Source organism: Yaniella halotolerans DSM 15476 (genome assembly GCF_000420805.1).
Lineage (GTDB): Bacteria > Actinomycetota > Actinomycetes > Actinomycetales > Micrococcaceae > Yaniella > Yaniella halotolerans.
In genome coordinates this window covers 173,015-403,700 of the sequence record NZ_ATVQ01000001.1, presented here as the reverse complement: position 1 = coordinate 403,700, position 230,686 = coordinate 173,015, and the positions used below count along the sequence as shown (strand labels likewise).

Here is a 230,686-nt window from a genome sequence, read left to right as displayed (position 1 = left end):
GCAGCTCATGGTTGCTTCTGCGATCTTCGGTATTGGGCATTTGATGTTCACGATCGGTGGTCAAAGCATGGTGGCTCGGAGGTCGCGTGCCACAGATATGGACGCAAACTTTGGGTGGTTTACTGCCTCGTTTAGCGTCGGCCAGATGCTCGGTCCATTGCTTTCGGGATTCCTGCTGGGAAATACGTCACTGGCCGAGACCCAAGCTAGCGGAGATGACTTGTCGTACAGCGTGAACCTTGCGCTTTGGATCGGTGCTGTTACCTCGATCGTGGCTGTTCCCATCCTTTATACGTTGCGTGCTTCTCCAGCGCGGACCGTCACACAGACACAAGAGATCGTCATTGTCGGGCCTGGTCAGAAACCCTCGATGCTCAACATCTTGAAACAGCCGGGCATCGCTTCGCACATGCTCGCGGCGTTAGCTTTGCTGGCGATCCTGGATATCCTGGTGGCCTTCATGCCATTGGTCGGTGAATCGGTGGGAGTCTCGCCCCTAGTCATTGGGGCGCTGCTCGCGGTGCGTGGTGCAACGTCGGTTATTTCACGAGTCTTCATCCGACCGTTGTCGGCCAAGTACTCACGAAATTTCTTATTGCTGGTGTCGCTGTTAATATCGGCGGTGGCCCTGGCCATCGTTCCAGGTGTCTTGGGACTAGGCATCGTGGGGATTGTTGCAGCTTTTGTTTTCATGGCAGCCGGAGGATTTACCTTAGGGCTCGGTCAGCCGCTCACGATGACGATGATTTCACAGGCTGTTCCGCGTTCCTGGCGTAGTCCTGCTCTCGCGCTGCGATTGATGGGCAACCGCGTTGGACAAGTAACCTTGCCACTCGTGGCCAGTCTGGTTGCCGGTTCAGTTGGACCTGCTGGCGGTATTTGGTTCGCCTGCACGATCTTGGGGCTGTCGGGTGCGGAACGCCTCGTCAATAAGCGGACAGGACCAAATCCTCCGACGGGATCTCAGTCGCAGAGTTAGTGTCTTGGTTTACGGCGGGCTACGGCCCACCAGACGCCGGCTCCCAAGACACCCAGTCCGACGATCGACGATACAAACCACCAGGTGTCTGAATGCGTCAGGCGTTCGTTGACATCCGCTCTGAGCAAGTCATCGGAAGCTAAGCCGTTGCCTTTATCAGGGGTCGAGACTCTGGCTTTAATTGCGTCTAGCTCATCTTCAGAAACTGGCGGCAGCGTTTCTAATTCGGTTGCTTCAGCACTGTGATCGCGTGGTCTGGGCATGATGAGACCAGAACCGTTGTGTGAATCTGTATCCCAGATTCGGGACAACAAATGCCGTGGATTATCCGAATGTTGACGGATCTCGCGCTCTACCGGACTTGTCGACTCTTGCGAGGGCGGCTGGGGAACAGGCGCGGCTGGTGCCGGATCGTCATTACCCCGGTTGTTGTTTTGAGTAGGTGGTGCTGGGTCAACAGGTGCCTGCGATGTCGATGGTCGTGGCGGTGGCGGCTGCTGGGGTGGGACAGCAGAGTCGGTATTTCCTGGCGGAGGAGAGGTCGTACTCTCAGGGGGCTCAGGCGCAGGAGTTGTCGGCTCTGGTGGCGCGTCTGGAGTACCTGTATCAGAGTCGTCAGGGGGTTGTGTACCGTCAGTGCTCTCGCCGGAGGGTTCCTCCGTGACGTCTTCGTCTTCGCCACCATCGAGTGAAAATGAAACGGAGCAGGTAGCAACCGGTGCAGCTTCGCCCTTCCAGATGGTTAGGTCCAATGTTTCTTGACCTTCATGTGGAAGCGCAGCTTGTGAGGAATCGTCGACGGGATGCTTACCTATCCCGTCGATTTCTACAAAGTCTTCGCCATCTGCGGCCGGGATATCTACCAAGACCTCGGTCTCATCGACTTCAGCCACAGCGCAGTTTACCGGCTCCAGCGATGGCGTGGCCGACTCCGCTGTTGGTTCTTCGCTCGGCGATGGTGGGGGTGGAAGAGGAGGTTCGGTCGTTCCGTCTGTGGTGTCTACAGCGGTGGGCTGCGAGAGGTCAGGCGGTTCGTCTTCGGGGGAAGTTCCAGTTGACGGACCGTCTGAAGTCACCGGCGAAAGCTCGGTGTTTGGTGGTTCCGAGGGGTCTTCATTCTCCGCTTGAGCAGCGCCGATCGCACTCAAGGCGAAAACACCTGCGAGTGTGGCGGATCCTAAGCGGACGTGGAATTTCATGCCAGGGGACGTACCGTATCTGCTACAAGTCCACGGTCACCTTCTATGGCGAGGTATTCGACCTTCTGACCATCTTCGAGCCGTCGGAACCCTGTTTGAGCGATCGCCGTATGATGGACAAAAACATCGGAGGAGGCGTCATCGGGTGTGATAAAACCGTAGCCTTTTTCGATGTTGAACCACTTGACCGTGCCGGTGTTTCCGTCGCTCATTGCTATTCGTCGTCTCTTTTGTCGTCGGTAATAAAGTCAGGGCAAATACACGTATTGCCACAGTTTATGCTAACGGAAGGGGGCGGTTTTAAGAAAGTTTAAAGTTTGTGGACTCGTCGTGACGACTGGGAGTGGAGGGCAAGAAAAAATCCCGCTGGTCAGATGAAAGGGGTTCACCTGGCCAGCGGGATTACAACATCACTCGCACCTTGAAGAGGTACTGAAAAGTCTAAGGGACCGAGTTTTAAATAACCCGAACATTAGCTGTGAAGTTCCTGAACGTTTTTTATCGGTTGGTGTAGCCGCGAAGCTTGTCGAGTTCACGACGTTCCTTCTTGGTGGGGCGCCCAGCGCCACGTTCGCGCCGCGGTACCGCCAAGAGGTAGCGGGGGACCGGTTCCGGAGAGTGATCGGTGTAGTGTTTGATCGCTACGGGGTGGCCGACCCGCTTATCTAAGAGGCCGGTAACTTCGATGACGCGTTCACGCCCGGATTGACGGAACGTAATCGTATGTCCGACTCGTAACTTATGCGAGGGCTTGATGGGCTCGCCATCGACTTTGATCTTGCCACCTTTGACCGCGGTAGTTGCAGCGGAACGGGTTTTGAAGAGTCGAACCGCGTGCAGCCACACATCAACGCGCACAAACTCCATACGTGTTAATTGATCTCCAGGTTGCGGAACTGGGACTTATGGAATACGAGCGGCTCGTGGATATTGGTGAAGTCTGCCAGATTATTGACCTGGAGTAGCACCATGATGTGGTCACCGGCCGGATATTCAGCGTACACGGTCGTGTCCAACCACAGGGCTGCGTGGTTAATGAAGATTGAGGCGTCGTGTGTCTCAAGATCGAGGCCCTCGAACCGGTCGATGCCTTTGGCCGCGAGTTGGCGGGCGATAGAACCTTGTCCCTGACCGAGGATGGAGATACCGATCGAATCTGCATCCCGTAAGGCAGGCCATGTCTCGGAATGGTTCTGAATGGCCACGGACACCAGAGGTGGATCGAGTGAAACACCCACGGTAAAGGACGAGGCGGCCATACCTGCATAGCCCTGCTCGGTGGATGCCGCGAGTGCGGCTACACCAGAGGGGAACTGCCCAAACGCACTACGAAGCGATAAGGGAGAAATATCGTGTGAGAGTTGGGCGGTTGTATGAGATTCGTGGGCTTGCAAGGTAGTCGTCACAATCATGCCTTCGCTATTCTGCGCCCGAATAATACGCTCGAACGCTGTACTTGCCAGACACGGCGTCTTCCGTGTGGCCGAATCATCACCTGGGGCACCCCACTACAACGTGGGAGGGTTGCCGTCTTACCAGCCAGGGCTACATAACGGTAAGAGCTCGTGATTCTGCAAACAAGACTATCCTATATCGTCTGTCTGTGACAGTTGAAGTTGTCACATTTATTCAAATCGGCGCGCTATAGCTTCCGCGTGAGCATGCAGACCTTCGGAAGCTGCCAGTGCTTCGATGCCCTTTGCTATGGGTTCTAAGCCGGTTTTGTCGTACCGAATGTGTTGTTGCAGTCGCAGGAAGGACGCAGTGTTCAGCCCGGAAGAGAACCGTGCTGTACCGGAGGTGGGTAACACATGGTTCGAACCGGCCGAGTAGTCGCCCAGGGGGACAGGAGAGTATGGGCCCAGGAAGATTGCACCGGCGTGGGTGATGTCCTTCAGTACCGCGTCGTTATCTGCCGTGTGGATTTCTAAGTGTTCGGTGGCAATACCGTTGGTCACCTCAATGGCATCAGCCATCGAGGCCACGACCAGGACGCCGGATTGTTGGCCGGTCAGTGCCTCGCGGATTTGGTCTTCCAAAGGTGTGCCTGGAACCTGGGTTTCGATTTCCTCGACGACGGCCTCGGCCAGTTCCATAGAGTCGGTCACCAGCACCGAGGCGGCGAGAGGATCGTGCTCGGACTGTGAAATGAGGTCGGCTGCGACCCAAGCCGGTGTTGCAGTGTTATCCGCTAGCACCAGAATTTCAGAAGGGCCAGCCACGGCGTCGATGCCCACTTGGCCGAAAAATGCTTGTTTGGCGGCGGCAACATACACATTTCCAGGTCCGGTGATGAGATCAACGGGCTCGCAGACCGTTTGGCCGTGTTCATCGTCGGCGCCCAGCGCGAGCATAGCGATCGCTTGTGCTCCACCGGTTGCGTACACTTCTTCAACGCCGAGGAGTTGGCAGGCTGCCAAGATGACCGGGTGGGGGAGTCCACCGAACTCAGCTTGCGGGGGAGATGTAACGGCCAGGCCGGGCACGCCGGCAGCTTGTGCTGGCACCACATTCATGATGACCGACGACGGATAAACTGCGCGACCACCCGGCACATAGAGACCAACCCGTTGGATCGGGACCCAGTGGTTTTCTACACTGGCGCCATCGGCGAGTGGAACAACGGTGTTGGGCGGGAGCTGTGCAGCATGTACGGCACGGGCTCGGGTGATAGATTCTTCTAGCGCGGCGCGAACATCCGGATCGATCTCCTCGAGTGCTTTGGCCATGGCTTCAGCTGGTACACGAAGGCTGGCAGGACGAACTCCATCGAAGCGTTCGGTCAAATCTTGGACTGCTGAAACACCATGGTGTCGTACCTGGTCAATGATGGGTTGGACGATCTGGGACGCGTCCGAAACTTCGAGCTTTGCTCGCGGCATCACGGTCGCTGGATCATAGGTGGTGTTGCGCAAATCAGTGATGTTCAGCATGACTGTTAGTGTAGCCGTTTTGAGCTTTAGTTCAGTTGCGACTGACAGAATGGAGCCTATGTTGCGATTTGGAACCGAAGAGGCCCCGGGCGAGCCGACAGAATCGCCCTCCATGCCGGACGTGGAAAATGCTGTCCCCGAGGACGTGCAAGATTCCGCGGTACAAAATGTTGAGTCCCTGGGCCCAGTATTCGGCGTCATTTTGAATATGTCCATTGGCGTGCTGAGCGCCCTGGTTTTGACGACGTTCATCGCGCTGGTCGTCCGGATCGGGTTGCGCACTCGGCCACGCATGCGGGGTCATTTAAAGATTCTGCTCGTCCCCGCATTCACCGCGATGGCCTTCCTCGGCGCTCGAGTTGGGCTGAGCCTGTCCGGCCGGGACTTTGCGCTCTCTAACCTGTTGGAATTCCTCACGCTGATCGGCACGGTCGCTGGCTTCGCCTGGCTGGCCCTACGCGTTGTGAATGTGGTGCAGCGTCGAGTTGAACTCCGCTATGAAGAATCCACCACCGAAGATCGCCGTGGGCGCCGCATCAAGACGCAGATGCAGCTCATCAAACGGGTACTGAGCACGATTATCGTCGTCATCGCCATTGCAGCGATTCTGCTGACCTTCCCTCAGGTTCGCGCCCTTGGTGCTGGTCTGTTGGCCTCTGCGGGTCTTGTTTCCGTTGTGGCAGCACTTGCCGTGCAGACGACGTTGACGAACGTCTTTGCCGGTATCCAGTTGGCTTTTACTGATGCGATCCGTGTGGGTGACGTCGTCGTCATGGACGATTACTACGGCACGATTGAAGACATCACGATGTCGTATGTGGTGTTGAAAATTTGGGATGGTCGACGCATTATTTACCCATCCTCATACTTTACGAACACTCCGTTCGAAAACTACACGCGCGTTGGCACCGAGATATCAGCCGGTATCGATTTCCAAGTCGATTGGCGTGTGCCGGTCGAGGCACTGCGCACACGGTTGAGGGCGCTGGTTGAATCATCTGATCTCTGGGACGGTCGCGATGTCTCAATTCAGGTGCTGGATATCGCTGGTGATCGAGCGACGCTGCGAGCAGCCGTATCGGCCCGGAACGCCGGTGAACTCTGGGATCTGCAGTGCCTAGTCCGGGAAGACATGATCCGGTTTGTTTCCGAGGAACACCCGATGGCGATGAACGTCATGCGTATCGAGAATTTGCCTGAAGGGCCAGCCCCCGAAGTCGAGGCACCCGAAACGACGCGCGGTACAGCTGCTGAGTCGAAAACTTCAAAATCTCGGGCACGTACGCCGTGGGATCTCAGTGCGGTTCCCGAAGTTGATACGGGCAAAGTACCCTCGCGGCGCGGTAGCGAACCGCCAGTTGAACGCGGTTGGATCCCGACTGTGAAGAAGACTGAGAACGGTCTGAAAGAAACGGGACCGGATACCTCGTCGGTACCGCTCACGCAGCCTTCGGAAGACGGATCAATGTATACCGGCTCCGTTGCAGCGATCGAACGCGGTGCCGATATGGCCGGCCCCGGTGAGGAAGCATATCGGGAGCGGCTGCAAAACACCGATGAGGTCGAAGTCCAAAACGGTGACGAGTCCCAGAACGGCAAGAAACCTGAGGATACTCAGGAGTTTGAACGCGTCCGTGAAGACAAAGAGTCGAGCAAAGACTAGCGATTAGCCGGCCAGGTAGTTGTCGTACAGCGTTTTCATCTCTTGTGAAAAGGGAACGAAAAGCACTGTTTCGATGGATACCTGGTCGGTCATTGCTTGGACCGTCTCGACCCCGGCGGTCACAGCATCCTTGTGTGGCCAACCATAGACTCCAGCCGAAATGGTGGGAAACGCAATCGAGGTGGCACCAAGCTCATCGGCGACCTCTAAACTTCGCCGGTATGCGCTGACAAGCTGATCCCGACGATCGGTGCTGGCCGAATAGACCGGCCCTACCGTATGGATGACCCAGCGTGCAGGCAGTTTGCCGGCTGTTGTGGCCACCGCGTCTCCGGTGGGCAGACCATCTGGCAGTGAAGTGTTGCGCAGCTGCTTGGTCGCCGCCAAAATCTCTGGTCCCCCCGCACTATGAATAGCACCATCGACGCCGCCACCGCCCAGCAATGAGGTGTTGGCGGCGTTCACGATGGCATCAACACTCACCGTGGTGATGTCGCCCTGCTGGATAAGAATGTCCATGGTTTACTCCTGTGCGTTTGATGCCACCGATGCTTCAGGAACTTTCACACTCAAAACTGGTGCCTGCAATTCTCGCAGCAGCTCGTCGGCGACCGAACCCATCATGAATTTTGCGAACCCGGAGCGCTTGGCGCCACCAATGACCACCAGATACGGGTCCAACTCAGCAACGACGTCTTTGAATTCGTCTGCGGTGGAACGTCCCCGGGCATACTGTCGCAATTCAGTCGGCACTTGGAAGTTCGCCAAATACTGCTCAAGTTGCTCGGCCTCAGCCCGGGTGAGCTCAGTTTCAGCACGACGTTCCGAACCGGGCCCCGCGTTGACGACCACCAAATTCATCGACAACTTGGCGGCCAGATCCAAACCGAAGTCTAGTGCCGCTTTGGACGCAGCAGATTCCGTATAGCCCACAATAATGGTCATGCATTACTCCTTCGGGTTGTGCAACAGATATTCCAGCGTAGCCGCCAGCGTTTTCTTCGCCGGGGTGCGAACCACCTCTGGCAGTTTCGGATACAGCTGCATCGACAGATCGTGCACCGTCACCGATTCCCAGTCCACCGGGGTCGGAATCTGAGGATAGTCTGCGATCATTTCGCGAAGCTGATCGACCCGAACCATGCGGTGGTCGCTGTAATCTTTTGCGGTGCGAGCCACCGAATCCAACGTCGGCCCGTGAGCTGGCAGGACGGCCACTTGACGCCCGGCGCCTTCTACATCCCGCAGTCTCTTCATCGATGCCAAATAGTCATCCAACGTCCCGTCGGGATAATCCAACATGGTGGTCCCCTCGCCAAGGATGGTGTCACCGGTCAACACTGTGCCGCCCGGATGCGGCGCAGCATCGTCGTCCGGCAGGAAGAATGACACCGAATCGGAGGTGTGCCCCGGGGTCGCGACCACACGGATCTGCGTGCCAGCCGCGGAGATCACCTCGTTTGCTAGGAGTACGCTGGCTTGTCGGCACCACTGTTCTGCAACGGCGCGGACCGGGGCGCCAAAGCGTTCGTGGAAGGTGTCCACGGCCCCGGTGTGATCGTGATGATGATGCGTTACCAAGATCAATTCGACGCTGCGGTCACCGATGACCTGGGCTACAGCATCAGCGTGCTCAGCAGCGCCCTGGGGAAAGCCTGGATCGACGATGACCACGCTGTCTGCTGTCGGAGCTGCAATCACATACGTGTTGGTTCCGCTCAAGGTCATACCGGACGGATTATCTTGGGTGACTCTGAATGTGAACTGGCTACTAGCCAGTGTGGTTGAAGAACTCATATATTGAAGTCTATGGAATCAACACAAAATTCTGGATACTCCACACCCGGCAAACCCTTTACCCGTGATACGAACTACATCAATGATCGTATTGTTGCGGACCCAGCCGCTCATCGAGCAGCCGAACACTACGAGTACAACACGATCGGTACGCTGACCACCGGGCTGACAGAAGGTGCTGAAGCCTGGCCCGTCGAAGCCGGCCGTTACCGCCTCGTTGCTGCCCGCGCCTGTCCATGGGCGAACCGCACCATCATCGTGCGTCGCCTGCTCGGGCTCGAAGACGCTATTTCGCTGGGTACTCCCGGCCCAACCCACGACGCTGATTCTTGGACCTTCGATCTTGACCCCGGCGGCGTCGACCCGGTCCTTGGTACGAAGCGGATCCAAGAAAACTACTTCAAACGCTTTCCGGATTATCCCCGTGGCATTACGGTGCCGGCGCTCGTCGATATCCCGACCGGTGGGGTCGTGACCAACGACTACCCACAAATGACCCTGGACTTCTCGACTGAGTGGCGTGAATTCCACCGCGAGGGCGCACCAAACCTGCTGCCAGAAGAACACCTTGATGAAATGTTTTCGGTGATCAAACGCATCTTCACCGAGGTCAATAATGGGGTATATCGCGCTGGTTTTGCTGGTTCGCAGCAGGCCTATGACGAAGCCTATGACCGCCTCTTTGCCGCTATGGATTGGTTGGAAGAACGGCTGACGACCCGTCGTTACCTGATGGGTGAACACATTACTGAGGCAGATGTCCGGCTCTTTACAACGCTTGTGCGGTTCGACCCCGCCTACCATGGCCATTTCAAATGTAACCGCAATAAACTCATCGAATTCCCCGCACTATGGGGCTACGCCCGTGATCTCTTCCAGACCCCAGGCTTCGGTGACACGGTGGACTTCCAACAGGTCAAGGACCACTATTACATTGTGCATCACGATATTAACCCCACCGGCATTGTGCCCAAGGGCCCCGTGCTGACCCAGTGGTTGACCGAACATGGACGGCAGGAACTGGGTGGCTCACCGTTTGGCGATGGCACCGCCCCCGGTCCGGTTCGCGACGGTGAAGGCGTCGACCCAGCAAATAACCCGCTGTATGCCTAAAGACCCTCAGGTCGCCGTGGTTTGGGTTAGGGCTCTGCTCGAGGTCGAACCCAAACTTCAGTGATCTGCGTGTCTGCGGGTGCTTCGATGACGTGCCGGATGGTGCGCGCGACGGTGGCCGGTTGAATCAGCGTTTCCGGTAACACCAGCGGGTAGTCATCTTCCCATTTGATCATCGGTGTATCCACGTGTCCCGGAGCCACGGTCGCTACTCGAATACGATCTACCTCGGTGCGCATCCGCACGCCGTCAGCCAGTGCCTGGAGTGCGTGCTTCGAAGCCGCATAGACGACATTATGTGGTGACGTCGTCCGCGAAGCACCGGAACCCAAATATACGATCGTGCCGGTAGAGGCCCGTAACTGGGGTAGTAAGATCCGGGTGAGTTCAGAAGGAACCGTCACATTGAGGTGCATAACCTCGGACCAGATCGCAGCCGTCGCATCGTCAAAAGCAAACCGCGGGGCAATGGCCGCCGCGTTGATCAGTGCATCGACTTTCGGCAGGAGTCTGAAGGTTTCAGCAAGAGCGTCAGTTTCGGTGAGATCACACCGAACGGGGTAAATTTGCTGGCCCAGACTGGCTAACTCGGCCAGGCGTGCTTCGTCACGGCCCTGGGCAACGATCGCGTAGTCGTGGGCTAGATCTTCTACGATGGCACGACCAATGCCACCCGTGGCGCCGGTGACTACAACCACCTGCCGGTTGGTGACCGCCAGCGCCTTCAGATGGTCTGTGATCTCAAGCAGTTCCTGGGCGGTATTCATAGTGCTCCTTACCGAGTTTGGGCTTCGAATGCGTCGCGCAACGTGGTCGCCGGTTGTACTTGGGCCAGTAGCACGGCCAAGAGGACGCGGGCTTGATACGTGTTGAGCTGGCCGGCGCCCAGCGCCCCGGCCTCTAAGAGCGTGACCCCGCCGCCATTGCCATAGATCGCAGCGACCGGACCCGCGGGAACGCGGGTGGACAACACGACTTGTACATCGGCAGCCACCGCAGCATGGACTGCTTCAGTGAAAACCGGGGGTGCATTGCCTGCGCCAACGCCCTGGAGGACCAAACCATCGGCACCTGAGTCCAGCGCGGCATAGAACAGGTCCGCGTTGGTACCCGGCGCCGCATCGATGACCGGAATATTCAGCTCGGAAAAAGTGGCTGCCGGAGCCTCCAGCAGCGGGTATGTGGCCGCGGTCGCCAGGCGAAACAAGACGTTGTCGTAGCAGTGTGCGACTAGTGTGCCGCCAGAGAACGAGGACGTTGCCAGAGTATGGCGTTTTCGTGTGTGGCGGGCAGCATGGAACTCAGATTCAAAGCCAATGACCACGCCGGCATCGCGCATCGCGGCAGATGCGGCAGCTTCCACTGCTTGCCGCAGATTTTCTGGGCCGTCAGTATTCGGCAGATCTGCAGCACGCTGCGCGCCTGTCAAGATCACAGGCTTTTCGGAATCGTGCAGCAGTGACAGGAAAAATGCCGTCTCCTCCATGGTGTCGGTGCCGTGGGTCAGCACCACCCCGGCGACCTCAGGACGTGCGCACGCGGCATGTACGGCGTGATAGATGGTCAGCAGATCGCCGAATGTGAGATGAAATGAATTGATCTGTAGGACGTCCTCGGTCGTGACGTCGGTTGATACTCCCAGGTTGGCCAAGACCTGCTCTGTCGAATCCGCAACAACCGACCCACCGGCTGCGGCGCGAGAAGCAATAGTCCCCCCGGTCCCGATCACATGTACGTAGCTCATGAAGCTATTGTAGAGCGCATCGGTTATAAAATGGCACCGGAAACATACACCCAGCGACCGTTTTCACGTACGAATTCTGAGCGCTCATGTAAGAAATCCCGGCGACCATCAGCAGTACGAAAATGAGCGATAAATTCGACAATGCCGGTCGCATCGTCCGGCCCGCCGGCCTGCGTATCGCGGATGCGGAGTCTGCGCCAATCAACACCCTTAGGGGCCGAAGCATCAGCCGGGCGGGTCTGGGAGTGCCAACTGTCCGCAAGATAGGCATCGTCGCCTATGACAAAGGCCGTATACCGCGAGCGCATTAGTGCTTCGGCCGTTGACGCAGTCTGTTCTCCGGCAAGCAGTGGACCGCAGCACCGAGCGTACTCTTCAGACGTCCCACATGTGCAGGGCTGTTGTGGTAACTCCATCATTGGTTTCCTTGGTCCTGTTGAGATGATCTGTTTCAAAGTGTAGCGATAGGTTAGCCTGGCTTGGTGACTGTCCAACACCTTGGTGCCGCGCGTTCCCCGTGGATCCCGTTTGCTGTAGCTGCTTCTGTAGCGGTTTTGACGATTCTTGACGTGGTCAAAGTTAACGTCGTGTTGACCCCGTTAGAAGAAACGCTTGATGCATCACCGACCCAAACCGGGTTGGTCGTGGCCGGCTATGTACTAGCTTTCGGCATTGCCCTGGTACCATCGGGTCGGCTTGGGGACCAGTGGAATCGTAAGGCCATGTTTATGATCGGACTGGTCACCTTCACCATCGCGTCGCTGGCTGCGGCACTTGCCCCAACGGCGACCTTCTTGGTGGTGACTCGCATACTCCAGGGGATAGCCGCGGGCATGCTGATGCCCCAGGTCCTGGGACTGGTTCAAACCCTGTTCCAAGGTCAAGCTCGTGGTCAGGCATTTGGTATCTTCGGTGCCGCAATTGGTTTAGGCACAGCCTTTGGTCCCACGATCGGCGGCCTGTTTCTGGGCAGCTTCGGATCAGAACTTGGTTGGCGCTGGACCTTCGGCATGAACGTTCCCCTTGCCCTGCTCATCATTCCGCTGGCCCTATGGCTCATCCCCGCGCCGCAGCCGGAGACCGGGGACGCCGATTTGGACCTCGTGGGCGTCACCCTCATGGCCACCGCCGTCTTGTTTGTGATGCTGCCTTTTGTCCTCACAACTGGTTCTGATGACCAACCTGCACGCTGGCTCTTCTTGCCACTCGGCATCATTGTCGCACTGGTCTTTGTCCGATGGGAAAACCGATATCGAGCCGCCGGCAAGAGTCCGGTACTGGATTTCACCTTGTTTTCTTATTCGTCTTACCGCAACGGCGTCATCATCACCACGCTGTGGTTTAGCGCTATGCCCGCGATGTTCTTGGTGATGACCCTGTTCAATCAGCAGGGCCTCGGCCATGACCCGGTCGCCGTCGGGCTGATTACCGTTCCGTTTGCCCTCATTTCAGCCATCGTTGCCGCTGTGACCGGTCGCTATACCTTCCGCCATGCCACAACTCTGGTCATCTGGGGTTTCGCCATTTTTATAGTCTCGCTCATCGGATTGGTGGCTATCTCAGTCTTCGTTCCTCCAGAACACAATCCTGTAGCGATGGCTATCGTTTTGGCCATCGCGGGCATCGGTCCCGGATTCATCATGTCGGCTAACCAAATGCGCACCCTGATCGAGGTCCCCATGCACCAGGGCGGAGTCGCGGGTTCCTTTCAACAGGTTGGCCAGCGACTCGGCAACGCCATCGGTATTGCTATCGGATCGGCAATTTTTTATGCCATGGTTGCCGCGGTGCCTCGCCAGGCAAGCGGTCTACCAGACCCCAACGACCCCGCATCTGTGGCTACTTACGCCGGGGCATTCCAGATGGCTATGGTCGTACTGATCCTGTTCTCACTGACTGCTCTGGTCTTCGCCAGTCTCGATCACCGCGCTCGCAAAAGACAACTCGCCGCACAGAGCTAAGGCACCAAGCCGGCCCGCACGGCGCAGCACCGCAGACGTTATCCACAGGTTCTTCGAGGTCCTGGTGTGTCGGAAACACGGTGTTCTTTAGTGTCGAACTCACGCAGATTGCACACGGCAATCGACATGAGTAGAAGGACACACCTTTGAGACACATTTTTCTGGCTTCTCTTGCAGCGGTATCACTTGGCGGTGCCGCACTGGCGGTTCCCGGTATTGCCGCTGCTGCCCCGGATAGTGATACCCTCGATGACCTCACCGCAGTGATGGGACCGGCAGAAGATTATCAACATGGACTGACCGTCAACGGCGTTTCGCCGACCCTGAGATCGGTCGTTGTTGATGGCGAAACGATTCTTGCCTACTGCATTGAATATTGGGTTCAAGCCGCAGATCCAGACCACCAATCCGCCGTGACCGGCTGGGACGAATTTACTGGAGACAATAACTTCAAAACCGACCCGCAAGTCCGGGAATATGTCGCCTGGATACTGCGCCATTCCCACCCAACCTTGAGCCATGACGAACTCGCAGCCACCACCGGTGCAACAGGGCTCACCGAGGCCGAGGCGGTCGCAGCGACACAGGCCGCGATCTGGCACTTCACCGATGATTTCGTCGCCGACGGCAACCTCACGGTCGACAGCGCAGCACACAGCAACCAGCCTGTTTCCGCAGCATCAGCGAGCAATGTTCAAACCGTATTCGATTATTTCACGGGACCAGAGAACACCGGTCTCAGTGAGCAGGAAGTCCAAGCGAGTGTCACGCTTGTTGAGACTGATGCCGAGGTAGAACCCGCCCAAACGATTCAAGACCAGGTGCAAGATGATGACCATATTTTGGGTCCTGTGGCTCTCAACGCTTCCACAGAAGAGGTTGATTTAGAGCTGACGTCGAGTAACGCGGCAGTCGAGATCGCAGATCTGACCATGTTGGATGCCGCAGGCGAAGAAATTGATACGGACCAGCCGGTTCATGCCGAGGAATTGTGGCTTCACGTTCCAGCAGACACGGAAACCGGGGGAGTGCAGATCACCGCCGAATCTACAGACTTTGGCTACACAGGACGTCTCATCACTCCTGAACCAGATGACCAACGGCGTTTCCAAACAATTGTGATGGTCGATGAAACCACACATCAGGCCACAACAGAGCTCGAGCTGAATTGGGAGAAAGCCGAGGTGGAGCCGCCACCTGAACCAGAGAGTCCACCGACCCCGTCTGAACCACCGGTGGAAGAGCCGCCAGCCGAAGAACCACCTGCAGAAGAACCTCCGGTTGAACAACCTCCTGCCGAAGATCCACCAGTTGAGATGACGGTAGAAGAGCCGAGCCGTATTGCAGAACCCACGCCTTCAACATCGCCCGAGGAAACACCTGCACAAGACACCCCGCCGGCAGCCGCACCAGAGGAACTTGCTAGGACCGGTGGTACCCAAACTCGCAATATCCTCGTGGCACTTGCAACGCTTGCCATCGGCGCTGCTCTCGTGGTGGCAAACCGCGTCAGACGCAAACACGTCTAACCTCCTGGGGCCCGCCAAAGGGGCGCATAATTCATAACCACGCGAACTAGTGCAGTGTAGTTGCTGCTTACGGTGCGATAGAGCCAGTGCATGCTCAGGTTGCAAAGGGTGATCCCCGGGGTGAACTTTTTAGTTTTCGTCGGGAAGTGGGAGATCAAATATTAACGTAAGCGGTGATTGATGATCAACGTTTGCGAGCCAAGCCGGAGCGGGCCAAAGTGACTCGAGCCTCTTCGACTCTGGCGATCAGGAAGAAGGAAACCATTATGGTGGAAATTGCACACGACACCGATCCACACGAATCACTCATGATGCCTTCCGGCTCACACGAAATGAACTTCTGGCATCGAGTGGTTGCCGTTTACATGGGGGTCCTGCCAGATCTTGAGCATGACTTACAAAAAGCTGGAAAGATTAGCTTCTTTGAATTTCAGGTATTAGATCATCTTTCAAATGAAACAGGCCACATGAGCATGACTCGACTGGCTACACGATGCAACTCATCATTGTCACGCTTGTCCCACGTAGCGCGCAAGCTCGAAGGACGAGGCCTGCTCATACGTCGGTTGTCGGAGCATGATAGACGAGTCACGGTCGCCCAAATAACTCCGGCCGGTCGAAAATTGATCACGAATTTGCGAGACGTCTATCATCGAGCAGTAGAAAGCCACATGCTTGAATCATTATCAGGTGAGGAACTGCGCCAAGCCATTGAGCTCATGGATCATATGCTGCGCCGCAATGAACCGGATCACTGGCTGTTTTCGGCATGAAATCTCCGAACACTCACGGCGAACCGTGTCCGTCGTAGGTCCTGAGCACTAAGCCATTGTTTCGGTTTGATTAAACGTTCCAGGCGGGCTAAAATATGAGTTTGTCGTCAGTACTATGCTCAATTCGGCCCGACCATGGCCGGAGGCAGCGACGGAGAGTGTACTGAAGATACGAAATTTTGGCTCTCTTTATTGCGCAAGCAACCAAAGAGACTCACCGTCTTCACCCTAGCGATGAAAAGGGCACTTCGGTTGGTTCTCACCCAGCCTGGTAATCCTTCGAGAAAGTCGCAGTAAGAGCGCGGTGTCACAACTGGTGGCGAAGTTGTCGTTGACTCCATCAGCGCAACAATATTTCGCCCGTCCTTTTACTACTGCTTACAACCGAGGAGTGATCATGGCAGCACATTGCCAGGTAACCGGAGCTGGACCGGGGACAGGCTATAAAGTCTCCCACTCGAACCGCCGTACCAAGCGTCGGTTTAACCCAAATATCCAAAAGAAGAACTACTTCGTCCCTTCACTGGGTCGCAAAGTAACGCTAAACGTATCTGCACGCGGCATCAAAGTCATTGATGCACGCGGTATCGATTCTGTCATTTCAGAACTCGTCGCTAAGGGAGTGAAGCTCTAAGAATGGCACGCGAAAAGGGCTTGCGCCCCATTATCAAAATGAAATCAACCGCCGGCACCGGTTTTACTTACGTGACCCGTAAGAACCGCCGTAACAACCCAGATCGTATTACCTTGAAGAAATACGACCCTGTAGCCCGCAAGCACGTTGATTTTCGAGAGGAGCGCTAAGCATTGGCTAAGAAATCTATGATCGCGAAAAACGAGAAGCGTAAAGAGATCGTTGCTCGTTACGATGAACACCGCAAAAAGCTGAAAGCACAGCTGATCAGCCCAGATGCTACTGACGAAGAGCGCGAAGAAGCACGCGTAGGTCTCCAGAAGATGCCACGCGACGCCTCTCCAGTACGTGTTCGCAACCGTGACTCCATTGACGGTCGTCCACGCGGTACCCTGCAGAAGTTCGGTATCTCCCGTGTTCGCCTCCGCGATATGGCCCACCGTGGCGAACTACCAGGTGTCACTAAGTCATCATGGTAACTCGCTGAGTTTTTGAAAAATCTGGCCGTCGGTTCGCCCGACGGCCAGATTTTTTATTTAAGGGCTAACTGTTGCGCACGAGGTTCCCGCCAGGACACCACAACATCACACAATGAATCGCACGGGACTGCTATACGATATCCTTGCCTTATCAAGCGCTAAGAGGGGAGGCATTGCAACAATGACAGTGTTGAGTTTTGTGGCACTTGAATTACAGACCACACACTTGGACCCCGCATCGGTCTCCCATGCTTCATACGTCAAACTCGTCAACGGTAACATCACCCTCGTGGACTCCTGGCCAGTCATCCCACCCACCACCGCTGGTGATGCAAGTAAAGAACCACCACGGCAAACCAAAACCTGGGGCCAAGCCCTATCGCAGCTGACCATGATGGTTGGCACGTTGCCGGTTGTGAGCTACTACCGCGATGCAGATAAAGAGGTTTTTCAAGCTGCCAGTCAACATAGCGGCGAAACCCCGCCGGAGTTTCGCTGGCTCGACTGCAGAGAACTTGCGAAAAAATACCTCCCGGATCTCCCAGAATTTCAACTCTCCACGGTATTGCAGGCCTTGGATCTTTTTGACGAATACAGCGACAGCAATTCAGTCGAACAAACCAGCCAGATCGTGATCGAACTAGCTCGCAGACACAACGTCAGCTCGGTCAAAGAATTGTGGGGAGAACTCTATGATCAGCCGGACAAACTCCTCGGTCTCGATGCAGGACTTGAAGGACTCAACTTCGCAGCCGTGCCTCCTGCCGTGCATGAAGAACCCACCGAAGAAGTAGCCGATGCACCTGTACCTGCTGAAGACACGGTAAATAACGATCCGGCTGACCCGGTTGAGACCGAGCATCAACCTGAACCAGTGGAAGCTGAAGAACGCCTCGACGAAACTGAGGTCTCCCGAGAAGAACGGATCGAAGACCCCGCACCACAGATCGAACCTGCATTGGTGCCTGCTGAAGATACTGAAATCCCCGAGGCTGCTCCCAATAGCGAAGTAGCCGAACCAACTAACAAGCACGAGGACGAGGCCACCCCAAAGCCCGACCACGATGGTGTTCCTGCTGTAACACCTGCAGCTATGCCCATACAGACGCAGCCGGAAGCTGAGTCAACAGAATCTCCCGGAAGCCCTGAAGACTCCGGTCCAACTGCTGATGCTGCACCAGCTGAAGAGCTTGAAGAAGAGCGCTCCTCGGAACCTTCACCGGCTGAGGCGGAAATTCAAAGGCAGCTCCTTACGGATGAACCATCAGACGAAAATGCTGAGGGTTCAACCGATGAACCGTTGCAACCAGCTGAACCTGAAAAGGAAATCGCCCCGGCCGAACCAGCGGTGACTCAGAGACGAACTGACGAGCGAACCGACATACCGACCTTTGAAGTCGGCGAGGTTGCCGAACATTCTACGACGGAACCTCAACAGCCCGAGACGGAATCTGAACAGCCCAAAAAATCCAGTGCAATACGTACCCTGGGGTTCTTTGGAGTGTTCGTTTTCGGATTGCTCACGGTTGTTGGAGTCGTGCTCACCGTGATGGCCACTATGCTCTTTTTTACTGATAACTCCCTCATGCTGGAGACTAAGATTGCAGGCGTCATACTCACCGGTGCCATTAGCATTCTGAGCCTGCTGATGACAGCCTTCAGCTTCAAGAGTTTTCGCGATAACTAGCCTGAATGACAGTCTTTCCTCAGCTCATAGGAAGACTTTTCCTGACACTTTCGCGAGCTGAAACCCGCCTATTTTCCTGGATTTTTACAACTGTGAGGGTCGCCCAGACCGGCGTCTTTGCTGGGAAGAAGCTGAACTTTGGCAGACTTTTCACCCAAAAAACGCTTATTTCCGCGAAATTCCGCAAAAATCGCCTTCAAAAGCGCCACAAATGGCGCCATTGGTGGTAGCTTTTCCCAAAGGAGCCCGGCGAACGTCGGGTTTAAGACAACCAAAAGTCCAGGAGGACATATGGCTATGAACCGCAGTGAACTTGTTGCAGCAGTCGCCGAAAAATCTGGCAATTCTGCCACCGCCGTTAACGGTGTGCTGGACGCCGTATTCGAGGTATTCTCCTCGCAGGTTTCAAAAGGCGAAAAAATCACCATCCCAGGCTGGTTCTCAGTAGAACGCACCAACCGTGCAGCTCGCACCGGTCGTAACCCACGTACCGGCGAAGCAATCGAAATCCCAGCCGGTCACGGTGTTAAGCTCTCCGCTGGTTCGAAGCTGAAGGCTGCCGCCACTGGCGAGAAAAAATAAGCTTTAGTTCCTTTAGAACTGAGACGCTCCGGAGATTCCGGGGCGTCTTTGTTGTTAACGGTGCTGGAGTATGTCTCGAATAAAAGATGCTTTAATGGAGCTGATTCATTTTCTGCACCGTTGAGCGCCGGTGCCGTGCTAAAGCAGGAGAGTACATGACGTCGGATAACGCTGTGTTCAGCAGCCGTGTATCCGGTGTTGCCCGCCTGCTTCGCGGTTGGACGGTTGCCGTTTTCGCGGTCTTGTTGGCTGCTGGCGGGCACCAGGCGGCGCATTCAATAATGCATGGTGCCGCCGATACCATCCCGTTTGAACTGCTCGGCTTTTCTGCAGCTATCACTGCCCCCATCGCGGTGGGACTCGCGGGAAGACGGATTTCAAAATGGTCGACGGCGACTACCACCGTCGTTGCCCAAATCGTATTTCACGCACTGTATTCGCTGCCGTATACCGGGGCACCAACGGTCCAGGACGCACACGCCCATCACGATCTCGCGGTGCTGACAGACAGTCATGCAGGGCACACAATGTCTGTGGCCGGTGCAGAGATGGTGCACGCCGCGGCTACTGCGGACATCGTTATGGTCGCGGCACATATTTTCGCCGCAGTCTTTACCACCGCGGTGATCGTGCGCGGAGAACAGTGCCTCGTGACGCTTGTTGGCTGGCTATTGCTGGCACCAACACGTTTGGTGCTAGCAACGCAACCTGTCAGTATTGCTCGTCCTAAACGTGTACCGAGCCTCTCCTGGAGCTGGCTCCCGCGACCGGTAGACATCTCCCAAGCTCGTTCAACCCGTGGCCCTCCTGTGTTCGTCTGATAGCGGCCTGCCTGCGGGAATGGCCCTCCCGCAACCCCGGAACGACCCAAGTGGAAACTTGGGGGAGGAAGAATGCAACAAAAAGTATTAACAAAATTTGGCATGCTGTTCGCCGGCATCTTCGCCGTTATGAGCCTTATGCTGGTGCCGCAACTGGCACATGCCCACGATGTCCTTACGGAATCAACACCAGAACGGGATTCAACCGTCGAAACGACGCCTACAGAAATTCGGTTGCAGTTCTCCGGTCAGCCTCTGGACGGACAAGGTCTGACGAATCTGATTCGTGTAACCGATGAACAGGGAAATCAGTGGCAAGACGGTGAAGTAGCGGTAGAAGGCTACGACCTAGCCATCCCAACTTGTGAAGGTATGCCAAAGGGTGACTACACCGTTGCTTACCGAGTGGTGTACTCAGATGGACATACCGGAGAAGAAAGCTTCAGCTTCACCAATGCGGATCCCAACGCCCCAGAAGAAGGCGCACCGCAAGATTGCGGTGAAGCAGTCGCCGGCGCTGAGGAAGAATCTGCGCCATCCGACGAAGAAAATGCATCAACCGATGACGAAGCCGTAGCATCAGAAGACGATACTCAGGCCCCAGGAGATGCCGACGAAACAGGCGATTCCGAGGCTGCAACCGCAATCCCAACCTGGGCTTGGGGTGCCGGAGGCGTCGGTCTTCTCGTAGTAGCTGGCATCGTGTTTCTTGTGATGCGCGGCCGCACCACTACTGGCGAAACTGAAGGCCCTGCGCAGGACTAGAGTTCTGCAGTATCTACCGCTACGAGCGCAGCCAGCTGAGGCTGTTCGCGGCGAAGCACTCTTCGTCGGATTGTCCAAGGAGCACCGTTGACAACGAAAACTGATACACCAACTACCACCGCACCGAGCTGGCTCTGGCCTGTCTCGGTCGTGACTGGCGTGGCATTTTTGATTGTCATCGGACTCCAATCGGGTGTCACCGGGGTCCAGGAGCTCTCCGACCCCGGTGCGCTCACCCGGTGGGCACTGCCCGCTACCAAGGTGATCCATAATATTGCCTGGTCGCTGACCTTTGGCGCCTTGATGTTTGCCGCGGTGATTTTGCCGCAGTGGACCAAAATGCCGCGCCGTGGACACGCCCCGCCCAGTGACGCCGTGGAACACCCGGCGTATGCTCGGACCATAAAAATCGCCAGTGTCTCAGCGATCATCTGGACGTTCAGTGCCCTTGCACAAATCGTCTTTACCTATTCGGATGTCGCGGGAATGCCCGTCAATGCTTCCGAAGGGTTTTCCGAAGGCATGCTCGACTACGTGCTGGCAATCGCCGTTGGTCGGGCATGGTTCTGGATGACGATCATCGCAGCTGTCGTCACCAGCGTCATTTTCGCACTCCGTACCCCAGTCGGTATGGCCTGGGGTGCGGTCCTAACACTGATCGGTGTGGTCCCGTTGGCACTGGTGGGTCACTCATCTTCGGGCGATGACCACTTTGCTGCCGTCAACTCGATTGGTCTGCACCTACTCGGTGTGCTGCTGTGGATCGGCGGGTTAGTGCTGCTAGCCCTGCTAGCGCCTAAGCTCACCGGAACCGCCCAACTCACATCACGGGCGAGAGCGAATAACACCCAACCACTGGTTTACACGGTGCTGACCAGGTATTCCGCCGTTGCAGGGGTTGCCATCGCGCTGATTGCCGCATCCGGAGTCGCAAATGCGGCCATCCGTATGGAGAACTTCAGTCACTTCTTTGCACCCTACGGCCAGATGGTTGTCCTGAAAGCCGTCTTGACTATCGCTCTAGGTCTTATCGGTCTGGCCCACCGGGTGCGTGTCATTCCTCGACTGAAAACCGGGACGACCCAGCCTCCAGTCGGTGCGCGCAAGACCCTATGGCAGTTGATCGCCGTGGAAGTTGTGATCATGGTGGGCGTCATGGTCACCGCAACGCTGCTGGGTAGTTCCGAACCTCCGAAACCCGAGGAGATCCCACCGGACGCCTCGCCGGCCCGGATTACCACCAAATATGAGTTGCCGCCCGAACTGACAGCGATCCGTTGGATCACCGAATGGCGTTTCAACTGGCTCTGGGTTGCCGTCGCCATCTTCTTGGCTGTCTGGTACATCCGGGCTATCCGAAAACTCTCCGCACGCGGTGATAAATGGCCGATCCGCCGAACTATCCTCTTCTTCATCGGTTTAGCAATTCTGGTGTGGGATACTTCCGCAGCACCGGCAATTTACGGGCTGGTGCTGTTCTCCGCGCACATGGTCAACCACATGATCCTGACCATGCTTATACCGATCTTCTTGGTACTCGGTGCACCAATTACTCTCGCTATGCGCAGCATGGCATCCCGTAAAGACGGTACCCGCGGCCCACGCGAGTACATGCTGGCCCTGCTGCACTCGAAATATTCAAAAGTCATTACCAACCCGATTTTTGCGGCGATGAACTTTGCCGGATCACTGGTGATTTTCTACTTCACCCCGGTCTTTGAGTTTGCGTTGCGCTACCACATCGGTCACGAGATGATGAATATTCACTTCTTGTTGACCGGCTTTATCTTCGCATCGGTCATGATTGGTATCGACCCACTACCCAATAGGCCAAGTTATCCACTGCGGCTGGTCGTGTTGTTAGCGACCATGGTGTTCCACGCATTCATCGCTGTGTCCCTCACGGGCTCCGAATCACTGCTGATGTCCGAATGGTTCTCAGCCATCGGCCGCGACTGGGGTGCCTCTGCTATCGAAGACCAACAAATCGGTGGGCTGATCATGTGGGGGACCGGTGAATTCCCAACGGTGGGGATGGCCATGATGGTGCTGTTCCGCTGGCGCCAAGATGATATGCAACAAGCTAAACGCCGTGACGATCGCGTCGACCGACTCGGGGATAGCGACCTCGACGATTTGAATGAATACTATGCCCGCATGGCCGTAGCCAACGAGGAGATCAACCATGACCCTAAACGGTAAACTCACCAAGATGTTTGCGACCATTTCGGTGGCTGCGCTCGGGCTGACCGCGTGTGCTTCGGACGAGGAGCAGAACCAGGAGTCCGGGCAGGGACACCAGCTTGAGACGCTCCTAGCCACGGATGCAAGATCAGATCAGCGTGCCGCGGGCGCCGGCGCAAATATGGCCATGGAGTTGGGCTTTGACCAAGTCCAACCAGCCACCGACGAGGCACTGGGCGCGGTCCGTGAGAGTGCAGAAGAGCGCGCGGGTAGCGCTGAAGAGATGACCGTTAATCCGCAGTCCTGTGCCAGCCCCATCGAAGCGTTAGATTGGTCGCCCATCTTGGCGTCATCAGATTCGATGACCAGGGTCGACTTTGGACGAGAAAACTTCTCAGGTGTCGGCAGCATTGAGGTTGCCGGGATCAGTGAAGATGCCGGCGGCGAACCAGAGGCTGCGGACCAAGTTGCCGCACACCAGCAAGCCGTCGAAGAAATTACGACCACCTGTAATGATTTGACGATGATGCTTGCTGACGATTCGGAACCAGAGTGGGCCGAACTCGAATACACCTTCACAGCAGAGCCGATTGAAACCGAGTCCGGCTCCGGGCTGCTGTGGGAGCGTTACCCAACCGAAGGCGAAGGCGGACAGTCGACCACCGCGCTCACTGTCATGACTGACCACGAGGGTCATGTCATTATGGTCGCCTTCATCGGCAGTGGAGAAATCGCTGACGACGAGTTCCAAGACATCTCAGAAGCGATCCTCGCATCGGCAGTGGGACAGCTCGAATAAAAGGGCCGTTAGTATTAATCCCATGACCACAGTCTCTCCTACACTCCGCCTCATTCAGCTTTCTGATCTGCACCTGGTAGAAGAGGGCAAGCTCCTTCGAAAAGTGCTTGATACTCCAACGCGCATGCGGGAAACCCTGGATCAGATTCTGAAATTTAACCCGGCCGCTGTCATCCTGTCTGGCGACATCGGTCAGCGAAATCATCACGTCCATGATGACGCCGCTGCATACTTCGGTCACTTTCAAGACCAATTAGGCATTCCGTTTATTGCTGTCGGCGGTAACCACGATCCCATTGATTCAGTGGGCACAGCGTTTAACCCGGCAAAGACCGCTGCTGGCCCTGAACTCGGGGATACCGTGCACGACGTCCAGGGGCTACGCATCATAGGATTGGACTCTCACGGTGTAGGGCGGCACCACGGACACCTGACGGTGGAACAACTCAGCTGGCTTGACAAGGTGCTGGCAGAACCTGCTGAGCACGGCACACTAGTGGTCACACACCACCCGCCGATCCCTTCGACGACGCTTTCGCAACGCGGCTCAGGCTTGCAAAACGCCGATGAGCTCTACGAGATCATCAAGTCCAGCGATGTGCGAGCGATCCTGACCGGTCACTATCACCACCAGATCGCCGGCACGCTCGGTCACATTCCGGTGTGGGTATCTGGTGCAGCGTCCTACAACTTTGATCTGTTGGCCGAAGACATCACGCTGACGGGCATGGGGGACGGGTGGGCAACCGTCGTCGATGTGTATGACGAGACCGTGACCTTCTCGTCGTTGATTATCACTCCGCGGGAGAAAGTGTTCTCCAAATCCGTCGGCTAGCGACTGGGGCCGGAATGCTTCTGTCTGACCCTTCCGGCTTATGAGAGCTAGCTACATTTGCGGAACGTCTTGCCGCCTGGCATCCCGTACCGTAGGCCGGTGTAGCCACCATCATTTGCATAAGAGATTTCGGGACCATACGGCACGCACGATGATTTTTTATTAGGCGTTTTCGTGGGTTTCGGTTCTGGAGCAGGAGCCGGAGGAGGGGCCGGCGTCCGAGTCTGGGGAGTACTAGGCCTTTGGGCTGGTGGTACCGGCTGCTGGGGTGCCTGATTTTGTGTAGGCCGAGGAGCTGGTGCCGGTTGCGGTGAAACAGGTTTAGGCGTTTGCTGCTCTTGCTGCTGCGCTTGTTCTTCAGCCTCGGCTTCAGCGCGTGCTTTCTCCGCTTTTTCTTTCTTGATACGTTCCTGTTCGGCTTCCCAATCCTCGAGCGCTGATTCGAGATCAGTTACTCGACGCTGGCTTTTGGCTACAGCGCGTGCTGCATCAGCTTGAAGGTTTGAAAGCGTGCTGGCGAAAGTCTGAGTATCATAGATTGCCAGACCTGCTGAAGCTAATTGTCCACTCTCCAAGGTCTCGGCCAGGGAATCGATTTGTTCGCTGATACTCGTGGCTTCTTCGACAGCTGCTGTAGGATCTGCGTCATCTGGCACGCTTGGTAGCTGGTCGACGAGACCTTCCAGTGTTTGTTGCTGAGCCGCTATGGTGCAGTCGATGTCTTCATCGAATAGGCCCTTTTGCGCTGACTTTGCATTCGAGTGTGCGGCATCAACTTGAGAACGGAATGTATCGTTTTTCCCATAGGTCTTGGGAATACCGAGGCCCTCAGATGCGAGTTCGGCATTGATTAGTGAACCGTCTGCGTATACGGCGGCCAGAGTCCTTCCGTAACGGTCGTATTTCTCATGATCGAATTCCAGCTCTAACTCTGTCCCAGCGGGTAACCGTTCGGTAAGCCACTGTGTTGCTTCGGCACCGAGACATTGGTCTTGTTTGCTTGGATGGCTGGTTTCTGGAGCATCAACGTTGAGGAGTCGAATCGTTTCTTCTTCACCGTTGATTTCAACGACAAGTGTGTCCCCATCGACTACTCTCATCACTGTCGAAGCCTCGGCACGTGGAGTCAGCCAAAGACTCAGGAGAAGCACCGCGAGCGCGGCACCAAAAATACTTATGACGCGACTTTTTCGCACCGGAAGACCTCAACCTTTAAGACAACGAACACCGTGTTTGGTATTTCATAAAAACAACAGAGTAGGGCACATCATGTTTATTCGGTGTGCTCATCCAGAGTACGGTAGAAACGGGTCCGCTGAGGTTTAGAATACGTATTTGACAGTATGGAGCTGTCTGAGGGGAACGTTTTTGTCCATGAGTATGTCGTTTCGTCAGCTCTACGAATTGCTCGATGCACATGTTGAGCCGGGCACATGGTGGCCAGCCGACACTGACTTTGAGATCGGTGTCGGCGCAATCCTGACCCAAAACACCGCGTGGATCAACGTGGAACAAGCGACCCGCGCGCTACAAAGGTCAGACCAGCTCTGCGCCGAAGCGATCGCTCGCATTGATGTAGACGAGCTGAAAAACCTGATCCGGCCCGCGGGGTTTATGAATGCCAAAGCTGCTTACCTGAAAAACTTTGCCACGTGGTTTCTTACCAACCATGAAACCGCCCATCTGATAGCAACTCAGACACTGCGCGCGGAGCTCACGTCGATCAAAGGCGTTGGTCCAGAAACCGCTGACGATATGTTGCTCTACACCTACGACCGTCCCGTGTTTATCTGGGATACCTATGCTCGCAGAATGTTAGCCGCCGCAGGCCATGAGCCACCCAAAGGGTATGAACCAACCAGGCGAGCCTTATCGTCCCGTGTCGTAGACGCCAAATTCACCGTATCTGAGCTCCAACGATTTCACGGTCTGATCGTGGAGGCCGGCAAACGTGCAACGGCAGTGGGTGGCTGGGCTACATACTGGGACCAGCTACAAACACCCGGTAAAAGCCGTTGAAGATTGCCGACGTCGTCATTCTCATCGCCTTCTCATCAGGAGCTCATAGTGTTCTCATGTGTCTGGCCGACGATAGAAACACCAGCACGTGATGGGTGCCCCGTAACCTGATGGTGTCGCACTACAAAAGGAAACCGATATGCCGATCCACTCGCGTTCCAGCAACCACGGCCGTCGTGCCATTGTGGTCGGGTCCGGTCCCAACGGGCTCACCTCCGCTGCATTACTCGCCCGAGCAGGGTGGCAGGTCGACGTATATGAACGCAATGCGCATCCCGGTGGCGCTGCAGCATCTGCGGATACCCTTGGTCTCGGCACGGTCGTTGATCTCGGCGCGGCCGGGCATCCGTTTGGTGTCGCAAGTCCGGTGTTTCGTAACCTGGACCTGACCTCGCATGGGCTGGAATGGGTCCACCCCGAGGTCCCGATGGCCCACCCATTACCGCACGGTGAAGCCGCCGTATTGCATCGGGATGTTGAAATGACGGCGCAGGGTCTGGGGCCAGACGCTGCTCGGTGGCGTAGTATTCACGGTCATGTCATCGAACATATTGACGAGCATCTCCGTAACCTGTTGGGCCCCATGTTGCGAGTTCCTCCGCACCCGCTACGTATGGCACGCTTCGGACCGGTCGCTGCAGCACCCGCGTCCTGGGTCGTGAACTCAGCTTTTTCCACTGAAGCCGCGCGTGCACTCTTTTTGGGTTCCGCAGCCCACGCGATCGTTCCTTTGACCATGCCCTTCACCGGTGCCTTTGGTCTATTGTTCGGGGCGCTGGGTATGAGCCGGGGTTGGCCCGTGGTCCGCGGTGGTACCGGACAACTGGTGGAGGCTTTGCTTTCTGTTTTACGTGCGCACGGCGGACAGGTGCATCTGAACCAGGAGGTGACCAGCCTGGCCGATTTGCCGACGGCCGACGCTATCATCCTCAATCTCACCCCGGCACAAGTCGTCCGGCTCACCGACACCGCCGATGACGCCGGGTCACAGCTTTCACGCCCAACTCGACGACGTCTAAACAACTGGCGCTACGGCACCGCAGCCTTCAAAGTCGATTTTCTCCTCGACGGTCCGATCCCCTGGACTAATCCTGCCGTCGCAGGGGCCGGAACTGTCCACGTGGTGGGCGGCAGCCGAGAATTGATCCGGGCAGAGGCCGACGTCGCCGCCGGACGCCTCCCGCGCTATCCATTCGTCATGGTCTGTCAACAACATGCAGCTGATCCCACCCGAGCCACTGGTGCCGCGGCTGGCAAAACCGTGGTGTGGACGTATGCGCATGTGCCCCACGGCTATCGGGAATCCAGGCCAGGGGAAATCGCGGGATTGATCATGAACCAAATCGAACGTTTTGCACCGGGATTCCAACAACGAGTGCTCAAGCAGGTTGAAACCTCCCCGGCAGACTTAGCAGCCTGGAATCCCAATCTCATCGGGGGTGATGTCGCCGGGGGTGCCATGACCGGAAGCCAAGCACTGCTTCGACCCGGGCTGACCTTTGGCCCCTACCGCATCCCACAATCGCGTGGTTCGGCGAACCATACAGCCCGGTTGTATATGGCCTCGTCGTCCACCCCGCCCGGTGCTGGGGTGCACGGCATGCCCGGAGCGTGGGCGGCGCAGGCGGTTACTCAAGACTTCACCGACTGACCCATCGACGGAAGGCCACATGTTCATCTCTCACTCACACTGTTCTGCACCAAAACCTGATACTGCCGTGCCTGTTACTCCACGAGATCTCTGGGCGCTTGCTGGCTATGTGGCTTTTGCCGGGGTGCTCCTTGCCCCTTTGCGTCACTACGTCGGTACCCCGAAACAGGTCCGGCGCGCCAAATTCAAACGGGACTCTTTCCCACTGTCGACCTATCCGATGTTCTCGACCGATCGCAAAGGGCGCATCATCGTTCCCCACGTGGTCGGGATCACCGCCGACGGTGAACGGATCTGCTTGCACCACCGGCACTACGGGGCCGGCGGAGTCAACCAGGTTCGGAAACAGGTCGCCCGGGGAGTCCGCCGTGGTCACGCCGCAGCCATCGCACAACGCTATGCCGATTCGTTAGCCGCAGAACATCGACAGGGGCGGTTGAACGGATCGTCTCCGGGAGCTATCCGACGTCGTCGTGAAGCCGCCGTGGTTGAAGTATTGGTGGTGCGCAGCCGCTTTATCTTTGATGACTACTTTGCCACTGGCGAGCAGCCGAGTCTGCCCAAAGAGGAAACCGTACGCGCTCGCTGTGTGGTGGGCGGATTCGCTGAACGTGTAGAGGAACCAACAAAATGAAACCACGAGATACCTCCAGCTTGCTCTACCGGGTAGCCCAGAGACTTCGTCCTGCTGCACAACCGGTGCGCCCGGCAGCGTTGCGATTGACGACCGGTGCTTTCACGATCTGGAATAACCTGCGTCGTCGGTCGATGTTCCATAAACTCAACCGTCAAGATGCATCACAGTTTGCTCCGGTTGGCCCGGTCCGTGTGTTGCGTCGGCCGTTGCCGCCGAACGTTGCAAACGCTGTGTACGATGCCGCCCAGGTCACCAATATTGTTGCGACGCTCGGTATCGCCCACCGCGTCAGCGGCCCCGTGAATGCTGCGTTGCAGCTCTGGACGCTGAGCTATCGGAACTCGTGGGGAATGATTCTGCACAATGACAACATGGCATTGATGCACCAGCTGGTGTTGGGCGTGACACATAGTGCGGATGCCCTATCCGTTGATGCGATCGTCCGGGATAAAACGTTGACCCCGCAACGCTTTGACCGAGAATACGGTGGGATTCCGACGGCCATGAACATTGCGACCTGTGCGGTCTATGTTATCTCCGGGGTGGCAAAAGTGCGGAGTCCCCAGGGGTGGCAGTGGGCCGCCGGGAACACGCTGCGCGACCAAATCGCAGCAGATGCGGTGCGAAAAGAAGTCTTCGGGACCCAAGCCCCAGAAGCGGCTCGGCGCCTGTATAACGCTCGCGGTCTCTTTACCCTGGCGGGGGTGGGAGCGCTGGTCGTTGAGCTTGGCGCGCCGCTGTCATTGGTGAACCGGCGCTGGGGTCAGGTCTTTTCCGTTGCGGCCTGGAGTATGCACTTAGGCATCCGGTACATCATGGGCATCAAGTTTCCCTACAACACGTCCGGGGTATCGTATGTCCCGTATTTTCCGGTTGGGTCACAACTTCGCTGAGAACCGTTTGAGACCTTGCTGAGAGTTGTCTTCAAAGACAGTGAATTCTGTGTGAACTTTTCGACGGATGGTCGGTTTAGGCCCGTGTAAACATGCCGAACCCCGGGTTTGATGAGAGGCTTCTCATGCAGCCGTCATGAAGACCTCATGTTGGCTTGTTGAACTGGTCTCACCTCAACACGACGGACGAAAGGTCTCCACCATGACTACAGTTTCCCTGACCCCACCACCTACCCAGCAACTCGAATCCATGCCGCTACCGGTAACCCACGCAAGCGTGCCCCACCGGGTACAGGCGTCTTACACCACGCGGTTCGTGGGTGCCGCCATGGATGCACGGCCAGCAGATTTTCATCTGCGTTCCGGAGAAACCGTTGTACCGCGCAGTGGGGACGTCGTCATAGCCCGGGTGACCGAGATCCTGAACCACAAACGCGTCGAAACTCCAGAATCGCGCAAAGCCATTCTGTTTGAGGGCGCCCTGATTATGCTCGCGTATGGCAACCGGTATGCAGCTGATCAGTTCCTCGCCCATGTGCCAGATTCGTTGGAACCCTGCCACCTGGTAGCGGCCGGCGGCATTGCCGGGGTTGTGACCGAATCGCACGAGAAAATGGATGACCCAACGGTGATTGAACCGATCGGCTTGCTGGCCGACCACAACGGCGTCGTCAATATTTCGCAATTTGCCCCGTACCAAACCCCAGGTGAGCTAGACGAAGGACCGGCGGCTGGGGCGGACCAGCGCCGCCCAGAAGTCATCGCTGTGTTGGGCACCGCTATGAACTCTGGAAAATCTACGACGATGGCCTGTCTCATCAACGGGCTGACTCAATCGGGTCGCAGTGTTGGTGCGGGCAAAATTACCGGAACCGGTGCGGGCAATGACCCGATGATTTATCATGACGCCGGTGCCGACCACGTCATGGACTTCACTGACTTCGGGTACCCCACCACCTTCCGCTTGGCCATGCCCCAGCTGCGAGCGCTGACCGTTGGTGTGGTTCAGCAGTTAGCGCAGGCCAATAGTGACGTCGTCGTGGTAGAAATTGCCGACGGCATCTACCAGGAAGAAACCGCTCAGCTGTTGCGTGATGAGCTCTTCCAACAGACCGTTGACCAGGTCGTGTTTGCTGCCTCGGATGCACTCGGTGCACGGGCTGGAGTACAAGAGCTCCAGGCTGCCGGCTTGCGCGTCGCGGTAGCCTCCGGTGTGATGACCTCCTCACCGCTGGCCACCGTGGAAGCTCGCGGTGTGCTCGATAATGTCCCCGTCATTCCAACCTTTGATCTCACACAACCCGAGTGCGCCACGGGCCTGTTGGTGCGTTCATGACAGTTACCGCACAGGCAGCACCCCAACAACGGTTACGCATGCCTAAAGTTTGGCGGGGCCGACGTCGATTCTTGCTGATCGCGCTGTTGGTCCTCGGGGTGGTTCAAGCGGTTTTGGCGCTGACCATGGCCCTGATGGTCGATGGATTGTTATCGGCTGTTCCGTTGACCTCGGGGACACCGTCGGTCCCGGATCCGCCGTGGGCCCTCATGGTGGGACTTGCGGCAGCGGTGCTGGGGATCGGCTTCGCCCGCTGGGTCGAACGCGTGGTGGCCGAAGATCTTGGCCAAGACTACGTGTATGAGCAGCGGCGTCGCCTGATCACGGCGGCACTCCATGACATCGGGAACCGTTCGCTTGGCGTTGTCGTTACGCGTGCGTCCAATGACCTGACGGCGGTACGCAACTGGATCGCACAGGGTTTGGTTCCCATGTTGACGGCGCTGCCGCTCGTTGCTGTGGTACTGGGGACACTGGTGTTTATCAATCTGCCGGTTGCCATTGCCGTGGCTGTGCCGTTGGCTCTCACCGCGGTGCTCATGCCGTTTTTAGCGCAGATTGCACGGCAACGGGCTCGGCGGTTGCGCCGTTTCCGTGGCCGGATGTCGGCGCGGATTGCTGATTCCGTGCAAGCCGGTGAATCGATTCGTGTCGCGGGGGCGGTTCGGCGCGAACTCAACGCCGTCGACCGAGACTCCTCGAAAGTCGTCAACGCAGCGGTTGAACGCGCCCGGATTACCGGGCTCATCCGGGCGCTGACCGTAACGGCGGCCAGCCTGTGTACCGCAGCCGTTGTCTATCTCGCGGTTTTGGGCATTATTGATGTGGCCGGGGTGGCTTCCATCATGACGCTCCTGGGGGTGATGGCCACCCCCATGGGCGATCTAGGACGCGTTGTCGAATACCGGCAAAATTACCGTGCTGCACTACGTATTTTGGCGCCTATTTTCAACTCGGCCACGCAGCTGAAGCGTGCGGTTCGGAGCAAGGAAAGAGCTTGGCAAGATGCCCAGACCGATAGTCCAGAGCCCAGTGATATGGCCTTGGTGGTTGAGGAACTCAACGTCGATCACGTGGCAGTCCCGGCACTACATGCCAAACCAGGGGAGCGTATTCTGCTTGATTCCACGGATCCCAACCGGGTCTATGCGGTCCTAAAGACGGTGCTGCTGGATGGGCTCAATCCGCTCGAGACGCATCCCGAGCACGAGCCAGCGGTACTGGTGTCAGGCTATGAGTACAACGCAGCTCCGGCGGCCCTGCGTCGCGAATTGGTCGGCATGGCCTCGGACCGTCTGCCCTTAGAGCGCGGTTCTGTGCAGCGGCTGGCGTCCTACCGATTGCCGAAAACTTCTACCGATGAGGTCCGTTGGATGTTGCACCGCGTGGGATTGACCGCACAGCTTGTGGCCCATCCCAAAGGTGTCAAAGCTCTGTTAAAAAATGATGGTGAACCCTGGTCTCGCTCCGATGTCGCGCGGCTCAAAATTGCCCGGGCCCTGTTGGGAAGCCCACCGCTGGTGGTTCTGGAGAATATTGACACCGCACTGGACGAGCAAGGACTGGTCATGTTGCGGAAATTGCTCGACGAGTATCCGGGAACAGTCCTGTTTTCCTCATCGGTGCCGCAGCGAGTTTTCGCTGAAGCTGACATGCGGCGTTGGCCGCTGGACGGCTAGGTGATCAGAGCGGGTGACGGGAATCGAACCCGCGTATCTTGCTTGGGAAGCAAGCGCTCTACCATTGAGCTACACCCGCGTACCTGACATAGCTTAACACCTCTTGGAGCCCACGTGGGGATTTCGTGTCCATCGTGCGATTTGCCCACGGTGAAACGGACGACGCTATGTGACGCATTGGATTGCGTTGTCCCGCGGATAGGGGAGAATATAAGGCATGACTTCGGCACCATCGACTCCACGTATCCGCGCCTCTGAACTGGTTGGCGAAACCTGGTTCAACGTTGGCGATCAAGACCTGAGCCTCAAAGATCTTCGCGGCAAGATCGTGGTCCTCGACTTCTGGGCATTTTGCTGTGTGAACTGCCTCCACGTCTTGGACGAACTTCGCCCGCTGGAAGAACAGTATGCTGACGTGCTCGTGACCGTCGGTGTGCACTCGCCAAAATTCGATTACGAAGCGGAAACCTCCGCGGTTGCTGCAGCCATTGAACGCTACGATATCGCGCATCCGGTGCTGAACGATCCCGCGTTGACCACCTGGCAGGCGTATACCGCCAGGGCTTGGCCGACCTTGGTCGTGGTCGACCCTGAAGGCTATGTCGTGGCACACCTGACCGGTGAAGGGCACGTCTCCGGCCTCTATTCCCTCATTGATCAGCTGGTTGAAGAACACGATGCAAAAGGCACACTGCACCGGGGCGAAGGCCCATACGTGGCACCGGAACCGGTAGCCCGCGATCTAAAATTCCCGGCAAAAGCCATTGCCCTGGGTTCACGCGGAAGCCAAGAAGGTACCTTCCTGGTCGCAGATACCGGACACCACCGTCTGGTGGAAGTCGCTGACGATCTCGAAACCGTTTTACAAACCATCGGTGGCAACGGTACCGGTGTCGCAATCTCTGCTGAGGCTGCCAAAGCCGACCCGGACAGCATCTCGGTGCGCGGCTATGCAGATGGCGGTCGCGACGATGCGCTGTTCAATGAACCCCATGGTTTGGCGCTGCTGCCGGATACGATTGCCGCCGAGGTCGGGTACGACCTTCTGGTCGCCGATGCGGTGAACCACCGTCTGCGCGCTGTGAATCTGACCACCGGCGAGGTATCAACGGTTGCCGGTAACGGCGTGCAGCGCCTGATCGATTCTGAACGCGTGCAAGACGAGGCCGGGCAATCCGGTGAAGTTGAGCTCACCCCCTTCGAAGTAGGCGCACTCGAGACCTCCTTGTCCACCCCCTGGGATGTGCAGTACTCTACGGCCGAAGAAACCGCGATTCTTGCCATGGCGGGTACCCACCAGTTGTTCTCTTACCATCCGGTGACCAAGGAGTTGGCCGTCTATGCCGGCACTGCTTTGGAAGGACTGGTGGACGGAGCTGCTGATGAAGCATGGTTTGCCCAGTCCTCGGGTCTATCGTTCGATGCGCAGGACACCCTGTGGGTAGCCGACGCCGAAACCTCTGCCATCCGTTATGTCGTGCCCTCGACCAAAACCGACTCGAAGAAGCCCGAGGTTGGAACGGTCATCGGTACCGGCCTATTCGACTTTGGATTCCGTGACGGGACGCCGGAAGATGCTCGTCTACAGCACCCTCTCGGCGTCACCAACTTGCCTGATGGTTCGGTGCTGATTGCCGATACTTATAACCATGCGATTCGACGCTGGGCTCCGCAAACCATCAACCCTGACGGCACCACTAAACCCGCCGAAGTCACCACGGTGGCACGGGATCTTGAAGAGCCCTCCGACATTCTGGTGGAAACTGACGCTGCCGGAAACGCCGTTTCGATCGTTGTGGTGGAAACCAACGCCCACCAGCTCGTCCGGATTAGCGTGCCCGAGAAATTCCTGCACGTGGATGAAGGCGCCAAACAGGCCCAGCGTCCAGCAACGAAACTGGTATCCGGCGACGTACCCCTCAATATTTCGTTTTCCGCGCCGAAAGGTCAGAAACTGGACGAACGCTGGGGCGACCCAACGCAGCTGACGATTTCCTCGACTCCGGAAAATCTGCTGTTGGAAGGTGAAGGACGCGAAACCGGGCTGACCCGTCAACTGAAACTCAACCCTGAGGTTTCCGAAGGTGTCTTGCACGTGACCGCACGCGCCGCAGCCTGTGACGGTGAAGAGGGCCAGCCCATTCCGGATTCGGCTGCCTGCCACCTCTACCAACAAGACTGGGGCATCCCGGTCACCATCCACGCCGATACATCCGATGGCGCTCACGCCACCCTGGATCTTGATCTGCGCGGTATTCACTAAACCAGACCTCAACACCGAGGGCCGATCGGGATAGACTGATACGCAAGAACGTGTCGTCTATCCTGATCGGATGATTGTTTATGGCCACCCTCATTGCGCACAGTAACGAAGCTGATACGGCAGCTTTTGCCCAGCACCTTGCAGACAAACTGGGGGAGCAGCGCGGGGTGACCACCGCAGTGACATCGCTATCGCGAGCCACTCGCTATGTTGATACGGTCGACGCCGTCGTCGTGGTCGCACCAGCCAAGGACTCGAACTTTCATCGCGAGGCGCGGGTCTTTATGGCATCCCACCATGCAGAATTGACCAATAAGTCATTATTCATTGCGGGCCTTGGGACCAGTCCACAGCTGACGAAGTATCAGTTACAGGCCATGGATGCTTTCGGACCGCGTGACACCGCCTACTTTCGTACCGATGCACTCGATGAGTCAGCCGTTTCAAGTTGGGTCAACACGATTAACACCCGCGGTGCAGCGTAGTTATTGCCACTCTGGCCTGACACGTAGATTCTCCGGTGTCAGCTCCAACTCTGCAGACATTTCAAAAACTTCTTCGTAGTCTGTTGCCGCCTGCTGACCAGAGCCGATATCGATTTCCTGTGCGGACAGCTCTGCGGTCGCCATGATCCGATCGATAGCAGGCTCCGAGCCGTCCCAGGAGTACTGAACTTCGGGCATACCGATGGACCATGAGACCGTCTCGGGTACCACACGGTTCGTTGTTTCATAACCGAAGGGGCAGCCAGCTGGTTTCAGCACGGTTTGACTCGTACAACGTTCGAGCTGCTGTTGGACTTGGTGATGGATCGCCTCATCCACTGCTGGGGTCAGGTCAACCTGAAATGCCAGTTCACTGGTCGCACCTGCCCCTAGGAGGTCGGTGACCGCATGGGTTGCAGGTTCGGCGGCCTCGAGATACGTCCCCTGGTATTCCAGTTCAATGATCGACGGTGCAAACGCGGCGATAACTGCCGGTTCGCCGTCTGCTGCCAGCAATGGTGTGGGGTGTTCGTATAGGTGGGCGACGGGTTCATCTGCCTTGGAGTTCTCTGGCATCCGTGACGGCGCGAGTACTATCTGTTGCAGCGGCGTCGGATGCATCTCCCACTGATCAAAAAATAGCCAGGACGTTCCGGGTTTATCCACGACCACACTGGTTGCTCGAGACTGGTCGTCGGCGTCCTGATATCGAATTTCCACGACCTGCTGGGTTAGCTCCTCGTCCTGGAAACTCTCGGGTACTTCATCGTCGACGGCCACGATTTCCGCATCTTCTAATGGCGCAGCGGATGCCGCGAGAGGTTCACCATCGAGGAGTACCGTGGAGATATCTTCCGGTGCGTCGTCGGCCAGATAACCGGCAGAAATGGCCATGGCGGTAGCACCTTCACCAGCTGTAAGCGCAGCAACATAATCTTCGACCGGGGCCTCTGCGTTATACAACGTCGCGTTCAGGACTGCGATAACCGTCGCGGCAAGTACCAAGAGTCCCGCGGCGATGATTCCCCAGAAACCCGGCCGCTGAAAAACCGGCCGTTTTGAGCGTGGTTTGGACACCGTTGTTTCCTTCGTCTGTGTGGCTATGGTTCTAAGCTAGCAGACCTGCAACGGCGATCATTGCGGGGATGGCAAGAATTGTTGTGACGAATACGGTGTCTCTGGCAACTATCAAACCGGTATTGTAGCGAGATGCCGAGACGAAGACGTTTTGAGCGGTAGGCAACGAGGCCAGCACCGTTGCGACCAAGATCCCCTCGGCATCTAACTGGAAGACGTACGCTGCCAGGAACCATGCGGCAAGCGGATGAATGAGCAACTTGACGGCCGAGGCCAGTACGGTGTCACGGCGTCGTCCCTGCCTCTTATCCAATGGTCGGGAGCCCACCAGTGAAATCCCAAAGGCCATGAGCATTGATGGAATCGCGGCCCCTGCAATGAGGTCGATCGATTCGTCTAATGGTTCCCACAGCTGCCACTCGGTAATGGAGAAGACGAGCCCAAAGGCTGAACCAATAATCAGCGGGTTCCGCAGGACCGTGGCGATAATCCTTCCCAGGCTGCGCCAGAACCCAGCTCGGACCACTTTGGTATCCGAGAGTCCCTGCTGTGCCTCTTGTGCCGTTTGACTGTCCAGAATAAAGACGTAGATTGGCGTATAGAAAGCCAACTGAAACAAAATAACAGGTGCCGCGTAGCTGGCATCACCGAGCACATATGCAGCGATGGGCAAACCAAGGTTTGCGGAGTTCATCAAGGAAGCAGATAGCGCGGCAATCATTCGCTCAGAACCTTTGCGCTGGGCTTGGACGAAGCGCGCAATCAACAGATAACACGCTGCGGCCAGACCAGCCGAGATCGTAGCAATCCAGAGCTGCGGTCCAAGCACGAGGAAGACATCACTGCTTGACAAGGTATTGAACAGTAGCGCCGGTGACGCCACGAAGAATGCCACCCGTGACAGGACTGGTTGAGCGTTTGGGCCCAGTACGCCAGTTCTGCCAACCCCATATCCAACCGCGATGATGAGCCAGATGATGAAGAAACCTGACAGTACTTGTGCCACTGGTACCTTTCTGTGATTGGTTCACACTGCATGATGCGTATCGATCTGAGATTAGCCTGAACTAGGCGTGAACGACACGCATCCCAGACACCAAGGCGAGGAACCGATGGCTGAGCAACGAGACACGCGAACCAGAATATGGTGGCTGTCTGGAACATTGGCCATTCTAGGCGTAGCCATTGCACTCTGCGCGGCGATGGAGTTCTTTACCGCGACCCTCATTGTCGTAGGTTTAGCTGTCGTCGTGACGATTCGGCTCGGGATGGTGCTTTCGCAAGCAGATCAACACGCCCGCAAGACAGACAAAAGTTAGCTTGGAGTGAAATTCAGCCAGCCGTTTTGCTGCGCTTATCTATGGTTTGCTAACCATGCACTGACCTCGTTGGTGCAAGATGCGCGTCATTGCGTAATTCAGGCCACAAAAACCGCATGATTCTGCGAATCCTTAGCCCATCTTAACTAATTAGCACATGCCCTATGTTCGCTAATTTGGCTAGCCCAAGTTGCCTAGATCCTGCTGAGCGATCGCGTTATATTATGAACAGTTCAAAAAACTTCTTGAACGTTACAACCGAATCACCAGGAGGGAACAGCTGTGGTAAACATCCAGAATAACAACGCAGTTATTGGCGCACTGGTCGCTGTCGTCGCCGTCCTGTCTGCGCTGGTTGTCGTTGCATCTGTTACTCAGATGTACGCACTCACCGTCGGACTCATCGTTGCGCAACTCGTTAGCCTCGGAGTCATCGGCTACATCACTTCGAAGGCACGCGAACAGCGCCATGAACTGTTTTGTGCAAGTTTGACCGTAAGCAAATAGCCCGGTCCACGATCAAGGCGTGGTAACCCACGTAAAATTCAAAAATTCGGCCCCTGGTACTGATGTTCTGTACCAGGGGCTTGGTATTCTTGTAGGTAAGCCACGCAATGGTCTACCGAAAGGTTGCTCATGTCTGACAAACCTCAAGAAGCCCTCATTGTTCTCGGTGGCACGGGAAATCTCGGACAACAAGTCCTTCCGATCCTGGCTGAAGCCGGTTATCACCTCGTGGTGTTCAGCCGGCGCGAAGTATCAGGTGCACCATTTGATGACCCTCGGGTCACGGTTGCCCAAGGTTCACTCGATGATCCTGAATTTATAGACTCCATGGTTGCTACTGCGCTGCAGTACGCTCAGAAGTTGCGTGGTGCGCTCTTCCTCAACGGTGGATTCGGGATGGATAATGGTATCGGCGCAGACGGTTTCACTGAAGAACTTCAGAAACAGCTAGAGATGAACGTGTATCCCACCACCAAAGCGCTTTCGCGTATTCTGCCGCACTGGGCGGCAAACGGCGGTGGTCGCATTGTCCTGACTTCGGCGACAGTCGTGGATAAACGCTTCGCTAAGGGTGGGGCGTATGCGACGTCGAAAATGGTGGTTGATAGCCTCGCTCGACAAATTCAACGCGAATACGATCCGGCGGTCGTCGACGTTCATGTTCTCCGCCCGAAATTTATCGGCGACAAGCCGGGGCAAGATGCTCCGGAAGATCTCGCCCAAGAAATGTTGGAGGAGCTTCAACGCAGTATCTAAGCTGCAAACACTCGCTCCGCCTTCAGGAAGGCAGCTATGGCAAGGTCGCTTACGAAATCAGAGCATCAGTTGATCAGTGCCATGATCACAAGCGCTAAAGCGGCAGATCCAAGCCGATTTGAAGCGCAAGAGGTCTGGTATCAGTGGCGACAAGAACTGCTTGGTACCTTGGATCGGATCACGGTTGGGTCGCCATGTGAGTGCAGTAAATGCCCCTCGGTCCAGCTCCTCATCGATGGTCAAGCTGTTCCTGCCGGCACTGCGCAGGTTATTCTTCAAGCCTTCATCTCAGAGGGTATCGTCATGTTGTTTATTGACGACGATATACCGTCGTATCTAGAAATTGCACCGAACCCCGATGTTGAGCTCGAACTGCCAACGCAAGATGCTCTCATTTTCTGACGCGTGCGGGTGTTACGTCAGATCCATGCCATAAACGTTTTCTGCACAGTTTCGTGAGATAGCGTTAGGGTGTGCTTTTATCAGACCGGGATATCAAAGAATCGTTGGAATCTGGGCGGATCGGCTTGGATCCGTTAGACATCGCCATGGTGCAGCCAGCAAGTGTCGATGTTCGGTTGGATCGTTTCTTCCGCCTATTCGACAATCACAACTACCCGTTTATTGACCCCTCCCAGGATCAATCAGGGCTGACCAGAATGGTTGATGTCGAACCAGATCAGCCATTCATCCTGCACCCGGGCGAGTTTGTGCTTGGCTCCACGTATGAGCAGGTCACCCTCGCCGATGACGTTGCAGCCCGGCTGGAAGGAAAGTCGTCGCTTGGCCGTCTTGGGTTGCTGACGCATTCAACCGCGGGCTTCATTGACCCAGGCTTCTCGGGACACGTGACCTTGGAGCTGTCCAACATGTCGACGTTGCCCATCAAATTATGGCCGGGATCGAAAATTGGGCAGATGGCATTCTTTACATTAACCTCGCCCTCCGAGCACCCATACGGCACAGGACCGAACCTCAATCGGTATCAGAACCAGCGCGGTCCAACGGCCTCGAAATCACACCTCAACTTCCACCGGTCCACCATCGACCGCTGATTCTCTTGGCGTTGCGCTGATAACAGAATTGCTGTTGACGCGGTACGCTAACCACTCCTATAAGGCTCGTATGGCGCCCCTGAAATGGGACGATAGCCCCGTGCTGGTGGCGCGGCTATATTCGAGCACCCGCGAAATAACGCGGAATGAGTCGCGTCTGTGCGCAAGGTATTTGTCATAGCCGTACAGGGAATCATCAGCAGACGCTCGGTCAACCTCCAGTAACAGATGAATAATTATTGCGTTGTTCGTCATCAGGGAATCTCAACCCATATGTCACTAAACCTAAAGAAACCTGGTCTAAGCGTTACTGGCGGCATCAAGTCATGCTTGCCTCGTTGTGAAGGATCGTGCTGCCACTATGTAAGGTTAAGCAGGTGACCGTCCCCTAGACCTCACGGAGGCAACCTTGCTGATTGTGCTGCTTGCACTGTTTTTGGTTGCACTCGTTGCCCCCCTGATTATTCACAAATCGGGTCGTCAAGGCTTCCTCATCCTCGCCGCGGTACCGACAGCCGGCTTTATTTGGGTGGCCACCCAAATACCCAAAGTCCTTGCCTCTGAAGAACTTCTTGCATCAGGCGCTGCTGCAGATAATCAGGGCGCCACCCTTGTGCAAACCTGGGAATGGATTCCCCAGCTCGGAATACAACTGTCTTTCCGACTCGATACCTTGAGTGCCTTCCTGAGCCTTATTGTTTTGGGCGTCGGTGCAGCTGTGCTGGTGTATTGTGCCCGTTACTTCCTCGCCAATGAGCCACGGCTTGGTACATTCGGCGCGCAATTCTTGGCATTTGCTGGTGCCATGTTTGGCTTGGTCATTACTGACGACCTCATGGTGCTCTTCATTTTCTGGGAGATCACCTCGATTCTGTCCTTCTTGATGATTGGTTATCAGGCGCACCGAATCTTTTCCAGGCGTTCAGCCATAACTGCTCTGATCGTGACCACATTCGGCGGTCTAGGCATGCTCGTAGGCCTGGTGATGGTCGGTTATGCCGCCGGTACATATCGTGTTTCGGAAGTGATTGCTCAGGGTGCCGAACTGCTGTCAGGAGACTTTGCTGGCGCCTACCTGACGTGGGCCATCGGACTGATCCTGCTTGGAGCAATCACAAAATCCGCTCAGGTACCCTTCCACTTCTGGTTGCCTGCTGCAATGGCAGCACCGACTCCGGTCTCGGCCTATTTGCACGCTGCAGCCATGGTTAAAGCCGGTATCTATTTGGTCGCGCGTTTCGCTCCTGCTTTTGCCGGCGAGACAATTTGGCACATTCTGGTCTTAGGCGTCGGTATGTGGACGATGCTGGTCGGCGGCTGGCGTGCACTGCGGCAAACCGATATCAAACTCATTTTGGCCTATGGCACGGTCTCACAACTTGGCTTTTTGATGATTGCCAATGGCTTCGGCACGGTCAACGGCGCAATTGCCGGCCTCGCCATGTTGCTGGCCCACGCCCTCTTCAAGGCACCGCTGTTTATGGTGGTCGGCGCAATCGACAAGATCACCGGTACTCGCGACCTCAACAAACTATCGGGGCTTCGAACATCCCACCCGACGCTATTCTGGGTCGCAGCAATCTCGTCAGTCTCCATGGCAGGCGTGCCCCCACTATTCGGGTTCGTTGGCAAGGAAACCGTGCTGCAGGCAGCCATGGATTGGGGCCTGTGGCGCAGCGACGCCCACACCTCGGGCGCGATTGGTGGGGAACCCAGTTTCTGGGGTGCCGTCTGGAGCTGGGCGCCGCTGATTGTTGTCGTCTTAGGATCAATTCTCACCGTTGCCTACTCAGCTCGTTTTATGTGGGCGTCCTTCGGGAAAAAGAAGTCCCAAACCCCAGTCGGCGTGGTTCCGCGCCCGCAGACGCCAGCGCTGCGCGGTTTCGGTCGTGTCGGTTTGTTCCCTGCAGCGCTGTTGGCAGCAGCCAGCATTATCGCCGGGCTCGCTCCAGGTTGGGTCGGTGCGCTGCCTTACGCCTTCGGGCAGACCTTTAGTCCTGTTGGTGGGGAAGAAGCAGCACCACTGGCTCTCTGGCATGGGTTTACCCTCGCCTTAGGCTTATCGGCCCTAATTATTTTCATTGGGCTCTTGCTGTTCATCGCGCGAGTTCGCATCACCAAAGCACAAGAGAGCGTACCCACATGGATTGACGCAGCTCGGCTGTACCGTTTGGTGATGGCCAAGCTGGACGATGTTGCGGTGTGGATCACCGGTCGTACCCAACGCGGTGACCTATCCTTCTACCTGTACATCATCCTGGCAATCACAGTGGCCGCGCCAATTTCGGTCATGCTCTTTCCATCGAACGTCGACGGCTCCACCATATCGCTCCCAAATGCGGCGTTCTTTGGTGACTGGATGTTGACGGGCCACCCGATTTACCTCGTTGCTGCGACCGTCATGATCGTTTCAGCCATCGCAGCAATCCGAGCCAAACGTCGCTTCTGGGCGGTACTGCTCGTCTCGACCACTGGCTACGGTCTGGCAGCAATCTTTGCCTTCCAAGGCTCACCCGACCTCGCACTGACTCAAGTCTTAGTCGAGTCCGTGTTGACCGTGGCCATGGTACTCGGACTACGCGTGCTGCCTCCGGAGATCCCGAAGGCCCAAGAGAAGCACGACAATCAGTGGGCGCGCGCTCTGCTCGCCATCAGTTTTGGCTTCACCATGATGTGGGTTGCCGCCACAGCCATGGCATCGCGCGTTGCCGACCCAATCTCTCTGGCCATGCCGGACCTCTCCTACAACGAGGGTGGCGGGACCAACATCGTCAACGTCACACTGGTCGATATGCGTGCCTGGGATACGTTCGGCGAGATCACCGTACTAGCCGCGGTCGCCACCGGTGTGGCATCGCTGGTCTTTATTGCAGAACGCGAGAGTAAACGGCGCAGCATCACCGATGTTGCCACCGGCTCGGTTGGCCACTACAACATTGCTGACTCTGCGATGAATGATTCTGAAGTAAAAAGCTTTGCCAACTTCTTCAAAGTTCGGCGCCAACCATGGATCGTTGCCGGAGCCACCATGGCCCCGGAACGTCGATCGATTATTTTCGAAGTCATTACGCGTCTGGTTTTCCACGCGATCATCATAGTGTCGCTCTACCTGTTGATTGCCGGTCACAACTTACCCGGCGGAGGCTTCGCAGGTGGGCTCCTGGCTGGTATCGCATTTGCGATCCGCTATCTGGCGGGCGGTCGTTACGAACTCGAGCAGTCGTTTAGGGCACCTGCCGGAGTCATCTTGGGCTCCGGACTCGCGGTGGCTGCCATTGCGGGGTTGGTCCCGCTGTTCTTTGGCGGTGAAGTCTTCCAGGCCTATGACGTCGAAGTGCTGTTACCGTTCTTTGGCTATGTGCACTTTGCTTCAGCCGTGGTCTTTGACGTTGGCGTGTACTTGGTTGTTATCGGATTAATTCTTGACGTTCTGCGTTCTCTGGGCTCTGAAATTGATGCTCGATACGAAGTTGAAACCCGGGACCGTACTGAAGCTGAGCAGCGTATGACAGCAGCCCGTGCAAGTGCCATGACGCCAGGAGGTCACCGTGACGATTGATGCCGTGCTCTTGCTCATCATGGGCGTAATGTTTGCCGCCGCAGTCTATCTGCTGATGGACCGTACACTGACGCGCATCATGTTCGGACTCATGCTCTTCACCAACGGAGTCAACCTGTTGATCGTCATCATGGCTGGCCCGGCAGGGTTCCCTCCGATTGTCACCGACGGGGTAGCAGACGATGAGTACTTCGATCCGCTGCCGCAGGCTTTGACGCTGACATCGATCGTGATTAGTTTTGCGATCACCGCTTTCTTGCTAGCCCTGATCTACCGGTCCTGGGTTTTGGCTCGTCGCGATGAAGTCCAGGTCGATATTGAAGATATCCAGGTTGCGGAACAGCCTGCCTACGATGCCGAGGACGACGCCGAGCTGACTGACGAGGAATCGGAATTCCTCGAAGATCACGAGGACCCCAATATTGACTATGAACTAACGACACAAGACGATCCCACGGTTCGGCCACACGATCCGAAAGAAGGTGACCGCCGATGAGTGATTTCTCAGTCGTGTCGCTGGCGCCCTTGTCGGTGCTGCTGCCCATTCTAGGGGCGGCCATTGCGTTCACTCTCGTGCGCCGTCCCATGAGTCAGATTGTGGTCACCCTGGCCACGATGGTCATCACCATGGCCCTGGAAATCTGGATGTTGGTGGATGTCTGGATCAACGGGGGAGCGGAAGCCGTCTTATTGGGCGGTTGGGAAGCTCCCATCGCGATCTCGCTCGTCGTTGACCGATTCTCAGCGATTATGCTGGTCGTTTCTTCTATCGTCGTGCTGTCGGTTCTGCTCTTTGCTTCCGCGCAGGGTCTCGGTGACGATGAGGCACCGCAACAGCCGGTCTCCATTTTCCATCCCACGTTCTTGATTCTTACTGCAGGCGTTTCCAACGCATTTCTAGCTGGCGACCTGTTTAACCTCTACGTCGGTTTCGAAATCTTGCTCACGGCGTCCTACGTGCTCCTCACCATCGGCGGGACGGGACCGCGCGTACGTGCAGGTGTCACGTATGTGGTGGTCTCGGTTGTCTCTTCCGTCATCTTCCTGGTGGCCATCGCGATGATCTATGGCGCCACCGGTACCGTGAATATGGCCGATGTGGCCATGAAGCTCGGTGAGCTTGATCCGGATCTCCAACAGCTGCTCCATCTCATGCTCCTGGTTGGTTTTGGTATCAAGGCGGCGGTATTCCCGTTGTCCTTCTGGCTACCGGACTCCTACCCGACAGCACCAGCACCGGTTACAGCGGTCTTCGCCGGGCTGCTAACCAAAGTTGGCGTTTATGCGATCGTCCGGACCGAAACGTTGTTGTTCCCGGGCGATAGAGTCAACACGTTGTTATTGGTGATCTCCGGGTTGACGATGCTCGTCGGGATCTTGGGTGCCCTCGTCCAGTTCGATATCAAACGTGTGCTGTCATTTACTCTTGTATCGCACATCGGCTACATGATTTTTGGCGTCAGCGTTGCGAACCAGATTGGTCTCACGGCCACTGTCTTCTATGTGGTCCATCACATTACTATTCAGACTGCATTGTTCTTGGTGACCGGGCTCATTGAATATCGCACCGGTACAGCAAACATTGATCGTCTCGGGTCGATGGCCAAAATTTCGCCCCTGGTGGCGGTGCTCTTCCTTATTCCCGCGCTCAACCTCGGCGGGATCCCGCCGTTCTCCGGGTTCCTGGGGAAAGTGGGGCTCATTGAAGGCGGCGTCGTGAATGGCACTCCATTGGCATGGGTCATGGTGGCCGCTTCCGTGGCCACCTCATTGCTCACGCTGATTGTCATGATGCGAATCTGGACACGCGTGTTCTGGCGGCCAATCGAAGACTCTGAAGACCCTGCGATGCGCGGTATGGAAGAAGCCAAACGGGCTGAGGCAAATGCCAAACCGTTGCGCACCGATTCCCGCGGTCTTGTCGTACCAACCATCGGATTGGTGACGGTCGGTGTTGCTCTGACGTTTGTGGCCGGACCGCTCTTTGACTTCGCGGATGAAGCCGCTAACGATATGATTCATCGCACCCCGTATATTGAAGCTGTCCTCGGGGAGGAAGCTGCTCAGCAAGCCCAACTCGAGGCAGACGTCTTAGAAGACTGGGGCATATCCGGATCCGATGGAGCCGGAACCCAACAAGGTTCGGAAGGAGGCCCGGTTGACTAGCGATTCAGAACATCACACAACCGATTCTGAGAACAAACCTTCCGCGATCGAAGACCGAAGGTCACGGTTATCACAGTGGCCGATGATCGTGGGGCTCACGTTTCTCTGGGTGGCACTGTGGCAAGATTTCACACCCGGAACCATTGTGCTGGGTCTCGTGTTCAGCCTGATCGTCATGCTGAGCTTCCCACTGCCGCCGGTTCCATTTGCCGACCGGATCAATGTGTTCCACAGTTTCACATTTATTGTGTACTTCTTATGGAAAATCACGGTGGCAACCTGGCAAGTAGCATCCAAATCGATCTCACCGGGCCCCAATGTGATCAACTCCGTGGTTGCCGTCAAACTTCGGACCCAGGACGACTTGCTGATGACCCTCATCGGTCACGTCTACGCGCTGATCCCAGGGTCGTTGGTTATCGACGTCGATCGACCGTCGTCCACACTGTTCTTGCACGTCATCGATGTCCCCGACGAGCAGGCTGCTGAAGCATTTCGGGTCGATTCACTCGATATTGAAGCCCGTATGATTCGTGGGTTCGGTTCCAAACGCGACTACAAGTTGGTGCAGGCAGAAGACCGCGCAAAGGACGGCGTCGTCCTCCGGCACACCGAACTGGAAGCGAATGACGACCCGGTAGCAACGGAGGGGGAATCATGGACGTCTTAGAACTTGCAGGCTGGATCAGCCTGGTTTTTTTGATCTTCGGTGCACTGGGCGCGCTCTACCGGATTGTTTTTGGCCCCGCCTTGCTCGACCGTGCGATTGCCGTCGATGTGTTGCTCATCGTCTTATCTTCTGGGCTCACCGTCTGGATGGCAATCCACGAATCCGTGCACTTCATCATGCTGGTGCTGGTCGCATCGTTGATTGGTTTTATCTCGTCAACGACGTTGGCTCGGTTCACCGTTGAAGGCGCGCAAGCTAACCACACGGAGCCGGAACCGAAACAAGGACCGATGGGAGATGGTGGCTGATGAGCATCACTTTTGACTCGTGGTTGGACCTCGTTGCGGCCTTCCTGCTGGTTTTCGGCACATCATTATCCGCGGTGGCCGGTCTGGGTCTACTGCGTTTTCCCGATGTGCTCTCCCGGATGCACGCTGCAACGAAGCCTCAGGTCCTGGGTCTGCTGCTTGCCCTAGCAGGGTTGGGGTTGGCCGTTGGTAGTTGGGTCGTGGTTCCGGTCTTGCTCGTTGCCTGGCTCATGCAGCTGATCACCGCCCCCGTCTCTGCGCACATGGTCGGTCGGGCAACGTATCGTTCGCATCACTTGAACCCGAAACGCATTGCCGTAGACGACCTCGCCAAGGTCGTCAGAGAACAAGACCGCCGGGAAGCTGAAAAGGACCGTAACCCGCCAGTAGGCTAGACCCTCGTGAGAGCAGCTACCTGTCGAGTAGAGAAGGATGAACGATGGCCTGGACGCCTGCACAAGAATCATTTGTGGCCGCGCAGATGCGGAACCCTCAGGCCGGCAGTGGGTTGTTCGTATTCATTGATAAGCTGGTGCCCCCGGAAGAAATCGTGTACGACTTCCTGACGTGCACGCAAAAGAATAGCTCTTTTCCGATACTGATGGTCACGAACCGTCGGGTGCTTTACACCGAGCGCAAACTGTTTCGAGGCTGGACCATCACCGCAGAACTGCCGGCGCACCAGGTGGCCGGTGCATCATATGAGCGTGCCTGGATTACCGGTAGAGTCCACGTGCACGGAGGCGACGGCAGCAAGTTCACCTGCAAGGTCAGACTAGGGCCACGGGACGTCGAGTGGACCCAATATATGGTCACCATGATCAATCAGCTGGCCACCGGGACAGGTGCTCCTCGGCACTAGCCGGGCGGTAGGGCAAAGCCTCACAATGGGTACATGGATGCTATAGACCTATTGAAAAATCTCGTCCAGCGACCCATCGCTGCACTCGACTATTTCTGGGCGGATCTCGACCCGAGCCAGCTCAATACGCACCCCGGAGGGCACCCCAATTCAATCGCCTGGCTGATCTGGCACACCGCACGCGAAACAGACGCGCAGATCGCACCGCTTGCCGGAACCGAAGAGTCCTGGACCGCTGATGGTTACGCTGACCGATTCGACCTCTCAGATGTGAACCTGGGGACAGCCGACATCGGCCTCGGTCAATCTCGTGATGAGGCATGGGCGGTCATGGTCGAAGAAACGGCCGAGGGCAAAGCGTTACTGCGAAACTACCTAGAGGCGGTGTATGACAACTTCGCTGCCTGGGTAGATACACTCACCGAGGTGGATTTGGCCCGTGTCATTGATGAACAATGGGACCCGCCGGTAACCCTTGGAGTCCGAGTACTCAGCGTCGTCGACGATGCGGCCCAGCACATCGGTCAGGCCGCCTACGTGGCGGGTACCGTAGAATTCGTCGATCTGTCGCGTTCCTGATTAGAACTGGATGCCCGTGAGTTCTTCTGTCAGATCCCATAACCGCTGCTGGATATCGGGGTCATACGCCTGCTGGTGCGCTGCAGCCGGTTCTTGGATCGAGAAGTATTGACCGGTGACGTCGTCGAGGGCAGCGGCTTCGATGAGTCGGAGCACAGCGTTCACACCGGTCTCTAGGTCATCTACGGTATGGCCGTATCCCTCGCGCACCATGCGGGTGGGCATCAACGTAGCCGGATGCAAACTATTGACCGTAATCACCTCGGCCGGCAGCCGACGAGCAAGCTCGAAGCCCGTTGCCACCATCGCAAATTTACTCTGCGCGTAGGCACGGTTGCCGGTGTAGCCCTCAGTGATATGCGGATCATCGAAATCTAGGGGTTCTTGCGCCCCGGAGGCTACATTGACGATCCGGCTGGGAGCACCCGTCTCTAAGAGCGGCAGCAGGCGGAACGTCAGGGCAAATGGTGCCAAGTGGTTGATGGCTAAGCGGAGTTCGTGACCATCCTGCGAGGTTTCGCGAGTATCGGTTGCGCCCTTGCCCAGCCCGGCATTGTTGACCAAGACGTTCAGCTGGTCGGTGAGTTCGAAGACCTTTTCGGCCATCTCATCGACCTGAGATAAATCGCTGAGGTCAGCGGTGACGACGTCGATGCTGGCCTGGTGTGGCTGCAGGTCGGCTACGAGTTCAGCTAGGCGTGCTGGGTCGCGGCCGTGCAAGATAAGCCGTCCACCGCGAGGCGCTAACGATTCGGCCACGGCCCGTCCCAGGCCGCTGGTGGCCCCCGTGATGAGAATGGTGCGGTCAGGATCTTCCATAACGAGGCTCCTTCACAATTTCATATTGGTCTAGGTTCCTGGGTCGCTAGTCTAACGTGAACTTGACGACCATACCTCGCGCCATTTCTCAGCCAGCGAGGTGATGGATTCGTGGGCATTGAGCCCGCTGGGATCGGGTACGACCCAGAGTTGGGTGTGTGCGGGCCAGCCCTCCAGCTGGTCGGTGGGTTGCTGTCCCAGGGTGGCTTTGGGCTCTGCAAAGGCCCGACGAAATGCTGTAATCCCCGTAAATGCTGCTGCTCGGGGTTGTAACAGCCGCATCCGCTGAATTAGTGCGTCGCGTCCGGCACGAAGTTCGGCCAGACTGAGCTCATCGGCACGGGAACTGGGCCGTGCAATGATATTGGTCAGTCCCACACCGCGTTCGACGAGCATCTGTTCATCGCCCCGGCTCAGTCCTGCTGACGCATTGATGAGATGCGCGGTCACCCCGGCTTCAAACAGCGAGGGCCAGAACCGGTTACCAGGACGACCAAACGGTCCGTTGGCCGCTGCCGCCCATGGACTCGGATTGGTTCCGACGATGAGCATCTGCAGCAACCCGGCATTGTCTGCATCGTTGGGGCAGGGGAGCAGGTCCTGGGTAGTCAGCTGCTGCGCAACTGCTGCCTCGAGATCGGCTTTGGTTGGACGGCGACCCGGATGCAATGCTTCGCGTCGCCACGGCCGCCAGTTATCGGGTAAGACAGTATCCATACACCCACCCTAGGTCGTTGATCGGTGACGATGGTGGCTAGAGTGGAAACTATGCGTCATGATGCCGAGAATTCTTCCGTGCCCCCTGCACTCGCCGACACCGTCTCACGCCCCGATCGTCCAGACCACGAGCATCCATGGGCCATGCAATTGGTGCTTCGGCGTAATAAAAAGGATCCGGCCAACCACCTGGATGTGTTGGAAGCCGCGGCCACCGCGGTTGTACGTCTGCTCGATGATGAGCGGACCACCCAAGATACCGGCGACTGGTCTCAGGCCGTTGCCCATTGGCGTGCCGGTTGGATTAGAAAAGTGGCGCGGCGGGCCGAGAATACACGCTGGGAGGACGTTCAACAGCTTGACGGTGTCAACGCTGTTTCGGGTTCTGCTGACGTGCGGGCACTTGTACCCGGGCCCGTGTCACCCCTGCCGCCCGAGGTAAAGAAATTACAGGTGGGCGGGACGCAATTCCCACACCTGCACGACTCCCAGCACGGCGATGCTGTTGTGACGGTTGAGCTCACACCGTTCGCGGAGTTGTCCACCGGGAAAGCGGCCGCCCAAGCCGGTCACGCAGCTCAGATGGCTTATGAGCGGTTGACCGCAGACGCTCACGGTGGCGACGCTGCAGCGTCGCGCGTTCTTGATGCGTGGCGGCAGGACGCGTTTCGTGTTTGTGTGCAGTTACCATCCCAAGCGCAGTGGGCAGCAGCCGAGCGTCCGGTGCAGATCATTGATGCCGGCTTGACCGAAGTTTCGGGTGCCACTGAAACCTCGCGGGCATTTTGGTAACCAGGTACAAGAGGATTTAACGACATCGGTGCCAAGGGAAAATCCCTGTGGCACCGATCGTATGTTGCAGGTCTCTGGTTAGACTTCTGCTTTACCGAGTTGTTTGGCTCGTTTATTGCCTGAGTTTGCCATGGCTTTATTTACCAGGCGCTGTGAGCCGACCTCGAGGAGTGCCGAAACCCCGGCCGAGATCGTCGCGAAGGTGACGACGCGCAGCAGTGTCGCCTGATCGTCGTCGGTGGTTGGGGCTTCTTCATCACCGGTTGTGGCCTTCCAGATTGCTTCGACCGCACGGGTGGCAACAAAGCCAGCTCCGATTGAAACTCCGGTGCGCAACAGGCGCTGGACTACATCATTCATGGTTGTGCCTTTCTGCAGATTCCGGTTCTAGCTTAGACGCTGCGTGACGTTGTTGTAACGGGTGCGTCGCGGGTCGTTTCTTCATCGGCGTGTTCAGCCTGGGCTTCGGTCAGTTTTGCACCTTCGAGGTCGACGTCCGGCAGGATACGATCCAACCATTCTGGCATGTACCAGGCTGCCGGGCCGAGCAGATGCATCAGTGCGGGTACCAGCACCATGCGCACGAGGAAGGCGTCAAAGAGCACCCCGATGGCCAGACCGAAGCCGATGGCACGGATGTATGGGTCATCGGCGTAAACGAACCCGCCGAACACCGCGATCATAATGATGGCGGCTGCGGTCACTACTGAGCGACCCGCGTTCAAGCCCTTTTGGACGGCCAGGCGCGCTTCGGTGCCGTGAGCGTAGGCTTCACGCATCCCCGAGGAGATGAACAACTGGTAGTCCATGGCCAGCCCGAAGAGCACACCGATCATGATCGTCGGCAGGAAGGACAGTACCGGCGAGGGGTTGTGAACCATAAAGGCTTCACCGAACCAACCCCACTGATAGATTGCCACGACCGCGCCCATGGCGGCTCCCACCGACAGTACGAAACCGCCCGAGGCGATCAGTGGGACCACCAGTGAACGGAACACCAGCACCATGATGATCAGCGACAGACCGACGACGACGCCTAAGTACAGCGGTAGGACCTCGGCGAGAGCCGCAGAGATGTCGATGATGCCGGTGGCGTGCCCGGCCAGGGCGAGGTTGGTGACTTCACCGGCCGGCTCGAGTCCGCGCAGGTCGTAGACAAGGTTCACGGTGGATTCGTGGTTGGCATCTTCAGCAGGGATGATTTGGAACATGGTGATGTCACCGGCCTCGTTTTCACCGACCGGTACGACATGGGCGACATGGTCCAATGCCGAGATTTGCTCGGCTTGCTCAACCGTGGTGTCCAAAAGTTCTTCGTCGGAGAGATCTGCTGGAACATCAGCAACCGCCACGATGGGCGCGTTGGTTCCGGCCCCGAAGTGCTCGGCTTGTGCCGCATACGCCTGATATTCGGTGGTATCGGGTGCTTCTGCTGAGCCGTCCGGGATCCCCAGGCGCATCGAGAAGACCGGGATGGCGATGATTGCCAGGACGGCGATGGCACCGATGGTCGACAACACAGCGCGGGCGTTGGACATGGGCTTGAGCTGTTTTTTCGGTTTGTTCTGTACGACGTCACCGGTCAGAAAACGGCGCTCACGCTTGGACAGGGCACGCTGACCCAGCAGCGACAGCATGGCCGGTGTCATCGTCATGGCCACCAGCACGGCGACGACAACGACGAATCCGCCGACGGTTCCCATTAACCCGAGGAACGGAATGCCGGTCAGGTTCAGGGCAAGCAGTGCAATAACGACGGTCGACCCCGCGAAGACGACGGCGTTACCGGAGGTGCCATTGGCCAGGGCGATTGAGCGTTGGACTGGCATCCCGGCTTTGAGCTGGGTTCGGTGTCGGTGCACGATAAATAGCGCGTAGTCGATACCGACGGCAAGCCCCAACATGACGCCCAGAACGGGTGTCACTGAGTTCATCTCTACGAGCGACGAGAAGGCCAGTGCGGTCAGTGCTCCGACTCCGACACCAATGAGCGCGTTGATCAGGGGGAGTCCCGCGGTGATGAACGTCCCGAGCATGACTACTAAGACGATGCCGGCGACCACGAGACCGACGATTTCAGCCCAACCGAGTACGTCGGGAACGGCCATGGAAATTTCCTGTGACGGGAGTACTTCGACACCTTCGATGGTGCGGTGGGTGAGAGCTGCGACGACGTCTTCGCGGATCGGGGTGGCGATATCCATGGACTGGTCGACGAATTGCACGGTGGCAACAGCAGCGGAATCGTCCTCGGACACTACCGAGTAATCGTTGGTTGTCTCGAGCAGACGGTCGCCAAGGTCGATGAGGGTTTGGCCGTCTTCAACCTCGGTGACGCCTTCTTCATAGTTTTCGCGTTCCGTTTCCAGTTGCTCACGGCCGTCTTCTAGCTCTTCGCGGGCCGTATCGAGTTGTGCTTGTTGGGTGGCGAACTGTTCTTGGGCGGCTGCTTCTGGCATGCCCGCGGCGATGGCCTGATCTATCCCGGCGTCGAGTTGCTCTTGAGCAGCGTCAAGGTCTTCTTCGGACGCATCGAGTTCGGTTTCGGCTGCCTCTAGTTTTTCCGGTGCACCGTCGAGTTGGTCTTGTGCGTTGGCAAGTTCTTCACGGCCGTCTTCGAGTTCTTGTTTTTGGTCCGTCATTTCGGCCTCGGACTCGAATGGATTGAGGACGCTTTCGACACCCGAAACTTTTTCGGTAGCTTCAAGGACGGACACGATGTCTTCGCGCTGGTCTGCAGTGAAGGCCGAACCGTCTTCGGTTTGGAAGACGACGTTGCCCGTGCCGCGAGCCGCTTCAGGGAATTCTTCTTCGAGCCGGTCGGTTGTTTGGGCCGTCGGCGTCCCGGGAATATCGACGGTGGAAACGAGGGTGCCCCCGAAGGTGAGGAACGACCCGGCGGCAATGGCCAATAAGACGAGCCAAGTAAATAACACCGCGAAGGGCTTTTTGGCGGCACTAAGGCCGAGACGATAAAGAAGCTTTGCCATGATCACCCTTGATAAGCACAATGAGGTGGGCCATCTTGACCCTTTACAACTGTAATGGAGGGCTGATCAGCGCACAAAATACGGTCACCGCTCGTGATCCGGGCTGACCTGCAGGCTCAGTGGCATAGACTACTCGTCATGGTCTGGTCGAGCGCGGAATTTGCGGATTTTCCTTTTTGGGTGACGGTTTTGTTCACCGTGGCAGATTTCGCGATTCGTATTGCCCTGCTGGGCATCGTGCCCGGTAACCGCCGTCCCGCCGTTGCGATGGCCTGGTTGCTGGTGATTTTCTTCCTGCCGATCCCCGGGTTGTTGTTGTTCCTTTTACTCGGTTCGTTTCGGTTGGGTGGTCAACGGCGTTCGCGTCAAATTGCAGTGAACTCGGAGCTGCGTCGTGCCACGGCACACATGGACTTGCCGAACCAGGCGGGTGCCGCACCACACTATGTGGCAGCGAATTCGAAACTGACGCGCCGGTTGACCGGTTTTCCCATGCTGGACGGGAACGTTTTTGAATATTTGACGGACTACCGCGCCACCTTGGAGCGGATGGCCGAGGACATTGACACAGCGCAGGACTATGTCAATGTGATGTTCTATATCATCGGCACGGATCCGAAGAATCGCCCCGGTTATGCTGACGTCGTGCTGGAAGCCATGGAGCGAGCGGTGCAACGCGGGGTGACGGTGCGACTTATTTTTGACCACATCGGCACAGCGCGGGTGCGCGGTTACCGTCATTTGTTATCTCGGCTGGATGCCGCCGGTATCGAGTATCACCGTTCGCTGCCGGTGCGCCCGTGGCGGGGTGAGTATCAGCGGCCAGATCTGCGGAATCACCGAAAAATGGTTATCGTCGACGGTACCGTGGGGTACACCGGCTCGATGAATCTGATTGAACCCGGGTATAAGCGCTCATCTGCCCATAAGATGGGCCGACACTGGCAGGATATGATGGCTCGTATGGAAGGTCCCTCGGTTGCCTCGTTGGACGTGGTGTTTGCTACGGATTGGTTTTCTGAAACAGGGCAGCAGCTCCAGCAGGATTTGCGCGGTGTCACCGAAACCGAAATCGACAACCATGAAGGACCAGCGGCCCAGATCATTCCTTCGGGACCGGGTTTCTCCCAAGAAAACAATCTACGAGCTTTTAACCACCTGTTTTATTCGGCCACCGAATCTATCCGAGTGGTGACGCCGTATTTGGTGCCGGATGACTCGATGCTTTACGCCTTGACCAGTGCTGCCCAACGCGGCGTGCGGGTTGAGCTGTTGGTGGTACGACGTGCCGATCAGTTGGCGGTGCACCATGCGCAGCAGTCGTATTTCGAACAATTGTTGCGCGCCGGGATTCACATCTACCGGTATCCCGATCCGGACGTGCTGCACTCCAAGCTCTTTACGATTGATAACGACGTCGGCATTTTCGGCTCATCCAATATGGACATGCGGTCGTTTTCGCTCAACTCGGAGGTCACCGTCATGGTGGTGGGCCCCGAAGAGGTCGCCAAGTTAGACGACATTATTACCGAGTATCAAGAAGAGTGCGAGCACCTGATTCTCAAGGATTGGTTGGCTCGGCCACGACACCGCCGCTGGTTGGACAACGTCTTCCGGTTAACCTCGGCGCTGCAGTAAGTCGGACTTAGCCCTCCAGCTGTCCGTCATCGGAGGACTCTTCAAGGCTGCGGGGTGTTTTTAGCATTGCCGTGACGACAGCTAGGGCAGACGTGTGGTGGCGTTCATCGGGCTCATGTGCCACCAGTACGAGATCGGCTTCGTCATAGATTTGATCCTGGTCCAGCACTTGGCGTTCTTGCGCCGCCCAGTTCTCCCACTGCTCGACGTAGCTGGCGCCGTCGCGGTGTATCGCCCGGTCGTAGCGCACCTGATCTGGAACGCGTAGCCAAATTAAAACATCCAAGAATGCTCGGTTTGCCCGGGCCCCGACTCCGACACCTTCACAGATGATGACTTCCGTGGGTTCGGTGGTGACCACCGGGCCAAGACCACCTTCGTGGCTGGCGTCCGAGTACCAGTCCCAGGTTTGGTAGGTCGCTGGTTCACCAGCCGCTAATTTGGGGAGCACATCACGCCGAAAGATTTCCATACCGGCGTGTAGTCCCTTCCACCCGGGGTAGAGGTCCTCCAAGCGTAGGACCGTGACCGCGTGTTGTTCGGAGAGGTTTTCGACCAGTGTTTTAGAGAGCACTGTTTTACCTGAGCCTGAGCGGCCATCGATGCCAATGATGAGTGGGCGAGACGAGGAATAGCGTGACATGACTCAATGCTAGAGCACCAGACACTCGACTGGGCGGACCCACGTTAAGATGTAGCGGCGGTCACAGTTTTGCGGGCGCGGAATATCGGTGACACGAGGGGCGTTGTAACCGATAGAAGCAAAGTTGAGTCAGCCTCGCTCAGGTTTATTTGACAGCGGGTCTCCACCTGTGGCAACTTGAGTGTAGGGAACTCAAGTAGCGGGAACGCTACGTTTTGAGACGAACAGTTTTCAAGAAAGGATTCACATATGTCACGTGCTGTAGGTATTGACTTGGGAACCACCAACTCAGTTGTTGCTGTGTTGGAAGGTGGCGACCCAACGGTCATCGCAAACGCTGAAGGTGCTCGCACCACGCCGTCGGTTGTCGCCTTCACCAAGGGCGGCGAAGTGCTGACCGGTGATATCGCCAAGCGTCAGGCCGTCAACAACCCAGAACGCACCATCACCTCGGTCAAGCGCCACATGGGTACCGACTGGAAAGCTGAAATTGACGACAAGTCATACACCGCTCAGGAAATCTCAGCTCGTATTCTGATGAAACTCAAGCACGACTCCGAGGAATACCTCGGCGAAGAAGTTACCGACGCGGTCATCACCGTTCCGGCATACTTCAACGACGCTGAGCGTCAGGCCACCAAAGAAGCCGGCGAAATTGCCGGGCTAAACGTTTCACGTATTATCAACGAACCAACCTCGGCAGCGCTCGCCTACGGTTTGGAACGCGGTAAAGAAGACGAAACCATTTTGGTCTTTGACCTTGGTGGCGGTACCTTCGACGTGTCCCTGCTGGAAGTTGGCAAGGATGACGACGATTTCTCCACCATTCAGGTTCGCTCCACCGCCGGTGATAACCGTCTGGGTGGTGACGACTGGGACCAGGTCATCGTTGACTGGCTGTTGGAACAGGCCAAAGCCTCCGGTGCAGACCTCTCCAAGGACAAGATTGCGCTGCGTCGTCTGAAAGAAGCCGCAGAGCAGGCCAAGAAGGAACTGTCCTCGGCTACCTCGACCAACATCTCGCTGCAGTACCTGTCCGTCACTGAAAACGGCCCGGTCCACCTGGACGAGCACCTGTCACGCGCCAAATTCGAAGACATGACCTCGCACCTGCTGGAACGTACTCGCCGTCCATTCGAGGATGTCATCAAGGAAGCCGGCATTTCGGTTTCCGAAATTGACCACGTCGTCCTCGTTGGCGGCTCGACCCGTATGCCAGCCGTTTCTGAACTCGTTGAGAAAATGGCCGGTGGCAAGGAGCCAAACAAGGGCGTCAATCCGGACGAGGTTGTCTCCGTTGGTGCAGCCATTCAGGCCGGCGTCCTGGCAGGCGATCGTAAAGACGTGCTGCTGATCGACGTCACCCCACTGTCCCTGGGTATCGAAACCAAGGGTGGCGTGATGGCTAAACTGATCGAACGTAACACCGCGATCCCAACCAAGCGCTCCGAAACCTTCACCACGGCTGACGATAACCAGCCATCGGTTGATATCCAGGTCTTCCAGGGTGAACGTGAATTTACCGCGGATAACAAGCCACTGGGTAACTTCCAGCTGACAGGTATTGCACCTGCGCCTCGCGGCATGCCACAGATTGAGGTCACCTTCGATATCGATGCCAATGGTATTGTGCATGTTTCAGCGAAGGACGGCTCGACCGGTACCGAGCAGTCGATGACCATTACCGGTGGCACCTCGCTGTCGGACGATGACATCGACCGCATGGTCAAGGATGCCGAAGCACACGCTGAGGAAGATAAGAAGCGCCGCGAAGCCCAAGAGGCTCGCAACGCTGCTGAAACCACCGCATACTCCGTGGATAAGCTCCTCAAGGACAACGACGAGAAACTGCCAGAAGACGTCAAGACCGAGGTCCAGGCAGACGTCGATGCACTCAAGGCAGCCCTTGAGAAGCAGGATAACGATGACGAGGTCCAGGCTGCGTACGAAAAACTGCAGCAGTCACAGACCAAGATCGGTGAAGCGCTCTACTCCCAGTCCGAACAGGATGGCGCAGAAGCTGCCGATGGTGCTGACGAAGACGAAGACATCGTTGACGCTGAAGTTATCGATGAGGACGAAGACCAAGACACCAAGAAATAGTCCTCTCGTTCACTAAGTAATTCACCACCGAGGCCGGCCGGTTTCCGGCCGGCCTCGTTTGTTTTCTTATAGGAGTTTTCCATGTCTGATCAGCACAATAACGAAGAAGAGCAAGAACCGATTCGCTTTACCGATAAGCGCCGCATCGATCCCGAAACCGGTCAACTCCGCGACCAGCCTGCACCAGATGATGCAGACGCAGGGGGTGAAGCTGCAACCGAACAGGCCGACCCGCTGTCGCAGGTCGAAGACATCCTCAATGCTGCCGGCTCCGATTCCGAAGAGGCCGAGGCAGCTGAAGAAGAGCCTGCCCAGGACGATGAGGCCGCTGCCCTGCGGGAGGACCTGCAGCGTTTGCAAGCAGAGTTTGTGAACTACCGTCGTCGCGTTGAGCGTGACCGAGATGTTGCCAAAGACAATGCGAACTTCTCGATGCTCGAAGCTATGCTGCCGGTTTTGGACGACGTCGACGCGGCTGATGCTGCGGGCGACCTCGAGGGCCCCTTCGCCGCGATCGCACGTAAAATGGTGACCACGCTTGAAGGTATCGGCCTAGTGAAGCATGACGCCGACACCCTGGTTGGAGAACCATTTGATCCAGCCCATCACGAAGCGATGCTACGTCAGCCATCTTCAGAAGTTGCCGAAGAGCACATCGTGCAGGTCTTACGCAACGGTTACCTGTATAACGATCGAGTGCTCCGTGCCGCCCAAGTGATGGTTTCCGCCGGTGATGAGTAATAGAAAGGAGGCCTCATGGCCTCTCAAGACTGGCTAGATAAAGACTTCTACGCCACTTTAGGTGTTGCCAAGGACGCCAGCGCCGCTGATATTAAGAAGGCCTACCGTAAACTCGCTCGCCAATATCACCCGGATGCGAATCCAGGTGATGAGGCCGCGGAACAGCGATTCAAAGAGATCACTGAAGCCAATACCGTGCTCTCGGATCCGGACCAACGCCAAGAGTATGACCAGCTGCGAGCCATGGGTTCGGGTGCACGCTTCACGGGTGCCGGACCCGGTGCCCAGCAGGGTGGCTTCGAAGATATCTTCTCCGGGCTATTTGGCCAGGCAGGCGGCGGACGTCAGGCTGGCTTTGGCGATATCTTCGGTGGTTTTGGCGGCGGCCCCGGTGGCTTCCAGCAACGTCCGACCAAGGGCGCCAATATCAAGGGCGCTGTGACCATTAGCTTCGCCGAATCTATTCGGGGCACGACCACACAAGCGGCCACCAGTTATGGTGCCGTCAACGAGGTGCGTATCCCCGCCGGCGTCAAAGATGGGCAGACGGTTCGGGCTAAAGGCAAGGGCCAGCAGGGGACCGGTGGTCGAGGTGATTTGATGGTCAAGGTCTCGGTCAAGAGCCATCCGGTGTTTGAGCGCGATGAAAACAATATCCGGTTGAAGGTTCCGGTCTCTTTCGACGAGGCCGTTCTTGGTACTACGATCGAAGTACCAACACTGGATAACTCCGTGAAGATCGGTGTCCCTGCCGGATCATCGTCTGGTCGTGTCTTACGGTTGCGTGGCAGAGGTGTGAAAACCGCCAAGCAAACCGGTGACCTACTGGTCGAATTGGTCATAGAAGTGCCTGAAGAGCTTACCGACGAGGCTAAAGCCGCTGTCGAGGCGTATCAGATGGCGACCCAGGACTTCGATCCGCGGGCCGAGCTGGCACAGAAAGCTAGGTTGTAATGGCCAACCGTCACAAATACGATCCCATCTACGTCATTTCGGTGGCGGCCCAATTGGCCGACATGCACCCACAGACCCTGCGGCAATATGACCGTATGGGGCTGGTGGTGCCGGAACGTCAATCCGGTGGCCAACGCCGGTATTCGGCCGAAGATGTCCGACTCTTACGTCAGATTCAATCGTTATCACGTGACGGTGTTTCCCTAGAAGGTATCCGGCGGATCGTCGAATTGGAATCCGAAGTAGAACAGCTTCGGGACACAGTAGGAGAGCTTGTGGATCAGATCACGATCATGCGCTCCCATGTGTCGTTCTCGCGCACGTTCACGGCTGGTTCCACCGGTGTGACCACGAATATTCATGGCCCATCACAGGACACGCCAGCCGCAGATTTTGGTACGTCCGACCGGTACCGCGAGCAACGTCGTCGGCAGCGTTTCGACCGCAACAGGGTTGAACAAGCGATGCGGTTTGCTCTGGAACAATCGCAACCACGATATGCGCTCAACCAACCGCGGTTCGCTTTGACCGGCTAACTCGGCGTCTGCCAAACGCAGCGCACTTTGCAATGCCGGCGTCCCGAGACAACATTCCGGGGCGCCGGCATTGTGCTGTCTCCACCGCACTTTTTCGCAACCCGACGTGCTGTAACTGTTCACTGACAGTGATCGACCCTAGGATGTATTTCATAGGTGACCTCGGGATAAGGGAGACAGTCCATGGGTGGACTAGGACTACTCATCGCGTTTTTTGTCGCTATCGCGGTGATGATTTTGATGATCTCAAAGTGGCGAGTTCATCCATTTTTGGCAATCTTAGCGATCGCGTTAGCTTTCGGACTGCTCGCGGGCATTCCGCTGACGGATCAGGATGACGAGACACCGGGCATCGCCACGGTGATCGGTGAGGGTTTCTCAGGGATCTTCACCTCGATTGGTATCGTCATCATCCTTGGTGCACTGATTGGTCTCATTCTCGAAAAAACCGGTGGCGGATTCCAGATGGCGGACGCACTGGTCAACACCATCGGTAAACGGTTCCCGGTTTTGGCCACGCAGCTGATGGGCTTCATTGTCTCGATCGCAGTGTTCTGTGACTCCGGATTCGTGGTGCTGAACCCCATTCGACGGGCACTGGTCCGGCGCACCGCCACGGCATCAGCATCAATGACAATCGCCCTGGCCTCGGGACTATATATTTCACACGTCTTCATCCCACCAACCCCGGGCCCCATCGCAGCGGCCAGCACCATGGGCCTGGGCGATAACCTCATTTTGGTGATTGGCGTGGGCTTCCTCGTCTCGATTCCAGCCCTGGCCGTTTCGTATTTCATGGCGACACGCTGGGCTAAACGTGTCAGCACCGTTGAAGACCAAGAAATTACCCACGAGGACGTAGAAGCCGAGTACGAAGCGTTGCGCGAATCCTACGGTCGGCTTCCCAGTAAGTTCTTGTCATTTATGCCGATCGCCGTCCCGATTATTGCGATGGCTATCGGCTCGGTTGTGACCATGTCGGGTGGGGAAGGGCTCGCCGCAGAACTTTTCGAGTTCTTCGGAATTCCGATCATCGCACTTGTGCTGGGTCTCCTCGTGGCCTTGATCGTATTGGGCCGTCAGCGTCGTATGTCGGAGTTGCAAGACATTACCGAAGACACGTTGCGCGTGACCGGCCCGATCCTCTTTATTACCGGTGCAGGTGGGGTACTGGGGGCAGTGATCGCTGCCAGCCCGCTGATCGACTACATCACTGAAGTGGCTCCTGGGTTCGCGTCCATTGGTCTCTTTTTCCCATTTATTGTGGCCGCAGTGCTCAAGACTGCCCAGGGCTCATCGACGGTAGCTATTGTGACCACCGCAGGCATTGTTGCACCGTTGCTGAGCACGCTCGGCCTGGAGTCCGATATTCAGGTAGCGCTCGCCGTCATGGCCATTGCGGCCGGGGCGATGACCGTCTCACACGCCAATGACTCCTACTTCTGGGTCGTGACCCGCTTTGGCAACCTGTCTGTCCAGGAAGGCTACCGAACACATACGCTAACCACCGGGGTTATGGGCGTCACCTCGATTATCTTCATCTGGTTGCTGGGACTCTTCGTATGACCAATACCCCCGATTCCACCACCAACCCACTGAATATTCTGCTTGTACCCGATTCGTTTAAAGGGTCGCTGAGCTCAATCGAGGCTGCGCGTGCCCTGGCCGTAGGGATTCGTCGAGCTGCACCAGCTGCTCACCTGACCGCTATTCCAATGGCCGACGGGGGAGAAGGCACCGTAGACGCACTGGTGACGGCAGCCAACGGTGAATGGCGCGAACTGGAGGTGACCGGGCCAGAACACCGACCGGTCACCGCCGCTTACGGCCAGCTCACCGACGGGGCCGTGGTTGAGATGGCTGCCGCGGCGGGGCTCCCCCTGACGACACAGCCGAACCCAGAAACCACCACAACGTACGGGGTGGGCGAATTGATCAATCATCTCGGCGCCCAGAACCTGACGATTGGGGCGGGCGGCTCAGCCACCAACGACCTGGGCTGTGGCGCCGCGGCTGCCTGCGGTGCAATATTTTATGACGACGCCGGTCAAGAATTTGTGCCAACGGGTGCGACGCTGCAACGCATTGTTTCCATTGACGTTTCGATGCTGCGGTGTCCGGCGGAGATTACTGTCATGACCGATATTGACAATCCACTGCTGGGCGAGAATGGGGCCGCAGCGATTTTCGCACCACAGAAAGGCGCCGGTGAGGCCATGGTCCAGCGTCTCGAGTCTGGCGCGGCACACGCCGCAAAGATCATTGACCGCGACGTCGGAGTAGACGTCACGACTATTGCCGGTGGGGGAGCCGCGGGTGGTTTTGCCGCGGGGATGTATGCGTTTTTCGGTGCCCAGTTGAGACCCGGCATCGATGCGGTGTTGGATGCGGTTGGGTTTGACGATTTGGCTGCACAGGCCGATCTGATTCTTACCGGTGAGGGACAGCTGGATGGCCAGTCGTTGGCAGGCAAAGTGCCCGTCGGTGTTGCTCGCCGCACCGATAAGCCGGTGATCGCGGTCGTCGGATCGGTAGGCGAAGGTGCTAGCACGAGTTACGCCCACGGGATTACCGCTGTTTTCGGTATTACCCCGAAACCTCAGAGTCTGGAAGCAGCTTTTGCCGAGACCGCGGAGAACCTGGCGGCAACCGCCGAGAGTATTTTGCGTACCTGGTTGGCCGCCGCTTCTACGGCACCTTAGGCACGGACCCGGTAGGCAAGGTCGAAGATGTAACGGCCTGCCCGCTGGGCTTTTGCCTCGAAACTTGTGATCGGTCGGGTGGTAAAGCGTGGCGCCCAACCGCCAAGAGAATCCAAGGCGTCCTCCCATTGCTGCGGGTTGCCGTCATCGGTGCCGTGAGCCCGTGCCAGTGTTAGCGGCGAGTCGTCGCCAGCTAGTCGGCCAGGGTATAAGTTCTCGAACGCTTGATGGTCATCCAGTGTGGTGCGCATCTGGTGGGCATAGTGTGACCAGTCGGTAGCTAATCGAAGTATGCCGTCGTCGGTCAGCACCCGTGCAACGCGGTCCAGGAATTTGGGTTGGATGAGCCGACGTTTGTGATAACGATTCTTTGGCCAGGGGTCGGAAAAGAAGACCCACACCTCGCTGACGGTTCCGGCGCCCAGCATGTGATCCAACACTTCTGGTGCGTTCGCTTCAACCATTCGTACATTGGTCACGTTTTCAGTGTCCACACGGTTGAGCAGTTTCGCCAGACCGGGGCGGTACACTTCTACGGCCAGAAAGTTTTTATCAGGGTGTGCGACGGCACCGGCGAAGGTGGACTCGCCGTGTCCGACGCCGACGTCGACGATGAGTGGAGCGTCTTGGCCCCATACCTGTGCGATGTCCAGATGTGATTCTGGGGCCACGGACGTGTCTGCAAACGACCTGGTCACGGGTAAAATAGTGGTCCCCAGGTGGTCGTCCCAGAGCCGTTGTCTATTGGGCGACATGGACAGTTCACGACGCACGAACGAGACCGGACCCTCACGAACGATCTTCGTCCCGTCGGGGGTGGCAATTTTGCGGTAACCCGACGGCACCGATTCCTCGGTAACATCTTCGGGGTGGTCAGAGTAATTATCAGCAGACATAGTGAGTTTTCTTCAGCGTTCTCGTGGTGGTTGCAACGTGATTCGTGGTGCATGCCTATCGTAGTGCAAGGTTGTTGGACCCACGAATTACGGCGCATAACGGTTCAGGACTGTATCGTCTGGGCGCAGCGCACGTAGAACGTATTGGAATTGAGGCTAGAAGTACTACAGTTAAGGATAACGACTCCCGAATGGAAGGAAGACTTATGAGCTTGGCTCAGTTGCCGCTACGTTTGACCACCGGTGCTTTTGTGCTGAACTCCGGTATCGGAAAGCTCAGCCTCTCAGAGGAAGATGCTGAGGGCTTGCAGCAAATGGCCGCGAACGGTGTACCCGTTTTGGCCGATATGTCGCCCGCAGCATTCCGTCGGTTTATCGCCTTTACCGAGATTGGTGTTGGCGCCGCACAGTTGATTCCAAAAGTTCCAGGCTGGTTGGCTGGTTCGGTGCTGAGTGCGTTTTCAGCCGGATTGCTCAACATGTACCTGAACACTCCGGGCATGACTCAGGATGACGGCGTTCGTCCAAGCTCGGATGGTACCCCTGTTGCCAAGGACGTTTGGATGCTGGGCGCAGGTCTGAGCATGATCGTCGATTCGACGGTTAACACCACCTCACGTCGCAAGAAGGCCGCGAAACGTCGTGTGGCCAAGATTCACGATGCCAAGGATCAGAAAGTTGAAGCGATCCATTCTGCACGCGACGAACAGCAGAAAGTGCTGCAGGATGCAGCCGAAACTGCGCGTGAAGAACGTAAAGCAGCTCGTAAGGCTGCCCGTTCTGCGCGAAAAGAGGCCAAGAAAGCCGCCTAGTGCAGGCTGCTGGTAAAAGAACTCGACCCGGCTACCCGCTGTGACGTTCCCCGTGAAATGGGGTTCCCGTTGACGGCCGGTAGCCGGGTTCTTTTATTGCCCACATCGAGTTTGATTCGCTCAACTGCATTGTTTTCGGTGTCGTGATAGGTTCACCGTTGTGGTAGCTGTCGACGACGATCGCTGAGATGCGGCGTCGGTTGGCTGATTCGGCGTCGAGCTTGCGCAATACCCACGTGTGCTCGGTTGCCAATTGCAGTTCTTGACCGGCAGGGTAGCCAGAGGCTAGTTGACGGGCACGTAGCATTTCTGCGTCCCAGGCAGCGGCTGCAAGCATCACGATGAACGCGACCCAAATCATCAAGATGACGTACAGAATGCCATTGACGGTCGTGAAGAGCCGTTCGAAAATGCTGACGCGTTCCAACAGCCAGCCGGTCAAGACCAGGGATGAGAACAGAATGACGACGGCAAAGGTCGCTCCCGTGGTGACGATGCGGTAGCGCGGGCGCAGAATATTGGGTCCTCGGTAGAACGCCTGCGAGACGAGGAAGGTCAGCACCAACAGGATCAGGGGCCATTTCAAAAGATTCCAGGTCGCGACGGTTTCTTGGGTCAGGCCGAGGGCTTGGCCCAGACGCACGGAAAAGTCACCGCCCAGCACGACCAGTAGCACCAGGGCCAGAGAAGCGATCAGCAACACGAGCGTTTCAATAAACACCACGAGCCGGAAGTAGATGAATGGTCGTCCCTCACGTGTGTCATAGAGTCGGTTCATGGCTCGGTGAAACGCCGCGACGACATTGGACGCCGAGTAGAGCGACCCGATGAGCCCCAGGGTGAGTGCTGTGACGCCGCCGGGGGTGTCGACCAGGTTCAATAGTGTCGCGACCACCGTCGATGCTTCGAGCGCGGGGATCAGGTCGTTGACCAATTCTCCGATCGTCCAGATGGTTTCTTCGGTGAAGTCGATCAGTGTCACGATGGAGGTCAGCGCAATGAGCCCGGGCAGCAGCGACAGCACGAGGTAGAACGTCATCGTTGCTGCAAGATCCCACACCTGCATCTCAATAACCCGCCCCCACGTGCGCCGAATAACGAACCAGAATGTTGGTCGCGGCTTGTAGTAGGTCCGTTCCGGCCGCTTAGGTGCAACCTTTGGTATCGCCGCGCTGGCGGCACGGCGGGCCAACGACGGGGGTCTTTGCTCGGTAGTTTCCGCTGTCGTCTCGGCGTTGGACGGCGTCTGCGGGCTATTCGAGTCGGCGGCGCGGTTTGACATACATTCGAGCTTAGCTGTTGGCTAGAGCAGATTGGTCGTATCGTAGAGGTGTGATGGTAGTAAAACGCAAAGCTTTTCAGATGGCGGCACTCGTGGCAGTCGGCGGCATGGGGCTGGTCGGGTGTTCTGGCCAGGGTTCCGACGAACAGGGCACAGGGCCCGATGAGGGTGCCACGTCGACGGCAGCCCCAACAGCGCCCACGGTTGACCTTGAGCAGTACGCGCAAGCCCTGGTGACCGATGCCGAGCTGATGGGCGCTCCGGAAGACCCACCCGTAGAAGGCTTCGTGGACGAACCGGTGAGCATGTATTTGACGCTTACCGATTTCAGTCCGACCGGCGAGTGTAAAGAGCTCCTCGATGAACTCAACTCTTATAGCGGACCGGCTGTCGCCGGGATCTCCGCGAAATTTGTCAAAGAGATGCCATCAGATAATAGTGACGCTGAGCAGAGTCCTGAGGCCACCCAGGCGTCCGCGCAAACTCTGATTTTCGAAACGGTGAATACTGACGAACCGATGTCAATTTACCGGAAGATCCCCAACGCCTGCGAGACGCTGACCTCTGAAGAAGTTGAGGATGCGGAAGCCGTCTTCACCAAAGTGCCGGGCCTGGATGCAGTGCACTTGGAAATCTTTGACGGTGAAGAAACGGAGACCTTGGCCGTGGGAGGCGCATCGGTCAACGGTACGTATCACGCGTATATGAGTGCCGAACAAGTTTCGATGGACCAGGCCGAAGAGATGTTTGGGGCGCAAGCAGAGAAGCTACAGGAAACTTTCCAGGATGAGGCGAGTGCCTCACCGAGCCCCGAGGCCTCTGACCAGCCAACGGCTGAATAATATTCGGTGTGAGATGTCGGAATATTCCTCACCAAAAATGGGTTGAGTTAAGTAGACTCAAGTTTAGTTTTTGGAGCCCCGGGAGACCGGGGGCAAGGAGTACGGATGAATACCCAATTCACCACGAAATCCCAGGAGGCACTTTCTGCTGCGGCGATGAACGCCTCCACCGCAGGGAATCCGCAGATTGAACCCGCGCATTTACTCAAAGCATTGATGGACCAACGCGAATCCGTAGCGGTCGCAGTGCTCAAAGCCGCCAACGTTGATCCAGATGCGGTCTCTACGGGGGCGTCCAGCCAGATTGCTGCACTACCGAAAGCATCAGGCTCGTCGGTAGCTGAAGCACAACTGTCTCGCACCGGCCTCGCCGTTATTTCAGCTGCCCAAACCCAGGCGCAAAACAACCAGGACCAGTTCGTGTCAACCGAGCACCTGCTGCTGGGGTTGGCCGCCGATACCGGTGCCACAGGACAAGCGCTCCGTGACGCAGGAGCCACAGTACAAGCCCTCAGCGCTGCCATGAAGTCGGTACGCGGGGAGACGAAGGTTACGTCTCAGGATCCAGAGGCGACGTTTCAGTCGCTCGAGGAATACGGTACGGACCTGACTGAGATAGCTGCCTCGGGCAAGCTCGATCCCGTTATTGGTCGAGATGCCGAAGTGCGTCGCCTTATCCAGGTATTGTCTCGCCGCACCAAGAATAATCCAGTGCTCATCGGCGAACCGGGAGTCGGGAAGACGGCCGTCGTCGAGGGTCTCGCACAACGGATTGTTGCTTCCGACGTACCCGAATCGCTGCGCGGCAAACGCCTTATTTCCTTGGACCTGGGAGCTATGGTTGCCGGTGCGAAGTATCGCGGCGAATTCGAAGAGCGCCTCAAAGCAGTGCTCGAGGAAATTGCTGCGGCCGACGGCGAGATCGTGACGTTCATTGACGAGCTGCACACCGTCGTTGGTGCAGGCGCTGCTGAAGGCTCCATGGACGCCGGTAATATGCTCAAGCCGATGCTGGCGCGTGGTCAGTTGCGACTGATCGGCGCCACCACGTTGGACGAGTTCCGAGAAAATATTGAAAAAGATCCGGCCCTGGAACGTCGCTTCCAGCAGGTCTACGTTGGCGAGCCATCCGTGGACGACACGATTGCGATTCTGCGCGGACTGAAAGAGCGCTACGAAGCACACCACAAAGTCGCGATCACCGATACCGCACTGGTTGCCGCAGCGAATCTGTCGAACCGGTACATCACCGGCCGTCAACTTCCTGATAAAGCCATTGATCTGATGGACGAAGCAGCGTCACGCTTGCGCATGGAGATCGATTCTGCGCCCGAGGCGCTGGACCAACTTCGCCGTGCAGCTGATCGGCTGACCATGGAGGAACTGGCCCTAGAAGGCGAGACAGACGCTGCTTCGATCGAACGGTTAGCAGCCCTTCGTGCAGAATTGGCCGACACCAAGGAAGAGCTTGCAGGGATGACGGCGAAGTGGGAGGCCGAAAAGGCGTCCCTGAACAAGGCCGGTGACCTCCGCGTTACGCTCGACGATCTACGCTCAGCCGCAGAACGGGCTCAGCGTGAGGGCGACCTTGCCGAAGCCTCACGTATTCTCTACGGAGAAATTCCGCAAGTGGAGAAGGATCTCGCAGCGGCCGAAGCTGCCGATCACACGCTGAGTGCTGAAGAGACCATGGTCTCCGAAGAAGTTTCTGCACAAGATATCGCCGAGGTCATTGAAGCCTGGACCGGTATTCCGGCCGGGCGGATGCTTTCGAGCGAGCAGGAAAAGCTGTTGCACATGGAAGACGAGCTTGGCCGTCGCCTCATTGGACAACATCAGGCTGTGGAAACCGTGTCCGATGCGGTGCGGCGCTCGCGTGCCGGGGTCTCCGATCCGGATCGACCGATCGGTTCGTTCCTCTTCCTGGGGCCAACGGGTGTCGGGAAAACAGAGTTGGCGAAGTCATTGGCTGAATTTCTATTCGACGATGATCGTGCCATGGTCCGTATAGACATGTCTGAGTACTCCGAAAAGCACTCGGTAGCACGGCTGGTCGGTTCGCCTCCCGGTTATGTCGGGTATGACGAAGGAGGCCAACTGACCGAAGCTGTGCGGCGTCGTCCGTACTCGGTCATACTGCTGGACGAGGTAGAGAAGGCGCACCCGGAAATCTTCGATATCCTGCTGCAGGTGCTCGACGACGGCCGATTGACCGATGGTCAGGGTCGGACCGTGGACTTCCGCAACACGATCTTGATCCTGACCTCGAACCTCGGATCTGAGTTCCTGGTAGACGCCGGGTTCGAGGCAGCGGATAAACACGCGCGGGTTGATGCTGCTGTCCGTGCAGCGTTCAAACCGGAGTTCCTCAACCGACTCGATGACATGATCCATTTCGATCCGCTGACCATTCGGGACCTCGTCTCGATTGTGGACCTGCAGATCGAACAACTGGCCGATCGACTACAGCAGCGTCGTCTCAGTCTCGAGGTGACACCTGCGGCAACCGAATGGCTGGCCAGGGTCGGATATGACCCTGCCTATGGCGCCCGCCCATTGCGGCGCCTGGTACAGCGCGAAATTGGCGATAATTTGGCCAAGAAGATCCTTGCCGGCGAAGTCATAGATGGCGACACAGTCACGGTCGATGCTGACGCTGAGGGCATCACGTTGGGTACGGCGCACGCGGAAGGCTAAAGGCCCCGAGTGCTAGGACGCGTCGTCGGTGGTTTCCTCGGTGGGTGATGCAGATTCTGCGTCGTCCTCGGAACCATCGGCGGCTGCGTCGTCGGCAGTTTCTAGCGGGCTTTCGGCCTGCTCATCCTCGGAGCGCTGGTCGTCCACCTCAGGAGTTTCGACGAGCGATTCCGTGAAATTGGCTTCGTCATTGGTCGACACGATGCAGTCGACTCGACGGTCGTCTTCGTTCTCCCAGGTGTACTGCGAGGGCCGCGACGTATTGATCGAGTAGGTCGCCTGGGTGTTTTCCAACAAGGTGATGTCCGCGCAGAAGGTTTCAGCGCTTTCGAGTAGTTCTTCTTCACCGGGGTAGGACATCTCTTGCGAATGCATACGACGTCCTACAAGTTGTGCATTGTGCGGAGTAGAGCACTCGACGATGTCGGCGGGGCTTCCAGCATCGGTGTAATTGGCTAGGCAATCGCCGGCCAGGAAGTTTTCCGGAGAAACATTCGTGGCGATGATGCCATCTAGCCCCGGGGAGGGGTTGCGCGTGGTGGTTTCTTCGGGTTGCTCGGCACCGTTGTTATCGGAGGAGCTGAAACTGTAAACGAAGAACATCACGACGGCGAGGATGACGATAAGTACCGATAGGAAGATGATCCATGAGTTTCGCCGTGAGCGACGCTCTTGTTGCTGCCGGAGCTGCCGTCGAGTCGGGGTCGCGTGGTCTTCAGCTGACAGCGGAGAACCTTGGTCCGAGTTGGGGTGGTTATCGGCTGGGGTCATGCCGGTCCATCATCCTTCCTGACAGCAGTATTCATCGTCTTCGTTGGCCATGCCTTGGCACAGCGTCACCGAGGTTCTGCCGGTATGTTAGCTGATCCTAGAGCGAACGCCCTGGTTATACCAGACATATTTTAGCTGGCAGGGGGCGAACTCTACTCAAACATGTTAACCTGGTAAGCACGAACCATTACAAAAAAGAGACCTCGAGGGCAGCATGGGCCTTATGTTGCCGCTATTGAGGACACAGAGACCGCGAAGGGGGTCACGCTCATGGGGCGCGGCCGTCAAAAGGCAAAGGCAACCCGTCAGGCACGGGACATGAAGTACTTCTCGCCAGCTACCGACTTGGCAGCACTGGAGCGAGAGCTATCCGCAAAGAAACCTAATCAGGACGAGCACGACGAGTACGCCGAACACGCGGAAAAATATGATCCCTACGATGATGGGTACGACGAGGACTCATCCTATTCGTAGGCGCTCTTCTCGAAGGGGCTCCCTGAGGCTTGAAAGATCGGCACGGTGAGATGACGAGATCGTCTGACCGGCCGATTTCTTTCGAGTCGTCTTCACTTTCAGAGGATCATCCAGCCTACGCAACGCATCAGGCTGCCATCCGGTCAGTGGAGCGCGTCATCGACGATATGGCGCCCTATCAAAACGTCCAGGTGGCATCCACCGGCATCGGGCAACTCCTCAGACTCAAGCCGCTCATTCTCACTGGGGCTGGCATGTCTACCGATTCTGGTATCCCAGATTATCGGGGTCCCAAGGGCTCGCTTCGGCATTCGCGGCCCATGACCTATCAGGAATTTCTGCACGATGACGCAGCGCGGCACCGATACTGGGCGCGGTCTTTTGTCGGGTGGCAGCACATGTATGATGCCACGCCGCACTCTGGGCATGACATTCTTTCCAGGTGGAATGCAGCGGGCGTTATATCTGGTGTGGTGACCCAGAATGTTGACGGCTTACATCAGCGAAGCCAGCACAATATCGATGCCCAACTGGACCGCACAACAGCGCCGGACCAAGTGGTTGCCCTACACGGCTCAATGGATGAAATTGAATGTCTGGTGTGTGGTGTCAAGGAACGACGTGAGGCATTTGGCCGTCGCCTGCATGAGGCCAATCGGGGTGTGGCAACCGACTGGCATATTGCCGAGGCCGATATCAATCCCGACGGTGATGCGCGTATTCCACAACAATGGGTCGACAAATTCACGATGGTGAACTGTTTGAATTGTGGCTCCGATAAGCTCAAGCCAACCGTCGTGTATTTCGGAGAAGTCGTTCCCCGCCAGCGCAAGCAGGCCATTAGTGAATTGTTGGAGTCTTCGGGTGCATTGATCGTTGCCGGTTCTTCCCTAGCTGTCATGAGCAGTTATCGGATACTGCTTGAAGCCGATCGAAATCGCAAACCCATCGGGATTATCAACCGCGGTCCGACGCGTGGTGAAAAGCGCGCAACTTTTCGCTGGCGCACGGGGGTCCAGGAAGCCCTCGAATGGCTGGATGAGAAAATCTCCTAGCCACAACTTCTATACCGGTGCCGTCGGCACTATTTTTGCCAGAAAACATTGCGATATCGTGTTTCCGTGGGATCGATTGACCTGGGCAAGCTCACTGACGGGATCCCGTCAGCTTCCATATGTACGTAGAGCAATTGCTTGTGGGAAGCGCCGTGATGATGACGGCACAACAGGGCTGCATTGGTCAGTTGTGTTGTTCCGCCAAGTTCCCAAGGGACGATATGGTGACCCTCGCACCACACGGCTGGGATAGGGCAGCCTGGGACGACGCAACCACGGTCGCGAACATGAAGTGCTCGTCGAATCGCCCGCGGAAAGAGCCGTTGTGAACGTCCTACATCGAGGGGTTGTGAGGCCGATCCTACGACCATCGGAATAATGTTATTCGTGCAGGCCAGTTGTCGGGCAAGCCCGTAGTCGATCTGTAGATGGCCGGGCGATCCTGTAGGTGGCGCGTTTGTGTGATGTGGTTGTTTGAGCAACTCGACGATTTTGGAAATCTCGTTTGTTTTGTCACCCGTGTGTAGAGTTTCCTCGACCGAAGCTGGAGCATGTGCCCCAATCAGATCTTGGAGCGACAGTTCAACGATTACCTCGAGATTTGGGTGTAGCAGTTGATATCCAGCCGGAACCAGCGGTGCCAGTGGGCCTGATCTCGGAGGGACCGCACCGTCAGGAGGATAGCTGTCGGTATCGGCGTCTTCCCGTGGTTCGAAACCGAGAAGGTCTGCTAACACTTCGGAGTGCTTGGCGGCCTTTTGTAGCGTTTGGTCGTGGTCTTGCTGTTCTGCTTCGGTAGCCTTCGGGGCATAGGTTTTCCGCAGGATTAACCCGGCGGATAGGAAATCCATCATCGTGTTCAGCCAGCGTTCAGCGCTGGTCCGACCGTCGAAGAGTTTAGCGAGGCCCAGGTCGACATCAGCCGGTGTAATTCGAGGATCACCGGTAACTTCGTCGGAGTCAGCAGTCTCATCGGTGGAGGACTGAGCTGCACTGGGCGAGGGCTGGTCGTTTTGTGGCGCAACCTTCGCTACCGTTGAATGGAATTTGCTCGCCAGTTCTCTGATCGCATTGAGATGTAGCAGTTCGCCCTCGTCAACAATCGCCGTGATGCGATGCAGTGTATCGCCGACGGGACCGTCATAGAAGATGCCTTTTTCATGCTTGAACTGATCATCGGTCAGAGGTTTCTTCGGGCCGATAAGGCTATTCGTGACGGCGTCGCTGCGCGATTTTGCATAGCGTGAAAAGGTGTGTGGATTGTTGCGTAGAGCGTGGTGCACGAATTCCCGCTCCTTTTGTGCAACTAAATCGTCAGCGGTTGCTTGGTCCCCGCCTGCCCTGCGCACAGCCTGCCTGATATCGGATAGCTTCTGCTGGGCAACAGCAGCAGTCTCCAGGGGGATTCGCCCTTGTTCAAGATGTGCAGCTAAGCGCGGAGTCTCGAGCTTTGTCTGTCGATAATTCATCTGTGGCCACAGGCCAGCTGCAGCTGTGATCCGCTTGTCCACCGCAGCAAAAGTCAGTCGTAACGTGGAGGCGACGAACGAAATCGCGGCGGATAAAGGAGTTTGTCCACGAAGCTGTCCGGGAATCTTCAGCGCAACTGCCGGTTTCCGTAAATGTTGGACCAAATCTGCTGTGGCCCGGGTACTGACAATCTCGGCAAGATCGGTGTTCTCCTCTTGAATCTGTACATACTCTGCCAAGGAAAGTTTTCCCGATTGTGGGCAGGCAGTATCTTCTCGTGTCGCTGTATCGGGAACAACAGAATCAACGAATCCATGGTCCTTCGGGTCAATTGGTGCGAATAAATCGGTGGGCTCATGGGTCAACAGCTGCTTCTCGCGCAACGTGATCTGCGTTCGCAACGCCTGGAGTTCTGCAAGGGTGAACGTGGCTAATTCGGAACCGAGCTTGTCATCCACCGCATCGTGTGCAGTAAGCATGGTCGACGACATCCGCTGACGCAAGGGCAAGAGTTCTTGTGTTGGATCAGGAGTATCGTCCTCAGAGACTAGACCTTCGGGGTGGGCACCGAGGCCGTTGGCAAAGATCGTATCGGCCAACAAATTAGCGCTTGGTGCGGTGACTGTATGGGACATTGATTTCACCTCCTCGGATCCGTTTCATTTCAGTGTGCTTCATCGTCAAACCATTGCGTCCCCTTCGAGCTCTGATGTGGAGAAACAGTCACGACGTGTCCTCGTGTGGAAAACTGCCTGCTGTGGGTACTGATATGGTTCAGAATTCGGCTTATCTAGGTAAACTGAGTACCACCAACTGCGAAATTTAACCCGCAAAGGAAGGCGATCTGTGACCTCAACCAGCGCAACTACCACGACAGCCTCACCGGCCAGTTATGAAAATCTCACCCCGCTGGCTTTTCTTGGTCGCAGCGCTGCGACCTTTCCCGAACGCGAAGCGGTCATTTACGGCACGCTCCGTCGCACATATGCCCAGTTTGAAGCTGAAGTTCAACAGTTAGCCCGCGCCCTGGCAAAGAGCGTCAGGCCGGGGCAGATTGTCAGTTTCGTTGCTCCCAACACACCGGAAATGCTTGCGGCTCACTATGCCGTACCGCTCATCGGAGCCGTGCTGAATCCGTTGAACCCAAGACTGGCAGGCCGCGAATTTGGCTATATCTTTGAACATGCCGAATCGGAGATCGTTTTTGTTGATTCCGAAGTAGCGGGCGTCGTGTCTGATGCAGCTGCCAGTTTGAAAAACCCGCCGGCTGTTATCGAATTGGTAGACGAGCAATTTGGCGTTGAACCAACGGGTCAGCTTCCCACGTATGCTGATTTCATGTCAGCAGCTCCGGAACAAACTCAGCAGAATACGTATGGCTACGAAGTCGCCAACGAACTCGATGCCATTACGCTCAACTACACCTCGGGCACCACGGGACCACCAAAGGGTGTGCTGTACACACATCGCGGTGCATATCTGTCTGCACTTGGGAATACACAACATTATCGGTTAGACGGGGCCTCAAAGTATTTGTGGACCCTGCCGATGTTCCACTGCAACGGTTGGACGATGACCTGGGGTGCTACAGCCAGTGCCTCAACTCATGTGTGTCTGCGGGCTGTCCGTCAGGATGCTATCTGGGATGCCTTTGATAACGAAGGCATTACCCATCTATGCGGTGCTCCCATTGTCGCGGCATCCATTATTGAAGCAGAACGGGCTCGAGAACTTGCCCACCCGGTCAGGTTGATCACTGCAGCATCAGCGCCGCCGCCGTCGGTGATTGAGGGACTCGAGAACCTCGGAATCATGCCCGTTCACGTTTATGGGCTCACGGAAACTTATGGCCCTGCCACGATTAATGAAGCACAAGATCACTGGGCAGACTTGACCGTCACACAGCGTGCCCGTCAGTTAGCCCGCCAAGGCGTCCCTATGCTTCAGAATTCACAGGTTAGCGTTGTGGACCCAGATGGGAATCAACTGCCTGCGGACGGTGAATCGCAAGGTGAGGTCGTCATTCGCGGTAACGGCGTCATGGCGGGCTACTACAAGAACCCGGAAGCCACCGAGGAGGCTTTGGCAGGAGGCTGGTTCCACACCGGTGACATCGGGGTACAGCACCCAGACGGGTACATACAACTGATGGACCGGCTCAAGGACATCATCATTTCCGGCGGCGAGAACATTTCGTCGATCGAGGTCGAAGGAGTGTTACACGGACACCCGGACGTCTCTGATGCCGCAGTGATCGGTATTGCTGATGAACGCTGGGGCGAACGCCCTGTGGCTTATGTTGTGGTAACTGGTTCGGTAACGTCAGACGACTTGCGCGAACATTGTCGTGCCGAATTGGCCGGGTTCAAAGTGCCTGACGCTTTCCACCTGATCGATGAGTTGCCTCGGTCATCCACCGGTAAGATCCGGAAAACGGAACTTCGCGATATCGCAAAGTAAGCGTTCGCATGAGTGAAACCAGCACTGGATACACTAATGGCGCCGCACAGTTTGTGCGGCGCCGTTGGTGCTTATGGAGTGAAAAGAACTACTGTGCGTAGGCGCCGTGCATCAGTACGCCACCACCGTCAACGCCTTTGGCACCCTGGACGAAATCGTCTCCGGCGTTGGCGGCTTGGTCGTCGAGCGGTCCGACTTCGCCAATGCGCCAGGACTTCACACCCTGAGCGTTTAGCCAGGTCAGTGCTTTGTCAGCAGCGTCGGCAGCAACGACAGCGACCATGCCCACCCCCAGATTCAGCGTGCGCTCTAAATCGGCTTGCGGTACCTGCCCTGCTTCGGCCATGACTGAAAACACGGCGGGAAGTGACCAGGTTGAACGGTCTATTGTCGCCATGGTGCTCTGTGGGAGAACACGGGCTAAGTTTGCGGCTAAACCGCCACCGGTGACGTGCGAGAACCCGCGTAATGCGAAGTCGCCGTCGGTGTTGAGTTCATCGATCAGGCCCAAACACGTTTTGGCGTAGATCCTGGTCGGTTCGAGGAGCTCTTCGCCGAGGCTTCGGCCGAACTCATCGATATGCTGATCCCAGCTCCAGCCTTTGGACGCCACAATAGAACGCAGCAGTGAGTACCCGTTGGAGTGTGCGCCCGAAGATTCCATAGCGATGACCACATCAGAAGTCTGCACACGTTCTGGGCCGAGAACTTTATCGGCTTCAACGACACCGGTGACCGCACCGGCGACGTCATACTCGTTGTCAGCCAGAAGACCCGGGTGCTCGGCGGTCTCGCCACCGAGTAGTGCTGTGTCAGCAAGTTGGCAGCCCGTCGCAATGCCTCGGACGATATGGGCGACGCGCTGCGCTACAACCTTGCCGGTGGCAATGTAATCGGTCATGAATAAGGGTTTCGCCCCGACAACGACAATGTCGTCGACGACCATACCGACTAAATCTTGCCCGATCGTGTCATGGATATCCATAGCCTGCGCGATGGCAACCTTGGTGCCCACGCCGTCGGTGGAGGTGGTGAGGACAGGACGATGGTAGCTGGTCAAGGCGGTGGCATCCCACATGCCCGCGAAGCCTCCGAAACCACCGAGCACACGGTTGCTATGTGTTGCGGTTACCGCGTGTTTCATGAGTTCCACGGCGTCGTCGCCGGCCTGTACATCGACACCAGCGGCAGCGTAAGTGATCGGCTCGCCCAAGTTTTTGTCAGTCACGTTATTTCCTGTCTGTGGTCAGCTGGGGGACTTCGGTGGGGTAGTTGCCCGAGAAACAGGCGGTACACAGGGTGTCTTCGTCCTGTTGGGTGGCGGCAATGGTGCCTTCCAGTGAAATGTAGGCCAGTGAGTCGGCGCCGACGGAATCTCGAATTTCGTCAATTCCAGCACCGGTTGCAATGAGCTCGGCCCGTGTCGCGAAGTCGATCCCATAGAAACACGGCCACTGCACCGGCGGAGAAGAAATCTTGACGTGGACTTCTCGAGCGCCGGCTTCTCGCAGCATGGCTACGACTTGGCGCTGTGTATTGCCACGAACGATTGAATCGTCGACGACGATCACCGATTTGCCAGCAACCACAGACGGCTGCACATTGAGTTTGAGCCGGATACCCAACTGACGCAACGTCTGCGAGGGTTTGATGAAGGTTCGGCCAACATAAGAGTTTTTTACAAATCCGTGGCCCAGCGGAATGCCTGACTCTTCGGCGTATCCGATGGCAGCCGGCGTCCCGGATTCTGGTACCGGCACCACAACGTCGGCTTCTGCAACGTTCTCTTGGGCAAGCTGGCGGCCCATTTCGAGCCGCGACTCGTAGACGCTGCGGCCATTAATCGCGGCATCCGGACGAGCGACGTACACGTATTCGAAAATGCATCGCGCTAATTCAGACTGGGCGAAACGGGTAGATCGGACACCGTCGGCATCGATACAGATCATCTCGCCGGGAGCAATTTCGCGGATAAAGGTCGCGCCCGTGGTCGCCAGGGCGGCTTGCTCAGATGCAACGACCCAGCCGCTGGCCAACCGGCCGAGCACGAGTGGGCGGAACCCATGCCGATCACGGGCCGCGTAGAGGGTATTTTCCGACATCATGACGATCGAAAAAGCGCCCTCTAACGACGCAAAAACCTCGGGGGCTGTCGTCTCCAGTGGGCGCTCATGTTGACCGTGTAACAACGTGGTGATCAACGCGGTATCGGAGGTATTGCCCTGGGCAATTTCGCCTGAATCGACGTCCCCGAACCGGTCGTCAATCATGGTTTTGACCTCGGATCGGTTGGTCAACGCACCGTTCATTCCCAGGGCAACGGTGCGGTCATCGGCGGTAGCACCCAGAGTGGGTTGCGCGAACCGCCAATTATCAGCACCTTCGGAACCATACCGGCAGTGACCAATCGCAATATGGCCGGTCAAAGAGGACAGTGTGGCCTCATCGAAAACCTGGGACACTAATCCGAGATCTTTGTACACGGAGATGCGCTCTCCGGTCGAAGTCGCAATACCTGCTGACTCTTGGCCGCGATGCTGCAGTGAGAATAAGCCGTAGTAGGCGAGTTTGGAAACCTCTTCACCCGGGGCCCACACCCCGAAAACTCCGCAGGCGTCCTTGGGTGAATCGTCCGTAAGAATATCGCTCATCAACTATTTCCGTTTGCTGTGTTTTTTGGCTTTGGCATCGGCTTTTGCCTGGGCAAACTGCTCACGGCGTGCTTGCTCAAGACGTTCATTTTGTTGGAACTGCGACCATAGCGCATAGTCTTCTTCGGTAAGCGCCATATCAGCGGCAGCTGGATCGTCGGTGGGACGTGCATACAGGGTTTCCATGGCACGCTTGGAACGCCGGTCGACAATCATCCACCACAGAGCGCCGATGGTGACTCCAGCGATGGCGAAGATGGCCGCGAAGAACGATACCGTCTGGGTTTGTGAATACTCTTCGACGCTACCGGCGATCCCAACCCAGAAAAATGCGACGACGACGCCAAGGACGGCGCCCGATACCAGAAACGGAGTGATTTTCGGGGCGCGGCGCAAGACCATCTGTTGCGGGGCGTCCGCTTGGGGTTCTTGGGATTCGACGGGTGGAGGTGTGCTGTCAGCCATAGTGTCCTTCATTCTAGCGCCTGTCGTAAGAGGTTACTCACAAGTCTGGTTACAGTTTGACCAACGGTAGGAGCCACGACAAGTCTGTTCGCTGCCCGGAAGCAACCACGCTGCCGGTTTCAACAGCGTCCGGCCACGGCACTTGCCCGGTGATCAAAGATAACCACGTGGCGGAATCCGTTTCGATTACTGCCGGTGGTGTGCCACGAGTGTGGACGGTTCCCTCGATGATCTGGGTGACACCAAACGGTGGGACACGCACTTCTACGGAACGTCCCGGTGCCAGTTCGGCGAGCTCTTCAAGCGAATACCGGACCGCCATCGCGCGCACATTGCGTCCAGCTGCAGCCGGATCAGCGGCCCATTGGCGAACCGCGGCTACGCCCTTGGTAACGTCAATTTTCCGTCGTGCCACAAACACCTCCGGCTTATTTCAAGAGTCTCAGTACGGCGGGGCTCAATTTGATCCCGCCCACCCGTTGGTTGCCACCGTAAATAGGTGGCGCAATATGTTCCACGACGTCGCTCATGGTCTCCAACGCAACGGCGTCCGGGGCATACTGCGCCAGCAGCACCAGTGCGACAAGGTGTGACGCCCGATGGGTCGAGTCAATCATTGATACCGCAACCGCTGTCCCATCCGGTGCAGCCATCGCAACGATACCATCGGCACCGGTTTTGACCATGAGCTCTAAGGACTCGAGGACCACGGTGTCATTTCGGTGTTTTCCTTGCACCGCTTCCGGGTAGTCCAGCATCGCGCGAGCGACCATGGCAGCCGGAAGCTCAACATTTCGATCGTGCACGGCTCGTCCCAGTTTGCCAAAACCTCTGGCCAACGCGGCGAGCGACATCACGGGCGTGGGGGCGCCACAACCATCAATACCGGTGTGCGTGATAGATGTTTCGCAGTACTGTTCCAGAACGCGCACCACTTCGGTTTGGACGGGCGCCTCGTCGTCCAAATACGTTGCAGGGTCCGCGCCCGCAGCGACCATGGCGGCGAGGAACCCAGCGTGCTTGCCCGAGCAATTGTGCGCCAGCGGGGTACGTTCCAACGGGATGGGCGCCATCTGCAAAGCGGCCGACGCAACCTGGGATGCCGATGACGGATAGCCCGCCGGACATTGTAAATCAGCAGCGCTCAACCCCACCTGCGCCAGCACATCGGCGGCAATATCCTGATGCCACGGGGACCCAATGTGCGAGCCAGCAGCCAACGCAAGACCTTCACCTGCAAGATCTGCTCCGCAACGCAGCGAAGCAATTGCCTGGAAAGGTTTCAACACTGAACGTCCGTAGACTCCCGCCGCTGGATCACCCACGTCGGCGATAATGACTCCCTCGGGATCCACTACCACGGCCGAACCAAAAAATCGGTTCTCAATAAACCCGTTTCGGCTGGTTGTGGCCAGCTGTTCGACATCAGTGGCTCGAATCGGTCCGGACATGGCGTCTCCTAACGTTTGGACTTGTGACGATAGATGGCCCAGGTCGTAATCGTTGCGGCCACCGCGCCGATTCCCAACGAGAGCAGCGCCGGGACCATGTCTCCGCGGGTTGCCCCGGTAAACGCCCGGAAACCAACCCACGAGACGAAGGAGCTACCCAGGGCGACCAGGAGCCATAAATAGACAATCCGAAGCCACGGGGGCAGGCCCGGTCCGCGGCCATAGGGTAAGTGGTGTCGTTGGAATGCCATGCCTCGCAGTCTAGTCGGTGTCCGTGCTCCATTCGTTTGCATAAATTTCAGACACACCGACCAACAACCAGGCAGGAACGACTACGCTAAGAGGCGTGAAAACTTTAGTCTTGGGCCCAGGTGGCCGTGAACACGCAATTGTGCAAGCCCTCCGTGCCGATCCGCTGGTATCTGAAGTGCGCTGTGCGCCCGGAAACGCTGGTATCGCCAAAGAAGTTCCCGTCTACCCCGTTGACGTTTCCTCGCCGCAGCTGGTCGTGGAACTCTGCCAGGAACTCCAACCGGATCTGGTGGTCGTCGGGCCGGAAGCTCTGCTGGCCGCTGGCGTGACGAATGCCCTCCAGGCTGCTGGTTTCGCGGTCTTTGGGCCAACGCACCAGGCCGCAAAACTGGAATCGTCCAAGGCGTTTGCCAAAGACGTGATGCACGCAGCTGGAGTACCAACCGGGGACGCGAAAACGGCCGTGAGCCTGGAGCAACTTGAAACAGCTCTCGATGAATTCGGTGCGCCCTATGTGGTGAAGGACGACGGGTTGGCCGCAGGAAAAGGCGTCATCGTAACCTCCGACCGCGACGCAGCTATTGCGCACGGCCGAGACATTTTTTCGGGAGGCGACCCGGTCCTGGTCGAAGAGTTCCTCGACGGCCCTGAAGTTTCAGTCTTTGTGATCGCCGACGGCACCGATGGCGTGGCGATGGCGCCCGCTCAAGATTTTAAACGAGTCTTCAACAACGACGAGGGTGCCAATACCGGAGGAATGGGCGCCTATACTCCGCTCGAATGGCTCCCGAAAAACTTTACTGAGGACGTCATGGAACAGGTCGCTCGGCCGGTGCTGAAAGAGATGGTAGACCGTGGCACGCCGTTCACCGGTGTGCTGTACTGCGGCCTGACCGTTACCGACAAGGGTATTCAGGTCATCGAGTTCAACGCTCGCTTTGGTGACCCTGAAACCCAGCCGGTCTTAGCGCGACTCAAGACACCGCTGGGCCAATTGCTCAAGGCCGCCGCCGACGGCAAACTGCGCGCCACCTTCCCGTCCGTCACCTTCCACGAGCACAGTGCCGTAGGTGTGGTCATGGCGGCTGAAGGGTACCCGGAAGCACCACAGGCCGGTGCGCAAATCACGGGCGTGGCTGATGCAGCCAAACTTGAGGGTGTCTCAATTCTGCATGCCGGAACGACTGCTGGATCCAGCGGTGAGTTCACAGCCTCAGGAGGACGACTTTTGACCGTGGTTGCCACCGGAGACGACCTGGCAGCAGCCCGCGACACAGCCTATGCTGCGGTCGAACACATCTCTGTCCCGAATGGCCACTACCGCACGGATATTGCGGCAAAAGCCATTAACGGTGACATCACAATCCCAGGAGCCTAGGCTATGACCGATACTGCAGTGCAACTTCCGGGTTGGCGACACATCTATTCCGGCAAAGTCCGCAACCTCTATGAACCTGCGGACTCCGTGCCGGGGGAATCCGACACACTCTTGGTGGTGGCCACCGATCGGATCTCGGCGTTCGATCATATTCTGGCGCCGGGTATTCCGGATAAAGGCAAGATTCTCACGCAGCTTTCGCTGTGGTGGTTCGAGCGTCTGGCAGATGAGCTCGATGTCGCTAACCATGTGGTTTCAACCGAGGTACCTGCTGCTGTTGCGGGCCGGGCTATGGTCGTCAAACGGTTGGACATGTTTCCGATCGAAGCCATCGCTCGAGGATATCTCACGGGTTCAGGACTTGCGGAGTACCGCACCAATGGCAAGGTCACAGGTATTGAACTTCCAGCCGGACTGGTCGACGGGTCGAAACTTGAGCCCGCGATCTTCACCCCCTCGGCCAAAGCTGCGGTTGGGGACCACGACGAGAATATTAGCTTTGCGGTGATGACGGCACGTATCGGCCACGAGACGGCTGATGATATTCGCGTGAAAACCTTGCAGCTGTACACTACCGCTGAGCGGATAGCCCGGAACGCAGGGATCATTCTGGCGGACACCAAAGTGGAGTACGGCGTTGACGAGCGCGGCGTCATGACTCTTGGCGACGAAGTCCTCACGCCGGATTCTTCCCGATTCTGGGATGCTGAGCTGTACCGTCCGGGGCGGCCGCAGGAGTCATTCGACAAGCAGTTTGTACGCGACTGGCTCGCATCGGAAGCATCCGGCTGGGATCAGGCATCGGATACACCGCCACCGGAACTTCCTGATGACGTCGTGGAGAAGACTGCGCAGCGTTACCTCGAGGCGTATCGACGGTTGACCGGCAGAGCGTTCAACTAGCCTCGAGCCACCAGGTCAAGGACTACGGCTTCTGGCGGACAGAAGGTGCGGATCGGAACCTTTGGCGAGGTTCCGATACCTGCCGTGACATTAACGAGCCCGGATGCCCCACGAGACCGCCACCTGAACAGTGACGACGCCCAACCGGTGGGCAGATCACAGTTCGAGACGATCGCACCGTAGCGGGGGAGCGCCACTTGTCCGCCGTGCGTGTGTCCGGCCAGCACGAGGTCAGCGCCACCGGCAACAGCCGAGTCTAGGACGCGTCGATACGGTGCATGCGTGACGGCAATATTCAACGATGCGCCAGGTTCCGCGTCGTCAAATCCTGGCCAGGCGTCAGCCTGCATGTGTGCATCCTGAGTGCCCGCGAAATTGATCCGGAGGTCCTCGCGTACGGTCAGGGTCATCGATGTATTACCCAGCTTGTGCCACTGGCCGGTCCGGGTGAACGCTTCAAACATGGCGCCCACATCGACGGCTTGCAGCGTTTCGGAGTCGCCGTCAAATTCCGACGGGGCACGCAGGTAGCGCAGTGGGTTGGCCGGTTTCGGGCCATAAAAGTCGTTGGACCCGGCGACAAACACCCCGGGAGTGTGCAGCAGTGGAGCCAGAGCTTCGAGGACGTCGTCAACAGCGTCAACCTCTCCTGGATTATCTCCGGTGTTGACCACCAGATCTGGTTTCAATTCCGCGAGATGTCGGACAAAATCGATCTTCTTTCGGTCACCGGCGACCAAGTGCATATCGCCAACATGCAGCACCCGGAACGGCTCTTGCCCTTCGGATAGGAGCGGAAGGGTCGCGTAGCGTATACCGAATTGGCGAGCTGAAACAATGCCAAATACGGCTGCCGAAGCCCCTACAAGGGCTGTGGTGGTAAAAAGTTTGGCCGCGCCAGAAGCAATCCGGCGCGGCCACCCTGAAGCTTCAGACACTAGTCTTCGTCTCCCGAAGAGTCATCATTGTTGTCCGTGTTCTGGGCATTTCCGGAGTCGGATTCAGACTCTGAGTCTGAATCGTTGTTATCCGAGTTCGAACCACCGTTATTCGATGATCCGCCACCGGTGGACCCCATCGTGCGAGGGTTACCGGTTGGACCATCGAAGGTCGGGAATTGTTCGGTCTCGTATTTTGGTCCGGCGACCTTCATGTAGTCAACCCACATCGGACCGGCCACGAGTGAGCCCCAAGCATCTTCGAAGTATCGGCCACCAATGGTGAGGCCACGAAGCGTATGATCGGAGCCGATGCCTTGATAATTTCCTACCCACGAAGCGGTCGCCAGATCCGAGGAGTACCCAATGAACCACGTTGAGGATTCGTAGTTATTGGTACCGGTCTTGCCCGCAATTGGGAAGTCCAACTCGCCTCGGGAAATACGCTCATCCGCCAGTTGGGTCAACGTGTTGTTGAGTTCCTTGATGTTCTCGGGGTTAAGCGAACCTGGAGAACACTGCACCGGTGGCACACTGTATTCCTCACCTGTTGCATCAACGATCGATTCGATAGCACGTGGTTCACAGTACGTACCGCCAGAGCCCAACGTGGAGTATGCCGCCGCCATGGTCAGCGGGGAAACCTCATAGGCGCCCAAGACGAACGATGGGTTTGATGGATCAAGTGGTCCAGCGTCTGTTGCTCCGCCTTCAATACCGGCTGCGGTCGTGATGTCTGTGATGGAGCACAGGTCAGTTTCATAGGCAGCAGCAACGGTAGCGGTGTTAATGGACCAGTAGAGGCCGTAATCCATGCGCATTTTTTTGTGCATATCGGCAATGGCGTTTCGAGGACGCCAGCCGTCGGAACCGATTTTTGCATAGCCGCCATCAAGACAGTATGCGGGGAACTGGGCGCCATCGTAGTTGTTGCGCGAGGCATCAACGGTGTCTCGCATCGAATTTCCGGCGCCCATCCAGGCCATAGCGACGAAAGGCTTCAGTGTGGAACCGGCTTGGAAACCACCGCCTCCACCCCAGGACTGGTCAACCCCGAAGTTGAGCGAGGTTTCTCCCTGGGTCTCGGAGTTGACGGTGTAGTCGGTGTTCTGCGCCATCGTTTTGATGTTGCCGGTATCTTGCTGGACGGTAACGAGCGAAGCGCCAACACCTTCATTTTCGCCTGCCGGAACGTTACTCCGAGCGGTTTCCACTGCAGCTTCCTGCAGTTCTGAGTCCAGTGTCGTGGTGATTTCGAGACCACCACGGTCAAGCATGCGCTGACGAGAATCTACATCTGGGCCAAACGCTGGATCAGCACGGATCAGCCGCTGCACATAATCGCAGAAGTATTCGAAACCGTCTTTGGCATACATACAACCCGAGGGCAGTGGAGTCATATCCAACTGGTCTTCGACGTTAGTTGCTACGGCCTCGTCATATTCCTCTTTGGTGATGCGATCTTGCTGATACATATTGCCCAACACCAGGTCACGACGCTGCATCGCACCTTCTGGGTTGGTGTCAGGGTTCAGCGCGTTGGGTGACTGTACGAGTCCTGCCAGAAGAGCTGATTCAGAAATGCTGAGATCTGCCGCGGATTTGTCGAAGAACAACCGTGCCGCGGACTCAACGCCGTAGGTGCGGCCTGAGAACAGCACGATATTGAGGTAGCCCTCAAGAATTTCGTCTTTGGTCATGTCCTTTTCGACGGCCACGGCCAGCTTCATTTCGCGAAGCTTATCCGGAATTTCCTTGGTACCGGAAACGGTCGTGCGTAGACCGTTGAGGTTCTGGTAGTTGACCAAAACGTTGTTGACGTACTGCTGCGTCAGGGTAGATGCGCCCTGCTGGGTGTCCGAGGTGACGTTATGCACCATCGCGCGAGCAAGCCCTTCGCCATCAACACCGGCGTGATCGTAAAACCGTTCGTCTTCGATCGCGATGATCGCGTCTTTCATGTGATCAGAAATTTGATCGAGCTCCACCGGAGTTCGGTCTTCAGCATAGAAGGTCGCGATTTCGTTGCCGTCCTGATCCAGGATGGATGACGGTGTGGACATGGGCTCTTCGTTAAGTTCTGCTGGCAGCTTATCTAGCATCTCGGTGCCGACTTGTGAAGCTGCTCCTGTCAGCATCCCGGCCGGAAGCATCATGCCCGCACCAAGGGCGCCCAGCAACGCTGAGATACCAAAGAAGGCGAGCAGTTTCGACAGCACGGAGTTGCTTTTAAGCACAGAAGTACCTGAGGACGTCGTTTTGGCCATGCGAGGAGTCTACCGGATCGACAAGATCAAATCTGTTCCAAAGCTCTCGGCGCAAGATACGGTTAAGGCATGAGTAATACACAGAAGTGGGAATACGCCACTCTTCCATTGGTGATCCATGCAACGAAACAAATTCTTGATCAGTGGGGTGACGACGGCTGGGAATTAGTTACCGTTATCCCTGGGCCAGACGGCAACGCTCCCGTAGCGTATCTGAAGCGTCCCAAAGCGTAACGAAGGAGCGACATGTCCGTTATTGAACAGCGCATCGAAGAGGCTGGATATACCCTGCCCGCAGTTGGGAAGCCGCTTGCCGCATATGTTCCCACCATGCGCGACGGTGACAACGTGTACACCTCGGGTCAGCTTCCACTGGTCGACGGCAAGCTTGCCGGCACGGGGAAAGTTGGCGACACCGTCAGCATCGAAGATGCTGCCGGCTTGGCGCGAACCTGTGTCCTCAACGCACTGGCTGCAATCAAAGCCGAGGTCGGTGATCTGGATAAGATTTCGCAGATTACCAAAGTCGTTGGTTTCGTGTCGTCTGCCGCAGATTTTGCAGAGCAGCACATCGTAGTCAACGGTGCGTCAGAGTTCATAGGTGAAATCTTCCAAGACAAGGGAACACATGCACGTTCCGCCGTCGGCGTCGCAATGTTACCGATGAATGCCCCGGTAGAAGTCGAAATGATCGTCAAGGTTGACGACTAACTCCGCAATTCAAAAGCTCCATTAAACGCGTATGAGTCGAAGGAAATCCTTCGACTCATACGCGCTTAAGGTTCGGTATTGGTTAGCGGGCGCGCTGGCGCAAACGCTGCAAGTCCAACACGATGACGGCGCGGTTTTCCAAGCGCAACCAGTCACGCTGGACGAATTCGGCAAGTGCTTTATTAACGGTTTCACGCGAGGCGCCAACCAGCTGAGCCAATTCTTCCTGAGTGAGGTCGTGGGCAACCAGCAGGCCGTCGGCTGTTGGGCGGCCGAAGCGATCTGCAAGGTCGAGTAGGGCTTTGGCAACGCGTCCTGGAACGTCTGAGAAGACTAGATCAGCCAGGGATTCGTTGGTCCGTGACAGGCGACGGGCCAGAGCGCCGAGCAGCTGCATGGAAACCTCTGGTGAGGAGTAAATAACCTTCCGCAGGTTTTCGTGGCGCAAGCCGGCCAGGCTGGTCGCGGATACTGCGGTAGCTGAGGCAGAGCGGGGCGCCGGGTTGAACAGCGCCATTTCGCCGAAAACTTCTCCGGGGCCGAGGATGGCAAGAAGGTTTTCGCGACCGTCAGGCGCGGTGCGACCGAGTTTAATCTTTCCGGACAAAATGACGTATAGCTGATCTCCATCGTCACCTTCATGGAACACTGAGGCGCCGCGGGAAAGCTCAACTTCAGTCAGCTCGGCGGTAAGAGCGCTGAACACTTCCTCGTCGAGGTGGGTGAAGAGCGGTGCGTTGCGCAATACGTCTAAATCCATGGTTTGTAGTTTCCTTACTGGCCTTGTGGGCCGACTTCATTCTCTGGCCGAAACTGTGTAGCTGATTGTGAAATGCTGATACATACCGAATCGGGCACATAGATTCTAGTGGTTTTCGGTGTGGGCTTCTGGCCGATTCTATCGAATGTAGAAGGCCATGTGGAAATCGTCACAACCGATGACGCGTTGTTCCTCCACGATAGTCCCAAATTCAGCCAAAATACTACGCTATCGGCAAGGCCATTCTGAGACAAGATCAAAACCGGATACGCTTAGGGCACGATAACCACCCCAAGAACGGTCGATGGGACGGTGGCTCATTATAGGGTTCTCCTTGCTTGACTGGGCACTTGTCCTTGTGCTCGTCGTTGTCGTCGTCATCGGGTTTCGCCGTGGCTTTTGGGTCACCATGGGAACCGTCGCCGGTGCCATCGCCGGAGTTTTTGGTGGGCTATTTCTTATGCCGATCATTGTTGAACTCGTACCGGCCGGGGTTATCCGAATTATCACTATGGTGGCCGTCACGGCCGTCCTCATCTGGTTCGGGATGTGGTTGGGGCGCAAAATTGGTGGGCAACTGCGACTCCACATTAGCCACCCGGTCATGCGAACCATCGATAGGTTTTTAGGGGCGATCAGCAATACCGCCGTGGCAGGGTTGCTGATTTCACTCATTGCCTTCTCAGTGGCCTCGGTCGGCGTCCCCGGTATCACCAGTGTGCTGAAGAACTCGCAGATCGTGGCGCTCACGACAGATCTCACACCCGAGGGCGCTCGGGTGTGGATTGCGGATGTTCGGGCCGATGTACTGAATTCCTCAGAGCTGCCCGAACTGGATTTAGCAGAAGAAGCAGAAGATAACGCTCAGGAAGTAGAGCAGACTCGGCCGGAAGCTACGACGCCGGTAGAAGAGTCTAGCCAGTCGTCGGTGCGGATTACCGGGAGCGCTTATGGCTGCGGTCAGAGCCAGACGGGATCTGGTTTCGCTCTGACAAATGATCGTGTTCTGACCAACGCACACGTGGTGGCAGGTGTCGAAGAACCACAGGTAGAAAGTCACGACGGACAACTCTTCACAGGGGAAGTCGTCGCTTTCGACCCTGAAGTTGACGTCGCAGTCATAGCGCTACCTGAGGCTGAGCTGCCGGCTGCAGAGTTTGGGGAGGTTATTGATCCAGGGGAGCCTGCCTTTGTGTTGGGTTATCCATCAGGAGGGCCCCATCAGATCACCGGTGCGGAAGTTCAAGCGCGAGGACCCGCGTCGGTTGCGAATATTTACGATGAAAATCCGCAGCTACGCGACGTCTATCAGGTGGCAGCAGATGTGCGACAGGGCAACTCTGGTGGAGCGCTTGTTGACGACGAGGGCCACGTCGCGGGAGTTATCTTCGCGCGCGCCTCAGACACCGAGGTTGGCTACGCTCTGACGGCAGAAGAAATCTCAGGCTACGTCGACGATGCACCCCAGTTATCTGAGCCCGTTTCGACAGGGGAATGCTTGCAGTAGTTGACCATGGGCCTATGCATCGAGTTGGACGGGTCGTGGTGATTGTTCTCCGGGACAACACGGCGTAACCTGAGTGGTGTAAGTCACTTGTGACTTCGGCTCACATCACATGTCCAATAAGGGGTAAACATGTCCTCTCAAACCACTTCTGCGCCAGTTGAGTCCTCTAAGCGCGAGGCATTTGGTGGCCGCTGGATTTTCATTCTGGCTGCCATGGGCTCCGCTATCGGGCTGGGCAATATTTGGCGTTTCCCATACATCGCCTATGAAAATGGCGGCGGGGCGTTCATCATTCCGTACCTCGTTGCGTTGCTTTCGGCTGGTATTCCGCTGCTCTTCTTTGACTACGCCATTGGCCACAGGTTTAAAGGGTCCCCGCCGTTAGCCTTCCGACGGATGGCTAAATGGACCGAGACCATCGGCTGGTGGAAAGCCATGATCTGTGTGGTCATCGGACTGTATTATGCGGCTATTCTCGGCTGGGCCGCCAGCTACATATTCTTTTCATCCACTGAAGCCTGGGGCGATGATGCAAATGCATTCTTCTTCGAAGAGTATCTGCAGGTGTCAGATACTCCCTCCCTGGACTTCACCATCGTCCCAGGTGTCTTTTGGCCAATGTTGGCCATCTGGGTTGCGGTGTTGATCGTGCTGGGTATCGGGGTACGACGGGGCATTGGTATTGCTTCGGCCATTGGTATACCAATCCTGGTGGTTATGTTCCTCGTTCTGGTCGGTATTTCCTTGACGCTCGAAGGCGCAGTAGGCGGCCTTGACGCCCTGTTCACGCCAAACTGGGAGGCACTGCTCAGCCCGGGCGTGTGGGTTGCAGCGTACGGCCAGATTTTCTTCTCGCTGTCCGTTGGATTCGGCATTATGATCACCTATTCGTCCTACCTGAAAAAGCGGACAAACCTGACGGGCTCAGGCATGGTCGTAGGCTTCTCGAACTCCGGTTTCGAGATTTTGGCAGGTATCGGCGTCTTCTCAGCGCTTGGATTCATGGCTCAGGCATCCGGCGTCGCAGTTGGCGACGTTGTGGAATCTGGTATCGGCCTGGCGTTTGTGGCATTCCCTGAAATTATTTCCCAGGCACCACTGGGGCTGGGTCCAATTATCGGGGTGCTGTTCTTCGGTTCATTGCTGTTTGCAGGGTTTACCTCGATGATTTCGATTCTGGAAGTTACTCTGTCCGCGGTCAAAGACAAAACCGGTTGGTCTCGCGTAACCGTCGTATCGACCTTTGGCGTGGCTCTAGCGTTGCTGTCGCTGGTTGGATTCGGCACAACATCGGGACTGCACTTGCTGGACGTCTCCGACTACTTCGTGAACCAGTTCGGCATCGTGGCAGCGGCCCTTGTGGCGGTTGTTTCCGTGTCCTGGTTACTGCGCCGTTTGGGTCGCATGGTGGATCACCTGAACAAGGTATCCTCGTTCCGCTTAGGTACGGTTTATAAGTTCCTGATTGGTCTGGTTCTTCCGGTCGTCTTGGGCTACACCTTGGTGCTGGAATTCATTGGCCAGATGACCGCTGATGAACCCTACGGGGGAATGCCAAATTGGTACGTCAACACGTTTGGCTGGGGGATGGCCGTCAGCTTGATCGTGATCGGGTTTATTGTGTCACTGCTTCCGTGGGCGAAAGGCTCAGCGCTGTACACCGAGCAGTCGGAAAATGAATACCTTTTGGACGACGCCGACCTCACGCAGGGCAAACACGCAGCTAACGACACCGAACAGGAGATCAAGTCATGAGTGCTATCGCAATCACAATGATGGTCATTGCATGTGTCACCGTCTTTGGCGGCGTTATTTCAGCAGTGATCCACCTACAACGCAACCCGGATGAGACATCCGGTGAGTTTGGTGATGACGAACTTCGCAGTCGCGGAATATAAACTCAACACTAAAAATAAGCGCTTCGGCCGCAACCAATTTTGGTTGCGGCCGAAGCGCTTGTAATGCTAAAGGCTCAGACGGAGAACCTTAGCGTTTCATGCCCGATAGGATTTCTTCCATGACCGCAGGGTCGGCAAGCGTTGCCAGAGCGGTTGGATCTGCTTCGGTCTGGCCCTCGGCAGCATCTTTGAGCAGACGCCGCATGATCTTGCCTGAACGGGTCTTCGGCAAATCAGTGGTGACCAGAATCCGCTTCGGCTTGGCAATCGGTCCGATGTGCGTGCCCACGTGGTTGCGCAGCTGTTCCTCTGCTTCCTGGGGGTCGGTGCCGGCAGCCTCATCAGTCAAAATGACAAACCCATAGATAGCCTGGCCGGTTGTTGCGTCGGCAGCGCCAACGACGGCTGCTTCGGCAACCAGTTCATTGGAGACCAGCGCCGATTCAATTTCTGTCGTGGACAGGCGGTGACCGGAAATATTCATGACATCGTCGACTCGGCCAAGCAACCAGATGTCGCCCTCGTCATCGAAACGGGCGCCGTCACCAGCAAAGTACATGCCATCAAAATGCGACCAGTAGGTATTCACGAAGCGGTCGTCATCGCCCCAGATCGTGCGTGCCATGGCTGGCCATGGTTCACGGATCACCAAGAAGCCCTGGGTCGTGTCTTGCATAGTTTTGCCGTTATCGTCGACCACATCCACCGAGATGCCGGGAACTGCACGCTGTGCTGAACCAGGCTTGAGCTCATCGGGTGTCAACGCAGGTAGCGGGGTGAGAATATGCGCCCCGGTTTCTGTTTGCCACCAGGTATCAGCAATCGGTACAGGATGATCTTGGCGGGGGCCGGGGGTGACGTTGCCGTCAGCGTCGACGGTACCTGGGCCGTTGTTGTCGCCGATGACTTCACGGTACCAATCCCAAGCCTCGGGGTTGATCGCTTCACCAACCGAGCCCAAGAGGCGAATCGAAGAGAGGTCGTGGCGGTCGGGGATATCGCGACCCCACTTCATGGCGCTGCGAATGGCAGTTGGGGCAGTGTAGAGAATGGTGACGCCGTATTTCTCGACGATTTCCCACCAGCGACCACGATGCGGGGTGTCCGGGGTGCCTTCATAGAGCACTTGGGTGGCGCCGTTCGACATCGGGCCGTACACAATGTAGGAGTGTCCGGTAACCCAGCCGACGTCGGCGGTGCACCAAAATACATCGGATTCAGGTTGTAAATCGAAGGTGTCGCGTGCGGTCGCCGTGACTTGGGTCAGGTAGCCGCCGGTTGTGTGCAGGATACCCTTGGGCTGGCCAGTTGTCCCCGAGGTATAGAGGATGAACAGCGGGTGTTCGGCTTCGTGCCAAACAACTTCATGCGAGGTCGGCTGATCGCTAACGACTTCGTGGAACCACTTATCGCGCCCCTCAACCCAGTTGATCTCCGCCTTATTGCGGTTGACCACAAGAACGTGGTCAACGGTGTGGCCTTCTGCTGACAGGGCATCGTCAACAATGGGTTTGAGCATATTCGGTTTGCCACGTCGGAATGAGCCGTCGGCCGTGATGACCACTTTGGCTTCTGCGTCGTCGATGCGCGAGCGCAGTGCTTCGGCTGAGAAACCACCGAAGACGACTGAGTGCACCGCACCGATCCTGGCGCAGGCCAGGATCGACACAACGGATTCGACCAGCATGGGCAGGTAAATGGCCACCCGGTCGCCCTTCGTGACGCCTAGGGATTCTAGCGCGTTGGCAGCTTGTGAAACCCGGGCTTGCAGGTCAGCGTACGTCACGGCATCTGTGTCGCCGGGTTCGCCTTCAAAGTAGAGGGCTACGCGCTCGCCGTTACCGGCTTCAACGTGACGGTCTACCGCGTTATAACAAGCATTGGTCGTACCATCGGCAAACCACCGGGCAAACGGAGGATTGGACCAATCAAGGACTTCGGTAAAGGGGGTGTCCCAGTGGACTTCGTTGCGGGCGCGGTCCGCCCAATACTCCAGTGAGCTCTGCTCTGCTTGTGCATACAAGTCGCGGGCTCGTTGAGTGGTTTCCTGTTCATGCGTGGTGACCATGAGGCTCCTTAGGGTCGTGATCGTAGTCACATCTAGGGTTATGTTAGGGCGTTTTGGGGGCCCATTCAAACCGAAGGTGCGCTGAACGGCTATCAAACGTGCGATGAGCGGTCCTAAAGCCGTAGACAGCAACGGTTAGACGGTGAACAGTGTTGTCGGCCTAAGATGAAGCAGAGGATGTGGGCGAACACCGGCATCGGTGAAGAAGGGACGACTGTGACAGACGAAACGCCGTTGGCCAAGAAACGCAGGGCACGCAAAATATATCGGGTGCTAGGGGAAACCTTTCCCTATGCACACGCCGAACTGGATTTCACCAACCCTTTTGAACTCTTGGTGGCAACAGTCTTGAGCGCCCAGACCACCGATATTCGCGTGAACTCGGTGACGCCTACACTCTTTGCGCAGTACCCAGATGCTTGTGCCATGGCACAAGCCCAAGAAACCAGCCTGCAGGAACTGATCCGTCCCACCGGGTTTTACAAAAACAAAACACGTTCCCTATTGGGCCTATCACAGGCACTGGTCGAAGAACATGACGGCCAAGTGCCCGATACCTTAGAAGAGCTAGTAAAACTGCCGGGTGTGGGACGCAAAACAGCCTTCGTGGTGCTGGGCAACGTTTTTGGGGTTCCCGGCATTACAACCGATACCCACGTTATCCGGTTGGCTAACCGCTTTGGCTGGACGGATTCGACCAATGCCAATGTGGTTGAGCGCGATATCGCCGAACTGTTTGAACCCAAGGACTACACCGAATTGTCGCACCGGGTGATCTTCTTAGGACGACGTATCTGTCATGCCAAACGTCCGGCCTGTGGGGCGTGCCCGGTAGCCAAGTGGTGTCCGTCTGCTGGGATCGGTGAGATCAATCCGGCAGCGGCCAAAGAACTTCTCTCGTATGAACTGGCACCTGGACGCGAACACATCCATGAGGCCCTTGTAGCGGGGGCCTCTCGCGCTGACCTGCGGGCCGCCGGTTATGAGTGGGAGGCATAATGCAACTCGATGGTGCGCTTGCGGACTTGCTGGCACTAGTACACACTTACGGGGAAGTCGATCAGAATATCGTCAATCGGGTGAGCGTATCACCCGCGGCATCCCTGCCAGAACATTCCAAGACATGGCCCTACGATCTGGCATCGCTGGTTAATCCGCGAGACGCCTCGGTGCTGTTGTTATTCGGTTCCATGGACGACCGGCCAGCCACGTTCGACCGAACCATAGTGCCGAAAGAACTCGACGTCTTGCTCACGCAACGGTCCATGGTGTTACGCAATCATCCCGGACAAGTATCGTTTCCGGGCGGGGGCCTCGACCCTCATGACGTCGATGCGACCGCCTGTGCGATTCGTGAAACACAAGAAGAAACCGGCGTTGACCCCAGCGGCATCATTCCCCTCGGAACGCTACCGGTGCTGCCGCTACCAGTCACCAATTTTCAAGTGACACCGGTGCTGGGTTGGTGGCAACACCCCGACGACAATGAAATGATCACCACTGCAGAAGCAACCAGAGTCTTCCGAGTTCCCGTCGGTGATCTGGTGAATCCGAAACTCCGCGTGACCGCCGTGGCCAGTGACCGCTCAGCAAAGCACCGCTACGGGACACCAGCTTTTACTGTTGGCGGCACGCTAGTGTGGGGCTTTACCGCGATGATTCTGGACCGAGTCCTGGAATTACTCGGTTGGGCAGAGCCCTGGGACCCTCGCTATATCATCGACATATCCGACTGGGATGCCACAAAACCTGTCCCCGCAGCGTTCTTTGACCCAGACCATCCGGGCCTAGATCTACACGGCGTCAACCGTACGGGCTAACGCTGCTAATCACCGCCCAGGATCCACAGAATCTTGTGATTGTGGTGCTTATCCACAATGCGGCTGAGCCCTCCGTTGAAAATGCGTCGATTGGTTGATGCTTGATGCATGACAACCACGCAACGTAGATCCCGAAGACAGAAGAACGCACCGTCGCATGGCCTGCGCTCGGTTCTGATCGATACCCAGGATGCAACCGGTCCGGCTGCCGATTTTGTCTACGCGGTAGTTGCTGCTCTGGGCCTGGACATTATCGAATCTCCGGATGCGAGTGACACAACCAACGCCGTCCATATTCAGGTTTCCGGCAATAGGATGTACGCCGGAGACAGGCAGTGGCACTACCCAGAGCATGAGGCCACGTTTGAACACTGGTTGGTATCACAAGGCTTTCCGCGGGCTACGCACAACACCGTGTGGGCAACCGTCCAAACCGGGCACGACAATTACCCCCTGTTGGCGGCGGCAATGGCCTATGCGGCATCCGAGACCGCGGCACATAGGACCCTGCTGCTAGACGCCGATGCTTCCGGAGCACTCACCACCACGATCCTGGACGACACCGACAATGGCGTCGAAGTGCTGGAATTTGACCGTTTCTTGCCGTCACCGCACATCTATCTCCTAAACACTCCAGTCTGGGAGGGTGTCAGTCTGCTGTTACAGCAGCATGGTGCCAACCCGTTGAATTCTGTGCTGCTGGATGACACGGTTGCTGCAGCTCGTCATCATTTCCACACCGTCGTCGTCAATTGTGGTGCCGATCTGTTCATGGCGCAACGCCTTGCTGCCGACGGAGCACAAGTGGTGCATGTCGATGATTTTTCTCGGCCGCTCTACGTGCAGTTTGAACCGCATAAGAAACTGGATTACTCATCCCATCGAATACCAGAGTATGGCACGCGCCGAGATTTCCAATTCATTTACTCAAACACTCGACGCCGCAAAGGCATGCGCCGTTGGATGGAGCGAGGTGACGACTAATGGGACGCGGATGGACACCCAAACGACCAGAAAAAGTCGGGGGACTAACCGCCGCCAAACGCTGGTTAGCTTCCCGTCTGAACGCTCACGACCACCAAACCAAACCTGATCGCGCTGTCGTGGCACAAGCTGTAGCAAAACATGTGCCGGTCACCTCCAGCAGCCAGGCTCAAGCAACCATGCAACACATGGTGGATGATTTGTTGGGGCTCGGCCCGCTTGCGGAATTTTCTCGCCAGCCCGATGTCACTGACATCATCGTGGACGGCCGCGGTCGCATTTGGACCGATACTGGTACCGGGCTCAGCCGAACAGAGACGTGCCTGGACGCTGCAGAAACGAAAGCGCTCGCAGTTCGCTTGCTAGGCCAGGGTGGTAAACGACTCGATGAAGGGATGCCCTATGGTGACGTGCAGATCGGTCACGCCAGAATTCACGCAGTGCTCCCGCCGATCGCCACCGAAGGCCCACAGCTGTCCATCCGATTACCGTCTAAGACACAGGCAAGTCTTGAGACTTTGTCCACGGATTGGCATGGTGCCGAAAAATGGCTGAACGTCATTGGTCATCTGATGCAGAACCGCGCCAATATGCTCATTTCAGGTGCCACCGGTTCGGGCAAAACAACACTGTTGGCTGCCCTCCTAGCCACGGTCGACGAGGGGCAGCGTCTCCTCACCATAGAAGATACTCCGGAACTGAATATTGACCATCCACACGTGGTGGGTCTAGCTACTCGTGATGCCAACACTGAAGGCCAGGGTGGCATCGGCCTACCAGTCCTCATTCGCCAGGCACTGCGCATGCGTCCCGACCGGGTCATTGTTGGAGAATGTCGCGGTGCCGAAGTCGTTGATTTTCTTACCGCAATGAACACTGGTCACCGCGGCGCCATCGGTACCGTTCATGCTAACTCGGCGGCTGACGTCCCGGCCCGACTGCATGCCATGGCCGCACTTGCGGGGCTGGGGCCGACGAGTGCAGCACTACAGATTCGCTCGGCCATTGACGTCGTCATTCAACTCACCCGGGGTGAAGAAGGTCGGCGGTATCCCGCTGAAATCGCCTTATTATCCAAAACCGGCAACGGCGCCGAACTCAATCTCATTCCGGTGCTCACAACGGTGGGACAACAGGTTATAGAAGGCACCGGACTCGGGCTGTTGGATTCACTGGCGACTGTTCACAGGCGGGCAGCATGAACCCATTCAAAATAGTCTTCGAGCTGATAACCGCGAAACGTCGTGCAGCGCAGCATCATGCAGAGTTTATTCGGGTTATTCGACAGGCCGCAGCACTCTTATCGGCCGGCCGTGCACTGAGCCAACTTTGGCCCGAAGTAGCCCAAGCGCACCAGCCATGTTCCGGGCAACCTGCACTAGAAGACGTGGATCCCAGATGCTGCATGCATCATGTTCTGAACCGGCAACACGCAGCTAGCCTTTTGAATCAGCCATACTTCGCACAGGTAACCGGACCAGGCCAAGCCCGCGACTGGCAACAGCTGGCCGCAACCCTGACCTTAGCCCAGCACACCGGAATGTCGCTGTCAGAAGTACTCTACCGTCTTGCCGATGCATTGGAAGCAGGAGAAGACGCCCAGCAAGCTCGAGACGCTGCATCGGCGGGGCCGAAATCTACAGCAAATCTCTTGGCCTGGTTACCGGTAGCTGGAGTAGGACTTGCACACATGCTCGGCGCATCTATTGGTCAATTACTCACCAGCGTAACCGGCTGGTTGTTGGTCGTTTCTGGTGTTGTGCTTGCGGTCATTGGGCGGGTCTGGACGCGTCGCATGATGAAAACCGCGGAGGAACCATGAAGGAGAAACACACTGCCACCGACCCGGCGCTGGTCTTGGATATCCTCGCGCAGCTGTTTGCTTCAGGCAGCTCATTAGCCAACGGCCTGGCAGCAGTCGGGAACCACCTACCTGGTTGTCAGCCACTAACTTCGGTGGCCAACCAACTGCTGCTGGGCGTTAGTTGGGACCAAGCCTGGGAACACGCCCGCGACGATCGACACCTGGACCAACTCGCTAATGAACTGCAATTTGTTCATACGTCAGCAGTTCCATCAGCACACATGCTCACCACAGCAGCCACCGCGTTGCGGGCCAACCGAAAACGATTAGCCGAACAGTTAGCCCAGGAACTCGCCATTCGACTTGTTCTGCCGACCGGTATCTGCATGCTGCCGAGTTTTATTCTGCTGGGCATTGTGCCGATGGTATTGGCTCTGCTACCCGGCTAACAGCCAGAGACCCATAACTAAATATCGACTAGTAACCCCATGTGAATACAAGGAGAATACCGTGGAACACAACCAATCCTTTACCCTCGACCTGACCGACGAAAACGGCGCTAACACAGCAGAGTATTCAATAGTTACACTGGCCGCCGTCGCTTTTGCCGGCGTGCTTGCTGCGGTCATATCATCGGGAACCGTTCAAGGCCTTCTGGAAGGTCTTATTGAACGTGCCCTGAGTTTCTAATCCCATCAACGAGACGGCCGGGGCACAGACCCCGGCCACCTCGGGAGCCACGATGCAACTATCTAAGAAATCCACGGAAGGGTCGGTGACAGCGGAATTCGCGGTGATTCTCCCCGTTGTCGTCCTGGTCATCGCCATGCTCGTCAACGTCATAGTCATCGGAATGCACCAGTCCAACCTTCACCAAGCAGCAGCAATTGCCGCCAGACAACTTGCGCGTGGGGAAGCACAACATGAGATCAACACCTCGGTGACCACCATGACCTCGACATCCACCAGCGTGGCCACCTCATCGTCTGGTGACTGGGCCACCGTTGAACTCACCAGTCCCGTCCCAGGCCCACTCGGGCTGATCCCGAGTATTGAACTCACCGCCCAAGCGAAAGCACCAAACCAATGGACCGTACAACCCTAACCGCAGACGAGGGCGCCTCGACCGCCATGATGCTTACCGTTTTTGCCGCATTGATGTTGCTTTTGGCAGCAACAATGACGCTTATTCAAGTCCATGTGGCAGCGTCACGGGCAGCCGTAGCCGCCGATCTGGCAGCGCTCTCAGCGGCCGATGCCGCGCGGGGACTCATGATAGGGGAGCCGTGTGCGGTGGCAGAGTCCACGATCAGCGCCCACGGAGCCTCCATGACCACCTGCCAGCTCGAAGACCGGGGTGTTGTCCTGGTAGAAGTACGCTTCAGCGTGCCCATCGGACTTGATGCTACTGCTGCATCTCGGGCGGGACCGAAACTGCCCTAGACAACGCCTGTGCGGCAAAACGTAAAACTAACACCGCACCGGCTTTATCCAATGGTGAGTTCCGGTTGCCGCACTTGGGCGATTGAACACAGGACGGGCAACCATCAGGACAATCACAGTTCTCGATCGCCTCCATAGTCGCGGTAATCCATGTCGCGGCGTGGCTGAAACCGCGGGTCGCGAACCCCACCCCGCCAGGGTAGCCATCGTAAACAAACACCGTAGGCGCCTCGGTGTCAGGATGCAGCACCAACGAGACGCCGCCGATGTCCCACCGGTCATTCGACGCGACCAGTGGCATCATACCGATCATGGCGTGTTCGGCAGCATGTAAAGCCCCGGGCAGTCGATCTGTGGTCAATCCTGCGGCCACAAACTGGTCAGAGGGTGCAGTAAACCAGACAGCCTGGGTGAATAATTCACGTGCGCTGAGGTCTAACGGCTCTTCGTCGATCACCTGACCGCTGGCAATGTCTTTTCGCTGATACGACACCACCTGGTTTGTCACTTTGACGGGACCATGAACCCAGGCAAACTGGTCCTGGTCAGAATAGAATCGAGCGTCTTCGGACAGTATTTCTACGTCAGTGACATCGCGGGCTTGTGTGAAGTATTCCGGTTCAGCACGGAGCACCACAACGGTGGCGTGTTCTTCATCAAGGTCATCAACCACCCAGGTACGGCCCTGGTGTACGTACACTGCACCGGGATGTGTTTGGGAATGGGCTTGTTCGGAACCAATCGAACCCAACACGGCCCCTGTTTCGCCATCGATAATCTGCATGGGGCCCGAACCGGCATCGCGAAGACTGATCATGGCGGCGGCATGTTGTTCATGGGTCCAGTACCATCCGGCCGGGCGACGCCGTAAATATCCGGCAGCCGTGAGGTCCTCGACGATGTGTCGAATATGGTCCGGGTCTCCAAAGTCTGCCAGATCATCAGGTTGCAGTGGAATTTCTGCCGCTGCAGCACACAGATGAGCCGATAGGATGTGTGGGTTTTGAGCGTCGATTACGTTGTCTTCGACTGCGAGGTCAAAGACCGCTTGAGGATGGTTGACCAGATACGTGTCCATGGGATCATCACCGGCAACATACAGGGCGAGGGAACGTTGGCCTGAACGCCCAGCACGCCCCAACTGTTGGAAAAAGGAAGCGCGCGTACCCGGCCAACCAGCGACTACCACACCGTCGAGTCCGGCGATGTCTATGCCCAACTCGAGTGCTGGGGTCGTGGACACCGCTAAGAGTTTGCCATTATTGAGCCGTTCTTCGACATCTCGACGTTCCTCAGGCAACAACCCGGCACGATACGCAGCTGCACGTCCCGGTAGTGACGGATCGATCTCCGCCAGGTTTCGCTTGACCATCTGGGCCATCGCTTCGGCACCTCGACGGGAGCGAATAAACGCGACCGATCGGATTGTATTGACCGCTAAGTCAGACAACATATCGGCGCCCGTTGCGACAAGCGACCGACGTAGGGGAGCGCCGTGCTCACCGGTGGCTGCAGAAAACTCAGATTCCCAGAATCCCACGACGACTTCACCGTGACCCGAGGTATCCTCTTCGACGCTCACCGCCGAGGATCCAATCAACTTGGAAAAGCTTTCTGCGGGGGCAGACGAAGTTGCTGAAGCACCGATGAAGACCGCATCATGATTGCCCAGGCTGGCGCAAATTCTGCGTAATCTGGTCAACACAACGGCAACGTGGGAGCCAAACACCCCGCGATAGGTGTGTGCCTCATCGACGATCACATATTTGAGGTTCCGGAAGAACTTTGCCCAGCCCCCGTGATTGGGCAGGATACCCACATGCAACATATCGGGATTGGTAACCAAAACATTGGCGTGTTCCCGTGCCCAGGCGCGGGAAGATGGATCCGTATCTCCGTCGTAGGCAGCCGGGCGTAACCCCGAAACCCCGTGTTCGGATAGGTACTGCCAAGACGCTAATTGATCGGCTCCGAGCGCTTTCGTCGGGGCAAGATACAGTGCCGTGGAAAACCCCTCGGCAACATCGACAGCAACCGGTAGCTGGTAGGCGAGCGACTTGCCTGAGGCTGTTCCGGTGGCCAACACCACGTGGCGTCCCTGGAGGGCGTGGTTGGCGGCAGCTACCTGGTGTTCAAACGGTTGCGTTACGCCGGTTGAACCCACCGCATCGACAAATTCTTGCGGTGTTTGTTCTGGCCAATCAGAAAACCTGGCGGTGCGTTCCGGTAGCACGCGTGTGTGAACTAACTGGTCTGGCACACGGGAGTATCCAAGAAGCTCCGCCAGGTAGGACGCAGCGTCATCATGGACGCCTGTCTGCTGAATGTGAATCGGTCGCTACTGCTTATGGCTGGAAGGTTTGGGTGGCCCACTGATCTTTGGGATCAACATCGGGGTGACCCAGTACGACAACATCACCGATGGCGGTCCAACCCAGGTAAGAATACAGGGCCTGGCCTTCGACGCCGGCGATAAGCAAGCCTTCTTCAACGTCGTTTTCTAGTGCCAGGGAGCTGAGGTAACGCATGGTCAGTGAACCCAGGCCTTGACGACGGAAATCAGGTGACGTCCAGATTTGATCGAACACCGCGTAGGTACCATCGACGACGGCGACGCGACCACGAGCGGCAAGTTTATCCGGGCCGGCTTCGGACTCCTCGGTGGTGCGGAACGCTACCAGGTACCAGCCATCGTTTCGGACGACCTCGGCGGTAAATTGCTCGGGCACGATGGGTTCTTCCACATCCTGCTCGCTCATATCGGTGACCATCACCAATTCGTCTACACCGATTGGACGCAGCTTCGTTTTTTCAGCGTAAGTACGTGCGGTGGCTCCAGCAGGCTGAGTCTCTTCTGGCAGATCAGCTGCGACAATTAACTGGCGGGTAGGGTTTTTGAGAATTTCACCCGCAACGACCTGCAAAACGTCGTCTGACGCATTGGTTACAACGTATTCCCATAGGTCTTCACCGGCTTCGGCCGATTCCGGGGTGCGCAGCGCAGCGTGAATGTTGCCCTGCGTGGTGAGGTGATAGTTTCGAATTCGCGCACGACCGGTGAGCCAAGCCGTGGCAAGTTCGTCTGTCAGTGAAGTAGTGATAGCCATAGTCCTAGAATAGCTTCAGTCATGCTCTAAGCCCAGCTACGAGTAGATACATTGCGCAAGCGTCACGAACTTGTAACCCTTAAGAAAGCTCATAAACCGTAACCCCGACCCCACTGAACGCGAAAAGAATTGCAACCGATGAACCCACAAACCAAAATTGCTCTCTACTATCATTTCGCTCCGATCGATGACCCGCAGGCCGTTGCTCTATGGCAAAAAGAACTGTGCAAACGTTTGGGGCTGACCGGCCGCATCATCATCGCCGAACACGGCATCAACGGCACAGTCGGAGGCAATATTAGGGCGGTCAAGGAATACGTTAAGCTGACCCGAGGATACGAGGGGTTCAAAGACCTCGAGGTCAAATGGTCGGAGGGTTCGCATGCCGACTTCCCACGACTCAGTGTGAAAGTGAAACCTGAACTGGTCGCATTTGACCGGCCCGAGGAAATTCAAGTCGCTGAAGGCAATCAAGTGCTTGGAACAGCCACACACTTATCGCCACAAGAGGTCAATGACCTGGTTGCCCAGCGTGAGGCCGAGGGAAACCCGGTAACGTTCTTTGACGGTCGCAATGCTTTCGAAGCCCAAATCGGGAAGTTCCAGAACGCCGTCGTCCCGGATACCACCACCACACGCGACTTCATCGCTGAATTGGAATCTGGGAAATATGATCATCTGAAAGACCAGCCGATCATTACGTATTGCACCGGCGGGATCCGCTGTGAAGTGTTGACCGTGCTGATGGCCAACCGCGGGTTCAACGAGTTATATCAAATAGATGGTGGCATTGTGCGCTACGGTGAAGCCTTCGGAGATGACGGACTCTGGGAGGGTTCACTGTATGTCTTTGACGAGCGCATGGCCTTGAACTTCTCCGATACGCCCAAAGTGATCGGTACATGCCAACTATGCGAAGCCCCCAGCGCCGAATTACGCAACTGTGCGGATCCGGGATGCAAGACGCTTGCAGTTATTTGCGACTCCTGTCATGAACAACAACCCGACCGCATATGTGAGACGTGTGCGAGTCATACCGCATCGACGAGGAAATAATGCACCCAGCCCCTGTTGCCAATCCGAAAGCACTGAGCGCGCTACAGCAAGATTTTGTGGTCGCCGGATACACTTCTGAGAACATCGAAGCCCTGCTTGGTCCAACGGCGAGCGCCGCATTGGACCGCGGCCAACACGTACCGGCGCGGCGTGTTCTAGCCCAACCACTAGCACAGGCTAATCCTCTTGCCGGTCTGATCAGCTGTTTTGTGCTGGCAGATCCCATAACTGCGTCACTGGCCGAGACCATCTTTGGTCAGCTGACGCTAGAGGGCGCGCTCGACCTGAATATCGTCACCACCACTGATGACGGCCAGATCGCTGCCACCGTCGACATCTCGACGTATGCCACGGATCAGCAGGGTGATCTGTGGGTCGCTTCGGATCAAACAGCGCTGCAGCTCGGTCACTCGTTGCCCGAAGAACACATCTTGGGTATCGGCAAAGCTTCGATCACACTTGCCGAAATCACGCCGCGAACCCAAGTGAAAACCGCATTAGACCTCGGCACAGGTTGCGGCATTCAAGCCATGCACTTGCTACACCACGCTGAGCATGTGACGATCACGGACATCTCGCAACGAGCCTTAGACTTTGCGGTATTCAATATTCTGCTCAACGCTCTGCAGCTACAGGTGGACCCGGAGCGACTAACAGACCGCGTGGCCGTACGAGCTGGCAACATGCTGGCGCCGGTAGAGGGACAGACATTTGAACTGGTAGCAACCAATCCACCGTTTGTGATTGCGCCATCGCAAGCTACAACGAAACACACGTACCGGGAAACCGGACAAACCGGTGACCAACTCGTCAGAGAACTCATCTCCAATATTGACCGCGTGCTCGCCCCCGGTGGACAAGCGGTTATGTTAGCTAACTGGGAAATGTTTGGTCCCGGCCAATGGCACGAGCGCTTGGAAACGTGGCCTGCGCCAGACCTCGATATCTGGACGATTCAACGCTCGAGCGCGGATCCAGCGCAGTACGCCGAAATCTGGTTGCAAGATTCCTCTGAGAACCTCAACCGAGCCACCTACGACGCCGCCTATGAGCGTTATCTTCAGGATTTCGAAGCTCGGGGTGTCACCCAAATTGGTGTGGGGTGGGTGTGGTTACGGAGACGTCAGACCACAGTCCCGTTGCGCAAATTTGAGTACCTCACCGAGCACGTCCACCAACCGGTCGCCGCTGCATGGTCAGCGTCGGTAGAAAAATATGACACCGTATATAGTGCACCAACACAGGCCGGTGCAACAGCACAGGACTGGATTTTAGCCAACATGCATCTGGTGGCCCCCGAGTGGGTAACCTATGAACAGTATCAGCGTTTTGGCGCCGAACATCCAGAAGTACTCATGGCACGCTCCGGTACCGGTTTTGGCCGTCACGTGCGGCTAGATACTGCAACTGCTGCGGTGCTCGGCGCGTGCGACGGCGAGTTGTCAATCGGACAAATCGTTGCGGCCGTGGCAGGATTACTATCATTAGACGATGATCAGACCGCTGCACTTCGAACGGAAATCACCGCGTTATACATTGACGGATTCCTTGAAGTGTACGAGCCTGAAACAACGACCAGCTAGATTAGTGTTGAAGCTGCCGCAACGAAAAGGAGCCACGTGAGCGCAAAAAGTTCTGCACCAACCAATGGTGATACCACCAAACTGGTGATCGTGGAATCTCCGGCAAAGAGCCGTTCCATCGCCAAGTTCCTCGGGGACGGGTGGATTGTCGATTCCTCGGTAGGCCACATTCGTGACCTTCCGCGGCCATCTGACCTTCCTACTGACATGAAAAAGGGTCCCTACGGCAAGTTTGCGGTCGATACCGACGACGGCTTCGAGCCCTACTACGTGGTTGCAGATGATAAGAAAAAGAAGGTCACTGAACTTCGCAAAGCGCTCAAGACGGCCGATGAACTCTATCTCGCAACAGATGCTGACCGGGAAGGCGAAGCAATCGCATGGCACCTGCTTGAGGTGCTGAAACCAAAAGTCCCGGTCTACCGCATGGCATTCACCGAGATCACCGAAGAAGGTATCGATCGCGCTCTAGAAAATATTCGAGAACTCGATACTGACCTCGTTGATGCACAAGAAACTCGCCGTATTTTGGACCGTCTCTACGGTTATGAAATCTCGCCGGTGCTCTGGCGCAAAGTGGGTCCTGGACTTTCTGCTGGTCGAGTGCAGTCGGTTGCAACCCGTCTCGTCGTTGAACGGGAACGCGAACGCATGGCCTTTGTGCCGGCTTCGTACTGGGATATCACGGCCAACTTTTTTACCGATTCGGAAGAATCGTTTGCCGCAAAACTTTCGGCGATTGATGATGCCCGCGTAGCCACAGGCCGCGACTTTAACGATGATGGTCAGCTGAAGCCCAAGGCCGATGTAGTTCATCTTGACGAAGCCTCAGCCCAGTCATTGGCCGGCGGTTTAGAAAACGCCGAATTCGCGATCACTTCGCTCGAGGACAAGCCCTACCGCCGTCGGCCGGCTGCGCCATTTACGACGTCGACCCTGCAGCAGGAAGCCTCGCGCCGACTGCGTTTCACGTCGCGAGTCACGATGCAGGTGGCCCAGCGACTGTACGAAAACGGTTACATCACCTACATGCGTACCGACTCGGTCATCCTGTCCTCGCAGGCCATCTCCGCTGCACGGAACCAGGCGACCGAACTGTACGGCGGCGACATGGTGCCGGATAAACCGCGCTACTACGCTTCCCGAAATGCAGCTGCCCAGGAAGCACACGAAGCAATTCGCCCATCGGGTGACTATTTCCGGACGCCGTCAATGGTCAAAAACTCCTTGACGGCCGATGAGTTCCGACTCTATGAACTCATCTGGAAGCGCACCGTGGCCTCCCAGATGGTCGATGCGACCGGTTACACAGCCACCGTGAAAATTGGTGGCACTTCAGCGGAAGCAACCCCGCGGGTGGCAGAATTCTCCGCCTCGGGAACCGTCATCACCGTCCTGGGCTTCATGAAGGCCTACGAATCGGACCAGAAGTCCGTGCCCGGTGAAAAGCAGACCCGTGACGACGCACGCCTGCCAGATATGACTGAATCCCAGATTCTGGAAGCACGAGACGTCGAAGCTGAGGGGCACGAAACCACACCACCATCGCGATATACCGAAGCTTCACTGGTCGCCGAGCTCGAGAAACGCGAAATTGGACGTCCATCCACGTATGCTCCAACGATCTCAACGATCGTCGACCGCGGCTATGTGCGCAAACGCGGTTCTGCTTTGGTCCCATCGTGGACAGCGTTCTCTGTGATCCGGCTGTTAGAAGAACACTTCGGACGGTATGTGGATTATAAGTTCACCGCCCGAATGGAAGACGACCTTGACCAAATTGCTGCCGGCCAGATGGACCGGCAAGATTGGTTGGCTGGGTTCTACTTCGGCTCAGAACAAACCGTCGAAGGTCTGAAGCACACCGTGGAAAACCTCGGTGATATCGATGCTCGCGCTATCAACTCGATACCGGTTGCCGAAGGCATCACCCTTCGGGTTGGCCGCTACGGACCGTATCTAGAACAAGCCCTGCCGGCCGATGCAGAAGAAGGCAGCGACCCCCAGCGCGCTAATGTGCCAGAAGAAATGGCCCCGGATGAGCTCACCAGCGAGGTGGCCACCGAAATGATTGAAACGGCAGGTCCATCCGAGCGTCCGCTGGGCACAGACCCGGATACCGGCTATGAGCTGGTCGCCAAAGACGGCCGGTATGGCCCGTATGTCACGCAGATCATTCCGGACCTGACCGAAGAACAAATCCAGGCGCATAAAGATGCTCAGCCGGATGAGTATTACAAGAACGGCCGCAAAAAACCTAAGAAAGCCCCGAAGAAACCCAAGCCAAAAACCGGTTCGCTGCTCAAGGGCATGGAAATCGCCACCATGACCCTCGATGATGCACGCAAGATTTTGTCGTTGCCGCGCAGTCTTGGGACCGCAGCAGACGGTGAAGAAATCACCGCTCAAAACGGACGATTCGGGCCCTACCTGCGCAAGGGTTCCGATTCACGGTCGCTTGAATCGGAAGAACAATTGTTTACGATCACGCTGGCCGAAGCCGAGGAAATCTACTCGAAACCGAAACAGCGTAGGGGGAGAGGACAGGCCAAACCACCGATCGCAGAATTCGGTAACGACCCGTCGTCGGGCAAGAAAGTCGTGATCAAAGACGGCCGGTTTGGCCCCTACATCACCGACGGTTCCACGAATGTCACGGTGCCGCGTGGCACAGCTCCGGAACAAGTGACCGAAGGTCAGGCCTTTGAAATGCTCGCCGAAAAACGAGCCAAGGGCCCCGCGAAGAAAACAAAGAAGAAGTAGGCTATGCGCCTAGGAGTATTGGACATCGGCTCAAATACCATCCACCTGCTCTTGGTGGATGCGTTTCCCGGAGCGCGCCCAAACGCCTATGCGGACCATAAGCGCCCCCTGTCGTTAATCCGACACCTCGACAACGACGGCGCGATTACCGAACAGGGCCAAGCCAGTCTGATCGAATTCATCAATGGCGCGGTGGCCTTCGCGAAAGCCAACGGTGCGGCTGACATGATTAGCTTCTGTACCTCGGCGATTCGTGACGCGGCCAATGGCAAAGCGGTGCTTGAACGCATCGGTGAGGAAACCGGAGTACACCTGACCGTGCTCTCCGGGGACCAGGAAGCCGCGATGACCTACTTCGCGGTTCGCCGTTGGCACGGTTGGCACGTTGAAAACCTGCTGAACTTCGATATCGGCGGCGGATCATTCGAAATGTCCTTCGGCACCGACGAACTTCCTGCCACGGCCGTCTCGGTGCCCCTGGGCGCCCAGCGGTTAACCAAGGATTATTTTGACCACCCTGAGCCGCCAAGCAGTGAGCAGGTTGCCGACCTTCGAGACTACATCCACGATGTCCTCCAAGAATATCGGGGGCTCTTTCCGACCGAGCTGCCCGAGAACACCGTGGTGACGGGAACCTCCAAGACGTTCCGCTCACTTGCACGGCTGGCGGGAGCAGCTCCGTCAACAGACGGGCTCTTCGTGCAACGCAAACTGCGTCAGAAAGACCTCGGAACGTGGATCCGAACGATGGCCGTCATGTCGGAAACACAGCGTGCCCAGTTACCCGGTGTTTCCGATATGCGCGCCCGTCAGGTACTAGCCGGCGGTATGGTAGCCCAAGCAGCCATGGAAGTCTTTGGCATCAAGAAACTCAAAATCTGTCCGTGGGCACTGCGTGAAGGCCTCATCCTTGGACGCCTGGATGCGCTACGCATCCAGGGACGCGTGGCAGAAACCAGTGAAAACGCCTGGGTTGAAGGCGTGGACCTGACCTCGGATGATCAACGACCCGGATTCTCACTAGGAGTTGGCGGTGGCTAAACCAGAAATTCCGGTGACCTTATCGTCGTCGTCTATCTTTTCGTTAGCACCTCAGCACGTCTTCTCGATGGCAGAGGATCTCGGCTATGACGGCGTAGAAATCATGGTCACCCAAAATCGGTGGACCCACAATCCCACAAAACTCGATGAACTATCCCAGCGCCATTCGATGCCCATTCACTCCGTGCACGCACCCACGCTGCTCTTTACCCAACAAGTGTGGGGCTCAGCCTGGAACAAGGTTGCTCGCGCGGCAGACCTAGCGCGCGAGCTCGGGGCCGAAATCGTGGTGGTGCATCCGCCATTTCGCTGGCAAGGCTCATATGCATTTGAATTTGCCACCGGCATTCGGGACATCATGGAAGCCACCGGGGTAACGATCGCGGTGGAAAACATGTATCCGTGGCGCGTCTCGGGCAGCGAAATCAAGATGTATCTGCCACACCACGACCCCATCCCACAGGACTACGACCACGTCACCTGGGACTTCTCGCACGCAGCCACCTCCAAGATGGATTCCCTGGCAGCCATCAAATTACTGGGCTCCCGGCTATCCCATGTTCACCTGACCGATGGATCAGGACAGGGCACAGCAGATGAACACCTGCTACCGGGCTATGGTCACCAGCGGGTGGTCGAATCACTCCACCATATTGCCGCCAGTGACTACGACGGCGCCGTGTGCGTAGAAGTCTCAACTCGCGGACAAAAATACCCGGGGCATCGCGAAGAAATGCTTGCCGAGTCACTGGCCTTTGCCCGTAAACATCTGGCACGAACCCCCGCAACACAAGGAGAACACTAAGTGCGCATCAGTTTTATCGGTTTGGGACACCTGAACTCGGCAATCCTCGCCGGCCTCCTCGCAGGTGGTTTTGACACCAGCAAGATCACCGCCACCACACATTCCCAAGCATCAGCCACACAGCGTAGCCAAGAATTCGGCATCGAAGTGATCGCCACAGAGAGCGACCCAGCAGCCAATAACACCGCTGTTGTTAACGCCGACATCGTGGTGTTGGGGGTCAAGCCACCGCAGATGGTAGCAACCGCACAAGGACTGGCCGCAGCCTTGACCCCCGATGCCACCGTGGTGTCAGTTGCCGCGGGAACCACGCTGGAAACCTTGGCCAATGCACTCCCGGAAGGTCAACCACTCATCAGGACCATGCCGAACGTTGCCTTGACCGTGGGCAAAGGCGTTGTGGGGATGGCCCGGGGCGCTACCGTCACCGACGCCCAGGTCGAACAAGTCGACGCGGTTTTTGAGGGTTCTGGCACGGTATTTCACGTGGCTGAAAAGGACCTCAACTTGGTTGCCGCCATGGCAGGCTCGGGGCCCGGCTACGTTTTCCGATTCACGAATGCGCTTGCTCGCGCCGGAACAGAGCTGGGGCTAGATGAAACCACAGCACGACAGCTTGCCCGGCTGACGGTCGTGGGAGCCGGCGCCATGCTGGATACTCCAGACGCTAACCCAACAGCCCTGGAGCACTCCATCGCCACCGAAGGCGGCGTAACCGAAGCAGCGCTCCAATCCATGGACGGTGCCGGATTTGACAAGGTGTTCGTCGACGCGCTCAAAGCCAATGTCGCGCGCTCCGAAGAACTCGGAGCCTAACCCCGGGGCTTCTCAATCACCACTAGATGCGTTTGGCAAAGTCATCGACGCGTTCGGTGGGACCAGCCACAATCATATTTTGGCCCTCGCGTAGTTCAGTATCCTGGTCGACACTTTGGAATTCGTCTTCGTGTTCTAAGGCGACGATGGTGACCCCGTACCGATCTTTGATGCGCAACGCACGCAACGACTTCCCGTCGAGGGCTTTCGGTGTATTGATATTGGCCAGGGCATAGCCGGGTGAGAACTCGGTGAAGTTGCGCATGGTGCCGGCCAAGAGATGGGCTGTCCGTTCGCCAGCGTCCTGCTCTGGGAAAATGACATTCGCAGCCCCGATGCGCGTGAGAATTTCACCGTGGACCCGAGTAATGGCTTTGGCCCAAATGGTTTCGACTCCCAAGTCCACGAGGTTGGCCACGGTGAGCACAGAATTTTCAATTGACGTGCCAATGCCGACGACGGCGGTCTTGAACTGACCGGCGCCCAATTGCTCGAGGGCCGCGATATCGGTGGCATCTGCTTGCACAACAGAAGTGAACTCACCCATGTAGCGCTGCACGATGACTCGATCTGCTTCCACAGCCATGAGGTCTTGGCCAGATTCGGTGAGTTCCTCAGCCAGGGCGGAACCGAATCGGCCCAAACCAATGACCAGTACCGGAGAATCAGAGTGTTTAACCAATGATGGGCCTTTCCGTTGGATAACGATAACGAGTTGGGCGGTTTCGGGTAGCCAAACCCGCGGCGAAACTGATCGTCCCGAGACGACCAATGAACATTAGCGCGATCAGAATCCATTGACCTGGCTCGGGTGCGCTAGCGGTGAGCCCGTTACTCAACCCCACGGTCCCGAATGCTGACAGCGCTTCAAATACGGTGGTTTCCAGGTCCTGGCCGGTCACCACGGTCAACGCGACCACCGAGGTTAAAACCAACAGTGCTCCGCCGGCTACAACAGCCACGGCAACACGTACCGTGTTATCGGAAATCTCGCGGTTGTGAACGCGTACGTGTTCGTCACCACGAATCTCCGCGAGAATGGCAAAGAGCAACACCGCTAGTGTCGTGACTTTAATGCCCCCGGCAGTTGAGCCTGAACCGCCCCCAATAAACATCAAAATATTCGTGATCAACAGCGATTGAGCGGTTTGATCAGCGGCTTCATAAATATTGAATCCTCCCGAACGCGTCATGCCGGAAGTAAAGAGCGCGCTGTGCAGTTTTTCCGAGGTGTCCATCGGCCCCAGCGTCGCAGGGTTGTTCCATTCAAAAACCGCCATGAGTACGGCTCCGCCGATCAACAACATGAAGGTCACTTCAAGCGTCAAACGCGTGTGCAGGTTCATCCGAGCTTTGCGGAAGAGCATTCGGTACAGCATGTACACCACGGGAAAACCCAAGGCCCCGGCAAAGACGCCCACATTGATGGTGGTCATAATAACCGGATCGTCCAACGTGGCTGAACTCAACGTAAATCCGGCGTTGGAAAACGACGAAACAGCATAGAACACCGCGTGAAATAATCCTGAGCCGGTGCCCAGCTGACCAACGAAGACCGGCAACATGACTGCCGCCAATATCGCCTCGATACTCAGCGTAAAGATCAATACGGTGATGAGCAGCGCGGGGACTTCACCAAGACCAGATACACCCATCGATTCCACTGAGAGGATTTTGGAGCGCAGGGACAATCTGCGTGACACGAGCATAGTTAACCACGCCCCGAGTGTGACAATTCCCAGGCCACCAAGCTGGATCGCTGCAAGGATCAACAGCTGGCCCGCCAGTGAGAAGTGTTCAGCGGTGGGTACCGAGGTCAATCCCGTTACCGTGACCGCAGAGGTTGCGGTCACTGCAGCATCAACCAGGGCGGTGGGCTCACCGGTGGCCGATGAAAATGGCATGGCTAACAGTGCCGTAAATACCGCGATGACCAGGACGAACACGACGGCTGCGGTACGTGCTGGCGCCGAGGTCACCAGACCAGAAAGTCTGCGCGCTAAACCAACCCCACCGTTGCTGTGGAGCCGTGCACCTGGACTATATCGTGACTGTCTCACTGGTCCTATCTTCGTCCTTTAAACGGGTTCCGACCAGTCCTGTCTGGTCGTGTCGAAAAGACAAAATGTCATAAAGGCAGCTTTGCGTCGCCCCGCGGGCAGAACAACATACGCTAGTCAGTGATGGAAAACACAGCTGGACCCCGTAGTGCACTGGTGTGGGATGACGCCTTTCTGAACTACCGATTCTCAGATACCCATCCCATGAATCCGGTGCGCCTCAAACTGACCCACCGTCTTGCAAAAACGCTGGGTGTATTAGATCGGGAAAGACTCTTGCAGGTCAAACCACCCGTCGCCACAGACGCCGAGTTAGCTGCCATCCATGCGATAGATTACATCGCACAGGTGCGAGCCGCGTCAGCCGATGCAAATTCGACAGATCCGTCGACCATCGCCAATATTTCCAGTGTTTATGAGTCAGTAGGACTCGGAACCGAGGACTGCCCCGTTTTTGCCGACCTGCACGAGTCTTCGGCGCGCATCGCCGGGGGATCGCTGGCTGCGGCCAAGGCTATCTGGTCGGGCGAGGTCAACCGGGCCGTGAACTTTGCTGGCGGCATGCACCACGCACAACGAGCCAAGGCCTCTGGCTTCTGTATTTATAACGACGCCGCCCTAGCCATTCAATACATGCTGGATCAGGGTGCTGAACGGATCGCTTATGTAGACCTTGACGCCCATCACGGCGATGGCGTTGAGCAAGCCTTTGTGGACGACCCGCGAGTACTGACCATCTCGGTCCACGAAACCGGTCTGCTGTTATTTCCAGGCACCGGTTTTGCCAAAGATATTGGTGGCCCCCAGGCAGAAGGCTACGCCGTGAACGTTGCGGTACCAGCTTCGGTCGGCGACGCCGGCTATCTTCGTGCGGTCCACGCCGTCGTGCCTCAGCTCTTGCGGTCTTTCAGACCAGAGGTTCTTGTGACCCAACACGGGGCAGATGGGCACCGGCACGATCCGCTAGCGGACCTCAATCTGTCGGTGGATGGCCAACGCCAGCTGATGGTCGATGCTTCAGACTGGGCCGAAGATTTCGCTGGCGGAAAATGGTTGGCCCTTGGCGGCGGGGGATATAGTCCCGTAAAAGTAGTGCCGCGTGCATGGGCTCATCTGGTCGGTATCGTTGCCGACACGCCGATACCACGAAAAACCGAAATTCCTATGGAATGGAGGGAGCTTGTGGGCCAAGAATTGGGTCTCGCTGCCGAAGACGTCGTGTCCTCGATGTCCGACGGAACAGACGTATGGTGGCGCTCCTGGGAGGTCGGATATGACCCTGCAGACGCTACAGATCAGTCGATTATGGCGACCCGAAAAGCCGTGTTTCCGATGCACGGATTGGACCCGTGGTTCGACTAACGAAACCTTGTATTTGATTACGTAAGCTATTATTAATGTAATGGTGGTTGCCGCCTACATTCTGAACTTCCCCTCAGGCGTAGAACCCCGACCTCAGTGGGAACGTTAAAGGAGTAACAAACGTGGCGGAGAATTTCGCAAAAGCCAAATTCATGACGGTGACCGAAGTCGCAGGCATGATGCGAGTCTCTCGGATGACGGTATACCGGATGATCCATTCAGGTGACCTACCGGCTGTGCGATTCGGACGCTCATACCGTGTCCCCTTAGAAGCAGTGGAATCCATCGTCTCCGATACAGATGCGGCTACCGGTACCGACGAATAACCCCAAACGTTCAGGATTTCAGAACCGCCTTACCGGGCGGTTTTGTTTTTGGTAACCATAGTTACCTGCAAGGAAAGTGATGAATCTCAAACTGCTCACGAAACCCGAATGTCACCTGTGCGCTGCTGCTCGTGACACCATGGACGAAGTCACGGGAGAATATAACATCACGTGGGAAGAAATCTCCACCACGGATCATCCGGGACTGGCAGAACAGTTCGCAGAAGAGATTCCCGTCTTATTCGTCGACGACCGGCAGCGTGATTTCTGGGTTATCGACCCGCAGAGACTCCGCAAAATGATTGCGGCTGGTTTGGACGCATGACCCAGCAGCCCACGGCGAAGAAGCTTTCTGCACCGACCCTGTCACGCTTACCGCAGTACCTGCGGTATCTGGAAGCCCTGCACGCTGAAGGGACCGGACACGTCACCTCCGCTGAATTAGCCGATGTGCTCGGTGTCTCTGATGCCCTCACGCGCAAAGACGTCAGCACACTGGGTCATAGCGGCCGAGCAGGCAGAGGCTATTCGGTCGAGGCCCTGCGCTATACCATCGCCCGAATCCTCGGCGTCACGAGCGGGCGACGAGTGCTGTTGGTGGGTGCTGGCAACCTTGGGGCAGCGCTGATGTCCTACCAAGGATTCGGCGACCGGGGCATGAACATCACGGCGGTGGCCGATAACGACCCGGAAAAGATCGGCCAACTCCACGGCGGGCACAAAGTTTTAGACATTAACGACATCGGCACCGACCACGATATGGAACTTGCCATCGTGGCGGTGCCGGGTGATGTTGCTCAAGGTGTCGCTGATACCCTGGTTGCAGCGGGGCTTACGGGGATCCTAAATTTTGCTCCGCGTCGTCTTCACGTACCTGATCATGTGATTGTACGTACCGTAGATCTGTCTGCAGAACTCCAGATTCTTGCTTTTCATCGCGACGGAGCGTCGGGGTAAACCTTTTTCGCAGCCTTCTGCCAAGCCTTCTGCCGGTAGTATTCGGTGGAAGCGGGCAGCCAGGCGTAGACGATCCCCACAATGCCCAAGACAACGGCAAGAGCGGTCAGCACTCCAACCAGAGGTGTGACGAACGAAAGATTGAACAGGGACAGCACCGCAAAAATGGTCCCCAGAATTCGCATTGATCGCCAGCCGTTCCGAATCCCAAGGCCAACAAGCAGGTATGCCACCGCAAGGATGACTGCCTGACCAATCATGGCAGCGGTCATCATCGACGAGTTCAAGTAGGTTTCCATGCTGTCGAAGGGAACCTGATCACCCATCGAACCCATCATGGAATCCAACATCTCGATGTCCTGATCGCTCATTCCGCGATTGGGCAGTGCGACAACGATCAACTGGGACACCAGATATGAAATGCCTGCGGCTACGATTGCCCAAAAGGAGATGTCGAGAATTTTTGGTCGTTTTGGTGGGCGTGTCATTTCCGGTGTGAGCTGCGGCCCGCCAAGTGGTTGACCAGGCTGCTGGAAACCAGGCTGGTGTTGGTATCCGGCGGGTGGCTGCGGTGCTTGGTAGGCACCCTGTTGTGGCCCATATTCGGAGTGTGGTTGTTGACCTTGCGGTCCTTGAGGGCCGTACTCTGCACCCGATGCTTCACGGGGCTGTTGATATTTTTGCTGATGTTCAGCAAGTTCGTCGCCGGTTAAACGCACACCATAATTTGGAGGGTCGTTGCGCTTTTTGTCGTCCATGACGAGCCTTTCGTTGAGATCTTTTCCTCCATCCTAACGAGTTGATAAGCACTAGATTGTCACCGTCAGACACAAAATTCTTACCCGGTAGCTTAAGCATGCGGCGGGACAGCACCCGGAGTCATCGCCCAGATGAACTCTGTGTCAAAATGTGGTTTATGACAGTTAGCGTTCACTTGGTTCGCCACGGCGAAGTATTCAACCCCGACAAGGTGCTCTATGGTCGACTGCCCGGGTTCGGGCTTTCTTCACTGGGACTCCAGATGGCACAGGAGCTCGCTGACGGATGGCAGTCAGCGCCAGACATCTTGGTGTCGTCGCCGCTACAGCGAGCGCAGGAAACGACCGCACCGTTGGCCAAGAAATTTGAACTCGAGGTTCGAACCGAGCAACGCGTCATTGAGGCCGGCAATAAGTTTCAAGGGCTATCCGATATGCGTCGTCAATTGCGTAACCCCAAACTCTGGCCGCTGATTCTCAACCCGTGGCGTCCATCGTGGGGCGAACCCTATGTCCAGCAAGCAGCTCGTATGGCTGGCGCGATTCAGGATCTACGAGATGAACTTATGCTGACTCACGGCCCGGGGGCTTCCGCTGTCGTCGTGTCGCATCAACTGCCGATTTGGGTCACGCGGCTCTCCGCGGAGGCCAAACCTCTCGCACACGATCCGCGGTACCGAAAATGCTCATTGGCCTCGGTCACCAGTTTCGAATTTTCGCCGGGCCAACGCGTGCCAACCGTGCATTACAGTGAGCCGGTTGAACATTTGAGTAAACAAGCAGCTGCCCTGCCAGGCGCCTAAATACTCAGGATCTACTCAGTTACCGGAACTATACTCTAGCCCGGTATTTGAAAGGGAGAACTCGTGGGGAACAAGACATCACGCGCACTGATCGGCCTAGCCATAGCGGGGGCCGGACTGCTGACAGCGTGTTCGGGGGATGACCCATTGGCCGCTCAGGCGGGCAATTCGGAGGGCAAGAATTACATTGCCGGTGATGGCTCAGTCATGGAAATCGCGCAGAACGAACGCGGGGAACCCGTAGAATTTTCGGGTGAAACCTTCGACGGGCAGACCATCAGTGGCGAGTCTCTCGAAGGACCAACACTGGTCAATTTCTGGTACGCCTCGTGTGCCCCGTGTCGAGTTGAGGCACCGCATTTGGCAGAGCTCAACGCCGAATTCGAAGACGATGTCACATTTGTGGGCGTGAATGTCCGTGACGGTGCCGAGACTGCCGCAGCCTTTGAACGAAACTTTGAAATCGAATACCCCTCCATTGAAGGACGGGACGGTCAAGTCCTGCTTGAGTTCACAGACTATGTACCACCACAAGCTGTACCAACCACCCTGGTCTTGGATGATCAAGGCCGGGTTGCCGCACGTGTACTCGGAGCCGTTGAGCAATCAACACTAAAATCATTGCTCGCTGGTGTGGTGGATGAATGAATAATCCATTCGCCGAGATCGCCTTAGACGGGTCAATGTGGTTGGCGCTGCCCGTTGCGGCCCTAGCCGGACTCGTCTCCTTTTTATCGCCGTGCGTGCTCCCGCTTGCACCCGGCTATCTCGGCTACGTCTCCGGACTCTCCGGAGCCAGCGTAGAAGATACCAAGCGCGGCCGGATGCTGTTCGGGACCTCCCTCTTTGTGTTGGGTTTTACCGCCGTCTTTGTTACCGCCGGATTGCTTTTGAGTCGCGCGTTTATCTGGCTCAAAGGAGACGGCCAGTGGCTCACTCAAGTGTTAGGCGGTGTCGTCATCATCATGGGCATCGTGTTCATGGGCGGACTGTCGTTCTTTCAGCGTGACAGAAAAATTGGCTACCAACCCACAGCGGGACTGTGGGGCGCGCCCGTGCTCGGGATGATTTTCGGGCTCGGCTGGGCGCCCTGTATTGGTCCTACCATGGCGGCCGTGATCGCCATGTCCACAGCTGGGTCCGATAACCTGTGGCGAGGTGGCATTTTGGCCGTGGTTTACTCGTTAGGCTTGGGTCTTCCATTTATTTTGCTGGCTTTAGGTTTCTCCCGCGGGATGAAACGGCTAGCGTTCTTCCGCAAGCACCGACTGTTTATCATGCGGGCCGGTGGCATCCTGTTGATACTGCTCGGGTTGGCTATGGCTACCGGCTTGTGGACCGACTGGACCAATCAGCTGCAAGGCTGGTTCGCCAATGAGGTGACACTACCAATTTGAGTAAAACACAGCCCAACCTGCCTGCTCTAGGTTTCCGCGGCACCATGCGGTTCTTCTGGACACAACTCACCAGTATGCGCACGGCTTTGATGCTGCTGCTGTTGCTGGCCGTTGCTGCCGTACCAGGCTCCTTATTTCCACAGCGCCGCGCGGGTGCTGACGTAGTTGAAACCTGGATCGACGACAACCCGACGATCGGACCGATCCTGGATTTCCTGGGAATGTTCGACGTCTATTCGTCGGTGTGGTTCTCAGCGATTTACCTGCTGCTCTTTGTCTCGCTGGTCGGATGTCTCTGGCCGCGCGGTAAACAGCATCTCAAAACCCTGCGCCAACCACCGGCTCGTACTCCGCGGAATCTCAAGCGCCTGCCGGAATACGGGCAGCTCATTCTCGAATCTCATGGACCCTCGCCACAAGAGGCCCTGGTCGATGCAGAGAAGTTGCTGAAAAAATCCGGTTATCGCACGGAGCTGCGTGATGGTTCTGTTGGTGCCGAACGCGGTTATGTCCGAGAAATCGGCAACATTTTGTTCCATTTCGGACTACTTGGTGTCATCGTGTTCATGGGAATTGGTGGCCTCTACAAATATGAAGGCCAGAAGATCATCGTCGAAGGCCAAGGATTTACCAACAACCTGGTCTCATACGACTCCTTTACCCCCGGCACCGCATTCTCCGAAGAACGTCTTGCGCCATTCGGCTTACAGTTAGAAGACTTCGACGTGGTCTTTGACCGTGATTCGGAAACCCACTTTGGCCAGGCCCTGGACTACACAGCAACTATGCAGGTGACCCCGGGACCGGGTGAAGCAACCTACCAAGACACCATCAAGGTCAACGATCCGCTGACCGTCGACGGCGTCCGCGTCTTTTTGGTGGGCAACGGCTACGCACCAAATATCACGGTGACCGACGGAGAAGGTGACGTGGCCTACTCGGGACCGGTCATCGCCCAGATTCAAGATCCCAACACCAACAGTTCGCTGGTGGTCCTGAAGGTTCCTGACGCCCAACCAGAACAGCTCGGATTTGTTGGCCTGTTCTTACCGACCTCCTATACCGGCGACGATGGTGTGGCGGTTTCAATCGACCCGGATGCTTATAACCCCGAACTGATCTTGAACTCCTACCACGGCGATTTGGGACTCGACGACGGCACACCACAAAATGTGTACGTGTTGGATACCGATGGCATGACCGAGATGAATTCCCGCAACAACGAAAACGGCGGTATCACGCTCGGTGTAGGGGACAGCTATGAGCTGCCCGATGGCATGGGTACGATTAGCTTTGACGGTTGGGATCGTTATGTTGGCCTCGATCTGCACTATGACCCATCCAAATGGGGCGTAGGCTTCTTCTCAACCCTTGCGTTGGTTGCGCTGGTCATTTCGCTGTATGTTCGTCGACGCCGCGCCTGGGTAAAAGCTACCGAACAAGATGGCCATACCGTCATCGAATACGGGCTCCTCGCTCGCGGTGAGACCTTTGGTCTGCGCGAGGAAAACATTAAGCTTCGCCAATCGTTTGATCACACCTGGCCGGTTATTCCGCCAGACACTTCGGAGGACAAATGACACCCATTAATGAAACGCTGGCCCAGTACAGCGAACTGTTCATGCTCATTGCAGCATTGATCTATTTGGTTTCATTCTTCTTTTTCTCCTGGGATATGGCATCCGCATCCCGGTCGATCAGAAAATTAGAGAACGAACTCGAAACCGTCAAGACCAAAGAACTCGTCGGTGCCTCCGGTCCATCGACCACTGAACCCGTCGAGCGCAAACAACTGGTCTCCGACGACATGGAATACACCGACAGCATCAAACGCCCAGCGGCCAATATCGGTGTCGCCATTATGATCGTCGCCGCGTTGGCCCACGCTTTCGCCGTCGTTGCTCGTGCGGTGGCAGCATCACGCGCACCATGGGGCAACCTCTATGAATTCATGACCTCCGGCGCACTGGTCATCACCGTGGTCTACTTGCTGTTCCTGTTGCGCAAAGACCTGCGGTTCGTAGGAACCTTCGTGACTGGCGTCGTGCTGCTCATGATGATGGGTGCGACCATCGGGTTCCCAACACCCGTCGGGAACGTCCAACCAGCGCTACAATCCTGGTGGCTGATCACCCACGTCTCCGTGGCCGTCGTCGCTATGGGAATTTTCGCGCTGACCTTTTCGATGTCCGTGCTGCAGCTATTCAAACAGCGCGCCGAAAAGCAGGGACCCATCAACGGATTCATGCGCCTAGTACCCTCGTCCTCAGCACTAGAAAACTGGTCTTATCGCCTTAACGCCGTCGCATTTGTGATGTGGACGTTCACTCTGATCGCTGGCGCCATCTGGGCAGAACAGGCATGGGGACGCTACTGGAACTGGGATGCTAAAGAGGTTTGGACCTTCGTCATCTGGGTGATCTACGCCGGCTACCTGCACGCGCGTGCCACCCGCGGTTGGACAGGCACCCGTTCGGCTTGGTTGAACATCACCGGCTTCCTCGCGATAGTGTTCAACTACACGATCGTCAACCTGTACTTCCCGTCACTCCACTCTTACGCAGGATTCTGATCCTCGTCTGAATCGTCCTCAAGTTCTTCCTCACGACGACGAAGTTCACGCTCACGCCGCTCGAGTTCTTCGGCCCGCCGCTTCTGGTTCCGCTGAATATCGAGTGAACGTAAGAATTCTTCGTCGTCGTCTGGGGTGGACGGACGGGGTGGCCCAGAGGTCTTCCGGAAACCCCGCACAGTTGAAGCGAGATATGAGTTTTCGTTACCGAATAACAGCCACAGCACACCACCAACGAGTGGAACAAGAACAATGACCACAATCCAGATGCCCTTGGGCATAATGCGGGTGCGATCAGATGGCGTGGAAATCGCTTCGATCAGCGCATAAATCATGACGCCGAGTGAAACGATGATCAGGGGAATTAACAATCGTGGCATACCTTCCATCTTACGAACTTGCTAGCTATAACGCACACCTTGCCAGAACGGAGACAACATGAAATTTTGGCTCTATACCGCGCTGCGGTTCATCCTGTTCGGTCTCGGATTTTTTGTTACCCTTCTCTTTACCCAATCCCTGATATTTGCGGTGGTGGTCGGACTCGTTACCGGTTTTGCCCTAACCTACCTGTTTACACCAAAACTGCGAAAAGACGCGTCCGAAGACCTCGTCCGAGCCCTGGATTCACGCAAACGCAATAAGACTGCCGTCGACGACGCCGACGCAGAGGACGCCTATACCGAAGGCCGGTTTGCGGATGCGCAAGACCTACAGCAAGAGACCAAGGGTGAACAAAATGGCGTAGAGGACACCAAATAGGCCGGTCATTTTCAACACCGGAATCAGCTCACCGCGTTCTTTTGCTTCCAGCATGATCATCGATGGACGAAGCGAGACGACCAGTAGTAAGAGCATCAGCCACAACCAGGGTTGCTGCGGCACGAAAAACAGTGGCGCAGCAACGGCCACGGTTAGCATGATCGGATAGGACCAGCGAGCGGCCGTATCGCCGAGACGCACGGCCAACGTCAACTTGCCTGCTTCGATATCCGTGGGGATGTCACGCACGTTATTAGCCATGAGCAGGGCCGTTGAGACAAGACCTGAGCCCACCGCACCGGCCCAGGCTTGACCCGACACTTCTCCGGCTTGGGTGTAGGTGGTACCTAATACGGCAACGAGTCCGAAGAAGACAAACACAAACACTTCGCCCAGCCCCAGATACCCATAGGGCTTCGAACCGCCAGTGTAGAACCAGGCGGCGATAATGGCAGCCACACCGACGATGATGAGCCACCAGAGCTGCGACCATATGACTAGGCCAAGACCGGCCACGGCGGCGGCACCGAAAAACGCGAACGCCATATTACGAACAGTTTTTGGTGTTGAGGCTCCCGACCCTGTCATGCGGAAAGGACCGACGCGGTCGTCGTCGGTGCCACGGATCCCATCCGAGTAATCATTGGAGTAGTTGACGCCGATCTGTAGCGCCAGGGCAACGATCAGGGCGAGGAGCGCTTTGCCAAGATGAAAGCCTTCAAGCTCTGCTGCAGCTGCCGAACCGACCACCACGGGCGCAATTGCCATAGGAAGTGTACGTAGTCGGGCGGCTGCCACCCACTGTGAAAACGATGCCAATCTCTATTCCTTTACTAACCAATGAGTGAGTGTCAGACGATCCGGTTTGCCGTTCTCTAACATCGGCAAGGCGTCAACCCTTAGCCAGGTTTTTGGGACGGCGGGTGCACCCAGTTCTTGGCGAACCGTATCGGCCAGGATGTGCTGGTCGGTTGTGCCCGTGATGACTGCGCACACTCGCTGACCCCAGTGACTGTCGTCAATACCGGTTACGAATGCTTCCGGAACCCAACGCTGAAGTACCTGTTGTACTTTCGCGGCTGAGACTTTGATACCGCCGGTGTTGATCACGTCGTCGAGGCGACCATGGACTTGCACGACGTCACCAACGGCCCCGTAATCGTCGGTGAGATACGAACCGTTGTGAAAATGGGTGGCCGTCAGTTGCGGATCATCGAAGTACCCAGCCGCGACCATAGGGCCGGTCAGGCGGAGGCGCTGGACCCCGTTGTGTTCAACCGTATCCACGGTCATACCGGGCAGGGGAGTGCCGTTATAGACACAACCTCCACAGGTTTCGGACATCCCGTAAGTGGTGTACAGGTTCAGGTCATAGCGTTGCTTGGCCTGCATGATGCTGTCAGGTATCGCCGAACCGCCCACCAGAATTGCCGAATACGATTGCAGAGCGGCAAGTGCGTCCTGGTGCTCCAACAAGCGAGTCAACTGTGTGGGGACCAGTGAGACTGCAGTAAACTCATGCTTCAGCTGACGGGTTGCGGCAATAAACTCGTCGGGGCGAAAGCCGGGATCAATGACGACGGGCTGCGTTCCGGCATGCACCGAACGAGAGACGACGGCAAGGCCCGCCACATACTGGGTTCCGACCGCCAACACCCACTGGCCTTGTCCGCCAATGCGCTCAGCGGTGGCCTGGGCTGAAGCCGATAGTGCCGATGCAGTCAGGAGTGTTTGTTTCGGCGTCCCGGTAGAACCAGATGTCCGCACGACGGCGACAGCATCACGGTGTCCACGGTTCGGGTCCGTAATGTCGCGGCGCTCGATGACGCCCTTAGCGGTCGCCTCGAATGGTGTCCCGGAGGCGAGAGCTTCGTATACGTCCATTAGAAGTAGTACGGGTAGTTTGACCAGTCTGGATCGCGTTTTTCGAGGAAAGCGTCGCGACCTTCAACGGCCTCGTCGGTCATGTATCCCATACGGGTGGCTTCACCGGCGAAGACTTGCTGGCCGGCCATACCGTCGTCAGCAAGGTTGAACGCATACTTCAGCATGCGAATGGCCTGCGGCGACTGGGCGTTGATATCGGCAGCATATTGAAGTGCCACGTTTTCGAGGTCTTCGTGCTCTACGGATTCGTTGATCGCGCCCATCTGAAGCATCTGATCTGCCGAGTATTCCCGTGCGGTGAAGAAGATTTCGCGGGCACGTTTTTGGCCAACGTGACGTGCCAGTAGGGCGGAACCGTAGCCGGCATCAAATGAACCAACGGTTGCATCGGTCTGTTTGAATTTCCCGTGCTGTTTTGACGCGAGTGTCAGATCCGCGACCACGTGAAGCGAGTGGCCACCGCCAGCTGCCCATCCGTTGACTACCGCCACCACGACTTTCGGGCTGGTACGCATCAGACGCTGAACTTCTAGGATGTGGAGACGCCCGGCACGGGCTGGGTCAACAGACTCTGCGGTCTCACCTTCGGCATACCGGTAACCGTCGCGACCACGAATCCGCTGGTCCCCACCCGAACAGAAGGAATGTCCGCCGTCCTTGGCAGACGGCCCATTGCCGGTGAGCAGAACAGTTCCGACATCTGAGGTCATCCGAGCATGATCGAGGGCTCGGAAGAGCTCATCCACGGTGGCCGGACGGAATGCATTGCGTACTTCTGGGCGGTCGAACGCGATTCGGACGGTACCGAGGTCGCGCACCCACTTGCCGTCTGCATCGCGCTCAACGTGGCGGTGGTAGGTAATGTCTTCGAAATCGAAGCCCTGGACTTCTCGCCAGACGCTTGGGTCGAAGATATCGGAAACTTTTTCTGGAACAGGATAGGTAGTCACATCGCCTAGTCTATACAACATGGTCTCTTCAACAGTGCAGTATCTTCATCCAGCAAACTGGTCCGGGGCTCGCAACGCGTGGCAGGTCAGACAAGACTTGTGGCGGATGGGCAGATTCGAATGGGTCGATGCTGACGGTTGGCAACAAATGGTCGAGGACGGTGTGACGACTGTTGTTGACGTGCGGACTCCTCCCGAGGTGAAACGCCGAGAACGAGACCCTGTAGTTGAGATGCCCGGTGAGATTCGCCGAATTCACTGGCCCGTCGAAGACATTGACCATGAGTCATTTTGGGAACGCAATTCTCCATACCCCATGCACCCGGACGCCTACCAGGACACCATGGACACCTTCGGGGATCGGGTTGCCACCGCAATCTCTACGGTGCTTGATGCCTGGCAGGACGGTGGCACCGTTTTACACTGCACAGCTGGCCGAGACCGTACTGGTCTGGTGCTCGGCTTGGTTCTGCAATTGCCTGATATCCCCGGAGGGGCTGCTGACTGGGAAGAACAGCAGCGCGTCTATGCCTCGGGGGCGCACGGCATCAACGAACACCATCGGACCAGTCCGGTCCCGCACCCATACGAGTCTTATTTGAAACCAGATGCATTCCATCGTGAACTCGCGGATCGATTGGCAAGCTACCGGAAATTTTTGCGCCAGTGGCCGGGCGAGCGAGTCCTGGAACTTTTAGCACGAAATAGTGCACAGTAAACGCACCTGGTCTCGAAGCGGAGCTGTTGTTAGTCGTGCTGTTCGGGATCGTAGTCTTCACGCGCACCGGCCTCACGTGAGGACTGTTCCAGTACCGTGTACGCCTCGCGTGCAATAGCGGTCCACAACCGGATGGCCAACTGTGGGTTCGATTTTTCGATGGCCGCGATCTTTCGGGCAGATAAGACCAAGACTTCGACGTCGTCGACGGCACGAATAGTGGTCAATTGTCGGCCGGTGTAGCTCAGCGCAAATTCACCGAAGGTTGTGCCGGGGGAGAGGTAGACGTGGCGATACCGTGCATCGCCACGACCTTCAGCTGCCAATTCAACACGGCCTGAGCGCACGAAATAAATACCGCCGAAGGGTTGACCAACCCGGCGAATGACAGTGTTTGCGGTATAACTGCGCAGTTCCATGTACCCGGCCAAGACATCCACGTCACGATCATCCAGGAAGTCGAAGACCGGAGCGGTATCTGGGTCACGAGGCGCGTCGTCGGTTTGCAGGATCTGACGAGCATAGCGTTGCGCTAAGCGTAGTTCAGCCCATTCCAGCGCAGCAGAACGGTTATCGAACAACCGAAATTCACCGGTAATTTCCTGTTCGATGGATTCAGCATCCCACGGTAGATCAATTTGGCCCGCTGATGCTGCTTTCGCTTTCTCGCGAGGATCCGGCAGATACAGGTCATCACGAACGCTCAGATAGTCCAGAATACTTTCGACCAGAGACTCGCCCCAGTCGATAAAGATAATATCCTTACCGCTTTCTCGCCAGTTTGAAGTCAACGAAGCCAACATCAAAATAGCGGCGCGACCGTAGTCATCTACGCCCTGGAAATCGATGATGACCATCGAGACGTCGTCATCCATCTCCACAATGGTGCGGGCCAGGGTTTCCGTTTCGGCGAAACCGAGGTCTCCCGAGACTTCGAGGATCTGACAACGATCCCCAAACTGCCATGTAATACGGGAAAGTTCCGTTGAGCGAACGACGCCCAATGATGCATCGGAGAGCGAGTAATGCGCGCGCAGTGTTGACCCACCAAGTGGTGCAGCATCTGCATAGTGCATCCCAAGGTCACGGGTTACTCGACGGATCGCCGCGGCACCGCGTACAGAGTTACCGTGATCGTCCAGAGGTGCCGAATACACGCCGATGCCCAATTGCCCGGGCACCACGACCATGATGCCCCCGTCGACACCAGATTTCGCCGGCAAACCGATATCGATCATCCAGTTACCGGCGGCGTCATACATGCCGCAGGTCATCATGACGCCCAAGATTTGGCGCGTTGTTTCTTCGCTGAACACTTCACGCCCGGTTACCGGATTGACCCCTTTATTGGCGAGGGTTGCAGCCATCATCGAAAGATTTTCGGTGGTGACGTCGGTCGAACATTCTAAGAAATAGTCTTGAACTACGGGTTCGGGATCGGAATCGATAATTTCGAAAGAGCGCAGTAACCACGCCAAGGCTCGGTTACGGTGACCGCCAATATTTTCCGCGTGATAGACGGTGCGGTTGATCTCTAACTCACCGAGAGACCCCTCGGCTGCCAACTCCATATGCCGAGAAATACGGCTGAGACGATCTGTGCCGCCCTTGCCCTTGATGAGCCCAACGGTGGCAATGGCCCCGGCGTTAATCATGGGATTTGCGGGGCGACCCGTGCCTTGCTGCAGTGAGATTTCGTTGAAAGGGTCACCAGACGGTTCAACATCGACCTTTTTGCCGACTTCGGTGGGCCCGAGATCATCGAGCGCCAAGCCGTACGCAAAAACCTTGGCAATGGACTGAATAGCAAATTTGTGGTCTGAATCGCCCGATGAATACTGATGGCCATTGACGGTTGTGATCGTAATGCCCACCTTATTCACATCTGGATTTGTGGCCACCTCGGTTACCGGATTCACCGTACCGGAGGTCATGGGCCGCAAATTTTCCAGCATTTCAGACAGGTACCGATGCAACGGCGAAATCATCATGGGCAAAACCTCATCTATGTTGTCCTGCGGGAATACTTAGTAGCCGACCTGCATATCGACCAGACCTTCAAATTTATCAGGTGTCGTTCCTTGAGCTAAGCGGTCGAGATTTCGGACGATGCGCTCGTCTAGCAACTGAATCACCATGGGCGGAGTGTCAGCCGTATGCGGGGTGATAATACAATTTGGTTCATCCCACAGAGGATGGCCATCGGGCAGTGGCTCCGGGTCTGTCACGTCTAATCCAGCGGAGCGAATCTTCCTCTTGGCTAAGGCCTCAACGAGTGCATCCGTGTCGACCAGTGTTCCGCGAGCGATATTGACGAAAACCGCCTGGTCATTCATGAGCTCGAACTGTTCTGCTCCGAACATTCGGGCAGTATCCGGGGTGGCAGCAGCGGCCAAGACGACGACGTCAGCCTGCGGCAGGACATCGTCTAACTGGTCAGACGTGATGGTGCGGTCAGCGCCCGGCAGTGGGTCTGCTCGACGTCGAACCACGGTGATCTCGGTGTCCCAGGTGGAAAATAGCCGGACCAGCTCTTCCCCGATGCCACCGGCTCCGACGATCACAACTTTGGCACCGTTCAGTGTCGTTCCGTAGGAGGCTCCCCAACTGGTAGCGCGAATCCGCTCGGGTAGGTGACGGAGCAGGGCCAGGGTCAGGGTGAGGGCGTGTTCGGCTACCGGTGGGGCGAAGGTACCCTTTGCCGAGGTAAACGTTACGTCTGGATACTTCCGTGCCACAGGCAAGAAGGATTCCACACCGGCAAATGGTAGTTGCACCCAGGAGACCCCAGGATTTGCCGCAAGTGTCTCATCGATAATTGTTGAATCCAGCATCCGCACCACGATGATGGCCGTTGCTTCTCCATCGTCTGGGTCAACGATGCTGAAGCCATTGGCTTCTGCGGTAGCAACGGTAGTCGCGTGGGCGTTTTCGAAGGCGGTGTTGTCTCGGTCCGCTTGTACCGGCAAAATCACGAGCTTTTGTGTCATATTCCTATGCTCACATGAATTGGGCGAAATACAAGAGAACCTACGGTCCTTCGCGGGACAAAAGGCGAAGAAGTGTAGGTTATTTCACGTCTTCGGCATTGAGATGTTCGGATGCTAGACGTACGTAGGTTTCTGCATTGCTCCGCAGTCCGGCGACTTGCTCGGCGTTGAGTTCCCGACGGACCTTAGCCGGCACTCCCGCGACCAGGGAGTTGGGCGGGATTTCCATGCCCTCAGGCACCATGGAGTTTGCGGCCACCAGGGAGCCAGCACCAACGGTTGCGCCATTGAGTACCGTGGCGTTCATGCCGATCAACGCGCCATCTCCCACGGTCGCGCCGTGTACTACGGCTGCGTGTCCGACCGATACATCATCACCGATGGTGCAGGGGAACCCTTCATCGGCGTGCAGGACAACGTTATCTTGCAGATTCGAACGAGCGCCCACCTTGATTGGCGCTGAATCACCACGAGCTGACACTCCATAAAATGCGGAGGAGTGCTCGCTCATGGTAACTTCGCCGGTAATTGCAGCTGTTTCTGCGACGAAAACGGTTGGGTCGATCTGGGGTGTTTTGCCCAGCACAGTTTTGATAATTGCCATACGGTCACCATAAATCTCTCGATTCTCGGTGTCACTACCTGACACCCCAGGGTGAAGTCAGAGCGGCATTACTCGAAAATCACGGTGCGATCGCCGTCCATCAGGACGCGATGCTCCGTGTGCCACTGGACGGCTTGTACCAGGGTGGCACCTTCCACTGCACGGCCACGCTGTACAAAGTCTTGAGCGGTGAGCGCGTGGTTGACCCGTTGGACACGTTGTTCGATGATCGGGCCCTCATCAAGATCTGCTGTCACATAGTGTGCGGTTGCACCAATGAGTTTCACACCGCGGTCGTGGGCCTGGTGGTACGGGCGAGCACCTTTGAACGAGGGCAAGAATGAGTGGTGAATATTGATGGCCTTGCCGTCGAGTTTGCGGGTGAGGTCGTCGGAGAGGATCTGCATGTAGCGGGCCAAAACGACCAGCTCGATATCAAACTCATTGACCAATTCCATCAGCCGCTTTTCAGCATCGGCCTTATTATCGGTGCCATCTTCGTACTTGATCAGTGGGATATGCACGAACGGGACGTCGTAGAAGTAGGCCATTGGCTGCAGATCCAGGTGGTTGGAAACGATCACCGGTACTTCCACTGGCAGGGTGCCTGAGTGTTGTTGGAACAACAGCTCATTCATTGTGCGACCATCTTTGGACACCATGATGAGAGTACGGGTCTTCGCTGCGGCGTCATAGACTCGCGCATCCATGTCGAACTGCTCGACTACATCGGCAATGGCCTCTTCGGTTTTTTCTACCGTGGAATCAGTCGCGAATTGGACGCGCATGAAAAAGGTGCCACTGTTAGGCGAATCGAACTGCTGAGATTCAGAGATGTCCGCGCCAACCTTGAGTAGTGCCCCGGTGATGGCATGGACAATGCCAGGCTGGTTCTTGCAGGACAAAGTAACAATGAGATTGTTCGTGCCGGTAACCATATGGGAAGTTTTCCTTCATTTGTAAGACTATCCGTCGCTATAGTACCGCGAAATCACAGATTCAAAGCGTATAAAAACTTAAGACAGTCCTGTTCGGAGCCCCACGTTCGTCTATGTTTCCTCAGCAGCGGACCAGACCGTGCGCCATTTGGCAGCATGTGTTGCGATATTCTCGTGAGCATTGAGGCCGCTTGGATTGGGTAATACCCACAGCTGCACTGTTTCGGGCCAATCTTTTAGCGGTTCTGTGCGCTGGTGTCCCAACGTTGCGTGAGGTAATGAGAATGCAGTCCGGAAGGCTGTGACGCCGAGGATTGCTACGACGTTCGGACGTATTACCTCAACCCGTTGTGTCAGCTGTTGGGCGCCTGCCCGAAGTTCTGTTGCACTGAGTTCGTCAGCTCGTGCCGTTGGGCGGGAGACGATGTTGGTGATCCCGAAGCCAAGTTCTGCCAGCATCTGTTCGTCGGTTGGTGATAAACCGCTTGCGGCATCAACTACATGATCGGTGATGCCAGCGGTGGCAAGCGATTTCCAGAAGCGATTGCCCGGCCGGGCAAAAGGTGCGTTGACCGCTGCTGTCCAAGGACTGGGGTTGATGCCGACTGCTAAGACGCGAATTGCACCGGTATTTTGTTCATCGATTGGATACGGCAAGACATCCTCGCGACCGTGGCGACTGTGCAAGGCCGCTGCAAGATCGGCTTTTGTCGGACGTTGGGTGCCGAGTGGGGAGGCGCGACGCCAAGGTTTCCACGAGGTGTCATGTAAAGGACTCATATCATCCAGGGTAGTTGGCACAAAAAATTCCGGCCCCCTCGGGGTGAGGGAGCCGGAATCTTGTGCTAGCTATTCACAGCACATAGCAGTGAACTTTAGCGTTCGTTATCGAGTGGGTCACCACCGGGGTGCTGATCGCCTGCGACAGCACCCTGACGAACGTTGTCTTCGATGCGCTGACCGATCGTCTCATCAACGTTCTTCCAGTACTGGATAGCGTTGGAGAGCACTGGTTCGATGACGGTTTCCAGAGCACCGGAAACAGTTTCTACCAGACCATCGCGTTCTTCTTGGCTGAACACTTCGTTGACGAGGATGTTCGGCTGAATGAAGTCGCTATCGTCTTCACGCAGGTTGTATGCCTGACGGACCAAGTCACCATCAGATTCCCAGGACACATCGACTGCGCCTTCTTCGTCGGACCAGGAGTCACCAAACGAGTTTGGTACGTATGGTCGACGGTGGCCGGTGTGTTCGAACCACATGTTGCCTTCGAAGTTGTAGGTGTGAACTTCGTTGATCGGGCGGTTGACCGGTAGCTGCTGGAAGTTGGTGCCAATACGGTAGCGCTGAGCGTCTGCGTAGGCGAAGTTACGACCAAGCAGCATCTTGTCTGGCGACATGCCAATACCTGGAACCATGTTGCCAGGTGAGAAGGCAGCCTGCTCGATTTCAGCAAAGTGGTTGGCCGGGTTACGGTTCAGCTCCATGGTGCCGACCTTGATGCGTGGGTAGTCCTTCTTCGACCAAATCTTCGTCAGATCGAATGGGTTGTACCGGTAGGTCTTAGCATCTTCGTATGGCATGACCTGTACCCACAGATCCCACGATGGGTTGTCGCCACGAGCAATGGCTTCGTAGAGATCACGGCGGTGATACTCTGCGTCCACGCCTGCCATGCGTTCGGCTTCCTCGTTCGACAGGTGCTCCATACCCTGGTTGGTGAGGAAGTGGAACTTGACCCAGAAGCGTTCGCCTTCTTCGTTGGCCCACATGTAAGTGTGCGAGCCGTAGCCGTTCATGTTGCGCCAAGTTTTTGGCAAACCGCGTGGGCCCATCAGGTATGTGACCTGGTGTGCGGTCTCTGGGTTCTGTGACCAGAAGTCCCACTGCATGGTGTTGTCGCGCAGGCCGTTTTCTGGCAGACGCTTCTGGGAGCGAATGAAGTGTGGGAACTTCATTGGGTCGCGTACGAAGAAGATCGGGGTGTTATTGCCAACGAGATCGAAGTTGCCCTCGGAGGTGTAGAACTTCAGTGCGAAACCACGAACGTCGCGCCAGGTGTCAGGTGAGCCAAGCTCGCCTGCCACGGTGGAGAAACGTGCAAGCATTTCAGTTTCTACGCCAGGCTGGAACATTGCAGCCTTGGTGTATTTGGAAACGTCTTCGGTGACCGTGAAGGTACCGAATGCGCCCGAGCCCTTGGCGTGTGGACGACGCTCTGGCACGTTCATGCGGTTGAAGTGCTGCAGGGTCTCAACCAGGTGGTGATCGTGTAGAACGATCGGACCATCTGGTCCAACGGTTAGCGAGTTGCGGTCGCTGACAGCCGGGATTCCGGCCTGTGTGGTTGACCCTGTAGCGTGAGGAGTTTTCTTCTCAGCCATACTCAGTCTCCTTGAAATTGGGGTGAGGGGTGATTGTGCGGACAAATCTACAGTTTAGGCTGACACATCAGAATCGGAGGTGATGTCAGCGTCAACGTTCTCTAAACATTGCGTGCATACTCCGTGGTACACGACATCGGCGACGTCAATGACCATTCCGTGGGTCTTTGCTGGCGTCATGCACGGCGCACTCCCGTGTTGGCAGGGCACATCTTCAATGCGCCCGCATTGCCGACAGTGCACGTGATGGTGATTATCGGGCCGTTCAATTTCAAAGCGGGCCGCGGTGGACCCGAATTCGAGTTTTCTGATGAGGCCGACATCCACCAGCGATTGGACTACTGTGTAGATTGATTGGATGGTGATCGCAGGTAAGGTCAGGCGAACCTGGTTCAACAGTTCATCAGCGGTAGCGTGTGGGAAACTCTCGAGAGAATCCAGTGTGGCTACGCGTTGACGGGTAGACCGCAAACCGGTTGCCCGGATACGCGACGGCCAATCATTGATCTGGCCAGTGTTGGTCACCTAAACCTCCTTTGTCGATCTACCCTCCATTATGCCACTTTTATGAGTTATTCAAAACTACTGCGGCTTATTCGGTGTAACGGATAGCCGCGACGGCTGCGCGGCGGCCAGCTCTGGTCGCTCCAATGGTCGAGGCCGAAGCCCCATAGCCGACCAAAAAGATCCCTGTGGCTGCTGCTGCGGTCACTCCGTCTTGCTCGACTTGGATGCCACCGCGTTCGCTGTGCAGTCCCAACGGTTCCAGGTGATCCAAACTGTGACGAAAACCTGTGGCCCACAGGATGGTATCGATGGGGGTGACCCACTGATGATCAATATCTGTGCCGTGGCCGGGGAGGATTTCGGTATTGCGATGCAGGTCTAAGACGGCAGGGTCAGCATTGCGTAGCAGGTCATTGACGGCAGGACCCTGCGAGTTGATCGTGGCGCCGTCCGGTCCCGGCCCATTGATGACCACTTCATGTTCCCAGAAGGAATCGATAAAGCCTCGGAACACCAGTGTGCCGTTGTTGATGTAGCGAAGACTGTGTTGATCAAGTGCTAGTCCAGTATTGGAAACCACCGAACGAGGCGCGTACCCGGCTGTCACCTGAGTTGTCACGCGCTGTTCAACTTTGCGACCCCAATCGGGATCAAAGAGTCCGGCATTCCAGCGTGGCAATGACCGTGACACCCAGACGGTGTGGTTGGTGACTTGCTTCAGCATCATCAAAAATTGTGTGGCTGAGGCCCCTCCGCCGACGACCAGCACACGTTGGTTGGTGAAATCCTCAACGTCGCGGAACGTTTTGGTGTGCCACTGTGTTCCAGAAAAATTCTCCAAACCCGGATAGTAGGGGATATGCGGTGTTTCCCAAGTGCCCGTGGCATTGATGAGTGCATTTGTCGTAAAGTCGCCGGCTTGGGTTGTGAGATAGTACAGGTTGTCTTGGAGCCGTGTCGCGGCCTTCACCTTTGCGGGACGGATCACCTTCAGCCCGAGGTGGTCCTCGTAGGCGCCGTAATATTCGGACACAACATCAGAGGCTGGACGCCATGTATCGGGATGTTCCAGTGGAAAGTTCGGTAAATCATGTATCCCATGAGCTCGGCCCAGGGTCAGAGATTGCCAGCGGTGTCGCCACGCCCCACCGGGACCGTCGTTCCCGTCGACGATGGCGAAGTCCTTCCCGGGAATCAGACCGCGGCGATGTAATGTTCCGGCGGCTGATAACCCAGCCTGACCGGCACCAATAATGAGGATGTCAAAGTGTTTGGCGGTGCCAAATTTTTGTGCGGCGTCGGCGAGTGTCATGGGACTCAGCGTAGTTGAGGAGGCCATCAAACGCTCAGGTCAGCGACAAGTGTACGTGGCGGGAGGGTCTGCGCATTAGAATAGTCAGCGTCGTTTCATAATATTTTCTTGGACCAGGAGAGCGATGTCTGAACAGTCGAATGTCAATAATGCCCCGTTGGCTGAAGTTGACCCGGAAATTGCCGAAGTTTTGGGACTCGAGCTGGGTCGCCAGCGTGGCAGCTTGGAAATGATTGCCTCAGAAAACTTCGTGCCCCGAGCCATCTTGGAAACCCAGGGCTCGGTGCTAACCAATAAATATGCCGAAGGGTATCCGGGCCGCCGTTACTACGGGGGTTGTGAACATGTCGATGTTGCCGAAAGCCTCGCCATCGAACGTGCGATGTCACTCTTCGGTGCTGAATACGCGAACGTGCAGCCACATGCCGGCGCGCAGGCCAACGTTGCCGTAATGGAAGCACTGATGGAACACGGTGACACCCTGATGGGGCTGTCACTTGATCACGGTGGACACCTGACGCACGGTATGCCATTGAACTTCTCCGGTCGTCGTCACAAGATTGTTGCCTATGAAGTGGACCGCGAAACCTTTCGCATTGATATGGATAAGGTCCGTGAGCAAGCACTGGCTGAACGACCCGACGTCATTGTTGCCGGTTGGTCCGCCTACCCACGCCAGCTAGATTTTGAAGCGTTTGCTTCGATTGCTGACGAAATCGGCGCGAAACTGTGGGTCGATATGGCGCACTTCGCCGGTCTGGTTGCAGCTGGCCTGCACCCCAACCCCGTGCCACACGCGGATGTCGTCTCATCGACTGTTCACAAAACGCTGTCCGGCCCACGGTCCGGGTTCATCCTGGCCAAACAGGAGTACGGCAAAAAGATCAATTCCCGAGTGTTCCCCGGTCAGCAGGGCGGCCCACTGATGCACGCCATTGCAGGAAAAGCCGTAGCGTTCAAGATTGCCGCATCTGAAGAGTTTAAGCGCCGTCAGGAACGCACCCTGGAAGGTGCACAGATCTTGGCTGAACGTCTGATGGCAGCTGACGTAGCAGAACACGGTATCAGCGTGCTGTCAGGTGGCACAGATGTTCACCTGGTGCTGGTTGATCTCCGAAACTCTGAACTCGATGGCAAACAGGGTGAAAACATCCTCGATCAGGTTGGTATCACCGTCAACCGCAACTCGGTGCCGTGGGATCCACGTCCACCAATGACCACCTCTGGTCTGCGGATTGGTACCCCTGCATTGGCTACCCGTGGTTTCGGCTCTGCAGAATTCACGGAAGTCTCAGACATCATTGCCCAGGCGTTGAAACCAAATCCAGATGTTGAAGCGCTCCGCGCTCGCACAGACAAACTTGCCGATGATTTCCCACTGTATGAAGGATTCGAAGGCTGGTAAGTCTCTAACCGATACAACTTGCGCAACGGGCCCGCGCTCTCTCTTGGAGGCGGGTCCGTTGCTATTGTGCTGTCGCTAGGATGCAAAACGGTGACAGCAACAGTGCCGGTCATTACACTGAGTGCAGAGCCCGGACTTGGGCGAAGGATGTAAGTCGATACCAATAGGCAAAGGACGTCTCCACCAAATGACTGCGCTGAAACTTGATGGTCGCGCTACTGCGGCACACATGAAAGAAGACCTCACCAAACGTGTCTCGAAGCTCAAGGAACAGGGTGTGACTCCTGGTCTTGGTACTGTGCTCGTGGGCACTGACCCGGGTTCGCAATCGTATGTTGGCGCCAAAATCCGCGATATGGAAGAAATCGGCATCACATCGCTGCACCGTGAACTGCCGGAATCGGCTACCCAGGACGAAATTCTGGAAGTTATTGAAGAACTCAACAAGAACCCAGAATGCACCGGCTACATTGTGCAGCTGCCACTTCCTGATCACGTAGATACCGATACGGTGTTGGAAGCCATTGACCCTGCCAAAGATGCAGATGGCCTGCATCCCCTCAACCTGGGTCGGCTCGTGGCCTCGGCAGGTGGTGAAGTCACCTGGCCGCTACCGTGCACCCCCAAAGGTTGCCTCACGTTGTTGCGTCACCACGATATCGAAACCAAAGGCAAAACCGTGCTCGTCATCGGTCGCGGTATCACCATCGGCCGTCCCGCAACACTGCTGTTTACTCGTCGTGACGTCAACTCGACCGTGATTGCTGCGCATACCGGTACCAGCAATATGGAAGAGCTGATTGGACAAGCTGACATCATCATTGCAGCGGCCGGCAACCCCGGAATGGTGACCAAAGAGATGGTCAAAGAAGGTGTCGTTGTTCTTGACGTCGGTGTCTCGCGTCAAACCACCGACGAAGGGAAAACCCGCATTGTTGGTGACGTTGCTAAAGATGTAGCAGATGTAGCTGCCGCTATGTCTCCAAACCCGGGCGGTGTGGGACCAATGACTCGCGTAGAGCTGGTCGCCAACGTCGTAGAGATCGCTGAGCAGAACGCTGCAAACACGCAGTAAGAACTGCTGTAAAACTGCATACCTTCAGTCCCTCGGTCGGGCCATCTTCCGATCGGGGGACTGTCGTGTTAGCGCTGCGGATAAAGTTTGTCACCAATTGGGAACCTGACACCCGGATACTGGATACTAGAAGATATGCAGTCCATCGAATCTTCATCTCATCGCCGCGGTCTTCGACTGACAAACGTCGCATTACTCGTGGTAGTTATTGCCTTTATTGTGGCCATTATTTTTGCGGCCAACCAGAACGACGTCGTTGGTTGGATGGTCGTCGCCATCGCCGGTGGCTGGTTGATCCTTTCTACTGTCTCGTTAATCATGGTGGTCCGTGGCGCTCGCGCCGTTCATAAAACAGCTCAGAACTTTGGTTCCAACATTGCTGCAGCTTCCGCCGGAGGGACTGTGGTCGATGCATCGGATCCAATGCGTGACACCAAAGTGGACCACTCACTGAAAATTGTGGAAGTACAAAAGCGCGTCATTTCGGAAGAACTTACCAAAGGTGTAGAGCAAGCCGATATCGAAATGATTGAGCGTGCACTCGATACCATCGAGATGACCGCTGCCAATGCTCGAGACATGATCAACCCGGACCGTCACAACAAATCCAAACCGGATTCTGATAACGGTCAGGGAACCATTTCTGGCGACATCATCAACTAGAAAGAATTATGCATACCAACGCTGCTGATCCAAAGGCTGAAAATATACTTCGCGTAGCGACCGTCAACGTGAACGGAATTCGCGCCGCTCATCGACGCGATATGGCGTCGTGGTTTGCGAACCGCGATATCGACATCATCACGTTGCAGGAAGTGCGTGCCCCAGAAGATATTCTGCACAAAATGCTCACCGACATTGTCGGCGATGAGTGGGAACACGTGTACATCCACAGTGATGAGGCGCAAGAAAAAGGACGTGCTGGAGTAGCGATTGCTTCTCGGCTTAAACCACTCGAGACTCGAACGGGGCTAGCCGACGGCGTTAATGACTCAGGACGCTGGGTCGAGGCAGACTTCAACGCGCCAGATGGTTCTCAGATCACGGTTGCTAGCGTGTACGTGCACTCCGGTGAAGTCGACACACCACGTCAGGATGACAAATACGAGTTCCTCGATGCCATGGTTGACTACTTACCAAAGATGAAATCTCACAAAAACCATGCGGTTATCACGGGAGATCTCAACGTCGGTCACACTGAGCTGGATATCAAAAACTGGAAAGGCAACGTGAAAAACTCCGGGTTCTTGCCGGAAGAACGTGCCTATTTCGATAAATTCTTTTCTCCTGAACAGCTTAACTGGGTCGATGTAGGTCGACGTATGGCAGGAGAAGTACCCGGGCCTTATACCTGGTGGTCCTATCGAGGAAAGGCCTTTGATAACGATGCCGGCTGGCGCATCGACTATCAGGTGGCGACACCGCAACTGGCCGAGAAAGTTACGAAGGCTGTTGTCGATCGTGCACCGTCCTACGACGCCCGCTTCTCAGACCACTCACCGCTTGTTGTCGACTACCAGTTCTAGAAAGGCCCGCTAGTGTCTACCAGCCAACCAACACCGGCCGATATACTGGCTACCGACTTATCGAAAACAGCACATCTCACCTCCGCTGCTGCACACCCACGCGTGCTCTCCGGTATGCAACCTTCCGCTGATTCACTGCACCTGGGGAATTACCTTGGTGCGCTGGTGAACTGGGTGAAGGTTCAAGAAGATTTTGAAGCGTTCTATTTCATCCCCGATCTGCACGCCATTACCGTGCAGCAGGACCCAGCAGATCTGACTAAGCGGACTCGTGTAGCAGCCGCACAGTATATTGCTGCCGGAATTGACCCAGAACGTTCGACTCTTTTTGTACAGTCGCATATTCCGGAACACACCCAACTGACTTGGATTCTTACCTGCTTGACGGGTATGGGTGAAGCCTCGCGGATGACCCAGTTCAAAGACAAGTCGGCAAGAGAAGGTAGCGATGCCACCGGGGTAGGCCTGTTTACGTACCCCATGCTGATGGCCGCAGACATTCTGCTGTACCAGCCGCACGGTGTACCGGTTGGCGACGACCAACGTCAACACATTGAACTGACCCGGACCCTGGCCCAGCGCTTCAACCACCACTACGGTGAGACTTTCGTCGTACCGGTAGGTTTCTACCCAGAAACCGGCGCCCGGATCTATGATCTCCAAGACCCAACAGCAAAGATGTCGAAATCCGCGCTGTCACCAAATGGTCTCATCAATATCTTGGATGAGCCTAAGGTAACCGCTAAACGCATCAAGTCTGCTGTCACCGACGCCGGAACGGAGATCACGTACGACCGTGTAAACAAGGCGGGCGTTTCGAATCTGCTGGATATTTATGCTTCCGTAACTGATCAGAGCGTAGAGCAGCTAGTTGAGGCCTATGAGGGCAAGATGTACGGACACCTCAAAGTCGACCTTGCCGAAGCCGTAACCCAACGGTTAGAACCAATCCGTACCCGCGCTTTAGAACTCCTGGATGATCCGGCAGAACTCGACCGCATCTTGGCCATAGGCGCTGAAAAAGCTCGCAGCGTGGCAGCACCCGTATTGGACGAAGTGTATAAGAAGACCGGTTTTCTACCGCTGGGACGATAGAACTTCCGCTCAAACCCGTCGCCCGGCTGAAATGACAGCCAGGCGACGGTGATTAAGGACCTTTCTCACCCCAGCGGCCTAGTCGAATTTCAGCCGCAGAGTGGAAGTATTCAGACGCCAGATTTGGCAAACTGAAAAACAGTCGACGATACTGCGATCTAAGGATAGCCATGACTGTTTTGCCCAGCCCAAGTCCGCCACTATTAGAAACCGAGAACCTTGCGAGGGTCTTCGGAGCAGGAACAAACCAAGTTGCTGCGCTCAAAGGACTCACTTTCGAGATTCAACAAGGTGACTCTGTAGCCATCATTGGGAAGTCCGGATCCGGAAAATCCACGCTGATGCACCTGCTGGCACTGCTTGATGAGCCCAGTTCCGGCGTTGTGGCAATGCGCGGTCAGGTCGTTTCGGACCTCAAACCCAAAGAAATCGCGAAGGTCCGGAATACGACGTTCGGATTCGTCTTTCAACAGTTCTATCTGAACCCGCAAGAAACAGTCCTCGAAAACGTTACGCTGCCGTTGAAAATCGCGAAGGTACCGAAGGCCGAACGGAATCGCCGTGGTACTGAAGTGCTGGAGCAGCTGGATATGGGCTCCAAAATCAAAGCAAAAGCGACCAACCTCTCCGGTGGTCAACAACAACGAGTATCGATCGGACGCGCGTTGATTAACTCCCCGGAGATCCTGTTCGCTGACGAACCGACCGGCAACTTGGACTCAGAAACCTCAGCCGTCGTTGAGGACCTGCTGTTCGGCCTGAACGCCGAAGGTCAAACGTTAATTGTTGTTACCCACGACGAAGACCTCGCAGCAAAATGTAACCGTCAGATCCGCATCCAAGACGGTCTGATTATCGAAGACAAGGTGGCTAACCGATGAGACTGCTGGACATTTTCCGTACGGCCTTAGCCAACACACTTCGAACAAAACTCCGGACGTTTCTTACCGTCACCGCCGTCGTCATCGGTGCCTTTACTCTGACCCTGACCTCAGGAATCGGCGCAGGGATCAATAAATACATTGATACCCAGGTTGACGCCATGGGTGATAGTGATCAGGTCTATGTCATGCCGGCCCAAACCACGGACGCCTCGGTAGGTTTCACCCCGAATGAGCCGGAAGAATACGACCCAGACGCCGAAAGTTCGACGTCAGAATTCGGCATGCCCGCACTAGACCAAGAGGATATCGAGGACATAGAAGCACTCGATAATGTCGATCTCGTTGATCCGATGGTTTTCATTAGTGCACAGTATTTGGAAACTGAGGACGGCAGCCAGTATGCGCTGTCCTCAACTGGCTTGCCCTTCGAACTCTCGATGGTCGAGTACGCAGCCGGTAGCGCGCCATCAACCGCTGATGATGCCTACGAAATGGTCATACCCACGACATGGCTGGGGGCATTAGATATCGATGATGTTGAAAATGCTGATCAAGCCATCGGCCAGACCGTCACTGTGGGGGCTCAGGATCTGGAAGGCAACACCGAGACCGTCGAAGCCGAAATCGTTGGTGTAGCAGAAGAAACAATCACTGGCACAGGAACACAGCCCATCCCGTCGCATGGTTTGAATCAAGAAATAGCGAAGATCAACAATACAGCCGGTGAAACGACACTCGACTCCACCTACATGCAAGCGGTCGTCACCGTGGACAACCTTGCCGAAAATGAGCAACAGATAAAAGATGATCTCGCCGAGATCGATATGGTCGGACAAACGGTTGAAGACCAGATGGGCGTCATCAGCGGAATCATCGACGCCATCACGTGGGTATTCAACGGGTTCGCCCTCATCGCACTGCTGGCAGCAAGCTTCGGGATCGTCAACACCTTGCTCATATCCGTTCAGGAACGCACCCGCCAAATCGGCCTATACAAAGCACTTGGTATGACCAACGGCAAGGTCTTCACGCTCTTTTCCACCGAAGCCATTGTGATTGGTCTATTGGGGTCCATCATCGGTATAGGACTGGGTGCAGGGGTCGGCGTGCTCGGCAATTCCCTGCTCATCAATGGCCCTCTTGATTCGGTTCCAGGATTATCGCTGTTTGCCATTGAACCGATAGCACTGCTGGTGATTGCCGCGGTGATTATCTTGATCGCATTCTTGGCCGGCACATTGCCCGCCCGACGGGCAGCAACCAAAGATCCCATTGAAGCCCTCCGCCACGACTAGTGTTGCTATGAGGAATACCGATACTCCGCAAGATGAGTGAGGAAGACAAAATGTCTGAAGCATCAGAAAACAAATACGGCACAACCCCATACTCGGCGATAGACCGCTCAGATATCGGCGAAGAACCACGCTCGTCTAAATTGACGAAAACACTCATCTGGCCACTTCTTGGCCTAAACGTGCTCACCACGGTTCTGGGATTTATCCATTTACAGACCGTGGATACCGTCGAATACTATAACCAGGCATTGCCTCCGGAACAGATGCAGGGGATGACACCGGAGATGCTGGAGTCCATGCATACCTGGACATCCATGTCGTTCATCGGGGTTGGAGCATTGTCGGTCATTCTGTTCGTTATCGTCGGATTGGGCCTTCGTGCAACAAAAACCTGGGCACGCTTCCTCGGACTCGTTTTTGCCATCCTGTTCATCTTGTCAGAAGGTTTGAGTCTCTTATTCACCGTCAATTATGGCGAGCTAGCGACAATTGAACTCTTGGCCGCTGTCCTGAGTTGGGTCGCAGTGCTTCTGACCATCTGGTGGATTGTTCAGGCCATGAACAAGCAAACAGCCCGTTGGTTCGGTATGCATCGTCGCTTGCAAAATTAAGATCACGATTCTTCTGTTGTTATACCGAAGATCATGAAAACGTGTGTTAAGCCTGATACGTTAGGCCGGTAAGTTGATAATCAACATTCATCTACAGACAGTGTTGAGCACGGCACTGTGCTGCAGCAAAACACATCTTGAATAATTTGGAGTACAGGATATGTCGAATAATCCTTATGATGGTCAACCACCGATGGGTGGCGGTCCCGGTGTGCCGGGCGGGCAGGGGCAACCGTATGGTCCCGGGTCCGGGGGCTCGAAGCCCACTAACGGAAAATCAGTGATCGCTAGAGTGCTTTCCTCTGATTCGGACCTGCCGCACTCGGTACGTCAGGTGCAGCTGTCGACCTTGGTCTCTGCAGCCGGCGCGATCGTTCTGGGACTCATCTCGGCCATTATCAGTGGTGTAGTCCTTTCATCGGAATTCCGTGCGGCAGGCCTCGAATCCAGTTTCCTCACCGGTGGAACAGTCTTCAGCGCTATTTTCGGTCTAATTCTCACCGCCGGGCTATATGTGCTGGTACTGATCCCATTGCTGGGCGGCAAAAACTGGGGACGTATCCTCGGTATTATCTTCGCCATCCTCGGCGGACTGAGCGGCTTGTTTGGACTATTCACCGCTCTTACAATGTTCTCCTTGAGCGCTGCCATGGCTATTGTGTCGTTGCTCACTAACATCGTCTATGTCGCAACGGCGGTTTGGTTCCTCATCTTTGTATTCCGTCCCGAGGTAGCTGCATGGTACTCGCCAGCACCCTACACCGGATATCAGCAAAACTGGGGCCCAGGTGGACAGCCAGGATCCTACGGTTACGGCGGGCAGACCCCACCACAGCCGGGGCAGTACCCGGGCCAGGAAGGCTACGGACAGAACCCTCAAACACCAGGTAACCCCTACGGTGGTCCATCCGGACCGGGACAGGGACCAGGCGGTCAAGGACCGCAGCAAGGGCCGCCTCAAGGACCTCCTCCAACCAATTCATAATCATTTGAGTTCCATTGGATCTCATGAATAGTTAGTAGCAGCCGGTCAGGGTATCTGACCGGCTGCTACGTTTAGTAGTACGTCAAACGCTCAAGAGTGCAACAGCGCCGCGGGGTAAACGAATAGGTAGGAACGTCAAGAATGGATCGAACGTCGGCACGCCCTGACGGCCGTTCATCAGCATCTGATGTCAAAGCGTTTGTCCTCATTGCGGCTGCTGTCCTTCTGATTGCGCTGAATCTTCGAATCCCTACGACTGCTCTGGGGCCGTTGTTGCCGGAAATACGGGCGGATCTTGACAGCGGGGAGACGTTTCTTGCGCTGCTGACAACCATCCCTTTGGCACTCACATTGGTTGTGGCTCCGTTCGTCCCACAAGTGACTACCCGGTTCGGTATGAACCGCATCATAGGTTGGGCACTTGTAGGCATTGTTGGCGGAACGCTCATCCGCTCTATTCCAACCACCGCTACCTTGTTAGTCGGGACGCTGATCCTGGGGGCGGCGATAGCGGTCGGGACTGTCTTGGGACCAGCCGCTATCGCGTCGCAACGAACGGAGCGACGCGGGGCACTGACCGGTGTCTACACGATGGCGCTGAGTCTTGGACCAGCCATGGCGTTGGGGCTGACCATCCCAATGATGCGGCTGACCGGATTCGATTGGCGGCAGACACTAGCACTGTGGTCGATCGTCGGTATCGTGGCGCTGATGCTGTGGAGCGGTTATACGCGTTCGGTGGCTCCGGCAAAACCAGTGGTATTGTCGAGCGGTCTGACGGCTTCTCCCGGTGAGAATGTCGGTCTTCGTGGCACACTGGTTGACGTACGTGTCTGGGTCTTAGCGTTCTATCTGGGCGTGACGTCTTTGACCTTTTATACGGTTTCGGCGTGGCTACCAACGACGTTCATCATGGACGGAATGTCTGCTGCGGTAGCCGGCGGTTATACGTCGCTGATTAATCTTGTGTCCCTGCCGTTTGCGTTTGTGGTGCCCGTAGCGATGCGTAGGGGGTGGGCACCGGTGCTTGCACCGATCGCCCCGCTCCCGGCAGTAGTTGGTATATCAATCTATCTCACGTTGGGTTCCACGAGTGCCCTGTGGGTCGCCTTGCTGTTGGGCTTAGCCCAAGGTATGTGTCTGGGGGTGTCTTATGATCAGATCGTCCAGTACGCCAGATCCCCAGAGCATGCTTCCACGGTGTCAGCAATAACGTCGACCGTAGGTGTTGCGATCGGTTCCGCAGGCCCATTGTTGTACGGATACGGCTTAGAATCCACCGGAACTTATGTGCTCCCGATGGGTGGGCTGGCGTTGCTGATCTTCATACAAGGAATAAGCGGCTTATGGACTTCACGGTTTAGCCGTTAAGATCCGGACAACGAATGGGCATGACCACCAGAAAGAAAGTGAACTGACTTTGAAACAGTTGGCAGATAAAACACCAGGTAGCGTAAAACGGTTTACGTTAGCTTTTCTTATCGTTGCCCTCGTCATGGTTGGTGGCCAGATACTCAACCTGGTGATTACGTTTCTTCCCGCTGCGGCCGATACGCTCATACAGGTCGACGGGGAGCCAGATGTTACCGTGGCAGCATTACGCAACGCCTATATTTCCTCGGTGTTATTGATCGGGTTGATCTACGGCATCGTCGTATGGGGAGTATACAAGTCAAAGAATTGGGCACGCTGGGTGGCAGTACTCTTAGCGGTCTTTGCAGCCGCCGGTGGCGTCAACGGTCTGGGCCGAATCCTGGCAACCGGTTCATTCGACGTCGTTACTTTGGCCTTGAGCCTGGCACAGTTAGTTGCATCGTTCTGGGCACTGTCGCTGGCTTTTCGGCAAGACGTTACCGGATGGTTTAAACATCGAGCGGTGCCACAAAATTAGGATTCTGACTTTTGCGCCTTGGTCAATACAGCAATATGGCGGGCTAGCAGATTAGAATAGGGGACTATGAGCGTTTCCATTCGCATTGCTAGAGATACAGATGTTCACGAGCTCGTGCCGCTGGCAGCACGGACTTTCCCACTGGCGTGCCCGCCGGAGATGGACAGTACCGCTATCGATACCTTTGTTCGGGATGAGCTCAACGCCGAGATCTTTGCCGAATGGATAGCAAGCGACAAAGTGTATGTACTCGTCGCAACGGATGGTGCGATGCTTGTCGGATACACCGTATGCATCAATGATGAACTTCCAACTGAGGCTGATATTCATCGTGACCTGCCTGATGAAGGGGCAGTGATGATGTCCAAATTCTATGTGCATCCAGAGTTTCATGGCGCAGGAGTTTCCAAGAATATGATGGCTCACCTGATGGATCACTACAGCACTTCGGACCGGGACTGGATGTGGTTGGGGACGAACCAGGCGAATGCCCGCGCTATCACATTTTATGAGCGTACCGGTTTTCAACAAGTTGGTACCCGGACGTTCGACGTAGGTGGCACGCAAGCCAAAGATGTGGTGCTGGCCCGCAAGCTGCCATCTGTTGAGTAGGTTTCGTTCTGACGGTGCAGCTCGTGGATACGTTCTCGTCAAATCAAGTTGCGAAAATTAGCCTGGAGGGACCACCACGCTGGTGATTTTCGACGAAAGGACAATTATGCAGCACTATGATTCTCGAGACGCAAAGTACGGCCGAAATATTCGCAAATCAGCTCCAGAAGACTTTGCAACGTTCGCTGAGTGGGACAAATCGGTTTTTTCAGAAGAAGGCCATGAACTTTCGAAAAAGACCCGTGAACTGATTGCCATCGGAGTTGCAGCGACAACGCAGTGCCCACACTGCATTGAAGCGCATTCTCGGGCTGCTCAGCAGGCTGGTGCGACGGAAGCAGAGCTGTCTGAGGCCGTTATGGTTGCGGCCGCGATACGGGCTGGAGGCGCCATGACGCACGGCTGGATGGCCATGAAATTCTACGAGGATGAAGCCTCGAAAAACGACGCTTAGAAAATGGTCGTTAAAACAAGAGCTGGGAACGGAAGAATTCCGTTCCCAGCTCTTGGGGTTTCTAGCGTTACAACAGGTTAGATGTTGCGAGCAAGAATGGCTTGCTTGACCTCTGCAATGGCCTTCGTGACCTGGATACCACGTGGGCATGCATCGGTGCAGTTGAAGGTCGTACGGCAGCGCCATACGCCCTCTTTATCGTTGAGCACCTCGAGGCGCATATCGCCACCTTCATCGCGATCATCAAAGATGAAACGGTGGGCATTGACGATGGCTGCGGGGCCGAAGTACTGGCCGTCAGTCCAGAAGACCGGGCATGACGAAGTACAAGCGGCACACAGGATGCACTTGGTGGTGTCATCGAATGCTTCGCGAGCTTCCGCCGACTGCAGACGCTCACGGGTTGGTTCCTGTGATTCGTCGGCAATGAGGAATGGCATGATCTCACGGTAAGACTGGAAAAACGGTTCCATGTCCACGATCATGTCTTTTTCTACGGGGAGGCCTTTGATTGCTTCCACGGTGATTGGTTTGGACGTGTCGAGGTCCTTGAGTAGGACCTTGCACGCCAGACGGTTTACACCGTTGATCCGCATCGCGTCAGAACCGCAAATGCCGTGCGCACAGGAACGACGGAAGGTCAGTGAACCATCCAGTTCCCATTTGATTTTGTGCAGCGCATCAAGCACACGGTCGGTACCGTGCATTTCTACGGTCCAGCTTTCCCAGTAGCCTTCCTCATGGAATTCTGGCTGGTAGCGGCGAACCTGCATGGTGACGGTGAACGAGTCGACTGCACCTGCGTCGTCGGTAGTTGAGGTTGGTTCGAAAGTAGTGGTCATTAGTACTTACGCTCCATTGGTTCGTAGCGGGTCATGACAACGTCCTTGGTATCAAAGCGAATGCCTTTGACACCTTCAGTTTCGGCGTTCTCGTCGCGGTAAAGCATCGAGTGAACCATCCACTTGTCGTCATCACGATCTGGGAAGTCCTCACGGAAGTGACCTCCGCGGGACTCTGGACGATGCAGTGCTGCAACTGACATGGCTTCTGCAATGTCGAGCAGGTAGCCCAATTCTAGACCTTCTAGCAGGTCGAGATTGTAGCGTTTGCCCTTATCTTGGACTGCAACGTTCTTATAGCGTTCGCGCAATTCGTCGATCTTGTCGATAGCGCGACGAATGGTCTCCTCGGAACGGAATACCTGCATGTCGGCATCCATGACTTCCTGGAGTTCTGCACGGAGGGCGCCAACTTTTTCGGTTCCCTCAGCAGAGCGGAGCGATTCAATCTGGTTTTCCAAGAATGCTTCGCCGTTTTCTGGCAGGTCAACGAAGTCAGCATCTTTGGCGTATTCGGCGGCGTAAATACCGGCGCGACGACCAAAAACGTTGATGTCGAGTAGCGAGTTAGTGCCCAGACGGTTTGCGCCGTGAACGGATACACAGGCGACCTCGCCGGCAGCAAAGAGGCCCGGGATCCGGGTCTCGTTATCCTGCAAGACATTTGCTTCAATATCGGTTGGGATGCCGCCCATCACGTAGTGACAGGTTGGGAAGACCGGAACCGGCTCCGTATATGGTTCGACACCCAGGTAGGTGCGTGCGAACTCGGTAATATCTGGCAGCTTGGCATCAATGTGTTCAGGTTCCAGGTGGGTGAGGTCCAAGTAGACGTAGTCCTTGTTTGGTCCTGCACCGCGACCTTCGCGAACCTCATTGGCCATCGAACGAGCGACAATGTCACGTGGCGCCAGGTCCTTAATGGTTGGCGCGTAGCGTTCCATGAACCGTTCACCGTCGGCGTTTCGGAGAATACCGCCTTCACCGCGAGCTGCTTCGGAAAGCAAAATGCCCAATCCGGCAAGCCCGGTTGGGTGGAACTGAATGAACTCCATGTCTTCCAGCGGAATGCCGTGACGGTAGGCTATGGCCATGCCATCACCGGTCAGGGTGTGAGCGTTGGAGGTGGTCTTGAAGACCTTGCCAGCACCACCGGTTGCAAAGACAACCGATTTGGCCTGGAAGATGTGAATCTCACCGGTGGCCAGCTCTAATGCGACAACACCGGCGACGCGCTTTTGTGTATATGGGGTGCCGTCAGCACGTGTAGCGTCCTCGTCGACCATCAGCATGTCGAGCACGTAGAACTCGTTATAGAACTCGACATTGTGCTTGACACAGTTTTGGTAGAGGGTCTGAAGAATCATGTGACCGGTGCGGTCAGCGGCATAGCAAGCGCGGCGAACAGGGGCTTTACCATGGTCGCGAGTGTGGCCACCGAAGCGACGCTGGTCAATCTTGCCTTCTGGCGTACGGTTGAACGGCAGTCCCATCTTTTCTAGATCGAGGACCGCGTCGATGGCTTCTTTCGCCATGACCTCAGCGGCGTCCTGGTCCACGATGTAGTCGCCACCCTTGACGGTGTCGAAGGTGTGCCATTCCCAGTTGTCTTCTTCAACGTTTGCCAGGGCGGCACACATGCCACCCTGTGCAGCGCCGGTGTGTGATCGCGTTGGGTACAGTTTGGTCAGCACCGCGGTCCGTGCGCGCTGGCCAGACTCGATGGCTGCGCGCATGCCAGCGCCACCGGCGCCAACAATCACGACGTCGTACTTATGTACTTGCATCAGATGAAGTCTTCTTTCTGTCTTGTCGGCTTCAGGTGCTTATTGGTTGAAGCAGAAGCTTGGCGAGTTGTCCATCAAGTTGCCTGCGGCATCAGTCATGCATGGCTCGAAGGTGAAGATCACCAGTGTGCCGAGCACGATAATGGCCACGCTTGCCAAGTAGAGGGCAACTTTGAAGCCAACGCGGGTGCGGTCTTTGCTGGTGTAATCGTCAATGATTGTGCCGACACCGATGGTGCCGTGAATCATGGCGAGCCAGAGCATAGTGAGATCCCAGATCTGCCAGAGCGGGGAAGCCCACTTCCCTGCGACCAGACCGAAGTTCAATCCGTGCACGCCGTCGCCAACCATGAGGTTGGAGAATAAGTGTACGAAAATCAGGACCAACAGAATTGGTCCTGAAATGCGCATGAAAACCCATTTGAACATTTCACGGTTCGACGAGGAACTCGCCGACTGACGAAGATATTTCGGATCGATGTCGCCACTACGTGGGGCAGCGATATTTAGTTGTTGACTTGACATGCGCTTAGCCTCCCAATACCAGCATCATGTGGCGTACGAAGAACGCGCCAAACACGACTACCCAGGCAATCATGACGGCCCACAACATATGCTTGTGGTACTTGGTGCCCTTTTTCCAGAAGTCGACCAGTACGATGCGGATGCCGTTGAATGCGTGATAAATCACCGCGGCAACGAGTCCGGATTCACCCAACGCCATGTACCAGTTTTTATAGGTACCGATGACGGCGTCGTAGGCTTCGGGTGAAACGCGGACCAGTGCGGTATCTAACACATGGACCAATAAGAATAAGAAAATCACCACTCCGGTGATGCGGTGGCCAACCCAGGACCACATACCTTCTTTGCCGCGATAGAGCGTCCCTCTGCCCGATTTTTTCTGGGCAGGAGGAGACTGCTGCGCGGTTGTCGCAGTAGACATTATGAAACCTCCAAAAGCACGCAGGATTGGCGCCTAGACCTGATTTGAGTCTCGCGTTCAGCGCCGGTGCGAGTTGCGTCCTATAGCTATAGGCTAATACTAATCGGTCAGAGAAACGTTAATGCGACATTTTAGACTGAGCCGCAGGTAACTTCAGCGAGTTGTCAGAGATCTGCAATACAGTAGTCTGGGTGAACCAAGAGCAGTTTTCATCATCGCATATTCCGGGGCTTGACCGTTTCTGGGCCGTTATCCCAGCCGGCGGCGTCGGTACTCGCCTGTGGCCATTATCACGTGCCGCGGCGCCAAAGTTTCTTCATGACCTTACGGGGTCAGGTCAGACCCTGATTCGAGCCACCTACGATCGACTGCACCCGTTGGCCGGTGACAACATCATGGTGGTGACCGGTGAGGCCCACCGTGATGCCGTATGCGATCAACTGTCCGGTGTTGCCGAAGAGAACTTCATTCTTGAGCCAGAGCCTAAAGACTCCGCCGCTGCCATCGGTTTGGCGGCCGCCGTGTTATTCGAGGAGAACCGCGATGCCATCATGGGGTCCTTTGCTGCTGACCAGGTGATCGGACCAGACGATGTGTTTCGGACCGCCGTGGCGGAAGCCATCGCTACAGCGGTGACCAACAAAATTGTGACCATCGGTATCAAGCCGACCTATCCGTCAACGGGCTTCGGGTACATTTTCAAGGGTGAAAAGCTCGAGGTTGAGGCTGCGCCGTCGGCGTTTAAAGTCGATAAATTCGTTGAGAAGCCCGAAGCTGATGTCGCGCAAGGTTACGTGGAGTCCGGTCAACACTTTTGGAACGCGGGAATGTTTGTCGCTCCGGTGCGATTGTTACTGCAGCACCTCAAAATCAATGAGCCTGAACTCTTTGACGGTGTGACCGCCATTGCTCGAGCTAGAGTCGTCGGTGATACGACCGACGCCATGGCTGAGATATGGCCTACGCTGCCGAAAACCTCGATTGACTATGCAGTGGCCGAGCCTGCGGCTGAGGCCGGCGATGTGGCTGTGATTCCAGGGGACTTTATTTGGGACGACGTCGGTGACTTTGCCGCCATCGCCCGGTTGAATCCCGCTGCCAATGAATCCGGTGTGACCGTGATTGGGGAAACCCCACGCGTGTATGCAGACGATGCCAGCGGCGTGGTGGTGACCGATACGTCACGTGTGATCGCGCTGATTGGTGTTGAGGACATTGTGGTGGTCGATACCGGCGATGCACTGTTAGTGACCACCACCGAGCACGCTCAGTCGGTAAAACAGGCCGTGGAATCAATCAAAGCCCACGGGGATGATGATGTGCTGTGACCGATAAGCCACAAAACCTTGCCCTCTCAGAGCAGTATCCGGTCCGGGATGATCCCGGGCTGCCGCGTATCGCCGCCGCTGTTCGAGAGGTCCTCGATGCCGCGGTCGAATTTCGACGCGATATGCACCAGCACCCCGAATTGTCGTTTCGTGAACACCGCACAACTGACCGGATTATTTCCACGCTACAAAGTTACGGCCTGAAGCCTCAGCGACTCGACCCCACCGGTGTGTGGGTTGATGTTGGTTCAGGGCCGGTGGTGTTAGGCATTCGTGCTGATATCGATGCGCTGCCGGTTCAAGAGTCCACCGGATTGCCCTATGCCTCAATTCATGACGGCATCGCACACGCTTGCGGTCACGATATTCACACAACCGTCGCCTTGGGCACCGCCGTCACCCTACATCGACTGCTGGCAGGCCAAACAGGAGTCTCCCTGGGCGACCTTGAACTGACCGGTCGGGTACGAATAATCTTCCAAGCGGCCGAGGAAACATTGCCTGGCGGTTCGCTGGAAGTCATCCGCCAGGGCATTCTGGATGACGTGCCACGAATTATTGCTCTGCACACCGATCCGGGTTTCGACGTCGGAACCATTGCGACGCGCATCGGGGCCATAACCTCTGCCACCGATACCTTGCGCGTCACTCTGACCGGCAAGGGCGGCCACACTTCCCGGCCGCAACAAACTCAGGACGTCGTCTTTGCGTTGGCACAGATTGCCACCCAGGTTCCAGCCATCCTGTCACGGCGTATCGATGTGCGCTCGGGTGCGCAACTGACCTGGGGGCATATCCAGGCGGGTCACGCCCCGAATGCTATTCCCTCCACCGGTCAACTCTCGGGGACTTTCCGAACCCTGGATGCGGCCGCTTGGGAATCGGCCGGGCAGCTGCTCGACGAGGTCATTGGCCAAGTGGCCGCGCCCTACGGTGTCAAAGTCGAGCTGCAACACGTGCGCGGTGTGCCACCGGTAGTCAACAATGAAGCAGAAACCGATCTGATCGAAGATGCCACGCGATTCGAACTGGGCTCACGGACCATCGAGCTGGCCGAACAATCCATGGGCGGGGAAGACTTCGCCTGGATGACTCAGAAAATCCCGGGTTCGATGCTGCGTCTTGGCACGCGCACGGCCGGTGGCCCAACCTACGATCTACACCAGGGCGACTACAACCCCGATGAACGTGCTATCGGTGTTGGCATCCAAATTTTTACTCAGGCTGCACTACGAACGCTTACCGGGGCAGCCTGATGGAAGCACACGCCCAGCTGCATGCCGTCGCCAGTGAAGTCCTGCCGCGGGCTTACGCTCCGTACTCGCAGCACCCGGTAGCCGCCGCTGCGTTGGACACCGCCGGTGTCATCCACACCGGCGTGAATATAGAAAACGCTTCCTACGGGGTCACCCTGTGTGCCGAATGCTCACTGATTTCCTCTTGGCGTCTCAACGCCGGAGCCGAGCTGACCCACTTGGTGTGTCTCAATGCCGCACGAGAGTACATCACCCCGTGTGGCCGGTGCCGTCAGCTGCTGTACGAACATGCCCCGGTTACGTTGTCGATCGCCACCCAACACGGTCCGATTACGCTGGGCGAATTGCTCCCCATGGCATTCGGACCCGAGAACCTCTAGGACTAAGCCATGCACAACGCCGTAGAAATCATCACCGCAAAACGCAATGGAGTTGCGCTATCCGCCGAGCAGATCACGTGGATGGTGAATGCTTACACCACGGGGGAGGTCGCGGATGAGCAATTCGCCGCACTGGCCATGGCTATCTACTTTCGGGGTCTCGACGACGCTGAATTGCTAGCGTTAATGACCGCTATGCTCAATTCTGGTTCCACACTGGATTTTTCTGACCTTGGCAAACCCACCGCAGATAAGCATTCCACCGGGGGAGTGGGCGATAAAATTACGCTGCCGTTGACCCCGCTCGTTGCCTCATACGGTGTTGCCGTGCCACAGCTTTCAGGCCGCGGCCTGGGCCACACCGGCGGGACGTTGGATAAACTTGAGGCCATTGAAGGATTCCAGGTCGATCTCACCGAAGCGCACATTCGGGCTCAACTGGCTGAAACCGGTGGGGTTATCTGTGCACCAACCGGTGAACTGGCTCCGGCGGATAAGAAAATCTATGCACTGCGTGATGTCACGGCAACCGTTGACAGTCTTCCGCTAATCGCGTCGTCGATCATGTCCAAGAAACTTGCCGAAGGCACGGGCACCCTGGTCCTGGACGTCAAAACCGGCTCCGGCGCCTTCATGCAGGACGAAGAGGACGCTCGACAACTGGCCGCAACCATGGTCGCGTTGGGCAAAGAATTCGGTGTCAACACCACAGCCGTGCTGACCCGCATGGATAGTCCGCTGGGCTATACGGTTGGCAACGGGATCGAAGTTGAAGAAACACTCGAGGTGCTAGCCGGCGGCGGTCCCAACGACGTCGTTGAACTGACCCTCACGCTAGCCCGCCATATGCTGCAGGGTGCAGGTATCGATGCTGATCCTGCCGAACATCTAGTCAATGGCAAGGCTATGGACACGTGGCGTGCCATAGTAACGGCCCAACACGGTGCTCCTGATGCACCGCTTCCCACGCCCAGCCACGAACATACGATCCTGGCACCCGCATCCGGTGTGTTGTCCAAGCTCGATGCCCGTTCCGTGGGTGAGGCGGCCTGGCATCTAGGCGCCGGACGCCAGTATCAAGGCCAATCGGTACAGGCCACGGCTGGCATACGATTGCATGTCAAACCCGGAGATGCGATTGTAGCCGGTGAACCACTGTTCACTCTCGCTACGGAGACCCCGGAGCGTATTTCAGTAGCCGAAGAGATCCTGCAGAATGCTATCGACACCGCCGACGCCTACAGCGCACCTGAACTCATCGTTGATGTCATTCGTTAATACACGGTAAGGACCACAAGCTTGCTGGACTTTGTTGAAGAGCTCATCCTCGGTGCCGCCGAGGCATGGTGGATGCCGCTCGCCGTGTTTCTGCTCAGCCTGATTGACGGGTTCTTTCCGGTGGTCCCATCCGAATCAGTGCTGATAGCACTCGCCTCGATCTCGGGTGTACGCAACGGGATCAGCCTAACCACCATCTTCTTTATGGGCTGGTTCGGTGCCTTCATCGGCGACCAGATTGCCTACTGGCTGGGTCGAACCATAGGGGTGAAGCGTTTCCGGTGGATGCGCACTCGATCCGTGGTTCGGGTTATCGGGTCAGTCCAAAAAACGCTGAAACACTCCGGATCGCTGGTCGTCATGACCGCGCGCCACATTCCCGGGGGACGGGTTGCGGTGAACTTTATCGCCGGGGCCACCCGCATGAAGGTTGTGAAGTTCATGAGCCTGGACTTCGTCTCAGCTGCTATTTGGGCAGCGTATTCCATTGCTATCGGCTATTTCACATCCGGGTGGCTGGAGAATACCGTGCTCCAAATTGCTTTGGCCCTGGTGTTGGCGGCCCTGCTCGGATGGCTGATAGATCGAGGGATTAAAAAGTTGATATGGTCGCGAATGAACAAAACGACTCCACAAGATGCCGTTGATGACCAACTGGCCTAGATGAGTAAGTCCTAATTTTCGTGGGGCTACTGGGCGAGGAAATTGTGTCTTATCGGGCGCTTGAGACCTGTTAAGCGTGGGCGTTAAAGGCTGAAAACTGTCAGCTACTGGGTTCAAGATCCTCTCTGGGCGAGTGGATCGCCTCCACGTCGAGTCCGAGGCCAACCCCGTGGACCGGATTGCGGTTGGAGACGACTGCGGCGTTCGCGTAGACAGTCCGGTGATTCAGTCATTGGCACCACCCGGTGTTACCGCTGGCAGGCCAAGACCCTGCCGACGTGGTTGCAGCTCTCTAGGGAATCAGCGCGTAACGAGCTACCAGTTTGAAGCTGTGCGACGCTGCGTGAGCACTCGAATAACGACGGTGCCGAGCAGAACAAGAGCCGCGGCAATCACAGCGCTCCAGACAATGATGCTCGACTCGTAATCGCCGTCAGTTCGCGCAACGGCCAACCAGGAAAGACCCCAGCTGATCGCCAAGGCCGGGGCAATGTAGCCTCGGGTGAAGACAGCTAAGCCCAGTCCAACGGCCACGACCACAGCCAAAATCCCAATGGCAGCCCATTCCCACCCCGCGAACCTGTCGACGCCGAGCGTGGCCACCCACGCTGCCACATTCGCCGTGACGGCAACGCATACCCAGCCCAGGTACACTCCGAACGTGCCGTGCGTGAGCAGCGTGTCGGTCGTCGAGGATGGCGATGTTGCCCGCAAGATCAACAGGATACGAATCAGGACCGCCAGGAGCACGACGATGACCGCAACGCTGACCAGTAACAACTCCAGTTGCACCGAACCAATCCAGGCAGCATTTAAGATGGCTGAGAGTGATGCCCAAGGTCGCAGCTGTGCCTGCCGGGCCGAAGCCCGTTGAGCGGGCAGTAACTGGAAGATCGCATACGCAGCAAGGCCGGCGTATACCACGCTCCAGATACTAAATGCGGTTCCAGCCGGGGCGAACGGTGTCGCATCTGCCGACAGCGCTCCATCGGCCGCTTCGCTAATTGGTGTGCCGCCCAGCGCCCCGCTGCCAATAAATGACAGTACGATTGCTGCGACGACGGACACGATGGTCACGATCGGCATGACCCAACTATTCTTCTGCTGCTCCATTGCTGCCTTCCTCTCTGGGACATGAATCAGTGGTCACAGCTGCTATCATAGTTAGCCAAGCTAGTAATTTAAGTCACCGCGCAGGTAAAGTCTGTTTTTATCTACGCAACAGTTCCGTGTGTTGCAGGTGCCACGATGTGATCAGGAGGAGCGATGAGCATTCAAGCCCAACTCATCCCACAAACCGAACCTGGCAAGAACTTCCATAACGCACTCGAGCAGCGCCTGGAGCAACTGTTCAAGGAGCAGACAGCCACGGCCCCAACCCCACACATGGCCCAACTTTGGCAGCAGATTTCCAAAGCAATCGATGGTGGCAAACGTGCCCGGCCCATGCTCGTGTATCTGGGGTACCGCACCGTCAGCGAAGATCCCGAACCCCGCTTGATCGAGATCGGTTGCGCCTTTGAATTGTTGCACACGGCCTTAATCATCCATGACGACATTATCGATCAAGATTTCGTACGCCGCGGTGAGCCAACGTTGTCAGCGCATTATCGTGATGCCGCGCTTGCTGAAGGCAAAGCACAGCACGCTGCCGAACATATCGGTCATGCTGCTGCGCTGTTAGCTGGTGACGTTCTGATCTCTCAAGCCATCCAGCTCCTCCACAATGCATGCCACGATCTGGCTTGCGGCAACCGGGTGGTCGACTTGTTTCAGGCGGCAATCCAGCAGTCAGCGGCCGGAGAACTCGATGACGTGTTATTCAGTGCGGATTTTGGTACACCGGATCTTGATGAAGTGCTGCGTATGCACCGACTCAAAACCGCGGCATATTCGTTTGAAACGCCTCTGGTCATCGGAGCACTACTGGCTGGCGCAACCGACGAACTGCTGACGCGCCTGAGTGAACTCGCCGGCCTGCTCGGCAGCTGTTATCAAATCATTGACGACGTCCTGGGCACCTTTGGAGACTCCACAACTACCGGTAAACCGAATGATTCCGATCTGCGAGAAGGCAAAGCAACCGTGCTCATCGCCCTGGCAAAAAACATTGAGACCGCAGCACCGACCATCGCCGGGTGGCGTGCCGGAACCATCGACAACGATACCGTGCGACAACTGCTGATCGACCTGAACATTGAACAACGAGCTCGAAATCTTGCTGATCAATACTGCGCACAAGCTCAACAACAGGTCGATGGTTTGGCGATCCGGCCAGAGGCCCACGCTTCGTTCCGGCATCTGATCAATGAGCTGTTGCAGAGGAAACACTAAATGAAACACCGCACTGCACTGCACCTGTACACCGAAGCAGCCATTTCAAGCTCAGGTAAAGTCATTGACGCGTATTCCACCTCATTTGGACTAGCCCGCCGATTTCTCGGTAGAGCGGCACGCCGCGACATCGACAACATCTACGCCTTAGTCAGACTGGCCGATGAAATTGTCGACGGCGTCGCAGAAGAAGCAGGCCTGGATCACCAGACTATCGCAACCGAACTTGAAGGACTCGAAGCACAAACAGAAACCGCCATTGCCACCGGGTACAGCACAAATCTGGTGGTGCATGCCTTTGCGACCACTGCCCAGCACCACGGTATTACCACCCAGCTGACGCGGCCGTTCTTTCGATCCATGCGGGCCGATTTGTACCGTCAAAAACACACGGCCGAAAGTCTAGAAGACTATATCTATGGTTCTGCCGAAGTGGTAGGGCTGATGTGTCTGGAGGTATTTCGCCACATGCCCGGGACCGATACCCAGTACGATGAACTTCTCTCGGCGTCAGCGCGACGGCTCGGTGCAGCATTCCAAAAAGTGAACTTTTTGCGGGATCTAGCGACCGATTACCAGGGGCTGGGCCGATCCTATTTCCCGGGCGTCGATCCGGCGAATTTTGGTGAGGCCCGGAAACAACGCCTGGTCGATGAGATTCGAGCCGACCTTGCCGCAGCTGAACCCGGTATGAAAAAACTCGATCGTCGGGCCCGCATCGGTGTGGAGATGGCCCACCGATTATTTAGCGAACTCACTGACGCACTGGAGCACCGCCCCGCCGCGGAACTGTTGACACGCCGGGTACGCGTCAAGAATGCACGAAAACTCGCCATTGCAGCGCAAACCGTATCCGCCAACTTGTTGAAGAAGAAATAGTTCATGACACACACAACGTCCGCGGTGGTGATTGGAGCCGGTGTTGCCGGACTAGCCACCGCAGGCCTACTGGCCAAAGACGGGTACGACGTGACCGTCTTAGAGAAACAAGATGATGTTGGCGGTCGAGCCGGAGTCCTCAAGGACGACAGTTTCCGCTGGGATATGGGGCCGTCCTGGTGGTTGATGCCCAGCGCATTCGAACATTTCTATGAGCTGATGGGGACGTCGGTCGAGGCCGAACTCGACCTTGTACAGCTCAATGAGCCCGCCTTCCGAGTCTTTACCGAGGGGTATCAGCCTCTCGATGTCTCCACGGGGGCACAGAATGTTATCGAGCTGTTTGACCAGTTAGAACCTGGTGCCGGTGCCGAGGTCGAGCGCTACCTGGCAGGTATGGAAACGGATTACCGGTTGTCCATCGAGCGGTTCTTATACACAAACTTCACAGAGCTGCGGGGACTGACCTCCGCCCAAATCATGCGGCGACTCGGCCGATTGGCACGCAAATTTACTCGGTCGCTCGATGCTGATGTAGCGGCCCAGTTCGACCACACTCAGCTGCGACAACTCCTCACGTATGCGGCAGTATTTTTATCCTCCGCACCGAAAATCACCCCCGCGTTCTACGGGATTATGAACTACACGACTTTGGTTGAAGGGGTTGCCTACCCAATGGGCGGTTTCGCAACCTTCATTGATTCCTTGCGCCGGCTCGCGGTTAACGCTGGAGTGCGAATTCATACCAGCGCAACGGTCGAAGAGATTCATCACGACGCCGGCAAGCCACAACGGGTCAACGGTGTCACATACCGTGATGACACCGGTGAGCACTATCTGGCCGCTGACGTTGTGGTATCCGGTGCAGACCGGCACCACACCGAAACACAACTGGTGTCAGATCCCCGTTCGGCCAGGCCGAAGTACTGGCGGCGCAGAAACCCGGGCCTCAGTTGCGTGCTGGCGTACCTCGGAGTTGAAGGCGACCTACCGCAGCTAGCCCACCACTCGTTATTCTTCAGCCAGGATTGGGATCCAGACTTCGAGGCGGTCTTCCCGAAGCTGTCATCTCGCACCGCGCAGCACGACCCAGGTGCATACTCGGAATCGCTGTACGTGTGCCGTTCCAGTGCGACCGATCCGAGCGTGGCGCCGGAAGGACACGAAAACGTCTTCGTCCTTATCCCTGTACAGGCCACCAAAGATGGGATCGTCGGCAGTCTCAACCACGACGAAGATCCAGACACCACGGCCATCGTGGATGCAGCCATTGACCTGATTGCCCAACGTATCGGCGTGGATGACCTGGCACAACGCATTGTCGCTCGCCACACGGTAGGTCCCGGAGATTTTCAAGAACGCTTCAACGCCTGGCAAGGCAACGCATTGGGGTTGGCTCACACCCTGGCGCAGTCTGCGTTCTTCCGCGGTTCCAACGCGTCACGACATATTGATGGCTTGTACTTTGCCGGGGCGACCACAGCACCCGGCGTCGGACTACCAATGTGTTTAATTTCGGCAGAAAACATTATCAAGCGGCTGCGTGATGACACCTCAACCGGACCGCTGGCAACACCACTGCAACCGACTACAACCCGTCCTACTCACAACCGTTAGGGAAGGAATACTTTGGCGCAATATGAATACCTGATACTGATGGCCGCGTGCGTGGCGATCACCCTACCCCTGGAATTTCTGCTCCGCGCCCGGGTGTATCGACGGCTCCCGTTGATGTTGCCCTCCGTTGGCGTCGTCCTCCTCGTGTTCGGGATCTGGGATGTATTCGGGATCGCCCGAGGTCATTGGACCTATAACCCCGAATTTATCACCGGCATCCACCTGGGCATCATGCCGCTAGAAGAGCTCGTGTTCTTCGTCGTTATCTCGCTGTGCGCGCTGCTCAGCTATGAAGGTGTGTCCACGGTGCTGCGCTGGGCGGCCAAACGCAAACAAACCGAAGGGAGCAACTCCGATGTGGCCTGAATACACCGTATTGACCGTTGTGGGCATCATCGTTGTGGTGCTTATCGAACTGTTCGTGGTTCGCAGCGGAATCTTCCGCAAACCGGCTTACTGGCTGGCAATGGCCATTTGCTTGAGCTTCCAAATCCTGGTCGACGGCTATCTGACCAAACTGTCCAACCCCATTGTCTTGTACAACCCCGACCACATGCTGGGTCTCCGCTTCCCGTGGGACATTCCCATCGAAGATTTCGGCTTCGGCTTTGCCATGCTCACCACCGTGTTGATGGTGTGGCAGGGTTTAAAAAATCGTCGCGAGCGCCAAGCGCAGGAGGTCACAGTCGATGTCACTCAGTGAAGCCTTCTCACGTTCTGCACGCCGCTACGATCTGTTGACCCGATTGAACCCCGGGTATCGACGCGAGCTGCGCCGTGCCGCCAAAGCCTTAGCCCATGGGCTAACCAACAAGGAATCGCCGGTCATCTGGGATCTCGGGTGCGGAACTGGACTCAGCACCCAAGCTCTACTGGACACGGTGCCGGACGCACACGTCATCGGCGTTGATGCCTCCGACGGCATGTTGAACTTTGCCCGTGAAAAATCCTGGCCCAACGGTACCGAGTTCATTTTGGAATCAGTTGAAAACCTCGCGTCCAACGACGCCTTCGACAATGCTCCGGACGGCGTGTTCGCAGCGTACCTGTTGCGCAACGTGCCCGAGGCAGAGCGTACTGCGGTGCTGACCAGCATTCGCGAGTTGATGAAACCCGGCACACCACTGGTGCTGCACGACTACTCGGTCTCCGAATCCCGGTGGGCACAAGCCAAATGGACGATTGTATGCTTTGCGATCATCATCCCACTCGCAACACTCGCCGGCGCCAAAACCAGCCTGTTCACCTACTTATGGAAATCGGTGCTGGACAACGAGGCCACAGCTACCGTACTGCAACGTCTGGTACAGGCCGGATTCCATCACGCATCGGTGACTACAGCAAAGGGCTGGCACCGCGAAGTCCTCCACACCTACACCGCCGTGAACCAAGAAGGACTCGCATGAGCCGATTCAACAAGCACACTGCACCCAACGCGCCACGAGACCCGTATGCCGAGACGCTTCGAGCTCATCGTGGCCATGACGCCGTAACCACTCCTCGAACCGTAGCGGTCATCGGCGGCGGGATTGCCGGACTTGCTGCGGCCACCGGTCTAGCAGAACGCGGCGTTGACGTGACGCTCTACGAGGCCGCCCCGCAACTTGGCGGCCGGGTGCGATCCTGGCCCACCGGTGACGGGCGAAATATGAGTCGCGGATTTCACGCATTTTTCCGCCAGTACTACAACCTCCGTGCGCTGCTGCGGCGCACCGACCCCGCACTGGACCGGTTGACCCCGGTTGCCGACTATCCGCTGCAAACCGAGCAGGGTCTGACCGACTCTTTCGAGTCAATTCCCCGCACCCCACCGTGGAACCTGGCCGCGTTTGTGCTGAACAGTCCGACCTTTCCACTAACCGGGCTTGCCGAAGTCGACCTAGCTAGCGCCTTTGAGCTGATCGATCTGGACTTCCCGGAAGGCCTGAGCCGCTACGATCACGAATCGGCCGCCGATTTCCTGGACCGGCTACGCTTCCCGGACGGCGCCCGCCACCTGGCGCTCGAGGTCTTCGCACGCTCATTCTTCGCCCACCCTAAAGACTTTTCCGCCCGGGAACTGGTGACCATGTTCCACACCTACTTCACCGGTTCGGCAGAAGGTCTGCTGTTCGATGTGCCCATCGATGACTTCAACACCAGCCTGTGGGATCCACTTGGAACCTACCTCGAAGATCTCGGCGTCAGCATCCATACTGAGCAATCGGTAACGCAACTACACCAGGACCCAGACGGCTGGCATGTGACCACTGAGCAGACCACTGTGACCGTTGATGCGGTGGTGTTAGCGGCCGATCCGCGTTCGTCGAGACGCCTGATCGCCCAGATCGAGGATGCAACCCGCGAACTGATCAGTCTTCAGCACAGAGCCAAACGTCGTCGAAACGCGCCTGCGTTTGCCATCCTGCGACTGTGGTTATCCGATACTGTTGCCGACGACAGGGCGGAGTTTCTGGGTACGAGTGGCTATGCTGTGCTCGATAATATTTCGGTCCTGGAGCGTTATGAAGCCACCGCCAAGACATGGACCGACGAACACGGTGGCTCAGTGGTGGAACTACACGCCTACGCCGTCGATACGCCGGCTGATCCAACCTCCCAGGACGCTCAGGCCATTCGCGCAGCTCTGCTCGACGACATGGTGCGGGTCTACCCCGAGACCCAGCACCTGGAGATCGTGGCCGAAGAATACCTCGTGCATGATGATTGCGGACTAGCGGACGTTTCACCGTGGCATGACCACCCGGAAGTCACCACCGGCATCCCAGGACTCGTGCTGGCGGGGGACTGGATCCGCTGTGAGCTGCCCGTGGCCCTGATGGAACGGGCCGCTACCACCGGCTTCTTGGCTGCCAACCAATTACTGGCGGGTTGGGATGTCACCGGTCATGATCTGGAGTCGCCACCACGCCGCGGCTTATTGCGACGCAGTGCGCCGGGCCGGTTGCTTCGAAAATTCGCGCTTACAGAACTCACAGAAAGGGGATAGATTGACGACTGAACAATCCGGCTGCCCCATGCATGGCTCTGCGCCGGGTAGCGATCGGAAGGCAAGCAAACCCGGCGAAACGGCCACCGGCCGCGTCACTCAGCGGAACAAGATGTGGCACATCGGCTCGTTGGCAGCGGCCAAGGAAGTGTTGTTGGCACGGCATTCCACACTGCAGGCTGGTTTTACTGCCGAGTACATTCCTCGCAATGTTTTCCGCAACCATCCGATCCTCATTTCCGACGGCCCCCAACACGATCAACAACGGCGCAACGTTGCCCGATTTTTCGCACCCAAAGTTGTGGCATCCCGGTATGGCACACTCATGGAGGCGGTCGTCGATAAGATCCTTGACCAGGCTCAACGCACCGGGAGCATCACCTTCGATCAGGTGGCGCTCTATTACACGGTCGAAGTCACCGCGTCGATCGTTGGCCTCACCCACGCAAGAGTCCCAGCACTGGCCCGCCGGTTAGAAAAATTCTTCCGCCAACCGCCGTTAGACCGCAGCAAACCCCAGCTCGGGCGTACCAAACGTCAGTGGATGTCCGCCGCGCATAACGGCATCGGACCGGTACTTGGCCTGTTGATCTTTGACGTCCTACCGGCTGTTTGTTCGCGTACTAAAGCCCCGCGTCAGGATGTTATCAGTCACCTGATTGAGCAGGATTACAACCTGGCAGACATTCTGGTCGAGTGCGTTACCTACGGCACCGCCGGGATGGTGACCACCCGTGAATTCATCACCATGGCCTGCTGGCATCTGCTAGACAACCCGGCATTGCGTCAGCGTTATGTGGCCGCCGAAGAAGCCGAACGCTTGAGCATCTTGGCCGAGCTGATCCGGTTGGAACCACCCGTGGGACATCTCTACCGTCGCGTCACCGAAAATTTTGACGTCACAGATAGGGACGACACCTACACGCTGGCAACCGGGGAGCTCGTGGATCTTGATATTCGCAAAACCAATGCTGACGCGGACGCGTTTGCCCACGATCCACTTCGGGTCTGCCCCGACCGTGAGCGCAGCGAGGGAGTCCAGGATGTCGGCCTGAGTTTCGGTTTTGGCGCCCACGGCTGCCCGGGTCAACCGCTAGCACTACGTGAAACCGATGCCCTGTTGCATCGGCTGCTCGCACTGCCCGTCGCCAGGGAGTCAGAACCAACCATCAGCTGGGATGACTTGATCGAAGGGTACAAGATCAGAGGGCTGACCCTCAGCGTCGGGTCATGATGCTCTGGGGCGTTCCCAGGTGGCAATCGGACCGGCAACCGGTGTGAATAATGGATGCACCGGTACCAGCTCGTCGGTCGTCTCCAACGCTTTGGCATGCTCAGCTAAAAACTCGGGGGAGCGCTGAAAGAGCTTAGCCCGCAAATGGGAAAGCTCGAAGCCTAGCTGGCCAAACGTCACGTCAATCCGCCCGATATGCCCGAAAGCGTCGACGTGCTGATCCGGCGGCTGGGCGATCTTCCCGGCATCGAAACGGTACCCGCGGGCCAGGGATTCTTCGTGGATTCCCACCAGATACGCGCCGATAGCAGCTTCGGGTTCCGGGTGTGCCCGAAAGCGTTCCACCTGAGGATGTGCTGTATAGCCGCGGGTGTGTCCCAACAGCACCGCTTGGGCAAGCAGGGCCTCGCGCCATCCGGCGACAAGACCCTGTCGGTCCAGCAGACATGGGTGTAAAGACCACAGCCGCATTAGGGCTGCAACCCTGCTGCAGCGGGGCTGAAGCCCCGTCGCACATTCTCACAGCATCCGGGCCGACAGACGTCATACCAGGGGCCCAGAGGTGTCACGTGCTCTCGTTCAGAGACTGCCCGAGCTTCGATTCGCTCGGAAATAAGATCCACCAGACCTGAGACAAACTCCGGGTGCACCCCCGGAGTCGGGGTGCGTGCCGCGAGGAGGCCGGCCTCTGCTGCAGCTTCCATCGCTTCTTCATCCAAGTCCCACAACACTTCCATGTGGTCACTGAGAAAACCGAGTGGCACAATGACCACGGCCTTGACACCTTCATGAGGCAGCTGGGCTATCCGGTCGCACACATCAGGTTCTAACCAGGGTTGCGATGCTGGACCCGAGCGCGATTGGTACACCAGCTCCCACGCAGTGTCAGCCCGGGCTGGTAATTCGGAGCGCAGGTGATCCATGATCACGCCGCCTACCGCCATGTGCTGGGCAGCATAAGCTCCGCCTTCGCCCAGCTCAAGGTCTGCTGGACCTGAACGGCTCGCATCGGTCATCGGGATCGAATGCGTGGCAAAGAGCACGCGAATTTCCGACGGCGCCAAGCCCTGCGCTTCAAAGCTACGCAGAGCCGTGTCCACGCCCTCAATAAAGGGTGTGACAAACCCTGGATGATCAAAGTATTGGCGAACCTTATCGATGGTTACCGTCCCTGCCAAGCCGGTATCGACCAGCGCACGGGCAAAATCTTCACGATACTGTCGGCAACTGGAGTAAGAGCTGTACGCGCTGGTCGCCAATCCTAAGAGCCGCACATGACCGGCGTCGGCGGCTTGCTGGACCGCATCTTCCAGATACGGTGACCAGTTACGGTTGCCCCAATACACAGGCAGTTCAATGCCACGGCTGGTGAGTTCTTTTTGCAAGGCCTTCCGTAGTTGGGCGTTGTGCTCATTGATCGGGCTAACACCGCCGAAGTGTCGGTAGTGGGTGGCCACTTCTTCTAGCCGCTCATCGGGGATGCCTCGGCCGGCAGTAACGTTGCGCAAAAAGGGCAGGACGTCTTCTTGGCCTTCTGGGCCGCCAAAACCCGCAAGCATGATCGCGTCATAATGCTGTGGTTGAATGGCATGTGGTGCACCGGATTGTGAGGCCGGAGATGCGAAAGGGACGTCGTCGACGGCGTCACTGCTGATTGCGGCCGTGGGATGACGGGATTCAGGCATGGTATTCCTTTATGAGTTCAGGATCGTTCTATCGGGACGCTTCGATGGGGCGTATTATAAGTAAAGCATCAGGAACGTAGAGTTCTCACGCAACGAGAAAACAATTTAGTTAGAATGGCTAATAGTTACTGTGGCTAACAATACTGGAAAAACCCCGGACTCGTCGAATGCAGCTGCATTCCGAAAGCTGTCGCTGCTGGATCCGAGGACAATAGACCCAGACCAAGAGTTGGTCTCAACAGCCGATTTTAATGCCCAAGACCTTGATCAAATTGTTGAAGTCATGGAGTCGATGCGCAAGTGGCGACTGACCGAGCGCAAGCTCAACGAGGCGTCACAAAAGTATATGGGACTCGGTGAGAATGACATGCGCGCAGTCCGATTCATGATCGCGTCGCAGCGCCATGGCGAGCTGGCCACAGCAAGTCATGTCGCCAAACATCTTGGGATTACCACGGCATCGGTGTCTCGCATGATTGATCGACTGGTCGCAAATGGTCATGTTCGACGTCTTCAGCACCCTGAAGATCGGCGGAGTACGGTTTTGGAAGTCACTGAAGCAACCCAGACTGTTGCGCGGCAGTCGGTTGGAAACAACCATGCCAAACGCTTTTACGCGATAGCAGAGCTCACTCCGCATGAACGTGCGGCAGTCATCAAATTTTACGCTGCCATGATCGCCACGGGATCTTAATGGCGAGTCACTCTGAGAGCCACAGCCCGTCTAGTGCTGGTACCTCGAGTGCGGTCGGAACTATGCATGGGCAAGCAAAAGACTGCCTAGTGATCATTTATGGCATGTTGCTGCTGGCCTTTTCTGATCGCCGTTTGCACTTGGGTGTTTCAAGTTTCCCTCCGTAGATTATCTGGTGTCATAATTGTTTTGAGGGTGCCTATGGCAGCCGTTTGGTTCACACTTACGTGAAATGCTTGCGTGTAGCCAGGCTGACACGACACCACTGGCCATTGATGCCTTGGTGCCCGACAGAAAGCCATATCCCAGCCCACACTCAGCATGCGACCAGACTCCATTTATAGGTTGAACTACATGAACTCAACGTCCGCATCACCTCTTGAACTGCAACTTCCATCCGGTGATGACCGGCTCGTACTAGTCACTGGTGCCACCGGTTACGTTGGTGGCCGACTGATACCTGAATTACTCGCGGCCGGGTTTAGGGTACGTGCTTTAGCGCGCAATGTGAAAGATCTTGAGGGGAGAGCATGGTTTCATTGCATTGAAACGGCCCAAGGTGACCTCCAAAATCTTGATGATTTATCAGAAGCGTTCAAAGGTGTACATACGCTGCTCTATCTGGTGCATTCGATGGGCTCTACTGCTGATTTCGAGCAGCGTGAAGCCGATATAGCTCGAAACGTCACATCAGCCGCCGCGGCCACCGGTGTGCACCAAATCGTCTATCTAAGTGGTTTGCACCCTGATAAGCCGGCCGACGAGCTATCTGCCCACATGCGTTCACGCGAACAAGTTGCCCAGATCTTATTAGCCGGAGTTGTGCCCACCATAGTGTTTCGCGCCGGCATAGTGATCGGGTCCGGCTCAGTGTCGTTTGAAATCATCCGCCACCTTGCCGAACGGCTTCCGCTCATGCCAGGTCCCAGCTGGTTGGGCAACCAAATTGAACCCATAGCGATCCGCGATGTGCTGTACTATCTAGCTCATGCTTGCGCACTGGCGAGCTCAACCAACCGAGCGTATGACATTGGTTGTGGCAGAGCTCAGACCTTTGCGTCGATGTTAGAACAGTATGCTCAAGTCGCAGGTTTAGCGCGGCGTAGAGTCTTGGCCCTTCCCATTCCGGCCCAACGTTTGTCGGGTTTTTGGATAAGCATGGTCACGCCAATTCCACGTGGTATAGCTATGCCATTGGCAGCGTCGATGGCAGAGGACGCAGTGACCGAGGAACATGATATTGGTGATCTTATTTCCGATCCGCCAGGCGGATTGACTGACTACAGGACGGCCTGCAGAAGGGCTCTTGGACGCCAAAGGAGTGGCCCATTAGATGTCACGTGGGACGACGATGTGTTGACCGACGAAGCTCGGAATCCTGCTGATCCGTTACCTTCAGACCCAGTATGGGCAGGGCACACGGTATATACCGATACGCGTAAACGTGACGGCAATGCGCCCGTTGAAGCTGTCTGGGAGATTATAGAGACTATTGGGGGAAAGCGGGGGTGGTATTCCACGCCGGTTCTTTGGCGGCTCCGCGGTCTCTTGGATCAAGCCCTTGGTGGTTACGGCTTAGCCCGCGGTCGAAAAAATGCGGATCGACTGCGCGTGAATGATCACGTTGATTGGTGGCGGGTTGAATCTGTGGAGCCCGGTCGCATGGTGACCCTGCGAGCTGAAATGCGCGCCGGCGGTCGCGCATGGTTGCAATTCCAAGTTGAACAGAACACTGATGGTGGTAGCCGGTTATATCAACGCGCAGTATTTTTCCCCACAGGTCTGGTCGGACGAGCTTATTGGAGGGTCATCCAACCCTTCCACGCTCTGGTTTTTCCCGCCATGGCGAAGAATATTCTTGCAGCTGCTGAGCGTGAGACTTCTCAGGGAATGACCGACTGAGGCCACCGGATAAGGTCGTGTGGTTCAGAAGATAGTACTGCACCAAGATTCTTGTATCTCTTGGACAGCCTTTTCAGTTTGATATTGCGGTCTTACTGCTGTAGGTGGAATCCCGCGGTTGAATCAGGCAGTCAAAGTTGGGCAAGAGGAGCCACCCTGCTGCTCAATGCGAAGTAGGTCATGCAAAACCGCTGCGTCATTGGTCTTGGCTAAGAGAAGACGATAAGTCATGCCAGTGCAGTCAGACACCCTGAGATGGATTGCTTAGAGCCATAAACCGGGATGTCTGTACATGTTTTGCCCCACTATTTTGCCCGCGAGTCATTGACGAAGACGCACCACGGTTTGTAGACAGCATTAGCAAGCGGCTGTGTGCGGTGCTGGTTAAGATGCCTGACGAACTCAACGAATACTAAGTTAGCGTACATGCTGAATACCACACGTATCTCGGGAAGCGACCTAGGAATTAATCATCTAGACTCGTACTCGTGATGAATCAGGAAGCCACAGACGCCGAAGCCACCGCCCCAGAAGACGAACTCCAATTGGACCCGTTTGCCCTTGATTTGGGAGCATTGCCCAAAGTATCGCTACACGATCACCTCGATGGTGGACTACGCCCAGCAACCATTGTGGAACTTGCCGCTGAAGTCGGACACCAGCTCCCAGCAGACAACGAGCAGGATCTAGCCACTTGGTTTTCTGAGGCAGCCAACGCCGGTTCACTGCCAAAATATCTTGAAATGTTCGACCACACTCTGGCGGTCATGCAAACCGCTGAGGCGCTAGAACGTATAGCCTACGAATTTTCCATGGATTTAGTAGACGACGGCGTCGTCTACGGCGAAGTCCGCTGGGCTCCAGAGCAGCATACCCAACAAGGCTTGAGCCTGGACGAAACCGTCAATGCCGTCACAGCCGGCCTCGAACGAGCGATGCAAGCACTCGACGGCGGATTACAAGTACATCAAATTCTTTGCGCCATGCGGCAAAACTCTGCCGAAAACGCCCAAGAAATTGCTGAACTGACCCACCGTCACCGCCCTCACGGGTCAGTCGTGGCCTTTGATATTGCCGGACCAGAACTCGGGTTCCCCGTCAGTAATTTCGCTGATGTCTTCGCCTGGCTCGATGATCGTTTTGTGCCCATCACCATTCACGCTGGAGAAGCTGATGGTGTTGACTCCATCGGGAGTGCACTCACAGCCGGCAGAGCGCTGCGCATCGGCCACGGAGTCAACATGATTCAGGATCTCTCTTCGGTCGAATTAGACGATGAACAAGACATCTTGGTGTGGGGCGACATTGCGAACCGCACGCTCTACAACAACACCGTGCTGGAGCTCTGCCCGACCTCCAACCTACAAACGGCAGCCGTGGAAATGGGGCCGGAAGACGCGCCCCTCGAGAATCACCCGTTCGACCTGCTATATCGTTCTGGGTTTGCGGTCACAGTGAACCCAGACAACCGGCTGATCTCGGGCGTCTCGCTTACCGATGAGCTATATACCCTGGCCGCGGTGTATGGCTACACCATGATCGATCTCCTCGAGTTCCAGCTCAACGCCGTCAAAGGCGCCTTCCAAACCGAGTACGCTCGCGACCAGTTGCGTGAATTTATCGAGTTCTCCTGGATGGACGTGATTGCTGGTGTCCACGATGAAAACGACCCCGATGCGCCGGTACTGTTTGTAGAGTTTGAAGACGACGAGGACCAGGAATAAGTTCGTCTCATGTCTGAAACTGGACTACAACGGCTCGTATGGATCACCGCTCAGCTGCGTGAGTACTGTCCCTGGACCCAGGATCTGACACATCATCAGTTGACCGAATACCTCATTGAAGAGGCATACGAAGCCGTTGAGGTCATCGAATCGCTCCCAGCCGGCAAATGGGATGAATCCGCGAAGCAATCTGGCACCTACGAGGAATTTCGTAAAGAACTCGGAGATGTGCTGTTTCAAGTGACCCTGCATTCTGCCATCGCGCAGCAAGCTGGGGCTTTCGACGTCAATGATGTTGCCGATGCGATCAGTGAAAAAATGATTCGCCGCAATCCACATGTCTTTGCTTCAGACGGAAAATTACTGTCAGATGCCAAGCTCGGGGCGATTACGGTAAAACAAGTCGAGAAGAACTGGGAACAGATCAAACAGGCAGAGAAGTCCGACGAACCTTTTGCAGCGGCTTCGTCATCGATATATAACCTACCACCGGGATTGCCTGCGCTGGCAGCAGCCGGAAAGATCGTCGACCGTGCCGGCCGCCAACCTCAGAATCCACTCGGCGAATCGCCCGACGCGACAACGTTGGAAATCGACGTCACACAAGACGATATTGGGGCGCAGCTCTTTGAACTTGTGCGCATTGCGAGATCGGGCGGCGTTGATTTGGAAGCAGAGTTACGTCAGCACCTTGGGCGAATAGATCGACAAGGATAGCCTTCGGCATCGCGCCACGCATGCGCTTGAAGTCTGAACTTTGTCCTCGATACACTTTTAAGAATTTGAGCATATCGATTGTCGTTAATATCGAAAGTCGATATGCTTGATGCATGGAGACGACCTTTACAGTCCGCCGGACCGATCGACGCAAGTTAGATGTGACCATCGTGCTGTTTGGTATTGCGGTGATTCTTGTGCTGTTGGATGGCGTGACCAGATTCTGGCATCAGGTCACAGAGCGGATCGTACCGATAGACATTACCGCGGGTGCTGGAGCTATCTCATCTCAAGCGCCAAGCGGCTCGAATCTGATTGTAGCCGGCGAAACACAATTAAACGTGGCCACCTCGGAAGTCGGCATGGCAGCAATCAGCTGGCTCAGATCTGCTCAGCTATTAGAAACTCTTTGCCTCGTCTTTGTCTTGATCACAGCAGCGTTGTTCATCCGCAGGATCGCAACAGGACGACTTTTTGATATGGCGTTTAATCGTCGTCTCAACCTGATGTTGGCAAGTGTTGTTATCTGGATGGTGCTGCCCAGTGTTGCTCAGAACCTCGGTGCCAGAATCGCTATGCAAGAACTTGGTTTAGAGGCACAAGATGGCTGGGGTTTGAGCCCCGCCCATTTCTGGTTATTTGCCCTAGCGATTGTGGTGCTCGGCGCCGTGAAGGTGGCGTTCCATAGCGCCGGGCAGCTGGCGCGCGACCAACAAGGAACAATTTGATGACCTCTGACGCCGAAGAACATCGCATTACGTGCCGATTGGATGAAATATTGCAGCAACGTCAAATGACGCTTGCTGAACTTTCAAGACGTGTAAATATCAGTGTTGTGAACTTATCAGTTCTGAAAAATAACCGTGCACGAGCTATCCGGTTCACTACGCTGACGGCACTATGCGATGAACTCGCATGCACACCAGGAGAGTTATTCGTTGTCGAGTAGTTGTTGCACTACAGTCGCCACTTGCAGTGTGATATTGCGAACAAAACTGGCAAGACGAACCAGTAGGTCTGCCACAACCTCATAAAATATCGGCAAGGTAGCCGGCAGTCGATACACTAGGGCTTGACTGTATGTCAGAGGGCACCCAAACGGTGACCATACTTTTTTCAAGGAGATTGCACTCATGGCTTTTATTGATGCCATTCATGCACGTGAAATTTTGGACTCGCGCGGCAACCCAACCGTTGAAGTTGAAGTGCTGCTCACCGACGGTTCCCTGGGACGCTCCGCAGTTCCATCGGGTGCCTCAACCGGTGAATTCGAAGCTGTAGAACGTCGTGATGGCGACAAAGACCGCTACCTGGGTAAAGGTGTGCTGGGAGCAATCGACTCGGTAAACACCCTGGTTGCCGATGCTCTGTATGGCGTCGACGCCACCTCACAGCGTGACGTTGATCAGGTTCTGCTCGACCTCGATGGCACCGAAAACAAATCCAGCCTCGGTGCGAATGCCATCTTGGGCGTCTCCATGGCGGTAGCTAATGCTGCCGCAGCCTCGACCGATCAGCCATTGTTCAAGTACCTCGGCGGGGCCAACGCACACGTCCTGCCGGTACCGATGATGAACATTCTCAACGGTGGCGCACACGCAGACACCAACGTTGATATCCAAGAATTCATGGTCCTGCCAGTTGGTGCTGCCTCCTTTGCTGAAGCACTGCGCTGGGGTACTGAGATCTATCACAGCCTCAAAGCCGTTCTGCAGGCAAAAGGCCTGGGTACCGGATTGGGCGATGAAGGTGGCTTCGCACCGGAACTCGACTCGAATCGCCAGGCACTTGAAGTCATCGTCGAAGCTATCGAAAAAGCCGGCTACACCGTGGGCGACGATGTCGCACTGGGCCTCGACGTTGCGTCCTCCGAATTCTATAGCGATGGCGCATACACCTTCGAAGGCGAAAAGCGTGACGCCGCTGCCATGATTGAGTACTACGCCCAGCTCGTTGAAGACTTCGCGATCATCTCCATTGAAGACCCACTAGATGAGCAGGACTGGGAAGGCTGGACACAGTTGACCGCCAAGCTCGGCAGCAAAGTCCAGCTGGTTGGCGATGACCTTTACGTCACCAACGTCACCCGCTTGCAACGTGGCATCGATGAAGCGGCAGGTAACTCGGTGTTGGTCAAGGTCAACCAGATCGGCACGATGACCGAAACCTTCGAAACGATTCGTTTGGCCCAAACCAATACCTTTGCCTGCGTTATCTCACACCGTTCCGGTGAAACCGAAGATACCTTTATCGCTGATCTAGCGGTTGCCACCAACGCCGGTCAAATCAAAACCGGTGCACCGGCACGCTCTGACCGCGTCGCAAAGTACAACCAGTTGCTTCGCATTGAAGAAGAACTCGGTGACACGGCACGCTACGCCGGCGCCGCAGCTTTTCCACGTCTAGCTCGCTAAGACGTCCAGACCCTGACACCGCGGCTGGAAAACCTCCAGACGCGGTGTCGGTCTGTTAAGAACACATAGCAATTCTGAACGCTGACTGAGAATACCTGGCACATACGGTGTTGGAGCCAGCTGAATCGCCTCGGTGGCGACTACACTAGTTAGACTGCAACCAGCTGCTGGGAGGTGACGATACGGTGCCGAAGAAACCGCGCATGCCAAAAAATGTGCCGCCGGAACAACCCGCGGAGAACACGCCAGAAGAAGACGCCGCGGACGAGGCAGTCATCATTGATAAACCCGCATCCGTCACCAAAATTAATGCCGGGACTGACCCGGAAAAGAAGCCGGGGAAACGGGAACGCACACCAGAGCCAGAAACTGACGAAAGAATACAACCTGCGCCGCGCTCTAAAATGCGTGAACGACTGCTAGCTTCGTCGAAAAATACGAAGAGCACATCAAAGCAGCGCAAGACCAAACGGATCGATGACGATATTTGGGATCGAGCCGACCGGGCTGAATCATTCGAAGATCGCCCCGAACCGGCTCGCCAATTTTCAGGACGTGCCGTGGCGCTGCTCGCAGTGCTGTTTATTGCCGCGCTCATCATGGCACAACCCCTGCAACTGTTACTAGAGCAGCAGGCTGATATCACACACGCTCAGCAGCAGTTGAAACAAGAAACAGAACGCCAGGAAGAACTCGAGACCGAACTAAAGCGCTGGAATGATCCTGCTTTTGTGCAACAGCAGGCCAGAGAACGCTTCAACATGGTGATGCCGGGGGAGCGGAAGTACCTGGTGCTCGATGATGAACAAGAAGAAGACAAACTAGCGGAAACCGAACCAGGGATTGCTCCGCTCGATGAAGACGTTGAGAAGGGCTGGGCAGACCGCCTCTGGGGTTCAGTCCTGTCATCCGGTCAGGAATAAAGGAAACACGTGACCAACCAGAAACAACCAACCGCCCAAGATCTTGATACCTTATCGAGGCAACTCGGGCGCCCCGTTCGTGATGTCGCTGAAATCGGTGCTCGCTGTGTCTGTGGTAATCCGTTGGTAGCCACCACCGCTCCCAGACTGAGCAATGGGATACCGTTTCCGACCACGTTTTATCTGTCCCACCCGCACGCCACCGCAGCTGCATCTCGGTTGGAAAACGCCGGAGTGATGGACGATATGACACAACGGCTGGCCGACGACGCAGAACTTGCACAGGCGTACCGCTCTGCTCATGAACAGTACTTATCCGCACGCGCTCGGGTCGGCGAAGCCGCCGGCGTTGGACCAGTCCCAGAAATTGCCGGGATCACCGCTGGTGGCATGCCGGAACGTGTGAAATGTGTGCACGTACTTGTTGGCCATGCCCTGGCCGAAGGGCCTGGAGCGAACCCGCTGGGCGACGAAGCTCTCGCTATGATGCGTGATGAATTTGATCCGACGGTCTGCCGTTGCGAGGGTGCCTGGAACATCGAAGGTGACGCTCCACAAAAAGACCTGTCACGGCACACGCGTCGTCTGCGTAGGGCAGGGAAAACCAACCCCATCCAGTATGACGAGGCTGGTACCGGCCCAGTTGCGGCCATTGATGCTGGCACAAACTCGATTCGCCTCCTGATTGCACGCGAAACCAAGGAGGGCATTGAAGAGCTCCACCGGGATATGCGTATTGTGCGCCTTGGCCAAGGTGTCGACGAAACCGGTGAATTCGCACCGGAAGCACTGGAACGCACTTTTGCTGCGGTGGATGAGTATGCTCGTGAAATCACCCGGCATGGCGCTCACCCCACCCGCTTTATCGCCACATCGGCGTCCCGGGACGTTTCAAACCGTGATGAGTTTGTTTCTGGTATCCGCCAACGCCTCCATGCGACTCCCGAAGTCGTCAGCGGTGAAGTTGAAGCTCAACTGACTTTCTCTGGTGCTGCGTCCGCGCTGGATACTTCGAGCTGGGACCGCCCCGTTCGAGTAGCCGTCGTAGACCTCGGGGGCGGATCTACCGAAATCGTCTTGGGAACCATCGATCCGGGCGATGGTACCGCACAGATTACCGCGCAGACTTCAATGGACGTTGGCTGTGTGCGCTTTCACGAACGGTACCAATTTGATGACCCGCCAACCCAACAACAGATCACAGCGGCCCAAAATGATCTGACACAGCGACTGGCTGAGCTGGCACCGGATGAATTCGATTTCACGAACCTCGATGCCGTTGTGGGTGTGGCGGGCACGATCACCACGATCACCGCGGCAGCACTCGGGCTTGAAAGCTATGATCCCGAAGCCATCCACGGCGTAGAAATCGACATCGAACAGCTGGCCGAGACTGCTCAGCAACTCATCGGTGAAACCACCACCGAGCGTAGCCAGTATGGCTTCATGCATGAAGGTCGCATCGACGTCATCGGTGCAGGAGCCGTCATCTGGGCCCAGCTGCTGGACCATATCCGCACAGCCACAAACAACACCGTGACAACGGCAATCACCAGTGAGAAAGACATTCTGGACGGCATCGCCCTGTCACTGCTGAGGTAACGATGTACAAAAAGGCACTTGCTGGGTTGACCGGTATTGCGCTGACCACGCTACTTGCCACCCCCGCCGTTGCAGACTCCTGGCGCGACGAACAGTACTGGTTGGACGACTACGGCTTTACCACTGCGTGGGAGACTTCACGCGGTGAAGACGTGACCGTTGGCGTCATTGATACCGGCATTGACGATTCACATCAGGACCTCACAGGACAGGTTGCCGGAGGCTATGACGCATCCGGCACCGGAGAGGCCGACGGCACCACATCCATGGGCCCGGACCCGAATCACGGCACCATGGTTGCCTCACTGATTGCTGGACACGGCCACGGTGATCCTCCCGAAACCGAAGACGACGAAGATTCTGAAGGCGACGAATCTGACGAGGAATCGGATGATGAAGCCTCCGAGGAACCAGAAGAACTCGCCCCCATTGATGAATACGGCACCGATGGAATTCTAGGCACCGCACCAGAAGTTGAACTGCTGTCTGTTTCGGTCCTGTTGGACGACACCGTGGAAGATGTTCCCTCCGTCGACGAGCAAATTGCCGACGGGGTGACCTGGCTTGTGGACCAGGGCGTCGACGTCATCAATATTTCCCTGGCATCCACCGAACAAGACTGGCCAGAATCCTGGGATGACGCCTTTCTCCACGCTGAGCAAAACGACGTAGTGGTGGTAGTTGCCGCCGGCAACCGGGCATCCGGCTCTGATGTGGTTGGTGCGCCAGCGACGATCCCTGGCGTGCTGACCGTAGCCGGCCTTGACGAAGACGGGACCGCCTCCTGGGATGCTTCGACTCAAGGTATTACCATCGGTGTCGCCGCGCCCGCAGATCCGCTGATCGGGGCCGTTCCCGGTGACGAATACGCCGAATGGTCGGGGACCTCGGGAGCTGCTCCATTAGTTTCGGGACTTGCTGCACTCATCCGTGCTGAGAATCCCGATATGTCTGCCCACCAAGTCATCAATCGCATTCTTTCCACCGCAGAAGATACCGGTGATGCAGGCCAAGACAAGCTCTATGGTCGCGGTATCGTCGACGCCCACGAGGCATTGACGGCCGACGTTGAACAGACCAATGCCAATCCCATGGGATCCATCCAAGAGTGGATCACGATGCACCGTCGCGGTGAAATCGAAGATACTAGCGGTTCTGACGAGGATCGGGAAGTCGCCGGCCCGGTCGAGTACCCAAGCGAACCGCCGGTCGCCGCAGACCAACCAGACGAGACGAATATTGTGCAGCCAATCGTCGTCATTGGCTTTGGTGTGCTGGTGTTCGCGGCCATCGCGGCCGCCATATTCCTCCGTCAAAAACGAACTGGTCAACAGACCGACTCGTGACTTTGGTAAAAACTTCACAAACTTGATCCGACCCTACTAAGGTGGTGCCTATGGCTATTACTCCACATCTATCTCCTAAACCTCGCGTCCTCGTTGTTGGCGGTGGTTACGGCGGTTACAACATCGCCAAGCGCCTCCAGAAGAAAATTCGCGACCGCGGCGGTATCGTCACCGTGGTCGATCCAAACTCCTACCTGACCTATCAGCCTTTCCTCCCAGAAGTTGTTGGTGGCTCCATCGAGGGCCGTCACGCAGTCGTTGACCTGCGCAGTCACCTGCGCCAGTCGGAGGTTGTGCAGGGCAAGGTCGTTGAAATTCAGCACGCTCAGAAAACAGCGATCATTGAAGGCCCAGAAGGCGCCACTTTCGAATTGCCGTACCAAGATGTCATCGTCACCGCAGGTGCCGATTCACGCGTCTTCCCAATTGAAGGCCTCGGTGAAGCCGGTATCGGTCTCAAGCGTATTGAAGAAGCTGTTTACTTGCGCAACCAAATCCTGGAGCGGATCGAATCAGCAGCCCTGATGACTGACGCTGACCAGCGTCGCCGTGCACTGACCTTCGTGGTAGTAGGCGGTGGCTTCGCAGGTGCCGAACTCATCGGTGAAATCGAAGACCTCGTGCGCACCGCAATCTCGAAGAACCCACGTCTTGCTCAGTCGGACGCCCGCATTGTGCTGATCGAAGCCATGGGACGCATCATGCCTGAGGTGACCGAAGAACAAGCCGAAGCGGTGGTCGAGGAATTCCGGTCACGCGGCATCGAAGTTCTGCTCAACACCTCACTGTCCTCGGCTGTGGGCAACCATATGAAGCTGGTCAATATGTCAGACCAGTCCGATGCTGGCTCGTTCTACGCCGATACCTTGGTGTGGACCGCCGGTGTGGCAGCCAACAAACTGGCACGCTCGACGGACTTCCCGGTAGAAGATCGTGGCCGCATTGAAGTCACGCCAACGCTGCAGGTTTCTGACGGTGAAGGTGGCGTAGCCGAAGGCGCATGGGCTTGTGGCGACGTCGCCGCCGTTCCAGACCTCACCGGTGATGGCCCAGGCGGCTTTTGCGTACCGAACGCCCAGCATGCCGGTCGTCAGGCAACTCGTCTGGCAGACAACCTCATGGCTGTACGTTTTGGTGAAGGCGCCGTTGAAGAGTACTACCACAAGTCCCTCGGTACTGTTGCCGGCATGGGTGTTGGTAAAGGTGTCGGTAACCCACTGGGTATCGAACTGTCTGGCGTTGCTGCCTGGTTGGGACACCGTGTTTACCACAACTACGCGCTGCCAACCTTTGAGCGCAGTTCACGCGTTCTCGGTGGTTGGATCAATGAACTCATCTGGGGCAAAGACACCACCCAGCTGAAAGAACTTGAGACCCCGCATAATGCTTTCCGTGAAGCAGCAGGTCTTGAACGCATTCCAACCAGCTTGGAAGCCAAAACATCGCAAAATGTCTAGGCACTAGCTGACACGAACATCGCGGTCCACTCACAAATTGCTGGACCGCGATGCGTGGTCGAACAGAGCGATTTGCATTTTGTGCTCAATGGTAGGAAATGCGCTAAACTCGTAATGTTCGATTCAGCCTCCGTGGCCCAATAGGTAGAGGCAAGCGACTTAAAATCGCTGTGTTATGGGTTCGAGTCCCATCGGAGGCACGAACACCTCAAGCCCCTTCGTCCCAAGTTTTGTGGCGAAGGGGCTTTCTTATGCTCGGGCCAGTTCCCAGCGAAGCTGTGCTTCGGACGGTGCTTGCAAGGGAATGAACGTTGCCTCGCGGTACCGACGATTCGTATCCGAGGTCGTCACGAAGCCCTGTCCGCCAGCGGTCTTCAATTCCAAAGTCGCCAGCGCTCCGGCAAGCTGCCCGGCTTGTAGCCGTAGTGCTAAGACATCACGGGGATGCGGTGGTTGGTCTGTACCCACGTACGTGGCAAGCTGTATCAGCTGCCGTTTCGCTGAAGCCAACTGGTCGCCATGGTCCTGGATTTCATCCAGTAAGACATCGTTGAAACCCGTTGCATTGTGCAGGGCGCTTTCATAGGCTGCGGTGGCCAAGCCTACACACAAGCTGGCCTGCAATATGCTCAGTGTTGGACGGGTTTGTTGCAGGAACGCGGAGAAGTCACGGGTCAGGATCTGGTCTGTGCTGATTTCGACATCCTGAAGTGTCACATAGGTGGAAGCGGTACCTCGCATTGCCAAAATATCGAGCTGTGGACCGATCTCTATGCCGGGCGCATTGAGTGCAAATGCGACGATCACACCACCCTGCACGCCGTGCCGGTCGATGACGTTGGGGCCATAGGCGGGCGCAACAACGATGGCGTCCTCATAGAGGTTGGAAGCCCAACCAATGTGACCTGATAGGCGCAGCTTTGCGCCCTCGCCCGCAGATAGTCGTAGATGGAGATCGCCAGCACCGGCCAGTGACTTATAGCCAGGCGCCATCGCCGAAGCTCCTGGAGTTGTACCCGCACGTAATCCGGGAAGTACCGACTGCGCATAGATGCCACCAGCCAGCTCGAGGAACTCGATCACCATGCGGTGGCCCCACAGCCCAAAGGGGACACTGAGCGAACGCTGCGCCAGTGAGGCTAAGACCTCGGCCTGCTTTACAAGCCCGCCCTCTTTATTGAGTGGAGCTCCCATATCAACAAGCAATTCGTCTGCAAGTTGTGGCAGCGCCTCACGTGCATTCACTTCCCCGGAATCTATGCGCTGAGCATTGTCTGCAATCCATGTCTGTAGCATCTGCGAAATTTCCACCTGAGCCATGGTGGTTCTGATTGCTTCCATTGTCACACGTACCTCTTCTGTCAGACGGGGGTGCGATAGCAATCCTAGTGGAGCTGGACTGCTGCTTGACGATGAGACGGAAGAGCATTCAAAAAGGAGGTCCCTGGAATCCAAACTCTTCGAGGATGGTGACTAGTATTTTTGGATCGTAGTTGGTTTTATGGATCACTGACCACACACAGAAGGAGCTTCTTTGCTCACGGCAACTATTCGACCAAGAATTGATGACCTCGGTCCGGCCGGACACATCCATAACACGGTTTTACCAGCATGGTTTCAGCAAGCGAGACAAGAACTGCTCGCTGCGTTTCATGACCCTGAGTCAGGTGAGCTACCACCCTTGCTCATCAAAGAATATACCGTCACGTTTCACCGGGAACTTGTCTTGACGCCGGACGTTGAAATCAGCGTCGAGGTAGAGCGTATTGGAAACAGTTCGTTCACGCTGCGCGAGTCTGCGTTCCAGTCGGGCAAACTCAGCGCAGAGTCGCAAGTCGTCTATATCTACGTTGGAGCGGACGGTAGGCCTGCACCGATTCCGGAAGACGGAAAAGTATTCTTAAACCAACACAAAACTCCCGGTGAGTAGGCGTCTTTGCAGACCCGTCTGTCAGATAATACTCAGTGTGTGAAGTGTTGTATCCAGACTCGGTTCGTAGAATGATGCTCGAAGAATTGATAGCGAAAGAAGGAACAGCCACATGAAAGAATCTGCAATCACAGTTATTGGCGGCGGCACGATGGGCCGCGAGATAGCCTTCGTCACGGCGATGAGCGGTTTTCATACCTATCTGGTCGATGTTGAAGAACGCGTCCTCGACACAGCACACCAACAGTTGCAGAAGTCCACCGCCCGTTTGATTGAGCGCCAACGCATGAGCACAGAAGCCGTTGACGCTGGATTCCAGAACCTCGAGTTCACCACCGACCGCGATCATGCAGTACAGAACTCTTCCTTTGTGGTGGAAGCGATCGTTGAAGATCTCGAGATTAAGCAGCAGCTTTTCGCCGAACTTGATGCTGTAGCGGCACCAGAGACTGTGCTGGCTTCCAACTCGTCGTCGATTGTTTCGTCGAAGTTGGCTCAGGGACTGAAACATCCCGAACGAGTATGCAATGTGCACTTCTTCAACCCGGTCCTACAAATGACTCTGGTCGAAGTTGTTGGAGGAGAGCACACCGGTAAAGACACCATGGACCGTTCTCTGGAATTGGTCAAAGCCCTCGGGAAAACTCCAGTGGTGGTAGAAAAAGAAATTTTCGGTTTCATTGTGAACCGCATTCTGATGGCTATCGTGGGCGAGGCGCTCCACCTCTATGAAGAAGGCTATGCGTCGATCGAAGACATTGATACCGCGGTTAAAGAAGGCCTCAGCCACCCGATGGGACCGTTTACGCTCATGGATCTGGTGGGTGTCGACATCAACCACGGAATCCAATCGCTTGCTGCAGCCGAACCACATGACGACCTGGTCAAAGAAGTCAGCCCCGTATTGTCCAAGCTCGTTGAGGAAGGCAATCTCGGGCGTAAGAGTGGCAAAGGATTCTACAACTACAGCAAGTAGTAGCTAACTCACAGTAGGTCTTATAGCAGGGTCTCACAGCGGTGCCACACGGGTGTGAGACCCTGCATTTTCATGCGAAGTGTCTTTATTGAAGGTATTCTTCGTCAACCGGGCAACAGTCAGGCTGATTATAAGATTGCGACCATAACACTCCGTAGACCGCTCCAGCAATTGCCAGAAGCAAAATGACGATCGGCCCGATGTACCGGGGGACTTTCGACTTCCGTTTTGGGCCGCCGGTCTGCTGAGTCATGGTGATCCTTCGAAGAGCTACGGGCAGAAGAAATCCACTGTAAAGGTCTGCCGCATGCAGGTCTGCAACCTGCGTACAGCGAGACGAACAAGCACGCCATTAGCTTACGTGGCACTAGCGACCTACAAACAGCGACTGGCAGTGCAATTTCTGTGAAAATCATGACCGATTGGTGTGCAATACCCAGGTTGTCACAGTAGGCTAGAGGAAGATTGTGATATGCCCGCTGAACAACTAGTCGGTGGGATTGTCGAGAAAGGATGGGCATGCCCAACCCCGTATTCCGTTCCAAGGCTTTTCAAGGCCCCGTTCAGCAGGCTAAACAAGAGCAGCACGCTGGCTACCAGCAGGCACAAGGCTACCAACAGCAGCCATACGGTGCTGCAGGTGGGCAGTCAGCCGCTGGTCTCCCACAACAAGCTGGGGCCACCATGAGCTCGGACCAGCTGTCCCAGATGTACCAGCAGCCTTCGGCCACCGCCGCCGACACAGGTCGTATGACCTTCGGCTCGGTCATCAACCGTTCAAGCCTCGTCTTCTTGATGATCGTGGCAGGTGCAGTCTTCGGCTGGACCTTCGCCAACCCAGTTAATAACGCTGGTATTTACTTCCTCGCGCTCGCAGTTGGTTTCATCTTCGGACTGATCAATGCGTTTAAACGCGAACCCTCACCAGTCATGATTTCCATCTATGCGGTCGCACAGGGAATCTTCCTTGGTGGGATTTCCGCGATGTTTGAGCTGCAGTGGCCAGGAATCGTATTCCAAGCGGTTCTTGCAACCCTGTCGGTATTCGCCGTGGTTCTGGCGCTTTTCCGTTCTGGCAAGGTGCGTGCGACACCGAAGATGAACCGCATCTTCATGATCGCTATGGTTTCCTACCTGGTCTTTAGCCTCCTGAACTTCGTTTTGATGATCACCGGCGCTATCGACGGTATGTTCGGTATGCGTTCCGGCTGGCTCGGTATTGTCATCGGCCTGCTGGCCGTTGTGATGGCCTCGTACTCACTGGTTATGGACTTCACCTCGATCGAAGAGGGAGTTCGTGCAGGCGTACCGGAGCGTTACTCCTGGACTGCTGCCTTCGGCCTGGCTGCAACCATGATCTGGCTCTACATTGAGATTCTGCGCATCTTGGCAATCTTTAACCAGGACTAAGACTCCTCGCGTTTGCCAGTTCTCTTTGATAACGGTGGCCGGTTCCAACGTGGACCGGCCACCGTTATATTCTGAGGGAATATAGCTTGTCGTCAAGAGCCCGAGGATGTCTCTTGACAGTAGCTGGATATAAGGAGAATGCTTGACCACCCCATCAACCTCACCGGGCGACCAGCCACAGTCGGACGCCCCGAAGCAGAAGGCGTCACTGTCAACGCGTGTTCAAGAAAAACTCGCGGCGGATTTGCCCTACGGTGTCGTCGTCGCTGCCGGATGGTCATGGCGGATGCTGCTGATCATTATAATGAGTGCGGTAGCCATCTGGTTGTTGTCACATATTTCGCTGCTCATCATTCCGGTGCTCGTTGCAGCACTACTAGCCACTCTCTTGCAACCGGCACACAGGTTTTTTCTCAAACTCAAAGTCCCAGCGGTCTTATCCTCGCTGCTCCTGACAGCCGCCTTGATCTTGGTGGTTGCGGCCTTATTGACGCTAGCCGGTCAGCAACTTGCTGTGGGATTCGCCACCATGCAGGTTTCAGTGGCAGCGGGAGTTCGTGACTTTATCGCGCTGATTGAATCCTGGGGGCTGTCGTTGGAGGCGTTGGACTATCAAGAGTTACTGTCTGATCTTGCACAAACACTCCAAGAAAACTCTGGCGCCATCGTATCGGGAGCGCTAGATTTCGGGTCCACCGCGACTAACATCCTGGCAGGCTTTGCTATGGCTGTGTTCTCGTTGATCTTCTTTCTCAAAGACGGTCCCAGAATCTGGAGCTTCCTACTCAACTTTGTTCCAAAGCATCACCGCCGCGCCGTTGATGGTGCAGGTTATGCCGGCTGGGGTGCACTGGGATCCTATGTTCGGGTGCAAATCTTCGTAGCCTTTGTCGATGCATTAGGCATTGGCGTGGGTGCTTGGTTACTCGGTGTGCCTTTAGCCATGCCGCTCGGCGTCCTCGTCTTTCTTGGGTCCTTCATCCCGATTGTTGGTGCAGTCCTTACCGGCGCGGTCGCGGTACTGCTGGCACTGGTGGCTAATGATTGGGGGAATGCACTCCTAATGTTGGCTGTCGTGCTTGGCGTACAGCAGCTAGAGTCCAACGTTCTGCAACCGTTGATCATGGGTAAAGCTGTGAACTTGCACCCGCTTGCCGTGTTCTTGGCTGTTGCAGCAGGTACGGCAACCATGGGACTGATTGGTGCAGTCTTTGCGGTACCGGTCATGGCATTCATCAATGAGTTCGTGAAGTATCTATCCCGGAAACCATGGCTAAAGGACCCCGACCCTGGCCCAATTCTTAGCGACCCGTCGGCGACATAGTCGCCATAAAGCATTCCCGATCACCGGCCGACCGGTAGCGTGACCGTAGACGAATATTGTTGTGCAGGAGAAATAATTGCAAACTCGTGAAACCGGAATCCCAAACGTTCGATATGAAGATATCGAAGCAGCCCGCGAAACCCTCAAAGATGTCATCCGAGCAACCTCAATGGACCATTCGCGTGCACTGGGCCGAATTGCTGATTCAACGGTTCACCTCAAATGTGAGAACCTCCAGCGTGCCGGATCATTCAAAGTCCGTGGCGCCTATGTACACATGTCATCTCTGACCGCCGAGCAAAAAGCCAAAGGCGTGGTCGCTGCCTCTGCTGGTAACCACGCACAGGGTGTTGCTCTGGCAGCCTCGAAGCTAGGTATCGAAGCACGCATCTACATGCCGCTAGGTGCAGCCCTGCCAAAAGTTCAGGCAACCCGAGATCATGGCGCGACCGTCGTTCTGGCAGGCAACAACGTGGACGAAGCCTTGGAACTCGCCGCACGGTACGCCGAGGAAACCGGTGCCACGTTTATTCACCCCTTCGATAACCCACAGATCGTGGCCGGTCAGGGGACCGTTGGGTTAGAAATCGTAGAACAACAGCCTGATGTCGATACCGTGCTCCTGAGCATCGGAGGTGGTGGTCTCCTGGCTGGAACAGCGATCGCCATCAAAGAATACGCACGCCACCAAGGACGCCACATCAACGTGATCGGGGTGCAAGCAGAAAAGGCTGCTGCATATCCGCCGTCGCTCGTAGCGGGCAAGCCCGTCTCACTCGACAACGTAGCAACCATCGCTGACGGTATCGCGGTCGGTAGACCTGGCGAAGTGCCTTTCGACATCATCCGAGAGTACTGTGACGAGGTTGTAACCGTCACCGACGATGAAATTGCGGCAGCCATCGTGTTCTTGCTGGAACGGTCAAAGATGGTGGTTGAACCAGCAGGTGCAGCACCTGTCGCAGCATTGATGACCGGTAAGCTACAAGAACTCGGCATCGAATCGGATTCCACCGTCGCCGTCCTATCGGGCGGCAATATTGACCCGATGCTCATGCTGAAGGTTATTCAAGTCGGGCTAAGTTCAGCAGGCAGGTTCCTCACGGTCAAGATTGCCCTGCGTGATCGACCAGGTGAGCTACAGAATATTTCACGCATCATCGCTGAAAATGATGCGAATGTGACGCGTGTAGATCACTCACGCGTGGGAGCAGGGCTCACGATGGGCGGAGTGCATATCACTATCGACATGGAGATCCGCGGGAAAGGCCACTCCGAGCAAGTGCTTGAAGCACTGCGCGAAGCCGGCTACGATCCCTCAGTTCAGCTCTAGGCTGGAGATTTCTCGGATACTGCCACCAATTTGGACTGTTCCATCAGCCCCGTCATTGACGAGGTATCACGCACGAGTTGCGCTACCACAGGGTGACCTGACGGCGTCTGGTGGACCTGTTCACTGAACTGTTGCATCGACCAACTGGGTTGCGTCGAGCCCAGAAGCAGTTGTGTCGCGTTGATCGCCTCGATCACTTCCAGCAAGACCCGGTCTTGTTTTCCAACGGAACGTTGCCCGCGCAATGCTAAGCCGAGATCATCAAGAACGACCTCGAGCGCATCGTCTGCGACCAGCTTGTAGTCTTTGGAGTCTTTGGTCAGTATGCCTTGACGAGCGAATTCTTCGAGCACGCCGTCGGCAGGATCCAATTTCTTGTTGCCGAGCGCGGCCGAGACCCGCTTGTCATGAAATTTACCCAGCTTTTTGAAAGCGCCATTGAGCCCTACAGCTTCTGGAGTGCGCGCTTCATCCACTTTGATCAAGGGATTCTCATAATCCCAAGCCTTGGTGGCATCCGCCGGCGCGAAGGAAAGGGTCTCAGAGCGTTCAAACTCCAGGAGGGTTAGAGCCGTCCGTGCTTTGACGAACAACGACTCAACCCCGTTCAGGACTGAACGGTGTGGGACGGTGAGCAGCATAAATTTTTCGATGTTCAACACAACACCAGGCTAACACCAAAACAGGCATTTAAGCCGCTAAAGGTGGCCTCTCCAATGAGGAAAGACCACCTGTAAGCGAGGTTATCTAATTGACGCGTCTATAGAAGAGCGCCCAAAAATTAGCCGTCGTACGGAGTGACCGACACCAGTTCTACTTCGATGTCTTTACCATTTGGCGCCTTGTAGCTCACGGTATCGCCGGCCTTATGACCTTCGATAGCAGCACCCAATGGTGAGGCAACGGAATACACTTCGGTGTTGCCGTCACCGGCGATTTCGCGGGAGCCAAGAATGAACTTCATTTCATTGCCTGCAAGCTTGCACTCAACGAGCATGCCAGGCTTGACGATGCCATCATCGGCTGCTGACTCGCCAACTTCAGCGTTTTCCAGCAGGGCTTTGAGTTCTTGGATGCGGCCCTCATTCTTAGACTGCTCTTCACGAGCAGCGTGGTAGCCGGCGTTTTCACGCAGGTCGCCTTCATCGCGAGCCGCTTCAATGCGGTCCACGATTTCTTGACGGTATGGACCGGAAATTTCGTCGAGCTCATTTTTCAACCGGTCATAGGCTGCTTGCGTCAGCCATGGTGTGCCGTTGGTTGTGGCCATTCCGGCCTCCTTACTTGTCTCATTCATCAAACTAAAAGCCCCGTGGCACCAAATATGTGCAAACGGGGCGACAGTTCTGGAATATACCGGTGCTCATCATAGCATCGAAGCGATTGCCAATGGCAAGGGTTCAAGCTCTATGCCATCCATCAGCGGCTAGTAGTCCCGCAGGTTTGTCAGGTTGGGTGCTTCCTCGTCTTCGACATACCAGCAGTTTTCGACCTCACCGGATGAGCCCAATTGATCGGTGCGGATATCGGCGTCATAATATTTCGTCAAGTCTTTACCAGCCTGGTCGGTGTCCTCTTCGGGACCTATGACAACGGTGCGATATCCTGCAACGGCCGCATTATCGGAGAGGACGCGTACGGCACAGGCCACAGTTTCTTCTGGTTCCTTGGTAACTTCGAACTCAACCCAGGCTGACGAGTCATCATGAATCTGGTAGCCAACACTCTTATAAGCCAACATACTTGAGCTGCCAGAAAAAGCGAACCAAAACGTCACCAATATGGCTGCCAGAAGGGCGATAATAGCAATGATACGTCCGGTTTTTTTCGAGACGCGAGACTTTTTGGTGCCACCATATCGGGTAGCTACACTGTTGTCGGCAGACGCTGCCTGATTCAAGTTGGCATTCATATCGAGTTATAGCCTAATACAGCCCCCACCGTCGTCCGAATTCTGTACGCCCTAAGCCCCAGAACTTAGCATGTAAGGAGTCCACGCCATGTCGTCCAATCCACAGCTGCCAGCTGTCACCGACTCAGGTCTACCTGATTCTACGGGGCTGCGGTTATTGGCCGTCCACGCCCATCCCGATGATGAAGCCTCAAAAGGTGCAGCCACAATGGCGGCCTATGTTCATGCAGGAGCTCGGGTCATGGTGGCTACTGCGACTGACGGTGCCATGGGCGACCTGAACAACCCCTATTACGGTGACTCGGTTCGAGTGGAACGGGACATTACTGCCGTTCGTTTCCATGAGATGGCCGAAGCCGCACGTATTCTGAACATCGAGCACCGCTGGTTGGGCTTCCGTGACTCGGGTTTCCCATCAGGGGACCCTATGGACCTCTTGGCACCCGGATCTTTCGCTTCCATCCCTCTTCACGATGCTACTGCGCCTTTGATGCGCGTGATTCGGGAATTCAAACCCCACGTCATGGTGACATATGACGAAATCGGTGGTTATCCTCACCCGGATCACCTGCGCACCCACGCCATCTCAATGGAAGCCTATGAGAAATCGGGCGACCCAGATGCCTATCCGGGAACTGGAGAACCGTGGGAAATATCTAAGCTCTACTATGACCGGGCATTCAATCCGGAAAAGATCCGTGCCATCCACAACGCGATGCTGGAAAGCGATATGGACTCCCCATATGCTGACCGTCTGGATTGGTACGATCGGGTAGCCGCGGGCGAAGATGATCCGGACGCCTGGCGACTGACTCACCACGAAGTCACCACGCAGGTCAAAACGGATGCGTTTCTGGAATATCGTGACGCGGCGCTGCGTGCGCATCGCTCCCAGGTTGATACTCACGGCGGGTTTTTCTTTACGCCAAATGAGTTATTGCGCAAGCACTGGCCTTGGGAAGACTACGTGCTGATTGACTCCCGGGTGCAAACCAGCCAGCCCGAAGACGATTTATTCGCCGGGCTACGAGACACCCCGCTAGACTAAGGTCACCATGCTCTATACGATTTTATCCACTGCGGTCATAACCGGCGTCCAAGATCCCACGCTACGCGAGGGACTCCGCGATGAAGACGTCACCCCAGGCATCTTAGGGTTCCTGGCAACGTTTGCCTTCGTGCTGGCCGCGATCGTAGTTTTCCGCATCATGATCCGGCAGATTCGTCGCGTCAAACTGCGCTCCACCACAGCCGAAGACATGCTGGTAGAACGCAACCAACCGGATTTGTCTGAAGAAGATCGTGAGCGTTCTGAAATAGACGACCTGGCAGAAAGCCAGACTGAACTTCTACGCAAGAAGTATCCAGGCTACCTGGATATGCCCACACTGGAAGCCAAAGAACCCGATTCCGGACGCAACGACTAGGTACGGTAGCGCATGGCCACATCTGTATTCGGTGCACTGCGAGTCCCAGACGTCGTCTATCGGTATTATGAACGTCGACTAGCGCGTAGCCTCACGAAAGCCCAACTACCCGGTCATATCGGTGTAGTACTGGACGGTAATCGTCGTTGGGCAAAACAAACGGGCGCCTCCACCGCATACGGACATCAAGTGGGGGCAGAAAAGATTCACGAGTTCTTGCACTGGGTTGCAGAATTTAACATCCCGGTCGTCACGCTCTACATGCTATCGACCCAAAATCTCAACCGGGATAAAACCGAACTCGAACCACTGATAAAAATCATTGCCCAAACTTTGCGTCAGCTCGGTTCTGGACTCAAGGACGGCACACAACTGAAAGTCCATCCGGTGGGGGACCAGCGCGTTCTGCCTCAGTCGCTTGTCGACCTGCTGAACGAAACCGCCGAAACCACACGGTACAACACCGGTCTCCACGTCAACGTAGCGATCGGCTATGGGGGCCGCGAAGAAATTGTTGACGCCGCAAAGTCGTTCCTGACCGATACATCCGAGCTGGGCTACACATTAGACCAGGCCATCGAAACGCTCGACGTTGATGCCATATCAGCTCGCCTCTATACCCGAGGACAGCCTGATCCTGATCTCGTGATCCGCACCTCTGGTGAACAGCGCCTGTCAGGATTTTTGATGTGGCAATCGGCATACTCCGAGTTCTACTTTTGCGAAGCGCTCTGGCCAGCATTCCGCCGCGTAGACTTCATTCGTGCACTGCGTGATTACGCAACTCGCAACCGACGCTACGGTTCCTAAGTACGCCATTCTCCACAGTCTGCTGCGACACACTGCATTCCAAGACGCGTGATTAGCTAATGTGTCATTCGTGACTCAGCTGCTAACCGAATACTTCTCATCCACTGTCGCATCACCATTGACCGTGATGTTGTTGAGCTGTGCACTGCTCTGGTTTCTTATGTGCTCCATCGTTTTGTTCGTGATTGATATTCGCGAGCACCGGTTGCCCAATCGCTGGACCGGGCTACTTTTCATCGGTGGCGCTGGTCTTTTGCTCGCCACAACCCTGACGGCCTCGGCGAATTCTATATTTGCCGATCGCTGGCTCATGATCGTGGGTGGTTCGGCAGGGTACTTGGCTGCGATGTTGATCCTGCATGTGCTAACGCGTGCCGGGCTTGGTATGGGAGACGTAAAATTAGCTGCCGGGATCGGGTTGTATACGGGATTTCTCGGGTGGGAAGCTGTCATTGCGGGCTTCGTCTTAGCGTTTTTGGCAGGAGGTCTCCAGGCCATCTATCTTGTGCTGTTCAAAGGAGCCAAGAAGAATACTCGTATCGCGTTCGGACCAGCAATGCTCGTAGGCGGTTTGCTGACCCTGTTGATGTAACGCCTAGACTCACAGTAAACGTCAGAAAGGCTAGGTTCAGTGCGGATTGCAGTGATTGGGGCCGGCATCGCCGGACTTGTAGCGGCCTGTGGGTTACAGCGTGACGGGCACGAGGTTATCGTGTATGAACAGCGTGATCACCCCGGGGCTGATGGAGCCGGCCTGACGTTATTCGGTAACGCCTTTGACGCGCTGACTGCTGTGGGCCTGTCTGAGACGGTCAAGAGTGTTTCAAGTGGGGCAATTGCCACGATGCACGCCGGACAACGGGCACCCGACGGAAGTTGGCTACTTACCTTGCCTAGGGCCTCGGTTGCCACTTTGCGTAGCGCTCACCGGGTGGCCCTTCACAACGCACTAGTCGCCCAGTTAGCCGCTGATACGCTGCGCTCGGGTACTACCGCACATGTCGCGACCAACGGTGCACCGAATATTTCGACACACGGGGTAAGCGAAGAATTTGATCTCGTGATTGTAGCCGACGGGCTACGTAGCAAAAATCGTGAACGTTTGGGCCTTGAAACCGGGTTATCGTATGCAGGCTATACCGCTTGGAGAGGCGTTACCACCACCCCTGTCGAGATTGACAATGCCGCGGGGGAGACGTGGGGACGTGGCGCCATCTTTGGGATTGTGCCGTTGCCTGACAACCGGCTCTATTGGTTTGGGACGCTGACGACTGAAGCAGATCGAGTATTTGCTGATGAGCGGCAAGTGGTCCACGATATATTTGGTGCGTGGCATGCTCCGATCCCTGCATGCCTGGCCGCAACACCAGCTGAAAATATCATGCGTCATGATGTCTATGAGCTCGCCAAGCCGTTGGCTAGTTTCACCTTGGGCCGCACGGCGCTATTGGGAGACGCTGCCCATGCTATGACCCCGAACCTGGGCCAGGGCGCAGGTCAAGGCATTGAAGACGCAGTTACCCTCACCATGCTGTTGCGCGGTGTAGACGGCAACGACCTTGGCGGTGTTCTCGAGCGTTATAGCAAACTGCGACGTCAACGCACCACTGCATTATGGCGGCAGTCCCGCTGGATGGGTAGGATTGCGCAAGCCTCTGGGCCATTGACCGCGGGAATACGGGATTTCGGGATGCGTATGACACCGGGAAGGATTGCCGGGTTGGCGTCGCACCAACTGCAATCGTGGAATCAGCCCGGCTAACAGCAGCCGCGTTGTTAAATAGGTGATCCTCGCACAAAACGTGCGAGGATCACCGGAAACGTGTTGGACTAGCTTGGGCGGGTCATCGACATTGGGTCGAGTGCCTTATCAAGCTGCTCTTCACTAATGTCACCGCGTTCGACGTAGCCTAGCGCGATGGTTGCTTCGCGAACGGTAACTTTTTCTGCCACCGAATATTTAGCGATTTCAGCGGCGGCCTCATAACCGATGATCTTATTCAACGGGGTCACAATTGACGGTGAGGCACCAGCCAGGAAGGCGGCACGTTCGACGTTTGCCTCGAGACCGTCGATCATCTTATCGGCCATCACGTGCGACGAGTTGGTCAACAAGCGGATGGACTCCAAGAGGTTAGAAGCCATGACGGGAATGCCTACGTTGAGTTCGAATGCACCATTGGTGGAGGACAGCGAGATAGTGGTGTCGTTTCCGATAACCTGCGCACACACCATCGAAACGGCTTCAACGATGACAGGGTTGACCTTACCCGGCATGATGGATGAACCAGGCTGGAGATCAGGAATAGCCAGCTCACCCAGGCCGGTGTTCGGGCCGGAGCCCATCCAGCGGAGATCGTTATTAATCTTCAACAGTGAGTAGGCAATGTTGCGCAACTGTCCGGACGCTTCGACCAGCCCGTCACGGTTTGCTTGGGCCTCAAAGTGATTGCGAGCTTCAGTGATCGGCAATCCAGACTCTTCGGACAGAATTTCAATGACGCGCTCAGAGAATCCAAGTGGTGTGTTGATCCCGGTGCCAACAGCAGTACCGCCCAACGGCACCTCTGCCACGCGAGGCAAAGCCGACTCGATGCGTTCAATGCCGTAGCGAACCTGTGCGGCGTAACCGCCAAATTCCTGGCCCATGGTCACCGGGGTTGCATCCATGAGGTGGGTGCGACCGGCTTTCACCACGGTTTCAAATTCTTTGGCCTTGCGTTCTAGCGATTCGGCGAGGTGTACAAGCGCTGGCTTGAGGTTGTTGATCAGCGCGTTGGTCACAGCAACGTGTACCGACGTCGGGAATACATCATTGGAGGACTGTGAAGCATTGACGTGGTCATTCGGATGAACCGTGGCATCTGAGCCTGCTGCCTTCAACGCCTGGTTCGCCAGGTTGGCCAACACCTCGTTGGTGTTCATATTTGATGAGGTGCCGGAACCGGTCTGAAAAATATCGATGGGGAACTGATCATCGTGTTCGCCGGCGATGACTTGATCAGCGGCGGACTTGATGGCCTGTGCCTGATCATCGCTAATAACACCCAATTCGTTATTAGCAACAGCGCACGCCTTCTTCACGAGGCTCAGAGCATGAATGTGGGCTGGTTCAAGACCCTGGCCCGAGATCGGGAAATTTTCTACAGCACGCTGGGTTTGTGCGGAGTACAGTGCATTTACTGGTACTCGGACTTCACCCATGGTGTCGTGTTCAATACGGAATTGTTGATTATCAGACTTCGTTGTCATAATCCTTATCCTAGTTGGGAACTACCCTTGTTGATGCGTATTTCTGCTTTGGTCAAATCTGTGGCTGTTTACGCTTCGACGGGACCCAAAATATCGCCAATTTGGACGGTGCCATCGGACAGAGAATAGGTTATACCCATAACCGCGGTTTTCCCGTCAGCAACCGCTTGTGCAACGGCATAGGACGTGTCGACGACGCGATGGACTGTCTGGTCGGTGTGCTCTTTGACCGTGCCATTGACATCCGTAACTCCCTTGGAGCGGGCAGCCATAACCGACGGCATAATGCGTTCGACCAGTGAACGCATGAATCCCTTTGGCATCACAGAAGTTTCCATCGATTCGACGGCTGCGGTGACAGCCCCGCAGTTATCGTGGCCGAGAATAATGATGAGCGGGACATCGATTTCTTCGATCGCAAACTGCAGCGACCCGAGGACCGCATCATCAATGACCTGTCCTGCGGTACGAATAACGAACACATCGCCGAGGCCAACGTCGAAGATGATTTCGGCGGCTAGACGCGAGTCTGCGCAACCGAAGATCACTGCGTGTGGACTTTGGGACTCCGCTAGGGCTGCACGCCATCCTGCATCCTGATGCGGATGATCGACAGAGCCTTCTACGAACCGATCGTTGCCGGCTTTGAGCAGCCCCCAGGCTTCTTGAGGCGATAACGATGAGGGCATTTTGGGCTCCTTTGATCAGGGTCGTTTACTCGATGCAGTAAAGCAATTACTGGTATTGGTTCAGAACTTCAGCAGCCAGCTGGCGCAGCGATTCCTCGTCCATGGAGCCGGACAGGATCAACGTCATGGTGTCCGACGGCTCGATTCTATGCTCCGCTTGGGCATTCTCGTTAGAGTTGGCCTGCTGTTCTAATTCAGCAACAAAATAGATGTGTTCATCTTCGCCGACCCAGCGGGTGACGTCATGGTTTGCCACAGTGGTTTCTGTCGCTTCGCCGACCGGATTGACCTCGTCATCAACCCATCCTGTGGTCGCATTTGAGGTTTGTGCGATGCCAAAGAATTCTTCATCTTCGGTCAAATAGCCTACTTCCCAAGAAGGAATGTCGTCTTGGGCGCCAGAATCCCAGCGAGCGTAGTTTGCCCGCCAAGTATCGGATGTATTGAGGCTGGCTGGAACAAACGGTGCCACCTTGGCAACTTCTTCTTCGGCAACGGCGACATCCACACCGGGATCAAATTCATTATCCGCCTGGGGGTTGAGGGCCATCCAGCCCAGAACGATCGCCAAAGTTGCCAGCACCGAGTAGGTCATCGCCTTAGCCGACTGGCTCATTCGGTTGCTCTGCGACTTGGTGAGTTTTGGCTTGGCAACAGCCTCATCGTGTTCGGTAGTGATGGTTTTTCCTTTGCAACAACACCAGAATTTTTACTCTTCGACTCTATTGTGCCACCAAACTCACCCGCGACCATATTCGCGCTAGAATAGGGAAGTAATTTTCCTCCGCACAGTCTGTTTTTTTTGGAGTAGCTACATGACGAATAAGTCTTCGGCACAACAATTTGAAGGTGCGGGTACGCAAGACCGCAACCTCGCAATGGAACTCGTCCGCGTTACCGAAGCCGCGGCCATCGGTGCTTCCGAATGGGTGGGCTTCGGTGAGAAAAACATTGCGGATGGTGCTGCCGTGGATGCCATGCGAGCATTTCTGCACACCGTGCACATGGACGGCACCGTGGTCATCGGGGAAGGCGAAAAAGATGAAGCCCCGATGCTGTACAACGGTGAATCGGTTGGTGACGGTCTGGGTCCGAAGGTCGACGTCGCTGTAGACCCGATTGATGGCACCATGCTGACCGCGATGGGCTACAACAACGCCCTTTCTGTGATGGCGGTTGCTGAACGCGGTTCAATGTATGACGCTTCCAGCGTGTTCTACATGGATAAAATGGTAGTCGGCCCGGAAGCCGCAGATATGGTGGATCTTCGTCTGCCGGTCAAGCAGAACCTGCAGCTGCTCTCGAAGGCGCTGGACAAGAAAGTCTCACAGCTCAACGTGTGTGTGCTCGATCGGCCACGGCACGAGAGCCTGGTGCGTGAAATCCGCGAAGCTGGTGCGCGCGTAAAATTCATCATGGACGGCGATGTCGCCGGAGGTATTGCCGCAGCACGTCACAACACTGACGTCGATATGCTGCTGGGCACCGGCGGAACACCGGAGGGCATCATTACCGCGTGTGCCATTAAAGCAACCGGCGGCATGATTCAGGGACGTCTCGCCCCGGTCGATGATGAAGAGCGCCAGGCGGCCATTGACGCCGGCCACGATTTAGACGCTATTTTGACCACCAATGATTTGGTTTCGACCGAGAACTGCTACTTTGCGGCAACAGGTATTACTGATGGCGACCTGTTGCGTGGTACTCGTTATTTCTCCAACCGGGTTGAAACCCAATCGATCGTGATGCGCGGTCAGACCGGTACGGTGCGAACCATTGAGGCTGAGCACCGCCCGGCGAAGTGGAAGAAAGCGAACTAGCCGCTGCTGTGCTAGGCCGCGGTTGCTGACGATTCGTTGTCAGTGGCCGCGGTTTTTTCTTGCCGTTTTGGCATCATCCAGGTTGCCGATGCTACAACGACCGCCAGGACCGGTCCGGTGACCCAGATGGGGGATGTGCCACGCAACCAAAGGGTGACCAGTGCCCGAACACCAACAAGGAGCATCACAGCTGTGGCAGAGTCCGGTTGGGCAAGCATCTTGGGGCCCGTGCGGTGTCATGGTTGGAAGGCTATGAACATGGTCACACCGTTGGGGCCTGCGGACAGTTCGACAGGCAGGTCATTTCCAAGAAGGTAGATCCCGGTGCCAGGCGTTACTCCGATGGTGTCGTCTTGGCTTATCAGTTGGCCCGTGCCACCGGTACATATCGCAATACGGGGTCTGTCGGGCACCACGGCCAATCGCTGGTCGCCGTGCAGGTCATAGCGGGTGAGCGCAAAATCATCGACAGGTGGTTCGAAATGCGTGACTGTCATGGTTGCAGACTGGTCAACTCGTGGGCTGAGCAGAGGTGGAGGATCAGGCTGATACCGAACCACCCGGTCGAGTTCTTCAAGATCGATATGTTTGATGGTCAGCCCGCCACGAATCACGTTGTCCGACGTGGCCATGATTTCCAGGCCGAGCCCCGAGACATAGGCATGAATGGTGCCATCCGGAATGAACATCGATTCACCGGGGGACAATCGAACCAAGTTCATAAGCAGCGTGACAAGCGCACCAGGATCATCGGGGTGAATCTTTGATGCCGCCAAGGCATTCACAAGGGCGTCGTCATCGAGATTTGCGTGTTCGACCGCATCGAAGATGGTCTTGGTCCACCCATCAGATTGCCAAAATGGTGATTCGGTGTCGACGAGTTGGCCAAAGACTTCTTTGATCTTTCCTTCGGCTAGCTGGGTCGCCATATTGCTTAAGGCGACGGCAAGTTCAGGGAGCTCAACAAGTTGGGCAAGAGCCCCAAATGTTTGAGCCGACGCTGCAGGATCGCGGAAACCGGCCAGCGCCGTGAAGTCGGTCAGCGCCACGAGCATCTCTGGCTTATGGTTAGCGTCCCGGTAGGTGCGCTGCGGATCGTCGAGCTCGAGACCGGCCGCATTCTCCGCGGCGAACCCCGCTTCGGCTTGAATGATAGTTGGGTGAGCCTGGATCGATAGTGGTTGCGCTGCGGCTAGTAACTTCACCAAATAAGGAAGATCGATGAGGTCCGCTAGTGCGCGGCCATCGGACAAGGTGGTCTGGGTGGTGGGGTGAGTGCCGAACCACAGTTCAGCCTGCGGGGTAGAAGAGGGAGCAGTACCTGTGAGGTCTGCCAGTAGGGTGGTGGAACCCCAGGCGTAATCTTTCACAGGAGCCGTGAGACGATACATCGTGGTTTGTTGACCGGACGGAACACGATTGGTCAAGTGGATTGGCCTTTCTTTCTCGTGATAAGTCTAGCCCGGATGACACTGGTGATTGGTTTCGGCAGCATCACTTAGCAAATTCTCTTGACCGGTATCCTCTGCCCACATCAAGTATTCTTCGGTGATCTCACTACCGTCGGGTTGGGTGGGGACGGGATCCCAGCCTGCGGTGGGATCGTCGCTGCCAGCTTGAGCGAAGTACATACCAATCGTAGGCTGCATGAGGTGGGCTCCTGATGGCGGGGTACCATCCTCGGTCAGCATCTCGTCGACGCGCTGGTGGACTTCATCGAAATCCGGATACGTGGAAAATTGTTCGCCTTGGTCGCCGAAGTCAGGGGCGCCGATGGTGAGTCGCTCCATGTCCTGTCGCTGAGATTTGATGCCGAGATTCAAGAAACTGCCCACCTGGGACTGTGGAATAGATGTTTCGACCATTTGCTCTCCGGCACCGAGGATCCCTTCGAATCTGGTAACCAGAGTGGGCACATCAAATTGGCTAAGCATAGCTTGTTGCACACACTGTTGGCGCTGAATACGGGAGTAGTCGGTGGACCAATTGCGCGAGCGAGCGAAGCCCAGAGCGTCATCACCGTCCAAGGTATAGGTGTCGGGCTTCCACCATGCGTTGCCCCATTCACCGTCGGGCCGTTGCCCACGATAAGGGGTCCAGCCACCGGTCGTCACTTCGACGCCACCCATCGCATCGATGAGCTCGGAGAACCCGTCCATGTCGACCATGACGTACCCGCTGACATCAAGATTCAAGATCCCCGATGCAGCATCCATCATGGCTTCTGCACCGGGATCGTCGGAGGTGGGGTAGAGACTGCTGTGGTTATTCGTCACATCCATGTACAGGCTATTGACGATGCATGAGTCACCGCAGCTGTATCCGTCGGGGTAGACGTTCCATAGCGGGGAGTCGGATGCGAAGCGGGCATTTTGGAAGTTGCGAGGGATCGAGAACAACACGATCTTGCCGGTATCCGCATTGATTGAGGCGACTGAGATCGAATCGGGCCGTAATCCGGTGCGACCTTCGCCCGCATCGGCGCCCATGATTAAAATGTTATAACGACCATCAGATTCGTCCACGGCTGGGCCGGAGCCAAAGATTGCGCCCAGTGACGATGTCGAAGCGTTGAGTAGGTAGGCACCGTAGGCAGCGCCCCCGGAGGTGAGGATCATCAGTGCTACGAGTAGGAACCCAAGTATGGGGCGTGCGGAGGGCTTGAGTTTGACGAACTTGATAATCCTGGCGGTATCTAACCATAAAATGAGCCAGCCGGCTGCGATCGCTGCCAAGTAGAAGATGCCGATACTTTGGACGTACTGGTTGAACGCCAAGGACATGGTGAAACCACGTGCCACGAGCACCCCCAGAACCGTCAGGGCGATGAGAGTCCAGTTGATGAGAGTGACGGACAGTCCGATGCGGCCGAGTCGGTGGTTCCCGATTACAGACTGGGCGCCACCGGGAACCAATGCCGTCAGCATGATCAAGATGACGGCACGTTTGGCCCGCTGGCCAAAGGTCGCTTCTGAGGGATTCTTGAGAGGATCGTGTTGGGCAGCGCCGTATTCCAACCGGCGCAGGCGGTCGTTGAGTTCGCGCCGAATTTGGCGCTCAGTTTTGCCTGCGGTAGTTCGTGTGGAAGTGTTCGTCACTGTTACTCGATTATGGTCGGGGAAGTTGCTGGTGAAACCGAATGAGACAGTTTAGCGGTTGTCGCGTTGAGCCAGTTGTGTATTCAGTTTTGCCCCTTTTGCTTGGGCTTGTTCTTTCAGATTGGTCGAAAAATCGTTGAGTTGCTCACGGAGCTGGTGGGCGTCGTCACCGGTGTTAGCAGCCAACATTTTGACGGCCAAGAGTCCAGCATTTCGTGCACCATTGATCGACACGGTAGCAACCGGTACGCCGGCAGGCATCTGGACGATCGACAAAAGCGAATCCATACCATCGAGAGTTTTGAGCTGTACGGGCACCCCGATGACCGGCAGTGAAGTCGTCGACGCGAGCATGCCCGGAAGATGCGCAGCACCGCCGGCGCCGGCAATGATGACGGAGAGGCCGCGTTCTTCAGCGGTTTTCCCGAACTCAATCATTTCGTGCGGCATACGGTGCGCAGAGACGACATCAACCTGGTGGTCGATACCGAACTCGGCCAGCGCTTCTGACGCGGCTTGCATGACGGGCCAATCAGAATCTGATCCCATGACAACTGCAACGCGAGGGGTACGGGGCGTATTGGTCACACGAAACTCCTTGGGCATAACGGTTCTAGCGAGTGTAGTCGGTTCGGCCGTGACGGATAATTTCTGCAGCATCGATGGCCGCTGACAGTGCAGCGTCGAGGTCACCATCGATGGCGAGCACATTCACATGCCCGATTTTACGTCCGGGACGCACCGATTTGCCATAAGCATGAATCTTGGCAGCCGGATATTTCTGCATCGCCAGGGGAAACGCCCCGTAGAGATCTTGGTTTTCGGCACCCAAATAGTTTTTCATCACAGTGTAGGGTGCCACCGGATCCGTGGCGCCCAACGGGAGACCAAGAACGGCTCGCAGGTGTTGCTCGAACTGACTGGTCAGGGAGCCGTCTTGAGTCCAGTGCCCCGTATTGTGTGGACGCATCGCGAGCTCATTGATCATGAACCCGGCATCAGTGTCTGGTGTGTGGAAGAGCTCCACGGCTAACATGCCGGTGACCCCTACTGCCTCGGCAATAGTTGCCGCAGCAGTACGCGCAGCCTGATCGGTCGAGGCCGCCAACTGTGGTGCCGGGGCTTTCACAATGTCGGCTACGCCGTCAGTTTGGATCGTCTCGACAACGGGATAGGTGATGGTCTCACCGGTGGTGGAGCGTGCAATCTGGGCTGAGAGTTCACTGCGAAAATCAACTTTTGCTTCGACCAACAGTGCTGGATGCTCACCGTTAAACCAGTCGTGTGTCTTACGAGCTTCGTCAGCAGTATCCAGCACCCAGACGCCCTTACCGTCATATCCTCCACGCGGGGTTTTGAGTACTACCGGAAAACCGATCTCTTCGCCTGCACTCACGAGTTCTTCAACGGAAGTGACGGAACGCCAGGCTGGCTGCGGTAGACCTAGCTGCGCCATCTTGGTGCGCATGACCAGCTTGTCTTGGGCATACACCAGCGCTGCGGGGCCTGGAGCCAGGGCTACGCCGGCCTCTTGCAAGCGTTGCAAATGTTCTGTTGGCACATGCTCGTGGTCGAAGGTGACGACGTCGACACCGCTGGCAAAGGCTGCCAGTGTGTCGTAATCCTTATAATTACCGACCGTATACGTGGCTGCCGTGGTGGCTGAAACATCCTCAGCCTCGGCAAGCACATGCAATTTCACGCCAAGATTGATCGCGACCGGAGCCATCATGCGGGCTAACTGGCCGCCGCCTACTACACCTACTGTTGGAAAAGTCACGCCTCCACACTATCGTGCTTTCACCCCTAGCGTGGCGGGTGGGTGGCATGCGACACGGGTCCGTGTCTGACAGGCACTATCCTGCTCCAAATGTTTCTGCACCGATTGAGTGCAAGGGTATCTTGGTGGAGCACGCTAGAGTATCTACGACCCCGGCTCAGCTCAAGGAGGACCAATGTTGCAGAGAATGCGGGAACGCATCGTGGCACTGACGCAACTCCTGTGGCGCGAAGTCGCAAAATTTGGGGTCGTTGGCGGGATCGGTTTCTTTATCGATACCGGCATTTTCCTGTGGTTGATCACCGGTCCCATGGAAGACTCCGCAGTCAAGGCAAAGGTGATTGCTACCGGAGTCGCCACCATATTCTCCTGGGTGGCCAATCGCTACTGGACGTTTAGAAACCGCCGACAGTCCAATGTTGTGCGCGAGTTGGTGCTCTTTTTGGTCATGAATGCTGTGGGCGCCGGCATTCAGGCAGGCTTCGTGTTTATCGCAAAATACTTCTTGGGTATCACCTCAGCCGGCGGAATGGTGTTCTTTGGCAACATCATTGGGCTTGGCTTTGCGACCATTTTCCGGTTTATCGCATACCGCTTGTGGGTGTTCACCGAAGCGATGGAAGCGGACCCAAAAACAGCGCAGGATCCCGAGCTACTCACCGGCTCAATCCCGCGTATGTCATCACCGTCAGACGAAGCCGGTGATGAAGATTCTGAAACCGGTCGTTAGTCGAGCCGCTCTGTAGTGATGATGCGCTCCAGCTGGGCATCGTCAATGTCTTCAACGAGTACAACCGGTTGCGTTCTGCGCCAGGCATCAATGATGGCCCACCAGGTTGCCGCGTCAAGGCGCTGTTTCGAAGCCCGAATCACTACACCGGAGCTATGCGTCTCCACATGTTTGGACGGCTGCTGAGTTGTTTGTGCGTTGCCAATAATGTCGGGGACGGGCAACAAGGCCTGATCTGCGTGTGACAACACCTCGTCATCGACATCGACTAGTGCCGCATCGACCTCGTCACGGTGCGTGACGAAGAGTTCTGCCTCAACGCTGAGGTAGTGCCCTGGTTGATCGGTCAAGATAGCTGCAGCTTCGTCCTGGTCGCTTGAGCAGGTGGTAGCTGTCCACGCAACACCCAGCATCAGGGCGAGCGATCGCCAGGTAAGGGGAAGATCGACTAACATCTCGTCGGGTTCGGCAATGCCGTAGGAATCGATGAGGTGGGTCATTTTGGTTGCCCAATTGACTGCCACGCGCCCTGAAAGCTCAGTGCGCCCCTCCTCGGCATAATGGATAATCGCGGGTCGTGGCGAAGCTGCTAAGTGGGCGATCAGGTTAGTGCCAGGTTCAAGTGGTTGATTTGAGGGCGATGGATTCAGCGAAATCATGGTGTCCTTTGACTGCAACGGTGTTGCTTCTTAGGCTAGCTACTTCCACGTATCACCGCAGGTGAGATGTCGAAGCGGCCATGACCACCGGCTGAAAGTTGGCTGTGAATTGCCTGGCAGGCCGCATGTTTGCCTGGATCTCAGCTTGACTTACTGCAAGTTACAACGGTGTAATTAGGAAGCAGTACAATAGATTACTTACCGCACCGAGTAGGCGCGCTGAAAGGCATTCTACGCGGTGCCGGGCTATGTGCCCGATGGGAGTTCAGGAAAGGAACCTATGGACAATGCACAACGGGCGGAACGTTCCGGCCGCGAGGGCCAATCCGTAACTCGTAACGGACGAGAAGTTCCTATTGACTGGTTCGTGGACCCGGCAGACCCTAGTGCAGGACAGGATCTCACCACGATGGATGATCGTGCCACCGCCTACCTGGCGGCTCATGACGCGATGGTCGATATCGCCACAGATGAGACCCCAGACGCGACTGTGACTGCGCTACACCCGGGAGTGAAAGAAGAACCCGAGGCGCCGTCAACTATCGATCTTTGGGAAGCACTTCCTGGCTTCGGCGACACCGCCGATGACGGTCAGCTGGCCTGGCAGGCGGATGCGCTGTGTGCACAGACCGACCCGGAAGCATTCTTTCCGGAAAAAGGCGGGTCAACACGCGATGCTAAAAAAGTGTGCGGAGCCTGCCTCGTGCAGGAGCAGTGCCTTGAGTATGCACTCGCTAATGACGAACGCTTTGGAATTTGGGGCGGCATGTCCGAACGTGAACGCCGTCGCCTACGCAAGAAATCCTCGTAACTAATTGGCTAAGTACCACATCACCGGGGTCTTCGTTGTAGAGAATCCCACCGAAGCTGCCACCGAGGTGTTTACCTCCGCTCTGCACGGTCAGACCGGGGTAGATGCCGCGGTGGTAGTCACCCCTCCCAATGTTGCGCCAGCGGTATTGGAGAATCTCGGCCGGTTATTTGAAGAAGCCGGCGTCGAATACCAGCACGTTGTACACGACGAAGGCCAGAGTCTGGCCGCAGGGCTTGCTGATGTGGTTGCCACCTCCGAAGAAACCGCCCGTATGGCGGAAGCTCAATCGTGGCTGTGGTTTATCACTGATGACGGTGTGGTAACCGAAACGACCTTGGCCAATCAACTCAAGGCCGTAGAGATTTCTCCGTCAGTGGCCGTAGCCGGTGCCAAACAACTTTCGGATCGTTACCTGATCAATGTGGGACTCGCCGTAGCCCATAACGGCGATGTGCTGTCGATGATCGAACCCGGTGAACTCGACCAGGGGCAATATGACCACCGCACCGACACCTTTGCGGTTTCACTGCCGGGCATGCTCATGAAATCTCATGTGTGGACAGACCTGCAGGGGTTCGATGTCCTGACACCATCGTGGGCTCAAGCCGTTGATGTTTGTTGGCGGGCTCGCCTTGCCGGACACCGCGTCGCCGTCGTACCAGCGGCCGAGGTACAGCACCAAACCGCTGCAGCTGAACCGGACCTTGCCACGGGATGGGAGACCTCCTGGTGGTTGCGTCTGAAACACACTGGTTTCTTCGGTTTTATCAGCGGTTGGATTTGGGGCTGGTTTGCAACCCTGGGTGTATTGTTGGCCGGACTCTTCGTAAAAGACCCAGGTGCCGGGGTTGCCCAGGCCAGGGGAATCTTGCGAACGTTGACCAGACCGGTTGCCCTGTGGCGGTCTCGCAAGAAGGCCAGGGATAGTCGAACCCGACCCTATGATGCCGTGACTGAACTCCGTCCATCGCGTGCACTAGTGCGCGACCATCGCCGTTCGGTACTCGAAGTTTCTGAACCCGATCAGGTGATCGGAGACGGTACGGGGAGTTCGCTCACACCACAGCAGGCCACCGGTGGGCACGATGATTTTGAAGAATTAGCCACCCCGGAACGTAACTGGGTTGGCATAGGCGCCGTTGTGCTGGCCGTCGTGTTTGGGGCGATCACCTTGCTCGGTCTGCGACACCTGCTGGGCGTACCCGCATTGGCGGGTGGAAACCTTCTGCCGGTGACCACCGAACTCTCCACCCTGTTTTCCAAGGCAGCTAGCGGCTGGGCTTCCGCCGGAGCCGGTGCGCCGGGCTACGACGCCCCATTTGGCTGGCTGCTGGCTCTACTCGGTCTGACCAGTAGTGCTTCTATAACGTTGGTGTGGATGTGGATCCTCGCCCTGCCGCTGTCGGGCATTGGTGCATGGGCCTTGGCCGGGACGATAACGTCTTCGCGCTATGTGCGTTTTGCAGCAGGCATGCTCTGGGCCGCTGCACCGGTACTCTTGATTTCCCTTTCAGAGGGTCGCTTCGGCGGGTTGGTAGCGCACCTTGTGCTGCCCTGGTTCGTACTGGCGCTGCTGCGAGCCATCGGGTATAAAGCCGACGATATTCAGCTTTTCCGTTCGTTGCGTTCCCAAAGTGAGGTTGCGCAACGTCCCGTCGTCTTTGGCAGCAAAGCTCGCAATACTCACAGCGCCACCTCGTTGACCGCAGCAGCGTGGGTTGCGATCCTCTTGGCTATTATGACCGCGGCTGCGCCGTCGATGTTCATCCCGCTGACCGCAGGCCTCGTAGTTGCGACACTTGTGTTGCGTTCCCGAGCCAAAATCTTGTGGTGGACCCCGCTTTTGGCTGCGGCGACGCTCATCCCGGCTGTTGTAACCCATCGTACGAATCTGCGCGCTATCCTGGCAGATCCGGGTGCACCCGCCGGCTACGATCCAGCGCCCACGTGGCAATTATTGCTCGGACTCCCACACGAGACGTCGATGGACACCGGCCTTGCAGAATTGCCATGGCTCGATCTGCTCAGTGGCGCTGTGCCCTGGACCGGCATATTTATCGGCCTTGTCGTCGTCCCAGTATTAGTGGTTGCGATCGTCGGTGCCATCGCTCCCGGGATCGGCGGAAACCTCGCCCGTGCCGGAACAATCACGGGCTTTCTCGGGCTGGCAGCTGCTACCGCGAACTCAAACTTTATTTTCTCCGTCGATCAAACCGGCGTCCCCGTAGCCCTGTCAACCACTCCTGCCGTATCGCTGATGTGGATGGGGTGGTGGACCGCCGCCATCATCGGCGTGAACTACCTGACCATTGGCAGATCACAGCTTCGCACGAGCGCTTCCACGGTTCGACTACGTGCCGGCTGGCCTGCGCGCACGGTCACCACCGTGCTTCTGGTGTCTGGCATCATTTCCGTTGGCACATGGCTGACCCCACGCATGGTGCCGAACGAACCCCTATCTGAAGCGCGCAGCGCAGCCCAGCAAGAACGAAACATTGCGGCCGCTCTAGCCCAGACAGATGAGCAGCCGACAGCTAACGATAATGCAGACTCCGACACCAATGCGGTGCTGGCACAACCGACCGGTAATCCCGGGGTGGCCGGTGTACAACAACGGGCGCTGCCAGCTACGGCCATTGACTCTGCCCGCTCGGCCCTGCAAACCCGCACCCTGCTGATTACGAGAACCTCCGAAGGCATTCGCACCCACCTGATTTCGGGCGCCGGGACCATGCTGGACGATATGACCGGTACCTGGACTTCCCGCACCGTGACGGGCGGACTCTTCAACCCCCAGGCAGCCCCAGCAGACGACGCCGACGACACATTGCGCACCGTCGCAGCCCAGCTGACCTCGAATGCTGACGCTGATCCTCGTGACGCGCTGGATGCCCTCGGCGCCGGCTATGTAGTCTTGACTGACCCATCGGGCACCGAAACAACGCTTGCCGCCGGTATCGACGCAGCCCCGGGACTGGCTCCAGTTGGACATTCCAGTGCAGGATGGCTCTGGCGCGTGCTTCCCGAAGACATCGAGGCCGAAGATGAGGACGTCACCCAGGCAGGCGTCGAAGTCCTTACCGAAGACGGGGCGACCCCGCCGCGGGGCACAGCCACCGCCCGGGCACGTATTACCGAAGATGGCAGCACCGTTGCGATCGCTGCGTCCAAACCAGACGGATCAATTGACATCGAATTACCCGACGGTGACGGACCACGCGAACTGGTGATATCGGAACGGGCTAACCCAGGATTCCGGGCCTACCTCGACGGGGAAGAACTCACCGCGACCGCGAGCGATCCCGAATGGATTCAAGCCTTTGAACTACCACAAACCGGTGGCAATTTGACCATGGAATACGCTCCGCCCGCCGGGAAGTGGTTGTGGTGGATTCCTGCCATTTTGGGCTTCATTACCTTGTTGTTAGGGATTCCGACGCGGAACCGGAACGCACGGAGAGTACATGACTGACGAACACGAGCCCAATCAAACTGCTGAGGAACACGATTCAGCAAGCACCGAACGGGCCCGCCGCCGTGAAGCTGCCCTGCGCCGTCTTGGCAAGACCGGTCCCTCGCAACGAGCCGCCGCCGTCTTCGGTATAGGTGCCGTTGCAGCGGTCGCCGCAATGACCGTCGCCGGCAGTCTCTGGGCAACAACGTCACCCGACATGGACACCGAAGCCCGTCCGGCGCAGCTTCCAGCGACCCAGACGTTCAGTGTGTGCCCCGGGAACCCCATGCTTCCCGAAGGCTCCGATGACAGCACCGATGTGCAATTTTCCGCAGCCTCCTCCGATGCTGTGTCAGCCTTGGGTATCGCCGCAGCCTCGGACCTGGCTGGCAATATCCCCGGCATGGCATATTTCCCGGCCGAAACAAGCCCGGATGACCAGCCTTCGCCCAGCCAGATCACCGAGTCCTTGGAAGAAGAGGTCCAGCAGGGTCCACCGGCAACGGCAGGCACGGATGGTACGGTCACCAACCGCGCACACTTCGAAGTCATCTCCGAGCCCGCAGAAAATGGTCAGCCGGTTGCCTTGAGCGTTGAACCCGTGGGTGGCGCCCCCGGTACTGTGTCCGGAAGCACCCAGTACGCTGCAACGGACGGCGACCTAGCCGGCATGACGGCAGCAGCCTGTACTCCGGCAGCCCATCAACACTGGCTAACCGGTGCGACCACCACGACCGGCACAACCTCGGTCCTAACCGTCACCAACCCCTCGGCCACCAACTCGACCGTTAATCTCGCGGTATTTGGCGCCGACGGTCCGGTAGAAGAATCTGGTATTTCAGATATTGTCCTGGCACCTGGACAAACTCAAGCACTATTAGTCGCCGGACTGGCACCGCGCGAAGACTCCGTTGCGGTCCGAGTATCCAGCTCTGGCGGGCCGGTTGCCGCTGATATCCAACAACACCGACTCGATGGTATCGTGCCCGCCGGTGTCGACACCCTACAACCGGCAACCCCCGGTTCCAACGTCATTGTTCCCGGTGTGCAGATCTCGAGCGATGCTGAATCGATCGCCGAAGAATCTGGTCTGGACGGTCAGCAACCGACCCTGCACGTCGCTTCGACTGGATCGGCTGTATCTGCAACTATCACCCTGCGTGGGCCAGACGGGCCAGTCGATATTCCAACCGAGGTTTCAGCCATCGATCTGGCTCCCGGCGCCAGCACTACCGTTGACCTTTCCGGCGTTGCACCGGGTACTTACGCGGTAGAAATTGATGCTGACGCCAATGTGGTGGCCTCGGCCGACTCCGTAGCCTTCAACCCGGCAGGCGATAACGAGGATGCCACGGGGAATACGGCAGCAGTTGATACCGCGTATATGCCAAGCACCGCTCCTATCCGTGGAGAAACGATGGTCGCACTGCCTGCGCTGGCCGAGCCGGCATCACAGCTCCTCCTCACCTCCGCGGAAGAAGCTACCGTTTCCATTACGCCCATTGATGACGAAGGCCGACGCGGCGAAGAATTTACCCAAGAGCTCTCGGGCGAGACGGCGGTGACCATTGATGACGAAGACGCGGCAGGCTATGTATTAGAAACTGGTGCTCATGATGTACACGCCGGCGTACTGGTTGACTCCTCCGCGGGGATCTCCGCCATGCCCGTGAATACCGTCAGCGAAACTGGATCCGGGCTGCCCGTACGCCTGGGCTACTAACGCACTAGAAGTTCGGGTCAATGTCACTGACGCGTTGTCCGGTCAACGTCGCCCACTCGGTGATCAACAGTTCGTAGAGTATTTCTGGCAGAAGCGATTCGTCGGTCACGCCGAACATAATGAATTTTCGGTACAGCGTCATCGCTACGACGCCGGACTCATTCATGCCGCTGGTGATCAACGGGGGACCGACATCCCGATCCCACCAGTCCAAATCAGCGGGCGCCGTCACGTACTGGATGGTCGCGACTTCACCCACTTGGTCAAGAAACCAGCGATGTGCAACACCGAGCGCCTGATCGAAACGATCTGCGCGTATATCCCGGCGTCCATGCCGCGGTCGAGAAAAGAATCCAGCCACACCCTAAGACTAGCAATCCCCAGATCTGCGGGTGCTGTAGACTGACGTGCTGTGGGAACTCAACGACTATGCACCAAGACCGCTTGCTCCAATACTGCCGCGGCAACGCTGACCTTTAACTACGCCGATTCGACCGTAGTGCTGGGTCCCATGTCGCAACGCGCTGAACCCCACGCCCACGACCTCTGCGCCAAACACTCCCAACAATTCACCGCACCGGTGGGTTGGGAATTCTTGCGCCTCACAGAGGAACTTCCGGAAGATGCTGACGACCTCCTCGCAATCGCCAATGCGGTCAATGCTCCAGAAGAAGTCGAAGAACCCTTCGACGCTAGTTCCGGCACCGTCCAACCGGTAGACCGTTCGGTAACCCCGACCCGTCCGGCACCGATGCCAGAAAAGCCGGCTAACCTGCGCCTGCTACGCCCAGAGTAAGGCGCAGTCGACAGAGTGTGACTCCGCGTTGCACTCTGATAGGTGAAAACACTTTCAACAAGTAGTCTTAACGCATGACTACTTCGCCTGCCGTAGACCCGGCTTTCTCGAATAAAACGACCGTACCAGGCGCTGATTTTGACTTCGCGATTCGCGACATCAGCACCCACGAAGCTGGCCGCCACCAGATCCGGCTCGCCGAACACGAAATGCCAGGCCTCATGGCCCTGCGCGAGCAATACGGTGACTCACAGCCGCTCAAAGGCGCTCGTATTGCCGGTTCACTGCACATGACAGTCCAAACGGCGGTACTCATCGAAACGCTTGCCGCACTGGGCGCAGAGATCCGTTGGGCATCATGCAACATTTTCTCCACCCAGGACGAAGCAGCTGCGGCGATCGTCGTCGGTGATGGCACCGCTGAAAAACCAAACGGTGTGCCAGTATTTGCCTGGAAGAACGAAACGCTAGAACAATACTGGTGGGCCGCCGAACAGATTTTCCTCTGGCCAGGTGCGGCAGAAGATCCAACGCTTGGTGCCAACATGATTCTGGACGACGGCGGAGACGCCACCATGCTGGTACACAAAGGTGTCGAATTCGAAGGCGTCGGTATGGTTCCGGCAGCAACCGAAGAGGACCCCGAAGAATTCCAGGTGGTTTTGGCTACGCTGCGCGCTTCACTAGAAGAAGATGACCAGCGCTGGACCCGTATCGCCAAGAACCTTCGTGGCGTCACGGAAGAAACCACCACGGGCGTACTGCGCCTCAACCAAATGTTTGAAAACGGCGAACTGCTGTTCCCGGCAATCAACGTCAATGACTCAGTCACCAAATCGAAGTTCGATAACAAATACGGCATCCGCCACTCCCTGCCCGACGGTATTATGCGCGGCACCGACGTGCTGATCGGTGGTAAAACCGCCGTGATCGCCGGTTACGGTGATGTCGGTAAGGGCGCTGCTGATGCCCTGGCTGGTCAAGGCGCCCGTGTCATTGTTTCCGAGATCGATCCAATCATCGCACTGCAAGCAGCCATGGACGGCTACCAGGTCGCCCGGCTGGAAGACGTCGTCGGTTCCGCCGATATCTTCATTACCACGACCGGTGGCCGCGACATCATCATGGCCGAGCACATGTTAGCCATGAAGAATAAAGCAATCGTCGGCAACGTGGGCCACTTCGATAACGAAATCGATATGGCTGGCTTGGGACAGGTGCCAGGTGTCGAGAAGATTGAAATTAAGTCCCAGGTGCACGAATGGGTTTTCGATAAGGGCACCGATAAAGAACGCTCGATCATTGTGCTTTCTGAAGGACGCCTGCTCAACCTCGGCAATGCCACCGGGCACCCATCGTTTGTGATGTCTGCATCATTCACCAACCAGGTGATGGCACAGATCGAACTGTTCCATGCTGAAGGCGGCACCGGTTCGATTACCGGCAAGACCTACGACGTCGGTGTGCACGTCTTGCCGAAACTGCTTGACGAGCAAGTAGCTCGCTTGCACCTCGATGCCCTGGGCGTTGGTCTGACAGAGCTGACCAAGACCCAGGCCGAATATCTCGGTGTGGACGTCGCTGGTCCATATAAACCAGATCACTACCGCTACTAAACCTCAACGAACTCATTGCAAAGCGGCCCCGGTACTGAAAACCAGTACCGGGGCCGCTTGCTCTCTTCGCGTGATCCGTTACACGTCACTGACGCAGCAGGTACTGCGCATCGCGATCACGTCGGTCACGTTGTCGCCCTAAAACTTCAGCATCTCGATTCCGTCGTTCAGCTAGTACACCGACCATAAAGGTCATCCGATCAACGCCAGCCGGGGGACCGGGAGTCACGTACTCCAAGAGGCGCACGTACACATCATGCGACACGGTGGCTAAGGCACTTGGATGCATGGTCGCCGAATTTCGGATCAGAGAGTTCGTCTGCGATGCTAAACCCGCCGGGATACGACCGACGTCGGCGACCTGCGCCCACTGCTGCATGGCAGGTGGGACGTCAGGCATCGGTGCAGGCAACCGCGGAGCTCGAGAAATAATGACATAGGAACCCGCCATCATGTCGCCGAGACGTTTGGAATGCTTATTGAATAAGGACGAGAGCACGGCGATGGAGCCGAACGTCATCCAGAGTTCAAAAACCCCCGCGAGACAACGAGTAAATGCGTGACGCCAGCGAATGGTACCGCCATCATCACGCACGACGCGTAGCCCAAACGCCAACTTGCCCAAGGAACGGCCGTGTGAGCATCCCTCGACGAGCAGGGGAACGATGAAGACCAGCAGAATCGTGGCGAGTAACATGACCGCCTGCGTAGCTGCGACATCTAAACCAAACCGGGAGGTGAATTGAGCAAGACCATAAACGAGAAAACCCCAGCAGATCAGATACACGAGAGCATCCAGCAGCGCCGCCCCGAGACGCGGCATAAAATTTGCTGCGCGTAAATTCAAGACAACGGCTTCACCGGTAATCGTGTGATCTTGCATAAGGGACCTTTCAGCTCGGTACCGTCGCAGCCCAGTGTAGACGGTCTGCGCGAGTCAAGAATATGTTTGGGTACCCTCATCCTAGTAGTGTGGGCCAGGTGGATCTGGAAGCGTATGCAAAAACTCATCGCCCCGATTGGCAGCGGCTCGAAACACTTGCCAGCCATCGGCAACTGCATCCCGCCGATGTCGATGAACTCGTAGAACTCTACGGTCGAGTCTCCACACACCTCTCCATGGTCCAGGCTCAGGATCCCGATGGCGCGTATGCCAATAGCTTGTCACTGACCGTGGCGAAAGCGCGGGCACGGCTGACAGCAGCTACCGGTTCACCGGTTGCAGGCGTTAAAGCTTTTTTTGTGGTCAAACTGCCCTATGCGCTCTACCAAATACGCTGGTTAACCATCATCTTAGGTGCAGCGTTCCTCGGCATCGCTGCCGCCTATGGGTTCTGGTATGGCAATAACCCACAAATGTTTGACGCCATGATGTCCGAGCAAAATCAACTTGCCTATGTTCAAGAAGATTTTGTCGATTACTATTCGGAAAACCCCGCCGCCTCGTTTACCACACTGGTATGGGTCAATAATGCGTGGATCGCACTGCAAGAAGTGGCCTTTGGGATAACCGGATATTTTGTGCCGTATGTGTTGTTCGTCAACGCGCAAGGGTTAGGTATTTCAGCGGCCCTGATGTATAAATATGACGAGCTCGACACATTTTTCGCCTTCATCCTGCCCCACGGTCTCATGGAGCTGTCGGCGATCTTCATTGCGGGAGCCGCCGGCCTTCGCGTGTTCTGGGCGTGGGTCGCCCCCGGCCGGAGAACACGATTGCAGTCGCTGGCATACTGGGGCCGCCAACTCATTCTTGTTGGCGCAGGACTCGTAGGAGTGTTACTCATTTCCGGCCTGGTCGAAGGGCTGGTCACGCCCTCGCCCTTACCAACCTGGCTCAAAATAACCATCGGCGCGCTGGTACTGGCAGGCTACTGGATGTATACCTGGGTGCTGGGGTCACGTGCGGCTAAGGCCAACGTGGACGCCGACCTGGACGAGTATGACGGTGGACGCCCGACCATCACAGGCTAGGGTGCGGGAGCAAGTTTCTGCTCATACGGTGTGCCATATACCAACACGCTTGTGCGCGTCGTAGGCTAGCACCACGTTATGCGCTTTGAAAGGTGGGTCTATGTCTGAAAGATCTTCGGAACACGACGAGCAAGATGCCGTTGACCAGCCAATACCGGCTACACGCCCGAGGACTTCTCCGCGTCGTGCCCGTCGCCGAATCGATCCCGCGGGAGATACCCTTCATACCGCATCCGATTTGCCTCGCCAACCAAAGCCCACCGAAGAGCCACCTGCTGAAACGAGCGGTCCACCGAAGAATCCACCTCCGGAGCCACCGGCAGAACCACTTGACGACACACAGCAAACCAAAGCATTGCCCGGATCACATGCTGCCCCACGCCGGCAGGCCACGTTGATCACCGAACCGCTCCCTGACTCGTTTGAAGATGATGCGTCTGCGCGTGCGAAAGCGCGGGACCGTGCCGTCGTCGGATCGCCTGTGGCGGCCGCTATCATGCAGGTCGTCCTAGCCGTCTTGGCGCCATTGGTCATCCTGGTGGGCGTTATCCGACTCATCGCCTCGCCGGCATTCTTATGGTTCGAGTATCACCGTCCCGGATTTGCAGACGATCAGTTCGGTATGGATACCGAACAGCGTATGACCTACGGCTCCTACGGGCTGGATTACCTCTTCAACTTTGCTCCAATGAGCTACCTGAGCGACCTGACATTTGCCAATGGTAATGTCGTATTTACCGAGGCCGAGGTCTCACACATGGCAGACGTTAAACAAGTCATGCTCATCACCCATATTGCCGGATTGGTGGCAGCAGTGGTGTGCGTTGTGTTGATGATTTTGCTGTACCGCATGCGTAAGGGAGCAATTGCCCGTTCCCTGTTTGCCGGTGCAGTGTGGTTTACCGTGGCGATGATCGTCTTGGCGGTCGTGGCAGCATTCGGCTGGGAAGCGTTCTTCGCAGGCTTCCACCAGATCTTCTTTGCCGATGGCACCTGGACGTTCTCGACTACCGATACGCTGATACGTTTGTACCCCGGTCAATTCTGGATCGACGCAGCCGCATGGATTGCGGGGCTCACCCTGGCGATCATGATCACTATCATGGTGTGCACCGCACCGACCGGTCGACGCCGTCACCGCAATGAACAGGCACAGCGGTTTATGGAATCACAGGTAGTCGTCGAGCGGCCGGCCCCAGACCAGCCGGAGGCTAACCGTACAATTCGTCCATAGCCTCGTCGAAATCTTCGACGACCGAGGTCCGACGCAGTTTTTCTGACGGTGTGACATGACCGGTTTCCTGTGACAGCTCGGTCGGCAGAATGACCATTTTGCGCACGGACTCTGCCTTCGACACACTCTGGTTTGCAAGATCAATGTAGCTCTGGATCTCCGCGTGCACATCGGCATCGGTGCGAGCCTCTTCCAAAGTCAGCCCCACTTTGCCACGACGTGCAGCCCAAGCGCTCAACTCGTCGGTATCCAACGAAATCAGGACCCCGACGAATGGTTTATTTTCCCCAACGACGATTGCATGACCGACAATCGGCGCCGTCGAAATAGTCTCCTCCAGCGGTGCAGGGGAGACGTTTTTGCCGCCTGCGGTGACCAGGAGGTCCTTGGTGCGCCCGGTGATATACAGGAAACCGTCGTCATCTATTTCTGCTAGATCCCCGGTGGCGAACCAACCGTCTTCGTCAAAGGAATCAGCGGTATCGTCCTCGGAGAGGTAACCGGGGGAGACCACCACACCACGCAGGAGCAGTTCGCCGGAATCCGACAGTTTGGCCTCCATACCGGGCACGAGTTTGCCAACCGAACCCAGCCGGGCGTTCTGCGGCACATTGACCGCTGCAGGAGCGGTCGACTCGGTCAACCCGTAACCTTCATAGATTTCTAAGCCAATACCTGTAAACAAGTGTGCAAGTTTCTCATTGAGCGGGCTCGCCCCAGAAATAGCAGCCCTGGCTTCGCCACCGAAAACTTCCCGAATTTTCGCATAGACCACCCGATTATAGAATGCATGTTTGATGCGCAGACCCACCGGCAGCTGATCAGCCTGGCGAGCCCGGGACCACTGTTCCGCCACATCGATTGCATCACTCAGCAGATTTTTGCGCATACCGGTGGCTTCATCAGCCTGCGCTAGGACCGCGTTATACGCCTTTTCCAGCACGCGCGGCACCACGAGCAACCAGGTCGGATGATAGGCCTGCATAATCTTGGTGACATTGCTGGTATCCGACGTGTGGGCCACCTGAATGCCCGCAACCAGACAGAAGTATTGCACCGCTCGCGCCAGAATATGCGCTAGCGGGAGGAACATTAGCAGACGTGGATCCGGGTTGCTGAGCACAATGTCACCAGCGAAGGGAACAATATTGACGGCGCCCTCCGCAAGGTTACCGTGTGAAATCATGGCACCCTTCGGCGTACCTGTGGTGCCGGACGTATACACGACGGTTGCTGTGGAACGCATCGTCGCAACACTGCGGGCGGTTTCGACGTCGTCGTCGGACACCTCAGAGCCGCTGGTGGCCAGGCCGTTCAACCCTGCATCGGTGAGCTCCAGTTGATTGATAGCACCTAGATCATGCATTTCGATGGCCCGGGCTACAGCACGTGCCGATGAGCTACCGGCAACGAAGACCGTTGGTGCGCCGGAATCAGCCAGGATGTGGGCAACCTGGGCCGGGGAAGACGTTTCGTAGATCGGCACTGAAATAGCCCCGGCAAACCAAATGGCTTGATCCACCAGCGCCCACTGGTAACTCGTCGCCGACATGACAGCGATCATGTCCCCGGGGCGTACACCGGAAGCGATGAGCCCCTTGGCAATGCCGCGCACCCGCTCGAGAAATTGAAATGCGGTGACTTCATCCCAGGCCAACGAATCGAGGTCGTCACCGCGCTGTACCGAATACACCGTACGAGCCGGATCAGCTCCGAGTCGGTTCACTACAAGATCCGTGAGATTGGATGCTGGATCAAGCCGTTCAATTTCTGGTGTCGCGACGTGCACGGGACCTCTTCTCGGGGTGCGTTCAATGGCCGCGTACTATTCTAGCGTCATGACGATCACACCGTAATGCGTTGCGTCACTATATCCAGGATTGAAACCACATACGATTTTGCCACTGTTCATGGGGGATTGGTTCGCCCGTCCACAGCGGCAAAAAGTATACACTGACCGCCAGCGCGGCAAGGACAAAAAGGCCGATCCCCATGATGGCGACGTTCCGTGACGGTAACTGCCACCCGCTATCGGTGGACCGAGCCAGCCACAACCCCGCGATATAGGTTAGAGCCAACATAAGGAATGGTGTGTAGGCCACTGTGTAGAAGAAGAACATGGTGCGTTCTGGCCACAAGACCCATACGAGTTGACCGGCCGCATAGACGGCCAAGATCGCGCCGGCCCGCCAGTCGCGAACGATCAGCCAGCGGATGAAGATCGCTGCGATGGCGACGAGTCCAGCCCACCAGATCAGCGGGTTCGGAAGATCGAGAATTGCGGCAGAGCATTGCTCAGCTGCACATGAGATGCCGTCTTCTTCGGTTCGATAATAAAACGAGACCGGTCGTCCAGCGAATGGCCAGATCCACGCTGCCGAAGCATAGTTATGGGTACTGTCGAGGTCGGTATGGAATGTCGTGGCTTGCACATGATAGTGAATGAGCGAGGCCAACCAGTCGGGCAGCAAGCTGGGGTTTTCAGCACCCCAATTACGGTAGTACCCGCCCGAGGTCGCCAACCAACCAGCCCAAGTACCAATGTAGGTCAGGGCACCAACGACGACGATGGATACAAAAGCCCATAGACCATCGAGCACGATGGCTCCAGGTAGCCAACGTCGGATGCCAGCCGTTTTGCGGGCGTTCGCGTCCCACCACACGGTGAGGAGCCCAAAGAGCGCCATAAAGGCCAAACCGGAAAGCTTGACCGAAACTGCAATACCGAGGAGCACACCGGCTGCGATACGCCACGGTCGCAGTCCCAACCAGGGGCCGTAGGTCATGGTCCGTTTCCAGTCCTCACGCTCCGTTGCAGAAGCGCTACCTGATGCTATCCGTCGGTATCGTGCCGCAAGCTCGGCAGCGATGCGCCTGCGTCCCCACGTTCTGTCGGCAATCAGCGCACAGAATGCTGCCAGTACGAACAGCATCAAGAAAATATCTAGGAGCCCTACGCGCGACATCACGATGTGGTGGCCTTCGACGGCGAGCAGAAGCCCTGCGAGTGATGCTAGAAACAGTGAACGAAACAGCTTGGCGGCCAATACGAAGGTCAGCAATACGGCCAAGGTTCCTGCGGCAGCTGCGGCGAATCGCCATCCGAAGGCATTGTCGAAGCCGAATAGGGCCATGCCGATGGCGACCAACCATTTGCCTGCCGGCGGGTGGACAACATAGCTGGCGTCTTCCCCGGGCCGGGCCTGACCAGCGGCAAAAGCCTCGTCTGCGTCATCACTCCAGGAACGTTCATAGCCAAAGTGCCATAGAGAGTAAGCATCTTTGACGTAGTACGTTTCATCAAAAATGAGTTCTTGCGGGTGTGCCAAGTTCCAGAACCGCAACAGTCCTGCCGCGATGGTGAGCACCGCCGCAATCACCCAGCCGGTAGTACCTAAGCGAAAAGTCGGGTACACCAACCGTGCTCGAAGTCCGGTGAGGGAGAAGGCACTGTCGCGGTCGCTTAACCAATCGGGGGTTTGGCGGAGGAGTTTCTTTGACACACAGGCTATGCTACCGGTGGTGTCAGCGGATAATGGGAACATGGACGCATCTGGCACACAACATCATGACAACGCTACCGATCAGGTATTGGCCCCGTTGACTCTGGCGGCAACACCGATCGGTAACCTGGGGGATCTGACTGATCGGGTCAAAGAGGTGCTGTGTCACGCAGACATCATTGCAGCCGAAGATACTCGTTCATTGCACAAGCTCTTGCATGCGGCAGGGGTCCAAACTGAAGCAACGGTTGTATCGCATCACGAGCATAATGAAGTTGATTCGGCGGCTGGACTGATTGACGCTCTTCAGGCTGGTCAACGTGTGGTGTTTGTCCCTGAAGCTGGAATGCCTGCTATTTCAGATCCTGGGTATCGGCTCACTCAGGAAGCGATTGCCGCGGGTATCCCCGTGACCGTGGCCCCAGGTGCTTCTGCTGCCATCACAGCACTAGTGTTGTCGGGACTGCCGACGGATCGTTTTGCTTTTGAAGGTTTCTTACCTCGCAAGACAGGGGACAGGACGAAGATACTTTCTGCGCTCGCCGATGAGACGCGAAGTCTCATTTTCTATGAATCTCCGCACCGAACGGCTGCCACGTTGGACTCGATGGCGAACGCTTTTGGAGCGGATCGTCCCGCTGCCGTGGCGCGTGAGTTAACGAAATTTTACGAGGAGGTCGCCCGGGGCTCGTTGAGGGAATTGGTGGAGTGGGCGCAGTCTAAGACGCTGAAGGGCGAGATTGTGATTGTCGTGGGACCTGCTCCTGAAGCTGAGCAGGTGAGTTTCGAGGTTGCCTTGGCACAGGTGCGGACTCGTGTTGCCGATGGGCAGCGTTTGAAAGCTGTCACCCGTGAAGTAGCCCAAAGCACTGGACACTCGGCACGCGAGCTCTATAACGCTGCACTGGCAGATTCATAAGGGAATAGACCGTTAGTTAGGCAGCGAGGCGTTGGGTTATGGTCTCGAATCCGTCATACACCAAGCATAAACACCCGGTAGGACACGATAAGCCCAACCCCAACAACTCAAACATTCAACCAAGCTCTCCACAAACACAACAAACCAGGTTGACACACCGATGCCTGTGCGAGGTATATAACGGGCAGGCCCTCTGGGAAAAGAAAAACTCCCCGGTCCTGATTCTCAGCTCAAGTCCCGGGGAGCTTTGTGAACTACCGTGAATTCAGATCGACCTTATGGCAGCAGACCACCTGTGGCAGCACGCAGCGGACCTGAACCCTGGCTGGAACCTGCGCGACGAACGTCGTAGCCAGGTCCATATTTGGTCAGTGCCTTCCGCTCGGAGGCTGGTGTTCCATTCAGACGTTCCTGCACGAGGTCGACCATGGCAGCCACGAACTCAGGATGCACGCCCGGAGTTGAAACACGCTTATAGCCCAGGCCCTGTTCATCTGCAGTTTCTTTGGCCTCAATATCTAGATCCCACCAGACTTCCATGTGGTCCGAGAGGAAAGTGGCGGGAACGACGACGACCGCCTTGCGGGTTGAAGAGATTTCTTCCAAGTAGTCGTTGATATCAGGTTCCAGCCATGGAATGTGGGCAGGCCCCGATTCGGACTGATATACAAGCTTCCAGGGGACATCCGTGCCAAACGCTTCTTTGACGGCATCCATGACGAGTCCGCCCAGAGCGAGATGCTGTGCTTTATAAGCTCCGACTTCGCCGTAATCGTGCTCATCTGGGTCCCCAGACAGGGCGTTATCCTTGATCGGAATCGAATGCGCAGAGAACAGAACTTCGACGTCCTTGGTTAGATCAAGATCTGCATTCTCTTTCACAAGCTCCGCAATGGCGCCCCGAGTGCCCTCGATAAACGGATTTACGAAACCCGGGTGATCGAAGAAGTGACGGGAGACATCGATTTGTACGTCGTCCCAAAGATCCAATGCCTCGAGCGCATCAGCGAAGTCTTCGCGGTACTGACGATCGGAAGAATACGCCGAGTAAGCAGAAGTCACGAGTGCAAAGATCTTCGTCGGGCGACCTTCGACCTGATTTTCCTCATGAGCATTTGAGATAGCTTCGGTGAAGTATGGGTCCCAATTGCGGTTTCCGAAATAGACCGGCAGATCGATGTTGCGACGTTTCAGTTCGTCTTCTATCGCAGCCTTGAGCGCGAGGTTCTGTTCGTTGATCGGACTGACGCCGCCGGCTTCGCGGTAATGGACGGCGACTTCTTCAAGCCGCTCGTCAGGGATGTTCCGTCCCAATGTGACGTTACGCAAGAACGGTAGGACGTCGTCCTGGCCGTTTGGGCCGCCGTATGAGGACAGCATAATGGCATCGAACTCGGTAGGAACTTCAACCCAGTGATCGCCGGTCTGAGCTTCCGGAGTGGCCGCTGGCACACAAGCGCCAGCCTGCACAACGAGGCGGGAAGAAGGATGAGGTTTGGACCATTCGGTCACGCGAGCCTCCTGAGAGTTGGGCATCACGATGGTCTGGGCAGACCATCTGCCGTGGTTAATCTGAAAGGATTCAAAGTGTCAGCAAGTTGAGGTGATATTGGACGCAACGTCCTATTTCGCCTGCTCGTCCTTTATTCTAGTCATCGCCGTTGCCGGGAGACCATTTGGGTCGTCGAGTTCTGGATGCCGCTGGCGGAAGGTGAACAACATCACCGTTAAACTAGAAATGTGCACGGATCGTGCTGACACATCAAGAGTCGAAGAATTGGCTGAAAGTTTCCGTGATGGAAGCCGGCGTCACTCTGATGGTCGTCGGACTCCTGACCAGTGCATTGATCATGGTGGTCACGACAGGAGGCTCGCTGGGCTTCTTAGGTATTTCCTGGATTTGGTTACCGTTGGGGACCATGTTCTGTGCCGTGGGTGTGAGTATCGTTCGCATGTCCTGGCAGGCCTAGCAAGATATACCACGGTATTGGGTGATGCCCGATTCGAATAACTCGTATGCCCAACTTCTATAGCTGCAATCATGGCTTCGGTTGATGTCGTAAGAACTGCTGCGTGTTAGATTGAATGGCGAGTTGAACTGTAGAAACCTGGCGTGCACGACAATTGCTGCGACCGCCAGACAGATCGAAAGAAGGTATCCTTGACTGTCAGCGCACAACAAGAAAAAGAACTGCTTGAACGCGTTCCTACCGGGCTCCTTATTAACGGTGAATGGGTAAACGCCTCCTCCGGCAAAACCCTGCCAGTCTATGACCCAGCCACGGGTAAAGAACTGCTACAGATCCAGGACGGAAACACTGAAGATGCTCTGAAAGCTCTCACTGCAGCTGACGAGGCACAAGTCGAGTGGGCACTGACGGCTCCACGTGAACGTGCTGAAATCCTGCGTCGCGCCTTCGACCTCGTACAAGAACGTGCCGAAGATTTCGCACTGCTCATGACCCTGGAAATGGGTAAGCCACTGGCCGAGTCTCGCGGTGAAGTCACGTACGGTGGCGAGTTCCTTCGCTGGTTCTCCGAAGAAACCGTGCGTCATTACGGACGGTTCGGCTCCACGCCAGAAGGCAACCTGACCATGATCGTGCGTCACAAGCCAGTCGGCCCATCACTGTTGATTACGCCTTGGAACTTCCCACTGGCAATGGCCACTCGTAAAATTGCTCCAGCCGTTGCCGCAGGTACCACGATGGTCCTGAAACCAGCACAGCTGACCCCGTTGACCTCGCAGTACTTCGCGCAGACCATGATGGATGCAGGTCTGCCAGCTGGTGTACTCAACGTAGTCTCCGGTTCATCTGCCTCGGCAATCTCTGGTCCATTGATGAAGGATCAGCGTCTGCGCAAAGTTTCGTTCACCGGCTCCACCCCGGTTGGACGTCGCCTGCTTGCCGACGCCTCAGAGAATGTACTTCGCACGTCCATGGAGCTGGGCGGAAACGCTCCGTTCATCGTCTTCGACGACGCCGATATGGATGCTGCAGTACAGGGTGCCATGGACTCGAAGATGCGCAATATGGGTGAAGCCTGCACGGCCACCAACCGCATTCTGGTGCACGAAAACGTCGCGGAAGAGTTCAACGCAAAATTCGCTGAAGCCATGCGCGCACGCAAGGTCGGACGTGGCACCGAAGCCGACTCGACCGTTGGTCCAATCATCGACGGCAAAGCCCGTGACGATGTCCACAACCTCGTGACTGAAGCCGTTGACGCAGGCGCAGAAGTGCTCGCCGGCGGCAACAAGGTTGAAGGCGATGGCTACTTCTACGAGCCGACCGTTCTGTCCGTATTGGAAAACTCGCCAATTCTGAGCCAGGAAATCTTTGGCCCAGTCGCCCCGGTCGTACAGTTCAAGGATGAGGCCCATGCCATTCGTTTAGCTAACGCGTCTGAATACGGTCTCGCGGCATACGTCTACACCGAAGATCACAACCGCGCACTGCGTGTTGCAGACCAGATTGAATTCGGCCTGATCGGCTTCAACGCCGGTGTAATCTCCAACGCTGCCGCACCATTTGGTGGCGTCAAGCAGTCCGGTATGGGTCGCGAAGGTGGCACCGAAGGTATTGAGGAATACACCTCAGTCCAGTACATCGGTATGCCGAACCCACACAACGTCAAATAGCATTCACTGAATATTACTGCCCCGTCGAGACGTTGAGCTCGGCGGGGCAGTCCTGGTTAAGCTGGGTGCATGTCCACCACAGAACAACCACAGCACCAAACACCAGAACAGTACTTGCCCAAAGCTCAACAGTCGGTCAATAGTGGCGACCAAGTTCGATCGACGACGGAAGAGTACAGCGGTAGGAAGCGGAAACTGGTGTATCCGCCGGTCCCGGAACGATCGCCTGTGCCTGTGATCGACAACCATGCGCACCTAGATTTTCGCGATGGACTCGTTCAGGTCACACCAACCGAAGCGATGGACGCTGCGGCAAGCGTGAATGTCGTCGGCGCTATCCAGGTTGCCACCGATCTTGAATCTGCTAGATATACCCTCGATGCTCTCGAGCAAGAGCCCCGCTTGCGAGGGGCATTGGCTATCCACCCAAATGACACGGTGCACCTGGCAGAGCGTAACGAACTTGATGAGGCCATAGGGACGATTCGGCAACTGGCCGAGCATCCACGGGTCGTTTGCATCGGCGAAACCGGTTTGGACTATTACCGCACCGAGGGCGAAGAAAACTGGGAGATTCAAAAGTACGCATTTAAACGTCATATTGAAATGGCGGTGGAGCTTGGGCTCGCCCTGCAGATTCATGATAGGGAAGCGCACGACGACGTTGTGGCCACTTTGTTATCTATGGACAAACTCCCCGAACACGTGGTTTTCCACTCCTATTCGGGTGACGCCGAGATGGCAAAAATCCTGAATGAACACGGGTGGTATGCGTCGTTCTCGGGCGTCGTGACATTCAAAAATAACAATGCCTCTCGCGCCGCGGCCCAGCAAATGCGCCAAGAATTGCTCCTCGTTGAAACGGATTCCCCGTTCCTTACGCCGCACCCATACCGGGGTCGTCCGAATGCGCCCTATCTTGTGCCGCACACCCTCTACCAACTAGCGGAGACACGTAGCCAAACCGTTGAAGATCTCGGTTCCGTTATCTTCGATAACACTCAGCGCGTATATGGTAAATTCCATACTGACTAGGGGAGACCATGCCCCGTGGAGGGTTGGCTGCCAGATTTGGTCAACAAATACACGTTATTGATTTGTAATGATTGTTATCTTTCCGTTATAGTCGTGCGTATTGTCCTCGACGAATAGGCGTCTAGTGCCGCGTCGGAACCCCAAACCCTATGGATTTTTCTATATGTCTAACATTTTCAGCGGCACACTGACGAAGATTGTTGCGCAGGTTGCAGCCCTGGTCCTCGTCGTAGGCGGCCTTGCAGCTTTTGTTATCACTCAGGCTAATGCCGATAAAACAGTCACTGCCGACGCCGACAGCGTAGAACAGCCTTCCGAAGATCAGCCACTCGACATCGAGCGTGTTTCATCGATTACACCGCTCAGCGCTGACCAGATTCAGGTACCTCAGCTCATGGAAATCACCGTGGGTAAGGATACGAAAGAAGTTCTGACCACCGGTGAAACCGTTCAGGACGTCCTGGACAATGCCAACGTGTCAGTGGGCGGAGACGACAAGGTTTCTCCAAAGCCTGATCAGAACATCAACGCGAGCACTGCAATTACAGTGACCGTCGTTGAGACGACTGAAGTCACCGAAGAAGAACCCGTCGAATACGAAACCACTTACGAAAACGACGGTTCTCTCGAGAAGGGCAAAACCAAAACTGACACCGAAGGTGAAAACGGTGTAGCCAGTGTGACCTACGAGGTCACCACCGAAAACGGCGAAGAAGTCGATAAGACTGAAATCAACCGCGAAGTCACCGAAGAACCAACCAACGCTGTTGTTCTCCGCGGTACTAAAGAAGAAGAGCCTGAACCAGAGCCTTCCAGCTCGTCGGACTCGTCTTCCTCTGAATCATCCTCCTCAGATTCATCAGACTCATCTTCGAGCAGCAGCTCAGCACCTTCTGTAGCTAATGGTTCGGTGTGGGACCGTCTGGCCGAATGTGAATCGGGCGGCAACTGGTCCACTAACACCGGGAACGGCTACCACGGTGGGCTGCAGTTCAACCCCACCACCTGGAACTCCATGGGTGGCGGACAGTATGCACCAACCGCTGACCAAGCAACTCGCGAACAGCAGATCGCCATCGCTTCTAAACTGCAAGCACAGGCAGGCTGGGGCCAGTGGCCAGCATGCACCTCTGCAATGGGACTGCGCTAAACACCACATAGTTTCATAAACTGAAAATGTCATCGGTCCGGAATCTCGAGTTGAGATTCCGGACCGAGGTGTTTAACCCGGCAGTGGGTCGCGGTGCAGACTAAGATGGAAGCGTGACTTCAGAACAACATGCGCTCTTATCTGCCTCCGATATCCGCCAGCTTGCCGATATCCTCGACTTGCGGCCAACAAAAACGTTAGGCCAAAACTATGTGATTGACCCCAACACGATTCGGCGAATCGTTGGTGCCGCACATCTCGCAGCAACGGAGCATGTCCTCGAAATTGGTCCGGGACTCGGTTCACTTACCCTGGGTATTTTGGACGCCGCGCAGGCGGTGACTGCAATTGAAATCGATCCACCGGTGGCCAACCGATTGGCAACCACCGTTGAGCAATGGCGTCCGGATAGTGCAGAACGACTCTCAGTGATTGAAGCGGATGCCTTGCGGATCACCCACAGCGAGATCATTGAAGCAAGACCTGCGATCGCGGAGGGACCACCAACCGCTATTGTGGCGAATCTGCCGTATAACGTGGCGGTACCGGTTATGCTGCATATTTTGGCAGAACTGCCCAGCATCCAACACGGTCTGGTCATGGTGCAGCAGGAAGTTGCCGAACGGATTGTGGCGGCGCCGGGATCCAAAATTTACGGTGTACCGTCTGTGAAGATGGGCTGGTACGCCGAAGCGACCTCAGCTGGAAACGTTGGAACGAAAGTCTTCTGGCCGGCACCCCGCATCACTTCTGGCCTCGTACATTTCACCGCACGCCAGCCCCCGGCCACCACTGCCACGCGTGGACAAGTCTTCGAGGTCATTGACGCCGCATTTGCTCAGCGCCGCAAAACACTACGTGCCGCCTTGAACAAATGGGCCGGGTCCGGTGCTGAAGCCGAAGAGCTTCTGGTGGCCGCCGACGTCGATCCCAAAGCACGCGGGGAGATCTTGTCGGTAGAACAATTTGCACGGATCGCCGAGCAGAAACAGCAAATGGATGCACAATGAGCGCACAGCTTGAATACCGGGAACAAACAGCCGTCACGGCGCAGGCCCCGGCCATGGTGTCGGTAACGAACCAAGTGGGAGTGTCTGGTGGCGAACAGGAGCCAGCCGTGCTCAGTTTGAAGCTGGCGGTCTCACGGTATGACATAGCGTCCATTCGGATGCGCGTAGATAAAGAAGTGCTCGTCAAATTCGAAGATCCTTCTCACGCACTCATCGACTATGCAAACGTGCCGCATGACGATTTGGTCTATATATTTCGTGCCGTGGATGAACTTCGTCAACACCTCAGCCGATCCAAGAATGTTTCCGGGCTCGACATTACAATCCAAAAACACATCCCTTTTGAAACCCATATGGGTGGCAGAGGTGCTGCCGCCGCCGCGGTATTAGTTGCTTTGGCAGCGCTCTGGGACGCCTCCATTGCGCGTGAAGAGTTAGCACGCCTTGCCCAGAGGGTGGGAGACGGAGTCGCTGAGGCAATTACCGGGGGCGCCGTCATGACTCATGTCGATGCAACCGAGGTCCTGATAACACCGGTGTTAGTTCAATCAGAAGTTGCGATGGTCCTTGTACCAGCTGCAGCAGAGCTCGATGAAAGCGAGATGTTCCAAGAAGTACGGCGGCTTCGACAGGCCCAGGACGCCGTGCCGGATCGCAATACACTCGAGTTTGATCCAGAGCTCGTCGAGGCTGTAGCACGCGGGGATGCTAGCCAACTAGCCTTGATGATGCACAACGATTTCCAACCGGCCTTGGTCAGTATCTTGCCAGAACATAACGATTGGCTGACGGCGGGCATGGACGAAGGTGCACTCGCCGCTCAGACTATAGACCGCGGGCCGTCACTAGTTTTTCTCGCGGCAGAGATGAGCACAGCCAGCGACCTGGCGGAACGATTCGAACAGCACATGGAAATCTCAGCTGTTGCAGAATATGGCCCCGTCGCCGGCGCACACCTGATCTAAGGGTTCTAGGTGCGTCGCGCTCTGAACGAATGCGTGCGCTGTTGTCGAATAAGTGAACTATCATGGGTCAGGTTATGGCTCATCTTTTAGGGGCAGAAGCCCTTCATTTCGAATACCCCACGCAAAAAGTACTCACGTCAGTCACGATGGGGGTCTCGGCAGGGGACCGCATTGGCATCGTAGGACGCAACGGTGATGGTAAATCCACGCTGATGAAACTGCTGACCGGCCGAGTCGAACCGGACTCGGGACAAGTTACCGTTCGCAGTGATATCACGATCGGTATGCTTGACCAAGCTGATACCGTCGACCCAGCCCTGTCCGTGGGGCAAGCGGTTGTTGGTGATTTTGCCGAGCACGAGTGGGCCGGGGATGCGAAAATCCGGGATGTGATTCGCGGGCTGGTCGCAGACCTCGATTGGGACGCGACGGTAGGATCGCTCTCGGGCGGGCAACGCCGCCGTGTTGCGCTGGCGAAGTTGCTCATCGGTGACTGGGATATTCTGGCCCTTGATGAACCCACAAACCATTTGGACGTGGAAGGCATCGCCTGGTTGGCCGAGCATGTGAAACGGCGGTGGGCGCAAAATGCCGGCGGTCTGTTAGTGATTACTCACGATCGGTGGTTCCTAGATGAGGTATGTAACCAGACGTGGGAAGTTCACGATGGCATCGTAGAGCCGTTTGAAGGCGGTTATGCGGCGTATGTACTCCAGCGTGTGGAACGCGACCGGATGGCAGCCGCGAGTGAAGCAAAACGTCAAAATATTTTGCGTAAAGAATTAGCGTGGCTGCGACGTGGTGCGCCAGCTAGAACTTCGAAGCCAAAATTCCGTGTCGACGCTGCGAACCAGCTGATCTCGGATGTTCCACCCGTGCGCGATACGATCGAGCTGAAGCGTCTTGCCGTCGCACGGTTGGGCAAGGACGTCGTTGATATTGAAGATGTCAGCGTGAGCTTTGGGCAGCGGGAAATACTACGCAATATCACGTGGCGTCTTGGACCGGGGGAGCGTACCGGCATTCTTGGTGCCAACGGTGCAGGTAAATCAACGTTGCTCGGTTTAGTGACCGGAGAAGTGGAACCTACTGCGGGACGAGTCAAGCACGGTAAGACGGTCCGAATCGGGATGTTGGATCAGCAATTTTCCCAGTTAGAGAAGATTGGTGCCGACCGGGTTCGTGAAGTACTGGCAAACACGAAAACGACGTTCACAATCGACGGCAAGGACCATACCCCGGCACAACTTTTAGAACGTCTTGGCTTCCGCCGCGAACATCTGTCCGCGCGAGTACAAGAACTCTCAGGCGGTCAAAAACGTCGACTGCAATTATTGTTACTGCTCCTCAGCGAGCCAAATGTGATCGTGCTTGACGAGCCGACGAACGATGTAGATTCCGATATGTTAACCGCCATGGAAGATTTACTCGATTCCTGGCCCGGTACCCTGATCGTAGTTTCGCACGACCGGTATTTGCTCGAGCGCGTTACCGATCAGCAATATGCCATCCTGGGCGGAAAACTACGACACGTTCCAGGGGGAGTTGAAGAGTACCTTCGGTTAGCCCAACAACAAAACCAGTTACAAGGCGCGCAGCCAATGCAAGCCGGCACCAAGGCCGAGAAGAAACCCAAGAACGTCAACGCGTTGCACGGTGCAGAGCGCAAAGCCGCTCAAAAAGAAGTATCAGCGATCGAGCGCAAACTTGAAAAACAAGGTGAGCTCATCAAACGGTTGCAACAACAATTGGCTGACCATGATCAAAGCGATTATGAAGGCATGCAACAGCTTGGGGCAGAACTTGGCGACGTAGAAGCCGAAGTAGCGCAGCTGGAGGAACGCTGGCTGGAACTGTCTGAACGACTCGACTAGAGGTAACGTCCCTACCTTCTCCACTCCAAGGCCTTTGCTACGCTTCGGAACTGCCCCATTGACCGTCGCGGAGCCTGATTTCCTTGGCCATATCACGGAGGAAGTTTGTGACGACGTCGCGTTGCTGACTCGTAAGTCGTGCAGCGGCATTGAACCGTTTGGCTTGTTGTCGTCCAATGGTTTCCACCGCGGCAGCATGTGTTGTCTCCGTAATGGAAATAGCTAAGGCGCGTCGATCTTTGGGGTGCGGTGATCGAAGAATATGATCGTTTGCCTCGAGTCGGTCGAGCAGTTTTGTTGTTGAAGCGGTTGAAATATTGAGATGCTCTGCAAGGGCCCCGGCGGTTGCAATGGTGTCGGTATTCTTTGCGGCAATGAGAAAATGCAAGGCTTTCATATCGGTTTGACCCAGACGCATATAGTGTTGCGCTGCTTCTGACAGCTGCTGTTCAACTGCACGTAATTGAGCCAATGCTGCCATAAGGTCATCGATCTCATGAATTTCTGCGGTTGAGTACTCGTGGCGATTGACCAGTTTGGCATCGGGATCGGACGCACCGACTGAATAGATGTTTCCAGGTGTTTGGTCTGATTCGTTTGGCGTGTCGGCCATGCAAAAGTGTCTCCGTTTCTGCAGCACTGGAAATTTAGCTAGCCTGGCTAGTAGTATAGCCTCGGTTGGTAATCATGGCGATCTCTCAACATCTGGAGGCGGCCGTCATAAGTGCGTCCTGCTAACCACTACACAATACTTGTGATTGGACACCATCATGAACCAGGAATCAACGACAGCGAAACCTCCTGTCCAAAAAGATGCCACCCGACGCGGAGCTCCGAAGTGGTTACGCGTTGTTCTACCTGCCGTTTTGATTTTGCTATGGTTCACGGCCGCTGGCATTGGCGGCCCCTATTTTGGCAAAGTGAATGAAGTTTCGTCGAATGACCCCACGACGTTTCTGCCGGAGTCTGCTGATGCGACCCAGGTCCAGGAGCTTCAAGGTGAATTCACTGAGTCGGATAGCCTTCCAGCCGTCACGGTTTTCGAAAGTGATACGGAGATCACCGAGAACCAGTTGGATGAGATCTCGAAAATTGTCGAGACTCTGCCAGATATTGACGGGGTTGAAGATGAGCTTTCTCCGCCGATACCTTCGGACGACGGCTTGGCTGTACAAGCATTTGTGCCCATTAACTCAGATGCAGATACTGCAGATGTGGTGGCGCAGGTCAGTGACGAACTCGACTCCAGCGTTCCTGAAGGTCTCAGCGTGTATGTCACAGGGCCGGCAGGATTTAGTGCAGACCTCTCAGCTGCATTTGCAGGGATTGATGGGTTGCTGCTGGCCGTGGCTTTGGTCGCAGTATTTATTATCTTGATCATCGTCTATCGGTCGTTTCTTTTGCCGATTGCCGTCCTAGCTACCAGCCTCTTTGCCTTGTGTGCAGCACTTTTAACGGTGTGGTGGTTGGCCAAGTGGGAAGTGGTACTGCTCAGCGGGCAGACGCAAGGTATTCTATTTATTCTGGTGATTGGTGCCGCAACAGACTATTCGTTGTTACTTGTGGCCCGGTACCGTGAAGAACTGCGCGCCATCCCAGATAAGTGGACTGCAACGTTGCGTGCGTTGAAAGGATCGATCGAACCCATTCTCGCCTCGGGTAGTACCGTCATTGCTGGTCTGCTCATGCTATTGCTAAGTGATTTGAAATCAAACAGCACGCTGGGGCCAATTGCCTCCATCGGTATCGTGTTTGCGATGTTGTCGGCGCTAACGCTCCTTCCTGCGATCCTGTTTGCTTTTGGACGGAGCGCGTTCTGGCCAAGGCGTGTGAAGTACGATCCGGATACTGTGGCATCCGAGCATGGGATCCCAGGTAAGGGCCTATGGCCAAGCGTTGCTCAGAAAGTCAAAAGCCGTCCTCGGACCATTTGGATTGTGACTACGCTTGTCTTGTTGCTTGGGGCTGCCCTAGCAACTCAACTCAAAGCAGATGGGGTCGCGCAATCAGAACTTGTGCTCGGGCAGTCTGACGCACGCGATGGGCAAGAGGTCCTTGGCGAACACTTCCCAGCGGGCTCTGGAAGCCCACTGCAGGTTATTGCACCGGAAGACGAACGTGACACCGTGGCCGAGGTGTTGCTTGCTCATGCTGAAATCGAAGAAGTCTCAATCACTTCAGAGGATTCGCCGAGTGGCACCGCGCCGATAACTGAAGACGGTATTGAAGTCTTTGGACCTCCTGGCACACCCGAACCACAACCCACAGTGGTCAATGACCAGATCTTGCTGCAGGGCACCCTAACTGCAGCTGCAGATTCACAGGTTGCGGCAGAAACAGTTCGTGATGTTCGTGCTGACCTCGACACCACAGCCCCCAGCGCCATGGTAGGCGGTGTTACCGCAACTGATATCGACACGATTGATGCCTCAATTGACGACCGGAATCAGATTATCCCTATCATTCTGGCGGTTATCCTGGGTATTCTCATGATTCTCCTGCGTTCGATCTTGGCGCCGATCTTGCTCATCGCGACCACGGTGATTTCCTTCGGTACCGCGATGGGGGTTTCGGCGCTGATGTTCAACGGCGTGTTTAACTTCCCCGGTGCAGATCCGGCGGTCCCGCTCTTTGGTTTCGTCTTCCTCGTAGCGTTGGGCATCGACTACAACATTTTCTTGATGACCCGCGTCCGAGAAGAATCCCTCAAACACGGCACCCGACAAGGCGTGCTGCGCGGACTGACCGTAACAGGCGGTGTCATCACCTCTGCCGGAGTGGTTCTGGCTGCAACATTTGCTGCCCTGTCGGTGATTCCGATTCTCTTCCTGGTGCAGCTGGCCTTTATCGTAGCCTTCGGCGTACTCCTCGATACTTTCATAGTCCGCTCACTGCTGGTACCCGCCCTGACCTATGACATTGGGAGAGCCGTCTGGTGGCCCTCAAAACTCAGTCGGAAAACCGGCAAACATGCCTCTCATATCTCGTCACGTTGACAGTTCGGGCACCACACGACGTTCCGCTCGGTCATCGGATCGGTACCGAGTGCATCGGTTCGTAGCTGCTGCCCGCATCGTAAACACCCGGCCCGCTGTCGTCCATATACCCAGTATGCAGGTGTATTGCCGCGGCGGCGTCGGCCATCAGCGCGTGCCCGTGCTCGTTCCGTTGCATCAGCGATCCGAATGCCAAATGGAGCGCTTGGGTCCCGACGGATATCGGTGGTAGAACGCCGACTGTGCTCATCGGCACTCGGTGGAACATTCAGCGCCATAAGCTCATGGCACAGCTTGATGAGTCCAGTGAGTTCTTCGTCCGTGAGTTCGGAAACCATCCGATGCGGGCTCATCTTAGCCAGTAGCAGGACTTCGCAGCGATAGATATTCCCGATCCCTGCCACGAGATGTTGATCGAGTAGTGCTGTGGCAATCGGTTGGTCGACCGCTTGCCGAAAATTCTTGAGCACTCGACTACCCAGGCTCTGCGCTGTTATCGGATCACGCCAGTCGGGATCCAAAATATCCGGGCCCAGCCGAGCCAACCTCTCTTGTGCAATATCAGGAGGAACAACCTCCAGGGTGGCTAAAGAAAAACCGAGGACCCGATGATCGTCAAAGGTCAAAATACAGCGCGTTTGATGCGAGGGACTGGCATCGACCCGCCAGGACCCGTCCATCCCCAAGTGTGACAAGATGACGAGGTTGGGATGGGTGACACGAGCAGGGTCTGGCGCCTGGATGTGCATCGAAAGGTACTTCCCAGTGGTGCTGAGGTCGCTGACGAGCCAATCTTGCAGATCTAATGCAGCGAACCGGGGCGCTCGAAAATCTGTGCGCTGCAGTCTTTTGCCGTGCATGATAGGCCGCAGTCGATGGGCGAGTCGAACAAGAGAATCACCTTCTGGCATTACCTACCTCCACGCAGCCGTACCGTCAGCCTTTTTCGTTTCAGCTACCACTGTAGTTCGGATAGGTTCGCCTAAGCTTGCTGGCTGAAGTATCAACGGCCGACTAGCCTGTGGTCGTGAGCAAAATAGAACGACTCTACTCGGGTCTGATGAAACGCAACCAGGAGGGCGAAGCCCAGCTGTCCTCAGACGTTCGCCCACATGTGGCGTCGAATGGCATGCGTATTGTCTCCGCGAATACCTTGCAATCTTCCGGGGATCAAATGGTCAATGCTTCAACGGTGCTGCCGTGGCTTTTTGCAACCCTCGGAGTACCTGCTGCGTTGACCGGCCTGCTCGTGCCGATCCGCGAAGCCGGTTCGATGCTACCGCAAGCCTTCATTACGCCACTAGTGTTGCGGGTACGCTACCGCAAGTGGGTGTTTATTGTCGGTGCCTTGATACAGGCACTCTCCGTGGGTGCGATGGCACTGATTGCAGCATTGGCTGAAGGCCTCACCGCTGGTATCAGCATTCTGGGTGCACTGATTGTTTTCTCACTCGGCAGATGTCTCGCCTCGATTTCGTCCAAAGACGTCCAGGGAAGAACAGTGCCAAAAGGCGAACGCGGACAAATCAACGGTTTAGCGACGACAG

The 230,686-nt window shown here is 56.4% G+C and carries 228 protein-coding genes, 2 tRNA genes and 1 riboswitch (2 of these 231 cut by a window edge); of the genes, 151 read left to right on the top strand and 79 right to left on the bottom strand.

The genetic code is table 11. The features are described 5' to 3' along the window. Positions 1-979: the 3' portion of an MFS transporter gene (locus G583_RS0101975; RefSeq protein WP_022869518.1), read on the top strand. The gene continues 302 nt to the left of window position 1, outside the view; 979 of the gene's 1,281 nt are visible here — the last part of the coding sequence; its start codon lies off the left edge, out of view; its stop codon occupies positions 977-979. Here G583_RS0101975 and G583_RS0101970 read toward each other — a convergent pair. The 5 genes from G583_RS0101970 to hisD form a co-directional block, all read right to left on the bottom strand. Next, positions 976-2,178 (bottom strand): hypothetical protein, encoded by a 1,203-nt coding sequence (locus G583_RS0101970; protein ID WP_022869517.1) that lies wholly within the window; start codon positions 2,176-2,178, stop codon positions 976-978. The two genes, G583_RS0101975 and G583_RS0101970, sit on opposite strands and share 4 nt — an antisense overlap. Next, positions 2,175-2,390, bottom strand: a complete 216-nt coding sequence (locus G583_RS0101965) for a cold-shock protein (protein ID WP_022869516.1) — start codon at positions 2,388-2,390, stop codon at positions 2,175-2,177. Before G583_RS0101965 ends, G583_RS0101970 begins: the two co-directional genes overlap by 4 nt. Before the next feature lie 286 nt (positions 2,391-2,676). After that, positions 2,677-3,045, bottom strand: a complete 369-nt coding sequence (locus G583_RS0101960; RefSeq protein WP_022869515.1) for an RNA-binding S4 domain-containing protein — start codon at positions 3,043-3,045, stop codon at positions 2,677-2,679. Between the two features lie 5 nt (positions 3,046-3,050). Further along, positions 3,051-3,590, bottom strand: a complete 540-nt coding sequence (locus tag G583_RS0101955) for a flavin reductase family protein (RefSeq protein WP_022869514.1) — start codon at positions 3,588-3,590, stop codon at positions 3,051-3,053. Between the two features lie 35 nt (positions 3,591-3,625). Continuing rightward, positions 3,626-3,749: riboswitch (SAM riboswitch) on the bottom strand. A gap of 54 nt (positions 3,750-3,803) precedes the next feature. Further along, positions 3,804-5,111, bottom strand: a complete 1,308-nt coding sequence (hisD, locus tag G583_RS0101950; protein ID WP_022869513.1) for a histidinol dehydrogenase — start codon at positions 5,109-5,111, stop codon at positions 3,804-3,806. A gap of 58 nt (positions 5,112-5,169) precedes the next feature. Between hisD and G583_RS16135 the strand changes: the two genes are divergently transcribed. After that, positions 5,170-6,774 carry a mechanosensitive ion channel family protein gene (locus tag G583_RS16135; protein WP_022869512.1) on the top strand — a complete coding sequence of 535 codons (1,605 nt, stop codon included), beginning with the start codon at positions 5,170-5,172 and terminating at the stop codon, positions 6,772-6,774. A 3-nt stretch (positions 6,775-6,777) separates the two neighbouring features. Here the strand turns inward: G583_RS16135 and G583_RS0101940 are convergent, their stop codons facing one another. Genes G583_RS0101940 through G583_RS0101930 form a run of 3 tightly spaced genes read right to left on the bottom strand, consistent with a single transcriptional unit; the run spans position 6,778 to position 8,571 of the window. After that, positions 6,778-7,293, bottom strand: a complete 516-nt coding sequence (locus G583_RS0101940) for an O-acetyl-ADP-ribose deacetylase (RefSeq protein ID WP_022869511.1) — start codon at positions 7,291-7,293, stop codon at positions 6,778-6,780. 3 nt (positions 7,294-7,296) lie between these two features. Then, the gene (locus tag G583_RS13665) at positions 7,297-7,719 is read right to left on the bottom strand and encodes a universal stress protein (RefSeq protein ID WP_022869510.1); all 423 of its coding nucleotides are present in this window, start codon (positions 7,717-7,719) and stop codon (positions 7,297-7,299) included. A 3-nt stretch (positions 7,720-7,722) separates the two neighbouring features. After that, the gene (locus tag G583_RS0101930) at positions 7,723-8,571 is read right to left on the bottom strand and encodes an MBL fold metallo-hydrolase (RefSeq protein WP_022869509.1); all 849 of its coding nucleotides are present in this window, start codon (positions 8,569-8,571) and stop codon (positions 7,723-7,725) included. A 12-nt stretch (positions 8,572-8,583) separates the two neighbouring features. On the opposite strand from G583_RS0101930, the gene G583_RS0101925 reads away from it, so the two are divergent. Further along, positions 8,584-9,684, top strand: coding sequence for a glutathione S-transferase family protein (locus tag G583_RS0101925; RefSeq protein WP_022869508.1), 1,101 nt, complete (start codon positions 8,584-8,586; stop codon positions 9,682-9,684). Positions 9,685-9,710: 26 nt separating this feature from the next. Here G583_RS0101925 and G583_RS0101920 read toward each other — a convergent pair whose 3' ends face one another. The 3 genes from G583_RS0101920 to G583_RS0101910 are packed head-to-tail and all read right to left on the bottom strand — an operon-like array spanning position 9,711 to position 11,847. Beyond that, positions 9,711-10,451 (bottom strand): SDR family NAD(P)-dependent oxidoreductase, encoded by a 741-nt coding sequence (locus G583_RS0101920; RefSeq protein WP_022869507.1) that lies wholly within the window; start codon positions 10,449-10,451, stop codon positions 9,711-9,713. A gap of 8 nt (positions 10,452-10,459) precedes the next feature. After that, positions 10,460-11,428 carry an asparaginase gene (locus G583_RS13660; RefSeq protein ID WP_022869506.1) on the bottom strand — a complete coding sequence of 323 codons (969 nt, stop codon included), beginning with the start codon at positions 11,426-11,428 and terminating at the stop codon, positions 10,460-10,462. Positions 11,429-11,451: 23 nt separating this feature from the next. Then, complete coding sequence (locus tag G583_RS0101910) at positions 11,452-11,847, bottom strand: YchJ family protein (protein WP_022869505.1); 396 nt, start codon at positions 11,845-11,847, stop codon at positions 11,452-11,454. 63 nt (positions 11,848-11,910) lie between these two features. Between G583_RS0101910 and G583_RS13655 the strand changes: the two genes are divergently transcribed. The 13 genes from G583_RS13655 (at position 11,911) to G583_RS13625 (ending at position 24,477) form a co-directional block, all read left to right on the top strand. Then, entirely contained in the window at positions 11,911-13,389 is a 1,479-nt protein-coding gene (locus G583_RS13655; protein ID WP_022869504.1) for an MFS transporter, read from the top strand. Between the two features lie 146 nt (positions 13,390-13,535). Beyond that, positions 13,536-14,918, top strand: coding sequence for a thioester domain-containing protein (locus tag G583_RS16130; protein WP_022869503.1), 1,383 nt, complete (start codon positions 13,536-13,538; stop codon positions 14,916-14,918). Between the two features lie 266 nt (positions 14,919-15,184). After that, the gene (locus G583_RS13645) at positions 15,185-15,691 is read left to right on the top strand and encodes a MarR family winged helix-turn-helix transcriptional regulator (protein WP_022869502.1); all 507 of its coding nucleotides are present in this window, start codon (positions 15,185-15,187) and stop codon (positions 15,689-15,691) included. A gap of 397 nt (positions 15,692-16,088) precedes the next feature. After that, complete coding sequence (rpmB, locus tag G583_RS0101890) at positions 16,089-16,325, top strand: 50S ribosomal protein L28 (RefSeq protein ID WP_022869501.1); 237 nt, start codon at positions 16,089-16,091, stop codon at positions 16,323-16,325. A gap of 2 nt (positions 16,326-16,327) precedes the next feature. Further along, complete coding sequence (gene rpmG / locus G583_RS0101885; RefSeq protein ID WP_022869500.1) at positions 16,328-16,495, top strand: 50S ribosomal protein L33; 168 nt, start codon at positions 16,328-16,330, stop codon at positions 16,493-16,495. A 3-nt stretch (positions 16,496-16,498) separates the two neighbouring features. Beyond that, complete coding sequence (gene rpsN, locus G583_RS0101880) at positions 16,499-16,804, top strand: 30S ribosomal protein S14 (RefSeq protein WP_022869499.1); 306 nt, start codon at positions 16,499-16,501, stop codon at positions 16,802-16,804. A gap of 181 nt (positions 16,805-16,985) precedes the next feature. Then, positions 16,986-18,491: a 3'-5' exonuclease family protein gene (locus G583_RS0101875; protein WP_022869498.1), complete on the top strand. Its 1,506-nt coding sequence runs from the start codon at positions 16,986-16,988 to the stop codon at positions 18,489-18,491. A gap of 291 nt (positions 18,492-18,782) precedes the next feature. Then, positions 18,783-19,073 carry an HU family DNA-binding protein gene (locus G583_RS0101870; RefSeq protein ID WP_022869497.1) on the top strand — a complete coding sequence of 97 codons (291 nt, stop codon included), beginning with the start codon at positions 18,783-18,785 and terminating at the stop codon, positions 19,071-19,073. A gap of 155 nt (positions 19,074-19,228) precedes the next feature. Then, the gene (locus G583_RS16125) at positions 19,229-19,894 is read left to right on the top strand and encodes a hypothetical protein (RefSeq protein WP_022869496.1); all 666 of its coding nucleotides are present in this window, start codon (positions 19,229-19,231) and stop codon (positions 19,892-19,894) included. Positions 19,895-19,966: 72 nt separating this feature from the next. Continuing rightward, positions 19,967-20,659 carry a copper resistance CopC family protein gene (locus tag G583_RS13635; RefSeq protein ID WP_022869495.1) on the top strand — a complete coding sequence of 231 codons (693 nt, stop codon included), beginning with the start codon at positions 19,967-19,969 and terminating at the stop codon, positions 20,657-20,659. 87 nt (positions 20,660-20,746) lie between these two features. Continuing rightward, a complete protein-coding gene (locus tag G583_RS13630; protein ID WP_022869494.1) occupies positions 20,747-22,861 on the top strand; it encodes a cytochrome c oxidase assembly protein in 2,115 nt (704 codons plus the stop codon). After that, positions 22,845-23,642, top strand: coding sequence for a hypothetical protein (locus tag G583_RS0101850; RefSeq protein WP_022869493.1), 798 nt, complete (start codon positions 22,845-22,847; stop codon positions 23,640-23,642). The genes G583_RS13630 and G583_RS0101850 overlap by 17 nt, the downstream gene beginning before the upstream one ends. 22 nt (positions 23,643-23,664) lie before the next feature. Further along, the gene (locus G583_RS13625; RefSeq protein ID WP_022869492.1) at positions 23,665-24,477 is read left to right on the top strand and encodes a metallophosphoesterase family protein; all 813 of its coding nucleotides are present in this window, start codon (positions 23,665-23,667) and stop codon (positions 24,475-24,477) included. Positions 24,478-24,524: 47 nt separating this feature from the next. On the opposite strand, the gene G583_RS16120 is transcribed toward G583_RS13625, so the two are convergent. Continuing rightward, positions 24,525-25,577, bottom strand: coding sequence for a thermonuclease family protein (locus G583_RS16120; RefSeq protein ID WP_245540590.1), 1,053 nt, complete (start codon positions 25,575-25,577; stop codon positions 24,525-24,527). 274 nt (positions 25,578-25,851) lie between these two features. Between G583_RS16120 and G583_RS0101835 the strand changes: the two genes are divergently transcribed. From G583_RS0101835 to G583_RS13610, 6 genes are all read left to right on the top strand, one after another. Next, positions 25,852-26,496: an endonuclease III domain-containing protein gene (locus G583_RS0101835; protein WP_029629179.1), complete on the top strand. Its 645-nt coding sequence runs from the start codon at positions 25,852-25,854 to the stop codon at positions 26,494-26,496. A 139-nt stretch (positions 26,497-26,635) separates the two neighbouring features. Further along, the gene (locus G583_RS0101830; RefSeq protein ID WP_022869489.1) at positions 26,636-28,147 is read left to right on the top strand and encodes a phytoene desaturase family protein; all 1,512 of its coding nucleotides are present in this window, start codon (positions 26,636-26,638) and stop codon (positions 28,145-28,147) included. A 67-nt stretch (positions 28,148-28,214) separates the two neighbouring features. Then, positions 28,215-28,781: a hypothetical protein gene (locus tag G583_RS16115; protein ID WP_156832028.1), complete on the top strand. Its 567-nt coding sequence runs from the start codon at positions 28,215-28,217 to the stop codon at positions 28,779-28,781. Beyond that, positions 28,778-29,677 (top strand): hypothetical protein, encoded by a 900-nt coding sequence (locus tag G583_RS0101820; protein ID WP_022869487.1) that lies wholly within the window; start codon positions 28,778-28,780, stop codon positions 29,675-29,677. Before G583_RS16115 ends, G583_RS0101820 begins: the two co-directional genes overlap by 4 nt. Positions 29,678-29,879: 202 nt before the next feature. Beyond that, complete coding sequence (locus tag G583_RS0101815; RefSeq protein ID WP_245540558.1) at positions 29,880-31,013, top strand: P-loop NTPase family protein; 1,134 nt, start codon at positions 29,880-29,882, stop codon at positions 31,011-31,013. Then, on the top strand, positions 31,010-32,692 hold the full coding sequence (locus tag G583_RS13610) for an ABC transporter transmembrane domain-containing protein (protein WP_022869485.1): 1,683 nt from the start codon (positions 31,010-31,012) through the stop codon (positions 32,690-32,692). The genes G583_RS0101815 and G583_RS13610 overlap by 4 nt, the downstream gene beginning before the upstream one ends. A gap of 8 nt (positions 32,693-32,700) precedes the next feature. Here G583_RS13610 and G583_RS0101805 read toward each other — a convergent pair. After that, positions 32,701-32,771, bottom strand: a tRNA-Gly gene (locus tag G583_RS0101805). A gap of 138 nt (positions 32,772-32,909) precedes the next feature. Between G583_RS0101805 and G583_RS0101800 the strand changes: the two genes are divergently transcribed. Continuing rightward, a complete protein-coding gene (locus G583_RS0101800) occupies positions 32,910-34,955 on the top strand; it encodes an NHL domain-containing thioredoxin family protein (protein ID WP_022869484.1) in 2,046 nt (681 codons plus the stop codon). 80 nt (positions 34,956-35,035) lie between these two features. Then, positions 35,036-35,440 (top strand): flavodoxin domain-containing protein, encoded by a 405-nt coding sequence (locus G583_RS0101795; protein ID WP_022869483.1) that lies wholly within the window; start codon positions 35,036-35,038, stop codon positions 35,438-35,440. On the opposite strand, the gene G583_RS0101790 is transcribed toward G583_RS0101795, so the two are convergent. Together G583_RS0101790 and G583_RS0101785 are read right to left on the bottom strand one after the other, a co-directional pair. Beyond that, on the bottom strand, positions 35,441-36,517 hold the full coding sequence (locus G583_RS0101790) for a hypothetical protein (RefSeq protein WP_022869482.1): 1,077 nt from the start codon (positions 36,515-36,517) through the stop codon (positions 35,441-35,443). Positions 36,518-36,548: 31 nt separating this feature from the next. After that, positions 36,549-37,523 carry an AEC family transporter gene (locus G583_RS0101785; RefSeq protein WP_022869481.1) on the bottom strand — a complete coding sequence of 325 codons (975 nt, stop codon included), beginning with the start codon at positions 37,521-37,523 and terminating at the stop codon, positions 36,549-36,551. A 106-nt stretch (positions 37,524-37,629) separates the two neighbouring features. Here G583_RS0101785 and G583_RS0101780 point away from each other — a divergent pair, with 106 nt between their 5' ends. The 13 genes from G583_RS0101780 (at position 37,630) to G583_RS0101720 (ending at position 48,298) form a co-directional block, all read left to right on the top strand. After that, positions 37,630-37,836 carry a hypothetical protein gene (locus tag G583_RS0101780; protein WP_022869480.1) on the top strand — a complete coding sequence of 69 codons (207 nt, stop codon included), beginning with the start codon at positions 37,630-37,632 and terminating at the stop codon, positions 37,834-37,836. Positions 37,837-38,118: 282 nt separating this feature from the next. Further along, positions 38,119-38,343, top strand: a complete 225-nt coding sequence (locus G583_RS0101775; RefSeq protein ID WP_022869479.1) for a hypothetical protein — start codon at positions 38,119-38,121, stop codon at positions 38,341-38,343. Between the two features lie 129 nt (positions 38,344-38,472). Beyond that, positions 38,473-39,099: an SDR family NAD(P)-dependent oxidoreductase gene (locus tag G583_RS0101770; RefSeq protein ID WP_022869478.1), complete on the top strand. Its 627-nt coding sequence runs from the start codon at positions 38,473-38,475 to the stop codon at positions 39,097-39,099. 36 nt (positions 39,100-39,135) lie between these two features. Continuing rightward, complete coding sequence (locus tag G583_RS0101765) at positions 39,136-39,501, top strand: hypothetical protein (protein ID WP_022869477.1); 366 nt, start codon at positions 39,136-39,138, stop codon at positions 39,499-39,501. A 71-nt stretch (positions 39,502-39,572) separates the two neighbouring features. After that, positions 39,573-40,154, top strand: coding sequence for a dCTP deaminase (dcd, locus tag G583_RS0101760; RefSeq protein ID WP_022869476.1), 582 nt, complete (start codon positions 39,573-39,575; stop codon positions 40,152-40,154). 409 nt (positions 40,155-40,563) lie between these two features. Continuing rightward, entirely contained in the window at positions 40,564-43,713 is a 3,150-nt protein-coding gene (locus G583_RS13605; protein WP_022869475.1) for a Na+/H+ antiporter subunit A, read from the top strand. Beyond that, on the top strand, positions 43,703-44,209 hold the full coding sequence (locus G583_RS0101750; RefSeq protein ID WP_022869474.1) for a Na(+)/H(+) antiporter subunit C: 507 nt from the start codon (positions 43,703-43,705) through the stop codon (positions 44,207-44,209). Before G583_RS13605 ends, G583_RS0101750 begins: the two co-directional genes overlap by 11 nt. Further along, a complete protein-coding gene (locus tag G583_RS13600; protein WP_022869473.1) occupies positions 44,206-45,879 on the top strand; it encodes a Na+/H+ antiporter subunit D in 1,674 nt (557 codons plus the stop codon). The genes G583_RS0101750 and G583_RS13600 overlap by 4 nt, the downstream gene beginning before the upstream one ends. Then, the gene (locus G583_RS13595; protein WP_022869472.1) at positions 45,872-46,549 is read left to right on the top strand and encodes a Na+/H+ antiporter subunit E; all 678 of its coding nucleotides are present in this window, start codon (positions 45,872-45,874) and stop codon (positions 46,547-46,549) included. Before G583_RS13600 ends, G583_RS13595 begins: the two co-directional genes overlap by 8 nt. Further along, entirely contained in the window at positions 46,537-46,857 is a 321-nt protein-coding gene (locus G583_RS13590; RefSeq protein WP_022869471.1) for a monovalent cation/H+ antiporter complex subunit F, read from the top strand. Before G583_RS13595 ends, G583_RS13590 begins: the two co-directional genes overlap by 13 nt. Further along, on the top strand, positions 46,857-47,252 hold the full coding sequence (mnhG, locus tag G583_RS0101730) for a monovalent cation/H(+) antiporter subunit G (protein WP_022869470.1): 396 nt from the start codon (positions 46,857-46,859) through the stop codon (positions 47,250-47,252). Before G583_RS13590 ends, mnhG begins: the two co-directional genes overlap by 1 nt. A gap of 44 nt (positions 47,253-47,296) precedes the next feature. Then, positions 47,297-47,719 carry a PH domain-containing protein gene (locus G583_RS0101725; RefSeq protein WP_022869469.1) on the top strand — a complete coding sequence of 141 codons (423 nt, stop codon included), beginning with the start codon at positions 47,297-47,299 and terminating at the stop codon, positions 47,717-47,719. A gap of 33 nt (positions 47,720-47,752) precedes the next feature. Next, positions 47,753-48,298, top strand: coding sequence for a mycothiol transferase (locus G583_RS0101720; protein WP_022869468.1), 546 nt, complete (start codon positions 47,753-47,755; stop codon positions 48,296-48,298). Here G583_RS0101720 and G583_RS0101715 read toward each other — a convergent pair whose 3' ends face one another. Continuing rightward, positions 48,299-49,117 carry an SDR family NAD(P)-dependent oxidoreductase gene (locus G583_RS0101715; protein ID WP_022869467.1) on the bottom strand — a complete coding sequence of 273 codons (819 nt, stop codon included), beginning with the start codon at positions 49,115-49,117 and terminating at the stop codon, positions 48,299-48,301. 51 nt (positions 49,118-49,168) lie between these two features. Continuing rightward, on the bottom strand, positions 49,169-49,834 hold the full coding sequence (locus G583_RS0101710) for a mismatch-specific DNA-glycosylase (RefSeq protein WP_022869466.1): 666 nt from the start codon (positions 49,832-49,834) through the stop codon (positions 49,169-49,171). 51 nt (positions 49,835-49,885) lie between these two features. Here G583_RS0101710 and G583_RS0101705 point away from each other — a divergent pair, with 51 nt between their 5' ends. Then, positions 49,886-50,626, top strand: coding sequence for a peptidyl-tRNA hydrolase (locus G583_RS0101705; protein WP_084677281.1), 741 nt, complete (start codon positions 49,886-49,888; stop codon positions 50,624-50,626). A gap of 78 nt (positions 50,627-50,704) precedes the next feature. Here the strand turns inward: G583_RS0101705 and G583_RS13585 are convergent, their stop codons facing one another. Together G583_RS13585 and G583_RS13580 are read right to left on the bottom strand one after the other, a co-directional pair. Beyond that, complete coding sequence (locus G583_RS13585) at positions 50,705-50,986, bottom strand: DUF4235 domain-containing protein (protein WP_022869464.1); 282 nt, start codon at positions 50,984-50,986, stop codon at positions 50,705-50,707. 32 nt (positions 50,987-51,018) lie between these two features. Beyond that, positions 51,019-53,616, bottom strand: a complete 2,598-nt coding sequence (locus G583_RS13580) for an MMPL family transporter (RefSeq protein ID WP_022869463.1) — start codon at positions 53,614-53,616, stop codon at positions 51,019-51,021. 138 nt (positions 53,617-53,754) lie between these two features. On the opposite strand from G583_RS13580, the gene cls reads away from it, so the two are divergent. Beyond that, complete coding sequence (gene cls / locus G583_RS0101690) at positions 53,755-55,254, top strand: cardiolipin synthase (protein ID WP_029629174.1); 1,500 nt, start codon at positions 53,755-53,757, stop codon at positions 55,252-55,254. 7 nt (positions 55,255-55,261) lie between these two features. Here the strand turns inward: cls and G583_RS13575 are convergent, their stop codons facing one another. Beyond that, positions 55,262-55,897, bottom strand: a complete 636-nt coding sequence (locus tag G583_RS13575) for a nucleoside/nucleotide kinase family protein (protein WP_022869461.1) — start codon at positions 55,895-55,897, stop codon at positions 55,262-55,264. Between the two features lie 249 nt (positions 55,898-56,146). On the opposite strand from G583_RS13575, the gene dnaK reads away from it, so the two are divergent. From dnaK to G583_RS0101655, 6 genes are all read left to right on the top strand, one after another. Then, positions 56,147-58,000, top strand: coding sequence for a molecular chaperone DnaK (gene dnaK / locus G583_RS0101680; protein WP_022869460.1), 1,854 nt, complete (start codon positions 56,147-56,149; stop codon positions 57,998-58,000). An 81-nt stretch (positions 58,001-58,081) separates the two neighbouring features. After that, positions 58,082-58,741: a nucleotide exchange factor GrpE gene (locus G583_RS0101675; RefSeq protein WP_022869459.1), complete on the top strand. Its 660-nt coding sequence runs from the start codon at positions 58,082-58,084 to the stop codon at positions 58,739-58,741. Positions 58,742-58,756: 15 nt separating this feature from the next. Further along, positions 58,757-59,695: a DnaJ C-terminal domain-containing protein gene (locus G583_RS0101670; protein WP_022869458.1), complete on the top strand. Its 939-nt coding sequence runs from the start codon at positions 58,757-58,759 to the stop codon at positions 59,693-59,695. Beyond that, positions 59,695-60,231, top strand: coding sequence for a heat shock protein transcriptional repressor HspR (locus tag G583_RS13570; RefSeq protein WP_022869457.1), 537 nt, complete (start codon positions 59,695-59,697; stop codon positions 60,229-60,231). The genes G583_RS0101670 and G583_RS13570 overlap by 1 nt, the downstream gene beginning before the upstream one ends. A gap of 183 nt (positions 60,232-60,414) precedes the next feature. After that, on the top strand, positions 60,415-61,797 hold the full coding sequence (locus G583_RS0101660) for a GntP family permease (RefSeq protein ID WP_022869456.1): 1,383 nt from the start codon (positions 60,415-60,417) through the stop codon (positions 61,795-61,797). Next, entirely contained in the window at positions 61,794-62,933 is a 1,140-nt protein-coding gene (locus G583_RS0101655) for a glycerate kinase family protein (protein WP_022869455.1), read from the top strand. The genes G583_RS0101660 and G583_RS0101655 overlap by 4 nt, the downstream gene beginning before the upstream one ends. Here G583_RS0101655 and trmB read toward each other — a convergent pair. Continuing rightward, on the bottom strand, positions 62,930-63,829 hold the full coding sequence (trmB, locus tag G583_RS0101650) for a tRNA (guanosine(46)-N7)-methyltransferase TrmB (RefSeq protein WP_022869454.1): 900 nt from the start codon (positions 63,827-63,829) through the stop codon (positions 62,930-62,932). The two genes, G583_RS0101655 and trmB, sit on opposite strands and share 4 nt — an antisense overlap. Positions 63,830-64,035: 206 nt before the next feature. Between trmB and G583_RS0101645 the strand changes: the two genes are divergently transcribed. Continuing rightward, complete coding sequence (locus G583_RS0101645; RefSeq protein ID WP_022869453.1) at positions 64,036-64,641, top strand: hypothetical protein; 606 nt, start codon at positions 64,036-64,038, stop codon at positions 64,639-64,641. Positions 64,642-64,672: 31 nt separating this feature from the next. On the opposite strand, the gene G583_RS0101640 is transcribed toward G583_RS0101645, so the two are convergent. Then, positions 64,673-65,923 carry a YihY/virulence factor BrkB family protein gene (locus G583_RS0101640; protein WP_022869452.1) on the bottom strand — a complete coding sequence of 417 codons (1,251 nt, stop codon included), beginning with the start codon at positions 65,921-65,923 and terminating at the stop codon, positions 64,673-64,675. A gap of 50 nt (positions 65,924-65,973) precedes the next feature. Between G583_RS0101640 and G583_RS0101635 the strand changes: the two genes are divergently transcribed. Together G583_RS0101635 and clpB are read left to right on the top strand one after the other, a co-directional pair. After that, positions 65,974-66,765 carry a hypothetical protein gene (locus G583_RS0101635; RefSeq protein ID WP_156832027.1) on the top strand — a complete coding sequence of 264 codons (792 nt, stop codon included), beginning with the start codon at positions 65,974-65,976 and terminating at the stop codon, positions 66,763-66,765. Between the two features lie 105 nt (positions 66,766-66,870). Beyond that, complete coding sequence (clpB, locus tag G583_RS0101630; protein ID WP_022869450.1) at positions 66,871-69,462, top strand: ATP-dependent chaperone ClpB; 2,592 nt, start codon at positions 66,871-66,873, stop codon at positions 69,460-69,462. Between the two features lie 12 nt (positions 69,463-69,474). Here clpB and G583_RS0101625 read toward each other — a convergent pair whose 3' ends face one another. After that, a complete protein-coding gene (locus G583_RS0101625; RefSeq protein WP_022869449.1) occupies positions 69,475-70,233 on the bottom strand; it encodes a hypothetical protein in 759 nt (252 codons plus the stop codon). 270 nt (positions 70,234-70,503) lie between these two features. Here G583_RS0101625 and G583_RS0101620 point away from each other — a divergent pair, with 270 nt between their 5' ends. Continuing rightward, the gene (locus tag G583_RS0101620) at positions 70,504-70,707 is read left to right on the top strand and encodes a DUF3073 domain-containing protein (protein WP_029629171.1); all 204 of its coding nucleotides are present in this window, start codon (positions 70,504-70,506) and stop codon (positions 70,705-70,707) included. 50 nt (positions 70,708-70,757) lie between these two features. Next, a complete protein-coding gene (locus tag G583_RS0101615; protein ID WP_022869448.1) occupies positions 70,758-71,762 on the top strand; it encodes a Sir2 family NAD-dependent protein deacetylase in 1,005 nt (334 codons plus the stop codon). 29 nt (positions 71,763-71,791) lie between these two features. On the opposite strand, the gene G583_RS0101610 is transcribed toward G583_RS0101615, so the two are convergent. Next, positions 71,792-73,867 (bottom strand): HNH endonuclease, encoded by a 2,076-nt coding sequence (locus tag G583_RS0101610; protein ID WP_022869447.1) that lies wholly within the window; start codon positions 73,865-73,867, stop codon positions 71,792-71,794. A 211-nt stretch (positions 73,868-74,078) separates the two neighbouring features. Between G583_RS0101610 and G583_RS0101605 the strand changes: the two genes are divergently transcribed. Beyond that, entirely contained in the window at positions 74,079-75,692 is a 1,614-nt protein-coding gene (locus G583_RS0101605) for an AMP-binding protein (RefSeq protein WP_022869446.1), read from the top strand. 88 nt (positions 75,693-75,780) lie between these two features. Here G583_RS0101605 and purM read toward each other — a convergent pair whose 3' ends face one another. The 6 genes from purM to G583_RS0101570 are packed head-to-tail and all read right to left on the bottom strand — an operon-like array spanning position 75,781 to position 80,510. Then, positions 75,781-76,920: a phosphoribosylformylglycinamidine cyclo-ligase gene (gene purM, locus G583_RS0101595; RefSeq protein ID WP_022869445.1), complete on the bottom strand. Its 1,140-nt coding sequence runs from the start codon at positions 76,918-76,920 to the stop codon at positions 75,781-75,783. 1 nt (position 76,921) lies between these two features. Next, a complete protein-coding gene (gene purF / locus G583_RS13565; protein WP_022869444.1) occupies positions 76,922-78,343 on the bottom strand; it encodes an amidophosphoribosyltransferase in 1,422 nt (473 codons plus the stop codon). Between the two features lie 3 nt (positions 78,344-78,346). Then, the gene (locus G583_RS16110) at positions 78,347-78,808 is read right to left on the bottom strand and encodes a hypothetical protein (RefSeq protein ID WP_022869443.1); all 462 of its coding nucleotides are present in this window, start codon (positions 78,806-78,808) and stop codon (positions 78,347-78,349) included. A gap of 49 nt (positions 78,809-78,857) precedes the next feature. Beyond that, the gene (locus G583_RS0101580; protein WP_029629169.1) at positions 78,858-79,229 is read right to left on the bottom strand and encodes a sterol carrier family protein; all 372 of its coding nucleotides are present in this window, start codon (positions 79,227-79,229) and stop codon (positions 78,858-78,860) included. 7 nt (positions 79,230-79,236) lie between these two features. Further along, on the bottom strand, positions 79,237-80,259 hold the full coding sequence (locus G583_RS0101575; RefSeq protein WP_022869441.1) for an asparaginase: 1,023 nt from the start codon (positions 80,257-80,259) through the stop codon (positions 79,237-79,239). Between the two features lie 8 nt (positions 80,260-80,267). Further along, entirely contained in the window at positions 80,268-80,510 is a 243-nt protein-coding gene (locus tag G583_RS0101570) for a hypothetical protein (RefSeq protein WP_022869440.1), read from the bottom strand. Between the two features lie 95 nt (positions 80,511-80,605). Between G583_RS0101570 and purD the strand changes: the two genes are divergently transcribed. Continuing rightward, the gene (purD, locus tag G583_RS0101565; RefSeq protein ID WP_022869439.1) at positions 80,606-81,889 is read left to right on the top strand and encodes a phosphoribosylamine--glycine ligase; all 1,284 of its coding nucleotides are present in this window, start codon (positions 80,606-80,608) and stop codon (positions 81,887-81,889) included. 3 nt (positions 81,890-81,892) lie between these two features. Further along, positions 81,893-82,792 carry a phosphoribosylaminoimidazolesuccinocarboxamide synthase gene (locus tag G583_RS0101560; protein ID WP_022869438.1) on the top strand — a complete coding sequence of 300 codons (900 nt, stop codon included), beginning with the start codon at positions 81,893-81,895 and terminating at the stop codon, positions 82,790-82,792. Here the strand turns inward: G583_RS0101560 and G583_RS0101555 are convergent. Both G583_RS0101555 and G583_RS0101550 read right to left on the bottom strand, forming a co-directional pair. Further along, the gene (locus G583_RS0101555) at positions 82,789-83,730 is read right to left on the bottom strand and encodes a metallophosphoesterase (RefSeq protein WP_022869437.1); all 942 of its coding nucleotides are present in this window, start codon (positions 83,728-83,730) and stop codon (positions 82,789-82,791) included. The two genes, G583_RS0101560 and G583_RS0101555, sit on opposite strands and share 4 nt — an antisense overlap. Further along, positions 83,730-85,997, bottom strand: coding sequence for a transglycosylase domain-containing protein (locus G583_RS0101550; protein ID WP_029629168.1), 2,268 nt, complete (start codon positions 85,995-85,997; stop codon positions 83,730-83,732). The genes G583_RS0101555 and G583_RS0101550 overlap by 1 nt, the downstream gene beginning before the upstream one ends. A 69-nt stretch (positions 85,998-86,066) precedes the next feature. Between G583_RS0101550 and G583_RS16770 the strand changes: the two genes are divergently transcribed. Together G583_RS16770 and G583_RS0101545 are read left to right on the top strand one after the other, a co-directional pair. After that, a complete protein-coding gene (locus tag G583_RS16770) occupies positions 86,067-86,231 on the top strand; it encodes a hypothetical protein (RefSeq protein ID WP_169558753.1) in 165 nt (54 codons plus the stop codon). Positions 86,232-86,243: 12 nt separating this feature from the next. Continuing rightward, on the top strand, positions 86,244-86,708 hold the full coding sequence (locus tag G583_RS0101545; protein WP_022869435.1) for a RidA family protein: 465 nt from the start codon (positions 86,244-86,246) through the stop codon (positions 86,706-86,708). An 82-nt stretch (positions 86,709-86,790) separates the two neighbouring features. Here G583_RS0101545 and G583_RS0101540 read toward each other — a convergent pair whose 3' ends face one another. Further along, positions 86,791-87,468: a Crp/Fnr family transcriptional regulator gene (locus tag G583_RS0101540; RefSeq protein ID WP_022869434.1), complete on the bottom strand. Its 678-nt coding sequence runs from the start codon at positions 87,466-87,468 to the stop codon at positions 86,791-86,793. Between the two features lie 334 nt (positions 87,469-87,802). Here G583_RS0101540 and G583_RS0101535 point away from each other — a divergent pair, with 334 nt between their 5' ends. From G583_RS0101535 to G583_RS16500, 3 genes are all read left to right on the top strand, one after another. Next, positions 87,803-88,975: a MarP family serine protease gene (locus G583_RS0101535; protein ID WP_169558752.1), complete on the top strand. Its 1,173-nt coding sequence runs from the start codon at positions 87,803-87,805 to the stop codon at positions 88,973-88,975. Between the two features lie 129 nt (positions 88,976-89,104). Further along, the gene (locus G583_RS13555; RefSeq protein WP_022869432.1) at positions 89,105-90,730 is read left to right on the top strand and encodes a sodium-dependent transporter; all 1,626 of its coding nucleotides are present in this window, start codon (positions 89,105-89,107) and stop codon (positions 90,728-90,730) included. After that, positions 90,727-90,873 carry a methionine/alanine import family NSS transporter small subunit gene (locus tag G583_RS16500; RefSeq protein ID WP_022869431.1) on the top strand — a complete coding sequence of 49 codons (147 nt, stop codon included), beginning with the start codon at positions 90,727-90,729 and terminating at the stop codon, positions 90,871-90,873. Before G583_RS13555 ends, G583_RS16500 begins: the two co-directional genes overlap by 4 nt. Before the next feature lie 88 nt (positions 90,874-90,961). Here G583_RS16500 and G583_RS13550 read toward each other — a convergent pair whose 3' ends face one another. Then, positions 90,962-92,941: an AMP-binding protein gene (locus G583_RS13550; protein ID WP_022869430.1), complete on the bottom strand. Its 1,980-nt coding sequence runs from the start codon at positions 92,939-92,941 to the stop codon at positions 90,962-90,964. Positions 92,942-93,118: 177 nt separating this feature from the next. Here G583_RS13550 and nth point away from each other — a divergent pair, with 177 nt between their 5' ends. From nth to G583_RS0101480, 9 genes are all read left to right on the top strand, one after another. Beyond that, a complete protein-coding gene (gene nth / locus G583_RS0101515; RefSeq protein ID WP_022869429.1) occupies positions 93,119-93,940 on the top strand; it encodes an endonuclease III in 822 nt (273 codons plus the stop codon). After that, positions 93,940-94,761 carry an NUDIX hydrolase gene (locus tag G583_RS13545; RefSeq protein ID WP_022869428.1) on the top strand — a complete coding sequence of 274 codons (822 nt, stop codon included), beginning with the start codon at positions 93,940-93,942 and terminating at the stop codon, positions 94,759-94,761. The genes nth and G583_RS13545 overlap by 1 nt, the downstream gene beginning before the upstream one ends. Positions 94,762-94,869: 108 nt before the next feature. Further along, on the top strand, positions 94,870-95,745 hold the full coding sequence (locus G583_RS0101505; protein WP_022869426.1) for a hypothetical protein: 876 nt from the start codon (positions 94,870-94,872) through the stop codon (positions 95,743-95,745). Beyond that, complete coding sequence (locus G583_RS13540) at positions 95,745-96,947, top strand: TadA family conjugal transfer-associated ATPase (protein ID WP_022869425.1); 1,203 nt, start codon at positions 95,745-95,747, stop codon at positions 96,945-96,947. Before G583_RS0101505 ends, G583_RS13540 begins: the two co-directional genes overlap by 1 nt. After that, the gene (locus G583_RS13535; RefSeq protein ID WP_040894598.1) at positions 96,944-97,567 is read left to right on the top strand and encodes a type II secretion system F family protein; all 624 of its coding nucleotides are present in this window, start codon (positions 96,944-96,946) and stop codon (positions 97,565-97,567) included. The genes G583_RS13540 and G583_RS13535 overlap by 4 nt, the downstream gene beginning before the upstream one ends. Further along, entirely contained in the window at positions 97,564-97,998 is a 435-nt protein-coding gene (locus G583_RS13530) for a type II secretion system F family protein (protein ID WP_040894596.1), read from the top strand. The genes G583_RS13535 and G583_RS13530 overlap by 4 nt, the downstream gene beginning before the upstream one ends. 61 nt (positions 97,999-98,059) lie before the next feature. Beyond that, complete coding sequence (locus G583_RS13525) at positions 98,060-98,239, top strand: DUF4244 domain-containing protein (RefSeq protein WP_022869424.1); 180 nt, start codon at positions 98,060-98,062, stop codon at positions 98,237-98,239. 52 nt (positions 98,240-98,291) lie between these two features. Beyond that, positions 98,292-98,654, top strand: a complete 363-nt coding sequence (locus G583_RS16105) for a TadE family type IV pilus minor pilin (RefSeq protein WP_022869423.1) — start codon at positions 98,292-98,294, stop codon at positions 98,652-98,654. Next, complete coding sequence (locus tag G583_RS0101480; RefSeq protein WP_022869422.1) at positions 98,636-98,992, top strand: Rv3654c family TadE-like protein; 357 nt, start codon at positions 98,636-98,638, stop codon at positions 98,990-98,992. Before G583_RS16105 ends, G583_RS0101480 begins: the two co-directional genes overlap by 19 nt. Here the strand turns inward: G583_RS0101480 and G583_RS13515 are convergent. Together G583_RS13515 and G583_RS16100 are read right to left on the bottom strand one after the other, a co-directional pair. Continuing rightward, positions 98,955-101,252: a DEAD/DEAH box helicase gene (locus G583_RS13515; protein ID WP_022869421.1), complete on the bottom strand. Its 2,298-nt coding sequence runs from the start codon at positions 101,250-101,252 to the stop codon at positions 98,955-98,957. The two genes, G583_RS0101480 and G583_RS13515, sit on opposite strands and share 38 nt — an antisense overlap. Before the next feature lie 85 nt (positions 101,253-101,337). After that, a complete protein-coding gene (locus G583_RS16100; protein WP_022869420.1) occupies positions 101,338-102,099 on the bottom strand; it encodes a GNAT family N-acetyltransferase in 762 nt (253 codons plus the stop codon). Positions 102,100-102,237: 138 nt separating this feature from the next. Between G583_RS16100 and trhO the strand changes: the two genes are divergently transcribed. The 6 genes from trhO to proC are packed head-to-tail and all read left to right on the top strand — an operon-like array spanning position 102,238 to position 110,163. After that, entirely contained in the window at positions 102,238-103,155 is a 918-nt protein-coding gene (gene trhO / locus G583_RS13505) for an oxygen-dependent tRNA uridine(34) hydroxylase TrhO (RefSeq protein WP_022869419.1), read from the top strand. After that, positions 103,155-104,738, top strand: a complete 1,584-nt coding sequence (locus G583_RS13500) for a DUF7059 domain-containing protein (protein ID WP_022869418.1) — start codon at positions 103,155-103,157, stop codon at positions 104,736-104,738. The genes trhO and G583_RS13500 overlap by 1 nt, the downstream gene beginning before the upstream one ends. A gap of 36 nt (positions 104,739-104,774) precedes the next feature. Continuing rightward, a complete protein-coding gene (topA, locus tag G583_RS0101455) occupies positions 104,775-107,501 on the top strand; it encodes a type I DNA topoisomerase (RefSeq protein ID WP_022869417.1) in 2,727 nt (908 codons plus the stop codon). A 3-nt stretch (positions 107,502-107,504) separates the two neighbouring features. Further along, the gene (locus G583_RS0101450; RefSeq protein WP_022869416.1) at positions 107,505-108,542 is read left to right on the top strand and encodes a Ppx/GppA phosphatase family protein; all 1,038 of its coding nucleotides are present in this window, start codon (positions 107,505-107,507) and stop codon (positions 108,540-108,542) included. Next, positions 108,535-109,347 carry a sugar phosphate isomerase/epimerase family protein gene (locus G583_RS0101445; protein ID WP_022869415.1) on the top strand — a complete coding sequence of 271 codons (813 nt, stop codon included), beginning with the start codon at positions 108,535-108,537 and terminating at the stop codon, positions 109,345-109,347. Before G583_RS0101450 ends, G583_RS0101445 begins: the two co-directional genes overlap by 8 nt. Further along, on the top strand, positions 109,348-110,163 hold the full coding sequence (gene proC, locus G583_RS0101440) for a pyrroline-5-carboxylate reductase (RefSeq protein WP_022869414.1): 816 nt from the start codon (positions 109,348-109,350) through the stop codon (positions 110,161-110,163). It begins immediately after the preceding gene. 22 nt (positions 110,164-110,185) lie between these two features. On the opposite strand, the gene G583_RS0101435 is transcribed toward proC, so the two are convergent. Together G583_RS0101435 and G583_RS0101430 are read right to left on the bottom strand one after the other, a co-directional pair. Then, positions 110,186-110,845, bottom strand: a complete 660-nt coding sequence (locus G583_RS0101435) for a potassium channel family protein (RefSeq protein ID WP_022869413.1) — start codon at positions 110,843-110,845, stop codon at positions 110,186-110,188. Next, a complete protein-coding gene (locus tag G583_RS0101430) occupies positions 110,838-112,223 on the bottom strand; it encodes a TrkH family potassium uptake protein (protein ID WP_245540557.1) in 1,386 nt (461 codons plus the stop codon). Before G583_RS0101430 ends, G583_RS0101435 begins: the two co-directional genes overlap by 8 nt. A gap of 123 nt (positions 112,224-112,346) precedes the next feature. Between G583_RS0101430 and G583_RS0101425 the strand changes: the two genes are divergently transcribed. The 4 genes from G583_RS0101425 to G583_RS13495 all read left to right on the top strand — a co-directional run bounded on the left by G583_RS0101425 (position 112,347) and on the right by G583_RS13495 (position 114,868). After that, entirely contained in the window at positions 112,347-113,585 is a 1,239-nt protein-coding gene (locus G583_RS0101425; protein WP_029629163.1) for an acetoin utilization protein AcuC, read from the top strand. Between the two features lie 152 nt (positions 113,586-113,737). Further along, positions 113,738-113,911 carry a helix-turn-helix domain-containing protein gene (locus tag G583_RS0101420; protein ID WP_084677275.1) on the top strand — a complete coding sequence of 58 codons (174 nt, stop codon included), beginning with the start codon at positions 113,738-113,740 and terminating at the stop codon, positions 113,909-113,911. Between the two features lie 79 nt (positions 113,912-113,990). After that, positions 113,991-114,236, top strand: coding sequence for a glutaredoxin family protein (locus tag G583_RS0101415; protein ID WP_022869409.1), 246 nt, complete (start codon positions 113,991-113,993; stop codon positions 114,234-114,236). Continuing rightward, entirely contained in the window at positions 114,233-114,868 is a 636-nt protein-coding gene (locus G583_RS13495) for a redox-sensing transcriptional repressor Rex (RefSeq protein ID WP_022869408.1), read from the top strand. The genes G583_RS0101415 and G583_RS13495 overlap by 4 nt, the downstream gene beginning before the upstream one ends. Here G583_RS13495 and G583_RS0101405 read toward each other — a convergent pair. Continuing rightward, positions 114,844-115,626, bottom strand: a complete 783-nt coding sequence (locus G583_RS0101405; protein WP_022869407.1) for an MFS transporter — start codon at positions 115,624-115,626, stop codon at positions 114,844-114,846. The genes G583_RS13495 and G583_RS0101405 overlap by 25 nt on opposite strands. Positions 115,627-115,784: 158 nt before the next feature. Between G583_RS0101405 and G583_RS0101400 the strand changes: the two genes are divergently transcribed. The 5 genes from G583_RS0101400 (at position 115,785) to ccsB (ending at position 120,398) form a co-directional block, all read left to right on the top strand. After that, positions 115,785-116,429, top strand: a complete 645-nt coding sequence (locus G583_RS0101400; RefSeq protein ID WP_022869406.1) for a histidine phosphatase family protein — start codon at positions 115,785-115,787, stop codon at positions 116,427-116,429. Between the two features lie 63 nt (positions 116,430-116,492). Then, positions 116,493-117,077 (top strand): TlpA family protein disulfide reductase, encoded by a 585-nt coding sequence (locus G583_RS0101395; protein WP_022869405.1) that lies wholly within the window; start codon positions 116,493-116,495, stop codon positions 117,075-117,077. Further along, positions 117,074-117,826 carry a cytochrome c biogenesis CcdA family protein gene (locus G583_RS0101390; protein ID WP_022869404.1) on the top strand — a complete coding sequence of 251 codons (753 nt, stop codon included), beginning with the start codon at positions 117,074-117,076 and terminating at the stop codon, positions 117,824-117,826. Before G583_RS0101395 ends, G583_RS0101390 begins: the two co-directional genes overlap by 4 nt. Then, on the top strand, positions 117,823-119,406 hold the full coding sequence (gene resB / locus G583_RS13490; RefSeq protein WP_022869403.1) for a cytochrome c biogenesis protein ResB: 1,584 nt from the start codon (positions 117,823-117,825) through the stop codon (positions 119,404-119,406). The genes G583_RS0101390 and resB overlap by 4 nt, the downstream gene beginning before the upstream one ends. After that, positions 119,403-120,398: a c-type cytochrome biogenesis protein CcsB gene (ccsB, locus tag G583_RS0101380; RefSeq protein WP_022869402.1), complete on the top strand. Its 996-nt coding sequence runs from the start codon at positions 119,403-119,405 to the stop codon at positions 120,396-120,398. Before resB ends, ccsB begins: the two co-directional genes overlap by 4 nt. On the opposite strand, the gene G583_RS0101375 is transcribed toward ccsB, so the two are convergent. Then, positions 120,383-120,778 (bottom strand): PLDc N-terminal domain-containing protein, encoded by a 396-nt coding sequence (locus G583_RS0101375; RefSeq protein ID WP_029629161.1) that lies wholly within the window; start codon positions 120,776-120,778, stop codon positions 120,383-120,385. The two genes, ccsB and G583_RS0101375, sit on opposite strands and share 16 nt — an antisense overlap. Positions 120,779-120,836: 58 nt before the next feature. On the opposite strand from G583_RS0101375, the gene G583_RS0101370 reads away from it, so the two are divergent. Beyond that, the gene (locus G583_RS0101370; RefSeq protein WP_022869400.1) at positions 120,837-121,160 is read left to right on the top strand and encodes a DUF4229 domain-containing protein; all 324 of its coding nucleotides are present in this window, start codon (positions 120,837-120,839) and stop codon (positions 121,158-121,160) included. Here the strand turns inward: G583_RS0101370 and G583_RS0101365 are convergent. The 3 genes from G583_RS0101365 to G583_RS0101355 are packed head-to-tail and all read right to left on the bottom strand — an operon-like array spanning position 121,110 to position 124,018. Beyond that, positions 121,110-121,979 (bottom strand): 1,4-dihydroxy-2-naphthoate polyprenyltransferase, encoded by an 870-nt coding sequence (locus G583_RS0101365; protein WP_022869399.1) that lies wholly within the window; start codon positions 121,977-121,979, stop codon positions 121,110-121,112. The genes G583_RS0101370 and G583_RS0101365 overlap by 51 nt on opposite strands. Before the next feature lie 3 nt (positions 121,980-121,982). Continuing rightward, positions 121,983-123,044 (bottom strand): AMP-binding protein, encoded by a 1,062-nt coding sequence (locus G583_RS0101360; RefSeq protein WP_022869398.1) that lies wholly within the window; start codon positions 123,042-123,044, stop codon positions 121,983-121,985. Continuing rightward, positions 123,044-124,018, bottom strand: coding sequence for a 1,4-dihydroxy-2-naphthoyl-CoA synthase (locus G583_RS0101355; protein ID WP_022869397.1), 975 nt, complete (start codon positions 124,016-124,018; stop codon positions 123,044-123,046). The genes G583_RS0101360 and G583_RS0101355 overlap by 1 nt, the downstream gene beginning before the upstream one ends. Between G583_RS0101355 and G583_RS13485 the strand changes: the two genes are divergently transcribed. Next, positions 124,017-124,715 (top strand): tyrosine-protein phosphatase, encoded by a 699-nt coding sequence (locus tag G583_RS13485; RefSeq protein ID WP_022869396.1) that lies wholly within the window; start codon positions 124,017-124,019, stop codon positions 124,713-124,715. The two genes, G583_RS0101355 and G583_RS13485, sit on opposite strands and share 2 nt — an antisense overlap. Before the next feature lie 29 nt (positions 124,716-124,744). Here the strand turns inward: G583_RS13485 and glsA are convergent, their stop codons facing one another. From glsA to G583_RS0101310, 8 genes are all read right to left on the bottom strand, one after another. After that, a complete protein-coding gene (gene glsA / locus G583_RS13480; RefSeq protein ID WP_022869395.1) occupies positions 124,745-126,706 on the bottom strand; it encodes a glutaminase A in 1,962 nt (653 codons plus the stop codon). Between the two features lie 36 nt (positions 126,707-126,742). After that, positions 126,743-127,705 carry an NAD(P)-dependent oxidoreductase gene (locus G583_RS0101340; RefSeq protein ID WP_022869394.1) on the bottom strand — a complete coding sequence of 321 codons (963 nt, stop codon included), beginning with the start codon at positions 127,703-127,705 and terminating at the stop codon, positions 126,743-126,745. Between the two features lie 79 nt (positions 127,706-127,784). Continuing rightward, positions 127,785-128,309 carry a gamma carbonic anhydrase family protein gene (locus G583_RS0101335; RefSeq protein WP_022869393.1) on the bottom strand — a complete coding sequence of 175 codons (525 nt, stop codon included), beginning with the start codon at positions 128,307-128,309 and terminating at the stop codon, positions 127,785-127,787. A 68-nt stretch (positions 128,310-128,377) separates the two neighbouring features. Beyond that, positions 128,378-129,247 (bottom strand): formyltetrahydrofolate deformylase, encoded by an 870-nt coding sequence (gene purU, locus G583_RS0101330; RefSeq protein ID WP_022869392.1) that lies wholly within the window; start codon positions 129,245-129,247, stop codon positions 128,378-128,380. 111 nt (positions 129,248-129,358) lie between these two features. Continuing rightward, entirely contained in the window at positions 129,359-130,027 is a 669-nt protein-coding gene (locus tag G583_RS0101325) for a mismatch-specific DNA-glycosylase (RefSeq protein WP_022869391.1), read from the bottom strand. A 95-nt stretch (positions 130,028-130,122) separates the two neighbouring features. Then, on the bottom strand, positions 130,123-131,634 hold the full coding sequence (locus tag G583_RS0101320) for a catalase (RefSeq protein WP_022869390.1): 1,512 nt from the start codon (positions 131,632-131,634) through the stop codon (positions 130,123-130,125). 54 nt (positions 131,635-131,688) lie between these two features. Then, positions 131,689-132,159, bottom strand: a complete 471-nt coding sequence (locus G583_RS13475) for a Fur family transcriptional regulator (protein ID WP_022869389.1) — start codon at positions 132,157-132,159, stop codon at positions 131,689-131,691. 67 nt (positions 132,160-132,226) lie between these two features. Further along, positions 132,227-133,453, bottom strand: a complete 1,227-nt coding sequence (locus G583_RS0101310; protein ID WP_022869388.1) for an NAD(P)-binding domain-containing protein — start codon at positions 133,451-133,453, stop codon at positions 132,227-132,229. A 124-nt stretch (positions 133,454-133,577) separates the two neighbouring features. Between G583_RS0101310 and glyA the strand changes: the two genes are divergently transcribed. From glyA to G583_RS0101245, 13 genes are all read left to right on the top strand, one after another. After that, on the top strand, positions 133,578-134,858 hold the full coding sequence (gene glyA, locus G583_RS0101305; protein ID WP_022869387.1) for a serine hydroxymethyltransferase: 1,281 nt from the start codon (positions 133,578-133,580) through the stop codon (positions 134,856-134,858). Positions 134,859-135,045: 187 nt separating this feature from the next. After that, complete coding sequence (locus tag G583_RS0101300) at positions 135,046-135,933, top strand: bifunctional methylenetetrahydrofolate dehydrogenase/methenyltetrahydrofolate cyclohydrolase (protein WP_022869386.1); 888 nt, start codon at positions 135,046-135,048, stop codon at positions 135,931-135,933. 135 nt (positions 135,934-136,068) lie between these two features. Then, complete coding sequence (locus G583_RS0101295) at positions 136,069-136,596, top strand: hypothetical protein (protein WP_022869385.1); 528 nt, start codon at positions 136,069-136,071, stop codon at positions 136,594-136,596. An 8-nt stretch (positions 136,597-136,604) separates the two neighbouring features. Further along, positions 136,605-137,459, top strand: coding sequence for an exodeoxyribonuclease III (locus tag G583_RS0101290; RefSeq protein WP_022869384.1), 855 nt, complete (start codon positions 136,605-136,607; stop codon positions 137,457-137,459). Positions 137,460-137,471: 12 nt separating this feature from the next. Further along, positions 137,472-138,554, top strand: coding sequence for a tryptophan--tRNA ligase (trpS, locus tag G583_RS0101285; RefSeq protein ID WP_022869383.1), 1,083 nt, complete (start codon positions 137,472-137,474; stop codon positions 138,552-138,554). Positions 138,555-138,724: 170 nt separating this feature from the next. After that, complete coding sequence (locus tag G583_RS0101280) at positions 138,725-139,435, top strand: ABC transporter ATP-binding protein (RefSeq protein ID WP_022869382.1); 711 nt, start codon at positions 138,725-138,727, stop codon at positions 139,433-139,435. After that, complete coding sequence (locus G583_RS0101275) at positions 139,432-140,733, top strand: ABC transporter permease (RefSeq protein WP_022869381.1); 1,302 nt, start codon at positions 139,432-139,434, stop codon at positions 140,731-140,733. The genes G583_RS0101280 and G583_RS0101275 overlap by 4 nt, the downstream gene beginning before the upstream one ends. A 50-nt stretch (positions 140,734-140,783) precedes the next feature. Beyond that, positions 140,784-141,344, top strand: a complete 561-nt coding sequence (locus tag G583_RS0101270) for a hypothetical protein (RefSeq protein WP_022869380.1) — start codon at positions 140,784-140,786, stop codon at positions 141,342-141,344. A 160-nt stretch (positions 141,345-141,504) separates the two neighbouring features. Then, the gene (locus tag G583_RS0101265; RefSeq protein ID WP_022869379.1) at positions 141,505-142,329 is read left to right on the top strand and encodes a hypothetical protein; all 825 of its coding nucleotides are present in this window, start codon (positions 141,505-141,507) and stop codon (positions 142,327-142,329) included. A gap of 141 nt (positions 142,330-142,470) precedes the next feature. Continuing rightward, positions 142,471-143,700, top strand: coding sequence for an MFS transporter (locus G583_RS0101260; protein ID WP_022869378.1), 1,230 nt, complete (start codon positions 142,471-142,473; stop codon positions 143,698-143,700). A gap of 58 nt (positions 143,701-143,758) precedes the next feature. Then, entirely contained in the window at positions 143,759-144,220 is a 462-nt protein-coding gene (locus G583_RS0101255; protein WP_169558750.1) for a hypothetical protein, read from the top strand. Positions 144,221-144,286: 66 nt separating this feature from the next. Continuing rightward, positions 144,287-144,832 carry a GNAT family N-acetyltransferase gene (locus G583_RS13470; protein ID WP_022869376.1) on the top strand — a complete coding sequence of 182 codons (546 nt, stop codon included), beginning with the start codon at positions 144,287-144,289 and terminating at the stop codon, positions 144,830-144,832. 106 nt (positions 144,833-144,938) lie between these two features. Continuing rightward, positions 144,939-145,286 (top strand): carboxymuconolactone decarboxylase family protein, encoded by a 348-nt coding sequence (locus G583_RS0101245; RefSeq protein ID WP_022869375.1) that lies wholly within the window; start codon positions 144,939-144,941, stop codon positions 145,284-145,286. 77 nt (positions 145,287-145,363) lie between these two features. Here the strand turns inward: G583_RS0101245 and G583_RS0101240 are convergent, their stop codons facing one another. The 4 genes from G583_RS0101240 to sdhC are packed head-to-tail and all read right to left on the bottom strand — an operon-like array spanning position 145,364 to position 148,861. Next, positions 145,364-146,128, bottom strand: coding sequence for a succinate dehydrogenase iron-sulfur subunit (locus G583_RS0101240; protein ID WP_022869374.1), 765 nt, complete (start codon positions 146,126-146,128; stop codon positions 145,364-145,366). After that, positions 146,128-147,915, bottom strand: coding sequence for a succinate dehydrogenase flavoprotein subunit (gene sdhA / locus G583_RS0101235; protein ID WP_022869373.1), 1,788 nt, complete (start codon positions 147,913-147,915; stop codon positions 146,128-146,130). The genes G583_RS0101240 and sdhA overlap by 1 nt, the downstream gene beginning before the upstream one ends. A gap of 39 nt (positions 147,916-147,954) precedes the next feature. Then, positions 147,955-148,440: a succinate dehydrogenase hydrophobic membrane anchor subunit gene (locus tag G583_RS0101230; protein ID WP_022869372.1), complete on the bottom strand. Its 486-nt coding sequence runs from the start codon at positions 148,438-148,440 to the stop codon at positions 147,955-147,957. A 4-nt stretch (positions 148,441-148,444) separates the two neighbouring features. Further along, entirely contained in the window at positions 148,445-148,861 is a 417-nt protein-coding gene (gene sdhC / locus G583_RS0101225; protein ID WP_022869371.1) for a succinate dehydrogenase, cytochrome b556 subunit, read from the bottom strand. A gap of 191 nt (positions 148,862-149,052) precedes the next feature. Here sdhC and G583_RS0101220 point away from each other — a divergent pair, with 191 nt between their 5' ends. From G583_RS0101220 to G583_RS0101200, 5 genes are read left to right on the top strand one after another with little or no spacing between them, the layout of a single operon-like run. Next, complete coding sequence (locus G583_RS0101220; protein ID WP_029629155.1) at positions 149,053-150,189, top strand: mannose-1-phosphate guanylyltransferase; 1,137 nt, start codon at positions 149,053-149,055, stop codon at positions 150,187-150,189. Then, the gene (locus G583_RS13465) at positions 150,186-151,445 is read left to right on the top strand and encodes an amidohydrolase (protein ID WP_022869369.1); all 1,260 of its coding nucleotides are present in this window, start codon (positions 150,186-150,188) and stop codon (positions 151,443-151,445) included. The genes G583_RS0101220 and G583_RS13465 overlap by 4 nt, the downstream gene beginning before the upstream one ends. Further along, the gene (locus tag G583_RS0101210) at positions 151,445-151,825 is read left to right on the top strand and encodes a cytidine deaminase (RefSeq protein WP_022869368.1); all 381 of its coding nucleotides are present in this window, start codon (positions 151,445-151,447) and stop codon (positions 151,823-151,825) included. The genes G583_RS13465 and G583_RS0101210 overlap by 1 nt, the downstream gene beginning before the upstream one ends. 9 nt (positions 151,826-151,834) lie before the next feature. Then, the gene (locus G583_RS0101205; protein WP_022869367.1) at positions 151,835-153,103 is read left to right on the top strand and encodes a thymidine phosphorylase; all 1,269 of its coding nucleotides are present in this window, start codon (positions 151,835-151,837) and stop codon (positions 153,101-153,103) included. Between the two features lie 21 nt (positions 153,104-153,124). Further along, a complete protein-coding gene (locus G583_RS0101200) occupies positions 153,125-153,766 on the top strand; it encodes a DedA family protein (protein WP_022869366.1) in 642 nt (213 codons plus the stop codon). A gap of 315 nt (positions 153,767-154,081) precedes the next feature. On the opposite strand, the gene G583_RS0101195 is transcribed toward G583_RS0101200, so the two are convergent. Further along, positions 154,082-154,879, bottom strand: coding sequence for a hypothetical protein (locus tag G583_RS0101195; protein ID WP_022869365.1), 798 nt, complete (start codon positions 154,877-154,879; stop codon positions 154,082-154,084). Positions 154,880-155,032: 153 nt separating this feature from the next. On the opposite strand from G583_RS0101195, the gene G583_RS13460 reads away from it, so the two are divergent. From G583_RS13460 to G583_RS0101155, 8 genes are read left to right on the top strand one after another with little or no spacing between them, the layout of a single operon-like run. Continuing rightward, positions 155,033-156,100 (top strand): polyprenyl synthetase family protein, encoded by a 1,068-nt coding sequence (locus G583_RS13460; protein WP_022869364.1) that lies wholly within the window; start codon positions 155,033-155,035, stop codon positions 156,098-156,100. Further along, positions 156,101-156,979 (top strand): phytoene/squalene synthase family protein, encoded by an 879-nt coding sequence (locus tag G583_RS0101185; RefSeq protein ID WP_022869363.1) that lies wholly within the window; start codon positions 156,101-156,103, stop codon positions 156,977-156,979. 3 nt (positions 156,980-156,982) lie between these two features. Continuing rightward, entirely contained in the window at positions 156,983-158,596 is a 1,614-nt protein-coding gene (crtI, locus tag G583_RS0101180) for a phytoene desaturase family protein (protein WP_022869362.1), read from the top strand. Between the two features lie 12 nt (positions 158,597-158,608). Continuing rightward, a complete protein-coding gene (locus tag G583_RS0101175; protein WP_022869361.1) occupies positions 158,609-158,962 on the top strand; it encodes a lycopene cyclase domain-containing protein in 354 nt (117 codons plus the stop codon). Then, on the top strand, positions 158,952-159,299 hold the full coding sequence (locus G583_RS0101170; protein WP_022869360.1) for a lycopene cyclase domain-containing protein: 348 nt from the start codon (positions 158,952-158,954) through the stop codon (positions 159,297-159,299). Before G583_RS0101175 ends, G583_RS0101170 begins: the two co-directional genes overlap by 11 nt. Next, the gene (locus G583_RS0101165) at positions 159,286-160,002 is read left to right on the top strand and encodes a class I SAM-dependent methyltransferase (protein ID WP_022869359.1); all 717 of its coding nucleotides are present in this window, start codon (positions 159,286-159,288) and stop codon (positions 160,000-160,002) included. Before G583_RS0101170 ends, G583_RS0101165 begins: the two co-directional genes overlap by 14 nt. Then, the gene (locus G583_RS13455) at positions 159,999-161,585 is read left to right on the top strand and encodes an FAD-dependent oxidoreductase (RefSeq protein WP_022869358.1); all 1,587 of its coding nucleotides are present in this window, start codon (positions 159,999-160,001) and stop codon (positions 161,583-161,585) included. The genes G583_RS0101165 and G583_RS13455 overlap by 4 nt, the downstream gene beginning before the upstream one ends. 1 nt (position 161,586) lies before the next feature. Further along, the gene (locus G583_RS0101155) at positions 161,587-162,819 is read left to right on the top strand and encodes a cytochrome P450 (RefSeq protein ID WP_245540556.1); all 1,233 of its coding nucleotides are present in this window, start codon (positions 161,587-161,589) and stop codon (positions 162,817-162,819) included. Here G583_RS0101155 and G583_RS0101150 read toward each other — a convergent pair. Together G583_RS0101150 and G583_RS0101145 are read right to left on the bottom strand one after the other, a co-directional pair. After that, the gene (locus G583_RS0101150) at positions 162,814-163,290 is read right to left on the bottom strand and encodes a pyrimidine dimer DNA glycosylase/endonuclease V (protein ID WP_022869356.1); all 477 of its coding nucleotides are present in this window, start codon (positions 163,288-163,290) and stop codon (positions 162,814-162,816) included. The genes G583_RS0101155 and G583_RS0101150 overlap by 6 nt on opposite strands. Further along, positions 163,290-164,504, bottom strand: coding sequence for a ferrochelatase (locus tag G583_RS0101145; protein WP_022869355.1), 1,215 nt, complete (start codon positions 164,502-164,504; stop codon positions 163,290-163,292). The genes G583_RS0101150 and G583_RS0101145 overlap by 1 nt, the downstream gene beginning before the upstream one ends. A gap of 130 nt (positions 164,505-164,634) precedes the next feature. Between G583_RS0101145 and G583_RS0101140 the strand changes: the two genes are divergently transcribed. The 12 genes from G583_RS0101140 (at position 164,635) to G583_RS0101085 (ending at position 177,483) form a co-directional block, all read left to right on the top strand. Next, entirely contained in the window at positions 164,635-165,198 is a 564-nt protein-coding gene (locus G583_RS0101140) for a MarR family winged helix-turn-helix transcriptional regulator (RefSeq protein ID WP_022869354.1), read from the top strand. 354 nt (positions 165,199-165,552) lie between these two features. Beyond that, positions 165,553-167,100: an SDR family oxidoreductase gene (locus tag G583_RS13450; RefSeq protein ID WP_022869353.1), complete on the top strand. Its 1,548-nt coding sequence runs from the start codon at positions 165,553-165,555 to the stop codon at positions 167,098-167,100. Between the two features lie 491 nt (positions 167,101-167,591). Next, positions 167,592-168,824, top strand: coding sequence for an adenosine deaminase (locus tag G583_RS0101130; RefSeq protein ID WP_022869352.1), 1,233 nt, complete (start codon positions 167,592-167,594; stop codon positions 168,822-168,824). A 9-nt stretch (positions 168,825-168,833) separates the two neighbouring features. Then, complete coding sequence (locus tag G583_RS0101125; RefSeq protein WP_029629149.1) at positions 168,834-169,541, top strand: MazG nucleotide pyrophosphohydrolase domain-containing protein; 708 nt, start codon at positions 168,834-168,836, stop codon at positions 169,539-169,541. 113 nt (positions 169,542-169,654) lie between these two features. Then, a complete protein-coding gene (locus tag G583_RS0101120) occupies positions 169,655-170,269 on the top strand; it encodes a hypothetical protein (protein WP_022869351.1) in 615 nt (204 codons plus the stop codon). Further along, complete coding sequence (locus tag G583_RS0101115; protein ID WP_022869350.1) at positions 170,269-170,490, top strand: helix-turn-helix domain-containing protein; 222 nt, start codon at positions 170,269-170,271, stop codon at positions 170,488-170,490. The genes G583_RS0101120 and G583_RS0101115 overlap by 1 nt, the downstream gene beginning before the upstream one ends. Positions 170,491-170,674: 184 nt before the next feature. Further along, positions 170,675-171,955, top strand: coding sequence for a phosphopyruvate hydratase (eno, locus tag G583_RS0101110; protein WP_022869349.1), 1,281 nt, complete (start codon positions 170,675-170,677; stop codon positions 171,953-171,955). 203 nt (positions 171,956-172,158) lie between these two features. Beyond that, positions 172,159-172,878, top strand: a complete 720-nt coding sequence (locus tag G583_RS16095) for an FtsB family cell division protein (protein ID WP_022869348.1) — start codon at positions 172,159-172,161, stop codon at positions 172,876-172,878. A gap of 9 nt (positions 172,879-172,887) precedes the next feature. After that, a complete protein-coding gene (locus G583_RS0101100; RefSeq protein WP_022869347.1) occupies positions 172,888-174,480 on the top strand; it encodes a DUF501 domain-containing protein in 1,593 nt (530 codons plus the stop codon). 2 nt (positions 174,481-174,482) lie between these two features. Beyond that, the gene (locus G583_RS0101095; protein WP_022869346.1) at positions 174,483-175,826 is read left to right on the top strand and encodes a S8 family peptidase; all 1,344 of its coding nucleotides are present in this window, start codon (positions 174,483-174,485) and stop codon (positions 175,824-175,826) included. Positions 175,827-175,876: 50 nt separating this feature from the next. Then, the gene (locus tag G583_RS13445; protein ID WP_022869345.1) at positions 175,877-177,283 is read left to right on the top strand and encodes an NAD(P)/FAD-dependent oxidoreductase; all 1,407 of its coding nucleotides are present in this window, start codon (positions 175,877-175,879) and stop codon (positions 177,281-177,283) included. 126 nt (positions 177,284-177,409) lie between these two features. Next, a tRNA-Leu gene (locus G583_RS0101085) sits at positions 177,410-177,483 on the top strand. Between the two features lie 49 nt (positions 177,484-177,532). On the opposite strand, the gene G583_RS0101080 is transcribed toward G583_RS0101085, so the two are convergent. Beyond that, positions 177,533-178,624, bottom strand: coding sequence for an acyl-CoA dehydrogenase family protein (locus G583_RS0101080; protein ID WP_022869344.1), 1,092 nt, complete (start codon positions 178,622-178,624; stop codon positions 177,533-177,535). 193 nt (positions 178,625-178,817) lie between these two features. Here G583_RS0101080 and G583_RS13440 point away from each other — a divergent pair, with 193 nt between their 5' ends. Further along, positions 178,818-179,213, top strand: coding sequence for an acyl-CoA thioesterase (locus G583_RS13440; protein ID WP_022869343.1), 396 nt, complete (start codon positions 178,818-178,820; stop codon positions 179,211-179,213). A 112-nt stretch (positions 179,214-179,325) separates the two neighbouring features. Next, positions 179,326-180,189 carry a 3-hydroxyacyl-CoA dehydrogenase family protein gene (locus tag G583_RS0101070; protein WP_022869342.1) on the top strand — a complete coding sequence of 288 codons (864 nt, stop codon included), beginning with the start codon at positions 179,326-179,328 and terminating at the stop codon, positions 180,187-180,189. An 85-nt stretch (positions 180,190-180,274) separates the two neighbouring features. Here G583_RS0101070 and G583_RS16675 read toward each other — a convergent pair whose 3' ends face one another. Then, positions 180,275-180,442: a hypothetical protein gene (locus G583_RS16675; RefSeq protein ID WP_022869341.1), complete on the bottom strand. Its 168-nt coding sequence runs from the start codon at positions 180,440-180,442 to the stop codon at positions 180,275-180,277. 266 nt (positions 180,443-180,708) lie between these two features. On the opposite strand from G583_RS16675, the gene G583_RS0101060 reads away from it, so the two are divergent. The 3 genes from G583_RS0101060 to ilvA all read left to right on the top strand — a co-directional run bounded on the left by G583_RS0101060 (position 180,709) and on the right by ilvA (position 184,256). Continuing rightward, on the top strand, positions 180,709-181,599 hold the full coding sequence (locus G583_RS0101060) for a Bax inhibitor-1/YccA family protein (protein WP_022869340.1): 891 nt from the start codon (positions 180,709-180,711) through the stop codon (positions 181,597-181,599). 142 nt (positions 181,600-181,741) lie between these two features. After that, positions 181,742-182,923 (top strand): AI-2E family transporter, encoded by a 1,182-nt coding sequence (locus G583_RS13435; protein ID WP_022869339.1) that lies wholly within the window; start codon positions 181,742-181,744, stop codon positions 182,921-182,923. A 76-nt stretch (positions 182,924-182,999) separates the two neighbouring features. Next, on the top strand, positions 183,000-184,256 hold the full coding sequence (gene ilvA, locus G583_RS0101050) for a threonine ammonia-lyase (protein ID WP_022869338.1): 1,257 nt from the start codon (positions 183,000-183,002) through the stop codon (positions 184,254-184,256). Here ilvA and G583_RS0101045 read toward each other — a convergent pair. The 3 genes from G583_RS0101045 to G583_RS13430 form a co-directional block, all read right to left on the bottom strand. Then, on the bottom strand, positions 184,253-184,918 hold the full coding sequence (locus G583_RS0101045) for a hypothetical protein (protein ID WP_156832026.1): 666 nt from the start codon (positions 184,916-184,918) through the stop codon (positions 184,253-184,255). The two genes, ilvA and G583_RS0101045, sit on opposite strands and share 4 nt — an antisense overlap. 119 nt (positions 184,919-185,037) lie before the next feature. After that, positions 185,038-185,526 (bottom strand): transcription elongation factor GreA, encoded by a 489-nt coding sequence (greA, locus tag G583_RS0101040; RefSeq protein WP_022869336.1) that lies wholly within the window; start codon positions 185,524-185,526, stop codon positions 185,038-185,040. Between the two features lie 156 nt (positions 185,527-185,682). Then, on the bottom strand, positions 185,683-186,168 hold the full coding sequence (locus tag G583_RS13430) for a DUF4307 domain-containing protein (protein WP_022869334.1): 486 nt from the start codon (positions 186,166-186,168) through the stop codon (positions 185,683-185,685). Between the two features lie 88 nt (positions 186,169-186,256). On the opposite strand from G583_RS13430, the gene mca reads away from it, so the two are divergent. The 5 genes from mca (at position 186,257) to G583_RS13425 (ending at position 190,167) form a co-directional block, all read left to right on the top strand. After that, a complete protein-coding gene (gene mca / locus G583_RS0101025; protein WP_022869333.1) occupies positions 186,257-187,216 on the top strand; it encodes a mycothiol conjugate amidase Mca in 960 nt (319 codons plus the stop codon). Positions 187,217-187,223: 7 nt separating this feature from the next. After that, positions 187,224-187,595: a hypothetical protein gene (locus tag G583_RS0101020; protein ID WP_022869332.1), complete on the top strand. Its 372-nt coding sequence runs from the start codon at positions 187,224-187,226 to the stop codon at positions 187,593-187,595. A 12-nt stretch (positions 187,596-187,607) separates the two neighbouring features. Next, a complete protein-coding gene (locus G583_RS0101015; RefSeq protein WP_022869331.1) occupies positions 187,608-188,405 on the top strand; it encodes an isoprenyl transferase in 798 nt (265 codons plus the stop codon). 70 nt (positions 188,406-188,475) lie between these two features. Next, entirely contained in the window at positions 188,476-188,997 is a 522-nt protein-coding gene (locus G583_RS0101010) for a prepilin peptidase (RefSeq protein ID WP_022869330.1), read from the top strand. A gap of 39 nt (positions 188,998-189,036) precedes the next feature. Further along, on the top strand, positions 189,037-190,167 hold the full coding sequence (locus G583_RS13425; protein WP_022869329.1) for an FAD-dependent oxidoreductase: 1,131 nt from the start codon (positions 189,037-189,039) through the stop codon (positions 190,165-190,167). A gap of 68 nt (positions 190,168-190,235) precedes the next feature. Here the strand turns inward: G583_RS13425 and G583_RS0101000 are convergent, their stop codons facing one another. The 3 genes from G583_RS0101000 to G583_RS0100990 form a co-directional block, all read right to left on the bottom strand. Then, on the bottom strand, positions 190,236-191,657 hold the full coding sequence (locus tag G583_RS0101000; protein WP_022869328.1) for a class II fumarate hydratase: 1,422 nt from the start codon (positions 191,655-191,657) through the stop codon (positions 190,236-190,238). 68 nt (positions 191,658-191,725) lie between these two features. Beyond that, positions 191,726-192,346 (bottom strand): carbonic anhydrase, encoded by a 621-nt coding sequence (locus G583_RS0100995; RefSeq protein WP_022869327.1) that lies wholly within the window; start codon positions 192,344-192,346, stop codon positions 191,726-191,728. Positions 192,347-192,392: 46 nt separating this feature from the next. Further along, positions 192,393-192,962, bottom strand: coding sequence for a DUF4245 family protein (locus G583_RS0100990; protein WP_084677200.1), 570 nt, complete (start codon positions 192,960-192,962; stop codon positions 192,393-192,395). A 199-nt stretch (positions 192,963-193,161) separates the two neighbouring features. Here G583_RS0100990 and glpX point away from each other — a divergent pair, with 199 nt between their 5' ends. Then, complete coding sequence (glpX, locus tag G583_RS0100985) at positions 193,162-194,166, top strand: class II fructose-bisphosphatase (RefSeq protein WP_022869325.1); 1,005 nt, start codon at positions 193,162-193,164, stop codon at positions 194,164-194,166. An 11-nt stretch (positions 194,167-194,177) separates the two neighbouring features. On the opposite strand, the gene G583_RS0100980 is transcribed toward glpX, so the two are convergent. From G583_RS0100980 to G583_RS0100960, 5 genes are read right to left on the bottom strand one after another with little or no spacing between them, the layout of a single operon-like run. After that, a complete protein-coding gene (locus tag G583_RS0100980; RefSeq protein WP_022869324.1) occupies positions 194,178-194,384 on the bottom strand; it encodes a hypothetical protein in 207 nt (68 codons plus the stop codon). An 18-nt stretch (positions 194,385-194,402) separates the two neighbouring features. Beyond that, positions 194,403-195,593, bottom strand: a complete 1,191-nt coding sequence (gene manA, locus G583_RS13420; RefSeq protein ID WP_022869323.1) for a mannose-6-phosphate isomerase, class I — start codon at positions 195,591-195,593, stop codon at positions 194,403-194,405. A gap of 30 nt (positions 195,594-195,623) precedes the next feature. Further along, on the bottom strand, positions 195,624-197,264 hold the full coding sequence (locus G583_RS0100970) for an LCP family glycopolymer transferase (protein WP_022869322.1): 1,641 nt from the start codon (positions 197,262-197,264) through the stop codon (positions 195,624-195,626). A gap of 51 nt (positions 197,265-197,315) precedes the next feature. Beyond that, positions 197,316-197,870, bottom strand: coding sequence for a 5-(carboxyamino)imidazole ribonucleotide mutase (gene purE / locus G583_RS0100965; RefSeq protein WP_051129585.1), 555 nt, complete (start codon positions 197,868-197,870; stop codon positions 197,316-197,318). A 7-nt stretch (positions 197,871-197,877) separates the two neighbouring features. Beyond that, positions 197,878-199,044, bottom strand: a complete 1,167-nt coding sequence (locus G583_RS0100960) for a 5-(carboxyamino)imidazole ribonucleotide synthase (RefSeq protein WP_022869320.1) — start codon at positions 199,042-199,044, stop codon at positions 197,878-197,880. 175 nt (positions 199,045-199,219) lie between these two features. Here G583_RS0100960 and G583_RS13415 point away from each other — a divergent pair, with 175 nt between their 5' ends. Further along, complete coding sequence (locus tag G583_RS13415; RefSeq protein WP_022869319.1) at positions 199,220-199,774, top strand: GtrA family protein; 555 nt, start codon at positions 199,220-199,222, stop codon at positions 199,772-199,774. On the opposite strand, the gene G583_RS16090 is transcribed toward G583_RS13415, so the two are convergent. Then, positions 199,771-200,433, bottom strand: coding sequence for a hypothetical protein (locus tag G583_RS16090; protein ID WP_022869318.1), 663 nt, complete (start codon positions 200,431-200,433; stop codon positions 199,771-199,773). The genes G583_RS13415 and G583_RS16090 overlap by 4 nt on opposite strands. Positions 200,434-200,713: 280 nt before the next feature. Between G583_RS16090 and G583_RS16495 the strand changes: the two genes are divergently transcribed. The 3 genes from G583_RS16495 to G583_RS0100935 are packed head-to-tail and all read left to right on the top strand — an operon-like array spanning position 200,714 to position 206,424. After that, positions 200,714-201,244, top strand: a complete 531-nt coding sequence (locus G583_RS16495) for a WhiB family transcriptional regulator (protein WP_022869317.1) — start codon at positions 200,714-200,716, stop codon at positions 201,242-201,244. A gap of 4 nt (positions 201,245-201,248) precedes the next feature. Beyond that, the gene (locus G583_RS0100940) at positions 201,249-204,719 is read left to right on the top strand and encodes a glycosyltransferase (protein WP_022869316.1); all 3,471 of its coding nucleotides are present in this window, start codon (positions 201,249-201,251) and stop codon (positions 204,717-204,719) included. After that, positions 204,712-206,424, top strand: a complete 1,713-nt coding sequence (locus G583_RS0100935; RefSeq protein WP_022869315.1) for a DUF5719 family protein — start codon at positions 204,712-204,714, stop codon at positions 206,422-206,424. Before G583_RS0100940 ends, G583_RS0100935 begins: the two co-directional genes overlap by 8 nt. A gap of 4 nt (positions 206,425-206,428) precedes the next feature. Here G583_RS0100935 and G583_RS0100930 read toward each other — a convergent pair whose 3' ends face one another. Next, on the bottom strand, positions 206,429-206,785 hold the full coding sequence (locus tag G583_RS0100930) for a hypothetical protein (RefSeq protein WP_022869314.1): 357 nt from the start codon (positions 206,783-206,785) through the stop codon (positions 206,429-206,431). Positions 206,786-206,836: 51 nt separating this feature from the next. Here G583_RS0100930 and G583_RS0100925 point away from each other — a divergent pair, with 51 nt between their 5' ends. After that, positions 206,837-207,220, top strand: a complete 384-nt coding sequence (locus G583_RS0100925) for a DUF3499 family protein (protein WP_040894587.1) — start codon at positions 206,837-206,839, stop codon at positions 207,218-207,220. A 74-nt stretch (positions 207,221-207,294) separates the two neighbouring features. Then, on the top strand, positions 207,295-208,836 hold the full coding sequence (ahcY, locus tag G583_RS0100920) for an adenosylhomocysteinase (protein WP_022869313.1): 1,542 nt from the start codon (positions 207,295-207,297) through the stop codon (positions 208,834-208,836). 85 nt (positions 208,837-208,921) lie between these two features. On the opposite strand, the gene G583_RS0100915 is transcribed toward ahcY, so the two are convergent. Next, a complete protein-coding gene (locus G583_RS0100915) occupies positions 208,922-209,719 on the bottom strand; it encodes an RDD family protein (protein WP_022869312.1) in 798 nt (265 codons plus the stop codon). A gap of 89 nt (positions 209,720-209,808) precedes the next feature. Here G583_RS0100915 and G583_RS0100910 point away from each other — a divergent pair, with 89 nt between their 5' ends. Continuing rightward, on the top strand, positions 209,809-210,810 hold the full coding sequence (locus G583_RS0100910) for a stage II sporulation protein M (protein WP_022869311.1): 1,002 nt from the start codon (positions 209,809-209,811) through the stop codon (positions 210,808-210,810). A 100-nt stretch (positions 210,811-210,910) separates the two neighbouring features. After that, positions 210,911-212,044, top strand: a complete 1,134-nt coding sequence (locus G583_RS13400) for a TIGR01906 family membrane protein (RefSeq protein WP_022869310.1) — start codon at positions 210,911-210,913, stop codon at positions 212,042-212,044. Here G583_RS13400 and G583_RS0100900 read toward each other — a convergent pair. After that, positions 212,022-213,833, bottom strand: a complete 1,812-nt coding sequence (locus G583_RS0100900; protein ID WP_022869309.1) for an AMP-dependent synthetase/ligase — start codon at positions 213,831-213,833, stop codon at positions 212,022-212,024. The genes G583_RS13400 and G583_RS0100900 overlap by 23 nt on opposite strands. Positions 213,834-213,912: 79 nt before the next feature. Then, a complete protein-coding gene (locus G583_RS13395; protein WP_169558749.1) occupies positions 213,913-215,547 on the bottom strand; it encodes a dolichyl-phosphate-mannose--protein mannosyltransferase in 1,635 nt (544 codons plus the stop codon). 40 nt (positions 215,548-215,587) lie between these two features. Between G583_RS13395 and rsmI the strand changes: the two genes are divergently transcribed. Next, complete coding sequence (rsmI, locus tag G583_RS0100890) at positions 215,588-216,466, top strand: 16S rRNA (cytidine(1402)-2'-O)-methyltransferase (RefSeq protein ID WP_051129617.1); 879 nt, start codon at positions 215,588-215,590, stop codon at positions 216,464-216,466. Positions 216,467-216,742: 276 nt separating this feature from the next. On the opposite strand, the gene G583_RS13390 is transcribed toward rsmI, so the two are convergent. Further along, positions 216,743-218,002, bottom strand: a complete 1,260-nt coding sequence (locus G583_RS13390) for a ferrochelatase (protein WP_051129583.1) — start codon at positions 218,000-218,002, stop codon at positions 216,743-216,745. Between the two features lie 215 nt (positions 218,003-218,217). On the opposite strand from G583_RS13390, the gene G583_RS0100880 reads away from it, so the two are divergent. The 7 genes from G583_RS0100880 (at position 218,218) to G583_RS0100850 (ending at position 226,143) form a co-directional block, all read left to right on the top strand. Continuing rightward, complete coding sequence (locus G583_RS0100880; protein ID WP_022869305.1) at positions 218,218-218,436, top strand: hypothetical protein; 219 nt, start codon at positions 218,218-218,220, stop codon at positions 218,434-218,436. Positions 218,437-218,627: 191 nt separating this feature from the next. Then, entirely contained in the window at positions 218,628-220,109 is a 1,482-nt protein-coding gene (locus tag G583_RS0100875; protein ID WP_022869304.1) for an NAD-dependent succinate-semialdehyde dehydrogenase, read from the top strand. A 69-nt stretch (positions 220,110-220,178) separates the two neighbouring features. After that, positions 220,179-221,144, top strand: coding sequence for a TatD family hydrolase (locus tag G583_RS0100870; RefSeq protein WP_022869303.1), 966 nt, complete (start codon positions 220,179-220,181; stop codon positions 221,142-221,144). A gap of 163 nt (positions 221,145-221,307) precedes the next feature. Further along, the gene (locus G583_RS17025; protein WP_022869302.1) at positions 221,308-222,294 is read left to right on the top strand and encodes a resuscitation-promoting factor; all 987 of its coding nucleotides are present in this window, start codon (positions 221,308-221,310) and stop codon (positions 222,292-222,294) included. Positions 222,295-222,407: 113 nt separating this feature from the next. Beyond that, entirely contained in the window at positions 222,408-223,304 is an 897-nt protein-coding gene (rsmA, locus tag G583_RS0100860) for a 16S rRNA (adenine(1518)-N(6)/adenine(1519)-N(6))-dimethyltransferase RsmA (RefSeq protein ID WP_022869301.1), read from the top strand. Continuing rightward, entirely contained in the window at positions 223,301-224,269 is a 969-nt protein-coding gene (locus G583_RS0100855) for a GHMP family kinase ATP-binding protein (RefSeq protein ID WP_022869300.1), read from the top strand. The genes rsmA and G583_RS0100855 overlap by 4 nt, the downstream gene beginning before the upstream one ends. Positions 224,270-224,343: 74 nt before the next feature. Next, the gene (locus G583_RS0100850; protein WP_029629136.1) at positions 224,344-226,143 is read left to right on the top strand and encodes an ABC-F family ATP-binding cassette domain-containing protein; all 1,800 of its coding nucleotides are present in this window, start codon (positions 224,344-224,346) and stop codon (positions 226,141-226,143) included. Between the two features lie 37 nt (positions 226,144-226,180). Here G583_RS0100850 and G583_RS0100845 read toward each other — a convergent pair whose 3' ends face one another. Continuing rightward, entirely contained in the window at positions 226,181-226,756 is a 576-nt protein-coding gene (locus G583_RS0100845; protein WP_022869298.1) for a MarR family winged helix-turn-helix transcriptional regulator, read from the bottom strand. A 157-nt stretch (positions 226,757-226,913) separates the two neighbouring features. Here G583_RS0100845 and G583_RS13380 point away from each other — a divergent pair, with 157 nt between their 5' ends. Next, complete coding sequence (locus tag G583_RS13380) at positions 226,914-229,139, top strand: MMPL family transporter (RefSeq protein WP_022869297.1); 2,226 nt, start codon at positions 226,914-226,916, stop codon at positions 229,137-229,139. Here the strand turns inward: G583_RS13380 and G583_RS0100835 are convergent. Then, positions 229,121-230,050: a DNA-formamidopyrimidine glycosylase family protein gene (locus tag G583_RS0100835; protein WP_022869296.1), complete on the bottom strand. Its 930-nt coding sequence runs from the start codon at positions 230,048-230,050 to the stop codon at positions 229,121-229,123. The two genes, G583_RS13380 and G583_RS0100835, sit on opposite strands and share 19 nt — an antisense overlap. Positions 230,051-230,166: 116 nt before the next feature. Here G583_RS0100835 and G583_RS0100830 point away from each other — a divergent pair, with 116 nt between their 5' ends. Next, a protein-coding gene (locus G583_RS0100830; protein ID WP_029629135.1) for an MFS transporter crosses the window boundary here: on the top strand, positions 230,167-230,686 show its start. 809 nt of this gene lie beyond the right edge of the window; the window shows 520 of its 1,329 coding nt (coding positions 1-520); the start codon lies at positions 230,167-230,169; its stop codon lies beyond the right edge, outside the window.

Bases quoted from the DNA above. Each gene is read 5' to 3' on its own strand.
- G583_RS0101970 (WP_022869517.1), bottom strand. From the start codon at position 2,178: ATGAAATTCCACGTCCGCTTAGGATCCGCCACACTCGCAGGTGTTTTC.
- G583_RS0101965 (WP_022869516.1), bottom strand. From the start codon at position 2,390: ATGAGCGACGGAAACACCGGCACGGTCAAGTGGTTCAACATCGAAAAA.
- G583_RS0101960 (WP_022869515.1), bottom strand. From the start codon at position 3,045: ATGGAGTTTGTGCGCGTTGATGTGTGGCTGCACGCGGTTCGACTCTTC.
- G583_RS0101955 (WP_022869514.1), bottom strand. From the start codon at position 3,590: ATGATTGTGACGACTACCTTGCAAGCCCACGAATCTCATACAACCGCC.
- hisD (WP_022869513.1), bottom strand. From the start codon at position 5,111: ATGCTGAACATCACTGATTTGCGCAACACCACCTATGATCCAGCGACC.
- G583_RS16135 (WP_022869512.1), top strand. From the start codon at position 5,170: ATGTTGCGATTTGGAACCGAAGAGGCCCCGGGCGAGCCGACAGAATCG.
- G583_RS0101940 (WP_022869511.1), bottom strand. From the start codon at position 7,293: ATGGACATTCTTATCCAGCAGGGCGACATCACCACGGTGAGTGTTGAT.
- G583_RS13665 (WP_022869510.1), bottom strand. From the start codon at position 7,719: ATGACCATTATTGTGGGCTATACGGAATCTGCTGCGTCCAAAGCGGCA.
- G583_RS0101930 (WP_022869509.1), bottom strand. From the start codon at position 8,571: ATGAGTTCTTCAACCACACTGGCTAGTAGCCAGTTCACATTCAGAGTC.
- G583_RS0101925 (WP_022869508.1), top strand. From the start codon at position 8,584: ATGGAATCAACACAAAATTCTGGATACTCCACACCCGGCAAACCCTTT.
- G583_RS0101920 (WP_022869507.1), bottom strand. From the start codon at position 10,451: ATGAATACCGCCCAGGAACTGCTTGAGATCACAGACCATCTGAAGGCG.
- G583_RS13660 (WP_022869506.1), bottom strand. From the start codon at position 11,428: ATGAGCTACGTACATGTGATCGGGACCGGGGGGACTATTGCTTCTCGC.
- G583_RS0101910 (WP_022869505.1), bottom strand. From the start codon at position 11,847: ATGATGGAGTTACCACAACAGCCCTGCACATGTGGGACGTCTGAAGAG.
- G583_RS13645 (WP_022869502.1), top strand. From the start codon at position 15,185: ATGGTGGAAATTGCACACGACACCGATCCACACGAATCACTCATGATG.
- rpmB (WP_022869501.1), top strand. From the start codon at position 16,089: ATGGCAGCACATTGCCAGGTAACCGGAGCTGGACCGGGGACAGGCTAT.
- rpmG (WP_022869500.1), top strand. From the start codon at position 16,328: ATGGCACGCGAAAAGGGCTTGCGCCCCATTATCAAAATGAAATCAACC.
- G583_RS0101875 (WP_022869498.1), top strand. From the start codon at position 16,986: ATGACAGTGTTGAGTTTTGTGGCACTTGAATTACAGACCACACACTTG.
- G583_RS0101870 (WP_022869497.1), top strand. From the start codon at position 18,783: ATGGCTATGAACCGCAGTGAACTTGTTGCAGCAGTCGCCGAAAAATCT.
- G583_RS16125 (WP_022869496.1), top strand. From the start codon at position 19,229: ATGACGTCGGATAACGCTGTGTTCAGCAGCCGTGTATCCGGTGTTGCC.
- G583_RS13635 (WP_022869495.1), top strand. From the start codon at position 19,967: ATGCAACAAAAAGTATTAACAAAATTTGGCATGCTGTTCGCCGGCATC.
- G583_RS0101850 (WP_022869493.1), top strand. From the start codon at position 22,845: ATGACCCTAAACGGTAAACTCACCAAGATGTTTGCGACCATTTCGGTG.
- G583_RS13625 (WP_022869492.1), top strand. From the start codon at position 23,665: ATGACCACAGTCTCTCCTACACTCCGCCTCATTCAGCTTTCTGATCTG.
- G583_RS16120 (WP_245540590.1), bottom strand. From the start codon at position 25,577: ATGAGAGTAGTCGATGGGGACACACTTGTCGTTGAAATCAACGGTGAA.
- G583_RS0101835 (WP_029629179.1), top strand. From the start codon at position 25,852: ATGAGTATGTCGTTTCGTCAGCTCTACGAATTGCTCGATGCACATGTT.
- G583_RS0101830 (WP_022869489.1), top strand. From the start codon at position 26,636: ATGCCGATCCACTCGCGTTCCAGCAACCACGGCCGTCGTGCCATTGTG.
- G583_RS0101820 (WP_022869487.1), top strand. From the start codon at position 28,778: ATGAAACCACGAGATACCTCCAGCTTGCTCTACCGGGTAGCCCAGAGA.
- G583_RS0101815 (WP_245540558.1), top strand. From the start codon at position 29,880: ATGACTACAGTTTCCCTGACCCCACCACCTACCCAGCAACTCGAATCC.
- G583_RS13610 (WP_022869485.1), top strand. From the start codon at position 31,010: ATGACAGTTACCGCACAGGCAGCACCCCAACAACGGTTACGCATGCCT.
- G583_RS0101800 (WP_022869484.1), top strand. From the start codon at position 32,910: ATGACTTCGGCACCATCGACTCCACGTATCCGCGCCTCTGAACTGGTT.
- G583_RS0101795 (WP_022869483.1), top strand. From the start codon at position 35,036: ATGGCCACCCTCATTGCGCACAGTAACGAAGCTGATACGGCAGCTTTT.
- G583_RS0101780 (WP_022869480.1), top strand. From the start codon at position 37,630: ATGGCTGAGCAACGAGACACGCGAACCAGAATATGGTGGCTGTCTGGA.
- G583_RS0101770 (WP_022869478.1), top strand. From the start codon at position 38,473: ATGTCTGACAAACCTCAAGAAGCCCTCATTGTTCTCGGTGGCACGGGA.
- G583_RS0101765 (WP_022869477.1), top strand. From the start codon at position 39,136: ATGGCAAGGTCGCTTACGAAATCAGAGCATCAGTTGATCAGTGCCATG.
- G583_RS13600 (WP_022869473.1), top strand. From the start codon at position 44,206: ATGAGTGATTTCTCAGTCGTGTCGCTGGCGCCCTTGTCGGTGCTGCTG.
- G583_RS13590 (WP_022869471.1), top strand. From the start codon at position 46,537: ATGGACGTCTTAGAACTTGCAGGCTGGATCAGCCTGGTTTTTTTGATC.
- mnhG (WP_022869470.1), top strand. From the start codon at position 46,857: ATGAGCATCACTTTTGACTCGTGGTTGGACCTCGTTGCGGCCTTCCTG.
- G583_RS0101725 (WP_022869469.1), top strand. From the start codon at position 47,297: ATGGCCTGGACGCCTGCACAAGAATCATTTGTGGCCGCGCAGATGCGG.
- G583_RS0101720 (WP_022869468.1), top strand. From the start codon at position 47,753: ATGGATGCTATAGACCTATTGAAAAATCTCGTCCAGCGACCCATCGCT.
- G583_RS0101715 (WP_022869467.1), bottom strand. From the start codon at position 49,117: ATGGAAGATCCTGACCGCACCATTCTCATCACGGGGGCCACCAGCGGC.
- G583_RS0101710 (WP_022869466.1), bottom strand. From the start codon at position 49,834: ATGGATACTGTCTTACCCGATAACTGGCGGCCGTGGCGACGCGAAGCA.
- G583_RS0101705 (WP_084677281.1), top strand. From the start codon at position 49,886: ATGCGTCATGATGCCGAGAATTCTTCCGTGCCCCCTGCACTCGCCGAC.
- G583_RS13585 (WP_022869464.1), bottom strand. From the start codon at position 50,986: ATGAATGATGTAGTCCAGCGCCTGTTGCGCACCGGAGTTTCAATCGGA.
- G583_RS13580 (WP_022869463.1), bottom strand. From the start codon at position 53,616: ATGGCAAAGCTTCTTTATCGTCTCGGCCTTAGTGCCGCCAAAAAGCCC.
- cls (WP_029629174.1), top strand. From the start codon at position 53,755: ATGGTCTGGTCGAGCGCGGAATTTGCGGATTTTCCTTTTTGGGTGACG.
- G583_RS13575 (WP_022869461.1), bottom strand. From the start codon at position 55,897: ATGTCACGCTATTCCTCGTCTCGCCCACTCATCATTGGCATCGATGGC.
- dnaK (WP_022869460.1), top strand. From the start codon at position 56,147: ATGTCACGTGCTGTAGGTATTGACTTGGGAACCACCAACTCAGTTGTT.
- G583_RS0101675 (WP_022869459.1), top strand. From the start codon at position 58,082: ATGTCTGATCAGCACAATAACGAAGAAGAGCAAGAACCGATTCGCTTT.
- G583_RS0101670 (WP_022869458.1), top strand. From the start codon at position 58,757: ATGGCCTCTCAAGACTGGCTAGATAAAGACTTCTACGCCACTTTAGGT.
- G583_RS13570 (WP_022869457.1), top strand. From the start codon at position 59,695: ATGGCCAACCGTCACAAATACGATCCCATCTACGTCATTTCGGTGGCG.
- G583_RS0101660 (WP_022869456.1), top strand. From the start codon at position 60,415: ATGGGTGGACTAGGACTACTCATCGCGTTTTTTGTCGCTATCGCGGTG.
- G583_RS0101655 (WP_022869455.1), top strand. From the start codon at position 61,794: ATGACCAATACCCCCGATTCCACCACCAACCCACTGAATATTCTGCTT.
- trmB (WP_022869454.1), bottom strand. From the start codon at position 63,829: ATGTCTGCTGATAATTACTCTGACCACCCCGAAGATGTTACCGAGGAA.
- G583_RS0101645 (WP_022869453.1), top strand. From the start codon at position 64,036: ATGAGCTTGGCTCAGTTGCCGCTACGTTTGACCACCGGTGCTTTTGTG.
- G583_RS0101640 (WP_022869452.1), bottom strand. From the start codon at position 65,923: ATGTCAAACCGCGCCGCCGACTCGAATAGCCCGCAGACGCCGTCCAAC.
- clpB (WP_022869450.1), top strand. From the start codon at position 66,871: ATGAATACCCAATTCACCACGAAATCCCAGGAGGCACTTTCTGCTGCG.
- G583_RS0101625 (WP_022869449.1), bottom strand. From the start codon at position 70,233: ATGACCCCAGCCGATAACCACCCCAACTCGGACCAAGGTTCTCCGCTG.
- G583_RS0101620 (WP_029629171.1), top strand. From the start codon at position 70,504: ATGGGGCGCGGCCGTCAAAAGGCAAAGGCAACCCGTCAGGCACGGGAC.
- G583_RS0101615 (WP_022869448.1), top strand. From the start codon at position 70,758: ATGACGAGATCGTCTGACCGGCCGATTTCTTTCGAGTCGTCTTCACTT.
- G583_RS0101610 (WP_022869447.1), bottom strand. From the start codon at position 73,867: ATGTCCCATACAGTCACCGCACCAAGCGCTAATTTGTTGGCCGATACG.
- purF (WP_022869444.1), bottom strand. From the start codon at position 78,343: ATGAGCGATATTCTTACGGACGATTCACCCAAGGACGCCTGCGGAGTT.
- G583_RS16110 (WP_022869443.1), bottom strand. From the start codon at position 78,808: ATGGCTGACAGCACACCTCCACCCGTCGAATCCCAAGAACCCCAAGCG.
- G583_RS0101575 (WP_022869441.1), bottom strand. From the start codon at position 80,259: ATGTCCGGACCGATTCGAGCCACTGATGTCGAACAGCTGGCCACAACC.
- G583_RS0101570 (WP_022869440.1), bottom strand. From the start codon at position 80,510: ATGGCATTCCAACGACACCACTTACCCTATGGCCGCGGACCGGGCCTG.
- G583_RS0101560 (WP_022869438.1), top strand. From the start codon at position 81,893: ATGACCGATACTGCAGTGCAACTTCCGGGTTGGCGACACATCTATTCC.
- G583_RS0101550 (WP_029629168.1), bottom strand. From the start codon at position 85,997: ATGGCCAAAACGACGTCCTCAGGTACTTCTGTGCTTAAAAGCAACTCC.
- G583_RS16770 (WP_169558753.1), top strand. From the start codon at position 86,067: ATGAGTAATACACAGAAGTGGGAATACGCCACTCTTCCATTGGTGATC.
- G583_RS0101545 (WP_022869435.1), top strand. From the start codon at position 86,244: ATGTCCGTTATTGAACAGCGCATCGAAGAGGCTGGATATACCCTGCCC.
- G583_RS0101540 (WP_022869434.1), bottom strand. From the start codon at position 87,468: ATGGATTTAGACGTATTGCGCAACGCACCGCTCTTCACCCACCTCGAC.
- G583_RS13555 (WP_022869432.1), top strand. From the start codon at position 89,105: ATGTCCTCTCAAACCACTTCTGCGCCAGTTGAGTCCTCTAAGCGCGAG.
- G583_RS16500 (WP_022869431.1), top strand. From the start codon at position 90,727: ATGAGTGCTATCGCAATCACAATGATGGTCATTGCATGTGTCACCGTC.
- G583_RS13550 (WP_022869430.1), bottom strand. From the start codon at position 92,941: ATGGTCACCACGCATGAACAGGAAACCACTCAACGAGCCCGCGACTTG.
- nth (WP_022869429.1), top strand. From the start codon at position 93,119: ATGTGGGCGAACACCGGCATCGGTGAAGAAGGGACGACTGTGACAGAC.
- G583_RS13545 (WP_022869428.1), top strand. From the start codon at position 93,940: ATGCAACTCGATGGTGCGCTTGCGGACTTGCTGGCACTAGTACACACT.
- G583_RS0101505 (WP_022869426.1), top strand. From the start codon at position 94,870: ATGACAACCACGCAACGTAGATCCCGAAGACAGAAGAACGCACCGTCG.
- G583_RS13540 (WP_022869425.1), top strand. From the start codon at position 95,745: ATGGGACGCGGATGGACACCCAAACGACCAGAAAAAGTCGGGGGACTA.
- G583_RS13535 (WP_040894598.1), top strand. From the start codon at position 96,944: ATGAACCCATTCAAAATAGTCTTCGAGCTGATAACCGCGAAACGTCGT.
- G583_RS13530 (WP_040894596.1), top strand. From the start codon at position 97,564: ATGAAGGAGAAACACACTGCCACCGACCCGGCGCTGGTCTTGGATATC.
- G583_RS16105 (WP_022869423.1), top strand. From the start codon at position 98,292: ATGCAACTATCTAAGAAATCCACGGAAGGGTCGGTGACAGCGGAATTC.
- G583_RS0101480 (WP_022869422.1), top strand. From the start codon at position 98,636: ATGGACCGTACAACCCTAACCGCAGACGAGGGCGCCTCGACCGCCATG.
- G583_RS16100 (WP_022869420.1), bottom strand. From the start codon at position 102,099: ATGGCTATCACTACTTCACTGACAGACGAACTTGCCACGGCTTGGCTC.
- trhO (WP_022869419.1), top strand. From the start codon at position 102,238: ATGAACCCACAAACCAAAATTGCTCTCTACTATCATTTCGCTCCGATC.
- G583_RS13500 (WP_022869418.1), top strand. From the start codon at position 103,155: ATGCACCCAGCCCCTGTTGCCAATCCGAAAGCACTGAGCGCGCTACAG.
- G583_RS0101450 (WP_022869416.1), top strand. From the start codon at position 107,505: ATGCGCCTAGGAGTATTGGACATCGGCTCAAATACCATCCACCTGCTC.
- G583_RS0101425 (WP_029629163.1), top strand. From the start codon at position 112,347: ATGGAAAACACAGCTGGACCCCGTAGTGCACTGGTGTGGGATGACGCC.
- G583_RS0101420 (WP_084677275.1), top strand. From the start codon at position 113,738: ATGACGGTGACCGAAGTCGCAGGCATGATGCGAGTCTCTCGGATGACG.
- G583_RS0101415 (WP_022869409.1), top strand. From the start codon at position 113,991: ATGAATCTCAAACTGCTCACGAAACCCGAATGTCACCTGTGCGCTGCT.
- G583_RS13495 (WP_022869408.1), top strand. From the start codon at position 114,233: ATGACCCAGCAGCCCACGGCGAAGAAGCTTTCTGCACCGACCCTGTCA.
- G583_RS0101405 (WP_022869407.1), bottom strand. From the start codon at position 115,626: ATGGACGACAAAAAGCGCAACGACCCTCCAAATTATGGTGTGCGTTTA.
- G583_RS0101400 (WP_022869406.1), top strand. From the start codon at position 115,785: ATGACAGTTAGCGTTCACTTGGTTCGCCACGGCGAAGTATTCAACCCC.
- G583_RS0101390 (WP_022869404.1), top strand. From the start codon at position 117,074: ATGAATAATCCATTCGCCGAGATCGCCTTAGACGGGTCAATGTGGTTG.
- ccsB (WP_022869402.1), top strand. From the start codon at position 119,403: ATGACACCCATTAATGAAACGCTGGCCCAGTACAGCGAACTGTTCATG.
- G583_RS0101375 (WP_029629161.1), bottom strand. From the start codon at position 120,778: ATGCCACGATTGTTAATTCCCCTGATCATCGTTTCACTCGGCGTCATG.
- G583_RS0101370 (WP_022869400.1), top strand. From the start codon at position 120,837: ATGAAATTTTGGCTCTATACCGCGCTGCGGTTCATCCTGTTCGGTCTC.
- G583_RS0101360 (WP_022869398.1), bottom strand. From the start codon at position 123,044: ATGGACGTATACGAAGCTCTCGCCTCCGGGACACCATTCGAGGCGACC.
- G583_RS13485 (WP_022869396.1), top strand. From the start codon at position 124,017: ATGGTCTCTTCAACAGTGCAGTATCTTCATCCAGCAAACTGGTCCGGG.
- G583_RS0101355 (WP_022869397.1), bottom strand. From the start codon at position 124,018: ATGTTGTATAGACTAGGCGATGTGACTACCTATCCTGTTCCAGAAAAA.
- glsA (WP_022869395.1), bottom strand. From the start codon at position 126,706: ATGATGATTTCGCCGTTGCATCGGTACCTGTCTGAAATGCTGGAAAAT.
- G583_RS0101340 (WP_022869394.1), bottom strand. From the start codon at position 127,705: ATGACACAAAAGCTCGTGATTTTGCCGGTACAAGCGGACCGAGACAAC.
- G583_RS0101335 (WP_022869393.1), bottom strand. From the start codon at position 128,309: ATGGCAATTATCAAAACTGTGCTGGGCAAAACACCCCAGATCGACCCA.
- purU (WP_022869392.1), bottom strand. From the start codon at position 129,247: ATGGTTACCGGCACGAACAATCTCATTGTTACTTTGTCCTGCAAGAAC.
- G583_RS0101325 (WP_022869391.1), bottom strand. From the start codon at position 130,027: ATGAGTCCTTTACATGACACCTCGTGGAAACCTTGGCGTCGCGCCTCC.
- G583_RS0101320 (WP_022869390.1), bottom strand. From the start codon at position 131,634: ATGGCTGAGAAGAAAACTCCTCACGCTACAGGGTCAACCACACAGGCC.
- G583_RS0101310 (WP_022869388.1), bottom strand. From the start codon at position 133,453: ATGACACTCGCCGACGCCGCACAAAAATTTGGCACCGCCAAACACTTT.
- glyA (WP_022869387.1), top strand. From the start codon at position 133,578: ATGTCTGAACAGTCGAATGTCAATAATGCCCCGTTGGCTGAAGTTGAC.
- G583_RS0101300 (WP_022869386.1), top strand. From the start codon at position 135,046: ATGACTGCGCTGAAACTTGATGGTCGCGCTACTGCGGCACACATGAAA.
- G583_RS0101295 (WP_022869385.1), top strand. From the start codon at position 136,069: ATGCAGTCCATCGAATCTTCATCTCATCGCCGCGGTCTTCGACTGACA.
- G583_RS0101290 (WP_022869384.1), top strand. From the start codon at position 136,605: ATGCATACCAACGCTGCTGATCCAAAGGCTGAAAATATACTTCGCGTA.
- G583_RS0101280 (WP_022869382.1), top strand. From the start codon at position 138,725: ATGACTGTTTTGCCCAGCCCAAGTCCGCCACTATTAGAAACCGAGAAC.
- G583_RS0101275 (WP_022869381.1), top strand. From the start codon at position 139,432: ATGAGACTGCTGGACATTTTCCGTACGGCCTTAGCCAACACACTTCGA.
- G583_RS0101270 (WP_022869380.1), top strand. From the start codon at position 140,784: ATGTCTGAAGCATCAGAAAACAAATACGGCACAACCCCATACTCGGCG.
- G583_RS0101265 (WP_022869379.1), top strand. From the start codon at position 141,505: ATGTCGAATAATCCTTATGATGGTCAACCACCGATGGGTGGCGGTCCC.
- G583_RS0101260 (WP_022869378.1), top strand. From the start codon at position 142,471: ATGGATCGAACGTCGGCACGCCCTGACGGCCGTTCATCAGCATCTGAT.
- G583_RS13470 (WP_022869376.1), top strand. From the start codon at position 144,287: ATGAGCGTTTCCATTCGCATTGCTAGAGATACAGATGTTCACGAGCTC.
- G583_RS0101245 (WP_022869375.1), top strand. From the start codon at position 144,939: ATGCAGCACTATGATTCTCGAGACGCAAAGTACGGCCGAAATATTCGC.
- G583_RS0101240 (WP_022869374.1), bottom strand. From the start codon at position 146,128: ATGACCACTACTTTCGAACCAACCTCAACTACCGACGACGCAGGTGCA.
- sdhA (WP_022869373.1), bottom strand. From the start codon at position 147,915: ATGCAAGTACATAAGTACGACGTCGTGATTGTTGGCGCCGGTGGCGCT.
- G583_RS0101230 (WP_022869372.1), bottom strand. From the start codon at position 148,440: ATGTCAAGTCAACAACTAAATATCGCTGCCCCACGTAGTGGCGACATC.
- sdhC (WP_022869371.1), bottom strand. From the start codon at position 148,861: ATGTCTACTGCGACAACCGCGCAGCAGTCTCCTCCTGCCCAGAAAAAA.
- G583_RS0101210 (WP_022869368.1), top strand. From the start codon at position 151,445: ATGGAAGCACACGCCCAGCTGCATGCCGTCGCCAGTGAAGTCCTGCCG.
- G583_RS0101205 (WP_022869367.1), top strand. From the start codon at position 151,835: ATGCACAACGCCGTAGAAATCATCACCGCAAAACGCAATGGAGTTGCG.
- G583_RS0101195 (WP_022869365.1), bottom strand. From the start codon at position 154,879: ATGGAGCAGCAGAAGAATAGTTGGGTCATGCCGATCGTGACCATCGTG.
- G583_RS13460 (WP_022869364.1), top strand. From the start codon at position 155,033: ATGAGCATTCAAGCCCAACTCATCCCACAAACCGAACCTGGCAAGAAC.
- G583_RS0101185 (WP_022869363.1), top strand. From the start codon at position 156,101: ATGAAACACCGCACTGCACTGCACCTGTACACCGAAGCAGCCATTTCA.
- crtI (WP_022869362.1), top strand. From the start codon at position 156,983: ATGACACACACAACGTCCGCGGTGGTGATTGGAGCCGGTGTTGCCGGA.
- G583_RS0101170 (WP_022869360.1), top strand. From the start codon at position 158,952: ATGTGGCCTGAATACACCGTATTGACCGTTGTGGGCATCATCGTTGTG.
- G583_RS0101165 (WP_022869359.1), top strand. From the start codon at position 159,286: ATGTCACTCAGTGAAGCCTTCTCACGTTCTGCACGCCGCTACGATCTG.
- G583_RS13455 (WP_022869358.1), top strand. From the start codon at position 159,999: ATGAGCCGATTCAACAAGCACACTGCACCCAACGCGCCACGAGACCCG.
- G583_RS0101150 (WP_022869356.1), bottom strand. From the start codon at position 163,290: ATGCGGCTGTGGTCTTTACACCCATGTCTGCTGGACCGACAGGGTCTT.
- G583_RS0101145 (WP_022869355.1), bottom strand. From the start codon at position 164,504: ATGCCTGAATCCCGTCATCCCACGGCCGCAATCAGCAGTGACGCCGTC.
- G583_RS13450 (WP_022869353.1), top strand. From the start codon at position 165,553: ATGAACTCAACGTCCGCATCACCTCTTGAACTGCAACTTCCATCCGGT.
- G583_RS0101130 (WP_022869352.1), top strand. From the start codon at position 167,592: ATGAATCAGGAAGCCACAGACGCCGAAGCCACCGCCCCAGAAGACGAA.
- G583_RS0101125 (WP_029629149.1), top strand. From the start codon at position 168,834: ATGTCTGAAACTGGACTACAACGGCTCGTATGGATCACCGCTCAGCTG.
- G583_RS0101120 (WP_022869351.1), top strand. From the start codon at position 169,655: ATGGAGACGACCTTTACAGTCCGCCGGACCGATCGACGCAAGTTAGAT.
- G583_RS0101115 (WP_022869350.1), top strand. From the start codon at position 170,269: ATGACCTCTGACGCCGAAGAACATCGCATTACGTGCCGATTGGATGAA.
- eno (WP_022869349.1), top strand. From the start codon at position 170,675: ATGGCTTTTATTGATGCCATTCATGCACGTGAAATTTTGGACTCGCGC.
- G583_RS16095 (WP_022869348.1), top strand. From the start codon at position 172,159: ATGCCAAAAAATGTGCCGCCGGAACAACCCGCGGAGAACACGCCAGAA.
- G583_RS0101095 (WP_022869346.1), top strand. From the start codon at position 174,483: ATGTACAAAAAGGCACTTGCTGGGTTGACCGGTATTGCGCTGACCACG.
- G583_RS13445 (WP_022869345.1), top strand. From the start codon at position 175,877: ATGGCTATTACTCCACATCTATCTCCTAAACCTCGCGTCCTCGTTGTT.
- G583_RS0101080 (WP_022869344.1), bottom strand. From the start codon at position 178,624: ATGGAAGCAATCAGAACCACCATGGCTCAGGTGGAAATTTCGCAGATG.
- G583_RS0101070 (WP_022869342.1), top strand. From the start codon at position 179,326: ATGAAAGAATCTGCAATCACAGTTATTGGCGGCGGCACGATGGGCCGC.
- G583_RS16675 (WP_022869341.1), bottom strand. From the start codon at position 180,442: ATGACTCAGCAGACCGGCGGCCCAAAACGGAAGTCGAAAGTCCCCCGG.
- G583_RS0101060 (WP_022869340.1), top strand. From the start codon at position 180,709: ATGCCCAACCCCGTATTCCGTTCCAAGGCTTTTCAAGGCCCCGTTCAG.
- greA (WP_022869336.1), bottom strand. From the start codon at position 185,526: ATGGCCACAACCAACGGCACACCATGGCTGACGCAAGCAGCCTATGAC.
- G583_RS13430 (WP_022869334.1), bottom strand. From the start codon at position 186,168: ATGAATGCCAACTTGAATCAGGCAGCGTCTGCCGACAACAGTGTAGCT.
- mca (WP_022869333.1), top strand. From the start codon at position 186,257: ATGTCGTCCAATCCACAGCTGCCAGCTGTCACCGACTCAGGTCTACCT.
- G583_RS0101020 (WP_022869332.1), top strand. From the start codon at position 187,224: ATGCTCTATACGATTTTATCCACTGCGGTCATAACCGGCGTCCAAGAT.
- G583_RS0101015 (WP_022869331.1), top strand. From the start codon at position 187,608: ATGGCCACATCTGTATTCGGTGCACTGCGAGTCCCAGACGTCGTCTAT.
- G583_RS0101000 (WP_022869328.1), bottom strand. From the start codon at position 191,657: ATGACAACGAAGTCTGATAATCAACAATTCCGTATTGAACACGACACC.
- G583_RS0100995 (WP_022869327.1), bottom strand. From the start codon at position 192,346: ATGCCCTCATCGTTATCGCCTCAAGAAGCCTGGGGGCTGCTCAAAGCC.
- G583_RS0100990 (WP_084677200.1), bottom strand. From the start codon at position 192,962: ATGAGCCAGTCGGCTAAGGCGATGACCTACTCGGTGCTGGCAACTTTG.
- glpX (WP_022869325.1), top strand. From the start codon at position 193,162: ATGACGAATAAGTCTTCGGCACAACAATTTGAAGGTGCGGGTACGCAA.
- G583_RS0100980 (WP_022869324.1), bottom strand. From the start codon at position 194,384: ATGCTTGCCCAACCGGACTCTGCCACAGCTGTGATGCTCCTTGTTGGT.
- purE (WP_051129585.1), bottom strand. From the start codon at position 197,870: ATGCCCAAGGAGTTTCGTGTGACCAATACGCCCCGTACCCCTCGCGTT.
- G583_RS13415 (WP_022869319.1), top strand. From the start codon at position 199,220: ATGTTGCAGAGAATGCGGGAACGCATCGTGGCACTGACGCAACTCCTG.
- G583_RS16090 (WP_022869318.1), bottom strand. From the start codon at position 200,433: ATGATTTCGCTGAATCCATCGCCCTCAAATCAACCACTTGAACCTGGC.
- G583_RS16495 (WP_022869317.1), top strand. From the start codon at position 200,714: ATGGACAATGCACAACGGGCGGAACGTTCCGGCCGCGAGGGCCAATCC.
- G583_RS0100935 (WP_022869315.1), top strand. From the start codon at position 204,712: ATGACTGACGAACACGAGCCCAATCAAACTGCTGAGGAACACGATTCA.
- ahcY (WP_022869313.1), top strand. From the start codon at position 207,295: ATGACTACTTCGCCTGCCGTAGACCCGGCTTTCTCGAATAAAACGACC.
- G583_RS0100915 (WP_022869312.1), bottom strand. From the start codon at position 209,719: ATGCAAGATCACACGATTACCGGTGAAGCCGTTGTCTTGAATTTACGC.
- G583_RS13400 (WP_022869310.1), top strand. From the start codon at position 210,911: ATGTCTGAAAGATCTTCGGAACACGACGAGCAAGATGCCGTTGACCAG.
- rsmI (WP_051129617.1), top strand. From the start codon at position 215,588: ATGGACGCATCTGGCACACAACATCATGACAACGCTACCGATCAGGTA.
- G583_RS13390 (WP_051129583.1), bottom strand. From the start codon at position 218,002: ATGCCCAACTCTCAGGAGGCTCGCGTGACCGAATGGTCCAAACCTCAT.
- G583_RS0100870 (WP_022869303.1), top strand. From the start codon at position 220,179: ATGTCCACCACAGAACAACCACAGCACCAAACACCAGAACAGTACTTG.
- G583_RS17025 (WP_022869302.1), top strand. From the start codon at position 221,308: ATGTCTAACATTTTCAGCGGCACACTGACGAAGATTGTTGCGCAGGTT.
- G583_RS0100855 (WP_022869300.1), top strand. From the start codon at position 223,301: ATGAGCGCACAGCTTGAATACCGGGAACAAACAGCCGTCACGGCGCAG.
- G583_RS0100850 (WP_029629136.1), top strand. From the start codon at position 224,344: ATGGCTCATCTTTTAGGGGCAGAAGCCCTTCATTTCGAATACCCCACG.
- G583_RS0100845 (WP_022869298.1), bottom strand. From the start codon at position 226,756: ATGGCCGACACGCCAAACGAATCAGACCAAACACCTGGAAACATCTAT.
- G583_RS13380 (WP_022869297.1), top strand. From the start codon at position 226,914: ATGAACCAGGAATCAACGACAGCGAAACCTCCTGTCCAAAAAGATGCC.
- G583_RS0100835 (WP_022869296.1), bottom strand. From the start codon at position 230,050: ATGCCAGAAGGTGATTCTCTTGTTCGACTCGCCCATCGACTGCGGCCT.